Source organism: Selenomonas oralis (assembly GCF_051603425.1).
Taxonomy (GTDB): domain Bacteria; phylum Bacillota; class Negativicutes; order Selenomonadales; family Selenomonadaceae; genus Selenomonas; species Selenomonas sputigena_A.
On sequence record NZ_CP194411.1, the window covers coordinates 1,570,118 to 1,800,803 of the forward strand.

Here is a 230,686-nt window from a genome sequence, read left to right on the forward strand (position 1 = left end):
AAGGAGAGAATATAATTTCATGGAAAGATCAGCTTACCAGAAGAAGACGGAGCACGACAAGCGTGAGAAGCTGCGGCGTGAAAAGCCCAAGGTCGTCGCAAAGTTCGAAAAGTATGAGGAACTCCATGCGCGTGGGCAGTACACGCCGATTATTGAGTTCACCTATGACTATCGATGCAATATGCATTGTCCGCATTGCAGCAATCTTTGCTTCGCACCGAAAAAGCGCAGCCTGACTCCGGAAATCCTTAAAAAAGTAGCGGATGAGGCGGATGCGTTAGGCTTGGCACAAATGGGAATCTCGGGTGGCGAGCCGCTGATGTTTCCGGATCTTGAGGATGTCATCAAGGCGATCGACCCCCAAAGATTTCATCTTTTTATCAGCACGAATGGCTCTCTGCTTACCTTGGAAAAAGCAAAATGGATCAAGGCCATCGGCATTGACAAGGTGAAGATCAGTCTTGACGGCATCGATGAGGAAAAGCAGTATTTCCACGACAAGGGACAGACGACTTCGGCTTTGCGTGCGCTGAAAAATGCGAAAGAAGCAGGTCTGCAGCCTGTCGCCCAGACAGTTATCTCGCATCAAAACTGTCACTCGGAAGAGGTGGAAAAGATGGCCGCTTATTGCCAGGAAAATGACATTCAAGTCGACATCATGCTGGCAAAGGCCATCGGCAGATGGGAAGGCCATGAGGAAGTGCTCGTCGATGGCAATGATTTGAATCATATTCGCAAGCTGCATGAAAAATACCCCGTGATGCATCTCGATACGTTTCCGACCTACGAAGAGAAGCAGGGATCGTGCGGTGCGGTAAAGAAGATCCTTGAGGTAACGAAGTACGGCGACGTCATGCCGTGTGTGTTCATGCACATCGCTCTTGGCAATGTCTTTGATGACTCGCTGGCGGAAATCATGCGGCGCGGCCTGTCCATCCGCAAGTTCCGTGAGAGCAGCCCGATATGCCTTTCGGGCGTTGATCGCAAATTTATCAAGAACTATATGTCGAAATTCTATGGGAAACCGCTGCCCGTCGATTATCGGGAAATCTTTACGGAAGAGGATTTTGTAAATTCGGACTGAATGGTTTGATGAAGGAGAAGGCGCATGAAAGTCGTTTTGTTGGCCGGCGGCCTCGGTACGCGCATTGCAGAGGAATCCGAGTCGCGGCCCAAGCCCATGGTCGAGATTGGCGGCATGCCGGTGCTCTGGCACATCATGAAGGAATACAGCCACTACGGCTTTCATGAATTCATCATTTGCGCGGGCTATAAGCAGCACATGGTCAAGGAATGGTTTGCGGACTATTTTCTCTATACGTCCGATATCACGTTCGACTTCACGCGGGAAAACCGCATGGTTATCCATAACCAGCATACGGAGCCGTGGAAGGTCACCGTTGTCGATACGGGTTATTCCACGATGACGGGCGGGCGCATCAAGCGCGTTGAGAAGTATGTCGGCGGAGAAACCTTTATGATGACATACGGTGACGGCGTCTGCGATGTCGATCTGCAGGATCTCCTGCGCTTCCATCGGGCGAACGGCAAGATTGCGACTTTGACGGCTGTCATGCAGAAGCAGCAAAAGGGGATCCTGGACATCGCTGAGGACAATACGGTGACGGCGTTCCGAGAGAAGTCCATGGATGACAGCGCACCCATCAATGCAGGCTATATGGTCTTTGAGCCGGAGATCTTCTCCTATATCCGAGGGGATGCCGATGTTCTCGAGGGCGATCCGCTGGAAAGGCTCGCAGCCGAAGGTCAGCTGATGAGCTATGTGCATGAGGGGTTTTGGCAGTGCATGGATACCCTGCGCGAAAAGAAAATGCTCGAACGGCTCTGGCAAAGCGGCAAGGCTCCTTGGCATGTCTGGGCAAGGGATGAAGAAAAAAGCGAGGAGAAGAAATGATTCGCTATACGGAACTCAAGAGTACGAAGCGCCATGATCTCAGAGAAGTCATTCCGCTGGAAAAGCCATATACCCTGCTGATCGAGCCGTCGAGCCGCTGCAACTTCCGCTGCCGCATGTGTTTCCAAAGTGCGGCGCAGGAGGAGTTCAAGGACAAGCGGCATAATATGGACATGGCGCTTTTTCGCCGCATCATTGATCAGGCGGAGGCATGGCAGGGCGAAAGGTTTAAGGTACTGAAGCTTACGATTTATGGGGAGCCTTTTATGAATCCCCATTTTGGCGAAATGCTGCAGATTGCGCGTGAGGCTGATATCGCTGAACGCATCGAGGCGACGTCGAATGCCTCGCTTCTTACGGAGGAGCTTGGCCGCAGCCTGATCAAAGGGCAGATGGATTATCTGCGCGTGTCGATCTATTCGGCTTTACCCCAAAAGCATCTGGAAATTACGAGCTCCGGAGTGCCGATGCAGCGTGTGCATGATAATCTCGCCATGCTGCAGCGACTGAAAAAGGAAATGGGAAGCACGAAACCTTTTATCGCCTGTAAGATGCTGGATACGTATGACGAGGCGGAAAATCAGGTCTTTCGTGATGTTTACGGCGATGTTGCGGATGAGCTCTATATTGATGAGCCGCACAGCTGGGTCGAAGTCAAGGGCGAGGACTTTATCGGCAGGCTTTATGGCGGGGATGTTGCCAAGGTCAAACGCCATATGGCGGATCGCCGCGTCTGTCCCATGCCGTTCACAACGCTTGCCGTGCGCTCGGACGGCTCCGTGTCGCCCTGCTGCAACGATTGGTACGGCGGTACGAATATCGGCAATGCAGCGAAGCAGTCCATCGAAGAAATCTGGTATGGAAGGGCGCTCTATGACTTCCATGTCATGCAGCTTGAGAAGCGCAATCATGAAAATGTGAGCTGCCGCGGCTGCTCCGTCTACAAGAGCAGCTATTACACGCGCGATGATATCGAGGATGTTCCTGTATCGCAGCTCAGGCTGCCGCGCTTTTAGAAAGGATAGATATGAATACACTGGTATATGGGCTTCATACGGATTATGAGGCGAACAAGGCGTGGATTGAAGAGCATTTCCATGTGACGGGATACTTCGACCAGGATGAGAGCCGCCTGCCCGCGAAAGGCGGCATCAAAAAGGCCGAGTTGAAAAAAGCGCTTGCTGCTGCCGACATCGTGCTCGTGACCGCCGATCCTGTGAGCATTGTGGGCGATCTCATGGAAGAATACGACTGCCCGCGTGAGAAGATTCGCGTGCTCTTCTACGAATTGGAACAGATGCCGAAATCCCTGCGCACTTTCCATGGCGAGCGCTGCGAGGATGCGGCGCTCCTTTTGCTCTGCTGCGAGTTGGGATTGTCCTTTTCCGAGATCCGTTACCTGGAGATCGGTACGAACGATCCTGTGCGCTACAACCAGACGTACAACCTCTATCGTCTCGGTGCGCGCGGTCTGCTCGTCGATGCGCTGCCCTCTGTGGAAACGCTCGCGCAGATGGCGCGTCCGGAGGATCGCTTCCTGCATGCGGCTGTTTCGGACAGGAACCGCGGCAGGATGAGCTTCTTCGCGAGCAAGAGTTCGACGGTTAGCTCGCTTTCCGAGGAGCATCACAAGGAATGGGACGGGCTTTCCCATAATGAAGTCCATGAAATCACGGTCGATGTGCTCGGTGTGAACGAGGTGCTGGAACACTGCGGTGCAGTTCCGGATGTCCTTCTGGTCGATGCGGAGGGGGAGGACGAGCGCATCGTGCGCGGCATCGATTTCGGGAAGTACCGGCCGCGCATCCTCATGGTTGAGGTCAATCACTTGGAGGGTGAGGTCGATCTCGGACAATTCCTGCGTGAAAAAGGATACGAGGAATATGCGACCGTCGCCAACAATACGATTTTTGTGACGCGTGATGCATGGGAATCGCGCCCGGGGAAGGAAGCGGTGCGATGAGCAGGGAATGTGAGGAAATCCAGGCACTGATACGCAGCCGTCTTGCGGATGTCGTGGCGGAGCGTTTGGCATGGCGTGAAAAAGTGTATGATATTTTGCGCGAAGAGAAGGAAAATGTCTATATCTGGGGCATGGGCCAGGTGGGGCAAAAAGCTTTGCATGATTTGCTTGTCTGCGGTGTGAAACCGCATGCGTTTATCGATAACAATGATGCTTGTTGGGGAAAGGAATATTTTGGCCTTGAATGTTTGTCGCCAAAAGAACTCAGGCCCGAAGATGATCCGATCATAGTTCTCGGGCTGGGAACGCATGCGCACGAGGTGTCCGCTCAGTTGACGGAGATGGGGATCCATCGGGTGCTTGATTTCGTTGACTTCATGCTTAATCTGATTTTTGATGATCTATTGGAAGTTCCGCCTGAAAATATTGCGGAACGTGTGGGTCTCTGCTTTGAACTTTTGGCGGATGAGGAATCAAGAGAGGTTCTGTACAAGAGGCTCAAAGGCTTTTTGGAGTTCGAACCCGGCTTCGGCAAGGCGCAGTATTATCATGAAATTTGCCGGGGCGATCAGTATTTTCTGTCGGAGCTCGTTCACTTTACGGCAGACGATGTGCTCGTGGACTGCGGCGCTTATACCGGGGATACGATGGAAGATTTTCTTGGACGCGGGCAGCCGTTTCAAAAGTATATTGCCTACGAATTGAGCGGCAGAAATTACGACATATTGTGCGGGAATATGGCGAAGTGCTCTAAGGCAGAAAAGCTTGTTGCCTACAATTACGGTGTGGGCGAAAAGGCCGAAAAGATTTTTTACGATGAAAACATATCGGCCACAGCCGTGGCAGCAGAAGGCACGCCGGGGGAAATCGTGCGCATGTCGGATCATCTGGCGGGCGAGCGCGTGACCTTTATCAAAATGGATATCGAGGGCGCGGAGCGTGCGGCCCTGCGGGGCGGTGAAGAGCTTATCCGCCGTGAGCAGCCGAAGCTGGCGATCTGCGTCTACCACCGCATATCGGATCTCTGGGAGCTGCCGCTCATGATGCACGAGATGGAGCCCGGGCATAAGCTTTATCTGCGTCACCATACGCCGGTATACTGTGAAACCGTTTGCTACAGTCTGCCCTGCTGAAGTTTGAAGGAGAGGAAAGAAGATGGTCCAGGAGATGGAACGGGACGAAAAGAAAATTGCGATTATCGTTGCGCGTCAGGGGGAAGCCTTGTCGCCGGAATTTTTGATGTCGCTGCGTCTCCTGGAACAGCCGGAGGGATTCTCGCTCGAACTTGTTGAAGTCGAGGGCAAGGCGGGCATGGCGGCGGCCTACAGCCAGGCCATGGAGGAGAGTGCGGCGAAGTATAAGGTTTATATGGATGAACGCGTGCGCATCCTGGAGCCGGGTATCTTGCTGCAAATCGTCGCGCTGTTCGAGGCGCAGCCGGACATCGGCATTCTGGGTATTTCGGGGACGAAGCGGCTGCCGCCCGACGGCATCGCATTTCACTCCACACGCCGCATCGGCTCCCTGCGCCTGGCCGAGCGCACGGTGCGCTGGGGCATGGTTCTTGGTGCGGCGGAAGATGTGATGGCGCTCGATGGATTTTTCCTCGCAACGCAGGCGGATCTTCCGTGGCGGGAGGATCTTTTCCATGGGGCGGCATTTTTTGATGCAGCGCAGTGCCTTGAATTCCGCCGACAGGGACTCCGCGCCGCCGTCTTGGGGCAGCAGGAGCCTCTGCTGGAATTTCTCGGCGACAGCTTTCCCGCCGATGAGGCGGGGCGACAGGCATTTCTTGCCGAGTATGCGGAGGAGGCGCTGCCCCTTGTGAGCATCCTCATGCCGACGCATGAAAGGCCGGAGTTTTTCCGGCAGGCGCTGGAAAGCGCACTGGCACAGACATACCGTCATATCGAAATCATTGTCAGCGACAACAGCGAGGATGAAAGAACGGCGGAGCTGATGAAGGAATATTCGGCGGAACCGCGAATCCGCTATACGCGCAACCGAGGCTTTTCAAGTGCGAAGAATTGGCTCTTTCCACTTGAAGAGGCCAGAGGGGAATACTTCGCCTATCTTTTTGACGATGACCTCTATGCGTCGGAAAAAATCGAACGCATGGCGGATGTGCTCAGTATGGAGGACGGCATCGCCTTCGTGACATCGCATCGCCGGGCAATCGACGAAGAGGGAAATATCGTTTCGGATCCTGCGGTCGATCCCTTGCCCGTAGAGGAAACCTCGCGCATACCGGGTGAACTCGCGTGCTATGCCCTGCTCGAGAAGCAGGCGAATTTTATCGGCGAATTCACGACGGTGCTTCTGCCGAGTTCTGCGAAGGAAACGCTTCGCGAGGTTCTGCTTCAGGAGATACCGACGGTTCTGCCCGACGTCGAGTGCTGGCTGCGTCTCCTGGAGGACGGGGATCTCCTCTATATCGTTGAAACGCTGAGCTTCTTCCGCAAACATAAGGAACAGATCGGTGAGGATCCCGCTGTTCATGCTGCGGGCGCCCAGGCATGGGCGCGCCTTGTGCGTGCGGGGGCGGAAAAGGAACAGGGCATGAGGCGCAAGAAGCTCTTTGAACAAGCAGAGCTGATCGAAGCTGTCCTGCGAGCCAAGGGCTATTGAATGGAGGAAACTGAAATGAAATGCCGCTGCTGTGGCGAGGAAATGCCGAAGGAACCGCTGCTCGCCTATCGCGATATGCCGAAATCGGCGCAGTTCTTCCCCGATGCGGGGAATGTTGCCGAGGAAAAGGGCGTTGACCTCCTGCTCTGCCAATGCCCGTTCTGCGGCCTGCTGCAGCTTGCGGGCGAGCCGGTGCCCTACTATCGTGAGGTGATTCGGGCAACGCGCGTTTCGCCCGAGATGCATGGTTTTCGTGTAAAACAGTTTCGCGATTTTTTGCACCGCTATGATTTGCTCGGCAAACGGATCGTTGAAATCGGCTGCGGCGGCGGCGAATTCCTGCAGATGATGCAGGAAGCGAGGGCGACGGTGTACGGTATTGAATATTCGGCGGCTCTTGCCGCGCAGGCGAGGAGCGAGGGGCATACGGTTCATCAGCTGTATCTCGAGGCAGGTGCGGAGAGGATTCCCGAAGCGCCGTACGACGCTTTTTACTGCCTGAGCTTTCTGGAGCACAGCCCCGAACCCGGCGCTTTCCTGCGCCGCATTGCAGGAAATCTCACATCAGGCGCTCACGGGCTTGTTGAAGTGCCCGATGTGGATATGGTGCTGCGCGAAAATCTCTATTCGGAGTTCATACAGGATCATCTGAGCTATTTCACGAAGGATACGTTTTGCCGTCTCCTGGAGCAGAACGGTTTCGAAGTTCTTTCCTGCGGCACGATCTGGCATGGCTATGTCCTCTCGGCAGAGGTGAGGAAGCGCCGCATCGTCGATGTTTCGGGTTTTCTTGCGCAGCAGGAAAAGGTAAAAAAGAGTGTGGCGGCCTTTTTGACAGAAATGGAAGAAAAGGGTCGGAAAACAGCCGTTTGGGGGGCGGGGCATCAGGCTTTGGCTGATTTGGCGATGCTGGATATGAAGGAGCGCATCGTTTGCGTGCTCGACTCGGCAGACTTTAAGCAGAACAAATTCACTCCGGCGACGCATATTCCTATTGCTGCGCCTGCAGAATTGAAAAAGGGTGAAATCGGCGCGGTTCTTGTCATTGCGGGAAGCTATTCTAATGAAATCTGCCGCATCCTCGAGACGGAACATCCGGAAATCGTGCGCGCCGTCCTGCAGGAAGACGGTGTGGAACGGGCGTAGACAGGAGAGGGAGAATGCACGATGAATCAAAAAGAACTTCATGACAAAATTCTCGCGCTTGTGCGGGATTATGCAGACGCATATCATAAACCCGCGCCTTGGAAGCCGGGCGACCGCATACCCTATGCGGGACGTGTCTACGATAACGAGGAAATCGAGGCTCTCGTGGACAGCGCCTTGGAGTTCTGGCTGACGGCGGGGCGCTATGCGGAAGAATTTGAAAAAGGTCTGGCCGCTTTCCTCGGTGTGCGTCATGCCCTTGCGGTCAATTCCGGCTCGGCGGCGAACCTTCTCGCCTTCATGGCCTTGACCTCGCCTCTTCTCGGCGAGCGCGCCGTGCGCCCGGGCGATGAAGTCATCACGGTTGCAGCGGGTTTTCCGACGACGGTCGCGCCCATCATCCAGTACGGCGCCGTACCCGTCTTTGTCGACGTGAAGATTCCGCAGTACAATATCGATACGGCGCAGCTCGAAGAAGCGCTTTCGGCAAAAACGCGCGCCGTCATGATTGCTCATACGCTTGGTAATCCATTTGATATCCGGGCGGTCAAGACGTTCTGCGAAAAGCATGGCCTCTGGCTTGTCGAGGATAACTGCGATGCCTTGGGATCACGCTACGAACTTCGTGGCGAGGAGCGCTATACGGGCACGTTCGGTGATATCGGCACATCGAGCTTCTATCCGCCGCATCATATGACGATGGGCGAGGGCGGCGCCGTCTACACGCAAGATCCGTTGCTTTTCCGCATCCTGCGTTCCCTGCGCGACTGGGGACGCGACTGCATCTGCCCGCCCGGGCAGGACGGTTTCTGCGGCCATCGCTTTGACGGGCAGTACGGCGAGTTGCCGAAGGGATACGACCATAAGTATGTTTATTCGCACTTCGGCTACAATCTGAAGGTTACGGATATGCAGGCTGCTGTCGGCTGTGCCCAGCTCAGGAAGCTGCCGGGGTTTATCGAAAAGCGCCGCAGAAACTTTGCTCGACTGAAAGAGGCTTTGGGAAATACGGCAGACAGGCTGATCCTGCCTGAGCCGTGTCCAAACGCAACGCCGAGCTGGTTCGGCTTCCTGCTGACCTGCTGCGAAGGCCTCGAACGCGAATCTGTCGTACGCGCCCTCGAAGCACATGGCATCCAGACGAGGATGCTCTTTGCAGGAAACCTCGTCAAGCACCCATGCTTCGACAGGATGCGCGAGGAAGGACGCGGCTACCGCATCGTTGGGCAGCTTGCGGAAACCGACCGCATCATGAAGGATACCTTCTGGCTTGGCGTTTATCCGGGCATGACGGAGGCGCAGCTTGATTTTATGGCGGATGTCCTGCAAAATGTTGTGAGAGGATGAGACGGACAGGCGCCAAAGTGTATTTCGAGAGGAGGGAGATTCTTATGCAAAAGATTCCGGCAGCTTTCTGCACATTTGAGGAACACCTTTCTAAATATGAGAATTTTCCCGCCCAAGACTTCATTGCTCTTATGGAACCTGTATTTTCGGCAGAAGGATACCGAACGCCGCGTGCAGTGGGAGAAAAAGCGCAGATCCTTGTCATTTCGGATGGGGGCGTCGGCGATTTCATCTGTATTTCGGGAGCGCTGCGTGAGATTCGGCGCCTTTATCCGCAGGCGGTGATTACGCTTGTAGTCTTTCCGCGTTCTTTCACGCTTGCGGAGCAATGTCCGTATGTCGATTTCTTGCTCGCCAACGAGTATTTGCCTGTGCGTCGTCCGCTGGCGGAGCTTTTTGCAGTGCACGGCGCTTATGTGGAAGAGCATTTGCTCAAGCAGCGCTTTGATCTTGCCTTTGTCTTCGGACATTATGCGAGTTCATATCTTCTTGCCTACATGACGGGAGCGAAGGAGCGCATCGGCCATGTGCATGATTTTGCGGGGCTTCCGCGCGAAGCGTGCGCCGCGCTCCTGACACGTCCGCTCCGGGCGCCGAATCAGCCGCTGCATCTTGCGGAGCGTTCGTTCGATGTGCTTGATCAGCTCCTTGCCCTGCCCGTATTGGATCGCTCATTGGAACTTTGGCTGACGGGAGAGGAAATCTCTGGTGTACGGGAAAAAATTGCACGGCTTGGAGCGGATCTCGGCCGGAAGAAAGTATTCGCAATCGGGTTGGGCGGCAGCGCGAAGCGAAAGCATTGGCCGCCGCGGAATTACGGTATATTTCTTCGAGCTTTATCCGAGCGGGAAGAAGAGCCGTTTTTTCTGCTTTTGGGCGGAAGGGACGATATGGCGGAAGCCGAGGAAATATGTCGTGCGCTTGGCCGGGCACAGGCTTTGAACCTTGCAGGGGCGCTGGATTTTCGCGAGACGGCGGCCGCAGTCTCGCTTTGTTCGGCCTATATCGGCAACGACACGGGGCTTTTGCATATGGCTGCCGTCATCGGGCTTCCCGTCTTGGAAATCTGTTGTTATCCCGCCGATTTGCCGCTGGATGAAAAGGCGATTCCCATGTGCTACTACCCTTACCGCACGCCTGCTGTTGTCGTGCAGCCCGCAAGGGCGTTGGATGACTGTGCGCATGAACCACGCGATGCTTACGGCTGCAGGCATGAGGCGGAAGCACACTGCATCTCGGCGATTTCTCCTCAAGCAGTGCTTGCGGCATATGGAATTCTGCAAAAAAGGGTGCGTGAAGGAGCAGGAGGAACATTGTTCGTCAGCAGTGACTGAGGGGAAGGGCATAGGATGCTGGAATTGGACAGGCTGCGGGAAATAAGACGTGTATACGAGAAGGCTGCGGAACGCTATGATATCAATGCTATGGCGGAACTCATGCTTCTTGCGGGCGACTACATGGTAAAACCCCGGAACGGGGAAGAAAAGGAAGAGCAGTTGTTCTTTCACTTGCGTGCAACCGTTGTTTTTGCAGGAATGCTGCGCGCCCTTGAGGAAGGGCGCGCAGCAGATGCGCTCCGCTTCATGGACTGGTATCAGGAGCGCGCGTATGGCAAGGCCTCGGCTTTTTTCTATTATGAAGCGTTGGCTTATTATGCCATGGGAGAGTGGGAGAAGGCGGCAGACAAGCTTCTCGCCTTTGGGCTTCAAGATGAGGAGGCGAGTTTTTATTTTGGCAATGCCTGTTTCCGGCTCGGGCGCTATGGCGAGGCTGTGGAGGCCTACCGCCGGACCCTTTCCCTGCGTCAAAGCTTTTTTGAGGCGGAAATCAATGCCCATCTCGCAGCGCGGCGCGGCGGTCTGCCGCGGCTGACGCCGCCGCGTACGCCGGAGGTGCAGCGCGGCGTTGTTGCAGGAAAGCTGTGGGAAACACCGACAGCATCTTCTCTTTGGCTGCCGTCGGGGACAGGCTGGCAGGACATACCCGTGTTCATCAACTCAAGGGATCGTCTGATTCCCTTGCAGCGCCTTTTGCCATGGCTCCTGCGTGCGGGATTTCGCCGCGTTTATATCCTTGATAACGCCTCGACGTATCCGCCGCTTCTGGAATATTACAACTCGCTCCATGGATGTGCTGAGGTTATTGTTTTGGGAGAGAACCTTGGCTACCAGGCAATATGGCGCTCGGGAATTCTTGAGCGAATGGCGATTCGCACACCCTATATCTATACGGACAGCGATGTCGTGCCGGCGGATTCCTGTCCCGCGGCAGTCGTGGAGCGCTTGCTTGAAGTGCTCGGGCGATATCCTTTGCTTTGCAAGGCCGGCTTGAGCCTGCGCTGCAGTGATATCACATACTTTGAGGCAAAAGAGATGCGGCAGCGACAGGAGCTGATGCGGTTTGTGCGCATGGAGCCGGACTGCTTCTTCCAGGAGGTGGATACGACGTTTGCCTTGTATCGCAATAAGCGGCATTACAGTCTTGTGGAGGCTGCTGCCCTTGCTTCTCCGGCAGAACTGCTGCATTTGCCGTGGTATTATGATTATAAGAATTTGCCGGAGGATGAGGCATACTATATGGCGCATGCCGATGTCTCCAGTACGATTGTGCAGGCATGGGGCGACAGGGGCACGAAGGGATGAGGCCGGGAGGTGGGGCAGTGATGGACATGCCGTTCGATGAAAGGCTTTATGCGGAAATGGCGGCGTTTGTTCCCGAAAAAACGGCAGGGAATATATTGCTCGTGGGCATGAATCCGGTCTGGGAGGCACGCTTCCGGCAGGATTTTGCCGAAGGCGTCTTCCAGACGGTGCCGTGGGATATGGCCTTGAACGAAGCATGGCAAAGATGTTTCTCTCTGATCGTGCTGGCTCCGGGTATTGAGGAGCTGTTCGAACCGGAATGCTTGCTGGAATCGCTGCAGCCTTCTCTACAACCGTGCGGCGGTGTCGTCGTGCCCTTTTGCAACCCTTGGCACTGGAGCGTTTTTCGCTCGTGGCTCAAGGGGGAACTGCGCTATGGTACGAATCCGCTGCTCAAAGGACAGGGGCGCTTATTTTCCTTCCCCGAAATCGTGCGGCTCGCGAAACTTGCCCATTATAGGGAGTTTGCCGTGCGTCAGGTTCTGGAGGAAGGTGCGGCGGATATGCTTGCAGTGCTCCAAGGGTGCGGTTTTGGCAATGGGCAGAAGGAGATCGAGACTTCTTGGTGGATCGTTCGTCTTGCCGTATTTCCGATGCGCACGGCACGACTCAGGGAGCGATATACGGACGAGGTGCGTCATCGTTTGGCGCGTCTCCTGCACCGACTGGAAAATGGGGTGGAGGAGGCGGCGAGCGTTGAGGCGCTGCGGCGGCTTATTGCGGAAAACGATATAGACGGCGGTTATCTCGAAAGGTTCGTCGAAAATATTGCGGCGGAAGCGGAAAAACTGCTTGCCGCTTTGCGGAAAGAAGGGCTGCTGCGATGAACAGGGACGGCGGAAAGATTGCCTTTGTTTCCTGCGTAAATGACGAGGAAATGTATGCGGAATGTGTGCTTTACCTGCGCCATCTGGAACTTCCGGCAGGTTTTTCCGCAGAGCTCGTACCGGTGCGCGGGGCTCCGTCCATGACGGCAGGGTATGAGGCCGGGCGACGGGCGACCGAGGCGCGCTATAAGATCTATCTGCACCAGGATTTGCTGCTGACGGATAAAAAGCTTATCGTGCGTATCGTGGAGATTTTTCAGGCCCATCCCGATGTCGGACTCATTGGCTTGGCCGGCTGCCTTCGCATGCCCGGGAACGGCGTATGGTGGGATGGTGAAGGAAAGTATGGTGCTGTCTACGAGATGCAGGATCCTGAATCCTTGATTTGGCTGGAGTTTTCCCCGGTTCCGGGAGATGTGGTTTCCGTGGAAGCTGTGGATGGAATCTTCATGGCGACCCAGCAGGATGTGCCATGGCGGGAGGATCTCTTCAAGGGCTGGCATTTTTACGATATTTCAGCCTCGATGGAATATCGCCGGCGCGGCATGCGTGTCCTCGTGCCGCATTTCGCTTCTCCGCCTTGCATCCATGAATCGGGGCGCAAGAAATTGGATGATTCATGGGAAGAGGCAAGACAAATCTTCCTCGCGGAATACGCTGCAGAGTTGAATGATGGGAGGGACTGACGGATATGAAGGAAATGTCGCTCAGAGACGACCTGGTTTTTTTCCGCGGCAAGCGCGTGCTGCTTACGGGGCACACAGGGTTCAAGGGGACGTGGCTTTCACGGCTCTTGTTGGGAGCCGGGGCGGAACTTACGGGCTTTGCACTTCCTTCGCCGACGGCCGAGGGTGCGGAACTTTTCAAGCGACTGGGACTTGCAAAGGATATGCATTCCATCGAGGGGGATGTGCGCGATCTGGCGGCGCTCAGGCAGGCTTTTCGGGAAGCGCGTCCCGAGATCGTGCTGCATCTTGCGGCGCAGCCGCTCGTGCGTGAAAGCTACCGTGTGCCTGTTGAGACGTATGAAGTGAACGTTATGGGCACGGCGCATGTGCTGGAATGCGTGCGGGAGTGCGATGCGGTTCGCTCCGTTCTCAACGTGACGACGGACAAGGTTTACGAAAACAGGGAGTGGGAATGGGGCTACCGCGAAGATGAACGGCTCTTTGGTTTTGATCCGTATTCCAACAGCAAGAGCTGTGCCGAGCTTGTGACGGCAAGTTACCGCCAGAGCTTTTTTGCGGATGGCGGCGTGCGCCTTTCGACGGCACGCGCCGGCAACGTCATTGGCGGCGGCGATTTCTCGCCTGAGCGCATCGTGCCTGACTGCATCCGTGCTGCAAGCGAAGGGCGTGTCGTCACGCTCCGAAATCCCGCTTCGACGCGTCCTTATCAACATGTCTTGGAGCCTCTTGCGGCGTATATCCGCATTGCGTGCGCCCAGTGGAAGGATGCGTCCCTGGCGGGCAGTTACAATGTCGGCCCGGAGGATGCCGACTGCGTGACGACGGGGGAGCTGGCCGATCTGTTCTGCCGCGCCTGGGGTGAAGGCGCCTCGTGGCAGTCGGCAGCGGAAAGCGGCGCGCCGCATGAGGCGGGATTCCTGAAGCTCGATTCCTCGCGCATCAAGGCGCGGCTTGGCTGGCAACCGCGCTGGCACATCGAAGAGGCTGTCGCGCACACGGTGACGTGGGCGAAGGCTTGGCAGAAGGGCGAGGATGTTGGGGCGGTCATGGCGGCACAGATGGAGGCGTACTTCGGGGAGGCGGAATAGATGGAGAAGCAGCTGGAGCGGCAGGCAGCGCAGGGCGTGCAGCCTGCAGGGCAGGAAGCAGCGGCTTTGCCGCAGGCTCCTGTACCGGATCTGCTTGCCGCCCCGTCTGCTGCGGCGCTGCCTTGCTTACAGCCGCTTTATCTGCGCCGCTTCGTTTGCGACGGCAGCCTCTGCGGCTCGCTTTGCTGCTGTGCGAAATGGGGCGTCGCGCTCGATGAGGCGACCCTGGCGCGCTGCGGGAAGAAGCCGGAACTTTTGCGGGAATTGAAAAACGGTATTGAACGCAGCGAAACGGGCGACTGGGTGATGCGCCACGAAAACGAGCGCTGCGTTTTTTTGCGCGAAGATGGCCTTTGCTCCCTGCAGCGACGCTTTGGAATCGGCGCTATTTCCGATGTCTGTGCCGAGTACCCGAGAAAGACGCACCGCGTGGGCGAAACGCTCGACCGCACGCTTTGTCTCAGCTGTCCCGTGGCGGCGGAGACTGCTCTGCTCGATCCGTCTCCCATGGCTTTCGAGTGGGTGGAACATGCCGCGCCGCGTCCCGCTTATGTAGATGAGAATCCGCTCGGCGCGGCGCTTTCCGCAGAAGCTTTTCGCGCCCTGCAGCTCGCGGCGCTTTCCTTGCTGGAGGAGCGGCGCCTTACGCTCGATGCGCGTCTGGCGGCGCTCGGCCTCCTGCTCGCAAGAGCCGAGACGTATCCGGACGGCGGCGGGAATCTGGAGCGAGATGCCGCAGCCATCGCCGAGGCTGCAGCGGGGCAGGCAGGGGTGCTGTTGGCAGAAAATCCTTTTGATGCAGGCCTTTGTCTCGAATTTTTCACAAGCTTGCTGCCTGCGCTCGCTGCGGCGGCAGAGGACGACCTGCCCGAGACAGAGGTGCGGCTTGCATCCTTGCGCACGGTTTTGGGCAAGAAGGCGGGCAAGGGGGATTTGCCGGTGTTCTTGCATCTTTATGGGCAGTATAAGGAGCAGATCTTCAGGCCGTATTCGTATATCCTGGAGAACTGGCTCGTCAATGAATTCCTCCTCGGGCGCTATCCTTTGATGGGCGGTACCGGCTTTTTGGCAAACTATGAAGTATTCGTCGTGCTCTATAAAATGCTTGTGTTCCTGCTGACCGTCGATGCTTCCGCGTATTCTGCCGGGAAAGAAGTTTCGCCGGTTCCCCTTATCCTTGCCGCCGTGCGATATCTCGCCGTGCGAACGAACCACTTTCCCGGCTATATCGACCAACTCGCCGGGACAATCGCCGACCTCCTCCCCGGCGATCACCTCCTCTCCCTGCTCGACGGGCAGCAGTGAAAAGTCTGATGAATCGGCATGCAATTCCCGTCTTGCCCATCAAAAGGCCTTTATAGTATAATCAAAGCAAAGAGGGGAGCGGGAGCATGAAAACCGTGAAGCGCAGCTATAAAGATTCACTCTTTCGGGATATCTTCCATAATGAAGAACGTCTGGCGGAGATTTAGCATCTTTGTCGCGCAGGTGCGTGCCGTGGTCAAGAGCGGAAGCAGTCTGGAAAGCGCCGTAAGGCAAGCGATCCAATATTGCATCGACCATGATTGGCTGGGAGAGTATTTTAGGCAAAAGCAGGAGAGGGAGGTTTTCAACATGGTAGACTTCGCATGGAATCAGGAGCGTGCCTTGCAGATTCGTGCAGAAGAGGCTATGCAGGAAGGCATGGAAAAGGGCATGGAAAAGGGCATGGAAAAAGGCATGGAAAAAGGCAGGGAGAATGAACGAATTTTCTCGATCCGAAAGCTTATGAAAAACCAGGCATGGACGGCGGAGAAAGCAATGGAGGCATTGGAGATCCCAAAGTCTGAGCAGGGAAGGTACAAAGCCTTGCTGTGAAAGCCTTTATCGTAAAGGCCCTTGCTGTACGTGCATTTTTATACGTACCCTAAGAGTGTCGTCATGCAGGGTGCATTCCAAGGAAAACTTTATTGAAAAATATTCTCAAATATGGTAGACTGAAGGCATCGGGATTCCCGGCGCTTTTGCCATTTTCAGCACGAGCGAAAGCTTGTAAGATATGTGAGGAGGAGACATTTATGGAGTACAAGATCGAGCATGATTCCCTGGGTGAGGTTCGCGTTCCGAAGGATCGTTACTGGGGTGCGCAGACGCAGAGGAGCTTCGAGAATTTCCCCATCGGCACGGAGAAGATGCCGAAGGAGATCATTCGCGCCTTTGCCATCTTGAAGAAGTCGGCGGCGTTTGCCAACGCGACGCTCGGCAGGCTCGACGAGAAGCGCCGCGACGCTATCGCGAAGGCGGCAGATGAGATCCTGGCGGGCGAGCTTGATGGGCATTTTCCGCTGGCTGTTTGGCAGACGGGCAGCGGCACGCAGTCGAACATGAATGTCAACGAGGTTCTTGCCAACCGCGGCAATGAGATTGCAGGCGAGAAACTCCTCCATCCGAACGACCACTGCAATATGTCGCAGAGCTCGAACGACACATTCCCGACGGCCATGCACATCGCTGCTGTCGTCGCCATCGAGGACAAGCTCCTGCCGTCCATCGACAAGCTGGCGCAGACGTTCGGGCGTCTTATGAAGGAAAACGAGGGCATCGTCAAGACGGGCCGCACGCATTTGCAGGATGCCGTGCCGATTTCCTTTGCGCAGGAAATCAGCGGCTGGCTCGCCATGCTGCAGGCCTCGCGCGCCCAGATCGAGGCGGCGTTGCCTTTCCTGAAGGAGCTTGCCCTCGGCGGTACGGCGGTCGGCACGGGGCTCAATGCGCCTAAGGGGTTTGCCGAGGAAGTGGCGCGTGTCGTCAGCGATATCACGGGACTAGACTTCCGGACTGCGCCGAACAAGTTCCATGCGCTTTCCTCGAAGGATGAGATGGTCTTTGCGCATGGCGCCCTGAAGGGGTTGGCAGCGAATCTCATGAAGATTGCCAACGATGTGCGCTGGCTGGCAAGCGGACCGCGCTGCGGCCTCGGCGAGATCACGATCCCCTCGAACGAGCCGGGCAGCTCGATCATGCCGGGCAAGGTCAACCCGACGCAGTGCGAATCGGCGACGATGGTTGCCGTGCAGGTCATGGCAAATGATGCGGCTGTTGCCATCGCGGCTTCGCAGGGCAATTTCGAGCTGAACGTCTACATGCCCGTGACGATCTACAACTTCCTGCAGTCGGTGCGCCTCCTGGCGGATTCCTTGCGCTCCTTCGATGAGCGCTGCGTCGTGGGCATCAAGGCAAACAAGGAGAAGATGCACGAGAACCTGCATCGCTCGCTGATGCTCGTGACGGCGCTGAATCCCGTGATCGGCTACGAGAAGGCGGCGAAGACGGCGCACAAGGCGTACGAGGAGAACATCTCGCTCAAGGAGGCGTGCGTCGCGCTCGGCTTCCTCACGCCTGAGAAGTTCGACGAGGTCTTCCATCCCGAGCAAATGGTCTGATGGAAGAAGACAGCAGGAAAAATATCGTGGACGCGTCGGGCTCTCCGAAGAAAATGCCGGACAGGAAGCCGAACTACAAGAATTGGCTGCCGCGGCGCATGATTGCCGCTGCCCTTGCCGCAGCCGTACTCTTCTGGGCGCTTCTGGCGCTTGCACTCGCTTTTCTGCCGCCGGCAGGCGCGTGGCTTGCTTTGGATGCTTTCTTCGCTCTGGCGGCGCTCGCCTCGACGCTTCTGACGCTCTGGTTCTATGCGCTTTACCGCATGTTTTCTTACGACGGCAAGCGGCAGATGGCGAGGCAGATCGTCGAGGGAACGGCAGCATACGTCAAGCTTCCGGAGGGCGGGCGCATTCTCGATGTGGGCTGCGGTAGCGGCGCCCTGACGATCGCCTGCGCCAAGGGGAATCCGAAGTGCCAAGTGCTTGGCGTCGACCTTTGGCGCGGCGTCTACGCCTCATTCAGCAAGAGGATCTGCGAGGAAAATGCGTTGGCCGAGGGCGTGACGAATGCGGAGTTTCTGCCGGGCAACGCTGTCGAGCTTGACTTCCCGGATGAAAGCTTCGATGCGGTGACGAGCAACTATGTCTACCACAACATCCCGAAGATTCCGGGGCAGACGATGCTCGAGGAAACGCTGCGCGTGCTGAAAAAAGGCGGCGTATTCGCGATTCACGATATTATGGCGCGCGGCAAGTACGGCGATATGGAAGCCTTTGCCGCCAAGCTGCGCGAAAAGGGCTATGAGAGGGTCGAGCTCATCGACACCGCCAAAGGGATGTTCATGAGCGAGTGCGAGGCGCGCTTCATGGGAGGTAGCGCTTCCCGTCTGCTCGTCGGCAAAAAGTGAAGAAGGATAGTCGGTACTGTTTCCCAGAGGTGCAAAAGTCGGAGGGGGCTTTTGCACCTCTTTTTTGTGCGCCGGGGCAGCATATTATCTAAAATGGGGCTGAGCTATGGACATGAAGAGCCAACTCTGCTAGCATGAAAGAACAAGGGACTTTAACGGCGATAAAATGTTCTGCATAAGGATGCGGCATAGAGGGAAAAGGGGACTGAAAGTGGAAAGAATGAGCACGCTCTGCTATATTGAGCAGGAGGGCAGGTATCTGATGCTGCACCGCACGGTGAAGGAGAATGACGTCAATCGCGGCAAGTGGATCGGCGTCGGCGGACACTTCGAAGCGGACGAGTCGCCCGAGGAGTGCCTTTTGCGCGAGGTGGAGGAAGAAACCGGCTATCGCCTCCTTCGTTGGCAGTTTCGCGGTCTTGTGACGTTCCTTTCGGGTGACGGTGTGACAGAGTATATGCATCTCTTCACGGCGGACAAGTTTGTGGGCACGCCTTCCGCCTGCGATGAAGGCGAACTCGCCTGGGTGGAGAAGGAGCGCGTCGGGGAACTCGAGCTTTGGCCGGGCGACAGGATCTTTCTGCAGCTCTTGGCCGAGAACGCCCCGTTTTTTTCGCTCAAGCTCGTATACGACGGGGCAGGGAAGCTCTTGGATCATCGGCTTTATCGTTATCCGTGCAATGCGGAGGGAGGATAGAGGCAGGCAAATGGCAGGAAGCGAAAAAGAGGCGCACTCGGAAGAGGCGTCTCTTTTGACATTCTCGATGCGGTTGGGAAAAACTGCCGCCTATAAGAAACGGGGCGGAAAATGTTCGTCCCATTGAGACTGAAAACCCCTCAAAGCCTTGAGAATAAAGGCTTTTTGGGGGTTGACAGGCAAAGCTTCCTTGCTTATAATAAGCAAATAAAAACAAACATGGAGGAAAACATCATGGGTGATCTTGGATTTGGCAAACCGATTTTTTGGGCGGGTCTCGCAGTCGGCATAGTGGCCGGAGCTCTCGGCTATCGCTTTGCACAGAAGCGCTGTGCGGCTCGGAAGGCCGCGGCGGAAGAGAAGCAGGCGTCCTTGGAGGAGCTTCAGAGCAAGAAGGCGGAGATCGAAGCCCTGATCGAGGCGCAGCAGGCATAATGGGTATTTTTTCTGCCTTGGGCATTCCGACGAGCAAGCTCGATCTCTTTCTGCGTTCGGTCGAGGTTTCTTCCTATCTGCCGGGACGCATCCGCCTGCACAGCAAGATGCTTGTCGGCAGTCCCCAGGTTGAGAAGGAACTGCTGACGTATCTGCGTTCCTATTCTGAGCTCAGCGAGGTGGAGACAAGTACGGTGACAGGCTCCATCCTCATCAAGTACACACCGCAGCTTCTTCATACGAATGAGGAGCTGACACGCGCGGAAGCGTATATCAAAGAATGCGCGAAAAAACGCACGTAAAAGAAGGAAAAGAAGAGCCGCCTCCCCGCTGCAAAGACAGCGGGGAGGCGGCTCTTCTTTCAATAGAGCTGCGCTTTCCAGTAGCTGAGATCGGGGGCGTTCAGCGGCAGATCGACGGTGAAGCCGTTGTCGTAGCGGATCTTCACGCGCACCTCGTCCGCCTTTCTGATCCCGGGCAGGAGCTGTTTGGGGACGTCGAGGAAGAATTTGTTTGTGTTCTTCAGGGACGTATTTGGATCGAAGTTTTGGAGATCGTAGCTCGGCGGCGTCTGCTTGACCACGGCGTCGATGTCCCAGGCATCGCCGTCGGTGGAGATGGTGACGACAGGCTTGGGTCTGGCCGCGTTGTAGCGGTAGTCCCACATGGTCAGCGTCGCGCCTTCGACGCGGCCGTTTTCGTCGTAGGAACCCTGGAAATCGATCTTGCAGTAGCCCGAGAGGCTCTTGACCGTGCGGTGGTCGGTTGTATAGGTGTAGCCAAAGCCGAAAGCGCCGATGATGATCAGGAGGAAGCCGAAATAAAGGAAGATTTTCATAAAACGATGCCCCGTTCCGCCGGCATGGAGGCATTGTCTGCGAAAGCTCCGTGCGTCCATGCGCCGATTTATAGTCGCTTCCATTATACCATCCCGTGCGCCGTGTTGTCACCATTGCACCTGAGGGTGGACTATGGTATAGTGAAGAAGATACGGTGTGTGAAAGCGCAAGGGTGGAATGCAATGGACGAAAACTATGTTTGCATAGATATAGGCGGCACGGCGATCAAGTACGGCGTGGCGACAAAAGGCGGCCGACTGCGGGAGAAGGGCGCCGTGGCGACGGAAGGGAAAATGTACGGCGCACGCGGGGTTGCTGAGAAGATTCTCGCGATCGTCGAGGAATTTCGTGACGCCTCTACGGCAGGGGTTGCCATTTCGACGCTGGGCGTTGTTGATCCTCGGGCAGGGCGGATTCTCTACGCCGGGCCGAGCATCATGGATTACACGGGCATGGATCTCAAGGCGCTGGTCGAGCGTTCCTCGGGGCTTCCGTGCGCGGTGGAGAACGATGTGAACTGTGCGGGGCTTGGCGAATATTGGCTGGGCGCGGGGCGCGGGGCGCAGTCGCTTTTCTGCCTGACGGTCGGCACCGATGTCGGCGGCTGCATTCTTCTGGGCGGGCGTCTTTGGCGCGGCGCAGGTTTCAGTGCGGGAGAGGTGGGATCGATGCAGCTCGCCGGCGGGCGGCTCGGAAAACTTGCTTCCGTCGAGCGCATGGTAAGCCGCGCGGCTGCGGCGCATGGCATATCGAGGCAGGAGCTTGACGGGGAGACGGTTTTCGACTGGGCAAAGGCCGGCGATGCCGATGCGGTGAATGCCATTGCAGGGATGGTCGAACCGCTCGTGCAGGGCATTGCCAACATTTGCTGTGTGCTGAATCCTGAGCGCATCGTGCTGGGCGGCGGCGTGATGGAGCAGGGGAAGTACCTTGCTCCGCGCATCCTGATGGGGTTGGAGGAGTCGTTGCCGCCGGCTCTTTTCGCGCATACGGAAGTCACCTTTGCGCATCTCGGCAACGATGCCGGCATGTTGGGGGCGCTCTGCAATTTCCTTATGCGCCGAGGAGGAAAGACCGCCCCCGAGGGGACGGCACGGAATAGATCAGCGGTCTTTGGGGAGGCAAAAGAGGGCAGATGAAGGCAATCATCAACGGGCGGCTCTTGCTGCCGAACATGGAAGGCGATTTTCGGGTCATGGACGAGATGGCCGTTCTCTATGATGAGCATATTGAGCGGATCATTGATATGGATGAGGTGGAAGCGGAAGCCGGCATAGACGAGGTGCATGATGCGCATGGGCTTTTTGTGTCGCCGGGTTTCATCAATGTGCATGTGCATGGCGCCTGCGGCTGGGATGTGATGGACGAGACGCCCGAGGCACTGCCCGCCATCAGCCGTTTCCTCGCGCGCACGGGCGTGGCCTCTTGGCTGCCGACGACGATGACGGCGAGCGAAGGGCAAGTGCATGATGCTTTCGAACGCGTGCGGAGCGCCATGCAGAATGCACCCGAAGGCGCGCGCGTGCTCGGCGCGCATATGGAAGGGCCGTTCATCAGCGCGGCGCACCGCGGAGCGCAGGCAAAGGAACAGATCGTGCGCGCGGATTACGGCTGGATTGCTTCTTATGAGGATGTCGTGCGCATTGTAACGCTCGCTCCCGAGGAGCTTGAAGGCAACTACACGTTCATCGACCGCTGCCGTGCTGCGGGCATCATCGTCTCCATCGGCCATTCGGGGGCGGATTACGGAACGGCTCTCGAGGTCATAGAAAGGCATGGCGTCACGCATATCACGCACATTTTCAACGCGATGAGCGGCCTGCACCAGCGCCATCCCGGTGTCGTGGGCGCGGCGCTGGACACGGCGGCCAACTGCGAATTGATTGCGGACGATGTGCATGTCGATCCGGCGGCGCAGCGCATACTGTACCATGCGAAAGAGGGACGCCATATCATTCTCGTCACGGACTCGATGCGGGCGGCCGGTTTCGGTGACGGTACGTCGGAGCTTGGCGGACAGCAGGTCACGGTCCGGGGAGCACGCGCCGAACTCGTTGACGGTACGCTTGCGGGCAGTGTGCTCGCCATGAACGATGCGGTGCGGAATTTCGCGAGGAATACGCGCGCGCCGATCGAGCGGGTCGTTGAGATGGTCACGCGCACGCCTGCCGAAGAGCTCGGCATTTACGAAGAAACAGGCTCTCTGGAGGAGGAAAAGCGTGCTGACCTGACGCTTTTTGATGAGGATCTCCATATCGCCGCGACCATCGTCGGCGGACACCTCGCCTATATCGCGCATCCCGATGCGTTGGAAGGCGGCTGGAAGAAATAGGGGAAGGAAAATACATGATGCGGGAGATTGCTGCCGAGAGGCGCATTTGAGCGTATCTTAAAGAAGCAGGATGTAGATGCAGGATGGGAGGAATGGGGTATGGCGATTCGCATGATTGCGACGGATCTCGACGGCACGCTTTTGAATCCGGAAAATCGCATTTCCGAGGAAAACAAGGCAGCGCTCAGGGAGGCGGCGGAAAAAAACATTTGCGTGACGATCGCCACGGGCCGCATGTATTGCTCGGCCTTGCCCTATGCGAAGGAAATCGGTGTCGATGCGCCGATCATCACCTATAATGGCGCGCTTGTGAAAACGACGGCAGGCGAGGAGCTTTTCTCGTCCTGCATCGAACCGGCGGATGTGCGTGCGGTGCTTGATTTCATGCGGCGGAAAGGCTGGCATGTGCAGGTCTATTCCGATGACAGGCTTTACTTCGTCGAGCGGGACGAGTGCGCCTGCAGCTACGAGAAAAACGCGGGAATCCAAGGAGCGGCTGTCGGCTGGGATGGTCTTTACGCGCATGTGGAACGCGTCCATAAGCTTCTTTCCATCACGGACGTGCCGGAGGAAATGGCCGGACGTTTGACGGAGCTGGAAAAGGCGTTTTCCGGGCGCATTTCTCCCGTGCGTTCCAAGCCCTGCTATCTCGATATCACGGCGCCCGGCGTCTCTAAGGCACAGAGCCTGCGGCGCCTGGCAGAAAGCCGAGGCATTGCCCCCGAAGAGGTGCTGGCGCTCGGTGATTCAGACAACGACATCGCCATGCTTTCCTCCGTGGGCATAGGGGTTGCCATGACGACGGGCACGAAGGGCGCCTGTGCGGCGGCTCGTTTTCTTGCCGAAAACGAGGCGGCCGACGGTGTGGCTAGAGCTGTACGCGCCCATGCGTTTTGAGGGTCGATGGATTTGCCCGCCGCAGCAGGCCATACGGGCATGACAGCGGGGCCGGCGGCAGGCGTTTTGTATGAGGAGGCGGGCGGATGGCGATTCGGCTGATTGTTATGGATCTCGACGGCACGCTGCTGACTTCCGAAAAAAATGTTTCGGATTACAGCAAGCAGGTATTGGGGCGCGCGATGAAAAAAGGCGTGGCCGTGACAGTGGCGACTGGGCGGATGCTGATTTCAGCAAACTATTTTGGCCGAGAGATTGGGGCGAATGCACCGCTCATCTGCTGCAACGGGGCGCTGGTGCAGGCCCTGGAGGAGAAAGAGCCGCTTTTCGAGCGGACATTTCCGCCGGAAACGACATTGGAACTGCTGGAACTGGCGCATGAGCATGGCTGGTATGTGCAGTGGTATATTCGGGAGAAGATCTATGCGGAGGACTACCGTCCCGAATACTTCGCCGCCTATCGCACGGTCAAGGGCTTTTCCCTGCAGGAGGTCGGACATAATTTTTCCGCCTATGCAGAAGGCGTCGCCCAGGTTGTCATGCGTGATCTCGAGGCCGGGATCGGAGCGATTTCGGCGCTTGTCCGCGAACGCTTCGCGGGGCGCGTCGAGGTGCAGCAGAATATGGGATATACGCTCGACCTTACGCCTGCAGGCGTGACAAAGGCGGTGGGCGTCGAGGCCGTGATGCGCCGTCTGGGCATTTCCCCCGAGGAAGTCATGGCTTGCGGGGATTCGGACAATGATCTCGCGATGCTTTCCCTTGCAGGGACGAGCGTCGTCACGGCGAACGGACAGGAGGAAGCGAAGGCGCTGGCCTCTTACCTCGCGCTCAGCTGCGATGAGGATGGCGTGGCCAAGGCCATAGAGGAATTAGTCCTTTGATTTGGGAAGCGGGAACGATCAGGCACAGGAGGGGGAAGCATGGCGAAAGACGATTTCAGCTTTATCATCGTGACGGGAATGTCCGGCGGCGGTAAGACGCAGGCCTGTCGCTTTATGGAGGATCTCGGCTATTTTGTGGTGGACAACCTGCCGCCGGTGTTCATCCCGAAGTTTGCGGAGCTTTGCCGCCATTCGGGAGGTCATGTGCGCCGTGTCGTGCTCGTCGTTGATACGCGCGGGCGAGAATTCTTCGACACCTTCGTGCATGTGCTCGAGGAGATGGACAAGGCGGGCACGCCTTATGAAATGCTCTTCATGGATGCTTCGGACGAGGCGATCATACGCCGCTACAAGGAAACGCGCCGCCGTCATCCGATGGCGGCGAACGCGCGCATTTCCGACGGCATACAGAGGGAGCGCCGCCGTCTTGAATCCGTCCGCAACAAGGCGACGTACATCATCGACACGTCAGCGCTCAGGAAGGTCGATCTCAAGGAAAAGATCTGGCGCCTCTTCGGCAGCGAAGAAGGGCAGAAAATGGGCATCAATGTGCTTTCCTTCGGCTTCAAGTTCGGGATGCCGCTTGATGCCGATATGGTGCTCGACGTGCGTTTTTTGCCAAACCCTTTCTATATAGAGGAGATGCGCAGAAAGAGCGGCGCCGTCAGGGACGTGGCCGAGTATATCCGCAAGTGGCCGGTGACGCAGGAATTTGAGGAAAAACTCGATTCTCTGCTGGATTTTTTGATCCCGCAGTACATTAAGGAGGGCAAACCGCAGTTTGTCATTGCTGTCGGCTGTACGGGCGGTATGCACCGCAGCGTCTATATCGCCTGCCATATCTACCGCTTCCTTACGGCGCGCGGCCTCCAGGTGGAACTTGAGCACCGCGATCTCATGAAGAACGAGGTGGAGGAACATTCCGAGGAGCCGTTGGAATAGCCAAAGGGGAAAAGCCGGAAATTCGCAGGAATTGGGAAAGGTCCGATAAAAAGAATGCATTTATTAAAATGGCTTTATCCGGGGATGCACTTCAAGCGCTGGATGCTCCTGTTCGGGGGCGGCGTCATGCTGGTGAGCCTTGGCTTGGCTCTTGTGTTCAACTATAAATATCTCGATATTATTGAAGAGGCGATTTTTCGCGCCGTCTATCTCTGGAAGGGCAGCTACGATTATGTGATCACGACGATTGTCGGGATCGTCTTTCTCGTGCTCGGCATCACCTTGATGCTTGTTGCAACGCGCTTTGTCATTCGTTCCGTCATCAGCGTGCTCCTGCCGGACAGCTCGGAAAAACTCGTGGATATCATCTATGAGAAGCGCCGCCTTGACAAGGGGCCGCAGGTGACGGTCATCGGAGGCGGCCATGGACTGTCGGTGCTGCTCCGCGGCATCAAGCAGGCGACGAGCAATGTGACGGCCGTCGTGACGGTCGCCGATGACGGAGGCTCCTCGGGGCGGCTTCGTGAAGAGCTCGGCATCATTCCGCCGGGCGATCTGCGGAACTGCCTTGTCGCCCTGGCCGATACGGAGCCCTTGATGGAAAAACTCTTCCAGTACCGTTTCCAGGGAGGGACGGAGCTCAAGGGCCACAGCTTCGGCAACCTCTTCATCGCCGCCATGACGGAAGTCACGGGCGATGTGGAAAAAGCGCTCCGGCAGTCGTCAAAGGTACTCGCCGTCAAAGGGCGTGTCCTGCCCGCCTCAACAGCGCATGTGCGCCTCGACGCCGTCATGGAGGACGGCACGCTCGTCGAGGGCGAGTCGCATATTCCCGAGGTGCACAAGCATATTCGGCGCGTGAAGCTCCATCCCGAGCATGTCGAACCCGTGGAGTCGGCGCTTGCGGCCATTCGCGAGGCGGACGTCGTCATCCTCGGCCCCGGTAGCCTCTACACGAGCATCATGCCGAACCTGCTTGTCGACGGCGTGGCGGAAACGCTGCGAAAGAGCAAGGCGCTCAAGATCTATATCTGCAACGTGATGACGCAGCCGGGCGAGACGGACGGCTATACGGCCTCCATGCATGCAAAGGCGATCCTCGACCATGCGGGAAAAGGAGCGATCGATTATGTGCTCGTCAATTCGGCGCCGCTGCCCTATGAAAGGGCCAATATCCTGAAACGGGAAGGAATCTGCCCCGTAGCGGTGGACGAGGATGTGCTGAATGCCCTGGGCATCGGCGTCGTAAAGGCGGATCTCGTGAACGAGGACGAGATCGTGCACCACGATCCGGAAAAACTCATGAAGAACGTAATGAAAATGGCGTACAAGCTGCATCCCTTTATCGCATCCTGAGGCCGGATATTGCCGTCCGGTATACCAGAAGAGGAGAATCGGAATTCATGGCGTTTACATCGTTTGCTTCGGAGGTGAAGAACGACCTCGCGCGTTCCCTGCCCCGCAGGGCCTGCTGCCGCACGGCGGAACTGGCGGCGCTCCTGCGCATGGGGGCTGTTCTGACGCTGGGGAAAGGACGCTCGGTCGGACTTGCCTTTACGACGGAAAATGCGGCCGTTGCCCGCAAGGTGCTGATGCTCCTCAAAGGCTCCGCCGAAGTGCATACGGAGCTTACCGTAAGCCGTTCGCGCCGCCTGAAGAAGCGCAACAGCTACCTCGTGCGCGTCCTGCCCTCGCGCGATGTCGCCGCCTTGATGGAACGTCTCGGCCTCATGCGCGGCCTGGTGCTCAACATGGGAACGGACAGTGCGCTCCTCGAGAAAAAATGCTGCCGCAAGGCTTACCTGCGCGGCGCCTTTCTGGGCGGCGGCAGCGTCAGCCGCCCGGAGGCCGGGTATCATCTCGAGCTTGTGACGGAGAGTTTTTCCTTCGCGGATCTTCTCGTGTCCCTCCTGCGGAACATGGGGTATCCGGTGGGGCTGACCGACCGCAAGGAGCATTACATCGTCTACGTCAAGGAGAGCGACGCCATCATCGACTTCCTGTCCTTGCTCGGCGCGGAAAAAGCGGCCGAGGCCCTTGAAGCGGCGCGCAATCTCAAGGAAGTGAAGAACCAGGTCAACCGCATCGTGAACTGCGAAACGGCAAATTTGCAGAAGGCGGTCGATGCGGCGGGACGTCAGATTGCAGCCATCCGCGCCCTTGCGGCGACAGGCGCTCTCGCGCAGCTGGCGCCGGGGCTCAGGGAAGCGGCCGAAATGCGGCTGGCGCATCCCGATGCGACACTCGCCGAGCTGGCGGCGTTTCTTGGCATAGGCAAATCGGGCGTCAACCATCGGCTGCGGAAGATCGGGGCGATGGCAGGAGCCTTGGGAGGGGGAAGATAGATGAAAAAAAGAATCGTGTGCTCCGTTCTTGGGGGACTGCTTCTGCTCCTTGCAGTGTTCCTGGGCTACGCCTGGCTGCATCCGGCCAAGGGCGTGCTCGTTCTCGAGTACCACCATATTGCGGATGAGCCAGGGGAGGACGAGGCTTCCGCCATACGTTATTTTGTGCCGCCGGAGGATTTTCGGGAGCAGCTTGATTACTTGAAGGCAGAGGGGTATGAAACGATCACCATGCTCGACTTCTCCAAGGCGGCCAAGGGAAAGGGAGAACTGCCCCCAAAGCCGCTGATCATCACGTTTGATGACGGCTATGAGGACAACTACAGCACGGCACTGCCGCTTCTCGAGGAGCGGGGGATGAAGGCAGAAGTCTACATGGTGACGAACTTCATTGGCCTCAAAGGCTATCTGACATGGGAGCAGCTTCGAGACATGCAGCAGCGCGGCATCGAGATCGGCTGCCATACCTGCGACCATCTGCCTCTCGTCGGCCTGAGCCGTGCCGAACAGGAAGCCCAGGTGCGGCTCTCCAAACTCCTGATGGAGTGGAACGGCATTCGGACGGTGTTCAGCTTCTCCTATCCGAATGGACGGTACAATATGGAGGCGGCGGAACTTCTGCGCGAGAGCAATTACCTGACGGCTGTTACGGGCGATGCGGGCCTCAATACGTTTCAGACGGATCCGATGCTCCTGCATCGGGTCAATGTGCCAAGACCGAAATTCGGTCTTATCGAATTTCGGCTGCGCCTTTTGAAGGCAGAGCTTTTCAGTATATTCGGCATCGATCAGCACCTTGAGCGGTGATGCGGGAGATGTCGGATCCTTGGCGTTTTTCATCATGCTGCTGGTCATGGGATAGAACGGCGCGGCCTGACGCTGCGTCGTTTTGAGAGAAAGGGAGTTTTCAGGAAGATGAATTGCAAGGCAAAGATTATGGCATGCCTGTTGACGGCTGCAGCGGGGCTTGGCCTCACGCATGTTTCGGCGGAGGCTGCGCGCCATGCGGCAGACAGGGGTTCCGATACGATTGTCGATACGAGCGGCACGCGGGGCGCGCACGGGTTTTCCGGCAAGACAAGCGAGATCAGGACAGGTCGTACAGCGCCCGGAAGCTCGACGCTCAACCGCACGCAGAAGCATGCGTCCGAGGAAGCGGCAGCAGGTGGGAAAACCCCTGTCGTGAATCTGGCGGACGGCTCTCTGCGCTTCAATCCCACGACGCAGGATATGCGCGAGTGGACAGTGGATACGCAGGATACGGGCGGCACGCTGATCTTCTCGGACAGCCCGGAGTACGTCGATACGAACGGCATCCTTTACGAGGACACCGTGACGGGCGACGCGCGCGTTCTCTACTATCATCTGAACAATACGGGAGCGCGCAAGAAAGTCGCCGTCGTCCTGCAGAACGAAGGCAAGGACATCTCTGTCGTCCGGGTGACGCGCGGCGGCTCAGGACGCCCGAGCCGCGACTACCTGGAAGTGGGAAAAAGCACGCAGCTCGCCTACTTCCAGAAAAAGCGCGACGATACCGTCTATGTCCTGAGCCAGGAAAAACGGCTTCTCGACCCGCTGATGAATGAAATCATTCTTGAGCCGGGGCAGCTTGTCTATGGCGTCTACGATTTTCACGCCACAGGTCCCGTCAAGGTTTCCGTCATCATGTATCCGGCGGTGTCCGATCCCCTGAAGTTCATCAAGCATGCACGCGTTCTGCCGAAGGATGAGCAGCGCCTGCGCGGCACCTTCCGGGGCATGGACCGCGTGATCAGCAGCAAACCCTACGACCCGGAGAAGGATGGCGTCGTCTACATTCCGATCGGCGACAATCGGCAGGACGTCTTCCGCACAGGAGTTGATGCGACGGATGGAAGCCGTGTGACGAATGTCGGCAACTACGGCGTGCTCTACCGCATCCAGATCCCGACGGTAGGACGCGAGGCGACGCAGTACTACCTGACGCCGCTGGGCGGTGTTTATGCGGGCGCGATGAGCGTCGACTTCGGACATGGACCGAACCTCTTAGAAACGCCCGGCGGCCGAGCCTATTTCGGCGACGCGATACCGCCGGACAGCGACGCCGACCGCGCAGCGCGGCTTGCAGGCAAGGACCGGCTGAAGGAATGGGCGGAGCTCTCCGACCTCGGCAGTTACCACAGCTCCGTACAGCCGAGCTTCGAACTCTCGCCCCCCGGCGCCTCGAACCTCCCCGTGCAGATCATCCTGATGCCGGCGGGAGAGTGAATGCGGCGGGCGGCACATGGATCCTGCGGATAAGATTTGAAAAAGCGGCAGGAGAAACAGCCTGCTTTAAGGCTGCCCGTGGGCGGTTCCAACGATGCCGCCGCTTTTAGAGCCGTTCGATCAATGCCTCGACATCCTCTTCCCTCGTTGCCCAGCTTGTCGCAAGGCGCATGACGGTCGTGCCGTCCGGGAGGTTTTCCCAGAAACCCATTTCGACATGCTCTTCCAAACGCTCGCGCTGCTTTTGGTCCAGCACGAGGAAGATCTGGTTTGTCGGCGCGTCGAAGGCGAGGCGGTAGCCTTTTTGGAGGAGCGCGCTGCGGATGCGGTCGGCGGCGCGGATCGCTGTCTCGCCGCCTTTTCTGTAAAGGTCATGGGAAAAGAGTGCATCGAACTGCAGTCCCGCAATGCGCCCTTTTGCGAGGAGTGCGCCGTGCTGCTTGACGATGCTGAAGAAGTGCGGCACGGTGTTTTTCTTAGGAAAGACGACAGCTTCACCGAAGAGTGCGCCGCATTTCGTGCCGCCGATGTAAAAGGCGGTCGTGAGACGGGCGATGTCGGCGAGCGTCACGTCGTCCGCCGGACAGGCAAGCGCGTAGGCAAGACGCGCACCGTCGAGGTAGAGATGGACGCCGCCTGCGCGGCAGACGGCGCTGATGGCCTCAAGCTCTGCAAGAGAGTAGAGCGAGCCGTATTCTGTCGGCTGTGAGATGTAGACCATGCCGGGCATGACCATATGCTCGCGGTTTGCATCCTGCCGGTAAGAGGCAAGACAGCTCTCAATCTGTGAAGCCGAAATCTTGCCGGCCTTATGCGGCAGCGTCAGCACCTTGTGCCCGCCGAACTCGATGGCGCCGGCCTCGTGGACGCTGATGTGCCCCGTCTCGGCTGCAGCAACGCCCTGGTAGGGGCGCAGGAGGGCGTCGATGACCGTGGCGTTCGCTTGTGTGCCGCCGATGAGGAAAAAAATATCCGCTTCCGGCGCATGGGCTGCCCGGCGTATTTTCGCACGCGCGGTCTCGGAATATTCGTCGAGGCCATAGCCGGGGGTCTGCTCCATATTCGTTTCTGCAAGGCGGCGGAGGATCTCGGGATGCGCGCCCTCCATATAGTCGGACGCAAAGGAAAGAGTTCGCTTGTTCTGTTTCATAGATGGCATGTTCTCCTCGTTTTATGATTGGCAGCGGTTGGCATTCTGTCTGCCGAAACGGCAGCCTGCGTAGATCTTCGTCGCAGTCTATGGTGCCTTCTTTCGGGAAAGCGGCCGGGTCTTTTGCTATCGTACCCCGTCGGAGATTGTTCGTCAAGCCGCCGTCCTTGTCCGGGGCTGGGCCTCTGCATCCCTTCCGGCGGCCGCATCGAGGACGGCGGAAGGAACCGGCATGGCGTTTGCTCCTGCACTGCATGGGGAAAGCCGGACAGGCATTGTCGGGGAAATCCCTTGCCAAGTGCGGAAAAAACAGGTAGAATGAAAAGAGGCGAAACGGAAAAGGAGGTCGTATGATGAAGCACATCAAGACGGTCAACAAGCCGACGCTGCAAAAGACGCTGAAGACCGGCGGCTGCGGCGAATGCCAGGCATCGTGCCAGTCGGCATGCAAGACGTCCTGCACGGTGGGCAACCAGGTTTGTGAGAGCAGGAAGTAACAAGAAAAGACCTCTTCCTTGGGGAAGAGGTCTTTTCCGCATCTCGGGGAAATATGGGACGGGCTCCTTGTTTTTCCGCGTATACGGAGGACGCAAATGAAAGAGAGAATCCATAAATTCGAGCAGGGAGGCTCCTTTATCCTGCTCGACGTCAACAGCGGCGCCGTCCATGTCGTGGATGAGATGGTATACGACATCATGGACGTCTTTGACGGAACGAACGATGCGGCGGTTGTCCGGGCGCTCGCAGGGCGCTACCCGGCGGAAGAGCTGGAGGAAGCTGTTTCTGAGCTGCATGAGCTCATGGAGATGGGCGAGCTTTTCGCGCCGGACATTGACGTGCCGCCGACCTTTGCCCAGAAGGGCCTGGTGAAATCGCTGTGCCTGATGGTCGCCCAGGACTGCAACCTGCGCTGCCGATACTGCTTCGGCGACGGCGGCAACTACGGCATGGAGCGCGCGGTCATGACGCCCGAGGTGGGATGCCGCGCCGTCGATTTCCTCATCGAAGGATCGGGGCCGCGCAGGCACTGCGAAATCGATTTCTTTGGCGGCGAACCGCTGATGAACATGAAGACGGTCAAGGCCGTGACGGAATATGTGCGGAAGCGGGAGAAAGAAACAGGCAAGGCGTTCAAGCTGACGCTGACGACGAACGGCATGCTCCTCAACGACGCCAATATCGCTTGGCTCAATGCCAACGATTTTTCGCTCGTTCTCTCGCTCGACGGGCGCAAGGAAACGAACGATGCCATGCGCCCCGACATCGCGGGGCGGGGTACATACGAACGCATTGTGCGGAATTTCCGGAAGTGTCTCGCGAGCCGCGCGGGCGGGGATTGGGATTACCGCGGAATCTACACCTATCTGCGCGGTACTTACACGAAGCACAATATGGATTTCACGCAGGATGTGCTCTCGATGCACGATGCGGGCTTCGACATTCTCTCCGTCGAGCCCGTCGTCCTGAAGGACAGTCCGCTCGGCTTCGAGGAAGAGGACCTGCCGCGCCTCAGAGAGGAATACGATCGCCTCACGGAAGCCTATATGAAGCGCCGCCGCGAGGGAAGAGGCTTCTTCTTCTTCCACTTCAACATGGATCTGTCGAACGGGCCTTGTGTTGCCAAAAGGCTTTCCGGCTGCGGTGCGGGACACGAGTATTTCGCTGTCGCGGAAAACGGCGATCTCTATCCGTGCCACCAATTCGTCGGTAGGAAGCGCTACCGGCTCGGCAGCATCTATGACGGCGTGACGGATGCGGAACTGCCGCGATACTTCCGCGAATCGCATGTCCTGAACAAGGAGAAATGCGCCGGCTGCTGGGCGCGGTTCTTCTGCAGCGGCGGCTGTCATGCCAACGCCGACCTCTTCCACGGCGATATCCGAAAGCCATATGAGGTCGGCTGCGAGATCCAAAAGAAGCGGCTCGAATGCGCGCTCTACGTGCAGGCGCTTTTGGCACTGGAAAAGGAGGAGCCCAAAGCGGCAGCGCTGTAATAAAAAATGGGATTGCCCCTGCAGGGCGATCCCATTTTTCCATCCTGGGCGGTTCATGCCGTAATCTCGCTCGACGAAGGCCCAGCCGGGTCCGTCCGGACGGGGTCATACAATGGGCTGAGGCGTATGCAGTCGGATGTTCCAGTGCTTTTCAGCGCGTGATCATGCGGCCCAGGCGGGTGTCGAAGAAGTAGTTGAAAAACCATTTGAATGATACGGAGACGTTGGCGTGGAAACCCGCCTTCGTCAGGAGATGGATCCAGAGCCATGCCGACCAGGCGAGGAAGCCGCGCCCGACGAGGGGGCCGGCGGACATGACGGCTTCGCTGTTGCCGATGATCGCCATGACCCCCTTGCTCTTGTAATCGAGATGTTCGAGCGGCTCGCCCTTGAGCTTGTGCAGGATGTTGGCGGCGGCGACATCGCCTTCGGCAAGCGCGACGGGGGCGAGTGTCGGCAGCGGGTGCTCCGCTCCGGGCGGCGTGAAGCTTGAGCAGTCGCCGGCGGCATAGACGTTTTCAAAGCCACGCGCGTGTATCGTATCGTCGATGATGATGCGGCGACCGCGATCTTTTTCTGCGGCAAACCCGTCGAGACAGTCGACGGGGCGGACGCCTGCCGCCCAGATGACGGTGTGCGTCCTGATCTCTTGCAGGGGGGCGTCTTTGGGGGCGCTGAAAGGCTTGTAGCGCAAGGTTTCGCCGTCGTAGTCCGTGACCATCATCGAGCATTGGACGGCGACCTTTTTCTGTTCAAGCACGCGCAGGGTCTCTTGGCGCAGTTTTTCGGGCATCATCATCAAGACGCCGGGGTCTGCGCCGATCAGATGCAGCTCGACTTCGTTGAAGTCGATCGTATGGTATTCTTTCTGAAAGACGTCGTAGATGAGCTCGGAGAGGCCGCCTGAGCCTTCGACGCCGATCGGGCCTGCGCCGACAAAGACGAAGGTCAAAAGCGCTTTGCGCTTCGCAGCGTCTTTTTCACGCGAGGCTTCTTCGAAGATCTTGAGGACGTGGCTGCGAATCTCAATGGAATCGACGAGCGTCTTCAATGGCAGGGCATGTTCTTCAATGCTCTTGGAGCCGAAGAAGTTTGGCGTGGCACCGAGCGCGATGATGAGGTGATCGTAGCGGATTTCGCCTTGGTCGGTGTGCACGGCTTGTGCGTCCGTGTCGATGCCTTCGATCTCGGCGAGCAGAAAGTTGACGTTCGAAGCATTGCGGAAGAAGCCGCGGATCGGGTAAATGACCTCGTCCGCCGAGAGCATCGAGGTGGCTACCTGATAGAGCAGCGGCTGAAAGACCTGATAGTTGTTGTGGTCGATGATGAGAACGTCGACCGGCTCGTTCGCGAGTTTGCGCGCCGCACGTATGCCGGCGATGCCGCCGCCCAAGATGACGACACGGGGGTTGTTTGTTTTTTCCGTCATGATTCATACCGCCTTTCCGGGAAAGTTTGAAAGAAAATGATGTATTTTTATTATATCTCTTTTTTATGGAGGTGTAACATATCAATGTTTTATGTTAATATAAGTTCTTTGCTTGGCACGGATTTTTTGCACAGTCAGAGCCGAAAAGGCACGCTCAGGCGGCGCGTTTGCGAAAACGTCCCAGGAATGCAAGCGCGCAGCATGACTGGCTGACGTTGACCGCAATCGGAAGAGCGTATCTCTCCAAATTCGGGCACCTGCATTTTATCAGTGGTTCCTCAGGAAAAGCCTGCGAAAATCTACACAGAAAGCGTCGCGCGGTGTATAATAGGAGTGTAGTTTTCGAAGGGGTTACAGTCAAAACAAAAAGGAGCGCAGCGAATGAAGCGAGATGTGATACGGGAAAAGGCGACAGAAACGCTGACGATGGAAGCGGCGGCGGTGAAAAAGCTGACGGAGAATATCGATGAGGAATTTTGTCGTGCGGTTGAGTGCATCCTTGACTGCACGGCGCGCATCATCGTCACGGGTATGGGCAAGTCCGGGCATGTCGGCAGAAAGATTGCCGCAACGCTTGCGAGCACGGGGACGCCGGCGTTTTTCATGCACCCGGCGGAGGCGTTTCACGGCGATCTCGGCATGGTGACGGACAGGGATGTTGTCTTGGCGATTTCCAATAGCGGTGAGGTGCAGGAAGTCGTGAAGATCCTGCCCGTCATTCATCGCATCGGTGCGCCGATCATTGCTATGACGGGCAATCGTGCGTCGCAGCTTGCGGAGTATTCCGACTACGTCATCGACATTGGACATGAGCCGGAAGCGTGCCCTTTGGGACTTGCGCCGACGACGAGCACGACGGCGACGCTCGCCATGGGGGATGCCATTGCCGTCGCTGTGATGAGCGTGCGAAACTTCAAGAAGCAGGATTTCGCACTCTTCCATCCGGGCGGTGCACTGGGGCGCCGTCTTCTGCTCAAAGTGCAGGATGTGATGCATACAGGAGAGGAGAATCCTGTCGTCGAGAGCACAAAAACGGCGAAGGATGCGCTTTTCGTCATGACGGAGAAAGGGCTTGGCGCTGTTTCCGTCGTCGATGGGTCCGGGCGTTTTATCGGACTTTTGACCGACGGTATCATCCGCCGCGCTCTTGCAAAAGATTATGCCTTCCTTGATGAGCCCGTACACGAGATCATGTTCACCGAGCCTTTGACGATTCGCGCAGATGAGCTGGCGACGGCGGCGCTCTCTGTTATGGAAAAGCACAAGCCGCGTCCCGTCACCGTGCTTCCCGTCATGGATGAGAAGGGCGCTCCGGCAGGCATGATCCATGTCACGGATCTCCTGAAGCAGGGCGTTGTCTGAAAAGGTCAAGGAAGATCTTCCGGCGACGATTTCCTATAAGTATAGAGTATGATAGGCGGCGAGTATTATAAGATTTATAAGAAACCACTAGACAATAGGGCGAAAAAATTATACAATATATTTGTTTATGGGATGAAATGAGAGGAAGCAATATCCTCCGTCCCGAGAACCATTAACAGGGAGGCATGGTTATGAATATTCATGAGTACCAGTCCAAGCAAGTCCTGCGGGAATTCGGCGTCAATGTGCCGAACGGCCTGCCGGCGTTCAGCGTGGAAGAAGCGGTCGAGAATGCGAAGAAGCTCGGCGCTGCTGTCACGGTCGTCAAGGCGCAGATCCACGCGGGTGGCCGCGGCAAGGCGGGCGGCGTCAAGATCGCCAAGTCCATCGAAGAAGTCGAGGGCTACGCGAAGGAGCTGCTTGGCAAGGTTCTCGTCACGCATCAGACGGGTCCTGAGGGCAAGAAAGTCGGTCGCCTCCTGATTGAAGAAGGCTCGAACATCAAGAAGGAATATTACCTCAGCTTTGTCGTTGACCGCGCCACGGCGAGGATCGTCATGATGGGTTCCGAGGAAGGCGGCGTCGAGATCGAAAAGGTCGCAGCCGAAACTCCGGAAAAGATCATCAAGGAGTACATCGATCCGGTCATCGGTCTTGCACCGTTCCAGGCGACGCGCATGGCGTACGCCATCAATATTCCGGCTCCTGCGATTCGCAAGGCCGCGGTTCTGATGGAGAAGCTTTACAATGCGTTCATCGGCAAGGACTGCTCGCAGGTTGAGATCAATCCGCTTGTCGTCACGGCCGAGGATGATGTGATCTGCCTCGATGCGAAGCTGAACTTTGATGACAGCGCACTGTTCCGCCATCCCGACATCGTCGAGCTGCGCGATGAGACGGAAGAGGATCCGAAGGAGCGCGAAGCTGCGGCTGCCGGCCTCAACTACGTCAACCTCGGCGGCGATGTCGCGTGCATGGTCAACGGCGCAGGCCTGGCCATGGCTACGGTCGACATCATCAAACATTACGGCGGCGAGCCTGCCAACTTCCTCGATGTCGGCGGCGACTCCGAGCCGGAGAAGATCGCGAAAGCGTTCAACATCATGCTCGAAGGCGGCCAGGCGAAGGGCATCTTCGTCAACATCTTCGGCGGCATCAATCGCTGTGACAACATCGCGAACGGCATCATCGAGGCCGCGAAGATCATCTCCAAGGACGGCAAATCCCTCCCGGTTCCCGTCGTTGTCCGTCTTGAGGGCACGAAGGTCGAAGAAGGCCGCGAGATTCTGAAGAACACGCCGATTTCTAACGTCTTCCCTGCACCCACGATGGAGGGCGGCGCCGAGCAGATTGTCAAACTCGTTGCTGAGGCGAAGGCTTAAATCGAAAGGGAGGTCAAACACATGTCAGTTTTGATTGATAAAGATACAAAGGTCATCGTGCAGGGCATCACGGGCAAAGCGGCGACGTTCCACACGAAGCAGATGCTCGACTATGGCACGAAGATTGTCGCAGGCGTAACGCCGGGCAAGGCGGGTCAGAAGGTCGAGGGTGTTCCCGTGTTCAATACGGTTGCGGATGCTGTGAAGGCTACGGGCGCGACGGCTTCGGTCGTCTATGTTCCCCCTCGTTTTGCGGCGGACAGTATCATGGAAGCGGTTGATGCCGATCTCGATCTCGTCGTCTGCATTACGGAGCATATCCCTGTCCTCGACATGGTCAAGGTGCGCCGCTACATGGAAGGCAGGAAGACGCGTCTCGTCGGCCCGAACTGCCCGGGTCTTCTGACATCCAAGCAGTCGAAGCTCGGCATCACGCCGGCTACGGTCAGCAAGCCCGGTCATGTCGGCGTCATCTCGCGCTCCGGCACCTTGACGTATGAGGCTGCTTTCCAGCTCACGAATGCGGGCATCGGCCAGACGACGACGGTCGGCATCGGTGGCGACCCCGTCAAGGGCACGGACTTCATCGACGCTCTGCAGCTCTTCAAGGATGATCCTGATACGCTGGCCGTCCTGATGATCGGTGAGATCGGCGGCACGGCGGAAGAGGATGCTGCGAAGTGGATTCAGGCGAACATGAAGGATAAGCCGGTTTCCGCTTTCATCGCAGGCCGTCAGGCGCCTCCGGGCAAGCGCATGGGTCATGCCGGCGCGATCATCTCGGGCGGCAAGGGCACGGCAGCCGACAAGGTCGCGGCGCTGAACGCTGCGGGCATTCCCGTCGCCGATACGGTCGCTCATATCGGCGAGACGATGGTCAAGCTCCTCAAGGAAAAGGGGCTTTTCGAGAAGTGCCATACCTGCTGAGTTCCAGCAGAAAAGCATAAAGAAGGAGCCGCTGCGGTTTGCAGCGGCTCCTTCTTTATGCTTTGACCGCCAATGCAGCCTTTGCATCTTCGGGCGAAATGAATCGTCTGGCGAAAATAAGCGGTCGGTGTTATAATGAGCGTAAAGAATGCTCTTGAACTGCACGCATAGACGTCCGCTTTGCGGACATTGTGCGCCGCCCTTACATGACAAGGAGAAAACACGATGCAGGAGAATCCGGCGCCTCTCTACCAAAATCCTACCTACGATCAACATGCAAAGCGGCTGCTTTCTCAAAAAGTCATCATGGCGCGGCTCCTCAAGCGAACCGTGCCGGAGTTTCAAGATGCCGCAATCGATGATATCGCCGAAAAATATATCGAGGGAACACCGCAGATCAGCGAGATTCCCATCGATCGTGACACGACGAATGCTGCAAGAAACGGCATACATTCGCCCAAAGAGATCCTAGGAGACGCCACGGAGAGCGTCGGCATCACGGAAGGTCGGATTCGTTTTGACATCCTCTTTCACGCACGCGCACCAAAATCGGGCGAGCTCATCACTCTGATCATCAACGTCGAGGCACAGCGGACGCAGCGCAGATCGAAACTGGGATACGCAATCTTACGTCGGGCAGTCTACTATGCAAGCCGTTTGATTTCCTCACAGAAGGAAACGGAATTCACCGGTTCCTCGTACGACGACATCAAAAAGGTCTATACCATCTGGCTCTGCATGGACTCTCCGGACGGCACGAGCGCCATCAACCGTTATGACTTGGAAGAGCATCACATCCTGAACGGTCATAAAGAAAATCGCGCCGACTACGACCTGATGAGCATCATCACAATCTACCTCGGAGATGAACGTCAGCGAAAGGAAGATTGGCTCATCCGCTTCCTGCGGCTTTTATTCAAGGATACGAAGATGCCGGCGGCAGAGAAGAAGCAGCTGCTGAAAGATGAATTCGATATGGATACGAATATAGATATGGAAGAGGAGTTGAGAACGATGTGTAATCTGAGTGCAGGCATATATGAACAGGGCATAGAGAAGGGCATGGAACGTGGACGTGAGGAAGGGAAGGCCGACATTGTCGTGGAAATGCTGCGGAATAAGCTGCCGCCGGAAATGATTGCGCAGATGTCGAAGTTTTCACTGGAAAAGGTCAAAGAACTTGGCAAGATGCACAGCCTGCTTTGAGTGAACCTGAACAACTACCGCATGTAAAATGCCCCGTTGATCTTCCGACGGGGCATTTTCACGCAGCGAGGCTGCGTCAACGACCCGGAGCAGACAACGCGGCATGCTGCAATCATCGATAGGCCGCCGGCGATGGAACATGTCCGGAAAATTATCCGCGTTTCCCCGCCAATCGACCTGCGCCCTTCGGGCTTGACCCCTTGGGGGTTCACGCTAAACTACACGCACAAACGTCCACTTTGTGGACATTGTGCGCCGCCCTTACATGAAAATCGCCAATCAATCTGCACCCTTCGGGTTTGATTTCTTGGGTTTTCATGGTAAAATAATATATGATGGGGTGAGGTTGGTGACAACGAAGCAAGGAAAAGGGGAGCAGTTTCTTTTTGCTTGAAAATGTACCCTTGGAAGGGGTTTGGGATAATGTTTGGCATGTCGATGGATATCGGGGTTGATTTGGGAACGGCGAATGTGCTCATCTATGTCAAGAGGCGCGGCATTGTGCTGCGCGAGCCGTCGGTCGTGGCTGTGGACCGCGACACGAACCGCATCTTGGCGATTGGCGAGGAAGCGCGCAGCATGATCGGGCGTACGCCGGGAAATATTTCGGCAATACGGCCTTTGCGGGCGGGTGTGATTGCCGATTATGATATGACGGAGCGCATGATCCGCTTTTTTATCGAGAAGGTGACGGGCAGGAGCTTTGTCTTTCGCCCGCGCATCATGATCTGCATCCCGTCGGGCGTGACGACGGTGGAGCAGCGTGCCGTGCAGGAGGCGGCGGAGCAGGCGGGGGCGCGTTACACGCAGCTGATCGAAGAGCCTCTGGCCGCGGCTCTGGGGGCAGGGCTTCCCATCGAGGAGGCCAACGGTTCGATGATCGTCGATATCGGCGGCGGCACGACGGATGTTGCCGTCATCAGTCTCGGCGGCATCGTGGACAGTGCGAGCCTGCGCGTTGCAGGGGATACGTTCGATGAAGCAATCATTTCCTATATCAAACGTAAATACAATATGATGATTGGCGAACGCACGGCGGAGGAGGTCAAGATCAATGTCGGTGAGGCTTTCCGCGGAGCGCGGGACGAGATGATGGAGGTGCGCGGCCGCGATTTGCTTTCGGGCCTGCCGAAAACCATCCAGGTTCGTTCGGCCAATGTGGCGGAAGCGTTGGAAGCTCCCGTCATGAATGTCGTGCGCTGTGTGAAGAAGGTGTTGGAGGAAACGCCGCCCGAGCTTGCGGCGGATATCATGGACCGCGGCATCGTTCTGACGGGAGGCGGCGCTTTGCTCTACGGCTTCGACGAGCTCCTGCGGCGGGAGACGGGCATCGCCTCGACGCTGGCGGAGGATCCGCTTTCCTGCGTCGCCCTTGGTACGGGCAAGGCGCTCGATTACCTTGGCATGACGGGCGAGCGCGTAAAATTCCTCGCAAAATAAATTTTTTCTTATGATTTTGGGGAAAATGCCGATATAGACTATAGAGGTTTTTACTATGAATTTCCAAGAGGTCAAGCCCGAAGGGCGCAGAGCGATTGGTAAAAATCATGTAAGGGCGGCGCACAATGTCCACGAAGTGGACGTTTGTGCGTGTAGCTTACTATGAATTTCCAAGAGGTCAAGCCCGAAGGGCGCAGAGCGATTGGCAAAAATCATGTAAGGGCGGCGCACAATGTCCACGAAGTGGACGTTTGTGCGTGTAGTTTATAAGGATAGTTCTGCCTTGGATTAGTGCAATGATGAGGAGGATTCTTTTATGCTGCGTGGTTTGTACGTTGCGGCGTCCGGCATGATTACCGAGACGAACCGCACGGATACGATAGCGAACAATCTGGCGAATGCCGCGTCTTCCGGCTACAAGAGGGACGAGGCTGTGAATGAGGAGTTTTCCCCCATGCTCATCAAGCGTATCAACGATGCGCAGGATGATGAGGTGACCTCCTTCAAGGGGTTCCGCATCGAGCAGGGACCCCCGCCGGTTGGTATGCTCGGGCTCGGTTCCTGCACGGCGGAAATTGCGACGGATCATTCGCAGGGCGCGATGACGGTGACGGGCAACCCATTCGACCTCGCAGTGTCGGGTGAGGGCTACTTCGCTATCCAGACGCCGGAGGGCGTGCGCTACACACGCGACGGCAGTTTCTACCGCCAGGCGAACGGCGCCCTGGTGACGGCGCGTGGACAGGCTGTGCTCAACGAGCAGAACAGACCGATCGTGCTGCCGAACAGTGCGAATATCACGATCGGCGCCAGAGGACAGATCATGGACGGCGCGAACCTTGTCGATACCTTGCAGTTCGTGCAGTTTGACGACCGCCGCGCCGCCTTGAAACAGGGCGACAATCTCTATCGTCCGCAGGAAGGCGCACAGCCGCAGGCGGCCACGGGCGAGATCCAGCAGGGCATGCTTGAGCGCTCGAATGTCAATGTTGCGCAGGAGATGGTCAACCTGATTCATAATTATCGGATTTATGAGGCCGGTTCGCGCGCCTTGGTGACGCAGGACTCGATGACGGATAAAGTCGTCAACGATGTCGGCCGTATGAATGGCTGATGAATGCTGCCCCCCTGCAAAGGGGGCGGCATTGGAGTATCCTTTTATTTTCATGAAGGCCAAACGGTCAGGCCGAAGGGGCAGGCCGAGAGGATTTCATGGAAAGGCGGTGCACAGTGTCCGCAGGACGGATGTTTGTGCGTGTGATTTATCGTGATTTGGGACAGATGGAGGAGTTTGCTTTATGATGAGAGCACTTTGGTCCGCGGCTTCGGGCATGAAGGCACAGCAGGACAATATGGATGTCGTGGCGCATAACATCGCGAACGTCAATACGTTCGGTTCGAAGAAGGTGCGTGCGGAGTTCCAGGATCTCGTTTACCAGAATCTCCGTGCAGCCGGTGCACAGAGCGGCGCCGATTCGCAGTATCCGACGGGGCTGGCCATCGGCCTTGGCACGCGCACGGCGGCGACGCAGCGCATCTTTACGCAGGGCAATCTGCAGTCTTCGGGCAACCCGACGGATGTCGCAATCCAGGGCGAGGGATTTTTCCGCATCGAGATGCCGGACGGCACGATCGCCTATACGCGCGACGGCTCTTTCAAGCTTGACCAGAACCGCCGCCTCGTCACAACGGACGGCTATCCTCTGGCAGACGGCATCACGATCGACGAGAATGCGCCGAGCGACAGCATCGTCATTGCGGGCGATGGTCAGGTTTCCTGCACGCCGGCAGGTGGAACTGTGACGGCTGTCGGGCAGATCACGCTCTCGCGTTTCGTGAACCCGGCGGGACTCTTCGCCATCGGCAAGAACCTCTTCCAGGAGACGGAGGCTTCGGGCAATGCGATTGACTCGAATCCGGGCGAAGAAGGCGCAGGCACTTTGACACAGGGCGTCGTTGAAATGTCGAACATCCAGATCGTTGAGGAAATGGTCAACATGATTGTGGCGCAGCGTGCCTATGAGTCGAATTCGAAGGCCATCACGACTTCGGATTCCATGCTTGAGATTGCAAATTCCCTGAAGCGCTGACAGAGGGCGCAGGGGTAATGCTTAGATTATTGGCGGCGGCGCTTTTTCTCGCGTTCGCCGTTGGCTTCTTTCCGGCCGGGGGAGCTGCTTCGGCAGCAACGGCGCCGCGCTTCACGCAGCAGGTGGAGGCGGCGACATTCCAGCGGTTGGCGGATGAGAAGGTCGAGGCACTTCTCGCCGAATTGGGGGAAACGCGGCGTCACGAAGTGATGTTGGTGAAGCCGCCGCGCGACATGCGCCTTCCGCCCGGGGAAGTCACGTTTTCGGCCGAGGCTCCTGTGGGACTTGCCTACAACCGCCGCACGCCGATCTATGTGACGGCCTATGTGGACGGCAAGCCGTATCGGCGGGCGCTCTGCTACTACAGCATACATGTCTACGATACGGTGCTTGTCGCGGCGCGCAACATCTTTCCGGAAAGCCCGATCAGCGAGGCGGATCTGCGTTTTGAAGAACGCGATGTCTCGAATGTGCGCGGCCGTCCCCTGACGGACAAGGGCGAGGCAGTCGGACACGTCGTGAACCGCCTGGTGCAGGCGGGGACGCTTCTTTCGGGAAATCTCATCAAGAATCCCATCGTCGTCGAATCGGGTTCGCATGTCCTGATCGTATCGCATTACAACGGCATCGAGGTGCGCGTTTCCGGCATTGCGCTCGGGCGCGGCCGCGTGGGGCAGAAGATCCGTGTCCGCAATGCGGCTTCGCGCAAGGTGATGCTCGGGCGGGTTGTTGACAGTACGACGGTCGAGTTGGAAAACTGAACCGAGGTGGAGTTTATGAAAAGAAATAAAAAATGGCAGACCATGGTGCTCGCGGGACTTTTCAGCGGGGCAGTCCTTTTGCCGCAGGCCGCTTCGGCTCAGTCCCTTTGGCTCGATTCCGAGAGCGGCGCCTCGGCCCGCAGCGTCTTTGCCGACCGCAAGGCACAGGCCGTCGGCGATATCCTGACGGTCGTCATCAGCGAGAAGACGACGACGACACAGTCGAAGAAGCGCTCGAACGGCAAGTCGGGTTCAACGAGCCTCAACGCCGGCGTGGGCATCTTTGATTTTCTCACGGCGGCTTCGGCCAGCGGCAAGGATTCATGGAAGGCCGACGGATCGGCGAAGGATTCGAGCAATTTCAGCGGCAACATCACCGTGACGGTCGTGGAGGTGCAGCCGAACGGCAATATGGTCGTCGAGGGCACGCAGTCCATCTGGCAGAACAAGGATGAGCATAAGATTACCCTGCACGGCATTGTGCGCCGCGATGATGTGAGCTACGACAACACTGTGCCGTCGACAAAGGTAGCGGATGCGACGGTGCGCTTCGATGGCAAGGGCCCCTTGAATGCGAAGCAGCGGCAGGGTATCCTCACGCAGATTTTCAATATCTTGTTCTGAGGTTGTTTTTCCGGGCTGTTGGGAGGCAGATTTATGAAGAAAATTTTTGCGTGCCTCGCCGTGTGCCTTTGCTTTACGGTGATGAGCACGACGGCCTTTGCCGAATCGGCAATGACGCGCATCAAGGATATAGCGAAGGTGCAGGGAGTCCGCTCGAATCAACTGATGGGCTACGGCCTCGTCGTCGGGCTCAACGGTACGGGCGATTCGAACAAAACGCTCGAGACGCTGCAGTCCGTGGCAAATATGCTGCGCGAATACGGCGTGACGATCAGCAAGGCGGATCTGAAGACGAAGAATGTTGCGGCCGTTATGGTCACGGCGACACTGCCGCCTTTCGTACGCGAGGGGGACAACATCGACATCACGGTGTCCTCGATGGGCGATGCGAAAAGCCTTGCCGGCGGAACGCTGCTGCAGACTCCTTTGAAAGCCGGCAACGGCATCGTCTACGCTGTCGGACAAGGGCCTGTCGCGACGGGCGGCTTCTCGGCCGGTTCCAGCGGCGGTTCGCAGCAAAAGAATTTTCCGACGGTCGGTACGACTCCGGGAGGCGCTATTGTGGAGCGCAGTGTTGAAGATGACGATCTCGTCTCGGACGGCAAGCTGTCGCTTTCGCTGAACAAGGCGGACTTCACGACGGCAGCCCGCGTCGCGCAGGCGGTCAATTCCCAGTACGGCAATATCGCGCGCGCTGCAAACCCGGGACGTATCGATATTTCTGTGCCGGCTTACTACCGCAATAACATCGTCACATTCGTCGCGAGCCTGGAAGATCTCCCGATCGTACCGGACAGTATCGCGAAGGTCGTCGTAAATGAGCGCACGGGAACGATTGTCATGGGCGGCAACATTGCCGTGGATGAGGTCGCCATCACACAGGGCGGCATTTCCATCAGCATTTCGAAGCAGGTCGACGTCAACCAGCCGCCGCCGTTCAGCCCCGGCACAACGGTTGTTACGAACGACACGAACACGGAGGCAAAGGAGCAGAAGGCAAGCTCCATCGTGCTTCCTGCGACGGCAAATGTCGGCGATATCGTCGGTGCGCTGAATTCGGTCGGCGCGACGGCGCAGAATATCATTTCCATTCTGCAGGCCATGAAAGCCTCCGGGGCATTGCATGCAGATTTGGAAATCATTTGATGAGGTGAAACTATGCAGGTTTTTGACGCATTGCATGCGGATGCGCTCAGCGCGGCGCAGCGTCCGACGAACAGCTCCATGGAGCAAAACTGGGAGAAGGCTGAGAGCGCTAAATTCAACGAGACGCTGAAGGAAGCGCAGAAGTCCCTTGCCGCGAAAAAGGGGCAGGGAGCCCTGTCGCCCGAGGCGGAGGCTTTGGTGGACAAGAAGCTCCAAGAGGCCTGCCGCGGCTTCGAGGCCATGTTCCTCGACATCATGTATCGCCAGATGCGCCAGACAGTGCCCAAGGACGGCCTCTTCGGCCACGACAACACGGACGATATCCTCGAATCGATGCGCGACACGGCCATGATGAACAGCGCTGCTGAAGCCGGCGGCATCGGCCTTGCCAAAACGCTCTACGAACAGCTGAAACGCGAGCAGAATTCCATACCGGCAAAATAAAAAGGCGGACGGGGTTTTCGCTTCGGCGATATGGCTTTTGGCGAAATGCTTATCCCCCCGACTACCCGTTTATGCATTCGGGCAGGCGGGGGATTTTTGTTCGGCAGGCGTGGGGACGGCCTGGGGGATGCGTCCGATGGAGCAGTGGCTGCTTTCAAGCCTGAGCCGCCTTGGGGCGCCAAAGAAGCGTCATACGGATAATCTTCGGGGTGCTCCGGGAAGGGAAGGATTTGTTGACGATGGCAGGGTGAAAAGATGCACAAAAATGATGGCGCTTATTTATCCGTGCTTCCATAAACCTGTTGTGGGGAGGTTTATGGAAGCACTTCGCGCCTGACACCTGCATCGGAGAAGCCGGGGGAACGATGGGATGAGCCAAGAGGTGAAGGATAATCTGCTGGAAACGGTGCTGCAGCAAGTTGCCGATCTGCAGAAGCAGATGGCGGAGACGAAGGACAGCCTGCTGAAAACGATGATGCAGCAGATCGCCGACCTGCAGAAACAGGTGACGGAGGCAATGCGGGCCAGCAAGGCATCGCCGTACGACGGACGAGGCCTCTTCGGCATGGCGGAAGCGCCGGATAAAGCCGACAATAAAAATGGCGGTGCAGATGCGGCGTTGTCCTATCTGACTTTCATGGGACCATGCCTTGGGCAGATGAAAGAGACGTTTTCTTCTGCTGTGAAAGTGCAGTCCAATGCCAGCCGCATGGGACATGATGACGCTTCGCTGGCTTCGCACATCGAAGCGTTCCTGGAAAAGGAGCCGTCCTCATTGGCAAAGACGCAAAAGGCGATTGCCTTGCTGCAGCTCGACATCATACAAATGAAAGCAAAGCAGGCATATGGTGCTGTGCATGACATCGAAGAAGCGGATCCGGCGACAGATTCGGAAGACGGGACGCCGAACAGCGCGGAATCGACGGCGGAAGCGGCGACTGTCCAAAACGGCGATGAAAATATTTCCCGGCAGGAGGATCGCTCCGACGTATATGCGTATGAGAAGGAGAAACCGCATCTCGATATCGGGGCGTAGAGCTGTGGACTGCGAAGAATACCGTCGTTCCTCGTGCGAGGAGCGGCGGTATTCTTTGTGGGTGCTGCAGCGGCTGCTTGTCCTGCCCGTTGGGGACGGGAAAATTCCGCTTGTCGTTATGGCAGGCATATTCTTTGCCTGCCAAATCAAAGATTTTCAACCAATTCTCATCATTTCTATGGTATAATATTCTTTACGATGAAACCCCAAGAACTCAAGCCGAAGGCGCAGAGTGATTGGCAGGTTTCATGTAAGGCGTGAGGACATATGTACAGCACGATGCTGTGATGGCGCTGTCGCTGGAAACGGGCGCGAAAGGAAGCCATGTCATTTCGCATGGCGGGTGAACATATGTCCTGAAAGTTTACGATGAAACCCCAAGAACTCAAGCCGAAGGCGCAGAGTGATTGGCAGGTTTCATGTAAGAGCGGCGCACAATGTCCACAAAGTGGACGTTTGTACGTGTAGTTTACGATGAAACCCCAAGAACTCAAGCCGAAGGCGCAGAGTGATTGACAGGTTTCATGTAAGGCGTGCATGTGTACAGCAAGCCGCCGAGGCGCAGGCTTGAGGACCGGCAGGGGGGCGGCGAAGATGATGAGGAATATGGCGCTGGGCATTGCTTTTGCTCTGGCTGTGACTGGGTTTTGCGGTGAGGCAGGGGCGTCGTCCCTTCGCATAGCGCAGCCGACGCAGACGGTTCAGCCCGAGCAGGGGAACAAGGCCGCGCAGAAGGTGCAGCCGCGTGGGGGCGTCCGGACAGCGGTGCAGCCGACGCTGCAAGGCGTGCGTTTCGGCTCGGGTGCGGAGAACGAGCGCATCGTCTTTGATTTGACCTCCCTGCCGCAGTACACGGTGCAGACGGAAAATGACGGACAGCGCATCGTCTTGCTTCTGACGGGGGCGGTGAACCGAGCGGCGCAGCCGAGCATTTCTGGGGATATGGTTGACAGCGTCAACATAGCCTCCGTGCCGCAAGGCCTGAAGATCACGATCGAGCTTGAAGCGCCCGCGTCTTATAAAGTGAATACTCTGGCCAATCCGCCGCGCCTCTTTGTCGATGTGCAGAAGGAGTATGAGCGCATTGAAGAGGAGCAGCGCGCGCCGGGGCTCAAACTGTTGACGCTGAAGCGCCTTGATCAACGCGGCCGCCTGACGGGCTGGGTCGTTGAAGCGGATCCGGCGATGTACCGCGCCGTTCCAGTGCTTGCGAAGGGGGCAATCGCCGGGCGGGCTTCGGTCAGCGCCATGTCGGATGCTGCCAATGCCGCGGCAGCCATTAACGCTTCTTATTTTGCACCGAGCGGTGAGATCATCGGCCTTTTGAAGATCGAGGGCACGATTGTCGGCACGACGTATTTCCGCCGCAGCGCCGTGGGGTTCATGGCCGATGGGCGAACTTTTTTCGGTCCCGTGGACTACATGGGCAGGGTGACGTTAGGGCGTGTGAGCCAGCCTGTAGGGGGCGTCGATGCGGAACGCGGCGCAGACAGCCTCGTTCTTTACAATAAATATTACAGCCGCACGACGCGCACGAACGAATACGGCTTGGAGTACGTCGTCCAAAATGGACGCGTCTCTGCCATCAGCCCGTCGAATACCTTGATTCCGGAGAACGGCGTCGTCGTTTCCGTGCATGGGAAGGTGAAGGACGCCTTTTCCGGCGTGAAGGTCGGTGACAGCGCGAGGATCGAGGAAAATATCGGTTCTCCATGGGGCGAGATTCCGACTATTGTTGGTGCGGGGCCAACGCTTGTCAAAAACGGCGAGGTCCATGTGACGGCGGAGGAGGAACAGTTTCCGCCTGATATCGCGCAGGGACGCGCACCGCGCACGGCTTTTGGCGTGATGAAGGATGGGCATTACCTGCTTGCTGTCGTGGATGGACGGCAGGCACACAGCATTGGCTGCACCTTGCGGGAGATGGCTGAGTTCATGCTGCAGTTCGGCGCAGTGGAAGCCATCAATTTTGACGGCGGCGGTTCGAGCGAATTGGTTGTTGGCGGACGCATCGAAAACAGTCCGTCGGACGGTGCAGAGAGGCCGGTTGGCTCGGCACTGGCTCTCGTCGGACGCTGAGAGGAGGCCCTTTTAGGGAAGAATTTTCCCATCTGCTGGGGAAAAAGGGATTGATTCTTGCACTTATTGAAGAATCCGTTATAATGGAGGAAGGTACAAATGAGAAGAATGCTGGCAGTCTGTCTCTTTCTCGGCATCACGGCGGTTGCGGTTCATGCTGTGATGGCGGGGATGGCGGACGATATCAAGTCGAGTCTCTCGGGCAAGGTGTCGTGGACGGCGGAGCAGGGAAGTGCTGTAGCGCCGGGAAGTGAGATCGTGCGCATAAAAACGCTGACGGGAGAGGCTGCTGCCGCGCGTGCGGCAGATAGTGGTACGGTTGAGGAGATGCTCGTTGCTGTCGGCGACGAAGTGTCTGCCGGTCAGATCGTAGCCCGTGTGGCGGCAGAAAAGCAGTGATTTTCTCATGAAAACCCAAGAAATCTGCCCGAAGGGCGCAGATGGACGGATCGTTTTCATGTAAAGGCGGCGCACAATGGCTACAGCATGGACGTTTGTGCGTGTGGTTTCCTTTGGGATTGCTATAAATGAGGTGATGTATTTGCGTAAGTTCAAGAAACGGATGCTTTCGCTCTGTCTTTCTTTGTCCCTTTCGGCAAGTATGGCGGCGGCATCTCTGCCGCCTACGCTGCCGTTGTCGGATGTCTATCCGGGCATGGAGGGCACGGCGTATACCGTCGTCGATGATTCGGGCGATATTGTGCCGTTTCATGTCGATATTGTCGGCACATACGATGAGGGATCATCGACAAGCCGCATTATGGCGCGCGCCTCGGGCCCCGTTGTGGAGCAGACGGGCGGTACGCTGCAGGGGATGAGCGGCAGCCCCATCTATGTGGACGGGGCGCTTGTCGGGGCGCTTTCAGCAGGTCTCAAGGGGATGAGCCTTTATACATTTTTTATAACGCCGATCGATGAGATGCTGAGAATCTGGGATATGCCCGACCCCAAAAATGCGATGCGCCCCAAGCAGGTGCAGATCGCCAAGGCTGACAAGCCGGAGACAGCGGAAGAGGAAGCTGCGCCTGAAGCGAAGGAGAAGTCTGCGGTGAAGAAGGCCGTGCAGGATGACGGCCCCCTGCTGAAATTGAAGAATCCTTCGCCGAAACCTGAAAAGAAGAAGGAAAAGAAGCCGAGCGCAGGGAAAAAGGAAGAAGGCGGAAAGGACGCGGCGAAGCGGGAAGAGAAGCCGTCGCAGGAGGCAGAGAAGCCTGTCGGGAGCGATGCAGGAAAGCCTGCAGAAGCTGCGGGAACAGGCGCTTCTGCAAGCCGCCTTGCGAAGGAAGAAGAGCCTGCCGGGAAGGCGGAACGGAAGGAAAAAACAGCGCTTTTCCTCGCAGGCTTCGGTCGGAACGGTACGTCCTACATGCAGGAAAAGCTTGCCGGACTTGGCGTCAAGACAGGGGATCTGCCGGCTTTCGGCATACCCAATCCCGGGACGCATGTTGTCTACGACGGCTCCTTGGAGCCGGGAAGCGCTGTCGGCGTCGCCGTTGTTTACGGCGATTTCTCCGTAGGTGCAACCGGCACGGTGACGGCAGTGGACGGCAATCGCGTCCTTGCCTTCGGCCATCCCTTCCTGCACAAGGGGAATGTCAATTACTTCCTGACGGATGCCAAGGTCATCGGCACGATCAGCGGCCCGACGGACGGCATGAAGATCGCTACGATCGGCAATATCATCGGCCGCGTCAACCAGGATCGCGAGGCGGGCGTCGGCGGACTGATCGGCTCCTTCCCGAGCACCGTGCCGATGCGCGTGCGCGTTCATGACGCCTCGCTTGGCGCCAACAAGCGTTTTGCTGTGCAGATCGCTTATGACGAGGACTTTCTCCCTGTCCTGACGTCGGGAATTGCCTATGCGGCGATCGGCAAGACTTCGGACACCGTGGGCGAGGGGACGGCAAACGTCAAGTTTACGATACATTCGGATGCGGGCGAGGACGGCAAGATCGAGCGTTCGAATATGTACTATAACGCATCCGATGTGGGAAAGACATCCGTGGCCGAGCTTGCGCAGCTCATGACGCTGCTTTGCCAGAATACGGATAAGGAAACGGATGTGACATCGATTGATGTCGATGTGGAAATGGAGAACACGAGAAAGACGGCCTCTTTGATTTCCGCCGTACCGGACAAGCCGTCGGCGAAGCCGGGCGAGACGATTCATTTCCGTACGACCATCAAGCCTTTCCGCAAGGAAAACGAGGTGATTTCCATCCCGTTCCGGGTGCCGGAGCGCCAGGATCCCGGCGTCCTGCGTCTCGATTTGCGCGGCGGCGGTCTTGTGCCGGTGACGGCGTCTCTCCTGCAGAATGCTCTTGGCATTGATACGAGCGTTGAGGAAGACAAGACGCAGACGACGGCGGAGAAGGTCGGCCAGTTCCTCGAGATGGGACGCAATAATGAAATCATCATCGGGCCGGCACTTGCGCCGCCCGCTGCCGAGGAAAAGGGCGAAAAGAGGCCGAAGGGCGCAAAGACGGTGCCTCTGAGGGCGCCGGAGAAGAAGGTCGATTTGCTGGGGCAGAAGGCCAAGCGCCGCGGCAACCCGCTTGAGACAAAATTTGAGACGGGTTATATCATCGACAACGTCATTCATACATCGCTTCTTGTCGAGGCTCGGGACAAATGATTACGCGTTTGTTGGAGAACTTCGGCGCGGTCGTTCTCCGGAAACTCAACTGGGTTGGCTCCGTGATGCTTCTGCTCGTATCGGCTGTCAGGGAGCTGCGCCATCCTTTGCGCTTCCGCCATGTCTTTGCCCAGATGTCGCATCTGGGTGTTGATTCCCTGGTGATTGTTTCACTGACGCTGCTCTTTACGGGTATGGTTCTGACGCTGCAGATCGCACATGAGTTTATCCGCTTCGGAGCCCAGTCGATCATCGGGGGTGTGGTAGCCATCGGTGTGGGGCGGGAGATCGGCCCTGTACTTGTCGGCGTCGTCTGTGCCGGACGCGTCGGCTCGGCCATCACGGCGGAGATCAGCACGATGAAGGTCACGGAGCAGATCGATGCCCTGCGCGTCATGGCGACAAGCCCCATCGGCTATCTCGTCGTGCCCCGCATGATCGCCTGCATGTGCATGGTTCCTCTGCTGACGGTTTTCGGCGATGTCGTCGGCGTTTTTGGCGGCTGGCTTGTCGCTACCAAATATTCGGGCGTCAGCTCGTATACGTTCATGAATTCCATCGATGTCTTTGTCAAGATGCACGATGTTACGGGAGGGCTCATCAAGGCGGCCGTCTTCGGCGTAGTCATCGCCGTCCTCGGGGCATGGTACGGCCTTCATTCACCGGAGGGCGCGGAAGGTGTGGGGCGCGCGACGACGAAGAGCGTCGTTTCCTCCATTATATGCATTTTCTTTTTGAATGTGCTGCTGTCTTTTTTGCTTTACTGATGAGGTTTGGCTATGATACGACTGGAAAATGTGACGATGGCTTTCCCGGATCACACGGCGGTGCGCCGTGTGAGCTTTGCGGTGGAAAAGGGTGAAACGCTTGCCGTCATCGGCGGCTCGGGCTCGGGCAAGAGCACGCTGCTGCGCCTGATGATCGGCCTGATTCGTCCGACAGAAGGAAAAATCTGGATTGGCGACCGGGAGATTTCCGCTATGGAAGAAGCGGAACTCGACAAGGTTCGCCTGCGGATGGGCATGGTTTTCCAGTATTCGGCGCTTTTTGACTCGATGACGGTCGGCGAAAACGTCGCGTTCGGCCTGCGCGAGCACACGAAGCTGAAGGAGGCTGAAATCGCGCAGATCGTGCGCGAAAAGCTCCACCTCGTGGGTCTTGACGGTATCGAGAAGAAGATGCCGGACGAACTTTCGGGCGGTATGAAGAAGCGCGTGAGTCTGGCGCGGGCCATCGCCATCGACCCGGAAATCATCCTTTACGACGAGCCGAGCTCGGGTCTTGATCCCATCATGACGGGAAAGATCGACGAGCTTATTCTGGAAACACAGCGAAGGCTTGGCGTCACGAGCGTGGTCGTGACGCATGACATGGCGAGCGCCTGCCATGTCGCCGACCGCATCGCCATGCTGGATAAGGGCGAGCTCATCGCCCTCGATACGGCGAAAAATTTCAGGAAGAGCGCCGACCCGCGCATCAAGGCGTTTTTCCGTGCTGTAGAAGTGGAAGAGGAGGAGGCTGGCTTATGACTACGGAGGCGAAAGTGGGGGCGTTTACGCTGCTTGGCATAGGAATGCTTGCGGCTATTCTTATGCACTTGGGCGGCTTTTCTTTTTCGGGAAATCGCGATTATACGATTTATGTAGGTTTTTCACAGGTCGTCGGGCTGTCGCCGGACTCCGATGTGCGCTATGCAGGCGTCGCCGCAGGCAAGGTCAAGGCCATAGAGCCTGAGGGCATGGGCGTGCGCGTCACTCTCTCCATCAAGCCGGAAATACAGATTCCGCAGGATGCACGCTTCTCGCTCTCGGCGAACAGTGTCCTGGGAGATAAGTTCGTACTCATTTCACCGGCGGGATCGAGGAGTACGGAGTACCTGAAGGACGGCGATTTCGTCCTCGGCACGGATGAGACGAACATGGACAATGTCCTTGCCAGTGTGAATGAGGCCGTCAAGGGGGTGCAGGTTCTGCTTACCTCCCTGAACGAAATTCTCGGCAGCCCGCGCATGAAGGAATCCGTGCTGGGATCGGCTGAGAATGTGCGTGAAGTCACGGCGCATATCCGCGAGGTGACGGCTGTTCTGGGGCGCGTTGCCCTGAACAACGAGGGCAATCTGCACGCCATGGTGCAGCAGATGCAGACAATCCTCGCCAATCTCGCTGCCACGACGGAGACGGTGCGCCAGATGGCGAATGATGTCAACGACGACGGCCAGACGGCTGCAAACCTCCGCCTGACGCTTCTCAATGTCTCGAAAGCCAGCGAGAACATCCGCAAGGTGGCCGAGGAAATCCACGAGGTGACGGGAGATCCGGAAGTGCGCGACAACCTCAAGACGACGATTCGCCAGGCACGCGAGGTCACACAGAAGGCGAACGATACGCTCGACAAGTTCCGCGGCATAAAGGCGGATCCATCCTTGGATGTTTTGTACAGCGGCAAGGATGAGAACTGGATCACGAACGTCAATGTCGATATATCGAAGGAAACCGCGCCGGATCGCTTCCTGCGCGTCGGACTTGAGGATATCGGCGAGGGCAATGATTTGAATCTCGAGGTGGGACGCAGAAATGGCGGTTTCGGCGCGCGTGCGGGAATCATCGCGGGGGAAGCCGGCATCGGGCTTGACGCTTACGGCGGCGACCGCTGGGTCTTTTCTGCCGACGGCTACGATCCGAATGATTTCCGGCTGCGTCTTTCGGCGCTTTACCGCCTCAATGGGAATACGTCCCTGATGGGACAGTGGCGTGATGTGAACAAGCGTGATCGCCGCGCTGCTTACTTCGGCCTGCACCATGCGTTTTAACAGGCAAGGCGGCGGTCTCGCCACAGCCTATATATTCGATTTCGCGGGATAGGGGAAGAACAGCGGTTTTAAGTCCAGATCTGCGCTTGAAAGCGGGAGGAATAATAGTGAACCATTCAAAGCGATTTAAGAAGAAGCTTACAGCACTTGTCGTGGGCGCTCTCGTGTCCATGAACTTGGCGGCGACGGCGCTCGCGGCGGAGGGACGCACCCTCGCGCTCGATGAGAGCGTCGAGCTGGCTCTGGCGAATAATCGCACGATCAAGTCATCCGTGACGGATGTGGACGCAGCGAATTGGGCCTACCATGAGGCGCGCCGCAACGGCGGCCCGCAGCTCAAGCTGACGACGCAGGGAAACCGTGTCGGCGGCCGCGCCTATGAGCATTACGGGCACAACTATGCGTTCCGCAGCGGGGCGGAGATCGGCTTTCCGCTTTATACGGGCGGGCGCATCGAGAACATGATTGATGCGGCGCGCTACGGCATAAATGGCGCGGACCTCACGCTTGAGAACACGAAGCAGGCCGTGCGCTACCAGACGACGAGCCAATATTTCAGGGTGCTCGAATGCCGCAACCTGATCAAGGTCAATCAGATGTCCATCGACAATCTGCAGCAGCATCTGAAAAATGTTGACGCGCAGTACAACGCCGGCACAGTCGCGCGCTCCGATGTGCTCGCCTCGCAGGTCGCGCTCGCGAACGCCGAGCAGGCTCTCGTGAGGGCGAAAAACAATTACGATGTGGCGATGGCGACGCTCAACAACATCATCGGACTGCCGACAGGCATGGAGCTGAATCTTGTCGATGAGCTCGGCTATGCCAAATACGATCTGACGCTCGAAGGCTGCACGGACTATGCCCATGTGCATCGGGCGGACGGCATGGCGGCAGACTATGCGGTGCGCCAGGCGAACTCCGTGCTCGAAGCGACGAAGGCCGGGGCAAGGCCGCAGGTCAATGCCGTGGCTGCGCGTACCATCGGCGGCTATGAACTCTTTTCCAACAACACGGATTCGGCGGATACATGGTCCATCGGCGTGCAGGCCAGCTGGACAGCCTTCGACAACAATGTTACGGCTGCCCAGGTGGAGCAGAAGCGTGCGGCGGTGCACAAGCTGCAGCAGGCAGCCGAGGCAGCGTATGAGCAGATCGATCTCGATGTGCGTACCGCGTATCTGAGCCTCCTGGCGGCGGAGAAGAACATCCGGACGACGAGCGTTGCCGTTGAGCGCGCCACGGAAGACTACAAGATCGCACAGGTGCGCTACTCGGCCGGCGTCGGCACGAACCTCGATGTGACGGATGCGGACGAGAAGCTTGTGACGGCGCAGACGAATTATTATGATGCGCTTTACAACTACAATGTGAGCAAGGCCGCGCTCGACAAGGCGATGGGTCTGCCCATCGATCTCGACGCCGTTTCCTACAGTGAAAAGGTCGATGATAAGAAACATAAGGAAGCCAAGGACCAGGCGGAGAAAGCGCTTTTCCACACGGATGCAGCTGCTCAGCTGGCAGGGGATGAGCAGGTGCGGCTTGACGCGGATCTGAAATACAACCCGACAGCGCGTCGGGAGGCGGTCCTGCCGTCTTCCGGGAAGGCGAAACCGTCGGTGAAGGCCGCTTCCGGTGCAAAGGCGCAGCAGGGAACTTCCGGGAAAGCGACAGCGGAAGCCGCTTCTGCTGCTGAAGGGAGATAGAACAGGAAAAGGCTCTGATGCTTTTGCAGCCGGGACTTGACGTTGCTTTGAAGAAGGGAGGATAAAAGATGGGGAAGAGACGCATTGCTTTTGCAGCCGGTGCCGTCGTTCTGCTCTTTTTATTCCTCTCTTTTGCTTTTTCTTGGTATGTTTCGCGTACCGGAGCTTATATTGCAGGGGCGGGAGAAACCGTTTCCCGGACCTTGGAGGAAAGCCTCGGCGTCCCCGTCACCGTCGGCGGCGTCCGCATCTATTCCACACATGGTCTTTCCCTTGAGGATGTCCGCATCTTTGACAAGACGGGGACGCAGATTCTCTATGCGGGGGAGGCGAAGGTCGATTTCAGCCTGTTCTCAGTGTTTTCCTCCTCGCCTGCGGCAGCTATCTCGGAGGTCACGCTTGAAAGCCCTGAGATCCGTCTGCAGGAACGTGAGGACGGCAGCTGGAATGCTGCGGACCTCATGCAGAAAAAAAGTGAGTCGGGCGATTTTCGCGGCAGGATTTTGGCAAAGGACGGCAAGGCCTCCTTCTCCTTCATGGACAGGGAACTCCGGCTTACGGATATCGAGGCGGAGCTTGATTTCGACAAAAATCCTGTGCTTGGCGTGACGGTTTCGGCAAGGAACGGGGAAGCTGTGCTTTCGGCAGAAGGGGAGATTGCAGACGGGCGACAGGAATTTGAGTTCAAAGGCGAGAAGCTTGCGCTCATGGAGTATCTGGCATTCCTGCCGAAGGACAAGATTCCCAAGGATATCACCCCGGAAGCGGGGCTTGTTGACGATTTGCAGCTGAAGGTCCTGCGCGGAGACGGGGATCTTTCGCTTTCCGGCGAGGTGCGTTTTTCGAACGGGCAGGCAGTCGTTTATGGCACGAGGGTTGAGGCGATGGACGGCCTGCTTCTCTTTTCCGGTGAGGAGGCGCGCTTGTTCCTGCGCGCTGAGGCAAAAGGACAGAAGGCTTCCGTACATGGCCGCATCGCTTGGCAGGACGAGCAGCCCTCGTTCAATTTTGTGGCGGAGTCGGCTGCTTTCAATCCCTCGGCAATTTTTGCACAGAGCCCGTATGAAGGGCCGGTACATTTCCTGGCATCCATTTATGGTACGGAGGATGATTATAAGATCGACGGCGAATGCGATGCTGCTGCAGGCGCTGTCTATGGCTGCGGCATCCAGGACGCCAAGGCGAAGGTGCATTATGAAAACGGCCTCCTGACGGCACGCCTGACATCGAAGACGCTGGGCGGCACGGTCTCGAGCGATGTCGCCTTCCATACAGGGGACGGCTCTTATGAGGCGCATGTCGAAGGCCGGGATTTCTCAGGGGCGGAGCTCTCTGCGTTCATGCCTGCGGAAGGGTTGGCTTTGTCAGGCAGCTATGGTGCGGATGTCGTACTGCAGGGCAGGATCCAGGAGGAAGACAGCTTGCTCGCCTACGGCACGCTCGCGGGTGACGGAGCTTCTTACAAGGGCGTTGCGGCAAACAGCCTCGCGGCTTCCTTTTTCAAGCAGGGAGAGCGGCTCCATCTCGATTATCTCGGCATGGAATTCGCTTCCGGCGGCAGTCTTGGCGTTGAAGGGGATATCGACGGCGCATCGTCGCTCGATCTCCTGTTCTACGGCACGGCGATTCCCCTTGAAACCGTGCGGCTTTTTGCGCCCGATATCGACGCTGCGGGTTCTCTCGATCTCTCGGGGACGGTGCGCGGCGCGATGGACAATCCGCTCATTCAGGCGAGCTTCAGCGCCTCGGACGGCAGGCTTCTGCAGCAGCCGTTTACGGCGCTCTACGGCTCCGTCAGCGGCAATCTTGAAAGCATCGGAATTGAAGAATTTGTGCTGGAGCGGAACGGCAAGATGACGTGGCTGGCTGAGGGAACGGTCGGTCTTGTGGGCGAAAGACCGATCAATCTGCGCGTCGATTCGGTCGGTGCGCGCATGGAAGATATTGCTGCTGTCTTCGCGCCTGACCAGCCGATCACGGGCAATGTCGACAATACGATCCGCTTCACCGGAACGCTTGACAACCCGTCGGCTGTCGGCTATATTCATTTCTATCGCGGCAGCTATGACGGCTACATCCTCTCGGGTATGGACGGCGACTACTACCTGGAAGGCGATACGGTGCGCCTGCAGGATTTCCACATCTTCTCGCCCCTTGTCGACATGGATGTGAACGGCACGGTGACGCGCGGCGGCGCTCTCGATCTCTATGCGGCGGCGCATGATATCAGCCTTGACCGCATCGGCAGCAAACTGCCGTATCCGGTCAGCGGTAACGGCACCTTTGACGGGCATATTTCGGGCACGCTGGCTGCGCCGCGTTTCGACGGTGTGCTCGACGCGAAGCGTCTGACGCTCAATGGGCAGGAAATCGAAGAAGTGCACGGGGAAGTTCGTTTGAGCGACAATGTGCTGCGCGCTGAAAAATTCGGTTTCAGGCAAAATGACGGCACTTATACCATGCGGGCCATGGCAAATCTCGATACGCAGGCTCTCGACGGCGATGTGCAGGTGAAAAACGGCGATGTCCGTGCGATTTTGGCCGTTGCGAACCTCAAGAGCGATATCATTGAAGGCAGGCTTGACGGTGAAATCCGCTTCGCGGGAACGCTCGACAATCCGGATGCCGAGCTTACGGCCACGGTTACGGACGGCAAGGTCAGCGGCTATGAGATCCGCGACATGAAAGCAAACCTGCGACTGGCTGACCACGTCGTGACCATTCGTGAGCTCATGGGCAGACAGGGCAATGGTCTCTTTGCTGCTGAAGGGCGCGTACCCCTTGAGGAATCCGGCGGAAAACTCGATGCGCGGTTCTCGGCGACAGACATAGCCGCCGGGATGGTGACAAAATCGCTCGGCATCGCAGCCGATGTGAAAGGTGCGATCAACCTCGAGGTGCAGACAGGCGGTACGATCAAGAATCCTACGGCGAATGCTTCCGTTGAAATCAAAAATGGCGGCGTCGGAGCCTCGACATTCGATTCGCTCACCGGACTTTTCAACCTCAGGAACGGCGTCATCCATGTCGATCAGCTGTTCGTGCGGAAGACCCTGGGCGAGAGACGCTACAGTGCGAGCGCCAAGGGGGATATTCCCTTGAAGAGCCTCACGGCTTCTTCGGAGGAATGGCTCGATGTGCCTGAGCAGCTCTCGCTGACGGTTTCCCTCGACCAGGCGGATCTTTCGCTTCTGCCGATCCTTTCGCCTTCTGTTGACTGGGCTCTCGGCCCGACGCAAGGCGAGGTGCGGGTGACGGGAACCTTGGCCCATCCGTATTTTTCGGGTGAGATCAGCCTTTCGGAAGGGGCGCTGAAGTTCAAGCAGCTCGAGCGGCCCATCACTGAGATGAAAGCGCAGCTGCGCCTTTCCGGCAGCGAGATCAGCTTGACGGAATGCACGGGCAAGATGGGCGGCGGCTCTTACAGCGTGACGGGTGCAGCGAGGTTCCAGAACGGCAGGTTCGAGGACTACGCGCTCGATATCAAGGCGGATGAGCTCGGCGTCGTGAGCAGCTTCTACAATGGGCCGCTGACGGGTGAACTCCGCCTCTCGGAAGGCGTACTCCATGGCCGCAGCCTGCCTAAGCTCACGGGCGAGATCCATGTGCATCATACGACGCTCGCCATCCCATCCCTGCCGGAAGAGGAAAGCGTTCTGCCCGAAGTCATACTCGACGTCGGCGTGACGCTGGGCGAGAAGGTGCGCTTCTACAGCCCTTCACTTTATGACATGCGTCTGGCGGGCGGCTTCCATTACGGCGGTACGACGCGCTATGTCGCGCCTTCGGGGAGCGTCACGGTCGAGCGCGGCACAATCACCTACAACAGGACGCGCTTTACCGTGAAGGAAGGCGAAGCCTACTTCAATCAGGTCGGTTCCTTCCTGCCGAGTCTCAGCCTAGAGGCGGAAGCACGCTTTGGCAAAACGCGCATTTTCCTGCATACAACAGGCCCCATCGGCAAGATGGAGACGCATCTTAGCTCGGAGCCGGCGATGAGCGAGACGGAGATCCTGCGTCTTCTGACATTCCGGACGACGGACGTGACCAATGAAAAGGCGCTTACGGCGCTCTTGAATTTCGGTTTGTCCATGACGATTCTCGGCGATATCGAGAACAATGTGCGCAATGCGCTGGGCTTGGATGAATTCCGGATTGACGGTGAGGAAGTGGATGAATTCCATAAGCGGGGCATCGATGATCACCGCATGGAGTACAATCTGCAAATAGGAAAGTACATCAACGACAGGGTCATGCTGCGCTACAAACAGGGCATCGGCAACAAGACACGCGAGTACGGCATTAGCTACGATTTCACCGATCGTGTGAGCGCCTATTACAATTACGATGAGGAGTCCCGGAATGTCTTCGGCCTTGAGGCGAGGATACGCTTCTAATCATCGGCGGCAAGGGGGGAAAACATGAAAATCGGGCAATATTTGGCGGAGCTCCAGAAGGTGGAGCTTCTCGCCCCTGAAAAAGAACAGGCTCTTTGGCAAGCGTTCAAGGAAAGGGATGACCGGGCGGCGCGCCAATGCCTGATTGAATCCTATCAGCCGCTTGTGTTTAAGACGGCGCTTCCCTGGCGGGCAAGGGAAAACCTCATGGACATCCTGCAGGAAGGCACGGTCGGTCTGATCGAGGCGGCCGAAAGTTATGACTGGCAGCGCGGCGTTGCTTTCAGCCTATTTGCCGTGCACCGTATCCGCGGCAGGATGGTGGACTTCCTGAAGAAAGAGGGGAAAAGCGATATCGCTTGCATGGACAGCCCGCTGGAGGATGGCAGGGAGCCGTGGGAACTCTTGCCGGACATGGCCTTGCCCGTAGCGGAGCAAGCCGAGGCGGGGCTCTTGCGGGACGAGCTGCACAGGGCGCTTGAGCGTCTGCCGCAGAAGGAGCGGCTCGTCCTGGAAAGCGTTTATCTCAAGAGCGAGGAAGTGACGGCGGTAGCCGAATTCCTCCATGTGAGCGCCTCGCATATCTATCGTTTGCAAAAAAGCGGCATACGACGCGTGCGCGGCATGTTAGCACGCTTTATGCGGCATTGAGGGTGGTGACAAAATGGCGGACAGCCGGAAGAAGCTCTGCGGTCATATTCGTGCAGCCAGGGATTGGCTGGGACGGGCGGAGTCTTCCCTGGAAATGGAAAACGATATCAAGGGCGACTTGAACCTTATGCTTGCCGAGGCCGAACTGCAAAGAGCGCGGGAAACGGATCGGAAAAGCCGCCGGGTGAAAATTCTCGCTCCGGCCATGGCCCTGCTCCTCGCCCTTGGGGGTCTTGCCCTGTATAGCGGCGGAGAGGAACAGCTCTTTGTCGAGACAAAGCCGGCGCATGAAGCCGAGGCTCCTGCAGGGGGGCAGCTCGCCGTGCCGGACGCCTTGCCTGCCGCTGCATTGGCCGGGGAGCTGCCGGCTGAAGCCGCAGCCAAAGCCGACACATTGATTGTGCAGGAGCGCCGGGACGAGGGGCGGCATGGGGACGCGGCCTATGCAGGCCCCGGGGCTGCGCCTGTCCTGCAGGAAACCGCAGCGCTGCGGTCCTCCGAGGCGCCGCAGCTGGAGGAGGAAGAGCCGCCTCGCCCGGCGGAGCAAAGAACAACCATGGAGGTCTCGCCCCCGCGCGAGACGCCGCAGGCATCCGTCCCTGCGCCTGACAGACAGAAGCTCATGCTGTCGGCAGGACGGGCGCTGCGCGAGTAAATCTCGCCTTATAATTGTATGAAACCCATCTCCCGACTTGACTTCTCAGGGTTTCATAGTAGAATAGAAAAAGGGAAAGAGACCATAGGAGGTTGTAAACTTGGATATGAAAAGAACGAGAGCCCTCGCTGGCGCTATCGTGCTGGCCACGAGCTTCGCAGGCTTTTCCGGCAGCGCTGCCGCAGAGGACGCTGCTTTGGCTGCAGCGGAAAGCGCAAGAGAGCAGCATAATGCCGCACAGGATGCGGAAGAGATTCAGCGCGTACAGAACGATGCCGCCGACCAGACGGCCTCTGTTGCTGCTGCGGCTGTGGAAAAAAAGGCGGAAGAAAACACCAGGGATGCACGCGTCCAGGAATGGGAGAAGACCCGCCCGGATGACAAGAAGCTTGATGAGGATACCAAGATCGCTGAGGGCAAGACGATCGTCGATATCGTCATCACGGGCGCAGGCTCCGATACGATGGCGACAGCGCGCGAAGCTGTCACGCAGCGCGCCGGCGATGTCTACGATGCGAAGAAAGCGGCGGATGACCGCTCTGCCATCTATGACACGGGATATTTCTACGATCTCTATCCGTCATGGGAGTATGTTCCCGAGGGTGTCGTGCTCACCTACCATGTGTTGGAAAACCCCGTGCTCCGTTCCATAAAGATCGAGGGAAATACGGTCGAGAAGACGGAAGAACTGGAAAAGCTCATCACGGTCAAGACCGGAAGGGTGCTGAACGGCCGTGAGCTCCAGAAGAATGTTTCCGCACTGCAGGAAAAGTACAGGGCCGATGGATATATCCTCGCGAAAATCGAGGATATGAACATCGATACGAACGGCGACCTCAAACTCAAGATCAATGAGGGCAAGCTTGCGGGATACGCTGTCAAGGGAAATACGAAGACGAAGGACTATGTCATCACGCGAGAGATGCGCCAGAAGCTCGGCGAGCCGTTCGATGTCAAGCTGGCGCGCCGCAGCATGCAGCGCGTATACAATCTCGGCTTCTTCCAGGATGTCAACATGAAATTGAATCCGCAGGAGGACGGTTCCGTCATTCTCGAGACCGATGTCGTCGAGAAGCGCACGGGCAACTTCGGCATCGGTGCCGGTTACAGTTCGTCGGACGGCTTTATCGGCATGATTAACGTCGGGGATTCGAACTTCCTCGGCATGGGCGACGCCATCAATGTGCTCTATGAGATGAGCGGCAAGGATACCGATGCCCGCGGTTTCAGCTTCTCCTATACGCGCCCTTGGCTCGACAAGAAGGAAACATCGGGCACGATCCGCGTTTATAACCGTACGAGCCAGTACGACGATTACAATACGGACGGCAACCTGATTGAAAAGTATATGCGCAAGTATTCCGGCGGGGAGCTCACTCTTGGCCGTCCGGCCAGCGAGTACTCCACGAACTACATCACGCTCAGGAACCGCAAGGACGAGTATGAGCGGCATAAGGGAAGCGGCCTCATTGCCGACCGCAGCACGCCGGCCTATGAAGCATGGCGCAAAGCGAATTTCGGTACGACGCGCAGCATCACGCTTTCGCATGTCACGGATACGCGCGACAATATCTACAATCCGACTTCGGGAGCCGTTGTGAACCTCGTGACGGAGTTTGCCGGCTTCGGCGGTGACTTCAAATATCAGAAGTATACGCTCGAGGACAAGAACTTCTTCAAGGTCGGCCGTGCGCATACCGTCGCTTTCCGTGGGCAGTACGGTTATGGCCATGGCAACATCCCCGAGTCGAACCAGTACAAGGTCGGCGGACAGGACTCCCTGCGCGGCTACCGTGACGATCAGTTCCGCGGCGACCACATGTTCCTCACGACTTTGGAATACCGTTTCCCGCTCGTGAAAAAGATGCAGGGAGCAGTCTTTACGGATTGGGGTGCGGCATGGGCTTCGGGCTTCTGGCCGGAAAACATCAAGGGAAGCGTCGGCCTTGGGCTGCAGTTTGATACGCCGGTCGGACCTCTGCGCCTCGACTATGGCCGCGGCAAGGACGGCGGCCGTGTCCACTTCAGTGTCGGCGGCTCGTTCTGATGAATCTCAGGGGCTTTCCGTCCCAAGGGTTCGTGGCTGTTTTGGCCTTTGTTTTTGCATGGGGAACAGCGTTTCCCGCAGCGGCTGCAGGGACGATTGACGAGGTTGCGGCTGAAGTCGTGGCCGATCGCGGCGCGATGCCGCCGCTCGTCAAGGCGCGCATGGAAAAAAGCGTCGCGGCCATCGCGGCGCAGCTTGTTGCAGGCCAGCCGCTCGCCTCTTACGAGACAAGGCGGCTGGAGGATGAGAGAACCATCGGAGAGGTGTTCGACAAAGTGCTTGTCGGCTACTCCGTTGAAAGCGTCAGAATAGAGCCGGGAAGCGATACGCGCGTCTATGTCTATCTCGTACCGTGGACGGATCGCGTGGAGGAAGTCGAGGTCGAGCTTCAGGTGGAAGGGCTCAAGCCCGAGGTCGAAGCCATGGTGCGCCGCGATGTCGCCGATATCGACAGCGTGTTCCGGCAGAGCCTTTCGGGGCTTCCGCTGGCAGCGACGGACTGGACGAACGGCGTCCTGAAGCAGGCTGTCAATGCCTATCTGGACGCTCATTTGCCCGAGTTTCGCGCCGATTTCGATATCCATACGGAAGAGAAAACACGGGTTTCCCTGACGCTGTATCCCAAGATGCCTGTTGTACGCACCATCGATCTGGCGATGCGTTCCGATACGATTCCGAACTTCAGTCTGCTTGAAAAACGCGCCCGGATGCAGGAAGCGGCCGACGTGATGCTCGGCGTTCCCGTTGCCTTTGCTGCGCGCCATGAGGCGGAGTTCGCCAAAAGCATGGAGGAGGCGCTGGACAGTTCCTCCGAGTTTCGCGCACTAGAGCTCAAGACGCGCGTGACGCTCACCGTGGGGGAGAACGCATCGGTCATAAGCCGCAGCGATACGGAGAAATACCGTCTGCGTCTCGAGGGGTGGAGCGATATCGGCAGCAATCATGGCGACAGGGATCTGCGGTTTCGCGCTCATGCGGGATGGATGCTCTCCCGTGAGGACGAGATTTTTCTGCAGGCCGATTTTTTTCCGCAGGATCTTGCTTGGGGCTGGGCGCTCGGCTATGAACGGGGGCTTTTGCCGCAGCTCTTTGCGCAGGCGCGCTATGACATGCGCGATAAGCGCTGGATCCTGGCCGTTCGCGGCGAAGTCGCGCCGCGCTGGGGGCTTCGCTATGAATACGACCTTGAAAAGCGGGGCGGCGAGGCGGGACTCAGCTATCGCCTGCATGACTTCCTGCGCCTTGAATTCGTGCGGGATACGGACGAAGGCTGGCTGCGGCTGATTGGCGATTTTTAATAAGCAAAACATACTTTCCCGCCCAGGCGGGCTTGAATACACGAAAATAGTCTGCTATAATACACTACATCAGCTATTTCCTGCCGGAGTGCGGTGCACACAAGGCTGGACAGACAAAAGGAGAAAAGAAATATGATCAAACTTCAACAGAGAAACGTCAAGATTTTCTGCGTGGCGCTTGCCCTCGTCTTTATCGGCTCCGTTGTGGCCTTGGGACTCTCGCAGCTTGGTGCCGGCTCGGCTTCGGCGGCCTCGTCGTCTGTCGGTGTTGTTGACTACCGCAGGGTCATGGTGAGCCATCCGGATTTTGCTGCAGCGAACAGCGAGATGCAGAAAGCGGGCCAGGAGGCGCAGATGCGCTTCGAGGCCAACAGCGCCAACAAGAGCGATGAGGAGAAGGCGAAGCTCATGCAGGAGGCTCAGATGGAGCTTCAGAAGAAAGAGCAGACGCTTCTCACGGGCATCCAGGGGAAGGTCGACGAGGCTGTCAAGCAGACGGCTGAGGCCAAGGGCCTGTCGGTCGTTCTTGCGAAGGAAGCCGTTGTCTATGGTGGCCAGGACATCACCGACGATGTCATCAAGAAACTCAAATAAAGCAAATGAGCGCTGTTTCGGCGCAGCGAGTACCGGGCGGGCTTCCTGCCCGGTACTTTTAAGTGTAGGGTGTTGTCTGCGGGGAGGTGGGCGAAATGTTGCTGGAAAAAAAGCAGCAAGATAAAGAGGAGCCTTCGACAAGGAACAGGAAAGCCTTGATCGGAGGATTGGCTCTGGCGCTCCTGCTCCTTGCCAGCGGTCTCATTCTTTTCTTTCGTACCGCTTCGCCGCCTCCGCCGCCTGCGGTGGTCGAACAGGAGACGGCGATCGGCATTGTCGACCTGGAGCGTGTCTCAAAGGAACATGAGGCATACGGCCAGCTGACAGAGCTTTTGGCGCAGAGGGAGACGCTGGTTCTGGAAATCGGGCGTTTCAGTGCGCTGACCGCTGCCATCAACCCTCCGGATCTGAAGGAGGCTCCTTTCCAGATGGCTGCGGTGCAAAAGGACCTGCAAAAAAAACGTGCGCTTGAGCAGGAGCTGGCACGCGAACGACGCAGGGCTCTTGCCGCATGGGAAGAGGAGACGAATCCCGAGTTCCTGGCGCGCAAGAAAGCTGTGGAGGACGAGTACCAGAACCGCCTTGTGAATATTGAAATGAAGCTCGATAACCGAAAGGCGATGGGGCTTTCCGACAATGAGACTGCGGCGCTTGCCGACGAGCTTGGGCGCCTGCGCCGCGAGCGCGGCGAAAAGCTGGAAGCGCTCTTTGCCGCGAGAGAAGCGGAGATTCGCGCGAAGATCGCTGCCCTTGCGGCGCAGGATAAGACGCGTATACCGCAGACGAATACGGCCGAGGAGGCCGCGCGTCAGCGAGCGGAGGCCGAGCGGCGCAACAGCGAAGCTCTGGCGGCGAGACTCCAAAGCTTGGAGATGAAAGAGATCCTGCGGCGCAAAAAGGATGCACTAGAGGCGAAGGATGAAGAAATCCGCATTATCCGCGAGCATATCCGCAAGGATATCGAGGCCAAGGCGGCAAAGCTGGCGCTCGTGCATCGTGTGGCGATGATCCTTGTGAAGGAGACGGTTGGGCAGGAGGAGGCGTCTTTGGCTCCGGCAATGTCATTTCCCGTCATAGCGCCCGGATCCGTCGATTTGACAGATGAGCTCATCGCCGAGCTCAAGAAGTGAGAAGAATGCAGGAAGGAACGCACGGCGTCTTCCGTGCGTCTGTATATGGAAAGAAGTGGACAAGCATGAAGCAAAGCGGGAAAAGAACGGCGCTCCTCGCGGGCGTCTTTGGCGTATTGCTGCTGGCGTCTGGCTGCGGCAAAGCGCAGATCGGCTATATTGATCCCCATCGCGTCGAGGAGACGCCGCAGATCAAGAGCCTGGATGATGAGATGAAAGAGAAGCTGAAGGAAATGCAGACGCAGGCTGAGAATGATCTCAAGGCGAAGGAGGTGCAGGGCGCCAAGCCGGAAGACTTGATGCAGCAAAAGCAGCAGGCTGTCGTGACGATGCGCCAGCTGGGAAGTTCCTACGACCAGCAGAAGCTCCTGAAGGTTCAGACGGCTGTCGGTGAGATTGCACGCACGAAAAAACTGGATGCCGTTGTCTACAATGCCGAGGAGCAGAAGCTCATCCGTCTCGGCGGGGTCGATATCACCGACGATGTGCTGAACGCTCTTCAGTGAGGGGATTGCCATGAAAAAAACGTTGGGGGAGATTGCAGACTTTCTGGGCGGCCGCCTTGCCGGTGACGGGAATATCGTCATTACCGGCATTACCAATATCGAGGCGGCGGGAAAGACCGATATGACCTTTGCGGATCTGGCGCATATCGAGGCGGCGAGGGAATCCAAGGCGGCTGCTGTGCTGCTGCCCGAAGGGGCAAAGGATTTCCCTCTGCCCGCCGTTCATGTGGCGGAGCCCCGCGCCGCCTTTGCGAAGCTCCTCGGCCTTTTTACGCCGCCGTTGATTCTGCCTGAGGGCATCAGCCCCTTGGCTTCAGTGGCAAAAAGCGCCGAAGTCCATCCGAGCGCGAAGGTGCTTCCCTTTGCCGTGGTTGATGAACATGCGAAGATTGGCGCGGACGTCGTGCTCTATCCGCATGTCTATGTCGGACAGTACACAGAGATCGAGGAGGGCAGCATCCTTTATGCGAGCGTGACGGTACGCGAGCATTGTCATATCGGCCGGCGCTGCATTCTCCATGCGAATTCTGTGATCGGTTCGGACGGTTTTGGCTTCACGACGGACGGGGGCGTGCATACGAAGGTGCCGCAGGTCGGCAATGTCGTCCTGGAGGATGATGTGGAGATCGGCTCGCACGTCGATGTCGACCGGGCGACGACCGGTTCCACGGTGATCGGACGCGGCACGAAGATCGATAATCTCGTCCATATCGGGCATAACTGCAAAATCGGCCCGCATAACCTCATCGTGGCGCAGACGGGCATTTCAGGCTCCACTTCGACAGGAACGAATGTGACGTTTGGTGGACAGGTCGGCACGGTCGGACACATCCATATCGGCGGCAATTCCGTCTATGCAGCGCGTTCGGGCATCATCGGGGATATGCCGGAGGGGAGCTTCTGTGCCGGATTCCCCGTGCAGGGACATCAGGAATGGCTGCGCATGCAGGCTGCAATGAAGCATCTGCCGGAACTTGTCAAGAAGATGAAGCGTCTTGAAAAGGCGTTGGCTCGAAAGGATCAGGGGGAATGACATACCACCTCGTGCGCCTTTTGAGCCGCATCGTCTGTCTTTTGCCGGGGCGCTTCTGCGATGCCCTGGGGCGCGGCATTGCCCTCTGCCTTTGGCCGTTTTTGCCGCGGAAACGCAAGGAGCTGGCAGCCGCACAGGTTGCGCTTTGCCTCCATACGGATGCGAAGGAATCCCGGCGCATTGCGAAGGAAAGCGCCCTGCGCTTTGGTCCGATGCTTTTCGAGGTTCTGCGCTTTCCTGTGATTCTGCGCCGGATGGCCGAGTACGTCGAGATCGAGGGCACCGAGTATCTGAGGGAAGGGCTCAAAGCCGGCAGGGGCGGCGTCATCGCGACGGCGCACGCGGGCAACTGGGAGCTCATGGGCGGAGCGCTTGCTCAAGCGGGGTTTCCGCTCATCGGCGTCGCCATGCGCCAGCGCGATGCGGCGATGGATCGCTTCATCAATGAGTATCGCACCCTCGTCGGCATGCACATCACTTACAAGGATGATGTGCGCGAGATGTTCCGCATGATGAAGGAAGGCTGGATCATCGGGCTTCTTGCGGATCAGGACACGAACCGCCACGACGGCATCGTGCTTGATTTTTTTGGCCAGCAGACGAACTGCGTGCCGGGTCCCGCCTCGATGGCGCGTACGGCGGGCATTCCTGTTTTTCCCGGCTATATCACGCGCCGCAAGGACGGCACGCATAAGATCGTCATCCACCCGCCCGTCGAGGTGCCGCGCACGAAAGACAAGCGGCAGGACATACGCACAGCTGCGCAGGCCGTCAACCGTGTGCTCGAGCAGCATATACGCGAGCATCCCGAGGAGTGGTTCTGGCTGCACGACCGCTGGAAATCCATGCGTCCGGACTGAGATTGTTGGTAGTTGCACGATGGCCGAAAAAACCTTATAATTTAAGGAAGCACTGATAAGATGAAGTCGCTCGGATGTGTGATGATGAGGGGCGGATTTTTTCGTGATTCCTTAAAGAGGAAGCGCCCTCCGCAAGGCGCAGTCTGGAAGGTGGATTTATGAAGATAGATGCTTTGAGCGCACAGCGCTCGACAATGCAGACCTTGGAACGCGATGTAGCCGTGCATGAACCGCAGCGTTCGGATGCGGATTTCGGGGCGGAGCTGCAGGACCAGCATGCATCCTTTTCTAAGCATCAGCTGCAGGAGCTGCTGAAGAAGATCGACGAACAGGGCGCACGCCTCACGAACACGCCGACATACGATGAGCTCAAGGCGTACCGCGACCTCGTAAAGGATTTCATCGACGAGGCTGTCGGCCGTATGTACCAGCTTCATGTGCAGGCCGGCTGGGATCGCATGGGACGTCAGAAGGTCTATACGACAGTGCGCAAGATCGACCAGAAGCTGGAAGAGCTGGCGGAGAAGATTCGTCTTGGCCAGACCGGTGCGATGGATATTGCTGCGAGCCATGATGCGATTCGCGGCATGCTTGTCGATCTCTATATGTGATGGACGGGGTACAGGAACTTCGCTGGGACGGCATCATCGGCCATGAAAGGAATATTGCCAGGCTGCGGACTATGCTGCGCGATGGCCGCTTGTCCCATGCGCTGCTCTTTGCAGGGCTTGCGGGTGTGGGCAAGAGGAAGACGGCGCGAGTACTGGCCGCAGCTTTTCTTTGCGGGGGAAAGGATGCGCCCTGTGGGGCGTGTCCTTCGTGCCGGGCGCTTCTTGCGGGCACGCATCCCGATTATATCGAACTTGCACCCGAGCTCCGCGGCAAGGGTACGCGCCTGATCCGTGTTGACGATGTGCGCCGTATGGAACGGGCGGTTTCACGAAAACCGATGCTTTCAGGCCGTTTTGCCGTGCTTGTCGATGAGGCCGAGACGATGAACGAGGCGGCGGCGAACGCTCTCTTGAAGACGTTGGAGGAGCCGCCGGGAGAGACGCTGTTCATCCTTGTGACGGCGCGCCCTGCCGCGCTTCTTCCGACCATCCTGTCGCGCCTTTCCCCCGTGCGCTTTGGCGCGCTTGCGCCGGAGGAGATCGAGGGCGCCCTGGCGGCGCGGGGCGTGGAATCTGCTGCGGCACGAGCCTTGGCGGCGGCAGCGGACGGCAGCCTCGGGCAGGCGCTTGCCCTGCAGGAGGAGGGAGGCTTGGCGCTTGCGGACGATGCGGCAAAAACACTTCTTTCTTTGGACGATATGGATATGTTCCGTCTTTGGGAGAAGGCGGAACAGCTGGGAAAGCTGCCGCGCGAGGGCGCTGTGGACTGGCTGCGCGCGCTCGCGCGCCTTTTGCGGGACATGCTCGCGCTCTATGCGGGGGCGGGCGTACTCTACCATGAGGAGCGGCGGCAGGAACTGGCCGGGAGGCTCGTCGATTTTCCGGAGGCGCGCATTTTTTCACAGCTTGCTTTTGTGCAGGAAACGATTCGGCGCTTCCGGAGCAATGCCAGTCCGCCGCTCCTTTTTGAAGGCCTTCTGCTGCGGCTCAAGGACGCCTGACGGATCGGTTTGGAACGCTTTTATTTGAAATGAAGGGCGCGGCAAGGAGGAGCTTTTCTCGCCGCGATGCTTATAGATGAGGAGGCAGGGGTTTGCAGACGATTGTTGGCATTCGCTTCAAAAAGGCGGGCAAGATTTATTATTTCAGCCCGGGGCAGCATGAACTTGCACTTGGCGATGAGGTCATCGTGGAAACGGCGCGCGGCATGGAATGCGGCTCCGTCGTCCTCGGGCCGCGCGAAATGGCGGAAGGCACGCCGCAGCCATTGAAGAATGTGCAAAGAAAGGCCACGCGGCAGGACTTGCAGAAGGTCGAGGAAAATCACAGGCTGGAGAAAGACGCATTCAAGATATGCGAGAAGAAGATCCATGTGCACGGCTTGCCGATGAAGCTCGTCGACGTAGAGTACACGTTCGATATGAACAAGATTATTTTTTACTTTACGGCGGACGGGCGCATCGATTTCCGTGAGCTTGTGAAAGACCTCGCTTCGGTATTCCGCACGCGCATAGAGCTGCGTCAGATCGGCGTGCGCGACGAGGCCAAGCTGATGGGCGGCATCGGCTGCTGCGGCAGGCCGCTTTGCTGCGCGACGTTCCTCGGCGATTTCGAGCCGGTTTCCATCCGCATGGCGAAGGAGCAGAACCTTTCGCTGAATCCGACGAAGATTTCGGGGATTTGCGGACGCCTCATGTGCTGCCTCAAATACGAGTGCGCGGGATACCGGAAGAACTGCGCCAAACGCCGCCTCAAGCCGCCCCGGCAAGGAAGCCGTGTGGCGTCGGCAGAGGGAGAAGGAAAGGTCATTTCGCTGAACAGCCAGCGGCGTACGGCAACGATCCTGCTTGACTCCAAAAAGACCATCGTGGCCTCATGGGAGGATGTCGTCGCGGTGGGATCCTCGCCTGCGGATGACTGAGCCGGCATCGCTTGCGGCCTGGCAGGCGGCTCTCAGAGAAGGGGAGCGGCTGGATGATCTCGAGTACGAGGGACGGCGCATCATCCAGCATATGGAAGAGGCGCGCTTCTCGCTCGATGCGGTCCTGCTCGCGCGCTTTGTGCAGCCAAAGCAGGGCGAGCGCATTCTCGAGCTCGGCACGGGCACGGGCGTCATATCGCTCCTGCTCGCACGCGAGGGTCTTGAAATCGAGGCCGTGGAGCTGGCGCCGCGCATGGCGGAGCTCGCCGCGCGCAATGTGCGCCTCAATGGCCTCGCATCGCTCGTGCATGTTGTGGCCGGCGACTATCGGAAGCCGGATGAGCTTTATGCGCCGGCAAGCTTTTCGCTCGTCGTCTGCAATCCGCCGTGGTATCCTCTGGGGCGCGGCAAGATCGGGCGCGGGGCGGCAGCGCGCCACGAAGTGACGGCGACGCTCGCTGAGACGGCGGCAGCGGCGCGTCATGCGCTTCCCTGCGGGGGGCGTCTGGCGCTTGTTTTTTTGCCCAGCCGGCTTGACGAGCTTTTTGCCGTCCTGAAAGAAAATGATATGGCGCCGCGGCGGATGCAGTTTTTTCTGCCGCGCCTTGTCGCCGCGCCGAGTTTTGTCCTCGTCGAAGCGCGCGTGGGCGCGGCGGCGGGGGCGGTCTCCATCCTGCCGCCTCTGCTCGGCACGACGGACGAAGGCTGATGCGGCAGTGCAGGATATGGGGAGGGAAGCGTTCTGGAAGGGAAAGCATCAGGGGAAAAGAAGCCGGGGACGCTTTATCTCGCGGCAACGCCGATCGGCAATCTTGAGGACATGACCTTTCGCGCCGTGCGCCTCCTCGCCGAGGCGGCGCTGATTGCTGCAGAGGATACGCGCCATACGAGGAAACTGCTCGCGCGCTATGACATCCATACGCCGCTGGCCAGCTATCATGAGCACAACAAGTTTGAGAAGGGGCCGGAGCTTTTGGCCTTCCTGCTCGCAGGCAACGATATCGTCTGTGTCAGCGATGCGGGTCTGCCCGGCATTGCCGATCCCGGCAGCCATCTTGCTGCGCTTGCCATCGAGGCGGGCATTGACGTATCGCCGCTTCCGGGAGCCAATGCGGCGCTTTCCGCGCTTATATGCTCGGGGCTCGACACGCGGCAATTCACCTTTCTAGGCTTCCTGCCCCGCACGGCAAAGAAGCGCTGTGCGCTCCTGTCAGACCTGGCGGCGCGCCGGGAGACTCTGCTGTTCTATGAGGCGCCGCATCACCTGAAGGAGACACTGGAAGAGCTGTCCCGGACCTTTGGCGAGGGGCGCAGGGCTGTTGCTGCACGTGAAATCACAAAGCGCTATGAGGAATTTCGCAGGGGCAGCCTCGGGGAACTTTTGGCGCATTACGAGGCGCAAACGCCGCGCGGCGAATTCGTGATCCTTGTCGCGGGCGCCGACGGGGAGCCGGAAGAGCTGCCTCCCGCCGCAGAGGAGACGCCTGTCGGCCTTGTCGCCCGCCTGATGGAAGAAGGACTGACAAAAAAAGAGGCCATGCGTGAAGCGGCACGGCGTTTCCATGTGGGCCGCCGTGAGATTTACCGGGTCATGCTGGAAAGCGGGCAATAAAAAGAGAAAGACGCTGCACGGAAAGCGGCAGCATCTTTCTCTTTTTTCTTTTATCCGTGTTTCCCTAGAGGCCTCCGGCATTTTTCAAAGGTTCCGCATTTTCCTGCCGGAGTTCTTTCGCGCATCTCTGGCAGATGTTGCGGCCTTTGAAGGGAGCCACATCGTCGGCGCGTCCGCAGAAAATACAGGTACAGGTTGGCACGTACTTGCGCAGCACGATGCGGTCCTCATCCGTATAGATTTCGAGGGCATCCCGTTCCGCAATGCCGAGCGTGCGGCGCAGCTCGATCGGTATGACGACACGTCCGAGTTCGTCCACTTTTCGGACAATTCCTGTGGCTTTCATTGCAATCTCCTCCTTTGAAGCAGGCCAGCCAACTGCAGGGGAATATTCATCCGGTTGGTCAGAAATGGAAATAAAGTCAACCAGATATTATTTACAAGTTTACATTAAAACAGGAAAAAAACATCTTTAGCTAATTTTGTATAGTTTTACCTGCACCCTTAGTATATCACGCAGAAAGGAATATTTCAAGCGCAACCAATATGGGAAAATGGGAAAAGTATATTGAGAAAATACGATAGTTTTATTGTAGAGGATAAAATGGAAAAAGATATTTTTATCACACCGTTGCCGCGCAGGCCCTGCAGGGAGAGCATAGCTCCTGCTGCCTTTCCGGTCGGGCACCCGAAAGCGACAGGTCTTGCGCAGGTGGGAGGATTTATCTTATAATGGTAAAAGCATTTGGAAGCGCGGCATTTCAGCCGCGAAGGAGGCATTTTCATGACAGGGAAATCATTCTACATAACGACGCCAATTTATTATCCGAGCGCAAAGCTCCATATCGGCCACGCTTACTGCACGACGATCGCCGATGCCATCGCGCGTTTCAAACGGCTTGCGGGCTACGACGTCTTTTTTCTTACGGGCAGTGACGAACACGGCATGAAGATCCAGCAGAAGGCCGAGGAAGAAGGCGTGACGCCCCTTGCGTATGTCGACAAGATCGTGGCGGGCTTCCAGGGCCTTTGGCAAAGACTTCATATCTCGAACGATGATTTCATCCGCACGACGGAGGAGCGCCATCAGCGCGTCGTGCAGGAGATCTTTCGCCGCATTTACGACAAGGGCGACATTTACCTCGGCAAGTATAAGGGGCTTTACTGTACACCCTGCGAGAGCTATTGGACGGAGCGCCAGCTCGTCGACGGCAAGTGCCCGGACTGCGGACGTCCCGTGGCGGAAGTCGAGGAAGATGCGTATTTCTTCAAGATGTCGCGCTACGAAAGAAGGGTGCTGGAGTATATCGAGGAGCATCCCGATTTCATCCAGCCCGTTTCGCGCCGCAACGAGATGATCAATTTCATCAAGCAGGGGCTCGACGATCTCTGCATCTCGCGCACCTCGTTTGACTGGGGCGTTCCTGTGCCGATTGCGCCGGGGCATGTCATTTACGTTTGGTTCGATGCCCTGACAAATTACCTGACGCCGATCGGTTTTCTTGACGATCCCGGGAAATTTGAGAAATATTGGCCGGCCGACCTTCATCTCGTGGGCAAGGAGATCGTGCGCTTCCATTCGATCATCTGGCCGTGCATCCTCATGGCGCTCGATCTGCCGCTGCCGAAGAAGGTCTACGGGCACGGCTGGCTCATCGTCGACGGCGACAAGATGTCGAAGTCGAAGGGCAATGTCGTCGATCCCGTGCAGCTCATCGATGAGTTCGGGGCGGATGCCATCCGTTACTTCCTGCTGCGCGAGATCAACCTCGGCCAGGACGGCAATTTTTCGCGTGACGCTTTGATCACACGCATCAATGCCGATCTCGCCAACGATCTCGGCAACCTGTTGCACCGCACGCTGAACATGATCGGCAAATTCCAGGGCGGCGTTGTCGAGAAGTCTTTGGGAGAAAGCGAGATTGACAAGGCGTTTCTGGCTGAGGCGGAAAGAACGCTCTTGAACTATGAGCGCGATATGGAGGATATGAAGCTCCAGGATGCCATCAAGGGAACTTGGACCTTTATCAGCCGTGCGAACAAGTACATCGATGAAACCATGCCCTGGGCGCTGGCGAAGGATGAGGCAAGGAAGCAGGAACTTGCCAATACGCTCTATAATCTTGCCGAAAGCCTGCGCCGCATCAGCATTCTCATCGAGCCTTTCATGCCCGAGACGGCGGCGAAAATCTGGCATCAGCTCGGTCTGGCCGGGGACTTTCGGACCGTCCGCTTCGAAGATGTCCGCGTCTGGGGCGGTTTTGCCGCAGGCACGCGCGTCAATCTTCCCGAGCAGCTTTTCCCGCGCATCGAGATCGAGGATGAAGATAAAAAAGGTGCAGCTGCAGCGGAAAAAGCCTCTGCCCGAAAGGCCCAGAAGGCAGAAACGAAGCCCCTTAAAGGGAACAAGAACAAAAAAGACGGCAAGGGTGCGGCCGAGGGCATCGTGACGATTGACGAATTCAGCCGCATTGATCTGCGCGTTGCTGAAATCCTTTCTGCGGAGCGCGTGCCCGAAACGGACAAGCTCATGCGCGTCCGCGTGAGCCTCGGCACGGAGGAGCGAGAAATCGTTTCGGGCATTGCCGAATACTATGCGCCGGAAGAGCTCGTCGGGCGGAAGGTCGTTCTCGTCGCGAATCTCAAGCCGGCGAAGATCCGCGGCATCCGCTCGCACGGCATGCTGCTCTGCGCCTCGGGCGCCGAGGGGCTTTCGCTCGTTGAACCGGCCGCCGCTGCGGGGAGCAGGGTGAAATGATGGAGCTTGTGGATTCCCATGCACATCTCGATGCCGAACAATTTGCAGACGACTGCGGCGCTGTGATCGAGCGCGCTGCTGCGGCCGGCATCGTGAAGATCCTCACGATGGGCGACAGCATCGAGTCCTCCGCCCGCAGCGTCGCTCTTGCCGACAGGCATGAAGCCGTCTATGCGGCCGTCGGCATACATCCGGAAGAGGCGCGTCCGATGACAGCGGAGGATGACGACAGTCTTGCCGCGTGGACGGAAATGGAAAAGGTCGTCGCCATCGGCGAGATCGGTCTCGATTACTACTGGGAGAAGGACGAAGAAAAGCGCGCCCTGCAGCGCAGGATTTTCGTGCGCCAGCTCGATCTCGCGCGTCAGCTCCAGCTGCCTGTCTGCATCCATGACCGAGAGGCGCATGGCGATATGATAAGGCTGCTGAAAACGGAAGGGCGCGGTCTTCGCGGCGTACTGCACTGCTACTCGGGAAGCTGGGAGATGGCGCAGGAGCTTCTGCCGTACGGCTGGTATTTCGGCATAGACGGTCCCCTGACCTACAAGAATGCGGCGAAGCTGCCCGACATCGTGCGCCGCCTGCCTGCCGAGAGGATCCTCGTCGAGACGGATTCGCCTTATTTGCCGCCCGTTCCCTACCGCGGCAAGCGCAATGAGCCGGCCTATGTCCGTCACGTTGCGGAGAAGGCGGCGGAGCTTCGCGGAGAAGATTTTGAAGAGTTTGCCGCGAGAACGCGGGAGAACACGAGAGTGCTTTATGGAATTTGAAAGAAAATTCTTTTAACAAGATATTAAGGAAAAGTGGTGGAAGCCCATCGCAAAAGGGCTTCCACCACTTTCTTTTTCCCTAAATATGGTATAAAAACGGAGCAAAGTGGGGCATATATTGACATCTCTGCAAAACAGTGCTACAATGGCCGTGTTGTTGATTTTCTAAGGGGGGATTGAATGACTTTAAGGAAACTAGCACTTTGCATGGTGCTGATCCTCGGAGTTGTATTCACAACAGGTTTTACGGATGCCAAGAGAAACGTCGTAATCGACGTGGACGGCAAAACAGTCGAGGTAAGCACCCGATACTCGAGCCCGGAACTGATCTTGCATCAGGCAGGCGTCGAGATGAGGCACAAGGATGAGTTTCAGTTAAAGAAATCGGAAAAAGAAGAAAAGATCATTGTACATCGTGCCGTGCCTGTGATCATCGAGTTTGAAGGTGACAGGCAGAAGATCTATACGACTCGCGAAAATGTGGGCGACGTGCTCATGGACTACGGATATGCCGGTGAACGCTTCGAGGCGGAAATCGACGGGGCAGCCAAGATACAGCAAAATCTCAGCATCAAGATACACGATTTGGTCGCAGAAAGAGAAAGAGAAGAAGAAGCAAGACGTGCCCAGTCTGTAGAGACATCCCGCGGCGTTATGCGCTATGTGGGAGAGTACGATATGGAAGCGACGGCCTACCTGCCGACAGATGGCGGCGGAGACGGCATTACGGCTTCCGGAATGCTTGCCCAGCGAGGTGTCGTGGCGGTGGATACGAGCGTGATTCCTTTGGGAACGCGCCTTTACATTCCTGGCTACGGCATGGCCATCGCAGGTGACACGGGCGGAGCCATCCAAGGCGAACGCATCGACCTGTGTATGGAGTCCTACGGCGAGGCCATGGAATTCGGCCGCCGTTGGGTCAAGGTCTACGTCCTTGAATAACGACAAAAAAGAGGCTGTCGCGAAAGCGGCAGCCTCTTTTTCGTCGGAAAGGCGATTCCGTATAGGGAAGCGCGCCGCCTTTCAACAGCGTCTTAGAGCTTGTCCAGATACGGTTCTTCGTGATATGCCTCGGCATGTTGGATCATGGCCTCGAGACGCTCGATATTCTTTTTGTGCAGGACGGCAGCAAAATCGATGCGCTTGATTTCCTCCTCGCTGAAATCGCCGGAACGGCGGGACTCCTCGATGCGCGCCAGGCGCTCCCTGACGTCGGTGAGCTCATCGGCGAGGAGCCGCCTGTCCTGCAGGGCAAAACCGTAAACGGCGCGGATTCCCTCGCGCACCTCATGGGCATAGCCTGCTTCGTGCGTGATGCTTTCGAGCTCCTTGGCGATTTCATAAATGATCTCGTACGGGCTGTCCGAGCTGTTGATCATGCCGAGCATCTTCATCTTGATATTCTCGAAGAGCGTATAATCAATATTTTCGTGACGGATTTCTTCTGCCATATATGCCTCGCTTTCTGCCGGGAGTATCGTCTCTTTGTTAGTATAGCATTGTTTTCCTTTTGTTTACAAGGAAGGAACGTCGGTCTATAATGGGAAAAGCAATTTTAAGGAAGCGCTGCCGGAATGAACTCCGTTCGCTCGGTGCAGAATCTTCTCCCGGCGGGGAAACAAGCCGGACGCGGAGCGATGCCCTGCGGAGGCTTTGTTGACGACGGCAGGGCGAAAAAGATGCGCCAAGATGGCGATGCTGAATTTGTCGGAGCTTCTTTTATCGGGGGGATTTTATGCAGAAGAAAAAAGAAATGCAGCGAGGTCTCAAGAACCGCCATTTGCAGATGATCGCGCTCGGCGGCGCCATCGGTACGGGGCTTTTCTATGGCTCGGCCTCGACGATCAAGCTGGCGGGGCCGTCTGTCATGGCTGCCTATCTCATCGGCGGCATCGTCGTCTTCCTCATCATGCGCATGCTCGGCGAAATGGCCGTCGAGGAGCCTGTATCCGGCTCTTTCAGCCATTATGCCGCAAAGTATTGGGCAGGCTTTCCGGGCTTTTTCTCGGGGTGGAATTATTGGTTCAACTATGTGGTTGTCAGCATGGCGGAGCTTTCCGTCGTCGGCATCTATATGAATTATTGGCTGCCCGATCTGCCGCAGTGGGTTTCTGCACTCGCGACGCTCATCGTCATCACGGCGCTGAACCTTGCGGCCGTACGCGCCTACGGCGAGATGGAGTTTTGGATGGCCATCGTCAAGGTTGCAGCCATCGTGCTCATGATCGTGCTGGGGCTCTGGCTCATTTTCCAGGGAGCGGAACCGTTTCCCGCGAATTTCAGCAACCTCTGGGCGCACGGAGGTTTTCTTCCGAACGGACTATGGGGCATGATGCTCTCTCTTACCGTCGTCATGTTCTCCTTCGGCGGCATAGAACTCATCGGCATTACGGCAGGTGAGGCTGCTGACCCCGAGCGCTCGATTCCGCGCGCCGTCAACCAGGTCATCGGACGCATCCTGATCTTCTATGTCGGATCCATGGCCGTCCTCATGGCGCTTTGGCCATGGGATGAGGTCGGCATGGAAGCGAGTCCCTTCGTGCAGATCTTCTCGAATGTCGGCATTTTGTCCGCCGCCCATATTTTGAATTTCGTCGTTCTGACGGCGGCCATATCCGTCTACAACTCCGCCATTTACAGCAACTCCCGGATGCTCTACGGCCTCGCCGCAGGCGGCGACGCACCGAAGATTTTTGCGGCTCTTTCGCGTCAAGGCGTGCCCGTTGTCGGCATACTCGTTTCTTCCGGCGTCACGCTCATCGCCGTATTCCTGAATTATCTCTTTCCGGATCAGGTGTTCATGCTCTTCCTTTCCATCGCCATGGCGTCGGTCATCATCAGCTGGGGAACCATCGTCATCACGCACCTGAAATTCCGCCGTTTCTATAAAAAAACAGACCGCCGGGCAAAATTCCGCGCACCGCTCTTCCCTGTGGCCAATTACCTCTGCCTCGCTTTTCTCGTCATGATGTACCTCCTGATGACGCAGATTCCCGACATGCAGATCGCCGTCGCCATCCTGCCACTATGGCTTCTCCTGCTCCGGCTCGCCTATCGGCGGAAGAAGGGCAGGGAGTGAGGATGGGAATTAACCTCGAGGTTTTTGTAAAAAAACGAAAAACAGGTATTGACAGAACAGCATAAAATCCGTATAATAACTTTTGTCAGTCGCACGGATGGTCGTGCGGGTGGCGAATGCTGATGTAGCTCAGTTGGTAGAGCAGCTCATTCGTAATGAGCAGGTCGTAGGTTCAAGCCCTATCATCAGCTCCATTTTGGATATAGGCCTTCCTTCGGGGAGGCTTTTTTCGTTTGACGCAGGGGAAGAATCCAGTTACAATATCAGATAGAAACTTTTATTGCCGTGAGAGCAGAAGAACGGGCGCCGACGGGATTTGACGCCCGATGGAAAGGCCGTGCGGCTTTTTTGAATGGAGGATATGAGATGGCGAAGAGCATTACGGAGGTTTTGGGGATAAAGTATCCGATCGTCCAGGGCGCGATGGCTTGGATTTCCGATGCGAAGCTTGTGGCTGCGGTGTCGAATGCAGGCGGCGCGGGCGTTATTGCGACGGGAGGACGTTCGACGGAGTGGACGGCGGCTGAGATCGGGAAGGCTCGGGAGCTTACGGACAAGCCTTTCGGCGTCAATGTCATGCTGATGGCGCCGAACAAGGATGAGATCGTCGATGTCATCTGCCGGGAAAAGCCGGCGTTTGTGACGCTCGGTGCAGGAAACCCCGTGCCGTTCTTTGAAAAGTTCAAGAATGCGGGCGTCAAGGTCGTTCCCGTGGTGCCGAATGTGAAGCTCGCCAAGCGCGTGGAGGCGGCGGGCGCTGATGCGGCTGTTGTCGAGGGCATGGAAGCCGGCGGGCATATCGGTGTTTTGACGACGATGGCCTTGATGACGGAAGTCATACCCGAGGTGGAACTGCCGCTCATTATGGCGGGCGGTTTCGCCGATGGGCGCGGTCTGGCGGCGGCTCTTTTGATGGGGGCGGCGGGCGTGCAGATGGGCACGCGCTTCCTTGTGGCCGAGGAGTGCAGCGTACATCCGAACATGAAGCAGAAGCTCCTCGAAGCCGTTGATACGGATACGATTGTGACGGGGCTTTCGATTGGCGGTGCGGTGCGCGGGCTCAAGAATAAATTTTCGCAGGATTTCGTCGCGCTGGAGTTCTCGGGCAAGGCGACGAAGGAGGAGCTCATAAAGCGTGCGACGGGCACGAACAAGCTGGCGGCCGTCGACGGTGACGTGGAGAACGGCATGATGCAGGCGGGACAGAGCCTGCTGCCGCTCAGAAAGATCGAGCCCGTACGGGATATTGTCGAGAGCATTGTGAAAGAAGCGCGAGAGACGCTGGAAAAGGCGGCTTCCATCAAGCTTTGAGCGAAAGCCCTGCAAGAGGCGCGGGAATCCTGTCTACAGGAAAAGCAAAGGATCGGCGGTGTTGACGTCTTGTCGGGAAAGGGGCGGCGATATGAATCTCAAGGAAGCGTTTCAGGCGCAAAACAAGATTGACAGCCTTTTGGAATACATCGTGGAGTATTTGTCGGATGAAGAGAATGTGATGCTGGTGACGGACAAGCATCTGCGCAGCAAGACGCTGCCCGGCCAGCCGGATGAGACGGTGGATGTGAGCGTCAAGAGGGACGAGGACTTTGCTGTGGACGGCCTGCTGGAGATCTGGCAGAAGCTTTTGGCTGAGAAGGAGAAACTCGGCGCTGCAATCGGCAGGGCGAAGGCAGGCATGGAGTTCAATCTCGATGCAGCCATTGACATGAACAAGCGCCGCCGCAGTTTTGACATGACGCTGCAGGAGATGGCGGGGCGCAAGAGCTACCACATGCTGCAAAAAGGCGGCGGCAAGGGGTACGTATTCAACAAGGACGGCACGCCGACAGAATATTATTACGATATTGACCGGGTCTGGACCATTGATTATGACCGCACGAAGGTGCGCGCCTTGGCGAAGGAGATGCACCGCACGGCGGACGCGATGTCGATCCGGATTGACGAGGCTCTTTTGTCCACGAAGGTGGATTATGTGCCGCAGTTCGATCTCGCCGGCAAGGAGAGCCTGCTCATCGAGGAAATGCTCGGCAGGTAGTCCCTGTCCAGCCGTCCGGCCAGGGACAGAGATCGGAGGGAATCCGGTTCAGGTGCAGATGAACTATGAGGCTGCACAACAAAAAGTATGCTGCAAGGCAAAGGTCTGGAAAACCTTAGAATTGCCGCCAATCGACGCTTCATGACGTTCGGGCGCTGCCGCGTCATGCCGCGCTGACGTAAGAACGCGCAGTCATGAATTCGCAGAAACGTTTCGCCGACGATTCCCCTTGGGGATGATCATCGCTGGATGTCCGCCGAGGCTTGCCGACGGCAAACCGGAGCGGGCGAATGGGAGGAACTCGGGGATCTGCCCCTGGCCAGGCGGCTGGAAAGTGTGCCGAAGGAGAAGGATGCTGTTCGGACGGCTATCTGTCCGATGTGGTGTGATACCGAAAATACAAATAACGCAAATCCAAGCCCTCCCGTTTTCCGGCCAGGTTTTCTGAAAGAAGCTTTGGCCGGGGGCGGGAGGGCTTTTTGGCGCCTGTCCGATCGGGACGGCGCGTTCAGGCAGGGACGATGTACGACATCTGCATCTGGTCTGTAAGGCGCAGGAAAAAAGCTTGCAAAATGTCAAAAAGTCAAATATAATAAGGGAAAGTCGAAGGGTTCGATGGGGAACAGCTGCAGAAGAGCGTTTTCCCAGGCAGTAAACCAGGCGGGGTGATACTATGGGAAACAGCAATATTGCTGATTTGATCGAGGAATATATCCTGCGCCAGCTTGCGGCGCAGCAGGACGGCAAGGTGGAGCTTCGACGGACGGAGATCGCGGACAAGATTTCGTGTGCGCCGTCGCAGATTTCCTATGTGCTCAATACGCGTTTCACGCAGGAGAAGGGGTTTGCCGTGGAGTCGCGGCGCGGTCTCGGCGGTTTCATCCGCATCGTGCAGGTGCCGCTGCAGAACCTCGTCTACCAGGACATGCTGGAGCGATTGACGGAGGAGTCGGATATTTCTCTCGTGCAGTCCATGGTGCGCTATCTCGTGCAGCACCAGATGATCACGACGCGGGAGGCCGCGCTCGTCATGCAGTCGGTGACGACGGCCTACAAGAAGCTGAAGCCGAAGGATCGGCTGCGCTTCATCCGTTCGCTGCTTTTGACACTGGAGAAATTTTCCTAGCTCTTCGGGGTGTGCCGCTTCATGCAGCTTCTCGTTTGAGCGGCTGCGTTTGCCCGGCATTTCCCCGGACATTGGATTTGTGACAGATTTACGGAAGGATATCGTTATGCTTTGTGATGATTGCAAGAAGAAAGAAGCCTGCGTCCATATCGTGCAGCTTACGAGGGAAGGCAGTTCGGAGATGAACCTCTGTAAGAGCTGTGCTGCAAAGTACAGTCGGGCAATGGCCGGCTTGGATGACCGCGATTATTCGGTCAGCGATTTTTTGCGCGGTGTGATCCAGAATATGCAGGAGGGGGCACCGAACGAGGAGAAGGCGGAGAGGGAGGAGGAGGCCTCCTCTCTTGTCTGCCCGAACTGCGGGATGAGCTACCATGATTTTCGGCAGATGGGAAAGATTGGCTGCAGCGTTTGCTACGAGACGTTTCGGCAGGCGCTCAAGCCGCTTTTGCGCCGCATCCACGGGACGATGGTCCATCGAGGCAAGATTCCGCATCGGACGGGAGGCGCATTGGAAATCAAGCAGCAGATCCGGCTTTTGCGCGTTCGCCAGAAGGAGGCGGTGGCAAGCGAGGCCTATGAGCAAGCGGCGGAATGCCGTGACAAGATACGTGAGCTCGAGGCAAGGCTGGCGGCCGAGGAGGCAGGCGGAGTGGAAACGGGTGATGGAGCCGGCAAGGGAAAGGGGGAGGCGTGATGGCGAAGGAAGAGCTTTTTTCTGGGCATCATCTCGCCTGGCTCGAACCGAGCGGCAAGGACAGCGATGTTGTTCTGGCAAGCCGCATCTGCCTTGCGCGCAATATCCAGAGAATCCCTTTCCCGAACCGCGCGGATGTCAGCCAGCTCGCCGAGGTGGCGGAACGGGCCGCCTCTGCCTTGGGCGATGTGGAAGAGGCCATGGAGGAGCCGTTTGACCGCGTCGATATGGCACAGTGCACGTCCTTGGAGAAAAATGTGCTCGTGGAAAAGCATCTTGTGAGCCGGAAGTTCCTTAAAAATTCCACTTGCCGCAGCGCGTTTATCAGCAATGACAGGTGCATGAGCATCCTTGTGAACGAGGAGGATCATCTGCGCATCCGGGCGATGGCCGCCGGACTGGATCTCGAGACGCCGTTTGGCAAGGCGTCCCGCATCGATGATGTTCTCGAGGCTCAGCTTGACATTGCTTTTGACGAAAAAATGGGCTATTTGACGAGCTGCCCGACGAATGTCGGTACGGGGCTGAAAGCTTCGGTCATGCTCCATCTGCCCGGGCTCGTCTACACGGAGAATATCGGCAATATCATCAATGTTTCGCCGCAGATCGGCCTGGCCGTCAGCGGCATATACGGCGAGGGCACGGAGACCGTCGGCAATATGTACCGCATCTCGAACCAGCTTTCCCTCGGCCTGACGGAAAAGGAACTCATCGACAACCTGCGCATGGCCGTCGGTGAGATCGTTGCGCAGGAGAGACGGGCGAGGAAGGCCCTGCTGCTTTATCAGAAGGACAGGATCGAGGACGAGGTCTGGCGTGCCTACGGCGTTCTGCGCTATGCGCGCAGCCTCGACGGCGGCGAGGCACTGGCTCTTTTGAGCCGAGTGCGGCTCGGGATCGACCTCGGCATTGTTGAAGGCGTCGATGCGGGCATCTTCGGCGACGTCCTGCTTGCGAGCCGGACAAATTATCTTTGCGCCATAGCAGGAAACGAGAACATGTCGAAGAATGAAATAGATAGAAAGAGAGCGGAGATTGTCCGGCAAATTCTGGGGAACACGGATTGAGACAGCGTACGGTTCTTCTTGTGCCGGCTGCACGGAAATAAAGGTGGAATTTTCTATGACGAATCGGTTTACGAACCGTGCAATCAAGGTGCTGGAGTTCGCGCAGTATGAGGCGCAGGAGCTTGAGCAGCATTACATCGGCACGGAGCATATCCTGCTGGGGCTTCTGCACGAGCGGGAGGGCATTGCAGCGAAGGCGCTGCGCTTTTTGGGGCTTGACCTCGATCATGTGCGCAGACGCGTCGTAGACATGCTTGAGGCGGAAGGAAGCAAGGGCGTGCAGGCTTCGTATTACACGGAACCTGCGAAACGCGTTATGGAGCTGGCCGTCGAGGAGGCGCGCTCGTTCGGGCACAGCTATATCGGCACGGAGCATATTCTGCTCGGCCTCATCGGAGAGAATGGGAGCGTGGCGTCGCGCGTCCTGATTTCTCTCGGCGCCGATCTCGACATCGTGCGCGCTACGGTCATTGATATGCTCGGCGGCACGCAGGAGGGGCCGGGGAGTGAATTTCCTGCGCGGCGCAGCAGGCGGCAGCCTGCACCTTCGGCAAACGGCGAAAATACGCCGCTGCTCGACCGGTTTGGCCGTGACATCAATCAGATGGCGCGGGACGGAAAGCTTGATCCGGTGGTCGGGCGGGAAAAGGAAATCGAGCGCGTCGTGCAGATTCTCTCGCGGCGCACGAAGAACAACCCGATTCTCATAGGCGAGCCCGGCGTCGGCAAGACTGCTGTCGCCGAGGGGCTTGCCGCGCGCATTGTCCAGGGCTCTGTGCCGCATCTGCTGCAGAAGAAGCGCATCGTCTCGCTGCCGATGGCCTCGCTTGTCGCCGGCGCGAAGTACCGCGGTGAGTTCGAGGAACGCCTCAAGGGCATTATCGATGAAGTGATGCGGAGCGGCAATGTCATCCTCTTCGTTGACGAAATGCACACGCTTGTCGGCGCAGGTGCGGCTGAAGGCGCACTTGATGCCGCGAATATTCTGAAGCCGCCCCTTTCACGCGGCGAAGTGCAGGTCATCGGCGCGACGACCTTGAAGGAGTACAAGAAATATCTCGAAAAGGATTCGGCGCTCGAACGCCGCTTCCAGAGCATCCTTGTCGAGGAGCCGAGCACGGAAGAAGCCAAGAAAATCCTTTATGGCCTGCGTGCGAAGTATGAGGAGTTTCATCACGCGAAGATCGAGGATGAGGCTGTGGATGCAGCCGTGCGCCTTTCCCACCGTTACATTCCCGACCGCTGTCTGCCGGACAAGGCCATCGATCTCATGGACGAGGCTGCGTCAAAGGCGCGCATGAGGACGGTTTCCCTGCCGACGTCGATCAAACGTCTGGAGGAGAAGCTGAAAAAGCTCGGCGGTGAGAAGGAAGCGGCGATCAAGCTGCAGGACTACGAGCGTGCAGCCAAGCTGCGCGATGCGGAGGGAACGGCGAAGGAGGAGCTCGCCCAAGCAAAGGAGCATTGGGAAAAGCGCGAGATGAAGGAGGTCACTGTGGCGGCGGATGATATCGCCGAGGCTGTCGGTCTCTGGACGGGCATTCCCGTGAAGGAGATCGCCGCGAAGGAATCGGAACGGCTGCTGCACCTCGAGCAAATCCTTGCCGCGCGTGTCGTCGGGCAGGCGGAGGCCGTGACGTCCGTTTCGAAGGCTGTGCGTCGGGCGCGCGCCGGGCTCAAGGACCCGAAGCGCCCGATCGGCTCCTTCCTTTTCCTCGGTTCCACGGGCGTCGGCAAGACGGAGCTTGCACGCGCCCTGGCGGAATGTCTTTTCGGGTCGGAGGACGCCATCATCCGCTTTGACATGTCGGAGTATATGGAAAAGCATACGGTCTCCCGGCTCGTCGGCGCACCGCCGGGCTATGTGGGTTACGAGGAAGGCGGGCAGCTGACGGAAGCGGTGCGGCGCCATCCTTATTCCATCATCTTGCTCGATGAGGTGGAAAAAGCGCATCCCGATCTTTTCAACGTGCTGCTGCAGGTTCTGGACGACGGGCGTCTGACAGACAATCAAGGCCACACGGTCGACTGCAAGAATACGGTCATCATCATGACCTCGAACACGGGCTCGGATTACCTCCGGCAGTCGACCGGACTTGGCTTCACGACGGGGCTGGAATCCTTGGGCGATGCCTACAGCAAGGGAAAGAAGCGCGTTTTTGAGGAAGTCAAGCGCGCTTTCCGGCCTGAATTTCTGAACCGCGTCGACGAGATGCTCGTGTTCCGTCCGCTGGGGAAGGCAGAGCTTCTGAAGATTGTCGATATCATGCTGCGCGAAGTGGAGGCGCGCCTTGCGGAGAAGGAAATGGCGCTTTCCATCAGTCCCGCCGCGAAAGCGAAACTCGTGGAGCGCGGCATGGATTTCAAATACGGAGCGCGGCCGTTGAAGCGCGCCATACGAAAGCTGGTCGAGGATGAAATCGCCGAGCGTTTGCTGCGGGGCGAATTCGGGCGCGGCGATACCATTTATGTCAAGAAGACTGCCGACAGGCTGGAGTTTGTGAAGAAAGGCGCCAAGAAGGCTGCGGCCGGTGCGAAGCCGAAGAAGGCGAAGGCCGTCCATGCGGCGCAATAAGCTTGCGCCGCATGGAACGGCTGCGATCCTCAACTTTTTCCTCAACGCGTGCTGGAGCATCGTTTGGCTCCTGCACTCCTTGCTGCGATTTTTGCTGCGGTTGGCGCTTGGCGAAAGGAACGGGGCAACGGGGAGGGGCGAATAGGTTTTGGCAAAGAAAAGAAAGACGGTTTTCGTCTGCCAGGAATGCGGCTACGACACGCCCAAGTGGCTTGGCAAATGCCCGGGCTGCGGTGCATGGAACACCCTGGTGGAGGAAAGCGTATCCGAAAGCCCGGGCGGGGACGGCCTCCGCCTGGGCCTTTCTGATGGAGCGAAGCCCTTGGCCGTCGGCGATGTTGCCGTCGAGGATATGCCGCGCTTCCGGACGGGGTCGGGCGAACTTGACCGCGTCCTGGGCGGTGGTGTGATACCGGGATCCATGGTGCTGATCGTTGGTGATCCCGGCGTCGGGAAGTCGAGTATCACGCTGCGCGCTGCGGCGGATATCGCGCGTGCGGGACGACGTGTCCTCTACGTGACGGGCGAGGAGAGCACGCGCCAGATCCGGATGCGCGCCGACCGTCTCGGGGCGATCGCAGACGGGCTCTTCGTCGTCAGTGAGACGAATCTGGAACGCATCGCGGCACATATCCGGGATCTGGAGCCGGCGCTTTTCATCATCGATTCCATCCAGACGGTTTTTCGTCCCGATATCGCGAGCGCGCCGGGAAGCGTGAGCCAGGTGCGCGAGTGCGCCGTGGAGCTTTTGCGCCTTGCCAAGACGGGAGGGAAGGCGGCCTTTGTCGTCGGCCATGTCACAAAGGACGGGACGCTTGCGGGGCCGCGCGTTCTTGAGCATATCGTCGATACCGTACTTTATTTCGAGGGGGAGCGCAGTGCGCAGTTCCGCGTCTTGCGTGCCGTGAAGAACCGCTTCGGCAGTACGAACGAGCTCGGCCTCTTCGAGATGCGCGATACGGGGCTTGCCGATGTTCCCGACGCCTCGAAGCTCTTCCTTTCGGACAGGGAGCCGGACAGCGGCACGGTCGTCGTGCCGACGGTCGAGGGCACGCGCCCGCTGCTCGTAGAGATCCAGTCGCTTGTGGCTGAGACGCCCTATATGCCGCCCCGGCGCACGGCGGATTCCGTCGATGTCAAGCGCATCCAGCTCCTGCTGGCCGTTCTTGAAAAACGGGTGAAGCTGCCGATCGGCGCCTGTGACGTCTATGTCAAGGTAGCGGGCGGCATCAAGATTGATGAGCCAGCCTGTGATCTCGGGCTCTCCGTCGCCATGGCCTCGTCCTTTGCCAATCGTCTTGTGCGGCCGAAAACCATCGTGTTCGGTGAAGTCGGGCTTTCAGGGGAGGTCCGCGCCGTGGGGCAGGCCGATGTAAGGCTCAAGGAAGCGGCAAAACTCGGCTTTACGTCTGCTGTTCTGCCGCAAAAGAACGCGCAGCGGCTCAAGGGGATCGAGGGCATTGAGCTTTACGGCGCGGCTACGCTCGCAGAGGCCTTGCGCCTTGCCATGCCGCGGAATTGATATTTGCACAGGGGGAATTCTGTGCTATAATGTTATACGATGCGGAAAGGCTCGGGGCATCCCGGGCTTCTTCTTTATGTAAGCATTGCAATTATTGGGAGGGGTTTTCATGAAAATCAGGAAAATGCTGCTCGGTGCTGTCGGTCTTTTGGCAGCAGCATCGTTTGCCGTCGCCGGCTGCGGAGGTTCGGGGGATTCGGGCAGCGCGTCGAAGACGCTGCGCGTCGGCACGAATGCAGACTTTGCTCCGTTTGAGTTCCAGAGCGAGAATGGCAAGGAATATGAAGGCTTCGATATGGATCTCATCCGTGCCGTCGCCGAGGAGATGGGCATGAAGGCCGAGATCCAGAACATCAATTTCGACGGCTTGATTCCTGCGCTTGCCTCGAAGAATATCGACGTTTCCATCTCGGGTATGACGATCAATGACGAGCGCAAGAAAAACGTGCTCTTTTCCGAACCTTACTATAAGTCCGGCCTGACGATCGTCGTCAAGAAGGACAACAATGACATCAACGGCTTCAAGGACCTTGCGGGCAAAACGGTCGCCGTACAGATCGGCACGACGAGCGCCAAAGAAGTGAAGAAGAACCCGGATATCCATGTCAAGGAGCTCAACAGCTCGGCGGATACCTTCCTTGAGCTGAAGGCCGGCGGCGTGCAGGCCGTCGTCAACGACCGCCCCGTCAACGATTACTACATCGCCAAGAGCGGTGAGACGGATGTGCGCGTCGTGAACGAGCTTTTGACGTCGGAGGACTACGGCATCGCGATGTCGAAGGACAACCAGGAACTTCAGAAGAAGGTCAACGAAGCCTTGAAGAAGCTCAAGGAAAACGGCAAGTACGACGAGATTTATCAGAAGTGGTTTGGCAAAAAAGCGGATTGACGGCGAGGTATGAGGTGCAGGCATGAATTTTGATTTCGACCTGGTGGCAAGCTCTTTTCCGATCCTTCTCCTGGGCGCGCTTGTGACGATAAAGATCACGGCGATTTCGGTCGCGCTCGGTGTTGTCATAGGTCTGATCGTCGGCGTCGCGCGCATTTCCCAGGCGAAGCCGCTGCGGCTTCTGGCGATGGCGTACATCGATTTTTTGCGCGGCACGCCTCTGTTGGTGCAGATCTTCCTGATCTACTTCGCGCTGCCGGTCATTTCCGGACAGCGCGTCGACCCGCTTTTTGCAGCGATCACGGCTTGCAGCATCAACAGCGGCGCGTATGTCGCCGAGATTTTCCGCTCGGGAATCCAATCGATTGATAAGGGACAGATGGAGGCGGGACGCTCTCTCGGTCTGACATGGATCCAGACGATGCGGCACATCATCCTGCCGCAGGCCGTCAAACGCGTCATTCCGCAGATCGGCAATGAGTTCATCGCGCTTCTCAAGGATTCTTCCCTTGTTTCCGTCATCGGCTTCGAGGAATTGACGAGGAGCGGACAGCTGATCATTGCCCGCACCTACGGCTCCTTGGAAATCTGGCCGTGCGTTGCCGTCATCTATCTCGTCATGACACTTTCGATTTCACGCCTCGTGGCGTTCCTGGAACGGAGGTTCAAAATCGATGATAAGCATTAAGGGACTTTGCAAGGCCTTCGGTGAGAATGCCGTATTGAAGGGCATCGATCTTGAGGTTGCGGAAAAAGAAGTCGTCGTCATCATCGGCCCGTCCGGTTCCGGCAAGTCCACGCTCCTTCGCTCCATCAACTATCTCGATGTGCCGACCGCGGGGAGCATTGCCATCGACGGCAAGGAACTGTCGGGTGCGGACATCAACAAGATTCGCGCTGAGGTTGGCATGGTCTTCCAACGCTTCAACCTCTTTCCTCATATGACCGTCTTGGACAACATCACGCTTGCACCGAAAAAGGTCAGAAAGATGCCGCGGGAAGAGGCGGAAAAGGAGGCGCGTGCGCTCCTTGAAAAAGTCGGGCTCTCGGACAAGGCCAACGCCTACCCGGAACAGCTCTCGGGCGGGCAGCAGCAGCGCGTTGCCATTGCGCGGGCTTTGGCGATGAAGCCGCGCCTCATGCTTTTTGATGAGCCGACGAGCGCTCTTGACCCTGAGATGGTCAAGGAGGTTCTGGATGTCATGCGCTCTCTTGCAGACGAGGGCATGACGATGGTCATTGTCACGCATGAGATGGGCTTTGCGCGTGAAGTTGGCGACCGCCTGCTCTTTGTTGACGATGGACGCATCATCGAGCAGGGGGAACCGAAGGAAGTTTTCGAGCATCCGCAGGAGGAAAGAACAAAAAATTTCCTCTCGAAGGTTTTATGAAGATCCGCCGGAGCGGTGAGCGGGACGGAAGGCGCAGCGGAACGGAAGTTCGATGCGCCTTTTGTCTGTCTTTGGTGGGATTGGCATGGGAAAATGGGCTGGAAGTTTTTTTGCCCGCGGCCATTTTTGCCGCTGTCGTTGACATATCGGGGTGCAGGGGATATAATAAAAGTGCGTGAGTATCAGGCGCGGTTCTGCAGTACAAAAAGAAACAGGAGGAATTACTATGGTTGGTAAGGTCAAATGGTTCAGCGCAGAAAAGGGCTATGGTTTCATCGAGAGGGAAGATGGCGATGATGTTTTTGTCCATTTCTCTGCGATCCAGGGCGATGGCTTCAAGACGCTGGCCGAAGGACAGGACGTTGAATTCGAGATTGTCGAAGGCGCACGCGGTCCGCAGGCTTCGAACGTCGTGAAGACTGCCTGAGGAAAACCGATCGCTTCGGCGTTTCCTGAAAATGTTTGGCAAAAACCGGCTCCTGCGGGGGTCGGTTCTTTTGTTTGCGCGCCCGGACATGCCGTGATTCCCCTGCCTGCCGGAGTGCCTTTGCCTTCGCGAAAATTTTCAGAAAACCCCTTCCAAAAGAAGGGTTTCGACGACGGATAGAGAATATATACAGCAGAAGAAACAGGAAAGGGGACATGTCACTATGGCAACATTCACGGTACGAGGCAAGAATATCGAGATTACCCCGTCGCTCAAGGATTACGTCGAAAAACGTGTCGGCAAAATCACGAAATACTTTGACGAGGTGGGCGATATCTCGGTGCTCCTCACGGTTTCCAAGGGACGCCATATCGTAGAAGTCACTGTGCCCATCCCGGGCGGCGTGCTCCTCCGGGGCGAGGAAGCCACGATGGATATGTACACCTCCATCGACCTCGTCGTTGAGAAGCTCGAGCGCCAGATCCGCAAGCAGAAGACGCGCCTGGCCAAGCGTTTCCGCGGCGGCGGCTTCAAAGCTGAGGCCGTGCAGCAGACGGGCGCCATTCCCGTGCAGGAAGAAGAAGGTGAGTTCCCGCTCGTCAAGACGAAGCGTTTCGTCGTCAAGCCGATGGATGCGCAGGAGGCCATCATGCAGATGAACCTCTTGAACCACAACTTTTTTGTGTTCCGCAATTCCGCGTCCGAGGAAATCAATGTTGTCTATCGTCGTATGGATGGCAAGTACGCCCTGATCGAGCCGGGCGACTGAAAAGAGAATAGGAGGCAGATCCAGCCCGCCGGCATCAAACGCCGGCGGGCTTTTGGGTGGGGCGGCCAATCAGTCTACGCCTTCGGCCTGACTTCTTGGGCTTTCATGGTAAACTCGCTGGACATATGTTCAGCTTGGAAGCCTCGATGCTGCATAGGTAAGAGAGGCTTGCCGTACTTTGGTGAATTGTTTTGCTTTGGAGGCCTGCTGTACATATGTCCAGCCTCCTTACATGAAAGCAGCCAATCCGTCTACGCCTTCGGCTTGACTTCTTGGGCTTTCATGGTAAACTCGCTGGACATATGTTCAGCTTGGAAGCCTCGATGCTGCATAGGTAAGAGAGGCTTGCCGTACTTTGGTGAATTGTTTTGCTTTGGAGGTTTGCTGTACATATGTCCAGCCTCCTTACATGAAAGCAGCCAATCAGTCTACGCCTTCGGCTTGACTTCTTGGGCTTTCATGGTAGAATAATGGTGTTGATGAAATACGGATGGTATTGAGTTGTATGGATGCGTTGGTAAGATGTGCGGACGCATAGAGCATAAAAGGGGTGCTGGTTTTGATGCCGAATCATGTTTTGGCGTTCCTTGTCGCTATGGTCGTTGCGGTTGCTGTGACGCCGGCGGTCATTTTTTTTGCGGAAAAAACAGGGGCGCTCGATGCGCCGGATGTGCGCAAGGTTCATAAGAAGCCGATTCCCCGGATTGGCGGCGTCGGCATTTACGTCGCTTTTATGGCGGCGATGCTTTCCGTCATGGCCTATGCGGATCTTTCGAGCGATGTATTGAACGAGCTCACAGGTCTTGTGGCGGGCGGCTCCCTCATTGTTCTTCTGGGGCTGGTCGACGACTACCGGAACCTGCCTGCGAAGGTGAAGCTTCTCGGGCAGATCGCCTGTGCCTGTGTGCTTGTCGCTTTTGATGTGCGCATTGATTTCATCACCGACCCGTTTGGGGATTATTTTTACCTTGAATATCTGGCGATCCCGGCGACGGTATTCTGGATCGTGGGACTGACGAATACGGTGAACCTCATCGACGGCCTCGATGGCCTGGCAGCCGGTGTCGCGACGATCGCTTCCGTCACCATCTGTCTCGTGGCCTTGCAGGAAGGGTATGCATTCGTCGCCATACTGACGGCGGCCCTCGCGGGTTCGGCGCTCGGATTTCTCTTTTATAATTTCAATCCCGCGAGGATTTTCATGGGCGATACGGGCAGTATGTTCCTCGGCTTCATGCTGGCGGGCATATCCATCATTGGTGCGGTGAAGAGCGCGGCTACGATTGCGCTCATCGTGCCGATTTTGGCGCTTGGCCTGCCCATCATGGATACGACGTTTGCCATTGTGCGCCGTTATCGCGGCGGCGTGCCGATTTTCAAGCCGGACAAGGGTCATCTGCACCACCGTTTGCTCGATCTCGGCTTCACGCAGCGTCAGGCCGTGCTTCTCATGTACATCATCAGTGCGCTTCTGGGGCTCAGTGCTGTTGCTTTGACGGAGGTTTCCGGCGGCATTGCCCTGCTGATTGTTTTTGGTGTAGTCGTTTCCGTGCTTTTCGGCGCGAAGAAGATCGGCATCTTCCATATGAATGATTCTGCCCAGACGCACTGAGGGCGGCAATCCCTTGAGGGCAAGGCGGACACGGGCTGCCTTGTCCCTCTTTCGTGTAAGGGCGGTGCGTCGTGTCTGCAAAGCGGACGTTTGCCCATTTTATCTGCATAATATGCTTTTGACGGGGAGGAGAACGATAGCATGAAAAAGATCAAGGTGATGACGGTTTTTGGTACGCGCCCGGAAGCCATCAAGATGGCGCCGATTGTGCTCGAACTCAAAAAGCATGCGGAGATTGTGCCTGTCGTCGCTGTGACGGCGCAGCATCGAGAGATGCTCGACCAGGTTCTTTCCCTTTTTTCCATTGCGCCGGATTATGATCTTGATATCATGGCGCGGGGGCAGACGCTTTTTGATATCACGACGAAGGCTCTTCTGGGGCTGGACGAGGTGCTTTCCAAGGAAAAGACGGATATCGTGCTTGTGCACGGCGATACGACGACGACGTTTGTCGGGGCGCTCGCTTCCTATTACCACCAGATTCCGGTTGGCCACGTGGAGGCGGGCTTGCGCACGCACAATAAGTATTCGCCGTTCCCGGAGGAGATGAACCGGAAGCTCACAGGGGCTGTGGCAGATCTTCATTTCGCACCGACGATGACGGCGAAGAAAAACCTGCTGGCCGAGGGCGTGGCGGAAAAGGATATTTTCGTGACGGGCAATACCGTCATCGACGCCTTGCAGGCGACGGTGCGCGAGGATTTCTGCTTCGAGGACGGCCTTCTCGACGGGATGGATTACAAGACAAGGCGAATCGTGCTCGTGACGACGCATCGCCGTGAAAATCTCGGTGAGCCCATGCGCCACGTCTATAAGGCGCTGAAGGATCTTGTCCATGAATTCCCCGATGTGGAGGCCGTTTTCCCCGTGCACAAGAATCCCAAGGTGCGCGAGGTTGTGGCTGAGGAACTCGGCGGGCTCGAGCGCGTCCATTTGATCGACCCGCTCGATTACGAGCCGTTCGCGAATCTCATGGCACGCTCGCATCTTATATTGACGGATTCGGGCGGTGTACAGGAAGAGGCTCCGGCTCTCGGTAAGCCGGTGCTCGTGCTGCGCGATACGACGGAGCGCCCGGAAGCGGTGGAGGCGGGAACGGTTCGCCTCGTTGGCACGGACCGGGATCGCGTCTATGCGGAGGCGCGGCGGCTTTTGTCGGATGCGGCTGCCTACAACCGTATGAGTGAGGCCTGCAATCCTTACGGTGACGGCGAGGCTGCGCGCCGCATAGTCGAAGCCGTCCTTTACCATGCGGGTCTGGCAGAGGCAAGGCCCGACGTATTCAGCGCTTCATGACGGGCCGAAAGCCCGGCGGAAGGGAATGGCCATGAGCGGGGAAAAAATGCCGCCGAAGGAAAAGGGCGCTTTGCGCCAGGCACTGGATGCATATCTTTTTCTCAGCGGGATCGGCATTTTTTTCTGCGCTGTGCTCGGCATTTTCATCTATCTGGGCAGGGCAGCGGATGAATATTTCGTCTTAGGACATAAAGGGACTTTTGTAGGTATTTTGCTCGGGTTCCCCGCGGCTATCTTCTCTGTTTACCGTCAGATTAGGAAGATGCGTTAAAATCTTCTTTGGACTAGGAAAAAGTTTTGCTTTTTTTATTACGATGTGCTAAAATTTTCTCAGGAAGACCTTAGAGGTGATTTAAGTTATTTCTCCTTTCTTGCGATATATGGGCATAACGTCGCATATAGAAGCTTTGCGGATTTCTGTGGCAAGAGGAGGTGTGGCGTCATGGAGGATGCCGTTGTTTTTTCGCTGCGGGATGGGAAGAAGCAGACCTTGGAGAAATATCTCTCCTTTGCGGGTGAACTCAACCGTATTTTTGGCGGTGCGAGGATGCCGGAGGAAGATGTTCGCGCGATTGTCGCCGCCGCCATGGATTTTATGATGAATTATGCGGGCGACTGCTACGAGCGGGGCCTAGAGAAAGGCGCCGCGATCGGTTACGAGAACGGCTGGCAGGCAGCGCTTGAAAGCGCAGGCGTGAAGCGGGAGCATTTGTTTTTTGAAATGATGGAAGGCGTGCTGCAATGAGAAAGTACGAGCCGACTGCCCGGCGATTGCTGCCCGGCAGTTTTCCTTGCAGGGAAGCATAACGGAAACTTATCTACGCGTTATATTGCGATATATATAACTTATGGATTGCTTTTCGGGCTTCTCACCTTTCTATCGTATTCGCTGCGGAAGGGCTGCGAGGTCCGGCATGGGCTTAATTTATTTCTAATTTCACAGGCGTTTGGCCGCTTTTCGGCAGGGAAAAAGAACTCCTTGTCGAAGAAGATAAATGGCTGCAGCCGTTCCTTTTTGTGATGGCTGCAAAAAAAGTGGATATTCGTACCCCGGCGGTCTTGCCGCTGAAGGAGGAATATGTGAGGGAAGTTTTATCGGTATACGCGAAGCGGCTCGCTGCGTGGCTTCTTGGCTTTGCGCTCATGGCACTCGTTTCGTTCGCTGCCGGCGGACGTGCAGGTCTCATTGGCGCATGGCTCATCGGCTATGCGGCGGCGGCGGTCTGTTTGTGGAATCTCATCTGGCGCACATGGCGCAGCACAACGCTGACCGTCGAACGCGCCAAACGCGAGATGCGGCTGGGATTTTTCCTGCGGCTCGGCACGATTTTTTTTGTGTTCTGGGCTGCGGTGCAGATCTCGACGGAGGTGTTCTTCACGGTGGTATCGGGTTTTGCCGTTTGCTACGTCGTGACGATGCTCCACATCATGCTGCTTGCCCTGCGCGGTACTGATAAGGAAAAGGCGGATTGAGATTTTCTTCTGTCCGCGCTTTCAGGGAAAAGCCGAGTCCATCGGCGATTTCCCGAGATTCATCCGAAAGGGAGGTTGTTAAACATGCATGAAATCGGTGTTCGCGAAGTTATTCAGTTCGCCGGCATGACCTTCAATGAGGAAACCTTGATCATGACATGGATCACCATGGCCATCGTCCTTCTCATCGCGATTCTCGCGACGCGCAACTTAAAGCTCATTCCCTCGGGCTGGCAGAATGTGCTGGAGATGGTCGTTGTGTGGCTGCATGAGCAGATGGACGCGACCCTCGGACCGAAAGGCCGCTGGCTCGCACCCATGATCATCACGCTGTTCCTGTTTCTCTTGGTTTCCAACTGGATCGGCCTCGTGCCGAAGATGGCGTCGCCGACGAATGACTTGAACACCACTTTGGGGCTCGCTCTTTTTGTCGTCGTCTTGGTGCATGGACTGGGACTCTGCATGGGAGGCATGAAGTACATCAAGCACTTCTTCCAGCCAACGCCCGTCTTCGTCATCCTCAACATCATCGAGGAGTTGGCGAAGCCCATTACTCTGGCCTTTCGTCTATTCGGCAACATCCTCGCAGGCGAGATACTCATCATCATCCTGCTGAAGCTGCTGCCGATCTGGATGCCTGTGCCGTCCGTCCTCTGGCTTGCTTTCAGTATCTTCATCGGTATGGTGCAGGCCGTCATTTTCACAATGCTTTCGATAGCGTATCTGTCGAATTCCTTCCATGCAAGCGAAGGAGAAGATCATGGACACGACGCCAACGCCATGAGCGAGGGCGGTTCCCTGCTCGATGCGGCGGAGGTCCTCCGCGCAGGCGGGGAGCATTGAGAGTGACGGGGATGGTTTCTTTCTGTTTTTGTAATGTACTTTAAGGAGGCAATTTTTCATGGAAAACGCGATTATGGTAGCAGCCGCTTTGATCGGTGCAGGTATTACGATGGGTCTTGCGGCGATTGGCGCCGGCATTGGCGACGGTCTTGTAACGGCTCGCTTCATCGAGGGTATCACGCGCCAGCCTGAGGCAAAGAACGCTCTCTTCACGAACACGCTGATTTCCGTCGGCCTGATCGAGGCTATGGCGATCATCGCGACGGTTGTTGCCCTGATCATGCTCTATGCGAACCCGCTTCTGACGAAATAAATGGCGCCGTAAGGCTGCTGTATAGCAGAAAAGGGGGTACAGCAAATTGATAGATATAAATTCGACCCTTTGGGCTCAGATCCTGAACTTCCTGATCCTTGTCGTGCTGCTTCGCGCTTTTGCCTATAAACCGATCGTCAAGATGCTCCAAGAGCGCCGGGCGAAGATCGAAATGAGCCTCGCCAAAGCGGACGAGGATGTGGAGAAGGCGGCAGCGCTCAAGAAGGAGTATCAGGATCAGCTTGACGGCGCCAGGCTCAAGGCCCAGGGCATCCTCGATTCGGCCTCGCGCCAGGCGGATGAGGAACGCGAGCAGAGCGTCGAGAAGACGAAGCGCGAGATCGAGCAGATGAAGAAGTCTGCCCAGGAAGAAATCGAGCGCGAGCGCCGCGCTGCAGCGGAAGAGCTCAGGAGCCAGGTCGTCGCGCTTTCGATGGCGGCTGCGAGCAAGGTCATCCAGAAGAATCTCGACGAAAAGGCAAACGAGCATCTGATTGCCGAGTTTGCCGAAAGGCTCGGGCAGGAAAAGCTGGGTGATTTCCCATGCTGAATCTGCAACTGGCAAAAAAGTATTCGCGGGCGATTTTCGAGATTGCCCAGGATGAGAACAAGCTTACGGAATACGGCAGGGAGCTTGCGGAAGTGACGGACGCCGTTTTTGGCGAACCGACGCTCAAGGGCTTTGCAACGAATCCGCAGGTGCCGCCCGAGGCGAAGAAAGCGCTTTTCAAAAAGATTTTTGAGGGCGAGCTTTCCCCGAATATGTTTAATTTCATCATGCTCTTGATCGAAAAGCACCGCATGGAGCTCCTGGAGACCATCGATGCCCAGTATCAGGACTTTTCCAATAAGGCGCAGGGCATCGTTGTCGCGGATATCACGACGGCAATGCCGCTGACAGGCGAGCTGGAGGAACTCCTGCGGCAGAAGCTGCAGCAGGCTACGGGACGCACAGTTCAGCTGCGCAGGCATGTGGACGAATCCATCATCGGCGGCGCGATCGCCCAGATCGGCGACAAGCGCATCGACGGCAGTGTGAACGGACGCCTTGCGGCTCTGCGCGCTGAGATACTGGCGAACAAGTGAGAAATTGGGGTGACAGCATAACATGAAGATGAATCCGGAAGAAATAACAGCCATCATCAAAGATCAGATCAAGAACTACAATGTCGATCTGAACGTCGATGACGTTGGCACTGTTATCGAGATCGGTGACGGCATCGCCCATATCCACGGCCTCACGAAAGCCATGGCAGGCGAGCTGCTCGATTTCGGCAATGATGTATACGGTCTTGCCCTGAACCTCGATCAGGACGATGTCGGCGCCGTTGTTTTGGGCGGCGATACGGAAATTAAGGAAGGCGCTACGGTCAAGCGCACGAAGAAGATCATGCAGGTGCCGGTCGGCGAGAATATGGTCGGCCGCGTCGTCGACGCTCTCGGGCGTCCGATCGACGGCAAAGGCCCCATCCAGGCGGCAGAGCATCGCGCCGTCGAGTTCTCCGCACCGGGCATCGCGGACAGGAAGTCCGTTCATGAGCCGCTGCAGACGGGGCTCAAGGCGATCGACGGCCTTGTGCCGATCGGCCGCGGACAGCGCGAGCTCATCATTGGCGACCGCGGTACGGGCAAGACGGCTATTGCCGTCGATACGATCCTGAACCAGAAGGGGCAGAACTGCATTTGCGTTTATGTCGCTGTCGGCCAGAAGGCATCGACGGTCGCGCGTGTCGTCAAGACGCTTGAGGATGCGGGCGCCATGGAGTATTCCATCGTCGTCGCTGCTACGGCTGCGGACAGCGCGCCGCTGCAGTATCTTGCGCCGTACGCGGGCGTCGCCATGGCCGAGTACTTCATGTACAAGGGCGGCCATGCACTCTGCGTTTATGATGATTTGACGAAGCACGCCGCAGCGTATCGCGCGATGTCGCTTCTCCTGCGTCGTCCGCCGGGGCGTGAAGCCTATCCGGGCGATGTGTTCTATCTGCACTCCCGCCTTTTGGAGCGTGCGGCAAAGCTTTCCGACGAGCTCGGGGCAGGTTCCATCACAGCCCTGCCGGTCATCGAGACGTTGGCAGGCGACCTTTCCGCTTATATCCCGACGAACGTCATCTCCATCACCGACGGGCAGATCATGCTTGAGACGGATGCTTTCTATTCGGGTATCCGCCCGGCCATCAACGTCGGCCTTTCGGTCTCGCGTGTTGGCGGCTCGGCCCAGATCAAGGCCATGAAGCAGGTCGCGGGCACGCTGCGCCTCGACCTTGCCCAGTACCGCGAGCTCGCTGCCTTCGCGCAGTTCGGCTCGGATCTCGACAAGGCGACGAAGGAGCAGCTCGACCGCGGTGCGCGCATGGTCGAGACGCTGAAGCAGCCGCAGTACTCGCCTCTCGCCGTGGAGGACCAGGTTCTCGTGCTCTTTACGGCCGTGCGCGGCTTCCTCGTCGATATTCCCGTCGAGAAGGTCGTCAAGTTCCAGGAGGATTTCATCAAGTTCATGCACTCGAGCCATGCCGATGTCGGCAAAAAAATCGCCGAGCAGAAAAAGCTTGATGACGCCCTCGAGGCTGAAATCAAGAAGTGCATCGAGGAGTTCAAGGAGACGATTTCCTACAGGGTCAAAGAGTAATAGCGAGGTGATTGATTTTGGCTAGCTTGCAGGATATACGCCGAAGGATCAAGAGCGTAAAAAGCATCCAGCAGATCACGAACGCTATGAACATGATCGCGACCTCAAGGCTGCGCCGCGCCAAGGATGCAGCGACGAACAACCGGCCTTATGCCGAGAAAATGGCGCAGGTCGTCCAGGATATCGCCGCGAATGCCGGTGATTTCAGCCATCCGCTCCTGGAGACCCATCCGGACGGCAAGACGCTCTATCTCGTCTGCGCCGCCGACAAGGGATTGGCCGGCGCCTACTCGAGCAATGTGTTCAAGCTTGTCGCAAGCCTCGTCGAGGACAAGTCCAGGACGGAGCTTGTGACTGTGGGGCGCAAGGCGCGGGATCATTTCAAGCATAGGAATTTTGATGTCGTCGATTCCTACATCGGCATCAGCGAGCGTCCGACATACGAGGAGGCGCGCACGATTGCCGGTGCGCTGACGCGCCGTTTCACGGAAGGCGGCATCAAGGAAATTCACATGGTCTACACGCGCTTCATCTCGTCCATCAACTGCGTGCCGGAAACGATGCAGCTGCTGCCCTTTGCAGGGCTCGGCGAGGTGAAGGAAGGCCCCCAGGCGGAGTATATCTATGAGCCATCTGCCGAGGAGGTTCTCGGCTTCCTTCTGCCGCAGTATTTGGTGACAACGGTTTATGCGGCTCTGCTGCAGTCTGCTGCGAGCGAATTGAGCTCCCGCATGAATGCGATGAGCAACGCTACAGACAACGCCGAAGAGCTTATCCGTAAACTCGACCTGCACTACAACAAAGTGCGCCAGGCTGGCATAACCCGTGAGATCACCGAAATCGTGGGCGGCGCGGAAGCCTTGAAGTAAGGAGGTTTAGCATTGGCTAAAGGTAAAGTGGTACAGGTCATCGGACCTGTCGTAGATATTGAATTCCCGGCGGGCGAGCTGCCGGCCATCCTCAATGCCATCACGATTCAGGGCAAGGTGGAGGACATCGAGCTCGATCTCGTCGTCGAAGTCATGCAGCATCTCGGCGACAGCGTGACGCGCTGCATCGCCATGAGCTCGACGGACGGCCTGATGCGCGGCATGGAAGCGGAAGATACGGGCGCGCCGATCAAGGTTCCCGTCGGCGACGCGTGCCTCGGCCGCGTCTTCAACGTGCTCGGCAGGACGGTCGATCATAATCCCGCGCCCGTCGGCAACAAGGAGTTCTGGCCGATTCATCGTCCGGCTCCGGCCTTCGACGAGCAGGAGACGTCGACGCAGATCCTCGAGACGGGCATCAAGGTCGTCGATCTCATCGCACCGTATTCCCGAGGCGGCAAGATCGGTCTCTTCGGCGGCGCCGGCGTCGGCAAGACGGTTCTGATCATGGAGCTCATCCACAACATCGCGACTGAGCACGGCGGCTACTCCGTATTCGCCGGCGTCGGCGAACGTACCCGCGAGGGCAACGATCTCTGGTCGGAAATGACGGAGTCGGGCGTTATCGACAAGACGGCGCTCGTCTACGGCCAGATGAACGAGCCGCCGGGAGCGCGTATGCGCGTCGCCCTGACAGGGCTGACGATGGCGGAGTATTTCCGTGATGTGCAGGGGCAGGACGTGCTGCTCTTCATCGACAACATCTTCCGTTTCATCCAGGCGGGTTCCGAGGTTTCGGCTCTTCTCGGCCGCATGCCTTCCGCCGTTGGCTATCAGCCGACATTGACGACGGACGTCGGCGCTCTGCAGGAGCGCATCACCTCGACGAAGAAGGGCTCGATCACGTCGGTTCAGGCCGTCTATGTGCCTGCCGATGACTTGACCGACCCTGCGCCGGCCGCGACGTTCACGCATCTCGATGCGACGACGGTTCTTTCGCGTCAGATCGCCGAGCTCGGCATCTATCCCGCCGTCGATCCCTTGGATTCCACCTCGCGCATCCTCGATCCGAACGTCATCGGCGAGGAGCACTATGAAGTCGCGCGCGGCGTCCAGGCGGTGCTCCAGAAGTACAAGGAACTGCAGGACATCATCGCGATCCTCGGCATGGAGGAGCTTTCCGACGAGGACAAGCTCACCGTTGCGCGTGCGCGCAAGATTCAGCGCTTCCTGTCGCAGCCCTTTGCCGTCGCCGAGGTCTTCACCGGCTCGCCCGGCAAGTATGTGCCGCTGAAGGAAACGATTCGCGGCTTCAAGGAAATTCTTGAAGGCAAGTATGACGATCTGCCTGAGAACGCGTTCTACATGGTCGGCAACATCGACGAGGTCATCGAAAAAGCGGACAAGATCAAAAAGGAGGGATGATTCGTGGCTTCTATCAAGCTCGAAATTGTCTCTCCGGACAGGGTCGTCTACAGCGACGACATCGCCATGCTCATCGTGCGCTCGACGGGCGGTGAGCTCGGCATCCTGCCGCATCATGCACCGCTTGTCACGGGGCTTCTGCCCCATGCCATGCATGTGAAGTTCCCCGACCGCGAAGAGCTTATCGCCGTCTCCGGCGGCTTCATGGAGGTGCAGCCGGAAAAGATCACGGTACTGGCCTCCGCAGCCGAAGAGCCGATCAACATCGACATCAACCGCGCCCAGCGCGCTTACCAGCGTGCCAAGGAACGCATCAACGCATTCCGCAGCGCCTCGGAGCCGAAGGAGATCGATCTCCAACGCGCCGAAGCCGCTCTGCGCCGCGCCATCGCGCGTCTCGATGCAACGAAGACGTCCTACGATAAATAATCGGTTTTGCTTTAAAAATACATGTCCACCGCAAAGCAATGCGGCGGGCATGTATTTTTTTGTAGGAAAATAAAAGCATACGTAGTATAATGGTTTCATTGCACACATGTTCACTTTTGCAGAGGCATGCTGAAAGGAGGGGCGGCTTTTGGAGGAATTGCTGCGGGAAATGCACGCTTGGATGCGGGACTATATGAAGTCCTTCTATACAGAGGATGCGGAGATTCAGCAGGCGATACGCATGAAGGAAGTGCATACGGGCTATGTGACGGCCATTGCCAAGGATCTGGCGAAGCATTTGGGCTTGACGGGGCATGATGCGGATCTTGCTGAGATCATGGGGCTTTTTCACGATGTGGGGCGGTTTCGCCAGTTCACGCTCTACCGTACGTTCAACGACGCCGAGTCGGAAGATCATGCGGCTTTGGGCCTCAAGGTGCTTGCAGAGCTGCCCTTCTTGCCGAGACTTTCCCCGGAAGATGCGGAGCTCGTCCGCTTTGCGATCCTGAACCACAACAAGAAGGAGATCGCGCCGACAGAGGATGCGCGGCAGCTGCTCTTTGCTAGGCTCCTGCGCGATGTGGATAAGCTCGATATATTTCGTGTCCTGCGGCCTTTTCTCGCCCCGCCGGACGGCAGCGGCATCAGTCCCGACTTTCTGGAGAAGTTTATTGCGGGCGAGCAGGTGGACTACACGAAAATACGCACGTTGGACGACCGCAAGCTTGTGCGCCTCATGTGGGTCTACGACGTGAATTTCAGCTGGACCCTGCGGCGCGTCAGGGAGCGCGGCTATATCCGGGATATCATCGCGCATTTGCCTGAGACGCCGCGTTTAGAGCTGGGCGTTCAGCGGCTCCTCACTTATGTGGAGGAGAAATGCGCAAAAGAAGATAAAATCGAAATAAAGAAGTGAAAATTCGCCGCAGGGGAAGGAATTTTTGCCTTTCGCCGCGAATAGAAGAGCATTAGATTTTTCGCCGCAGGCGGCGGGGCGCGAGCCGCAAGGCGCGCCGCAGAAGGAGCAGCAATTATGGCAGACATGACGACGGCCTCGAATTTTATCTACAATACAATTGAGGAGGACAAGAGAGCCGGCAAATATCCGGACGGCATCCATACGCGTTTCCCCCCCGAACCGAACGGCTACCTGCATATTGGCCATGCAAAGTCGATATGCCTGAACTTCGGCACGGCGGAGAAGTACGCCGGTCTTTGCAATTTGCGCTTTGACGACACGAACCCCGTCAAGGAGGACGTGGAGTATGTCGACTCCATACAGGAGGATATCAAATGGCTGGGCTTTTCCTGGGGCGATCGTCGTTACTATGCCTCGGATTATTTTGAAAAGCTCTACGAATATGCTTGTACGCTCATCGAGAAGGGCTTGGCCTACGTCGACGATCTCACGGCGGATGAAATCCGCGCCTATCGCGGCACTTTGACGGAGCCGGGGAAGGAAAGCCCCTGCCGCGGCCGCAGTTCGGAGGAGAGCCTGGCGCTCTTCCGGCGCATGCGGGCGGGCGAATTCCCCGACGGCAGCCATGTTCTGCGGGCGAAAATCGATATGGCTTCACCGAACATCACGATGCGTGATCCCGTCATCTACCGCATTGCGCATACGGAGCATCATCGCACGGGAACGGCCTGGTGCATCTACCCGATGTACGATTTTGCGCATCCCCTGTCGGATGCCATAGAAAACATCACGCATTCACTCTGCACGCTGGAATTCGAGGATCACCGTCCCTTTTACGACTGGCTCCTCGAGGCGCTGGGGTTCGACAGCAATACGCGGCCGCGCCAGATCGAATTCGCGCGCCTCAATGTCACGAATACCATCACGAGCAAGCGCAAACTGCGCCAGCTCGTTGAAGAAGGCCATGTGCGCGGCTGGGATGATCCCCGTATGCCGACCATCTCGGGGCTCAGGCGGCGCGGCTATACGCCGGCGGCCATCCGCGACTTCTGCGAGCGCATCGGAGTCGCGAAAGCAAACAGCACGGTCGATGTGGCCATGCTCGAGCACTGCGTGCGGGAGGATCTCAACGAGCACGCCGGGCGCGTCATGGCGGTGCTGCATCCGCTGAAGATCGTGCTGACGAACTATCCCGAGGGGCAGACGGAAGAGCTTTTGGCGGAGAACCATCCGACGCGCGGCGGCCATCGCTATGTGCCGTTTTCACGCGAGCTTTACATCGAGCGCGAGGACTTTATGGAAGACCCGCCGAAGAAATTCTTCCGCCTGCGGCCGGGCGGCGAGGTTCGCCTGAAACATGCCTATATCATCAAATGCGAGGAAGTCGTCAAGGATGCGGCCGGCGAAGTCGTGGAGCTTCGCTGCACCTACGATGCCGAATCGAAGTCGGGCGGTGCGGCGGCAGGCCGCAAGGTCAAGGGGACGCTGCACTGGGTTTCTGCCGGGGAGGCTCTTGACGCTGAGGTGCGCCTCTACGATTATCTGCTGAAGACGGAGGAAGAGAGCGAGCCGGCGGGAGACTTCATCGCCTCGCTGAATCCCCGCTCGCTTGAGGTCATCGAGAACGCAAAGATTGAGCCGAGCGTTGCGCGCACGGCTCAAGGAACGCATTACCAGTTCCTGCGCACAGGCTATTTCGTCGTGGACAAGGACACGGAAAAGGGGCGGCTCGTATTCAACCGCGTCGTTGGGCTCAAGGATTCCTGGGGCAAGGCAAAGGGGTAGCGAATATGGGCAAGATACCAAAGGGACTTTCCGACAAGGATATGTTCCGGGGCTATGAAGAAAAAGCGACACTGGAGGATCGATTCCTACAGGCGGAAGCCGAGGAGGAAAAAAAGCGCCGTCATGCCCTGCGGGAAAAAGAGGACGGCCTTTCACGTGCGGCGCTTACGCCGGATTTGCTCGACAAACTCGGCAAGGAGCTCCTGCAGCTGAAGCTCGATCTCTTTGCTGCGGGAATAAAGGATTATCGCTTAGAGGTCAAGCGCGTGGACGATGCCGTCGTCTTGACCCCACGGGAAACGAAAGGAAGGTGAGGCGGCCTTTTATGGGCGGGCGCCTGCTGTTATGAATAATTTGCGCGCATAAACGTCCACACTGTGGACATTGTGCGCCGTCCTTACATGAAAACTGCTAAGTACGGATTCTTGAAATTTTATGAAGAAAGAAGTGTAACCAGTGGAAACAAGCACAATCGTTGCCATCGTAATCTTCGTTGCCGCCTATGCACTGATTATCTCGGAGAAAATCCACCGCACGATCATCGGCATCTGCGGCGCCATGCTGATGATCCTCCTCGGCATCATCAGCCAGGAAACGGCGATCCACCACATTGACTTCAATACGCTCGGCCTTTTGATGGGCATGATGGTCATCGTGAACATCACGAGCGAAACGGGACTCTTCAATTATCTTGCCATCTGGGCCGCCAAGAAGGTCAAGGCGAAGCCGATTTCCCTGCTCGTCGCACTGGCAGCTTTGACGGCTGTCTGCTCGGCTCTTCTCGATAACGTGACGACGGTTCTTCTGACCGTGCCGATCACCTTCAGCATCACGAAGCAGCTTAACGTCGACGTCAAGCCTTTCCTGATTGCCCAGATTCTTTCCTCGAACATCGGCGGTACGGCAACTCTGATCGGCGATCCGCCGAACATCATGATCGGCAGCGCCGTCGGCCTGCAGTTCATGGACTTCATCGCGAATCTTTCCGCCATCTGCGTCCTGATCTTCTTCGTGACGATTGCCATTTTGATCCTTATTTACGGCAAGAAGCTTCATACGACGGATGACCTGCGCGAAAAGGTCATGCAGCTCGATGAAAAGAGCCAGATCGTCGATCCGCGCCTCTTGAAGAAATGCCTCTTTGCCCTGGCCGTCACGATCAGCCTTTTCGTACTGCACGGGCAGCTCCATCTCGATACGGCTACGGCAGCCATGACGGGCGCCGGGCTCCTGCTCCTGATCAGCTTCCCGCAGAAGGAAGCGATGATCGCGAAGGTGCTCTCGAAGGTCGAGTGGCTCGCCATCTTCTTCTTTGCGGGACTCTTCATCCTCGTCGGCGCGCTTGTCGAGACGGGCGTCATCAAGATGCTCGCCGAGGAAGCAATTCGCATCACGCAGGGCGACCTCACGGCGACGGCGATGCTCATCCTCTGGATGAGCGCCTATGCTTCGGCTTTCATCGACAATATCCCGTTTGTCGCGACGCTGATCCCGCTCATTCAGGATATGGGACAGATGGGCATGACGAACCTCGACCCCGTATGGTGGTCTCTTGCTCTCGGCGCCTGCCTCGGCGGCAACGGAACGCTCATCGGCGCTTCGGCCAACGTCGTCGTCGCATCGATGGCGGCGCAGCGCGGCAAGCCCATCTCCTTCATCAGCTTCATGAAGATCGCTCTGCCGCTTATGACGCTCTCCATCGCGATTTCGAGCGTCTACGTCTGGCTCAGGTATCTTTAAGAAAGCCGCCCGCATGACGGGCAGCAATATGTCTTTGTAGTTTTGCAGGGGCGCACGGGGAAACCCGCACGCCCCTCTTTCTCTAGGAGGATTTTATCGTATGGAGAGATATGCTCCGCAGGAAATCGAAAAGAAATGGCAGGCCAAATGGGAGGCCGAAGGCGTCTATAAAACGGAGATAGACCGTACAGAGCCCGAATATTATGTGCTCGAAATGTTTCCCTATCCGTCGGGCAACCTGCACATGGGCCATGTGCGCAATTATTCGATCGGCGATGTGCTCGCGCGCTTCAAGAAGATGCAGGGATACAACGTCCTGCATCCCATGGGCTTCGACGCCTTCGGCATGCCGGCAGAGAACGCCGCCATCCAGCACGGGGTGAAGCCTGCGGACTGGACGTATTCCAATATCGAAAATATGAAGCGGCAGCAGACGGGCATGGGGCTTTCCTATGACTGGGAGCGCGAGGCGATTACCTGCCGTCCCGATTATTACCGCTGGACGCAGTGGCTCTTCGAACTTTTTTACAAGCGGGGGCTGGCCTACAAGAAGGAGGCCTCGGTCAACTGGTGCGATACATGCGGCACGGTGCTTGCCAATGAACAGGTCGTGGAGGGCAAGTGCTGGCGCTGCGATTCGGAGGTCAAAAAGAAGGATTTGTCGCAGTGGTTCCTGAAGATCACAGACTATGCTGACGAACTCCTGGCCGACCTCGACAAGCTCAAGGGCTGGCCCGAGCGTGTCAAGACGATGCAGGAAAACTGGATCGGCCGCTCTGAAGGCCTTGAGTTTGATATCGACGTGCCGGATTTGGGGGAAAAGATCGCCGTTTACACGACGCGTGCCGATACGGCTTATGGCGTCACTTTCGTCGCGCTTGCGGCGGAGCATCCGCTCATGGAGAAGATTCTGGCGGACAATCCGAAGGCAGGGGAGATCCGTGCCTTTATCGAGAAGGTGAAGAGCCAATCCGAGCTTGAGCGCACTTCGGGCGAATCGGAGAAGGAGGGGCTCTTCACGGGGCTTTATGCCGTAAATCCCTTCAACGGCAAGAAGGTCGAGCTTTGGGTCACGAACTATGTTCTTGCCGAATACGGCACGGGCGCTGTCATGGGCGTGCCGTCCGAAGATCAGCGCGACTGGATGTTTGCGAAAAAGTATGATCTGCCGATCATCGTCACCCTGCGCCCGAAGGACAGGGAGCTGAGGCTTGAGGAGATGACGGAGGCCTATACGGACAAGGATGGCATTCTCGTAAACTCGGACGAATTTGACGGCATGGAGATGCACGAGGCTCTTTCTGCCATTGCCCAAAAGGCGGTCCGGGAGGGCTTCGGCCGCCTCAAGGTCAATTACCGCCTGCGGGATTGGCTCATTTCGCGCCAGCGCTATTGGGGTGCGCCGATTCCCGTCATCTACTGTGAGAAGTGCGGCGAGCAGCTCGTGCCGGAAGAAGAACTTCCCGTAAAGCTGCCGGAGAACGTAAACTTCGAGCAGGGAGCGGTGTCGCCTCTGGCGCAGTGCGAGGAATTCACACATTGCACCTGCCCGAAATGCGGCGGCGAGGCGCGCCGTGAAACGGATACGATGGACACCTTCATCTGCTCCTCGTGGTACTACATGCGCTACGCCGACCCGCACAACACGCATCGCCCGTTTGAGCCCGACAAGGTGAATTACTGGGCGCCAGTCGATCAATATATCGGCGGCATCGAGCATGCAATCCTTCATCTCCTCTACTCGCGCTTCTTCACGAAGGTTCTGCGCGATGCGAAGATGCTCGATTTTGACGAGCCGTTCCAAAACCTCCTGACGCAGGGCATGGTCATCAAGGACGGCGCGAAGATGTCGAAGTCAAAGGGCAACGTCGTTTCACCTGAGGAGATCATCCGGAAGTACGGCGCCGATACGGCGCGCCTCTTCATCCTCTTCGCTGCACCCGTCGAACGCGATCTTGAGTGGAGCGACCAGGGCGTCGAGGGCGCCTATCGCTTCCTGAACCGCGTCTGGCGCATCATCGGGCATTTCAGCAATGCCATTCAGGAAGGCATCGACGACTATGACCGCACGACGCTGACCGCCGAGGAGAAGGCGCTGCGCCGCACGCTGCATCAGACGATCAAGAAGGTCACGGAAGATGTCGGCGAGCGCTTCATGTTCAATACGGCGATCAGCTCTATCATGGAACTTGTCAACGCTCTCTATGCTTTCCAGGACAAGGCGGTTCATCCGGGTCTCGTGCGTGAGATTTCCTTTGCGCTCGTGAAGATGCTGGCACCGTTCGCGCCGCATATCGCGGAAGAGCTTTGGAGCCAGATCTGCGGCAAGGGCAGCGTTCATGCTGAGAAGTGGCCCAATTTCGACAAGGAAGCCATTGTGGAGGACGAGGTCGAGATCGTGCTGCAGATCAACGGCAAGGTGCGCGACAAACTTCTGATTCCCGCCGCCATGGGGCGCGAGGAGATGGAAAAAGCGGCACTCATGCAGCCCAAGGTCGCCGATTTGACAGAGGGAAAGACCATCGTCAAGGTGATCTGCGTGCCGAAAAAACTCGTGAACATTGTTGTGAAATAAAGCGATGGGTGCAAGGCGCGGGCTTTTCGCCGTCGCTTTTGGCAGAGAGGGGGCGGCGGTCCGGCCGTGCCCCCTTTTCGTGCTGAATCGAATGGTGATGGTTGAGTAAAATGGTGAAAAAATGAAGGTACTTTTTGAGCAGATGATGCGCGGCGGCTCGGTACGGAAAATCGTCGAAGCCTTTCAAAAGCCGGCTTGGAAAAGCATGGTATACGGTCTCGGCGGCTCGCAGAAGCACGCGCTCTTCGCGGCTGCCTACGACGCTGCAAGGAGGCCGCTGGCCATCGTCACACACAGTGCAGAGGCGCTTGAAGCCTGGCGCGAAGATTTGGCCTCGCTTTTGCCGGACGCGAAGATCCTTGAGCTGCCCGAGCTCGATATGATGGAGGTGGAGGCGACAGCCAAGGGCATGGAGCGCATGGCCGCACGCATGGGGATCCTCGGGCGTCTCCTGCGCCGAGAGCCGGTCATCGTGCTCGCGCGTGCGGCGTCTGCCGTGCAGAAGGGGCTTTCACGGCAGGATTTCGAGCGCCTGAGCCTGCGCCTTGAAACGGGCGCGAATATCGGACGCGAACATCTGCTCGCGCGTCTCGTCGAGCTCGGCTATGAGGCGAACGGCGAAGTCGAGGGCATCGGCCAGTTCAGCGCGCGAGGCGGCATCGTCGACGTCTTTCCGCTCAATGCGCCCAGGCCTCTGCGCATTGAATTTTTTGATGACGAGATCGATTCCCTGCGTGAATTCGACACGGCGACGCGCCGCTCCGTGGGAAATGTACCCTCGGCGGTCGTGCTGCCCGTGGGGCGGACAGCGGGGGCGGAAAGCGCGGCGGGCGCGGCGCCCTTCCTCTCCTACATCGAAGGCGAGGGCGCTGTCGTTTTCGACGAGCCTCTGCGCACGCGCGAAGCTGCCATGCGTCTCGTCAAGGAAAATCCTGAAAGCAAGGGGCGGCTCTTCTCATGGGAGGAGCTCGTAGCAGCGGCCGGTGAAAACGCGACATTCTTTGCCGCACTGATGCTCCAGAAGATCCACGGCGCGGAGCCCGACAGCCTCGTGAGCCTGAGCGTACAGGCGGTGGCGCCGTTCCAGCGCCAGATGGATATGCTCAAGAATGAGGCGCGCAGCTGGCTTGCTGCGGGGCAGCATGTCCTCTTGCTGCTGGGCGATGCTGAAAAGGCGGCCTCCATGCGCGAGTTTTTTGCGAAGTCGCGCATACCGTCCGCCGTCATTGAGGAAGGCGATGCCCTGAGCGACGCCTATCTGAACATCCTGACCGGTACGCTCGGCAACGGGTTCGAGCTGCCCGAGGCGCGCCTCATCGTCATCGCTGAAAGGGATATCTTCGGACGGCAGAAAAAGAAACTGGTGAAGCAGGCTTCCAAGGAAGAGCGCATCGCGCATTTTCGGGAAATCAATGTCGGTGACTACGTCGTTCATGTCAATCACGGCATCGGCAAGTATCTCGGCGTGGAAACGCTTGATGTCGGCGGCATCAAACGGGATTACCTGCATATCAAGTACGGCGGCGACGACAAGCTTTTCGTGCCGACGGACCAGGTAGGGCTCCTGCAGAAGTACATCGGCTCGGAGGGCGAGACGCCGCGTCTGCACCGCATGGGCGGCACGGAGTGGGTCAAGGCCAAGGCACGGGCGCGCGCCTCCGTCGAGGATATCGCGGACGAGCTCATCGCGCTTTACGCGAAGCGTCGCACGGCGAAAGGCTTCGCCTTTTCGCCCGATACGCCGTGGCAGCGCGAGTTCGAGGATGCCTTTCCCTATGAGGAAACGCTTGACCAAAAAAGGGCCATCGAGGAGATCAAGGCCGATATGGAAAAACCCGAGCCGATGGAACGCCTGCTTTGCGGCGACGTTGGCTTCGGCAAGACTGAGGTGGCGATCCGCGCGGCCTACAAGGCCGTCATGGATCACAAGCAGGTCGCCGTGCTCGTGCCGACGACCGTGCTGGCGCAGCAGCATTTCCAGACCTTTTCCGCGCGGTTTGCCGATTTCGGCGTAAACGTCGATGTCATCTGCCGCTTCCGCACGGCGAAAGAGCAAAAGGCGACGCTGGAGAGGCTGCGCGGGAACCGCATCGACATCCTCATTGGCACGCACGCCATCTTAAACCCGAATCGCGTGCATTTCCACGACCTCGGCCTCCTCATTGTCGACGAGGAGCAGCGCTTCGGGGTCAAGCAGAAAGAGAAGATCAAGGCGCTGGCGGCGGGCGTCGACGTCCTGACGCTGTCCGCGACGCCGATTCCCAGGACGCTCCATATGTCGCTTGTCGGCGCGCGTGACATGAGCATCATCGAGACGCCGCCGGCCGAGCGTTTCCCCGTGCAGAGCTATGTCGTCGAGAGCAACGATGCTGTCCTGCGGAACGCCATTCGGCGCGAGCTGCGGCGCGGCGGGCAGGTCTACTGCGTCTACAACCGCGTCGAGAGCATCGACAGGATGCGCCGGTACCTGGAGGATCTCGTGCCCGAGGCGCGCATACAGACGGGGCACGGGCAGATGGCCGAAGAACTCTTAGAGCGGGTCATGGTCGATTTCTACGAGGGACGTTACGATATCCTGCTGGCGACCAGCATTGTGGAAAACGGGCTCGATGTCGCGAACGCGAACACGATCATCGTCTGCAATGCCGATCACTTCGGGCTTTCACAGCTCTATCAGATGCGCGGGCGCGTGGGCCGTTCAAACCATATGGCGTTCGCCTATTTCGTCTATCAGGCGGACAAGGTGCTGTCCGAGGCGGCGGAAAAACGCCTGCAGGCGATGAAGGAGTTCGCCGAGCTTGGCGCGGGCTTCAAGATTGCCATGCGCGACCTTGAGATACGCGGTGCGGGCAATCTGCTGGGTGCGGAGCAGCACGGCCATATTGCGAGCGTCGGCTTCGAGATGTATTCCAAGCTTCTGGACGAGGCCATCCGGGAGAAGCGCACAGGAAAGCCGCCCGAGGAAAAGCTCGAACCCGTCGTGGATATCGAAGCCGAGGCTTATATCGACGGCGCCTATATCAGCGATCCGATGCACAAGATTGAAATTTACCAGCGCATTGCCGCCATCCGCCAAAACGAGGAAATCCGCGAGCTTCTCGACGAGCTGATCGACCGCTTCGGCGAACCGACGCCCGTCTGCCTGCGCCTTCTCGACATCGCACGCATACGAAATCTCGCGCGCGACATCGGCGTGCGATCCATTGTGGAAAAGCCGTTGTTCCTCGAATTGTCGTTTATCGATAAACCGGAGTTTGACACCGACGGGCTCCTGAAGCTGCTCCAGCTTTTCGGCGCCCATGCGAAAATGCTGGCGCCGCCCCAGCGGATCCTCCGCATACGTTTGGCGCCGCAGTACAAGAAGAGCATCACGAACTTCGTCACGCGCGTCTTGCTGATGCTCAAGGGCGACAAGGAAGCCTTTGCCGCAAAAGGCAAGACGGAAAAAGGACGTGCCAAGGCTGTGGGGAGGAGAGCGTAAATGGGCAGTATAACCGTTGTGGGGCTTGGCCCGGGACGCTTCGGGCTCATCACGCTCGAAAGCTGGGAAGCGATGAAGCGCGCCGAGACGCTCGTTCTGCGCACGGCGGTGCATCCGTCCGCTGCGGGGCTCAAGGAGCGCGGCCTCTCCTTTGAGAGCTACGATGCGTGGTATGAAAAGGCAGGAAGCTTTGAGGAGCTTTATCGCTCGATTGCGGCAGATCTCATAAGAAGAGCCGAGGCAGGCGAGGAGATCGTCTATGCCGTGCCGGGAAGTCCGCTTGTGGCCGAACGAACGGTGGCGCTTCTGAGGGAAATGACGGAAAAAGAGGCGCAGGGAAAGGTCATTCTTTCCGTCCAGCCCGGCATGAGCTTCGTCGAGGCGCTTTATGCGAGCCTGGGCATCGACCCCATCGAGGGGCTTGCCATCCTCGATGCGGAGGAAGCGGCGCATTTGTCGGGCAGGCTGCCGACCGCCGCGCTCTTCACGCAGGTCTACAGCAGGGAAATCGCCTCAGAGCTCAAGCTCGCCCTGATGGAGCATCTGCCCGACGAAACCGAGGTGATTTACCTTCATAATATCGCCTTGCCGGACGAAAGCGTGCGGCGGATTCTTCTCTACGAACTCGATCGCCAGAAGGACATCGACCACCTGACAAGCGTCTTTTTGCCAGACAGGAACTTCCAAAACGATTAAAAACTTCCCACGAAAGGCGATTTTTAAAGTTTTTTTCGCTTTTTTCCCGAAATAAAGAGGATTCTTTGGAATGACAGCGAATAAAGGAAACGTAACAAATTCAAAAGGAGGCTACAAACGTGAACAAAACGGAATTAGTGGCTAATGTGGCAGAGAAAGCAGGCCTGACGAAGAAGGATGCAGAGAAGGCTCTGAGTGCAGTGATCGAGAGCATCGAGAGCGCGCTTGTCGAGGGCGACAAGGTGCAGCTCATCGGCTTTGGCACATTCGAGGTGAAGGATCGCGCTGCCCGTACCGGCCGTAATCCGCAGACGGGTGGGGAGATCAAGATCCCGGCTTCGAAGAATCCTGTTTTCAAGGCAGGCAAGGCATTGAAGGACGCCGTCAACAAGAAATAAGCGCGGTGGCACTCCAAGGGCTGGGTTTTTGAACCCGGCCCTTTTGTTTTTGCAGGAAGCGGGGCGTGCCGGACGGCCCGCGGAAGATTTTGCCGGATGGGGGAGGCATGGAAATGGAGCGTGTGGTTTTGCTTACCGGCGGCACATCGGGCATCGGACTTGCTGCAGCGCGTCTTTTTCTTGGCGCGGGATGCTCTGTTGCGCTGGCGGGACGTTCAGCGCAGCGCGGCGCGGCGGCGCTGGCTTCCCTGGCCGATTTGGCGGAAGAAGGAAAAGCGGCGTTTTTCGCGGCCGATATACGGCAGCCGGCAGAGGCGAAGCGGCTTGTTTCCGAGGTGCTGACGCATTTCGGCCGGCTCGATGTGCTCGTCAATGCGGCGGGCGTTTATTTGGAACGTTCTCTGGAGGATATGACGCAGGAGGATTACAGCCGCATCATGGACACGAACGTCAAGGGCACGTTCTTCGTCACGCAGGCGGCGCTCGCTCCCTTGCGGGAGAGCCTCGGCAGCATCGTCAATATTTCCTCCGACGCAGGCCTCAAGGGCAATTTTCTCTGCACCCTTTACTGTGCCTCGAAGGGCGCCGTCGTGCTTTTTACAAAGTCCCTGGCGCTGGAAATGGCGCCCTTCGGCGTACGCGTGAACTGCGTCTGCCCCGGAGATATCGCCACGCCGCTGACCGAGGCGCAGCTTGCTGCAGCCCCCGATCCCGAGGCGGCGCGGCGGGAAATGGCAGGCGTTTATCCTCTGGGGCGCATCGGCACGCCGGAGGAAGCGGCTTCCGTTATTTTTTTTCTGGCGTCCGACAAGGCGGCATTCGTGACAGGAGCGGCGTGGAGCGTGGACGGCGGCCTGACGTCATGAGGCGGCATCTTGGAAGGGAACACCTGTTTTGTTGTGCCTGCTTCCGGGTTGTGCTAAAATAGAAGCCATGGCAAAAGATGAATTGTTTGATTATTTCAATTAAGGAAGGGCTTGCATGGCAAGGAGCAGCTATCTTATTGTCACGGCTTCGATCGGCTCCGGCCATCAAAAGGCGGCCGAGGCGATCGAGGCGGCAATACGACAGGAGTATCCTGCGGCGCGTGTGGCCGTCGTGGACTTTACGGAGCGGCATACCGCATGGGTCACCTGGTTCATGAAAGCTGTTTACATGAAGATGCTGCGCTTCGTCCCCAATCTTTATCAGCTCATCTACCGCTTTACGGGGCACAGGCAGGGCGCTTCGCCCGTGCAGCGGCTGATCGCCTCTTTGACGAAGCGCAGCATGAAGACGCTTGTGGAGCGTTACAAGGCCGATGCCGTGATCTGCACGCATCCCTTTCCCGAAGGTGCGGCTTCTTGCCTCAAGATGAGCGGCGAGGCGGAATTCTTCTTCGCGGTGGTGCTGACGGATTACAGCGTGCATCGCATGTGGTTCTATCCCGGCGTTGATGCTTTTTTCGTCGCGACGGAGAGGATGCGCCGGAGCCTTGTGCAGGAGGGCAGTCCTGCGGAGAACGTCCATGCGACGGGCATCCCCATTCTGCCTCCTGCACCGGGGCGACTTGACCGGGAGGCCGTCCTGGCGGAGCTTGGCCTTCAGCCCGATCTGCCTGTCATCCTTCTGATGGGCGGGGGGCTGGGGCTCGGCGATGTCGCCTCCTCGCTGGAAAAGCTCGAGGAATTGTCGGATACGCTGCAGATCCTTGTGGTCGCCGGCCGCAATGAACGCCTTCTCGCCTGGACCAAGGAGCATGCGGCGCGTTCGCATCACACGGTCAAGGCTTGGGGCTATACGGAAAAGGTGGCGGAGCTCATGACCGTTTCGACGCTTCTCGTCTCGAAGCCCGGAGCTTTGACGATAAGCGAAGCATGGGCGATGGGGCTGCCGCTCATCCTGCATGAGGCGATTCCGGGGCCTGAACTTGAGAATGCCATGATTGCGAGCGAACGCGGCACAGCGGTCTGGCTGGGCAAGGGCGAGAATCTCGCGGCGCTTGTCGAGGGACTTTTAAAGGATGAAAAACGTCTGGCTGCCATGCGCGAAGCGGCTTTGCAGGCGAGCCGTCCCGAGGCGGCAAGGGATATAGCGAGGCTTATTTAAGCCGGACGGATGGATTTTAGGAAAGCGCTGCAAAAGCGTTTGCAGAGAAGCGGCGCATTATTTTGCGAGGGTGGTTTTTATGGCAGTATCAAAGCTGGAAAGGGGCGCAGACGGTGCGTTTCTTTGTGCGCAGTGCGGCAGGCCTCTTCGCAGGATTGAAGGCGGCACGGTCAAGGTCGAAGGCGGCAAGGTCGATATGGAAAGCGTCAAGCCGCGTTATGAATGCAGCCACTGCAGAGTATTTTACCGCGAGCTTCTGAACTCCGGCTATTACGATGTATTCGACTTGCCGAAGCTCAAGGCGGTCGGCGATCTCGTGCCGACCATCCTGCGTCCGGACGCCGAAGGACACGCGCCGTGTCCGCGCTGCGGCGGCCAACTCGATCTCGTCGATTGGGTTCCCGTTCATGTCGTGGACGGGAAGGCCGACATGGAAAACGTGGCGCCGCATTTTCGCTGCGCGAGCTGCGATTCCATCTTCCGGCGCATTGCAACGACGGAGTATTACCAGTGGGCGGAAAAATAGTAAACCGACGGAATGGGACGGTGTTTTCCGGCCTTATGGATATGGGGCGGATATAAAGGTCAGGGATGAAGATGGCGAAGGGGAAAAGAAGCGTAAGGCTCAGGGGACACCGGCTCGACTGGTTTGTCCTCGTCGTCGTCTGCCTGCTCGGCTACTTCGCCTATACGATGATCGACCAGCAGCTTCATCTGAACGAGCTCAACCGTGATTATGTCGCGGCAGAGCAGAGGCTGGAGGCAGCCAGGCGCCAGAATGAAGCCCTGAAGGAAACGAGAGCCCAGCTTGAGGACCCTGCCTATATCGAAAAGACAGCACGGGAAGAATTGGGCATGACGCATGAAGGCGAGCTTCCCTTTATCGCAAAGAAATAGAAGAAAATCCAAAAAAATCCGGACAGGAAGGCATAATCGAAGCCATTTCCTGTCCGGATTTTTTTGGAAACACGGATGTGTCAAGACGGCGGAGTTGGATGTATCCGTGCTTCCTATATGCAGCGAAACGCGGCGTTTATACTTTGAATTTCACGGATTCGTCGTGGAGATTTCTCGCAGAATCCGCAAGACCGCGGGAGCTGGCGGCAATCTCTTCCATGCCGGCAGCTTGCTCTTGGGTGGCTGCGGAGACGTTTTGTGAGGCATCGCTGGCGCGTTTGGCGGAGCTGTTGACGTTTTCGCTGAGGTTTACGATGGTGTGGATGCGCTCGTTGAGTATGCGCATGGTTTCGGTGATCTGCGCGCTGTCGTCGCTGCAGCCGCGGATGAGTTCAAGGATGCGTGAAAATCCTTCGCCTGTCGAGGAGACATTCTCGCGTCCCTTTTCCGCCTGTTCGCGGCCGTTGACCATGGCGGTGACCGCTTGGTTTGTTTCGGTTTGGATGGCCTGAATCAACTCGCCGATCTGCTGGGCGGCTGACTGGGATTCCTCGGCGAGTTTGCGCACCTCGTCGGCGACGACGGCGAAGCCGCGTCCGTTCTCGCCGGCGCGCGCTGCTTCAATGGCTGCGTTGAGGGCGAGCAGGTTCGTCTGCTCGGCGATGCCGGAGATGGTTGAATTGATCTCGCCGATCTCTTGTGAACGCTTGCCGAGTTTTTCCACGATCTGTGACGACCGGTCGACTGTTTCGGAAATCGTGTTCATCTGATCGATGGTGGATTTGACGAGATGGTTGCCTTCGTTGGCACGTTCCACCGTGTTCTCGATGTTTTTGCGTATCGTGTCGATGCGTTGGACCGCCTGACCGATGCCCGCGGAAAGGGCATCCACCTCACTCTTTGTTTCGGTCAGGGAATCCATCTGCACGGAGGCGGATTCTGCGACTTCCGTGATGGATTGGGCGACGTTCTGCGTGGCTTCAGCGGATTGGTTGGCGTTCGCTGTCAGCTGCTCTGAGGTATCCGAGACGAAGGCGGCGGTTTCCTGTATTTTCTTCGTCATAGAGCGCACGTTGTCGATCATGCCGTTGAAGGCTGAGGCCATTTCACCGAATTCGTCATGGTTCTCTACAGGGACGTGGACGCTGAGGTCACCATTGGCCGCGCGGCGCACGCCCTGCAGGAAGTTCTGCACGGCGCTGTTGATCTCGCGGCGCAGCCAGAAGAAGACAGCGAGGGTCAGGGCGATGACGACGAGGAGAGATATCACTGTGATAATGATAATCTGCTTCTCCTTGGCTTCGCTGAGTTCTTTCTGCGTCTTTGCGTCGCGGATGCAGTTTTCCGCATCCTGATTGATGGCGGCGACGGCCTTGTCAAAGGCCTCGACGATATTGTCCGAAAGGACGGCTGCCTCCGCCTCTTCGCGGTTTTCCGATTCCTTCATCTTGTCGCCTTCTTGGCTTAGGCGCTTGTATTCTTCCCAGAGCTCCTGCTCCGCGTCAAGCTCCGAGAGTGCCTGTTTTGTGATATCGGGCGAGCCGAAGTCGGTGTTTTTTTTGGCTTCGCGGAGAGCGGCGAAGGCATCCTCGACATTTTGGCGCGATTGCTGCAGCTTTTCCGTGTACTCATGTTTCTTCGCAGGATCGACGGAAACGACCTGATAAAAGACATAGAGGCGTGTTTGCAGCATGGCCTGCGAGATCTTGTTCGAGCGGTCGACCAGTGTCGTGCGCTGGTTAATGCCTGTGTTCAGGTCATCAAGCTCTCCGACGGAATGGTAGGCAAAGAGGCCAAACGCGACGAACGCGACGAGCAGGATGCTGAAGGAAAATAGAATCTTGTTTGCAACGGTCATGTTTCTCATTAAACCATCTCCAGTTTTTGGTACGGGAATTTTTTTCACCGTCTTAGCGTTCGACGTTGCGGATGAGAATCCTTCTGGGAATTTCATCGGATGTAAAACGACTTTTGGCGTGTTTTCTCTTCTTCCTGTCGCTCTTTTTGACAGAAAAACGAGGCTGTGAAGCGCCTTTTCCTTCACTGGCAAGGGTTTGGATATATTGGCTGAATTTTATCGTTTCCTGTTGTTTTTCTTTTTGTTTCGATATAAAATAGAAATAACAAGGGCAGCCTGCCGCTGAAAGGGAAGAAGGGGATGGGCTGCGATATTTTCCCGCGAAAGGACTCGTCTATGTTTGCGATTGAACGAAGAGAGAAAATACTGCAAATCCTCCAGGAAAACGGTACGGCAAAGACAGTCGAACTCTGCGAGGCGCTTGCTGCTTCGCCTGCTACGATACGCAACGATCTCCATCGATTGGCGCGTCAGGGGAAGCTGCAAAAGATTCATGGCGGAGCGGCGCTGCAGCATGAAGAACCGGCGGATTCTCCCGCATCGGTACAGAACGGAGGCATGGGACAGCCGGATGTCTTCAGCTTTCGGACGCGCGAAATGCAGCATGCCGCAGAGAAGGATGCCATCGCGGAGGCTGCACTGAAATACATCAAGAACAATCAGTGCATCCTGCTCGATGCAAGCTCTACGGCTCTGACGCTGGCGAAGAAGCTCGCATGTTTTCGCAAGCTCCTTGTCGTGACAAACGGTGTTTACACGATGCTGACATTGAAGGATACGCCGAATATCGACACGATCATCATCGGCGGTATTGTGCGCAAGAATTCAGGCTTTATCGAAGGCACCATCGGTGCGGATATCCTGCGTCATTTCCACGTCGATGTTGCATTTGTTTCGGCCAACGGTTTTTCGGAGAAGGAGGGGCTGACGGACTTCAATATCTATGAAGTTGAGCTCAAACGACGAATGCTGGAAAATTGCAACCATATCATCGCGATGATCGATTCCTCGAAGTTCGCGCGCGTATCGTCGTCGAGCTTCTTGGCGACGGAGGCCATTGATGTGCTCTTGACGGATGACAAGGTTTCTCCGGAGCTTGTGGCGCGCTACAAGAGCCAAGGCATCAACGTGCAGGTCTGTGCATGTCGGCGGTAACCGGAAAAAACGAAAGCCGCATGGCTGGGTCAAAATAAAAGACCCTGCCATGCGGCTTTTTTTATGCGGCTGTGTTGTTTGCCGCTGTCGGCGGTACTCAGTCCTGGAAGTCGTCGACGACGGAATCGGCGCTGTGCTCAGGAAGCTCTTCTAAGAGCAGCGCCGCCGCATCGACCCAGTCGCCTTCGAACGACTCGATCTTGCCGGCGTCACAGAGCGCGGCGAGCTTCGGCTCGATCGGCAGGCGCGCGAGCAGCGGCAGACAGTAGTCGCGGGCGATCTCCTCGATGTGGCTGTCGCCGAAGATCTTGTGCGTTTTGCCGCAGTCGGGGCATTCAAAGTACGCCATGTTCTCGACGATGCCGATGATGGGGGCGTTCATCAGCCCGGCCATCTTGACGGCTTTTTCGACGATCATGGAGACGAGTTCCTGCGGCGAGGTCACGACGATGATGCCGTCGACGGGCAGCGACTGGAGCACGGTCAGGGGAACGTCGCCCGTTCCCGGCGGCATGTCGACGAAGAGGTAGTCCTCGTTCTCCCAAACGACGTCCTGCCAGAACTGCTGCACGACGCCCGCAACGATGGGACCGCGCCAGACGACGGGATCGGACTCGTCCTTTAGGAGCAAGTTGATCGACATAATATCGATGCCGCCCGCGCTCTTGAGCGGACGGATGCCAGCAGAATCGGCATTTGCCTTCTCCACTTCGCCCTTGACGCCGAAGATTTTTGGGATCGAAGGCCCGGTGATATCGGCGTCGAGCACGCCGACGCGATGACCGCGGCGAGCCATCGCCGTCGCGAGAAGCGAGGTGACGAGTGACTTGCCGACGCCGCCCTTGCCGCTCATGACGGCGATGACACGCTTGACGCTGCTGCGCTCGTTCGGTGGCGTAAGAAGGCTCTGCTGCTCCTGTGCACCGCTGCAGCCGCCTGCTGAAGAACAGCTGCTGCAGCCGCTGCTGCAATTTTCACTCATGATGGATCTCTCCTTTATACTAGATATAGTGGAAAACTTATATGATTTAATAAGATATATCCTATATCTTACCTTTTTTTTCTGAATTGTCAAGGTGATATGTGACGAGATACTTCATAGATGAACCTTATCATGAAACGCTTCATAGATAATTAAAATAATGATAATCTATATCATTTACAATCTCGGAGGAAAATGCTATACTACATGCTGAGAAATTAAAGGAAGAAGGTGCAGTATGGAATTTTTCAAAGGAATTGCGCAAGGATACAGAAAGAGCATCTTTCTGCTGGCACTCTGCCTCACGGCATCGCTTTTTGCGGCGGGCTGCGGCGGCGCGGCGGGCGATTCATCTTCGGGCGCGAAGAAGAAGGTGACGGTCACGACGTCGTTCCTCGCCGATATGACGAAGGAGCTGGCCGGAGATTACGTCGACATCGACCTCGTCATTCCGGCGGGCGAGGATCCTCATCTTTACGTCGCGCAGCCGGCGGATCTGAAGAAGCTCAAGGATGCCGACCTCGTGCTCTACCACGGGCTGCACTTCGAGGGCAAGATGGTCGAGGTGCTCGAAAAGCGCGGCACGGCGGTGACGGCGGACTTCCCGACGGACGATGTGCTGCGCATGGAAGAGGACGGCGAGAGCGTCGTCGACCCGCACTTCTGGTTCAGCATCGCGCTCTACAAGAAGGCGACGGAGAAGGCGGCAGAGAGTCTCGCGAAGCTCGTGCCCGAGCACGAGAAGGAGATCCGGGCGAACTGCGCCGCGTACCTCGCCAAGCTCGATGCGCTCGATGCAGAGGTCAAGGAAAAGATCGCGTCGATCCCCGAGGGCAAGCGCAATCTTGTCACGCCGCACGATGCTTTCAATTATTTTTCCAAAAGCTACGGCATGACGGTCGTCGCACCACAGGGCGTGAGTACGAATTCCGAGGTGGCGAACGCCGACATTGAAAAGACTGCAGACTTTATCGTCGAGCACAAGGTCAAGGCGGTCTTCGCCGAGAGCACGACGAATCCCGAGCGCATGAAGAAGCTGCAGGAGATCGTGCGGTCGAAGGGCTTCGATGTCGAGATCGTCGGCGGCGAGGGCAATGAGCTGTTTTCCGATTCGCTCGCACCCGCAGGGCAAAAGGGAGATACGTTCATCGACATGTATCGGTTTGACGTCGATCTGATCGTCAGTCATCTGAAGTAAGGAAAAGAGAGAAGAAGGGCGGGCGACCGCCCTTTTTTGCTTTTGTCGTTCGATGCGGTCGAGTTGGCTGATTCTAGGGAAAGAAGGCGGAACATGGGAGAAAAGATGCTGCTTCATGTGGAGGATGTGACGATGGCGTACCGCGAAAACGCGGTGCTCTGGGATATCGATCTCGATGTGCCGACGGGAGTTCGATGTGCGATCGTCGGGCCGAACGGCGCGGGCAAATCGACGCTCCTGAAGGGCGTTCTCGGCCTGGAAAAGCCCGTCGCGGGCTATGTGCGCATTTGGGGCAAGACGATCGAGGAGGTGCGCGAGCGCATCGCCTATGTGCCGCAGCGCGGTACGGTCAACTGGAATTTCCCGACGACGGTTTTCGACGTCGTGCTCATGGGGCGCTATGTGCATATTGGCCTCATGCGCCGCCCGGGCAGGGAGGATCGCGAGCGGGCGAGGGCGGCGCTCGTCGAGATGCAGCTCGAAAAGCTCGCCGACCGCCAGATCTCGGAGCTTTCGGGCGGGCAGAAACAGCGCGTCTTCATCGCGCGCGCACTCGCGCAGGAAAGCGACCTCTACATCATGGACGAGCCGCTGGCGGGCGTGGACGAAACGACGGAGCGCATCGTCATGGACAAGTTCGTCGCGCTGCAAAAGGAGCGCAAGACGGTGATCGCCGTGCATCACGACCTTTCGACGCTCGACATGTACTTCGACTATCTCGTCGTCCTGAACCGCACGATCAAGGCGAGCGGCTACTTGAAGGACATGGACAAGGAGGCGGCGCTCGCCCTCGCCTTCCGTCCGAAGGAGCGATGACGATGGATATTGTGACGAATTATACATTCCAGATCATCGCTCTCGGCACGGCGCTTCTCGCGGCTGTCGCGGCGCCCGTCGGCGCATTGAGCGTCTACAAGGGGCAGAGCCTCATCGGCGATGCCATCGGGCACGCGACATTTCCGGGCGTTGTCCTCGCTTTCATGGCGTTTTCGACGCGAAGCCCTGCCGTACTGCTCGTCGGTGCAATGGCGGCGGCCGCCATTACCTTCTTTGCCATTCAGGCGGCGAATGAGAACACGCGCGTCGGCCTCAACGCCAACCTCGCGATCTTTCTCTCGGGCTTCTTCGGACTCGGCATGGTCCTGAAGAGCTTCATCCAAGGGAATGCCGACTATCGCGGCGCTTCGCAGGCGGGTCTTGAGACGTACATTTTCGGACAGGCGGCGTACATGCTCGAAGCGGACGTGAAGCTCATCGCCCTTGTCGCCGTTCTTTGCGCAGCGCTGCTCTTCCTCTTTTACAAGGAACTCAAGGTCTTCGTCTTTGACGCCGAGTATGCGCGGGCGGTGGGGCTGCCCGTGCGCCTGCTGCAGGTTCTTCTGCCGTTTTTGACGATCGCCGTCATCGGCATCGGCATCAAGGCGGTCGGCGCGATCCTGATCAGCTCGTTTCTCATCATCCCGTGCGTCGCGGCGAGCCAGTGGTCGGACGATTTTGTGCGCGTGCTCCTCTTGAGCGCGGTGTTCGGCGTGGCGTCGGCGCTCGCGGGCACTTATGTGAGCACGCTGGAACAGGGGATGTCGACGGGGCCAAGCATCATCCTGGCGGCGTGCGTCATCGCATTTTTCTCTATGCTCTGCGGCAAGTGGGGCGTGTTCAGAAAGCGGCAAAGGAGGGAGAAGGCATGACGGATTCCCTGCTCGTGCTCGCCTTGACGGCGGCTGCCTGCGCTTTGCCCGGGGTATTCCTGCTCCTGCGCAATCTCTCGATGATGGCGGATGCGATCAGTCACACGGTGCTCCTCGGCATTGTCCTGGCGTTTTTTCTCGTGCGCGACCTTTCGTCGCCGTGGCTCCTCATCGGCGCGGCGCTCATGGGCGTCGTCACGGTGCTCCTCGTTGAACTTTTAGGGAAAACGAAGGCGATGAAGAGCGACGACGCCATCGGCATCGTCTTTCCGATGCTCTTTTCTATTGCCGTCATACTCATCAGCAAGTATGCGGGCAATGTACACCTCGACACGGACATGGTGCTGATGGGTGAGGTCGTCTATGCCGGGCTCGATACGGTGCCGCTCTTCGGCTTTGAGATCGCAGCCTCGGCGCTCAAGATGGGTGTGATCTTCCTCGTCAATGCGGCGTTCATCTTCCTCTTTTACAAGGAGCTCAAGCTTTCGACCTTCGACGAGGAGAGCGCGCGGCTCATCGGCATGGCGACGGGCGCGATCTTCTATGGGCTCATGACCTTGATTTCCCTGACGACGGTCGCGGCCTTCGACGCCGTCGGCTCGATCCTCGTCATCTCGTTCTTCATCGCGCCTGCAGCCACGGCGCTGCTCTTCACGAAGCGCCTGCATCACGCGCTCTTTCTCGCCGTGCTTCTCGGCGTCCTCGGCAGCGTCGTCGGCTACGGGCTGGCGCTTCATTTCAATGCCTCGATGGCGGGCATGTGCGCCATCGTCAATATGCTCCTCTACGGCGGAGCCGTTTTCGTCCATCCCAAGGGCGTCATCACAAGGCGCTGGCAGCGCATGCGCCGCAAAGCGCGGCTCAAGGAAGAGCTTCTGATCATCCACCTCGGCACGCATACCGCCGAGAACCTTTACAGCGAGGAAAACGCCGTGCGCGACATCGCCGAGCACCTGCGCTGGAGCGAAAGGGAGATGCGGCGCGTCAGCGAGAGCCTGAAGGAAGCCGGCATCGTGCGCCGTTCGGGTGGTTACTACCTGCTGACGGAAAAGGGCGAGGAGCGCTATCGGGCGCTTTGTGAGGAGTATGTGATTTGAGGAGGAGCCTCGTGGTTTGAGAGAAGCTGCACACTTTGAGAGAAGCAGCAAGGCAGCCGTTCGTCAGGGAGCGGCTGCTTTTTTGTGGGCGCGGTGTTGTTTTTACGGAAGCATAGATGTGTGAAAATGAGGGCTGAATTTATCAGCGCGTCCTTATGTTTTGCTTCGTGCGGAGGGGCGCTGTGGCGTAATGTTGATGAGGGAGCGTGCGCAATGTCCGCGAAGCGGAGGTTTTTGCGTGCAGTTCTCGCACGACAAATTTGCAAATTTTTGTCATTGGCACTATAATAAAAAGGCATAGGACGCTTTTTGTCCTGCAGGCAAGATATTTCCGATGGGAGGATGACAAATGAAGAAAATTTTGGCGGCGGCGCTTGGCGCGGCAATGGGGCTTAGCATGTATGCAGCGACGGTGGACGCGCATGGCGTTTACTACGCAAACCGACTGGATCAAAAGGCGCTCGTGCTCGGCGAAGGTCCCTTGGACAACGCTTACGATCCCGCATGTGTGCAGCGCATTGACGCCTACGATGTGAATTTCCAGCCGACGACAGTTGAGCGCGTGGATGCGGAAAATCATGTGACAATCGTGCCGGGCGACAATCTCGGTGTGACAGCGACATTCTTCGACTACGGCTACTTTGCCAAGACGACGGACGGCAAGGTTATTCCGACGCGTGATTACTCGGATATTGAAAATCTCATGGCGGTGACATACGCGCGCAAGTACAACGTGCATTACTGGAATGCGGATTTGAAGCCGGGCGGCCTCTATAATGTGCCGATTCAGATCGTGCCGACTGTCAATCCCCTGACGCTGCGCCGCGGCGGTACGCTTACCCTGCGCATTTATAAGGACGGCAAGCCGTATGCGGGAGCGCCTGTCATCGCCGATGTGCTGGGTGACCTCGGGACAATCGTGCAGGCGGATGCGAACGGCTATGTTTCTGTGAATGTGGCCAACAACGGGCTCAACGTCATCGGCGTCGAAGTCTCGCTGCCTACGTCCGACCCGAATGTGACGGAAAAGGTGTTCAGCTCGCTTTCGTTCATTCTTCCGGCCGAGTAAGAAAAAGTAAAGAACCGTTTTTGATTTGCGCCCCCTATACGCGCTGTGCGTCGTATGGGGGGCGTATTTTCAGGCCTCGATGCCGCATTCTTTGCGAATGAAGCTTGGCAGGCGCTTGGAGAAGCTGATGTTGTGCTCGTGCGCAAGTGCGCCGAGCCAGCCGAGGAGAGACACGTCCTTTCGCATGCTGCACGTGTCGCTGAGCTTGCGCACGGGCAGGGTAGCCGCCTCGATGAGGGCGGCGGAGGCGCCGTTCGGCGCGGTTAATGCAAAGCGAATCTTAACCTAAAACTGAATAATTTTCATTTTCGTATTGAATTTTCTTATCGCCTGTGCTATACTCACTCCTGTGAAACAGATAATTAGTATCAATGATGATAGAGTAAATGAATTCTGGAGGAGATGTTCCAGTGGAAAACAGTTGGGAATTATTTCAAAAGGGCGGGCCGGTCATGTTCGTGCTTCTTGCCTGCTCCATCGTGGTCGCGCTCATTGCTATCGAACGCTTTCGTTTTTACCGCCAAGCGGGCAGAGGAGCGAGTGATTTCATCGTGAAGCTGCCCGAGCTTCTTCGAACGCATGACCTCAAGCAGGCAGCGGAGCTTTGCATAGCGGAAAATACGGCGCCTGCCTATCTCGCGGAAATTGGCGTCCGTGCAGCTTCGGCGGGCGACGATCTGACGCTGGCGCTCGATACCGCTTACGGCGAGATGGCGATGCGCCTGCGGGAGCGAATCAACTATCTGTCGATGATTGTGACCATGGCGCCGCTTCTGGGGCTTCTGGGCACGATTTCGGGCATGATCGAGTCGTTCAGCATCTTCAGCGTGCGCGCAGGCGAGCCGCTTGCCATCACAGGCGGCATCGGTGAAGCTTTGATCGCAACGGCGACGGGACTCTGCGTGGCGATTTTTTCGCTGATCGTGCATACGTACTTCGCACAGAAGCTCGACGAGATGCTTGCCATGCTCGACAAGACGACGGCTGTTGTGAGAAACGCACTGGAAAAGAAAGATGGGGATGGTTCTCATGCGGCGTGATTTTCGTTTGACGAAAGAACCGCTTGTCATGATCATCCCGATGATCGATATCATGCTCTTCCTGCTCGTGTTCTTCATGATCAGCACGATCTATATGGTGCAGACGAACACGATTCAGGTCGCACTGCCGCAGGCTGCGGCCTCAAAGATGGAAACGCGCCCGAATATCGTGCCGATCACGGTCACGGATAAGGGCGATGTGCTTTACGACAAGGATGAGCTGCCGAACGAGGATATCGCAGGGAAGATCAAAGAATCCCTGGCAGCTGATGCCGATACGGTATTCGTCCTGCGCGGCGACAAAAAAGCGGATTACGAGAGCGTCGTCCTGGTGCTCGACATTCTTAAGCGCTCGGGTGCGCGCCACGTTTCGATAGCGACGGAAGCGGCGACAGGGAGGCAGTGAGATGCGTTTCAAAAGCTACTGGCGCACGACGGTCATCGGTGCGATTTTCCTGCACTTCTTCGTCTGGCTGGGCTTGGCTCTGGTGCTTCCCTATATCGATTTTGAAGGCGATCCGATTGCGGTGCAGGAGATGGAGGTCGTCGACCTGCCGGAAGGCGGCGACGGCAATGCTGAGGAGCAGAAGCCTGAACCGCCGAAGGCCAAGCCGCCTGAGCCGCCAAAGCCTGAGGAACAGCCCCCTCCGCCGGAGGAGCTGCTTCCTATGGATTCCTCGCCGACGGAAGCACAAGAGCTTGATGAAGCGGTGGCTGCTATCCAAGAGCAGGAGAAGAACCCAAACGGCAACAACAATCCGTCGCCGGGACCGCCTCCGCCTCCGAATATGGCGGTCGGCGTCATCGTTTCCTCGGGTATGACGCCCGATACGCGTGGTCTGGATTTTCACGGCAAGGTCGGCATCCTCGTGAACGTCGATGAGCGAGGGAACATCACGGGATATCGCTTCACGCAAGGCTCGGGGCACACCGTCATCGACCAGATTGTCTTGAACGCCGTTCGGAAATTCAAGTTTGATCCTGCACTCGACACGAACGGCAATCCAATGAAGACGAAACGTCTTCTGAATTTCCCGTTCGACGGTTCCGCACCGCATCCTTTCGACGATGATGAGAACAAGCGCACGCGTGCGAATAAGGAAATATTCCTTAGGGAACAACGCCAGAAGGAAAATGCGCCGCCTGCTTAATGTTCAGTGGCAGAGCGGGTTTCGCTTGGATATGGGGTTTTACGGAGAAGGTGAAACATTGAAAAGGATCTTATTTCTCTGCATGACGCTGCTCCTTCTTGCTGCGCCGCTTACGGAAGCAGCGCCGAAGTGGCAGGAGGTGGCAGACCGCATCGCGCAGACGGTCGACCAGGCGGTCACGGTCTATGAGGGCGGGGATTACGAGGGTGCGCGCGATCTTGTGAACGCAGCGTATTACGGCATTTATGAAAAGGAAGGCCTTGAGAGCGTCATGCGCAGCTCTGTTTCCGCGAAGGAGACGAGCCTGACCGAGTATCAGTTCTATAAGATCAAGAAGAGCATGAAGAACGGCGAGAGCATGGATGTGGTCAAGCAGGAAGCTGAAAAGCTCAAGTCGATGGTCAACGACAATGTCAAGGCACTCGAAAATGCACATGGCAGCTCGGGCTGGGCGGCGTTCCTGCCCGCGTACCTGATTCTTCTGCGCGAGGGCTTGGAAGCGATTCTGGTGCTTGTCGCCATCATCGCCTACCTCAGGCGCTCGGGCAACGAGAAGCACCTCGGCGCCGTTTATAATTTTTCGATTGCGGCGGTCATCGCGAGCTTTATATCCGCCTATCTCTTCGCCACGATTCTTGACAATACGACGGGCGGCATGAGCCGCGAGGTGCTTGAGGGCGGAACAGCTCTTTTCGCCGTCGTCGTGCTGCTCTTGACGAGCGCGTGGCTCGGCGGCAAGGCGAATACCGACAACTGGAAGAAGTACATCGACGGTCTCGTCCAGCAGTCGGTCACGACCGGCACGGCGCGCGCCCTTGGCTTCGCGGCGTTCCTGGCCGTCTACCGCGAGGGCGCGGAGGTCATCCTCTTCTATCAGGCGCTCTTTAACAATGCGGCTGCCGACGTCACGATGATTTGGGCGGGATTCGGCGCGGGCTGTGTGACGCTGGCCTTGATCTTCTACGGCATGCAGCATGGCATCTTGAGGATTCCCCTGCGTCCGTTCTTCCTGTTTACGAGCATTCTGATGTTCCTGCTGGCCGTCACTTTTGTCGGCGGCGGCATCGAGGAACTGCAGGAAGGCGGCGTCGTCGGCATCACGCGCTTCGAAGGCTGGCCGACGGTCGATCTTCTGGGCATCTTCCCGACGGCGGAGACGCTCGGCGCACAGCTTTTCGTGCTGCTTCTCGGCGTGGGTATGGTCATCTACGCGAAGCGGCGCAAGCCGAAGGCGGCGTGACCCCCGCTCTAAGAGTCATTGGCAATGGCGGAGCGAAGTGCTCCGTTTGCAGGTGCAGCGAATTGCCGCATCTATATAGGACGTATTGTGTAAGGGCGTCCAAGAGGAATTTCATACAATCATTTTTCGGAGGAGTGTGTTTTATGAAAATGTTCAAACTCAAGAAACTCAAGTCGGCTCTGGCGGTTTGCGCAGTAGCGGCGTCGCTCTTTACGTTCGGCGGCTCGGCATCGGCGGCGGGCTTTACGGAGTACCCGATCGGTGACGAGATCGAGAACGAGGCGAACCATTTTAAGGTGGCGCTCGTCTACTTCCAGCCGATCGAGATGCTGCCCGCAGGCATGATGCTTTCGCCGGACAAGGCGGACATGCACATTGAGACGGACATCCATGCGACGGAAGGCAACGACACGGGCTTCGGCGTCGGCGAATGGATTCCGTACCTGACGATTCACTACAAGTTCACGAAGCGTGAGACGGGTGAGAGCGTCGAGGGTGTCTTCATGCCGATGAATGCGGACGATGGCCCGCACTACGGCGCGAACGTCAAGATGCTCGGCGCGGGCACCTACGACATGCATTTCTCCATCGAAAGCCCGTATCGCCAGAACTACGGTCTGCACGTCGATGAAGAGACAGGCGTCAAGGGTCGTTTCTGGGATGAGCCTGTCACGATGGATTGGGTGTTCAACTACGTCCCCCGTCGCTGGTAAACCGCTACTGACCTGTCCGTGAGACGAACCTCGAAGAGGTGAAGGCGAACGGGAAACAGGTCGTATGCGAAAACGACCCGCAAATCAAGCCCGAAGGGCGAAGATGAGCGGCAGACGTTGACCGCTGCTGAGCCGTCCAAGAAGCGAACCCTGAAAGGGTGAAGCTGATTGGGCAACGGCTCGTATGCGAAAACGACCCGCAAATCAAGCCCGAAGGGCGAAGATGAGCGGCAGACGTTGACCGCTGCTGACCTGTCCGTGAGACGAACCTCTTCCCCCTCATAAGGGCACAGGAGCCCACCACCATCCACAGGGTGGTGGTGGGCTTGTTTTTTCTATGAAAGCCTGATGGACAGGGCGTGGACGCCGGTCAATCGGGGACTTTTTCCGCTTGTCTGCAAGGCTCTGCAGCGCAGTCGTGACTGCATGGCTTTTATTCTTCCATAAAGTGAGGTGCAGAATATGCTGCAGTTGTTCCTGCAACAATTCATCCCGGCGATGGAGCAGGTGCTGACGCTGGCCGTGCCGCTCGGCATTCTCTTCGCCATCCTGCGGCGGCTGCCGCTTGATCAGTATCGCCGCAATTATAACACGGCCATCCATTGGGGCTTTTGGCTTTCCATCGCCATTGTGGCTGCGCGTGTCGGCACGCGAAACGCTGTGAGCCGTGAGGTCGTTGAGGCGGGATCCATCGCCCTGGCCATGGTCGCCGAGCTCGTTGTTCTCGCCGTGCTTCTGCGGGGCGGCGGGCAGAAGGAGAAGCTTTCGCGTCCGCTGCAGCTCGCAGCCTGCACCGTGGGAGCGCTGCTCTTCTTCTACCATGGCATGGAGATTTGGCTTATTCCTGTCAGCACGATCATCTCGGCTGCAGGGGACTACTACACGCAGACGGTTGCCGTGAAGCTCGTCGGTTTTGCCTGCGGCCTTTTCTTCGGCGTCGTCAGCTCCTATGTCGCTTATCGAGCGGCGGCGGCCCTGACTCCGCAAAGACTGCTCTTCGTATTCGTCATACAGGCGGCGGCCATGCTCATCCAGCAGGGCATCTTCTTCGTGCAGGTCCTGATGGCGCGGCACATCCTCGACAGCGCGGTGCTTCTATCCTTCATGGCGCCGATCATCGACCATTCCTCGTGGCTGATCTTCATCATCTTCTTTGCGCTTCTCTTCGTGCCTTTGACGCTTTTTTCGCAGAAGAAGCCGGAAAGGCCTGCCGGCACGAATCCTGCTGAGTACCGCCGCATGATCATGCACGCGATGCACAAACGGCGTTGGGGCACGGCGACGGTCATCTTTCTTGCGGGGATGGTTTTCCTCTCGAGCTTTGGCGCAAGCTATGCGAACAAGAAGGAGGAGCTTGTGCCTGCTGTCGCCGTGACAGCGGTCAATGGCTCTGTCGATGTGAATCTTTCAGAGGTCAACGACGGACATTTGCATCGCTTCGTCTATCAGACGGCGAGCGGGCAGTCGGTGCGCTACATCGTCATTTTGAAGGGCGGCAATTCTTATGGCGTCGGCCTTGACGCCTGCGAGATCTGCGGCCCCACGGGCTATTATGAAAAGGACGGGCAGGTCATCTGCCGCCTCTGCGACGTCATGATGAACAAGGCGACGATCGGCACGAAGGGCGGCTGCAACCCGATACCCTTGGAGTACAGCGTGTCGGAAGGCAAGCTGCGCGTGCCGCAGGAAGCGCTTGACAAGGCCCGGGATGTGTTCCGTTGACGGCCTTTGAGGAGGGATACTTATGTTTTGGCAGATGGTAAAGGGCGCCTTGATCCGTCAGAGGAAGCGCTTCTTCCTCATCGCACTGACGGCGGCTCTCGGCGTCTCGCTTGCAGCCGCCATGCTCAATGTCATGTTTGACATCGGCGAGAAGGTCAACCAGGAGCTCAAGGCGTACGGCGCGAACATCACGGTCACGCCGAAGAACGCTTCCGTTCTCCAGGACGTCTACGGCCTTGAGGGCGGCGGGCACAAGGAATATCTTGAAGAACAGGACGCCGCGAAGATCAAGACAATCTTCTGGACAAACAATATCGTCGCTTTTGCGCCTGAGCTTTCGGGTGAAGTCACTTTGTCGGACGGCAGGAGCGTGCCGATCATGGGAACCTGGTTTGACCATGAGGTCGAGCTGCCGACGGGAGAGAAGGTCACGACGGGCGAAAAGGAAATGAAGTCCTGGTGGAAGATTGACGGCGATTGGCCGACGGAAGCCCCGGACGAGGCTCTTTTGGGCACGAAGCTGGCGGATTCCCTGGGGCTCCATGCAGGAGACACGCTTTCTTACCGCACGAAGGCAGGCGAGGAAAGGACGCTGCGGATCACGGGCGTCGTGACGGGCGGCGGCGCGGAGGACGAGGGCCTGACGGTCAATCTTCCGCTGGCGCAGGAGCTCATGGGAGCAGCGGGAAAAGTCGACAAGATCGAAGTTTCGGCTGTCACGACGCCGGAGAACGATCTTGCGCGCAAGGCGGCGGCAAATCCCGAGCGGCTTTCCCAGAAGGAACGCGAAATCTGGTACTGCACGGCGTATGTGAGCTCGATTGCCTTCCAGATCGAGGAGGCGATTCCCGGCTCTTCAGCACAGCCTGTGCGCCAGATCGCCGAGTCCGAGGGCAAGATTCTGGAGAAGACGCAGATGCTGATGCTCCTCATCACGGGACTTTCGCTTCTTTCGGCAGCGCTTGGCGTGTCGAATCTCGTCAGTGCGAATATCATGGAGAGAAGCCGCGAATTCGGCTTAATGAAGGCGCTTGGCGCGACGGATCTCTCCGTCGTTCTCATGGTGCTGGCGGAGATTTTTATCGCCGGCCTTATCGGCGGTTTCTTCGGCTATTTCGGCGGGCTCCTTCTCGCACAGGCCATCGGGCAGACGGTTTTCGGCTCGAGCATTGCGAACAACCTCGTCGTCATTCCTATCGTGGGCGGACTCATGGCCATCATGCTTCTCATCGGCAGCCTGCCCGCCATTCGTATGCTGCTTTCCTTGCAGCCGGCTAGCGTCCTTCATGGCAGGTGATTGAATATGGCAGGAAGAATAAAAAAACTGGAAATGCTTCTCCGCATGATTGTGCGGGCGCTGTTCCGGCAGAAGTCGCGCATGTTCGTCGCGCTCCTCGCCGTTGCGGTCGGCGCCGCCATCATCTCGGGCATGATCACGGTCTACCGCGAGGTGCCGGCGCAGCTCGGGCGCGAGTTCCGTGCTTACGGCGCCAATGTCCTTCTCTTGCCTGCGGGCGAGGCCAAGACCTTCGACGGCGCATCGCTCAAGAAGGCGCAGGAGGCGCTCCGGGGGCATGATATCGTCGGCTGCGCGCCGTTCCTCTACGAACGATTGGAAATCAACAAGCAGCCCGTGCTGACAGGCGGTACGGATTTCGAGGAAGTGAAAAAGGTCAGCCCCTATTGGATGATCAAGGGGGAATATCCGGCAGCGGGCAGCCGTGAGATCCTTCTCGGCTCGGAAATGGCCGCGAAGCTGGCGCGCGATACGGACAAGCTTGTCGGACAGACCGTGACGGTCAGCGCGGGCGAGGGCAAGGCGATGATTCCCTTCACCGTTTCGGGCATCGTCTCGACCGGCGGCAAGGAAGAGCAGTTCGCCTTCCTGAATCTCGATGAGCTGCAAAAGATCGTCGAGAAGCCCGATGCCGTCGGACTCGCGCAGCTCAGTATCGTCGCGGACGGCGAGAGCCTCAAGGCGGCGGATGAAGCTGTGCGTGCTGCGAATGTCGGCATCGAGCCGCAGGAAGTGCAGCAGATCGCGCATTCGGAGTTCAACGTCTTGAAGAAACTCGAGGTTCTGATTCTTCTCGTGACCTTGATTGTCCTCATCTTGACGCTGATTTGCGTGACGACGACGATGACGGCTGTCGTAACGGAGCGCCGCAGGGAAATCGGGCTCAAGAAGGCGCTCGGTGCATCAAACGCCAACATTGTCACGGAGTTCCTCGGCGAGGGCTGCGTGCTCGGTCTTGTCGGCGGTCTCTTGGGGAGCGGCTTCGGCTACCTCTTTGCACAGAGCGTCAGCATCAACGTCTTTTCGCGTGGTATCGCGTTTGCCCCGAGCATCGCTGTGCTTGCCGTCATTTTGTCCGTCGTCGTGACGGGCGTCGCGAGCCTGATTCCCGTGCGCATCGCGACGAGCGTTGACCCCGCCATCGTCTTGCGGGGAGAGTAGGAGGGTTTTATGAGTCTATTGGAATTGAAAGACGTGACGATGGCCTATGGCGGCAAGGTCAAGGCGCTCGACAACGTCAATCTCAAAGTAGAAAAAGGCGATTGGCTCGCCGTCATGGGCCCTTCCGGCTCGGGCAAGACGACGCTCATGAACATCATCGGCTGCATGGATCATGCGACGAGCGGCACAGTGCTTTTGGACGGAATCAATATCACGGAGGTTTCCGACCATGAGCTTACGCTGCTGCGCCGGGACAAGATCGGCATTGTGTTTCAGCAGTTCCACATGATTCCGTATCTGACGGCCATTGAAAACATCATGGCGGCACAGTACTACCACAGCATCCCCGACAAGAAGGAAGCGCTGGCGGCGCTTGACCGCGTGGGGCTTGCCGACCGCGCTGACCATCTGCCGAGCCAGCTTTCGGGCGGCGAGCAGCAGCGTGTCTGCATCGCGCGCGCCCTGATCAATTATCCTGTCCTGATTCTTGCGGATGAGCCGACGGGCAACCTCGACGAGGTCAATCAGAACCTCGTCATGAAGATCTTCCGCGAACTGCACGCAGAAGGCCATACGATTCTCACGGTCACGCACTCGGCGGAAGTCGGTGCGGCGGCAGAGCGCTGCGTCATCATCGAGCATGGCCGCATGGTGGAAAAGAGCGCGGAGGAGCAGGCGGCGGCGAAACTGAAGGAAGGGGTAAAGGAATGAAGCGAATGAAGAAGCGGGCGGCGGCGGTACTTTCCGCCGCGCTCTTTGCCGCGCTCCTTGCGGGCTGCGGCAGCGATACGGCGGAGGACAAGCCTGCCGACAGCGCGGTGCAGGGAGCCGCCGTCAAGAAGATCGCGGACATCGACCTCTCGACGGCGAAGGATGGCACGTACAATGCGGAGAGCAGCGAAAATTCCGAGTACGGCCATGGCAAGATCGCCCTCACGATCAAGGATCATAAGATCGAGAGCGTGACCTACTTCGGCGTCGACAAGGACGGCGCGATGAAGGGAGAGGACTACGGCAAGAAGAACGGCCAGATCAGCGATCCGCAGAACTATAAGAAGGCACAGAACGCCGTCAAGGCGAATGCGGCTTACGGCGTGCAGCTCGTGGAGCGTCAGCAGCCCGGCAAGGTCGACGCCATTTCGGGCGCGACGATTTCCTACGAGCAGTTCATCGAGGCCTCGACGAAGGCGCTCGATGAAGCGAAGAAGTAGCTATGATTCGCTTGCAGAATTTGGCAGCTCAAGGCGCAGGGCATCTTGCCCTGTGCCTTTTGCTCGTTTTTTTCGCCGCTTCTCTTTCGGCAGGATGTTTGTCCGAGCAGACGAAGAGCGCGGCTTCCGACGCCGCAGAGGAGGCGAGCGAGGAGTTCTTCGCGATGGATACGAAGATGACGGTCAGGGTCTATGGCGAAGGTGCACCCGAGGCGGCGCGGGAGGCGAAGGAGCAGCTTCTCGCGCTCGATGCGCTTTGGAGCGCGGCGCGCGAGGGAAGCGACGTCGAGCGCTTGAACAGCGGCGCGGGCGAGGCAATCGCGCTCTCTCCCAAGACGATGCGGCTTTTGCGTATGTCTGAGGAGGTGCACGAGGAGACGAAAGGAGCGCTCGACGTGACGCTTCTGCCTCTCCTCAAGCTCTGGGGATTTTCGGGCGGCGTACATCGCGTGCCGACGGCAGAGGAAATCGAGGCGGCGCGTGCCTTGACGGGAGCGGGAAAGCTCAAGCTCGACGAGGCGGCGGGCACGGCGCGGCTCGAAAAGGGCAGCAGCGTCGAGCTTGGCGCGGTGGCGAAGGGCTATGCGGGCGAGCTTGTCGCGGCGGAACTCAAGTCGCGTGGGGTGCGCTCGGCGCTCCTCGACCTCGGCGGCAACATTGAGACGGTCGGCGCACGCGAGGACGGCACGCCGTGGCGCGTGGGGCTTCGGAATCCTTTCGGCGGGGCACTTCTCGGCACGGTCGAAGTCGCGGACGCCGCTGTCGTGACCTCGGCGATCGACCAGCGCTTCTTCACGGATGAAGCGGGAAACTGCTATTGGCACATCCTCGATCCGGCGACGGGCGCACCGGCGAGGAGCGGCCTTGCATCCGCCACCGTCGTCGCGGCGTCGGGCGGCCGAGCGGATGCGCTTTCGACGGCGCTCTTCGTCATGGGCGCGGATCGCGCCGCCGCTTTCTGGCGCGAGCGGCAGGATTTCGAGATGGTGCTCGTCGGTATGGACGGTCATGTGTGGATTACAGAGGGGCTTCTTGACCGCTTCTCGGCGGGCGAGGGGCTGACGGGAGAAGCGGAGGTCATTCGATGAAAGGGGAAAAGAAGGCGTGTCTCTTCGCTCTTTTCGCCGCGCTCCTGCTCGCTGCGGCGGGCGCGTGGCTCTTCACATCCGTTTCTCGTGGCGGTGATGCGTCGAAGTCGGGCGCGGTCGAAGTCGTGCAGGACGGCGCGGTGATCTATCGCTTCACGCAGGAGGAACTGCAGGAGGAGCGACATATCCGCGTACCCTATGGTGAGCACGAGAACATCATCGCGACGGGCGGCGGCACGATCCGCATCGAGAGCGCCGACTGTCCCGATCAGATCTGCGTGCATACAGGCGAATTGAAGGGGGACGGCGCACCGATCATCTGTCTGCCGCATCGCCTGGAGATCCGCTGGGCAAAATCGGGCAGCGCGGGCGAGGCGGCGGTCGAGGCCGATGCGCCGGACGCGGTGGCGAGGTGAGGGACGCACGGCGAGAGCGCGGCGTTCGGCAGGGCGCATCCGCGCGGACGCGTATATGCGCAGAGGGAGCGGAGGAAGCGGGGCTGGCGCAGCAGGGGGCGGCGCGGCTGATGCTTCTTTCCATCTGCCTCGCACTCTCTTTGATGCTCTTCTTCGTCGAGCTTCGTCTGCCGCTCGTCGCGACGGTGCCGGGCTTCAAGATCGGCCTCGCGAACATCGTGACCGTCGCCGCGCTTCGGCTCTTTCGCGCGAGGGAAGCCCTCTTGCTCCTCGTCCTGCGCATCGTGCTCGGCGCGGCCTTCGCAGGCAGCCTGCCCGCGCTGTCGTTCAGCCTTGCGGGCGGGCTTCTGGCGCTTTCGGTCGGCGTCCTCTTGCTGCGGGCAGTTCCGCGCGTGCCGCTCGCGCTGCTCGGCGTCGCAGGTGCGCTCTCGCATAATGTGGGTCAGCTTCTTGCCGCCTCTTTCTGGCTCGGCACGCTCGACGTCTTTTACTATGCGCCCGTGCTCTTTGCTCTGGCCGTTTTTACGGGAGCTGCCACGGGTTTTCTCGCGCAGGAGATTTTGCGGCGGCTGCCTTTGGAAAATAAGAAAATTTCTCAAAAGTTGTAACAAATGTTCCCGAAAAAGCATTTATCTAGTATTATACTAGGAAACAGAAAGAGAGGAGATGACAGCCATGAAAGGTCAGGCAGGCAGGGTGCTTCGCCCCGCCGAGGAAATGGCGCCCGTCCCGGGCTGCACGGTGTCGGAAGCCATCAGCGCGGCGGGCGGCAACAATGTCGTCTGGTTCTCGCTCGCAGAAGCGACGGACATCAGCGCGGAGAGCTACGAGCGCCGCCGCCTCTGGTACGTTGCTTCGGGCACGATGGAAGCGGTCGAGGAAAGCGGGAATACGCCGCTCGCCGCAGGAGATTTCTTCGTCGTACCCGTCGGTACGCCCGTGGGCGTCAAGACCGAGCGCGGAGCCGTTTATCTTGAGATCAGTTTGCAGGAGGGAAAGACCATGAACAAGGCAATCGAGGACAAGAAGGTATTTCAGCTGGCAGAACTTCTGCCGTGCCAGGAGGGCAAGATCGTCAACATGGATCTCGTGCAGAGTCCGAACCTCAAGTTCGTGCTCATGAGCTTCGGCGCGGGCACGGGGCTCGACGAGCACGCGGCGCCGGGCGAGGCTCTCGTCTTCGCGCTCGAAGGCGAGGCCGTCATTGGCTACGAGGGCAAGGAGTACACGGTTCACGCGGGCGAGAATTTCAAGTTCGCGAAGAACGGCAGGCATTATGTGCGCGCCGTGAAAGATTTCAAGATGGCACTGATGCTGGAGCTTGTTTAAGCCGATACGAACACAGGCGCGTTCGTGCCTGGGCGGCTTCGACAGCGGGAAAAGCGTGCGGGCAGGACGAAGCCCGTGCGCTTTTTTTATGAAAGCGGCGGCAAATGCGAATTGCTTTCAGCAAAAGGCTTGACATCCGCCGCTTTCGTGATAAGCTAAGAGTATAACGTTTCATTAGATTTACAAGGAGTGGATACGATGAGGAACAGCAAGATCAAATGCATCCATGCACGCGAAATCGTTGACTCGCGCAGCAACCCGACGGTGGAAGTCGATGTCGTCCTAGAAGATGGCAGCTTCGGTCGTGCGGCATCGCCGTCGGGCGCATCGACGGGCCAGTTCGAAGCGCTTGAACTGCGTGACGGCGACAAGGCTCGCTACCTCGGCAAGGGCGTCCTGAAGGCGGTCGAGAACGTCAACACGACGCTCGCCAAGGCGGTCGTCGGTGTCGACGCTGCGGATACGGCTCTCGTCGACCGCACGATGCTCGAAGCGGACGGCACGGAAGATAAGTCGAAGCTCGGCGCGAACGCCATCCTCGCCGTTTCCATGGCGGCGGCGAAGGCGGCCGCTGTGAGCGAGGAGACGCCGCTCTATCGCTTCTTGGGCGGCAGCCAGGGCGGCCTTTTGCCCGTGCCGATGATGAACATCCTGAACGGCGGCGCCCATGCGGCGAACAGCATCGACGTGCAGGAATTTATGATCATGCCGGTCGGCGCTCCTGATTTCCGCACGTGCATCCAGTGGTCGTCGGAAGTCTTCCATGCGCTGCAGAGCCTCTTGAAGGCGGACGGCCATGCGACGGGCGTCGGCGACGAGGGCGGCTTCGCACCGAACCTCAAGTCGGACGATGAGGCGATCGACTACATCATGCGCGCGATTGAGAAGGCAGGCCACAAGCCCGGCAAGGATTTCGTGCTCGCGATGGACGCAGCGGCCAGCGAGTGGAAGGGATCGAAGAAGGGCGAGTACAAGCAGCCCAAGTCCGGACAGGTCTTCACGACGGCAGAGCTTGTCGAACATTGGAAGAAGCTCGTCGACAAGTACCCGATCATCTCCCTCGAAGATCCGCTCGACGAAGAGGATTGGGAGGGCTGGCAGCTCATCACGAAAGAGCTCGGCAACCGCCTGCAGATCGTCGGCGACGACCTCTTCGTGACGAACACGAAGCGCCTCAAGAAGGGTATCGACATGGGCGCTGCGAACGCCATTCTGATCAAGGTCAACCAGATCGGCACGCTGAGCGAGACGCTTGCCGCCGTTGCCATGGCGCACAATGCGGGCTTCAAGGCTGTCGTATCGCATCGCTCGGGCGAGACGGAAGACACGACGATCGCCGATCTCGTCGTCGCGCTGAACGCAGGCCAGATCAAGACGGGCGCACCGAACCGCAGCGAGCGCGTCGCGAAGTACAATCAGCTCCTGCGCATCGAGGAAGAGCTGGGCAAGAACGCCGTCTTCGCGGGCAAGAACGCCTTCAACGTGCCGCTGCCGTGAGCATGATTTAGGAAATTCCTCCGCTGCGAGGATTTCCTGAAGCTTTCCAACGGGATAATGGAGGACGACCATATAAGAGCCGAAAGCTTTTGTATGGTCGTTCTTTTTTGCAGGCAGGTATAGTAAGAATCACTATTGACAAGAAAGGAAAGCAAAGGTAGAATAGAGCGGTAGCATGATATGGGAAGGACAGGCGTCCTTTTGTAAGGAAAGAAGGAGAAATTATGGCAACGTATATTTTAGGTGCACTGCTCCTGGCGGGACTTTTCTTTGCCGTACGCGGCATGGTGCGCCATTTTGGTGGCGGCGGTGCGTGCTGCGGCGGGGGCGGGGATATTGAAGGCGGCCCGAAGAAGAAGCTCTATCACGATGTTATTGGCGAGAAGGTGCTCCATATCGAGGGCATGCACTGCGATAACTGCAAACACGCCGTGGAGCGCATCCTCAATGGGATCGACGGCGGCGCGGCAGAGGTCAATCTCTCGAAAAATATCGCTGTCCTCAAGATGGAACGCATGATTCCCGACGAGGAGCTCCATGCGGCTCTCGACAAGACGGAATACAAGCTCGGGCAGGTCGAACTGCGCGAGGCGTAAGGGAAAAGGAAAACCTCCGGCAGGCTGGGCTGCCGGAGGTTTTTTGTCGGAACGCGGGGGTCAAGGTGTGGGCGGTTTCTCCGAGGGCTGCTTCGGATCTTTCTTTGCGGGAGCCTCACGGTGCCTCTTTTTAGCCCGCATGTCGCTGTCGAGATAGATCGCAGGGTCGACGCCCGTGGAGCGGATGAAGTTCAGCAGCTCGACGTCGTCCATGACGTACTGGATGACATTGCGGCGGCAATGGGCGAGGTTCAGTCCGAAGTGTTTCTTGAGAATTTTGCCGTTCTTGTCGGCAAAAACGATGACGATGGGCGCCCGCGTATGGCCGAAGATGACCTTCTTGACGATGGCATAGCCAAGCTCTGTCCGCATGACGGTGCCGACGGGATAGACGGCAACATTGTCGAAGAAGAGACGCAGCAGCTCCATATCGAAGTGCCCGGGGGAGTTTTTCATCATCATTTGGTAGACGATGTTGGGCTTGTATGATTTTTTGTAGGGGCGCACGCTCGTCAGGGCATCGTAAACATCGGCGATGGCTGTAATGCGGCTGTAAGGGTGGATGGACTTGCCCTTGATATGGTAGGGATAGCCCGAGCCGTCGATGTGCTCATGGTGTTGGCAGGCGATGATGGCCAGCAGGGAGGCCATCGGGGATTGCAGTTCTTTGAGAATCTTGCGCCCCTCGGCCGGGTGGCAGCGGATGATTTTGAATTCGTCCGCCGTCAGCGCACCGGGTTTGTTGAGGATGCGCGGCGGTACGGCGATCTTGCCGATGTCGTGCAGAAGACCGCCCAAGGTGATGCTCTGCAGCTGGCTCTTTGAGTAACCGCGCAGGGAGCCGAGCATGGCCGAAAGCACGGCGACGTTGACCGAATGGGAAAAGGTATAGGAGTCGTGCAGGCGTATGTCCGTGATCTGCACGAGGTTCTTGCGGTTGGACATGATGTCCTTGACGAGTACATCGGCGCATTTTTCCAGCAGGTTCATACGGAATTCTCCCGTTTCTTCCGCTTGCTGGAATGTGGAGGCGACGTTGTCGACGGCCTGCACGCGCGTATGCTCCTCGATGATGTCGGGAGGCGGTTTGAGCTGGAAATCCGGGGAGAGGGAGGTGACGTGAAGTTCCGGTACTTCGAGCTGGTGCAGATGGTAGATGTAACGCTCCGTCAAGGGCGTACCGCGCGTCAAAAATGCCGCGCCTTTCTCGTTGAAGATGCTCTGCGCAGGAATCATGCCGGATTTCAGTTGGTTTGGCTTCAAGCGTATCATGCCAAGATCTCTCCGTTTTTGTGGTACAACGGTCTTGCCCCATCCCGTTGTGTTTTGCTTTGTCGGAATATATCTGCGGGATCAGCCGGCGACCTTTTTGAGCAAGGCGGCCGGATCCATATTGAGGCGATGCACGAAATGGTAGAGCTCGTTGTCGCTCAGAACACCCTCCAGCATGTCGGGAGGCGCTTCCGACAGATCGAAGGGATAGGGATTGTCCAAAAGCTTGCCGTCGCGGTTGGTGAAAATGCAGATGAGCGGCGTCTGCGTGCGGCCGAATTCCGTTTTCTGCACGATAGCATAGCCTTCCTTTGTCTTGACAATGGTGCCGATAGGATAGATGGCGACGTTGTCGAAGAAGAGCTGCAGCAGTTCGAGGTCGAAATGACCGTTCGAACACGTCGTCATGATGCGGTGTGCGACGGACGGCGTATAGGCCCTCTTATAGGGGCGCACGCTCGTCAGGGCATCGTAGACGTCGGCGATGGCGGCAATGCGCGCGTAGCGGTGGATCTGCTCTCCCCGCAAGTGGTTCGGATAGCCGCTGCCGTCCATGCGCTCGTGGTGCTGCAGGGCAATGGCGGACAGCAGGGAATCGGTGGGGAACATTTTCTTGAGGCGCTGCCGTCCTGCTTCCGGGTGGCCTTGCATGAGCTCCCACTCGCTGTCCGAGAGATGCCCTGGCTTTGTCAGCACATCGAGAGGAATGGTGACCTTGCCGAGATCGTGCAGCAAAGCCCCGAGGGTGAGCTTCAAAAGCTCCTCCTGTGAGAATTTCAGCAGCATGCCGACGAGAGCCGAAAGAATGGCGACATTGACCGAATGGGCGAATGTGTAAGTGTCATGCAGCCGGATATCCGTAAGCTGTATGAGATTCTTTCGCTGCGCGATGAGATCGAGCAGGATGGTTTCAGAAATGCTCTGCAAAGGCTTGGGATCGAAGGTTCCGTTTTCTGCAACTTCCTGAAAAACATGTGCGACATTGTGTATGGCGGAGATGCGCGTCTTTTCCTGCACGACGTCCTCAGGCGGCAGGAGCTTTAATTTTGGGTCAAGAGAGGTGACGGTGATGCCGTCGAGTCCCGTTTTCCGCAAGCGTTCGATATAGGCCTCGCTCAAGGACATGCCTTTTGTCAAATAGCTGGCGCCAAGGGGATTGTAAATGCTCTGCGCCGTGATCATGCCCGCTTTGAGGTTTTTCATTGGGATTTGGATCATGATGTTTCACCTGCAATAGTGGCATAGCCTATGGACTTCTTCCACAATAGAATCTGTTGCTATTTGCTTTATAGCTACATGATACTATATTTTAGGAGAAAAATAAAGCGTATGTGCTTGTCCGGCTTCTGCGAAGGAAGGTTCTGTCATCGTTTGCTGTTTGCAAGCCAGGCGTTCATAGCGGCGACGAAGATGAGGGAGAAGAGGACGAGGGCGACGGCCCATTGGAAGGCGAGGTCGTAGTCGTTTGCCTGCACGGCGGCATAGATCGCCGTGGACATCGTCTGCGTCGTGCCGGGGACGTTGCCGGCAAACATGATCGTCGCGCCGAATTCGCCGAGTGCACGCGTGAACGTCAGGACGAGCCCCGCGACGATGCCGTGCTTGGCGTTCGGCACGAGGATGCGCCAGAAGATGCGCCACTCGGAGATGCCGAGCGTGCGTGCAGCATAGACGATGTTTTTGTCAAGCTGCTCGAAGGCGCCGCGTGCCGTGCGGTACATGAGGGGCAGCGAGACGACGACGGCGGCGATGACGGTCGCTTTCCAGGTGAAGACGAGCGGCACGCCGAAGTCGAGGAGCAGCTGCCCAATGGGGCTTTTTCTGCCGAATACGAGCAAGAGGAAGAAGCCGACGACGGTCGGCGGCAGCACCATGGGCAATGTGATGACGGCGTCGGCAATGCCTTGGAAGCGCCTCAGATGGAGGACGGCGTAGGCGAGGGCGATGCCGAGGAAGAAGGAGATGACGGTGGCGGTTGTCGCCGTCTTCAAGGTGATCCAGAAGGGTGAAAATTCCATGTGCGCCTCCTATCGTTCGAGCAAGATGAGCCGATCGGCGGGAAAATGCAGATAGAATTCTTTTTGCCCCAGCCCTTGCCAAGCGATTTTTTCAATCTCCCAACGCACGGGCGCGGCGTCCGAATCCGCCTTCTTCGCCATGACGAGGTAGGAAAAAGCATCCTCGATGATCTGCACGGCTTCCATGCGCGGCGTGTTTTCCGCCGCTTCTTTGCGCAGGGAGAAAAAGTGGGCGCGGATGCCGACGTAGCGGAGGTTCTCGGGCACGGGGGCGGCAGAGTGCAGTGCGATCTGCCAGTCCTCGGCGAAGAGCTCATGCTCTGCCGTGCGGCGTGCGCGGGAGATGTTCTTGCAGCCCGTGAGGAGCGTCGCCGCGAGCGTGCCCGGCTGCTCGAAGAGCGCGTGCTTTGTGCCGAGCGATTCGAGTGCGCCGCCGCTTAAGACGGCGATGCGGTCGGCCAAGCGGTAGGCTTCGCCGCGGTCGTGCGAGACGAGGACGGCGGCGCGTCCATAGGAGTCGAAGAGGCGCAGAAGCTCAAGCTCTAACTGCCACTTGAGGTAGCTGTCAAGCGCAGAGAACGGCTCGTCGAGGAGCAGCAATTCTGCATCAGAGGCGAGGATGCGCGCGAACGCTGTGCGCTGCTTCTGCCCGCCCGAAAGCTCCTTGGGGTAGGAGTTTTCGAGTCCCGCAAGCGAAAAGCGCGCAAGCTCCCTTTCGAGGAGCTTGCGCTTTTCTTCTTTCGTGCCGTGCGCCGAAAACGTGATGTTCTCGGCGACGGTCATGTTGGGAAAGAGGGCGTAGTCTTGGAACAGGTAGCCGACGCGGCGCTTCTGCGGCGCGAGGTTGACGCCCTTTTCGCTGTCGAAGAGCGTGCGCCCGTTGAGCAGGATGCGCCCCTCGTCGGGCTTTTCGATGCCCGCGATGCACTTCAAGGTCATGCTCTTGCCGCAGCCCGAGGCGCCGAGCAGCGCGAGCACTTCGTCGCGCACGGAAAATTCCACGGCAAGATCGAAGCCGCGCAGCTTCTTGCGGATCTTGACTTCAAGTTCCATTATTTTCCGGCGGCTTTGAAGCCGTACTTTTCAAGGATCGCCATGCCCTTTTCCGAGGAAACGAAGTCGAGGAAGGATTTCGCCTCGTCCATGTGCTTCGTGTCCTTCAAGATGGCGGCGGGGTAGATGACGGGCTTGTGCGAGCCTGTCGGAGCTTTCGCTGCGACCTTGACCTTGTCGGAAACTGCAGCGTCCGTCGCGTAGACGACGCCGCAGTCTGCGTCGCCCGTCTCCGTCCACGAGAGAACTTGGCGCACGTCGGAGCCGTAGACCGCCTTGCCCTTCACCTGGTCGAGGATGCCGAGCTTCGTGAGGATTTCTTCCGTGTACTGGCCGACGGGAACACCCTTCGGCTCGCCGAGTGCAACGCGAGAAACCGTAGGAGTCGCAAGCGCGTCAAAGGATGTGATATCCTTGCCGCTGTCCTTGGGAACAATGAGCACGACCTCGTTTTCGAGGAGGTTCTTGCGCGTGCCGTCGGCGAGAAGCCCCGCCTTTTCGAGTGCATCCATCTGCTTCTGCGCTGCCGAGAAGAAGAGGTCGGCGTTGCCGCCGTTTTCGATCGCCTGCTGCAGGGCGCCGCTGCTGCCGAAGTTGAAGACGATCTTCGTCTGAGGATGCTCCTTCGCGTACTCGGTTGCGATCTCGTTCATCGCGTCGGTCAGGCTCGCGGCAGCGGAGACCTGCAGCTCGACGGCATCCTGCTTTGCGTCCGAGGCGCTTGGCACTGTGCCGCAGCCCGTGAGCGTGAACAGGGTTAGGGACGAGAGGAAGAGCACGATTTTTTTCATAAAAAGACTCCTTTCCTTAATAAAGACATTTCATAATATTTGCTTAGTATACCATAAGGAAAACAATTTGCAGTAATATTTATCACGATATGTCGTATATCAAATAAAAAATTTTTGTCTTGTGATATTTATTACAGGACAAAGCGGAGAAAGCTTTGTCCTGTAATAAAAAAGATTAGAATAATTTATGAAAACGCTGATAAAAAGATCTGTCAAGATGGCGGTGCTGAGTTTATCAGCGCGTTCTTAGGGGGACGAATTTCCTCAGGAGGGAGATGGAGAAGTGAGCAGCATTTTCCAGAAGTTCCGTTATCTTATCCCGAAGGAGCGGACGGCGAGCGGTCACCAACAGATTCATGAGGGCGGACGCGACTGGGAGAACATGTACCGCGACCGCTGGTCGTTCGACAAGACGGTGCGCTCGACGCACGGCGTGAACTGTACGGGTTCGTGCAGCTGGAACATCTATGTGAAGGACGGTCTCGTGGCTTGGGAGAACCAGGCGATGGATTATCCTGAGACTTCGCCCGACATGCCGGACTTCGAGCCTCGCGGCTGTCCGCGCGGCGCGACGTTTTCGTGGTATCTCTACAGCCCGCTGCGCATCAAGTACCCGTACCTCAGGAGCGACCTCGCGGAGCTTTGGCGTGAGGCGAGAAAGAATCATAAGACGGCGCTTGAGGCGTGGCGCAGCATCGCCGACGACCCTGCGAAGAAGAAGCGCTACAAGGCGGCGCGCGGCATGGGAGGCTTCGTGCGCTCGAATTGGGACGAGGTGTCGGAACTCATCGCCTCGTCGCTTCTCTACACGGTAGAAAAGTACGGTCCGGACCGCAATTTCGGCTTTTCCGTCATTCCCGCGAAGTCGATGCTCAGCTATGCTGCAGGACTTCGCTTCCTGCAGCTCATGGGCGGCGCGGGGCTTTCCTTCTACGACTGGTACGCCGATCTGCCGCCGGCAAGCCCGCAGGTCTGGGGCGATCAGACGGACGTGCCGGAGTCGAGCGATTGGTACAATGCGGGCTACATCATCACCTGGGGCTCGAACGTGCCGCTGACGCGCACGCCCGACGCGCATTTCTTGACAGAGGTGCGCTACAAGGGAACGAAGGTTGTCTCCGTCGCGCCCGACTACGCGGAGTCGACGACGGTCGCCGACACGTGGATCAGTCTGCATACGGGAAGCGATGCAGCCCTCGCCATGGCGATGGGGCACGTTATCCTGAAGGAGTACTACATTGACAGGGAAGTGCCTTTCTTCGTCGACTATGTGCGCCGCTTCACGGATTTCCCGTTCCTCGTGCTCCTCGATGAGAAGGAGGACGGCAGCTTCCTGCCCGGACGCTTCCTCAATGCGAAGGACATGGGACGCGCCGACGAGAAGCACGCCGACTTCAAGTTCTACGTCGTGGATGAGATGACGGAAAGGCTCGTCGTGCCGAACGGCACGATGGGCGACCGCTGGGATCGTCAGGCGAAGTGGAATCTCAAGGAGGAGGACAGCGACACGGGCGAGGCGATCAAGGCGCGTCTTTCCGTCCTCGACATCAAGGACGACGCGGTCGAAGTCACTCTGCCGTACTTCGGCACGGAGCGCGAGGAAATGCTCCTGAAGCGCATGGTGCCCGTAAGGAAGATCAAGACGGCGGCGGGTGAGCGCCTCGTGACGACGGTCTACGACCTGACGATGGCGAACTATGCGATCGACCGCGGCCTCGGCGGCGAGGCCGCTGTGTCCTACGAGGATGATGTGCCGTACACGCCGCATTGGCAGGAAAAGTACACGGGCATCTCGCCTGAGCTTGCCATTCATACGGCGCGTGAGATGGCGGACAACTCGATCAAGACGGACGGCAGAACCATGGTCATCATGGGCGCGGGCATCAACCACTGGTACAACGCCGACATCATTTACCGCACGATCTTGAACCTCCTGCTCTTCATCGGGGCGGAAGGCAGGAACGGCGGCGGCTGGGCGCACTACGTCGGGCAGGAGAAACTGCGCCCGGCGGAGGGCTGGGCGCGCGTCATGACGGCGACGGACTGGCAGCCGGCGGCGCGCCTGCAGAACAGCACATCGTTCTTCTACTTCGGCACCGATCAGTGGCGGAGCGACGAGATCGACACGGAGCAGATTGTCGCGGCGACGGGCAAGCCGCGCTACCGCCACCCCGGCGACTACAACGTGCTCGCGGCGCGACTCGGCTGGCTGCCATCCTACCCGACATTCAACAAGAGCGGGCAGAAGATCATCGACGAGGCGAAGGCGGCGGGTCACGAGGATTTCGAGGACGTGAAGAAGTTCGTCGCCGAAAGTCTCAAGAAGGGCGAGCTGAACTTCTCGGCGGAAGATCCCGACGCACCCGAGAACTTCCCACGCAACCTCTTCATCTGGCGCGCGAACCTCATCACTTCATCGTCGAAGGGGCACGAATATTTCCTCAAGTATCTGCTCGGCACGAAGAACGGCCTCTTCGCCGAGGAGAAGTGCCCGACGCGCCCGACGGAGATCCGTTGGCGCGAGGAGCAGGAGATCAGTCAGCCCGGCGGCGCGGCTGAGGGCAAGCTCGATCTGCTCATCGACCTCGATTTCCGCATGGCAGGCTCGGCGCTTTATTCCGACGTCGTACTGCCGACGGCGACGTGGTACGAGAAGACCGACCTCTCCTCGACGGACATGCATCCGTTTGTCCATCCGTTCCAGCCTGCCGTCGATCCCTTGTGGGAGGCGCGCACGGACTGGGACATCTTCCGCACGCTCGCCGAGGCCGTCTCGCGCGTCGCCAAGGAAGCGGGCATGAAGCCGTACACGGATGTTGTCGCCGTACCTCTGCAGCACGATACGGAAGGCGAGACGGCGCAGCCCGAGGGTCGGATTTGCGACTGGAAGAAGGGCGACTGCGAGCCGATCCCGGGCAAGACGATGCCGAACCTCGTCAAGGTGGAGCGCGACTATACGAAGGTTTACGAGAAGTGGATCGCGCTCGGCCCCAACGTGGAGAAGGGCATGGGCGCACACGGCCTCTCGTGGGAGTCGAAGGAGGACTACGAGGAGATCCGAAAGCGCAACGGCGTCATTGAAAACAAGGATTTCATTTCTTACGGCATGCCGTCGATCTTCGAGGCGCGCCAGGCCGCCGACGCCGTCATGGGGCTTTCGTCGACGACGAAAGGCTCTGTCGCCGTGCGCGCATGGCAGTCGATGGAGAAGCGCACGGGTCTGACGAATCTCACGCGGCTTGCCAAGGATCGCGAGATCGAGCGCTTCACGTTCGATCAGGTCTCCGTGCAGCCGCGTCAGACGATCACGACGCCGACGTTCACGGGCAGCAACCGCAATCGCCGCTATACGCCGTTCACGACGAACGTCGAGGAGCTCGTGCCTTTCCGCACGGTGACGGGACGCCAGTGCTTCTACGTCGATCACGAGCTCATGCAGGAGTGGGGCGAGGCGATGGCGACGTACCGCCCGATCTTGGAGAACCGCCCGATCGAGAAGAAGCTCGGCGAGGGCAAGGAGATCACGCTGCGCTATCTGACGCCGCACAACAAGTGGAGCACGCACAGCATGTACTTCGACAGCCAGCAGCTCCTGACGCTGTTCCGCGGCGGGCAGACCGTGTGGTTCAACGAGAAGGACGCTGCCGATATCGACGTCAAGGACAACGACTGGGTCGAGCTTTACAACCGCAACGGCGTCGTCGCCTCGCGCGTCGTGACCTCGCCCCGCCTGCCGCGCGGCGTCGTATTCATGCACCACGCGCAGGATCGCCACATCAATGTGCCCGGCTCGAAGATTTCGGGCACGCGCGGCGGTACGCACAACACGCCGACGCACATCATGATGAAGCCCACGCACATGATCGGCGGCTACGGGCAGTTCAGCTACGGATTCAATTACTACGGCCCGACGGGCAACCAGCGCGATACCTACGTCGTCGCGCGCAAGATGAAGGAGGTCGATTGGCTTGAGGATTAAAGCGCAGATAGCTATGGTCATGAACCTTGACAAGTGCCTCGGCTGCCATACTTGCTCGATCACGTGCAAGAACGTCTGGACGAACCGCGAGGGCGCGGAGTACATGTACTTCAACAACGTCGAGACGAAGCCGGGCATTGGCTACCCGAAGAATTGGGAAGATCAGGAAAAGTGGAAGGGTGGCTGGAAGGTCAAGGACGGCGAACTTTCGCTCGCCTCCGGCGCGAACAAGGCGGTGCGCCTCATGAAGCTCTTCTACCATCCCGATCAGCCCGAGCTTGACGACTACTACGAGCCGTGGACATACGACTACGAGACGCTGATCCATTCGGGCCGCAAGAACCATCAGCCCGTGGCGCGCCCGCGCTCTCTGATCACGCAGAAGCGCATGGAGATCAAGTGGGGGCCGAACTGGGAGGACGATCTCGCGAGCGGCGAATCGGCGCGCAGTGATCACAATTTGAAGAAGCTCGGCGAGAAGATCAAGCTGGAATTCCACGATCTCTTCATGAAGTATCTGCCGCGCCTCTGCAACCACTGTCTGAATCCCGCCTGCGTCGCCGCATGTCCTTCGGGCGCGATCTACAAGCGCGACGAGGACGGCGTCGTCCTCATCTCGCAGGATGTCTGCCGCGGCTGGCGTCACTGCGTGCCAGCCTGTCCGTACAAGAAGATCTATTACAACTGGAAGTCGAACAAGGCGGAGAAGTGCGTCTTGTGCTATCCGCGTTTGGAAAACGGCCTGCCGACGGTCTGCACCGACACCTGCGTCGGGCGCATCCGCTACATGGGCGTGATTTTCTACGACATGGACAAGGTGGAAGAGGCGGCGAAGACGGAGAATGCCGCGCACATTCCTGCGAGCGAGCGCGGCATCTTCCTCGATCCGCGCGACAGGGAAGTGCAGAAGGCGGCGCGTGAGGCGGGCATTTCCGATGCGTGGATTCATGCGGCGGAGCGTTCGCCCGTCGACAAGATCATCCGTCAGTGGCAGATCGCTCTGCCGCTGCATCCCGAGTACCGCACGCTGCCGATGGTATGGTACATTCCGCCGCTCTCGCCGATCTTGAAGCATGTGGAAGCGGAGGTCTACCTGCCCGACGCAGCGGACATGCGCATTCCGCTCGAATACCTGGCGCAGCTCTTCGCGGCGGGCGACGTCGCCGTCGTCAAGAATACGCTCGCGCGGCTCTTGGAAATGCGCACGGTCATGCGCTGCAAGGAAACGAAGGAGTCTGTGCCGGCAGAGCTTTCCCTGCATGAGGCGGAGTACGAGGCGATGTATCGTCTGCTCGCCGTTGCCAAGCGCAGGGATCGCGTCGTCATTCCGGCGGGACTGCAGGCGGAGACGCACGAGCGTCTGCGCATGCTGCAGGGCAGCGCGGGCTATGTCTGCCCGGGAGGTTGCTGATGGAAGAGTACAAGAAGACGCTGAAGCTCGCGGCATATCTTTTGGAGTACCCGAGCGAGGCGTGGTGGCAGGATTTCGACGCCTACCGCGCCGCGGCGGCAGAGATTGAAACGAAGCAGGCGCGAGAGATCTTGGAAGAGCTTTTTGACTACGCGCAGGAGCTCGGCAGCAAGGCTTACGAAGAGCAATATGTGCGCTCTTTCGAGTTCTCGCCGAATACGAACCTTTATCTGACGACGCAGGATCGCACGGACTTCGGCAAGCAGGCGAGCGAGATGCACGTCTACAAGCAGCTGTTTCTCAAGAACGGCTTCGACACGCAGAACGAGCTTCCCGACTATTTGCCGGCGCTCTTGGAGCTTGCCGCCGCCCTGCCCGAAGAGAAAGCGGCGGAGGTCTTTCGCACGATGAAGGACAAGCTCAAGCTCCTGCGCGACCGCTTCATTGAGGCGAAGCTTGCCTATGCTTTTCTTTTGGACGTCGTGCTCATGCAGGCGGAGAGATGGGAAGGGGATGCAGCATGAATGAGTTCTTTTGGGGCGTACTGCCCTACATCGCTTTCACCGTGCTCATAGGCGGCACGATAGCGCGCTACGTCTTGATGGAGCGCGGCTGGACGACGAAATCGAGCGAATTTCTCTCGAAGAATGATTTGAAGATTGCAGGTCCGATGTTCCACCTCGGCCTTTTCATGGCCTTGGGCGGTCACATCATCGGCGTGCTCATTCCGAAGGTCTGCACGGAAGCGGCGGGAATCAACGAGCATCTCTATCACATCATCGCGCTGGCGGGCGGCATACCGGCAGGCATCCTGTTTTTCTTCGGCTTCCTGCTGCTCTTGAAGCGCCGCTTTCTGGGCAAAGACTACATGCAGGTCAACACGTCGTGCATGGATCGTTGGCTCTACCTCGTGCTCTTCCTCGCCATCCTGACGGGCTGCGCGGGGACGCTGTCGAACGCCCTGGGCGGCTTCGCTTTTGACTACCGCGCGACGATTTCGCCGTGGTTCCGCTCGCTCCTTGCGTTCTCGCCCGACGTTTCGCTGATGGAGGGCGTGCCGTTCGTGTTCCGTGCGCACATGCTGCTGTGGATGGTGACGGCGATCCTCTTTCCGTTCACGCGCCTCGTGCATTGCCTGAGCTTCCCGTTCCTCTATCTGACGCGCAGCCCCATCGTCTATCGCAGGAAGGAGAGCCGCTCGTGAGCGCCTTGGCGATGCAGGAAATCGCCGTGGAAGATGCGGTCGGGCAGATCCTCTGTCACGACATCACGGAGATCGTGCGCGGCGTGAGGAAGGGTGCACGCTTTCGCAAGGGGCATGTCGTCGAGGCGGCGGACATCCCCGTGCTGCTCTCTCTGGGCAAGGAGCATCTCTACGTCTGGGAAAACGACGGCACACTGCTGCACGAGAATGAAGCGGCGGAGATCCTGCGCGGCTTCTGTCAGAACGAGGGAATGGAAGCCTCTGAGCCGAAGGAGGGCAAGATCGAGCTTCGGGCGCTTCATGACGGCGTATTTGCCGTCGATGTCGAGCGCTTCCATCGGCTCAACGATTTCGATGACATCATGGTGGCTTGTGCGCCGCAGTACATGGCGGTCAAGAAGGGCGATCTGCTCGCGGGTATGCGCGTGATTCCGCTCGCCGTGAAGAAGGATTTGATGGAAGAGGCGGCGCGATCTGTCGGCGAAGAGCCGATCTTTCGGCTTCTGCCGTACCGCTCGCTGAAGGTCGGCGTCGTGACGACGGGATCGGAGGTCGCGCACGGCAGGATCAAGGACACGTTCACGCCTGTCCTTGACGCGAAGCTTCGCGCCTTCGGGCTATCGGTCAACGAGCACCGCATTTCTGACGACGCCTTGGAGCACACGCAGGCGGCGATCGAGGAGCTTCTTGACCGCGGCATGGACATGGTGCTGTGCACGGGCGGCATGAGCGTCGACCCTGACGACCGCACGCCCGCCGCGATTCGCGCTGCGGGGGCGGAGGTCGTGACGTACGGCGCTCCCGTCCTGCCCGGTGCGATGTTCCTGCTCGCCTACGCTGAGCGTGACGGGCGCACGGTGCCCGTGCTCGGGCTGCCGGGCTGCGTCATGTACAGTGCGGCGACGATCTTCGACATCGTGCTGCCGCGCATCTTGGCGAGCGAGCGCGTGACGCGCCGCGAGATTCGCCGCCTCGGACTCGGCGGGCTGTGTCTCGCGTGCGAGACGTGCCACTATCCGCGCTGCACCTTCGGCAAATGGGAGTAGGTGGAGCGATGCAGGACATATCATTGGAAAAGGCGCAGGAGCTTCTTTTGCGCGAGGTGCGTGAGATTCCGCTGTCGGAAGCCGAGTCTGTGCCGCTTCTCGCGGCGCTCGGGCGAAGGCTCGCCGAGGACTGCTGCGCCGCCTTGGACCAGCCGCCGTTTGACCGCTCGCCGCTCGACGGCTATGCGCTCTTGGCCGCCTACACGCAGGGGGCGTCGGCGGACGCTCCCGCTCGCTTTCACATCATCGGCGAGGAGTGTGCGGGCAGCTTCTTCGCCGGCAAGGTGGGCGCGGGCGAGGCGCTTCGTCTGATGACGGGCGCGGCGATGCCCGAGGGCGCGGACACCGTCGTGCGGCAGGAAGACGTGCGCGTGGAGGGAGAGGAAATCCTCGTGCCCTATGCGCTCAAGCATCACGAGAACTTCTGCTTTCGTGGCGAGGATGTGGAGAAGGGCGCTGTGCTCGCGCGGGCGGGCGATCGTCTGACGGCGGCGCACATCGCCGTCCTGGCGGGTCAGGGGATGGAGCGTCTTTCTTGCGTGCGCCGCGTGCGCATCGTTTTGGCGAGCACGGGCGACGAGCTTGTCGAGCCGGGTGAGCTGCTCTGTCCCGGCAAGATCTACAACAGCAATCTTTATTTGCTCGCGGCAAGGCTCAAGGAAATGGGCTTCGAGGCGGAAATCCTCGGTGCGCTGCCCGACGAGGCGGAGGAGGTTGCGCGTGCGCTCGTGAGTTCTGCCGAGCCGCCCGATCTCGTTCTGACGACGGGCGGCGTTTCCGTGGGCAAGAAGGACATCATGCACGATGTCGTCAAGGAGCTTAATGCCGAGCGCCTTTTCTGGCGCGTTCTGATGAAGCCCGGAGCGCCTGCGATCGGCTATACGTTTTCGGCGGCGGGCGACTCGCGCCGCACGCTCGGCATTGCCCTGTCGGGCAATCCGTTTGCCGCTTCGGCGACGTTCGAGCTTCTCGTGCGTCCCGTGCTCGCAAAATTGACGGCGCGAACCGCACTCCTGCTGAGGCGCTGCCGTGCCGTCCTGCGGGACGGCTTCGCCAAGGAAAGCAGGGGCAGGCGCTTCGTGCGAGCGCAGTATGCGCAGGGCGAGGTGCATCTGCCCGAGAAGCATGCTTCCGGCGTGCTCTTCTCCGCCGTCGGCTGCAACGCGCTCGTCGATATTCCCGCCGGCTCGCCGCCCCTTGCGGCGGGTGCGGAGGTCGATGTCATCTTGTTGTGAAGTTGTTGTGCGTTGATTGCGAGTCTGCCGATGCGTCTGCGTCCTTTGGGGCTGACCATCGGATATTCGTGGTAAGAGAGGCGTCGTATGCTTGATTTTTATCGCCGCAAAATCGAATATGTGCGCATTTCCGTGACGGATCGCTGCAATTTGCGCTGCCGCTACTGTATGCCGGCAGAGGGTGTGGAGAAGCTCTCCCACGAGGATATTCTGTCCTTCGAGGAGATCGTGCGCGTCGTGCGTGCTCTCGCGCAGCTCGGCATACGCAAGGTGCGTCTGACGGGCGGCGAGCCACTACTTCGGCGCGGCATCGTCGATCTCGTGCGCGAGATCAAGGCGGTCGAGGGCATCGAGCGCGTCGCTCTGACGACGAACGGCGTTCTCCTCGCCGACCTCGCAGAGGAACTTCGCGCGGCAGGGCTTGACGGTGTGAACATCAGCCTCGATACGCTGGCAGAGGACGCTTTCTCTGACATCACGCGCCGTTCTGCCTCGCTGCTGCCTGCCGTGCGCCAGGGCATGGAGGCGGCGCTCGCCGCAGGGCTCAAGACGAAGCTCAACTGCGTGCCGCTTAAGGGAGTCAATGAAGCGGAACTTGCCACGCTCGCCTCTCTTGCGAAGGAGCGCCCGATCGACGTGCGCTTCATCGAGCTCATGCCGATCGGCATGGCGAAGGAGGCGGGGCTGACGGGCGTGCCGATCGCTGAGGTGCGCCGCATCTTGGAGGAATCTTTCGGTGCGCTCGTGCCCGTCGTCAAGGAAGCGCTCACCGGTCCTGCCGCGTGCTTTCGTCCGGTAGGATTTCGCGGTGCGCTCGGCTTCATCGACGCGCTGGAGCACAAGTTCTGCAGCTCGTGCAACCGCGTGCGCCTGACGGCGGAGGGCTATCTGAAGCTGTGCCTTGCGTTGGATGCGGGGCTTGATTTGCGCACACTTCTGCGCACGGGTGCGGATGACGCGGCTCTCTTCAGGAAACTGCGGCAGGTGATTGCCGAAAAGCCGCGCGAGCATCGCTTTGAAGCGGCGGGCGGCGCGGGCGAGGAGAAGCGCCGCATGTACCAGATCGGAGGGTGAGGATTGGGAAAGATTGTAACGATTGCCGCGAGCGAGCGGCGCGGCATGAAGAAGAAGCCGCTGGAAAAGGCGCTCTTTCATGTGGGGCACGGCATCGTCGGCGATGCGCACGCGGGGAAATGGCACCGGCAGGTGAGCTTTCTGGGCGCGGCGGAGATCGAGGCGTTTCGCGCACGCGGTGCGACGGTCTCCCACGGCGATTTCGGCGAGAACATCGTCGCAGAGGGCTTCTCCTTCCGTGAGCTTCCCGTCGGTACGCGCCTCGCGGCAGGCGATGTCATCTTCGAAATCACGCAGATCGGCAAGGAGTGCCATGCGCACTGCGCCATCTACGCGGCGGTCGGTGACTGCATCATGCCGCGCGAGGGCGTCTTTGCACGCGTGCTGCACGGCGGCACACTGAAGCCCGGCGACGAGCTGCACCTTTTCGAGGGCAAGCTGCCGCTCGATGCTGCCGTCATCACGGCGAGCGACAAGGGGGCGCGCGGCGAGCGCGAGGACAAGAGCGGCGCCTTGGCGCAGCATCTGTTGGAGGAAGCGGGCTATCGCATCGCACGGCGTGTGATTTTGCCCGACGATGAGGAGGCGCTCGCGAAGGAGATGCAGGAATGCGCCGATCTCGGCGTCGCGCTCGTCGCTACGACGGGCGGCACGGGCTTTTCCGAGCGCGATGTGACGCCCGAGGCGACGCGAGCCGTCATCGAGCGCGAGGCGCCGGGCATCGCCGAAGCGATGCGCGCCCTCTCGATGCAGGTGACGCCGCGTGCCATGCTGAGCCGCGCCGTATCAGGCATCGCCAAGCGCACGCTGATCGTCAATCTGCCAGGCAGCGCCAAGGCGGTCGAGGAGTGCCTCGGCTTCGTCCTGCCGCAGTTGGCGCACGGCATCGAGATCCTGCGCGGTGACGCAAGCGAGTGCGCGAGAAAGTGAGGCTGCAGAGCCTCGCCGATGTGACGCTTCTCGTCGTCGCGGGCGGCAGAAGCCGGCGCATGGGCGAGGACAAGCGTTGGCTCGATGTCGGCGGCGTGCCGCTGTTGGAGGGGCTGCTGAAAAAGGCGGCTGCTGCGGGATTTGCGGAGATCTTTCTGTGCGTCGAAGAAAGGAGCGAGCGCCTGCAGGACTTGGCAAGCCGTTATGGCGCGAGGATTCTCGTCGATGAAACGGCGGGGCAGGGGCCTGTGGCGGGGCTTTCGCGCGGCCTTGCGGCGAGTTCTCATGCTTGGTTCTTCGCCGTGTCGGCGGATATGCCCTTTTTCTCCTTCGACGCAGCGAGAGAACTTCTGCCCAAGGCAAAAGGCGCGGCACGAGCTGTCGTGCCCGTCGCCGAAGGACGGTGCGAGCCGCTTGCCGCGCTCTACCACAAGGAAACGGCGCATGTGTTCTCTGCGGCTATGGCGGCAGGTGAGCGCAGCCTTCGGAGAGCGGCCGCCGCGCTCCCCGTGCTTGACGTTCCCGTTCGCGCGGGCGCACGCTTCTTCAATGTGAACACGCCCGCCGCCCTTCGCTTGGCGCGCGGCCGAGCGGCGAACCTCGTGCGCCGCGTGCCCATCGTATCCATCGTTGCTCCCGCATCGGGCACAGGCAAGACAACCTTTGTCGAAAAGCTCCTGCCGCTCTTGACCTCGCGCGGCGTGCGCGTCGGCGTCGTCAAGAGCGATGCGCACGGCATTGTCCTGAACGACGGAACGAAGGACAGCGGACGCTTCCGCGCGGCGGGCGCGTCGAGCGTCGCCGTCGTCGCGCCTGCGGGCTTCTGGCTCTACGAGCGCACGCAGGAGAAGCTCTCGCTGGAAGCGGCCGCCACACGCATGACAGGTGTCGATCTCGTGCTCATCGAGACGCGCTCGCACGGCGTATTTCCCGCCTTGTCGCTCTGGCGCGAGCTGGAAGAGCCGCTGCTCGACGAGCGCGTCGCGGCGCTCTTCTCCTCTTGCCATGAGCGGCAGGCGGAAGGGATTTTGCAGCTTGACCTCGAAGCTATGGAGGATGCCGCACATCTCGTCCTTTTTCTGATGGGGCGGGAGGAAGGATTCGATCTGCGTCGAATCGCATGGGACGGCGGCCACAGCGGAAAGGGAGGCGCATAGCGCATGAATGATATCGAAAAGAAAGAGCGCAAGGTGCAGCGCGCGTATCGCCAGCTCGGCAATATCGCGCGCCTATACGATGGCATGATGACGAATACGAGTTGGGCGGGGCGCTTTGCCATCCGCTGGCTCTGGGGCTTCGCCTCCTATCCGGAGTTTTTGGCGATGGCGTATCGCGGACTCCCGGAAGATTTTCGCGGCAGGCTGCTCGAAGTTCCCGTCGGCACGGGCGTGCTGTCGTTTCCGCATTATGAGAAGATGAAGGAGGCGCAGATCACCTGCCTCGACGCTTCGGAGACGATGCTGGAGGCGGCGAGAAAGCACGCGGCAAGGTTTTCTCTCGGCGCGGTTGACTTTGCGCTCGGTGATGTCGGCGATTTGCAGTATGCGGATGAAACTTTTGATTTCGTATTGTCCGTCAACGGCTTTCATGCCTTTCCCGAGAAGGAGAAGGCGTACCGCGAGACGGAGCGCGTCCTGAAGCGCGGCGGCATATTTTCCGGCTCGATGTATGTGCGCGGCAAGAGCCGGCGCACCGATTTCTTCGTCAAGCAGTTCTGCGAGCGGCGCGGCTTCTTCTCGCCGCCCTACGAGACGGAGGAGAGCCTGCGGGCAAGGCTTCAGGCGATGTACGGCGAGGTCGACATCATGACGATCGGCTCGTTCGCAGGCTTTCGTTGCAAGAAGATTTAAGTTGTTTTCATGAGGAGTGTTGAATCAATGGCTGATGAAATGGCATGGAAGAATCTCGGTCCCAATCCGTCGCGCAAGGAGATCCTTGCATGCTGGAATCCCGAGGACGCGGGCTTTTGGGAGAAGTACGGCAAGCGCATCGCGACGCAGAACCTCTACACCTCGACGTGGGCGCTCGTCCTGAGCTTCGTTGCGTGGACGCTCTGGGCGACGATCGCGGCGAAGCTCAAGTTTATCGGCTTCAACTTCTCGGACGATCAGATTTTCACGCTCGCGGCGCTGCCCGGCCTCGTCGGCGCGACGGGGCGCCTGTTTTACACGTATCTGCCGGGGCTGATCGGCGGCAGGAACTCCACTCTCATCACGACGGCGCTGCTTCTGCTGCCGCTCTTCGGTTTGGGCCGCGCTCTGCAGGATCCCACAACGCCGTATGAGACGTTCGTCCTTCTCGTGTCTTTCATCGGCATTGCGGGCGCAAACTTCTCCGCTTCGATGGCGAATATCGGCTTCTTCTTCCCCAAGGCGAACAAGGGATTTGCGCTCGGCATCAATGCGGGCATCGGCAACCTCGGCGTATCGCTCATCTATCTGACGACGCCGATCCTCTTGGGCTGGAATCTCTCCTCGCTCTTCGGCGAGGGCGTGCCGGGGCCTGATGGCATGATGTATGTGCAGAATGTCTGCTACTTCTGGACGATTCCGACGGCGCTGACGCTCGTCCTCGTCTGGCTCTTCATGGACAATTTGCCGTTGCCGAAGCAAAGCCCCAAGAGCATGATGTCCATTTTCGGCAACAAGCATACGTGGCTCATGTGCTGGATTTACACCTGCGGCTTCGGCTCTTTCATTGGCTTTTCGGCGGCGCTCGGGCTGCTCGTCGCGAAGGAATTCCCCGAGATGCCATTCTCTTACGCCGCTTTCCTCGGCCCCTTCATCGGCGCGGGCATCCGTCCCGTCGGCGGCCTTCTGGCGGACAAGATGGACAGCGGTTCGCGCGTCACTCTCATCTCGCTCTTCGTCATGCTCGGCGCGAGCTTCCTCGTGCTCTTCGGCGTGGAGGCACATCGCTTCCCCGTGTTCTTCGGCGCATTCTTGCTGCTCTTCTTGACGACGGGTTTCATCAACGGCGCTTCCTTCCGCATGATTCCCTACATCTTCAACAATCCGTTCCACTCCTCGCTCGTCACGGGCTTCACGGCGGCGATCGCGGCCTACGGCGCGTTCTTTATCCCGAAGCTCTTCGGCTTCGCCTACGCGAACTACGGCGTCGTCGCGCCCGCCTTCTACATCCTCATCGCGTTCACGGTCAGCACCATCGTCATCACATGGTACTTCTACGACCGCAAGGGCTCGGGAATCCGCTGCTAGGATGAGGTGCATTTCATGGCAAACGAATTGACGCATTTTGATGCGGCGGGCAACGCACACATGGTCGATGTCAGCGAGAAGAAGGAAACGGCGCGCATCGCGCGTGCGAGCGGCCGCATCCTTGTAAGCCCGGCCGTCTACGAGGCGATTACGGGCGGCACGGCAAAGAAGGGCGACGTCCTCGGCGTCGCGCGCATCGCCGGCATCATGGCGGCGAAGAAGACGAGCGACGCGATCCCGCTGTGCCATCCGCTGCCGCTGACGCGCGTGAGCATCGACTTCGAGCTTCTGCCCGAAGCATCTGCGGTCGAAGCGCGTGCCGAGGTCAAGACGTGCGGCGTCACGGGCGTCGAGATGGAAGCGCTGCACGCTGTGAGCGTCGCGCTCTTGACAATTTATGACATGTGCAAGGCGCTCGACAAGCGCATGGAAATCACCGCGCTGCACCTAGACGCTAAGAGCGGCGGCAAGAGCGGCGATTTTTGGCGCTGATGCGGCAGGGAAAAACAGCAGACGAAAAAAGCCGCCGACAACACAATGTCGGTGGCTTTTCGTCTGCCGTTTTGTATGGAATCCGGTTCTCCCAAACGACGTCTGCAATACTGCGGTCTTTGGAAGAACGCATGAGGCGGCAATATCTTTATTTCGGGTTGTACTCGATGATCTTGATGTTCTTGTGCTCGTTGAGGTCGACGACCTGATCCTGTGTGATGCGGATCAGCGGGTTGGCGGCAAAGTCCTCGGGATAGCCGACGAGGATGCCCTGGAGGCCGTTGCTCAATGTGACCGTCGAGCCGAGGAAGACGTGCTTGATGTTGTTGAGGAAGGGCATGCAGACGGCAGGGTCGAGCTTGCTGAACATGTCCTCGGAAATCTGCGCTATGGCGCTGAACGGCGTCTGCTTCACATAGCCCTCGCGCTCCGTCGTGATGTTGTCGTAGATGTCGGCTACGGCGATAATGCGCGCGTATTCATGGATATCCTTGCCCGAGACGCCGGCAGGGAAGCCGGAGCCGTCCATGCGCTCGTGGTGCTGCAGCGCGGCGCGGCGTACGCCCTCGGAGAGAGCCTTGTTCATGCTGAGGATGTTGAAGCCGTCCCTGGGGTGCTGGCGATAGGCCTCGAGATCTTCGCCTTTGAGCGTCGCGATATTTTTTTCCAGCAGGCGCTCGGAGAATTTCGTCTTGCCGATGTCGTGCATGAAGCCCGCGAGAATGATGTCGTGCGTCTTTTTTTGCGGGATGCGCATCCACTTGGCGATGACGCCCGCGAGGATGGAGACGCGAAGCGAATGGTTGTAGACATCGCTGGCGAGGTGGTTGAGCTCGTAGAGGTAGTCGATGGCGCCGCTCTGGCGGGACATGGGCATGAGATCCTTCTGCACCATGGCCGTGGTCCGCTCGACGGGAACCTGGCTGTCCTTTGCAACCGAGGAGAAGATGTCCTGCGCTTCGGTCACGACTTCCTTATACTCCGCGACAAAGGCATGGCTGCGCGTCAAGGGTTCACCGACAACAGGGGTCATCGTGAGCTCGAAATCGTCCTTGACGTAGACGGCGGGTATATTCAAAAAACCCAAGCGTGTGATATGCGCTTTGGTGAGAACGGTGTTCTCGGAGAGCACGACGATCATGTTGTCGTTGACGATGGTGCGGGCCAGCGTCATTCCAGGATGCAGGTCTTCGATGGATACGGCTTTCAAAGCAAACTCCTCCTTTGGGAAACGTCATGGATCCCATCGTGTTTCGTCCGATGCTGAATCCGTTCGCGCCGGATTCAATTCAGATTTATCTCTTTATTAATTCTCTGTAAAAGCTGGAAATCCTTTATGCTTATGGAAAAAACTCTTGTATTTTCTTTTGGAAAAACAGGCAGAAAGAAGAAATTTGTGATAATATAGAGGGGCAGCTCTGAAAAAGGAGAGGAATCTATGGAGAAAATTTTGGGGACGGCTCTATTGATGCTGGAAGGAGCGGAGATCACGCTGGAGATTTTCTGCGTGACGCTGCTGCTCTCTCTTCCCCTCGGACTTCTTGTTTCGCTTTGCCGCATCTCAACGATTAAGCCGCTGAGCGTTCTGATGGAATTTTATATCTGGATCATGCGCGGCACGCCGCTGATGCTTCAGCTTCTTTTCGTTTATTTTGCCCTGCCGATGGTCGGCATACGGCTGCCTGATATCGCGGCGGCGCTCTTGGCTTTTGCGCTCAATTACGCGGCCTATTTTGCTGAGATCTTCCGCGCGGGCATCCAGTCGATCGGCCGCGGTCAGTACGAGGCCGCAAAATCGCTGGGCATGACATATACGCAGACAATGCGGCGCATCGTCGTGCCGCAGATGATACGTCATGTGCTGCCGCCGGTGAGCAACGAAACAATCAATCTCGTCAAGGATACGTCGCTCATCTATATACTCGCGATGAACGACCTTCTGCGTGTGGCGCGCACGATTGTGCAGCGTGAGTTCGATATGACGCCCTTTTTTGTGGCGGCGGTCTTTTATCTTGCGATGACGTTCGTGCTGACGGGAATGTTCAAAAAGTTGGAGGCATATTATGGCAAGTACGAGGAATGAACCCGTGCTTCGCATGCACGGCATCCACAAGAGCTTCGGGACGAACGAGGTTCTGAAGGGCGTCGATCTCGAAGTGCAGCGCGGTGAGACGCTTTCCATCATCGGGCCGTCCGGCTCGGGAAAGTCGACGCTCCTGCGCTGCATCAACCGTCTGGAGGACATCGACAAGGGCTCGATCGAAGTGGACGGGGATTTCCTCGCCACAGAGAACGGGGCAGGTCAGTCCGAATACGCTTCGGGTGCAAAGTGCCGTGCCATTCTCCTGAAGATGGGCATGGTCTTCCAGCAGTTCAATCTCTTCCCCCATATGACGGTTCTGGGAAATCTTCTCGAGGCGCCGCAGCAGGTGAAGAAGATGAAGCGGGAGGAGATCCTGCCGACGGCGGAGGAGCTCCTGCGCAAGGTGGGGCTTTACGACAAGCGCGACGCCTATCCCGGGCGGCTTTCGGGCGGGCAGCAGCAGCGCGTTGCCATTGCACGCGCTCTCGCGATGCGGCCGGAGATCATGCTCTTCGATGAGCCGACATCGGCGCTTGACCCTGAACTTACGGGCGAAGTTCTGAAGACGATGCGCGAGCTTGCGGCGGAGCATATGACGATGGTCGTCGTGACGCATGAAATGGCTTTTGCGCGCGAGGTTTCGCAGCATGTGGCGTTCATGGCGGACGGTACGATCGTGGAGCAGGGAGAGCCGGATGCGCTTTTCCGGCATCCCTCCGAGGAACGCACGCAGGCGTTTTTGCGCAATATGCTTTGATTTTTCCCTGGTTTTTGGCGGGAGGTTTTCGGATGAACATGTCGCTTCGTTGGCTTTTTTTTGCGTTTTTGACGCTCGGCATTTTTTGCCAGGGACTTCTTGCTTCCTCCGCAGCAGAGGCGGCAGGCCTGGCCCAGGTCAAGGGCGTGCGCGTGCACGCCGACGGCGGCAAAGTGCGCATCGTCGTCGATGCGGACGGCGAGGTCGACTACAGGACGATGACGCTCGCGAATCCCGGCCGCATCGTTGTGGATCTGTCGGGGGCACGGCTGGCCGCATCGGTGCCGAAGAGCCAGGACATAGGCAGTCCCTTCGCGAAGAAGGTGCGCATCGCTCAGAACGATGCCACGACGGTGCGCGTTGTTGTAGAATCGGAGATGTATACAAACCGCAATAATTATGATGTTTTTTCCTTGGAGGGCGGCCCTGTGCCGTACCGCGTCGTGCTGGATTTCGGCAATCTTTCGGGCGGTACGGGTACGCGCGGCTCAAACATCGACTTTGGCAAGGGCGGGGCTAAGAAGCCGCCGAAAAATACAGGGGGAACGGCTGAGCGGCAGGGAAATCCCAAACCGGGCAATGAGACTGCAAAGCCGGAAACCGATACGGACAAACCGACCAAGCGGCCTGTACCGCACTCGACGACGCCCGGCATCGCGGGCAAGCTCATCGTCATCGATCCCGGCCACGGCGGCAGTGACACGGGCGCGATCGGCCCCACGGGCGTAACGGAGAAGAGCATCGCTCTGCGCATTGCCAAGCGTCTTACGGCTCTGCTCGAGGCGCAGGGAGGGAAGGTCATACTGACGCGCACGGCGGATACGGAGGTATCGCCGAAAGGCGCCGCTGCAAGTGATGTGGAGGAGCTTCAGGCACGCTGCGATATCGCGAACAGAAACGCGGCGGATATTTTCATCAGCATCCATCTCGATGCCTTTTCCAGTCCCGACGCCCGCGGCACGACGGGGTATTACTATGTGGGCGGATCGGCGGACAGCAAGCGTCTGGCGGATTGTGTCAAGCGTCATGTCATACAGCATATCGGTACCTTTGACAGGGGGACGAAGGGCGAAAATTTCTACGTCTGCCGCCATACGGATATGCCGGCCATGCTCTTGGAGACGGCCTTCATATCGAACCCGCAGGAAGAACAGATGATGAATTCGGCTCATGGTGTGGAGCAGGCTGCGAATGGCATTGCCGAGGGACTGGCCGAATATTTCGGATGAGTTTGCAGCCGCCTGGGCCGAAGACGGCGCAGGGGCGGATGGAATAAGGAGAGAAGGAAAATGGAACAGCTGGGTCTTGAGGGGATTCTTGCGGCGGAAAAAGAGCGCAGGGAACGGCTTTATCGCCGTTCCCTGCCCGAAAAGCGCACGCTTGTCGAGGCCCTGTCCTGTCTTTCACGTGAGGAACTGGACGATATGGCGTACAACCTCTGCCTGGAAGGCACGGAAGAAATGACGTTTTCAGCGCTTGTCGAGACGCTGGCGCCTGCCGTGTGCCGTTTCTCCGAGCGATGGCTGCCGTCGGCCTTTGACGAGCAGTATCAGGCATTTCGCCATATCCGGGAGCAGGGCGGGCTGGCGGCGGATTTTCGTGTGGACGACGAGCGCCTCGATTATCTCTGCGGCCTCGGCCTCCTTGCTGTCGGTGCGGCAGACGGCAAGCTCTTCTGGTACATGCCCGAGGAGATCGATGCCGTATTTTCCCGGCTTGATTCGCCGTCGTACGGGCAGGCGGTGCAGACCAATACGGAGATCATGCGCCTGGCGACGGGGCTTCTCTTCTACTATGGCTTTCTCGACTACGACAGGCTCTTTTCCATGGTCAGCGCTCTTCTGGAGGAAGAGCAGCGCATTGAGTTTTTTTCTTTCATGGGCGTGCTGCTCAATGGTTCCTGCTGGCAGAAGAATGTTGTCGGTCATGAGCGCGGCATGAGCTACCATACGGTTCTCGATGCAGCGGGAATCGAGGCCCAGCAGAAGGAGAAGGACGGCCTGCCCTTTGCGGAAATTTCCTATGGCAAGGCTTATGATGCGGGCGAGGACGGCTATATCGAGGCCACGGACGCCTATAAGGGACTCGCGCAGTTTTTTATGGCGCAGTTCGGGTTTGATGTCCTGCATGCGGCGGACACGGTGGGCAAGATCCTGATCCTCATGCAGAACGGCGGAAGCATGAAGGAAGTCGCGGCCTTTCTGGAGACTTTGGGCGAGATCGAAGAGGAAGCGGCTGCCGCGGAGCTTTCGCGCCTTGTCATAGAACTGCATGGGACGACGCGCCTTTGGCGGCTCAAGGGACATACGCCGCGTGAGCTGCAGGAGAATGCGGCGGTCTTGGCCGGGAGCCTCCATTGATGGGGGGCGTCGGACGGGAGGAGTTCGATCTCTTTTCTTACGAGGGCGGTTTGCTGCGCTTCCTGCCGTCTGTGAAAGCGCCGCTGGCGGTGCTCGTCGTGGAAAGTCTCGCCTATCTGCCCGCCCTGCGCGAACGGCTGCCCTTGGCGCGGCTCTTCGCCGTGACGGCGGAGCCTGAACGGTCCGAGGCGGCAGAGTTTGCGAGCCTCGATGTCGAGTGGTCGTTTCTTGATTACCGCGAGACGCCGCTGCCCTTTGCTCGCGAAAGCTTTGATTACATTCTTTCCGACCGCTGCCTTGAGACGGCGGGAAATCCGCAGGACATCGCGGCGGGATTCGGCCTTTTTCTCAAACCGACGGGTTCTTTTTTGACGAGCTTTTCCAATGTGCGTTATTGGGGCGTCATCGAGGATTTGATGGAAGGGCATTTCTATGCGATTGTGCGCCGTTTTTTCTCGCTTTTCGAGATGGAAAAGCTGTTGGCGGCTTCCTTCTATAAGGAAGTCTCTTTTTTCCCCGTGCGCAGGGAAGCGCCCGAGGGCTTTATTGAACGGCTGGAAGCGGCGGGTTTTGAAAATAGCCGCCTTGATCTGGAAGCGAAGTTTTGGCTCTGCCGCGCACGGCGTACATCCGATGATGTGGCGCCATTGAAGGAATGTTTCACGCCCCTGGTGCGCCGCCGTCTTGTGACCTTGCTGCGCCGCCTGGAGTACGGTATTGACGTGGAAGAAAATGCCGCGGCTCTTTGGCAGCTTTGCAGGGAGGAAGGAATTTTCGCCGATTACCTCATGGGCTTTGCTGCACAGACCATCGTGCAGCAGAAAACGCTCCTGGAGACGCTGCAGAGGACGGCGGAGCCGAAGCTTGCGGCGGAGATTCTGGAAGCGGCGCGGCGCGCACTTCTCTCGCTGCAGGAGGAAGGAGGCGAGGGAAATTGACGGATGAGAGGAAGATCGCCTTCATCACCTGTGTGAACGATGAGGAATGGTACAGCGAATGTCTGCTTTATCTGCGGCATCTGCATCTGCCGGCGGGCTTCCGGGCGGAATACCTGCCCGTGCGCGGTGCGGCTTCCATGGCGGCGGGCTACAACGAGGCCATGCGGCGAAGCGACGCTAGATATAAAGTCTATCTTCATCAGGATACTTTGCTTGTCAACAAGGAGTTTCCGCGGGATATGTTGAATATCTTTGCAGATGAGAGTATCGGCCTGATCGGCGTCATCGGCTGCCGTTCGCTGCCTGCGAGCGGCGTATGGTGGGACGGGCTTCGCTGCTACGGACGCGTGCTTCATGCCTGTGAGGCTGAGAGCATCGTCGATACGGAGATGAAGGAACCGGAAGGCGATTATATCGAAGTCGAGGCGGCGGACGGCCTCCTGCTTGCGGCGCAGTACGATGTGCCCTGGCGCGAGGATCTTTTCACGGGCTGGCATCTTTACGATGCATCGGCATCGAAGGAATTTTCCCGCCGCGGCTGGAAGACGGTCGTGCCGAACCAGGAAAAGGGCTTTTGGTGCATCCATTGCCCGGTGGAAAAACCGCTTTCCAAGGACTACAAAACGTATCAGGATGTTTTTCTCGGGGAATACGGGGCGGAGCTCCATCCTGAGGTATAGAAGGTGAAGGATTTGCTGGAGCGTGTGGCTTATGGATGACAGAAAAAATTGGCTGGGTATCGCCAACCGATTTGCAGGCCAAGGAGATTTCCGCGGCATGCGCGCTTCGGCAAAGGAGGCGCTGCTGCAAGATCCGGGGAGTGCCGACGCCTATGCCGTGATGGCGGAAGCGTCCTTTTATATGGGAGAGAGGGAAGAGGCGAGGAAGTATATCGCGCTTGCTGAGGAGCACGAGCCGGGAAATCTGCGCGCGAGACTTGTGCGCGCAGCCTTTTTTGCTGTGGATTTCGCATTGGAGGAAGAGATCCGGGAACTGTTGGCCATCGTGCAGGCGACGGAAGGGGCGGACGGCTCGCTGGGGACGGAAACATGGCGATATGTACGACTCAAGGCTCTTTCGTGGCTGGCGGATGCATGGCTTCTTGCAGCGGAGCCGGAGCTTGCGATGAACACGCTGTTTGCGGCAAGCGAACTCCTGCAGGGGGATGAGGCCGCATCCTGCTACGGCAAAGGGCTCTTCTGCTCGAATTACCGTTCGCGTCCGCCGGGAGAGATGCTAAGGCTTCATCAAAAGGCGCAAAGCTTTTTTGCGGGCAGGAAGCTCTACCATCCTTACCGTGAGGAAAGGGAGCCTGCGGAAGAAAAGACGGCGAAGACGCCCGGCATGACTGTCGGCGAGGCGATGGCGCGCGCGGCGGCGCAGGCAGAACGGGAGCGGCGCGGCGCGGCACTCGTGGCGCGGCAGGCGAAAAAAGTGCGCGAGCCGCTTTCACGCATTGCGCAGAAATCCCTGCCGCAGCCGGATCCTGAGCTGCGGCTCTGGGCATGGGAAGAGCGCGCACACCGGCAGAGGCAGGCCGAAGAGCGCGAATACGAGGCGTTTAAGGCGGAGCTGGAGCAAACGCGGCGCAAAAAGGCGCGGCGTGAAGCTTGGGAAGCTGTGCCGCGCTTTAGCGGGATGGGTCTGGCCGACAGCCCGGTGAAGCAGGCAGGGAAGGGATCGTTTAGCGTCCCGTCCTTTGCTGCAGACTTCCCGGCGATGGTTCCGTCCCCTGAAAAAAAGAAGGCGCGCAGCTTCAGCCGCAAGCTGCGCATTGGCTATATATCGCCTGATTTCCGCCTGCATGCGGCAGCCTATTTTTTCATGCCGCTTTTGCGTGACTTTGACAGGAAGAGCTTCGATGTGACGTGTTACGCAGCGGGGCGGCGCGACCGCACGACGGCGCTCTTTCGCCGCCAGAAGGTGCGGTGGCAGGACATCTCGCGCCTTTCGGCGAAGGAGGCGGCGCGCCTTGTCGCCAAAGACGGCATCGATATCCTCGTCGATCTGGCGGGGCATACGCAGGACAGCGTCCTGCCCGTTCTTGCCTACCGCCCGGCGCCCGTGCAGATGACGGCCATCGGCTATATGGCGACGACGGGGCTCAAGGCTGTTGATTATTTTCTTTCGGATGTTTTCTGTTCGCCGTGGGACAGGGGATCGCGCGGTTTTACAGAAAAAGTGCTCAGAATGCCGCACAGCCATCTTTGCTATGCGCCCGTGCTGCGCGACATGCCGAAACCGGCAGCAGATGCACCCTGCGTGAGGAATGGTTGGATCACCTTCGGCAGTTTCAATAATTTTTCCAAGGTTTCGGACGACATCCTGGCGCTTTGGCGCGGCGTTCTCGAAAGAATGCCCAAGGCGCGCCTTGTCATCAAGAGCAAGATCTGCAGCATTCCGGCGGGGGAAAAGATCGTGCGCGCCCGCCTGCATCGCTTCGGCATAAATGTTTCCCAAGTGGAGCTTCGTCCTTACAGCCCGGATTATCTGGAACAGTACAGGGACATTGACATCGCGCTCGATACCGCGCCGTATACGGGAGGCGTCACGACGTGCGAGGCGCTTTACATGGGGGTGCCCGTCATTACGAACCCGGGGACGACGCACGGCGCGCGTTTTTCCGCGAGCATATTGAAAAATGCGGGCTTGCCGCAGCTCGTGGCAACGGGGGAAATGGATTATGTGCGAAGAGCTGTCGAGCTGGCGAATTCGCCCGACATCCTGCGCCTCATGCACCGGGAGCTGCGCGCCCGCATGGAAGCCTCCCCGCTGATGGATGCGAAGGGTTATATGGGGGAATTGGAAGAGCTTTACCGGGAAATAGCGGACGAGGTTTGAACCGCAGGGATTCGAAAAGGGCAAAGGGACGGCGCCCACGATAGACGAGGGGCTGTCGGGCTTCGTTTTTTAGATAAGGAGGCGGACGGTATGGAAAAGGAAATCGCATTGCTGCATGATTTATTGAAGGAAAGCGACAATATTGTGTTCTTCGGGGGCGCCGGCGTCTCGACGGAATCCGGCATCCCGGACTTTCGCAGTGCCACGGGGCTTTACAGCAAGAGGCTCTCGCAGAATTTTTCGCCCGAGGAACTCGTTTCACATTCGTTTTTTGAGCGATATCCGGAGGAGTTCTTCCAATTTTATCGTTCGAGGCTCATCTGCAGAGACGCGAAACCGAATGCCTGCCATGAGGCGCTGGTTGAACTCGAGCGCATGGGGAAGCTCAAGGCCGTTGTCACGCAGAACATCGACGGACTGCATCAGGCAGCGGGCTCGAAGAAGGTCATCGAGCTGCACGGTTCGATTCTGCGCAATTACTGCATGGACTGCCATGCATATTATGATGCGGACTTCCTGCTGCACAGCGAGAGTGTGCCGCACTGTACGAAATGCGGCGGCCGCGTCAAGCCCGATGTCGTTCTCTACGAGGAAAGTCTCGATGCGAACGTGCTCGACGCCGCCGTGCGAGCCATTTCTGAGGCCGATCTGCTGATCGTGGGCGGCACATCGCTCGTCGTCTATCCGGCAGCAGGGCTTCTGCGCTGCTTTGCCGGCAGGCGCCTCGTGCTCATCAACAAGACGGCGACGCAGGCGGACGCAAAAGCGGATCTTGTGATTCACGACAGCCTCGGCAAAGTGCTCGGCGAGGCTGTCCGGGGGCTGGCCTAGACGCCCTGTGATTTGCCCTGCGGCTTGTTTGCAAGCACCGCAGGGCTTTTTCTTTAGTTGGATTGGGACTATGGATGTGAAAAAATCCGGCAAGAAAAAAATTCCCCGAAAAATTCACCGTTTATTTACAGCATCTTTGATTATTTAGAAAAATGTGTTAAAATAGATGCGGGTAAAACCTGAATTTGAAAGTCGTATTGCTCGGGGAAAGGAATGGAATGTGCATGACGACATTATTGGAGAAGACGAGAAAGATCAATCGCCTGCTGCAGCGCTCGGAGAGCGTGGAATATGACAGCATTTCGCGCGTGCTGAGCATGGTGATCGACGCGAACGTCTATATCGTGAACAAGGCGGGCAAGGTTTACGGACACGCTTTCATCGATGAATTCGAATGCGACATGATGCTGGCCAAGGTCGTGGAACAGGGGGCGTTCCCGAAGCGTTATGTGAATTGGCTTTTGAAGATGGATGAGACGTCGCCGAACCTGAAATCGAAAACGGGGATCTGCGCGTTCAGTGAGGATACGGACTGTCGATTTGAGGGGAAGAATACGACGATTGTGCCGATTTATGGCGTGGGCGACCGCATCGGCACATTGATCATCGCGAAGTACGACAAGGACTTCACGGAGGCCGACCTGATTCTGGCTGAGTACGGTGCGACCGTTGTCGGCATGGAAATGCTGCGCGACCGTACGCAGCAGATTGAGATCGAGGCGCGCAAGAAGGCGACGGTGCAGATTGCGCTCGCGACGCTTTCTTTTTCGGAGGTCAAGGCGGCGAAGAGCATTTTCAACGAACTCGAAGGGGAGGAAGGCCTGCTCGTCGCCTCGAAGATTGCAGACAGGGCGAAGATCACGCGCTCCGTCATCGTCAATGCCCTGCGAAAGTTTGAATCGGCAGGGCTGATCCAATCGAAATCGCTCGGCATGAAAGGGACGCATATCAAGGTTCTGAATCCTTACTTGCTGGAGGAACTCAAACGAGTGGAAAATTAAAAAATGGGCGGGGGCATATCAAAAAAGGTATGCCCCTTTCATATTGTCCCATTTCATATAGGACGTTTTGACAATTCGTTAAGAAAAACTAAGAATAGAAGTGTAGATTTTTAGATTTTATGGTAAAATAGACGAAGTATAAAATAATATGGGAAAAGATTGGAAAAAGATAAACTTGGGAAAGGGATTTCTCTGTTTTTGTCGAACTTGTAACAAGTGATGGAAGGGGTGGAGAACCGCAATGCTGGAGCAGATTATGAGCAACAAGGCGCTTGACGTTATGCAGCGCGGCATGGGGGCGGCGAATCTCCGGCAGGAGGTCATCAGCCACAATATCGCCAACGTCAATACGCCGAATTTCAAGAAGAGCAACGTCGTCTTTGAGGATCTCCTGGCGAAGGAGCTTGCACTGGACGACACGGGGCGCATGAAGCTCGTGCGCACGAACGACCGCCATATGCCGATTCCGATGAATAACAGAGTGAAGCCGGAAATCGAGCTTGACGACTCGACGACGATGCGCTACGACAACAACAATGTGGATATCGATGTCGAGATGGCCTCGCTCGCGAAGAACAGTCTCTACTTCAATGCACTGGCAAGACAGACCAGCGGGTATTTCTCGCAGCTGAGAAGCGTTATTACGAGCCAGTAAGATGAATTTATGGATTTGATTATGGAAGGATAAGGGGAGCAGAACAATGAGCATGTTTGGAGGAATCGACGCTTCGGCTTCCGGTCTTACAGCCGAACGCCTGCGCATGGACGTGATCTCGAACAACATCGCGAACGCGAACACGACGCGTTCGGTGGACGGCGGGCCTTACCACAGGCGTTATGTGGTGTTTCAGCCGCGTGAGCGAGGGCAGGAGGATTTCGCCTCGACCCTGCGGCAAAAGCTCGACGGACAGGCGGGCAACGGCGTACGGGCGCTGTCCATCGAGGAAGACAGGACACAGGGGCCTCTCAGTTACGATCCCGGGCATCCCGACGCGAATGCCGACGGTTATGTCGAGCGTCCGAATGTCAATATCGTGCAGGAAATGGTGGATATGATCACGGCATCGAGGGCCTATGAGGCAAACGTGACCGCTATCAACTCGGCCAAGGGCATGGCACAAAATGCGCTGAACATCGGCAAGTGAGCGCATATGAAATAAGGACGGAGTCAGCGGTTACGAGTGAGGTGAAAGAAAAATGCAAATAGAAGCACTGCAGATGATGCCGGTACAGATGACGGGGGAAAGTCATCTGGGAGAGACCGAGCAAAGGGAGACGAAAACCTTCGGTGAATTTCTGGAGGATTCCCTGGGTCAGGTGAACGGATTGATAAAGGATTCCGAACGACTCAATATGGAGCTTGCCGCAGGGCGCATCACGGACGTGTCCGAGGTCGTCATTGCGGGGGAGAAGGCGAGCATTGCCACACAGCTCACGATGCAGGTGAGGAACCGTGCGGTCGAGGCCTATCAGGAAATCATGCGCATGCAGGTCTAAGCCCTGAACGGAACTCCAGCCCGGGAGTCGAGATGTCCCGGGCAAGCACATTGAGGCGAAGGGATTGAGAAAATGGCAGAGTGGAAAGAGCGCTACCTGGAGCTCTGGAATAATTACAGCAAGCGGCAGCGGTACATGATCATCGGCGCAGCCGCTCTCGTATTCGTCGCCATCGTTGTCGGCAGCATCGTCTATGGCAGCAAGCCGGATATGGTGCCCTTGTTTACGAACATGGAAGCAAAGGATGCCGGCGAGGTAGCGGCGAAACTGAAAGAAAACAAGGTGGATTACGAGATACAGGAAAGCGGCAGTGGGACGACGATCCTCGTCCCGTCGAAGAGTGTCGACAGCACGAGACTTGATTTGGCTGCCGAAGGCCTGCCCCGCGGCAACAAGGGGTTCGAGCTTTTTGATGACAGCAAGCTCGGCGTGACGGAGTTCCAGAACAAGGTCAATTATCTGCAGGCGCTGCAGGGGGAACTCACACGCACGATCGAGCAAATCGATGCCGTGGAAAAGGCGCGTGTGCACATTGTCTTGCCGGAAGACAGCCTTTATAAAAAGAACGAAAAACCGGCAACAGCTTCCATCATGCTGAAGCTGAAGCCGAACGCGCAATTATCCAAAAAAGAGATCAAGGGCATCGTGAATCTCGTCGCACACAGCGTGCAGGCGTTGACGCCGGAAAATATCACGATCGTCGATGAGTCGGGCAAGATTTTGAACGATCCGGAAGAAAGCGATGACGGCGTCGGGCAGAAAACGCTGACGCAGATGGAAATGACGAAGAAGGTGCAGGACAACCTGCAAAAGAATGTCCAGAGCCTTCTCGACGCGTCACTTGGCGAGGGCAAGTCGTTCGTGCGCATCAGCGTCGAGCTTGACTTCGACCAGAAGATGACGGATTCACAGACCTACACACCGGTCGTCGATGAATCCGGTATCGTGCGCAGCCAGCAGACGATGAGCGAGAGCTATGCGGGAACGTCGACGCAGCCGGGCGGCCCGGCGGGCACGCAGTCGAATGTGCCGAATTATGCGGCGCAGAACAACAACAACTCGCAGGCGGAATACGAGAAGAAGGAAAACACGACGAATTACGAAGTCAATGAGGAGAAAAAGAAGGTTGTGGCTTCTCCCGGCTCCATCCGTCGCCTGACGGTGGCAGTTCTCGTCAACGACGACGTGACGCAGGCACAGCAGGACAGCATCCTGCGCTCGGTCAGCTCGGCTGCCGGCATCAACACAGAGCGCGGCGATACGATTTCCGTCGAGCCGCTGCCGTTCAGCACGGAAGCACGCGACAAGAAGCTGGCCGATGAACAGGCTGAAAAGGATCGCCTTGACCGCGAATTCTACCTGCAGCTCGCCGCTTTCCTGCTCGTCATTGCCTTGGGCGTCGGAGCTGTGCTCATGCATCGCCGCAAGAAGCGCCTCGAGCAGGAGGCCATCGAAGAACAGCGCCGCCAGGAAGAGCTCGAGAGACAGCGCCTGGCAGAAGAGCGCGCTGCACAGATCGAGGCTGGACAGGTTACGGAAGAAGAGCTTACGGCGGAAGAGCAGCAGCAGCTCACCGAGATGCAGGCTATCGAAGAGATGATCAGGAATACACCAGAGGATGCCGCTGTGCTTATCAAGCAGTGGCTGGCGGGGGATGATTGATTATGGCTGATAAATTTGCAAAGGATGCGCCGCTCACAGGGCGCCAGAAAGCAGCCGTTCTCTTCATAGCGCTTGGCGCCGAGAGCTCGGCACTCCTCTTTCAGCACATGAACGAAGAGGAGATCGAGTCTGTAACCCTGCAGATTGCGAACCAGAGAAAAGTCCCGGCGGAGCAGAGGAAAGCAGTCATCACAGAGTTCTATCAAATGCTCATGGCGAAGAGCTATCTGTCGGCCGGCGGCCTTGAGTATGCGCAGAACATCCTGGAGAAGGCGCTTGGCGCCGACAGGGCGAAGCTGATTCTGAGCCGCCTGACGGCGAGCCTGCAGGCACGTCCTTTCGACTTCCTGCACAAGACGGATCCGAGCCAACTGCTGAACTTCATCCAGAACGAGCATCCGCAGACAATCGCTTTGATCATGGCCTACCTCGACCCCGATCAGGCGGCGATCCTCATGGGGTCGCTGCCGCCGGAAAAGCAGGCGGAGGTAACGAAGCGCATTGCGACGATGGACCGGACTTCGCCGGACATCATACGGGAGGTGGAGAAGGTCTTGGAACGCAAGCTTTCCTCGCTCGTCACGCAGGACTTCACCTCGGCCGGCGGCGTAAAGGCTGTCGTCGAGATCTTGAACCGCGTCGACCGCACGACGGAAAAGACGATCACCGAGACGCTCGAGGTCGACAATCCCGAGCTTACGGAAGAGATCAAACGGCTCATGTTCGTCTTCGAGGATATCGTCATGCTCGACGACCGCTCTTTGCAGATGGTGCTGCGCGAGGTCGACACAAAGGATCTCTCGCTGGCTCTCAAGGCCACGCCGAAGGAAGTGGCGGACAAGGTCTACAAGAACATGTCGAAGCGCGCGGCCGATATGCTGCGTGAAGAGATTGAGTTCATGGGCCCGGTCAAGATCCGCGATGTCGAAGAGGCACAGCAGAAGGTCGTCAATGTCATCCGCAGCCTGGAGGACAAGGGCGAGATTGTCGTTTCGCGTGGAAAGGGAGACGAGATGATTGTCTAGGGTAATCAGGACCACACTGTGGCAGGAAGAACCCCGAATCGTCGAGCCGCCCCCGCCGCCGCCCAAACCTAAAGTGCTCCCCAAAGAGCTTGAGGGTGTGACGGAAGAAACGTTGGCCGAGAGGCTGGCGTACGTGCGGGAAAAAGAGCTCAAGGCCGACACCATGCTGGAGGAAGCCCGTGAAAAGGCGTCCATCATGGTGCAGGACGCCGAGTTCGCGAGCGAGCGCAGCGAAATCGATGCAAAAAACCGTGCGGAGGAAATCAGGGAAGAAGCACGCGCAGAAGGAAAGGAAGCCGGTTTCAAGGAAGGACACAAGGAAGGTCTGGAACAGGCAGCCAGGGACTGCGAGGATATCATTGCGGCCGCGAATGAGAAAGCCGGGGTCACGATGGGAGCAGCGATGGAAGCGCGCAAAATATATTTACAGATGGCCGAAGCAGACATCACGAATATCGCGATGCATGTGGTCGAGCAGATCCTGCCGCAGCACTTCATCGATGCGCCGCAGATCATTCTGCCGCTTGTGCGCAAAGCTTTGATGAAGGTGCGCGACCAGGCTGAGGTCATCGTCCATGTTGCGCCTGATGCCTATGATTTGGTGCTCATGGCACAGACAGAGTTTCAGCATATGCTTGAAGGACAGGCTGTCCTCCTCATCAAGGCGGACGGTAGCCTGCAGGCCGGCGACTGCGTGCTGGAGACGCCGAACGGCAATGTCGATGCGCGTCTTGCCACGCAGATTGCACTCGTGAAGAAAGCGATACAGGATGTATGCCTATGAATGAGATGATGGAGGCTGAAAGGCTTTCAGAAATGCAAACTTCATCATGGGAAGGGATGCCGGAGGAGGCTGCGGCGGATGATTTTCCGGCAGGTTCGGAAATGACGGACGAGACTTCCGAGAGCTTCCCGCTGCTTGGAGACGATTTTGCCTCTGCGGCTGAGGAGTTTCCTGACGGCGGCGATGAGATCATGACGGGAGACGGCAGGCTGCGCATCAATGTGCGCAAGTTTACCGATGCGGCCGATATGTGCGAATCCATCAAGATGAGCGGCAAAATCGTGCAGGTCATCGGTCTCGTCATAGAATCTTCAGGGCCGAATGTGAGCATGGGCGAACTTTGCTACGTAAAGTCGCGTTTTCCGCATATCGACCCGATACCGGCTGAAGTCGTGGGCTTTAGGGACGGCAATGTGCTCTTGATGCCCATCGGCGAGATGCAGGGAATCGGTCCCGGCTGCGAGGTCGTTTCCGCGCAGAAGACTTTGCAGGTGAAGGTGGGGCCGGAGCTTCTGGGGCGCGTCCTCGACGGCCTCGGTGAGCCGATTGACGGCAAGGGACCGCTGCTCTGCAAAGAGGAGTACCCGCTGCAGTCGGATCCGCCGCCGCCGCTGGACAGACCGCGCATCCGTGATTCCCTCTATGTCGGCGTCCGAGCCATTGACGGGCTCATCACGCTTGGCGATGGGCAGCGCATCGGCATCATGGCAGGCTCCGGCGTCGGCAAGTCGACGCTGCTCTCGATGATTGCGCGCAATACGGAAGCCGATATCAGCGTCATCGCGCTCGTCGGCGAACGCGGCCGTGAGGTCAAGGAGTTCATCGAGCGCGATCTCGGGGAAGAAGGGCTCAAACGCTCCGTCGTCGTCGTCGCCACCTCGGACAAGCCGGCGCTCGTGCGCATCAAGGGAGCCATGACGGCGACGGCTGTTGCCGAATACTTCCGCGATCAGGGCAAGCGCGTCGTCCTGATGATGGATTCGGTCACGCGTTTTGCGATGGCGCAGCGCGAGGTCGGCCTGACGATCGGTGAGCCGCCGGCGACGCGGGGTTATACGCCTTCGGTGTTCGCCCTGCTGCCGCGCCTCCTGGAGCGCGCGGGCACGAGCAAACGCGGCTCGATCACGGGCATATACACCGTGCTCGTGGACGGCGACGACATGAATGAACCGATTGCCGACGCCGTCAGGAGCATCCTCGACGGACATATCGTCCTTTCGAGGGCGATTGCCGCGCAGAACCATTTTCCGGCCATCGACGTGCTGGCGAGTGTGTCGCGCGTGATGAACGAGGTCGTCGATGACGAACACCTGAAGGCGGCGCAGGGCGTACGTGCTCTGATGGCAGTCTACAAGGAAGCCGAGGATCTCATCCATATAGGCGCTTATGTCAAAGGCTCGAGCAAGAAGATTGATACGGCCGTGGCGAAAATCGATACAATCAATACATTCCTTTGCCAAGGCGTTTTCGAGCAAAGCTCTTATGAGGAAACGGAGAAGACGCTTGAGGCGATATGATGAGGGCAGCGTACAATGAAAAGATTCCGTTTTAAGCTTGAAACGCTGCTGAAGGTCACACGCTCGAAAAAAGAGGATGCCGAGGTGAAATTTGCCGAAGCGTCGAGGCGGCTTGAGAAGGACAAGGAAAGACTCAGCGATCTCCTCAAGGAAATGCAGCAGGGGCGGCAGGATTATGACAAGCTGACCGATGGGCATACGATTTCCCTAGGACGCCTGCTGACGTTCAACAGCTTCTTTACATGGAAGAGGGAACAGATCGAAGCGCAGCAGGACAAGATCCTTAGAAGCCGCGCCGAGCGACAGAAGAGGCTTGAGGTTTTGCTGAAGCTCATGAACAAGCTCAAGAGCATCGAGCAGCTGAAGGCGAAACGCCTGCAGCAGTATAAAGAGGAGGCGCTTCTTGAGGAACAGAAGCTGCTCGATGAGATCGGCCTGCAGCTTTACATGCGGGGAATGAATGCATAGTGCGGCGGCCCGGTTTCAAAATGCCGGGAAAGTTATAGGGAAGAAGCCGTCATATAAAAAGAGAAGGGGAATGGCACGATGGAATTTTCAGGCGTACAGGCAATACAAACAAGAATAGCCGCAATCCAGAAAAGGTTTGGCATCGAGGGTCCTGTACCCGGTGCGGCGCCGGATTTTCAGCAGGCACTGACCTCTGAACTCAAGAAAAAGGGCGGGACGCCCGAGGTCGCCGGACAAGGAACGGGGACCTCGGGTGCAGCAGCCGCGAATTCCGTGCAGACGGTGCACGGCGGTGAACAGATTTCGATGGAAGGCGCCTCGCATGATACGGCTCGCTTCATACGCGATGCGGCGGCTAAGTACGGACTCGATTCGCGTCTTGTATCGGCTGTGGCGGAAGCTGAGTCAGGCGGCGACCAGAGCGAGGTTTCGGATGCCGGCGCCATCGGCGTCATGCAGCTCATGCCGGATACGGCGGCAGCGCTCGGCGTCAATCCCTATGATGAGCAGCAGAATATCGAAGGCGGGGCGCATTATCTCAAGCAGATGCTTGACACCTTCGGCGGTGACATGAAGAAGGCTATCGCAGCCTACAATGCCGGGCCGCAGGCCGTGAAAGACTACAACGGCGTGCCGCCCTATGCAGAAACGCAGAACTATGTGAACAAGGTCCTCGACCTCTACCAGTAAGCGCGAGGGGATGCGGAGAGGCGCTTCCTCTTCCTGAGGGGAGGCCGCCCGACGATTCCGGAAGGAGCCGAAGCCTAAATGAAGAAAATACTCAAAGTCGTGCTTGCCGCTCTCCTGTTGCTCGTGCTTGTCGTGGGCGGCTTCCTGCTCGGTGTTTACCTGCAGATTTTTGATGCAACGACGATGAACGAGAAGATGAAATTATACGATATGCCTATTATCGGGGAGTTCTTCGTAAAACCGGCGCCCCGGATCGAAGGGGAAAGCCAGACGGATCCGGGCGGCAGGACGAAAGAGGAACTCGTGGACAGCAAGCCAAACGCGGATAAGGGCAAGGATAAGGATAAGGGCGAATCGAAGCCCAAGGTGCTGACGAAGGAAGAAATAGAGAAACAGATGAAGGAGCGCGAGGCGCAGGAAAAGAAGCGTGTATCGAAGCTCGCGCGCGTCTATAACGAGATGAAGCCGAAAGAGGCTTCGGAAGTCATGAAAGACCTTGACGACGATCTCTCTGTCGCCATTCTGCAGAAAATGGATGAGTCGCAGGCGGCAAAAGTGCTTGCCGCAATGGATGCCGACCAGTCGGCACGCCTGACGAAGCTCATGTATACGGGCATCCCGAAGAAGGTTATTTCGCCGCTGGACAGACAGGGACATCAGGAGGAGAACAGTGAGGAAAGCGGACAGTCCGAAGAATGAAGAAATGGCAGGCAGCAGGCATTGCCTGATGCTATAGAATCCCACTGAAAGGAGGTGAGAAAATGAACAGTGTACAGACGAATATCATGAATGTCGCACCGAGCCCGAACCCTTCGGCCAAGGCAAACGCTGCGGAGGCTGTCCGCCCCGTCGGCAAGACCGCCAGGACGACCGACAGGGGGGCGGGGAGTGCATCGTTTGACAAGGCGCTTGCCAAGCTCAAAAGCATGAAGCAGGAACTTGCCGAATCGGCGAAAGGGGAAGCGGCAGATCCTTTGGCAGCATCGCTCGCTGCATCCCAGCAGCAAACGAAGGCTGCTAAGGAGACGACGCCCGCGGACAACGCTGAAGCTGCAGCAGCAGCGGAGGCTGTGCCGGAGACGGCGCCCCTGGAGGCAGAGGCTTCGCCGTTGGGCGCAAAAGCGTCTGCTGTCGGGCAGAATCCGGCAGTTGAGACCATGGCCGCTCTTTTATCGGAGGAGATGGCCGAGACGGTTTCGGACGAAGCCGATCTTCCCGTGGAAAAGACGGTGCTGCCCGTATCGACGGATGGTTTTGACGGCCTTGCGCAGGAAGAACCTTCGGGTGCAGTACAGGATGCGGCAAAAACTTCTTTGCCTGCGGCGAAGGCTGACGCACAGCCGCGAAAGGATCTCGGCGTGCTCGATGCGCTGCTCCCTGCAAACGGGGAAAAAGCAGAAGCGAACTTGCTCGATGCCCTCGCGGGAAGGAGCAGACTTCAGCAGATGCAGCCGGCCTTGACGATGAATCCTGTGCAAGCGGCTGATTTGCCCGAAGCTGCAGTGCAGCAAACGGCAGCTCCGCAAACGGCGGCTCTGCCCGATGAGCTTCTGAGGACGCTTGCGGCTCCGGAAACGGAAACGCAGGCAGCGGTTCTTGCTCAGGCACAGACGCCTGCGGATTTGCGCCAGGCGGATGCCAAAACTCCCGCAGGTACAGCACAGACAGCGGCACAGACTGTTGCCGCAGCCTTTGAAGGCGCGGTGCTGCAGGTGCAGGAAGCAGGGCAGCCGGCCGACAGCGAGACAGGGGACGCCCTCGCGAATCCTTTTGCCCGACAGCCGGTCGTTGAAGCTGAAGCAAAGGCGGATTCTGCCGTGCAGACCGTTTTGACGCAGGCGAAGCCGCAGGGTGCGGAGGCTTTCCTAGAAGCAGCGGCAAAACCGCTGGAAACCAGGGCGCAGGCAGAAACAGCGCCGCAGGTGAATCCGGGCGTGACCTTCCAGCATGCACTTGCTGAGACGGCTCCGACGGAAGCGCCGGCACAGGCAGCTGCACCCGACTACGAGGTGCCGCGTCAAATCGTTGACCAGGCCAGGCTTTTGCGCCTGCCCGAGCAGACGGAGATGGTCATACGCTTGAAGCCGGAGCATCTCGGTGAATTGACGCTGAAGGTTTCTGTCGCGGCGAACGGCGCAGTGAATGCGTCCTTCCATACGGATAATGCCGCAGTGCGCACGATCATCGAGACTTCGATGATTCAGCTCAAGCAGGAACTGCAGGCGCAGGGACTCAAGGTTGACAATGTCGGCGTTTACGCAGGTCTCAGCGACAGCTCGCTGATGAACGGCCAGCAGGATGCAAATGCATTTTATGCGCAGCAGGGACGCCAGGGAAGCTCGCACGGCAAAGACGTGCAGCAGGCGCTCGCTTCTTTTGAGGAAGAGCAGGCGGCCGCAGATGTGTCAAGCCGAACCGGCGTCATTGCGTCGGACGGTGTGGATTACCGCATCTGAATGTGTTTGAATAACAGGAAAGGGGAAAATTATGGACGGAACAAATCTCAATACCGTCACAGTAGAAGGCGTGAAGTATGACCGTGCCAAGTATGAGGCCGCGCAGAGCGCGAAGACGGTACGAAAGAATGACTCGCTCGGCAAGGACGCCTTCCTGCAGCTTCTCGTGACCCAGCTCCGGCACCAGGATCCGTTGAGCCCGGACGACAATACGCAGTACATCGCCCAGCTCGCGCAGTTCTCCTCGCTTGAGCAGATGACCCAGATGGTCAAGGGCTTCGAAGAGGTTGCAAAACTCGTTTCGAACATCGACAGCTCCGTTCTCGTCGGCTCCCTGAGCAGCATGATCGGCAAGAACATCCAGTGGACGCATGTGACGAAGACGGCCGACAAGGAAGGCAATCCCAAAGTGTCCTCGGAGACGTTTGTGGGAGAAGTCAAGGGACTCAAGATCCAGAATGGCAAGACGGTCATCGTTGCCCAGGATACGAATGGCAAACCGCATGAGGTCCAGCTCTCGGAAATCGAGGGAATCGCGGATAATCCCGCTAAAAAGGCTGCGCATCAGGCAGAAGCGGCGTCCTCGGGCTCGAACACTGCGGCCAATGTTGTGGGAACCGTGGCCGGGGCGGCGCTTCGTGCAGCGACGGGCGGCTTGCTCTAAGACGCGGGGGAGATTATGGCTGACGCAAAGATTTATCTGCAGTCCCAGCCGCTCCTGCCAATGGCGCCCGCTCCTTCGAGACAGCGTGCGCCCCAGACGAAAACCCCGTCCTTTGCGGCAGAGCTCAAGAAAGCCGGAAACGAGGTCAGCTTTTCAGCTCATGCGTCAGAGCGCATGAGAACGCGTGGCATCGATTTTAGCAGCGAAGAGCTCGAACGTCTCGGCGATGCCGTCACCAAGATGGCAGCGAAGGGGGCAAAGGAATCCCTGATCTACATGAACGACGTCGCGCTTGTCGTCAGTGTCAGGAACAGGATGGTTATCACGGCCATGGATGGCATGAGCGCCAAGGACAATATCTTTACAAACATCGACAGTGCAGCGATTATCTAGGCTGGTCCCTTTGGGAGGCCTGGGGTCGCCGAATGACGGAAGCGATCCGGGCTGCACAAATAAAGGAGATTGATACATTATGATGCGTTCTCTTTTCTCCGGCGTATCGGGGCTCAAGAGCCACCAGACGCGCATGGACGTCATAGGCAACAACATCGCGAATGTCAACACGATCGGCTTTAAGTCGAGCCGCGTGACGTTTGCGGATACGCTCTATCAGACGCAGACGGGCGCCGCAGCTCCGACGGACACCGTCGGCGGCACGAACCCCAAGCAGATCGGCCTCGGCGTCGGCGTTGCGAGCATCGACTTGCTCTTCAACGACGCTTCGACGCAGTCGACGGGCAAAAACACCGACCTCGCGCTTTCGGGCAACGGGCTCTTTGTCGTCTCGCGCGACAAGGACGGCAAGGACAAGTACTATACGCGCGCGGGTAATTTCTCCTTCGATGCGGATTACAACTACGTCGTACCGGGCTCGGGCTACCACGTCGTCGGCTGGAATGCTGATGACAGCGGCAGCATCGATACGAAGAGCACGCCGACAGGCGTCAAGATCAAGGACACGATGCGCAGCATGGGGGCCAAGGCGACGACGCTGATCAGCTACAAGGGCAACATGAACTCTTCGGTGCCGACCATCGTATCTATGACGGATCAGACGGGTGCTGCGGCTGCAAGCCCTGCCCATGTCGACGGCACGACGATCAAGTCTTTGACCCTGAAGCTTTCTGACGGCACGACGCAGACGGTCACGGCAAAGAGCAATTACCAATACAAGACGGGCAACAGCCTGCCGATCACGACGATCGCCAATGTCTACGACAGTCTCGGCAATTTGCATAAGGTACCGTTCCTCTTCACGAAGGTACCGAGCGGTGCGCTTCCCCTCGGGCATGACAAGTGGGAAGTGACTGTGAGTCCGGCCGTCGATTCGGGCGGCAACCTCGACCCCGTCGGCACCTGCTCGATCAAGGAGGAAGACGGATCTTGGACGACGGTCACGATGGGTGCACAGACGCTGCAGTTCGACCAGAACGGCAAGTATGTCTCCGGCTCCGGCTCGCCGACGCTCACGCTGACGAACGGCGCGGGTTCTTCGGGCGGCACCAATACGATGACAGCCACGGTTGACCTCACGAGCCTCACGCAGTACAGCGGCAGCGATACGATCAAGGCGGACTACGACGGCAATGCTGCAGGCACGCTGAAGGAGGTCAACGTCGATCAGAGCGGCATTCTGACGGGCACCTACACGAATGGCGAGAAGCGCTCCTTGGCGCAGATCGCCGTCGCGCAGTTCGACAATGCACCGGGCCTCACGAAGAAGGGCGCGAACCTCTACGCCGAGTCGAACAACTCGGGCACGGCAAATGTCAAGTCCGTCAATGCGCTCGGTCTGACGCTCACGCCGTCGGCGCTCGAGATGTCGAATGTCGACATCGCAAATGAGTTTGCAGACATGGTCGTGACGCAGAGGGGATTCCAGTCCAACTCGAAGGTCATCACAGTCGGCGATGAAATGCTCGAGACGGTCATCAACATGAAGCGTTGATGAAACCTTTCTTTAACTGACAGAGCGGAGGGGCGCAGCCCCTCCCCCTGTCCCGCACTTATCCCAGGCGAAAGGACGAGCATATGATCAAGCTGACAAAGTTTAAGTCGGAGGCGCATAAAAAAGGGGAATTCGTCCTCAACGCCGAAATAATAGAAACAGTGGAGGCGACGCCCGATACGGTTGTCACACTCACCAACGGCAAGAAGCTCATCGTCGAGGAGTCGATGGATGAGGTCATGCGGCGGGTCATGGAGTACCGCCGTGCCATGCATGGTTTGTGATTCCGGGGATTTCCCGGATGAATTCATGATAGAGAGAAAGAATTAGGAGGAGGAAGTTTTATGGCGGAAGAAAAAGATGGGCAGGCCATTGCTCCAGAGCCGGCCAAGAAGTCCCCGATCATTCTCATCGTCGTCTTGGTCATTGTGGCCTTGGTGGCGGCAGGCGGCATTTCCTTTTTCATCACGCAGCAGATGATGGCGAACAATGCCGGGGATGGCGGCCCGTCCAGGCTGAACCACGACCCGGGCGTATTCATCAAGCTCGGTGACCCGAAAGAGGGAATCCTGGTCAATGTCGGCGGCCTCAAGGCGGGACGTTTCCTCAAGACGAGCATCGTCGTGGAGATGAATCCCGGGAAAAAGGACAATATCGCCGACGGCAAGCTCCTGCCTGCAGCGGAGACGAAGGTCATGGACGTGACGCTCCAGACGCTGCGCTCCCTGAAGGTGGAGGAACTCGATGCAGGCAAGCAGGATGAATTGAAGACGACCCTGCGCGACAGTCTGAACAAGGCTTTGGGCGAGGGATCGGTCTATGAGGTTTACATCACGAGCTTCCTCATGCAGTGATGAGCCATCAGAGCAAGGTAGAAAGGAGGAGGAAGATTGGCAGAAGATGTCTTATCACAAAATGAGATAGACAAACTGCTTTCGGCTCTGTCGACCGGCGAAGTCTCCGCCGAGGAAGTGCAGGCGGAGGAGGAAGAGCGGAAGATCAAGACTTATGACTTCAAGCGTCCGGACAAATTCTCAAAGGATCAGATCCGTACGCTGAACATGCTCTACGAAAACTTCGCGCGGCTCTTGAACACCCACCTATCTACCCATTTGCGGACGATGGTCAATGTGGAAGTGGCTTCGGTGGAGCAGCTTACCTACCAGGAATTCCTGCAGTCGCTGAGCAACCCGAGTGTTATCGGGGTCATGGCGCTGCCGCCCCTCAAGGGCAACATCATCATGGAAGTCAATACGGGGATTGCTTTTGCCTATATCGACCGCGTATTCGGCGGTTTGGGCGAAAACACGCTGAAGCCGCGCATCCTCACGGAAATCGAGGAAGCGGTCATGCGCAAGTTTATCGCAAAGGCAAGCGAGTTCCTCAAGGAATCCTGGTCGAATGTGACGGAGATCAATCCGATACTCGAGGCGATCGAGGCCAATCCCGGCTTCGTGCAGATTGTGCCGCCCAGCGACATGGTCATCATTGTCACGGTTCAAGTCAAGATTGGTGATGTGGAGGGGCTGATAAGCCTGTGCATCCCGTATCTTGTCCTGGAACCTGTCATGTCGAAACTCTCGACATCGTTCTGGGTTGCGGCTTCCGTGGCGAAGGACGACAATCCGGACAAGATCCGTGCCCTCGAGCGAAAGATTTCGAAATCGCCGATTCCGCTCATTGTGCAGCTCGGAACGATCGACATGACGATCCGCGAGTTCCTGACCTTGGGCTTCGGCGATGTGCTGCAGCTTGATACGCATGTTAAGGATGAGCTGCAGATTCTCGTCGGGCAGAAGCCGAAGTTCCTCTGCCGTCCGGGCACACAGGGGAAGAGGTCGGCAGTCCAGATTACAAAAGTAGCCTTTGAAGGGGATGAAGATACGGATGAGTGATGATTTAATTTCGCAAGAGGAAATTGATGCGTTATTAAACGGCGGCGGCGATGCGGCAGGCGACGAAAGTGCGGCGGATGCATCAGCGGCCGATGCCTCGGCGGCCACGGAAGGTTCTCCATCTCAGGAAGGGGATACTTTAACGGATATCGAGCGCGACGCGCTCGGCGAAATCGGCAACATCTCGATGGGAAGCGCGGCGACGACGCTGTCGGTCCTTCTCGGGCATAAGGTTTCGATTACAACGCCTTCGGTTTCTGTGGACACGCTGAGCTCCATCAAGGACCAGTACCCGATGCCGTACCTCATCGTCGAGGTCGGCTATACCGTCGGCATCGACGGCAACAATGTGTTGGCGATTCAGGCGCAGGACGCCTCGATCATCGCCGACCTCATGATGGGCGGCGACGGAACGAGCCCGACGAAGGAGCTCAATGAAATTCATATGAGCGCTGTAGGCGAATCGATGAACCAGATGATGGGTTCCGTTGCTACGTCGCTGTCGACGATGTTCAACAAGAAGATCGATATCTCACCGCCGAAGGTCAATATGATTGACCTCGGTTCGGAGGAGACGGTCACGGAAATTGTCGGCGTCGATGATCCGATTGCCAAGATTTCGTTCCGCATGGAAGTCGATGGGCTTATCGACAGCGAGATTATGCAGATTCTGCCGATTCCTGTTGCACAGGAAATGGTGGGATATCTCTTGAACAATGAAAGCGAAGAGGAGGAAGAGCCAATGCCAGCACCCGCAGCAGCCCCGGCAGCTTCGGCTCCGGCGTCCGCAGCAGCGGCTCCGCAGCCTATGGCGGCGCCGGCGGCGGGCGGTGCCGCAGCCTATGGCGCAGCTCCGCACGTGGCCTCGAATGTGCCCGTGCAGCCTGCGATGTTCGCTCCCCTGTCCACGGCTCCCGTGCAGGTAAACGATGCGAATATCGGACTGATTCTCGATGTGCCGCTCCAGGTCACTGTAGAGCTCGGCCGCACGAGGAAGACGATCAAGGAAATTCTGGAGCTTACGAACGGCTCGATTATTGAGCTCGACAAGCTTGCAGGCGAACCTGTCGACATCATGGTCAACGGCAAGTTCCTTGCGAAGGGCGAGGTCGTCGTCATTGACGAAAACTTCGGTGTCCGCATCACGGATATCGTGAGCCCCGCGGAGAGAGCGCAGCAGCTTCAGTAAGAGCCTTGTGTTGTCTGGACAATTTCGGGCGATTCATATAAAATAGAATGTATGGTGTGCCCGGCACATCGTCGCGAAGCATGGAAAGCCGCCCGAAAGGAAGGCGTTCCGCTGCTTCGCGGGGAAACATGCCATCGTTTCTTTATGCGCATGTTTCGGGAAAGCGGAGATATTTGCAGATGAGGAGAGATATTTTATGGCAAGCAGAGTTTTAGTCGTGGATGATGCAGCGTTCATGCGAATGATGGTCAAGGACATTCTGTCCAAGAACGGCTATGAGATCGTAGGCGAGGCGGAAAACGGCATGAAGGCTCTGGAGAAATACCAGGAGCTCAAGCCCGATCTCGTTACGATGGACATCACGATGCCGGAAATGGACGGCATCAGCGCCGTCAAGGAGATCAAGAAGGTCGATCCGAACGCGAAGGTCGTCATGTGCAGCGCCATGGGACAGCAGGCGATGGTCATCGAGGCGATCCAGGCCGGTGCACGCGACTTCATCGTCAAGCCGTTCCAGGCGGATCGCGTTCTTGAGGCCGTGCGCAAAGCGCTCGGCTGATGCAGCCAAGGAAAGCCCTTTGCCTCCTTTTCGTCGTGGTTCTTCTCGCCGCTGTCGTCTTTCCGACGATCGGACTTGCGGCAGGGGGCGGCTACCTTTCCGGTTATGAAAACCAGGATCCGACGCCGAACGGCACGACGGGGGTTTCCTGGTGGTCGACGCTCGCTTATGTCGGAAGTCTTGTCGTCGTGTTCCTGTTTGTCGCGGCTCTCGCCTACTATGCCTCGAAATTCCTTGGCGGACGCTTTGGCCGCGCTTTGGAGGGGAAGGGCGGCCGCGTGCTCGAGCATCTGCCGTTGGGTCCGGGACGATCAGCCTGCCTCGTTGAACTTGCGGGGCGACTCCTGATTCTTGGCGTGACGGAACACTCGATCACCTTGCTGGGGGAGATCGACGGAGAAGAGGAGGCGGCGCGGCTTCGCGAGCGGAAGCCGGGGGATTCTTCTGCGCCTTTTTCCGGCGCGGAAGGGTTTGAGACGCAGTTCGGCGCACTCGATCAGCTTGTGCGGAGGATTCCGTCGATATTCAAGAACGATGTTTTTCGGAAGTAGAGGGGTTGTGAAGCGTTGATGGAGAAGCGGCGGATACTGCTGGGCAGCTTTTTGTTCCTTTCCCTGCTGTTCTTTGCCAAGGATGCGCTTGCAGCGCCTTTGATCCCAAATCTCAATGTCAATGTCGGAGCGGCGAACAACCCGCAGGACGTTGCAGTTTCTTTGCAGGTTCTTGCGGTGCTTACGGTTCTTTCACTTGTGCCGTCCATCCTCGTGATGACGACCTCGTTCGTGCGCATTGTCGTCGTTATCGGCTTCTTGCGGAACGCCATGTCGACGCAGAATGTGCCGCCGAACCAGGTCGTGCTGGCATTGTCTCTTTTTTTGACATTCTACATCATGCAGCCGTATTGGACGGAAGCGAACGAACATGGCATACAGCCGTATCTGGCGGGCCAGATATCACAGGAAGCGGCTATTGACAACACGCTGGCGCCTATGCGGGAATTCATGTTCCGCCAGACGCGCGAATCGGACCTGGCGCTCTTTGTCAATCTTTCCGACGCAGAGCGCCCCCAGTCGCAGGATGATGTTTCCACGGCGACACTGATTCCGGCCTTTGTCATCAGCGAACTCAAGACGGCATTTCAGATCGGCTTCATGATCTACATTCCGTTCATCGTCATCGACATGATTGTTGCGAGTACACTGATGTCGATGGGCATGATGATGCTGCCGCCGGTCATGATCTCGCTGCCGTTCAAAATCTTGCTCTTTGTCATGGTCGATGGCTGGCATTTGCTGATCAAGTCGCTGATCATGAGCTTTAAGTAAGGGGGGGCGCGGATGTCTGGCGATCTTGTAATCCAGATCGGGCAGAACGCCCTGTGGATCGTGCTCCTGGTTTCTGCGCCGATGCTGGGTCTCGGCCTTGCTGTCGGACTTTTGGTGAGCGTGTTCCAGGCGACGACCTCCATACAGGAGGCAACGCTTGCCTTTATCCCGAAAATCATTGCGGTTTTTGTGGCCATCCTGATTTTCGGACCCTGGATGTTGAGCATACTTGTGGAATATTTCACGAATATCTTCGTGAACCTGCCGCTTTACATCGGATAGCGAGGAGAGTGCCGTGGATTTCTACACACTGCTCGAGGGTCATGCAGCCGTTTACTTGTTGCTTCTGTCCCGCATCTCGGGGCTTTTCGTCATCGCGCCTTTTTTCGGCAGTCTGAACATTCCTGTTCGGCTGCGCATCAGTGCGGCTGTCGCTTTTTCCTTCGTGCTGTTTCCCATCGTGGACGGCTATGGGCCTGTCGCAGCGCCGGACAATGTCCTGCTCTATGCGGCGGCGCTCGTCGGGGAACTCTTTGTCGGCTGGCTGATTGGCTTCGTGGCCTATGTTGTGTTTTCCGCTATCCATTTTGCTGGCAAGGTCATGGATATGCAGGTTGGCTTCGCGATGGTGAACGTGATGGATCCGACTTCCGGTCAGCAGATTCCGCTTATCGGAAGTTTTCTTTATAATTTGACCATCATTGTTTTTCTTGTGGTCAACGGACACCATATGCTGATTGCGGCGCTTTTTGAAAGTTTCCAGTATGTGCCGCTCCTGGGGGTTCAGGCGGATCCTGGGCTGGCAGGTCTGATGGTGAACCTCGTGAACGGCGTTTTCGTGACGGGCATGAAGATTGCGATGCCTGTCACGTTCGCGATACTTTTGACGAACGTCGGTCTTGGCATACTCGCGCGCACGATGCCGCAGCTCAATATCTTTGTTGTCGGCCTGCCGCTTCAGATCGTCATCGGCATGTTTGTGCTTTCGATCCTGCTGCCGTTTTATGTCATGTTTTTGGATGTGTTGTTCAATGAAACGTATGCGCAGATTACCACTGCCCTGCATGCAATTCAATAAGGTGCAGCCGGATTTCGTCTTTGACCTCCAGCTCTTCGCGGGGGAAAAGACGGAAGAACCGACGGCAAAAAGGCGCAGCGATGCGCGCGAAAAAGGACAGGTTGCGAGGAGCCAGGAGCTCAGCGGCGCCTTTGTCCTTTTGGCGGGCTTCTTCGTGATGAAGGCGATCGGCTCCGGCATCCTGAAGGAAATCGAGATCTACACAATCCATATATACAGCCATATGAATCAGACAATTGATGCGGAGACGGTCATGCGCCTCATCATCGACGGCATGCTCGTGCTGGCAAAGACGGCCTTTCCGGTGATGATTGCGATTTTGATCATGGGGCTTGCCGTCAATTTCTATCAGGTTGGCTTCAAGTTTACGACGGAACCTTTGACGTTCAAACTCGGCAATCTGAATCCCATCACGGGCTTCGGGCGCATTTTCTCCAAGCGTTCGCTTGTCGAGCTCATCAAGTCCCTCCTGAAGATCGCCATTATCGGTGTGTTCCTTTACATCTACTTGTCAGGAGCCATCCTGCACATGCCGGAGTTCATCTATCTCGATCTCAGGAGCAGCATGGCGCGCATGGGCGAGATCATTTTCTCCCTCGTGTTCCAGATCATCATCGTTTACTTCGTCATGGCGGTTGTGGATTTTGCCTACCAGAAATGGCAGACGACCCAGGACCTCAAGATGAGCAAGCAGGATATCAAGGAAGAATTCAAGCAGACGGAGGGCGATCCGCAGATCAAGGGAAAGATTCGCCAGAAACAGCAGCAGATGGCGATGAGCCGCATGATGAAGGAAGTGCCCGAGGCCGATGTCATCGTGACGAACCCGACGCATTACGCCGTCGCCTTGAAGTACAAGGCCGGCATGAAAGCGCCGGAGGTCGTCGCCAAGGGACAGGATCTCGTGGCGCATAAGATCAAGGAGATCGCGCGGGAGCATCGCGTGACGATTGTCGAAAACAAGCCCCTGGCAAGGGCGCTTTATGCAGCGGTGGACATCGGGGGCATCGTGCCGCCGGAGCTTTACCAGGCCGTGGCCGAGGTGCTCGCTTATGTGTACCGCTTGAAGAAGAAAAAATTTGCCTGACCGGGGATAGGGGAGCAAGAATAGTATGGCGACAGAAAAACCGATGCTTTCTAACGGCTTCATAAGTAAATACAGCGATATCTTTATAGCTATAGCGATAGTCACGATCGTCATCATGATGATCATTCCATTGCCTACTTCTCTGCTTGACTTGCTGATCTGCGTCAATATCACATTGGCGCTTGTCATCGTCATGGTGACGATCTACAACGTGGAAGCGCTGGACTTCTCCGTATTCCCTTCGCTTCTTCTCGTCACTACTTTGTTCCGCCTCGCGCTCAATATATCGGCGACGAGGCTGATCTTGCTTGACGGCTATGCGGGGGACGTCATCATGGCGTTCGGCAACTTCGTTGTCGGGGGCAACCCGCTCGTCGGCTTCATCATTTTCGTCATCCTCATCATCATCCAGTTCATCGTCATCACGAAGGGCGCGGAACGCGTCGCGGAGGTGTCGGCACGCTTCACGCTCGATGCGATGCCGGGCAAGCAGATGGCGATCGACGCCGATCTGAACCAAGGGGCGATTACGGACGCCGAGGCGAGCCAGCGGCGCATGAAGATCCAACACGAAGCCGACTTTTATGGAGCTATGGACGGTGCCTCGAAGTTTGTCAAGGGCGATGCGATCGCCGCCATCATCATCATCATCATCAACATCACGGGCGGTTTCGTCATCGGTATGCTGATGCGCAACATGTCGGCGCTGCAGTCGCTGCAGAGCTACACGCTGCTGACCGTCGGCGAGGGTCTTGTAAGCCAGATTCCGGCGCTGTTGATTTCGACTGCGACGGGCATTCTCGTCACGCGTTCCGCTTCTTCAAAGGGCAACCTCGGTTTTGATGTGGCGGTTCAGCTCTTCAATCGAAGCCGTATTTTCTACATTGTCAGCGGGGTGCTCGTATTCCTGGCCGTGGTTCCCGGTATGCCGGGACTGCCGCTCTCCTGCCTTGCTGTTCTATGCTTCATCGCTGCACGCAAGCTGCGCGGCTCGGAAGCGGCAGCCAGCGAACCGGTCGAAAAGAAGAAAGCGGACAAGGCGAAGGCCGAGGCCACGAAGCCGGAGAATATCGTCAACCTTCTGCAGGTCGACCCGATGGAACTCGAGATCGGCTACAGCCTGATTCCGCTTGTCGATACGGGACAGGGCGGCGATCTCCTCGAACGCATCGTGATGATACGGCGCCAATGTGCACTCGAGCTTGGCCTTGTCGTGCCGACGATACGCATACGCGACAACATTCAGATCAAGCCGAACAATTACATCATCAAGCTCAAGGGCATCGAGGCTGCGCGAGGCGAGCTCATGCTCGACCATTATCTCGCCATGAACTCGGGCACAGTGTTCGAGGAAGTGCCGGGCATCGAAACGACGGAGCCGGCCTTTGGCCTGCCGGCGCTTTGGATTTCTGAGGACCAGCGCGAGCAGGCGGAGCTCAACGGCTATACGGTCGTCGACGCCGTGTCGGTTCTGGCGACGCACCTGACGGAAATCATCAAGGCGCACGCAGCCGAGATCCTCGGACGCCAGGAGACGCAGAACCTCCTCGACAATTTGAAGAAGACGAATGCGGCCTTGGTCGACGAGGTTGTGCCGGAGATCCTGGCTGTTGGAGAGGTGCAGAAGGTGCTGGCCAACTTGTTGGCGGAGCGCGTTTCCATCCGCGATATGGAATCGATTCTCGAGGTGCTCTCGGATTACGGACGGGCGACAAAGGATACCGACATATTGACGGAGTATGTGCGCCATGCACTGGCACGGCAGATTTCGCAGCAATATGTGCAGAACAATGTGCTGCCGTGCATCACGCTCGACCCGGGGCTTGAAAACCATATCGCGGGCGCAGTGCAGCGTACGGAGCACGGCTCCTTCGTGAGTCTCGACCCCGATACGATGCAGAGGCTTCTGGCCTCGCTCAATGCGGAGCTGCCGAAGCTCACAAACATGGGCTACGAGCCTATCGTGCTCACAAGCCCTGCTGTGCGTCACTACTTCCGACAGCTTGTCGAACGCTCCGTGCAGGGGCTTGTCGTTCTCTCCCATGCGGAGGTTGAGCAGACGGTCGAACTCCAGATTCTCGGGACAGTGAGGGTATAAATTGCGCATCAAGGTGTTCCAGGCCGCCACGATGAAGGAAGCCATGGCTCAGGTCAAAGATGAGCTTGGCACCGACGCGGTGATCCTGCATACGAAAAGAATAAAGAAGGGCGGTATTCTCGGCTATGGTTCGAAGGAAATCTTCGAGGTGACTGCGGCGCTCGACGAGGTACCGCGGAAACCGCCCAAGAAACGCGTTGAGCGGCTGCCGACCCTAGCTGAACTGCAGGCGGCGGAAACGGCGGGGACGGCGGACAGCGTACCGCTGCCGCAGGGCATCGCAGCAGCGGCGCCTGCCGTTCAGCCTCTGCCGAGGGCTGCTGCAGCGGCAGAGGCTGTGCCGCTGCCCGCCGCCATGGCTGCGCCTGTGCCTCTGGCTGCGCCTTTAACTGCGCCTGCGCCGTCCGCAGCCTTGGCCGCCGTTCCTGACGATGCCGTTCCTTTGGCTGCCGCACCGTCTCCGATGCAGCAGCCTGCCGCTGTCCCGGCGCCTGTCGTGCAAAAAACACAGGCGCGCCTTTCTAGGAATGCGGCGCGAAGTTACAAGACGGCGGGGACGGAGGCAGCTATTGCCGAAGCGCAGGTGCATTTGCCGCCGCCGGCATCTGCCGCCGCCTCGCCTGACGGGGCGGCGGAGGAGGCGTTTCGGCCGCTGCTGCCCGAGACGGAGGAAAAGGCGGTGCGGCCTGTCCGGACGCGGCGGAAAAAAACTGCCGCAAAACCGAAGGGCACGCGCTCGCGCAAGGTGAGCCCGATTCCCGAAGAGGCTGAGGAGCGCGCGGCGGCGCCCGTTCCGCGTAAAAAGGCGCCGCGTTCCGCCGGGGAAAAGAAAAAGGTTCTTCCTGCAGCGCCGCCGCAAGCGTCGGAGCCTATGGAAGAGCCGCCGCTGAAGAGCGAGGAGGAGAGGCAGAAAGAAACGATCGAGGAACTGCAGAACGAGCTTGCTCAGATGAAGGCAATGCTTGTCCAGGTCGTGAACAAGGAGAAGAAACCGGAGGACGAGCTCTCCCTGCAGCAAGCCCTGCGCCTGCAGGATATCGAGCCGGAAATCATAGACGACATCGTGCTGCAGCTGCCCGCCGAGGCGATTCTTGCGGACAAGGATACGCCGCAGGCGCGCGAGGGACTGAAAAAATACCTCATGGACAATGTGCAGATGGCGGACGGTCTCGAGATCAAGAGCCGCCGCAGGAAGATCGCGGCGCTTTTGGGCCCCACGGGTGTCGGCAAGACGACGACGCTTGCCAAGATCGCGGCGCAGTGCGTTCTGGAAAAAGGCATCAGCACGGCATTCATCACGGCGGATACCTACCGCATTTCGGCAGTTGAACAGCTGAAGACGTATGCCGATATCCTCGGCCTGCCGATTGCCATTGTCTATTCTCCGCAGGAACTCAAGGAGGCCATACAGAAATTCCGGCAGAAGCAGCTGATCCTCATCGATACGGCAGGGCGCAGCCAGCACAATCGCCGTCAGATGGCAGAGCTCAAGGATTTTCTCGCTGTGAACCAAAATATTGAGAAGTACCTTGTCCTGAGCGCTACGACGAAGAATGAGGATGCGAAAGACATTCTCGAGAAATTTTCCGTCTGCAGACCCGACAAGGTGATTTTCACAAAGACAGACGAAACGAAGAGCCTGGGCGTCATCCTCAATATCCTGAGAAGACGGGAGATGCGCCTCTCCTACTTGACGAATGGACAAAGCGTGCCGGACGATATCGCGCCGGCTGAGGCAGGAAAACTCGCAGAACTTTTTTTGAGGTAGATTTATGCAGGACCAGGCAGCGAGCCTCAGAAAGCTCGTAGAAAACAAGAAGGATCCCGCCGACCGCACGCTCCCCCCTGAGGATGCGGCTGCGGCGGAAACCGCGCCAGTCGTCCTGGGAGCGCCGCCCGTTCCCGCGCCCAAGGAAGGTGCGCGCATCATTGCTGTCACGAGCGGCAAGGGCGGCGTTGGCAAGACGAATCTGACGGTGAATCTTGCACTTGCCATGATGGCCGAGGGAAAAAAGGTGCTCGTCATCGATGCCGACCTCGGCATGGCGAATGTCGACGTGCTCCTGGGCACATCGTCGAAGTATAATTTGCTGCATCTTCTTGAAGAAGGGGTCACACTCGATGACGTGATTCTCGAAGGTCCCTATGGCCTGCGCTATATCTCCGGTGGATCGGGAATGGAGCAGGCAGCGGAATTCACGCCTGCCGAGCGGGCCGTCATGGAGGAAAAGCTGGCGGGCTGCGGCGCCGCGGTCGATATCATCCTCGTCGATACGGGGGCGGGCATTGGCCGCAATGTCCTCGATTTTATACTGGCTGCCGATGAGGTGCTTTTGGTGACGACACCCGAACCGACAGCGCTGACAGACGCCTATGCTGTGATGAAAGCCTACAGCATGTATGCCGCGAATCCCAACATGCGTCTTGTCGTCAATCGTGTTTACGACGAGGAGGATGGGGTGGAGGTGGCGGCGAAGCTCAGGAAGACGGCGGAGAGGTTTTTGCAGCTGGATGTGGAATGCCTCGGCTCCATCTATGAGGACCGCAGTCTCATCCAGTCCGTGCGCAGGCAGACCCCGGTGCTTGAGGCATATCCGGGAGCGCTCTGTGCGAAGTGCATCCGGGCGATCGCCCGTGCGCTCCTTTATGGGGAAAAGGTACTTATAAAAAAGGGATGGCACTCATTCCTGCAATACTTTCTTGATTTTACCCGATGATATGGAGGTGCCAGGCCAATGGCGGGCGATATAATGAATGCAGAGAAGGTTTTAAAAGTTGGGCAGAGGGTTGAATTTTACCTCGAAGATGACGATATAAGATACACGAGCCGCATTGAGGACATCACCGCGGATCGTCTTGTGGTCGCGATGCCTGTAGACGAAAAGCGCAGGCCGATCATTCCGGCTCCCGAGGAGCAGCTCTACGGCCTTGCTGTTGGGGAAAAGTGCCGCTATCGCTTTTTTGCTATATTCAAAGGAAAGCAGCGGGATCCGATTCCTGTTTGGTTCATCACGAAGCCTGAGATTGTCGAACGGCATCAAAACCGAAGTTTCGTGCGCGCGATGGTGCGTTTGCCCATCGAGGTCAAAATCATTGACACGGAAGGGCGGGAAGGCGATACGATGCGCTTGAGCACGAGCGATGTCAGCGGCAGCGGCCTGTCCTTCGTGGTGCCAAAGCGGGTGAAGATCAACAGCCGTGCGGCGATTGTTTTCAATAATTTCCCGAACATCGGCACGTTTTCCGTCGTCGCCCGCATCGTGCGCTGCGAGCAGATGGATGTGGAGGATCCGAGCCGCGGCTGGCAGCTTGGAGCGCATTTCCTCGATCTCGACAGGGGGACTGTGAACAAGATCGTCCACTTTGTCTTTGCCGAGCTCAGACGTCATCTCACGCTTCACCCCGACCATCCTAATTATGAAGAAAAGCAGGATTTTTGACGGGGAGCGGCGAAAAGATAAAGGATAATACAAATGATTCGCATCGCTGGCTGGCAGAAAGGCTCATGGCCAAGGCTGCGGCGCAAACTGACAGGCTGCTGTATCCTTTGAGGCAGCAGAAAGCAAACAGGGGGATTTGAAATGGAAACAAATCAGTATATGGACATGTTTTTGGACGAGTCGCGCGAGCATCTGCAGTCCTTGAACGATGGCCTGCTGAGCCTCGAGAACGACCCGAACGAGGTATCCGTCGTCAACGAGATTTTTCGTAACGCGCATACACTGAAGGGCATGTCGGCGACGATGGGCTTCAACAAGATTGCTGAGCTCACGCATGAGATGGAAGATGTTCTCGACCTCATCCGCAACAACCAGCTCAAGGTCACGGAGGATATCGTCGAGACGATTTTTAAGTGCCTCGACTCCCTGCAGGAAATGATTGAGAACGTTGGCAACGGGGATCCCGAGGATCTCGTGGATGTTTCTGATCTCGTGGCGAAACTTTCCTCTATCTCGAAAGGCGAGCCGCAGCCTGCGGCGGATACTCCTGCGGATGCTGCTGCGGCTGCCCCCGCCGAGACCGCGCCGGCAGGAGGCTCGACGCTTGATTTCACGGAAACCGACAAGGATGCGATGAAGGCGGCCAAGCAGGGCGGCCTCTGTGTGTTCCATATTCATATCCGTCTGGCAGATACCTGCCTCCTGAAAGCGGCGCGCACCTATATGGTCATGAACGCTCTCGATGAGCTTGGCGATGTCATCAAGTCTGTTCCGCCGGCAGAAGATCTCGAGGCGGAGAAGTTTGATCATGAATTCGACCTCGTACTCGTGACGGCGTCCGATGCGCAGGCCGTTTCCGATGCGCTCGCGCCCGTTTCCGAACTGGAAGAAGTGCGGATCGAGGAAGTCGACCCGGACAATCTGGCTGCGCCCGCACCGGCAGCAGCACCGGCTCCGCAGGCAGCGGCACCGGCAGCTTCGGCTGCGCCCGCCGCAAAACCTGCCGCGAAGCCTGCTGCGAAGCCTGCAGCCAAGGCACCGGCAAAACCGGCCGCGGGAGCAGAGAAGAAGCACCATGCGAGCCAGTCTGTGCGCGTCGATATCGAAAAACTCGACAATCTCATGAATCTCGTCGGCGAGCTCGTCATCAACAAGGTTCGCCTCGAGCAGATCGGTACGACGAACCGTATGCCGGAGCTTACCGAAACGCTTGAGCAGATGGACCGCGTAACGACGGACTTACAGAATGTCGTCATGAAGGTGCGCATGGTCCCTGTCAGCCAGGTGTTCAACCGCTTCCCGCGCATGGTGCGCGATATAGCGAAGGAACTGAACAAGGACATCAATCTCACCGTCGAGGGCGAGGAAACCGAGCTGGATCGCACGGTTATCGACGAAATCGGCGATCCCTTGATGCACCTTCTCCGAAATTCCCTTGACCATGGCGTCGAACATCCCGACGAAAGGGAGAAGAAGGGCAAGCCCCGCACAGGTGAGGTCGGTCTCATCGCGCGCCATGAGGGCAACAATGTCGTCATCATGGTCACGGATGACGGCGCGGGCATCGACGCGGAGAAGATTCGTGCCAAAGCCGTAGAAAAAGGGGCCTACACACAGGACGAGGTCGATGTAATGTCCGATGCGGACGCCGTCCGCATCATCTTTGCACCGGGCTTCTCCACGGCGGATCATATTACGGACATCTCGGGCCGCGGCGTCGGCATGGACGTCGTGCGCAGCAAGATCGAATCGCTGGGCGGTCATGTCGACGTCGAGACAAAGATCGACGAAGGTTCCGTATTCAAGATCAAGCTGCCTCTGACGCTTGCTATCATCCAGGCGCTTCTCGTCAAGGTGCAGGAAGAGATGTACGCGATTCCTCTCGGTTCCATCGACAGTACGATCAATATTCACCCCGATGATATCAAGACGGTGCAGAACCAGGAAGTCATCGTGCTGCGCGGCCAGATCATCCCGATCATCAACCTCAGCAGCGCCCTTCAGGTGCCGCGCACGACGGAAGCGGACAACGACGATATCTTCGTTGTCGTCGTCTACGTCGGCGAACGCAAGGCGGGCATCGTTGTCGACAATCTTATCGGTCAGCAGGAAATCGTCATCAAGACACTCGGAAAACTCCTTTCTGGACTCAAAATCTTCTCCGGCGCCACCGTGCTTGGAGATGGCCGCGTCGCCTTGATTTTGGATGTCAGCACGGTTGTGCAGCAGTAAGGGGGAGGAACAGACATGGCTAAGGAAAAAAAGGCAATCATGGAAGACGTTCAGGTGGCTGCATTCAAGCTCCTGAAAGAAGAATACGGCGTGAACATCCTGAACGTGCAGGAAATAAAGGTGCTGACGGATATCACACGCGTGCCGTTTGCGCCGGACTACATCAAGGGCGTCATCAATCTCAGGGGCAGCGTGCTTCCCGTCATCGACCTCAAGCGCCGCATCGGCCTTGAGGATGCTCCTTACACGGATGCGACGCGCATCATTATCATGAAAATTGGTGAATTCTCGATCGGCATGATTGTTGACGCCGTGACGGAAGTGCTGACGATTTCAGGACGTGACATCAATGCGGCAAAGGATGTCAGCGACAACACGAGCAATCGTTTTGTCAGCAGCATCGGCAATATCGATGCGCGCCTGATCATCATGCTGAATCTCGACGAGATCGTCGATTTGCCGGAGGATATGAAGTAAGGCTGCCGCAAAGAAGTCGTTCCCTGCGCGGCTCCCGTCCTGCCGGGCATGGGGCGCGCAGGCAGTCCTTGTTATGCTAGTAAGCCAGAGGTGCAGCTATGACGGAAGATATTATTGATCTCTCTCCTGTGCAGTTTGATGTGCTGCGCGAAATAGGAAATGTCGGGGCAGGCAACTCGGCGACGGCCTTGTCGCAGCTCATCAACCGACGCATCGACATGAACGTGCCGAAGGTCTCTGTCGTGCCGCTCGACGAGGTGCCGGATCTCGTCGGCGGTCCGGAAACCATTGTTGTCGGCGTGTTTTTGCGCGTCTACGGCAAGGCGCCGAGCAACATTCTGTTTCTCATGCCGAAGGACAGCGCCTTTTACCTCGTGGATGCCCTGATGGGCAAGGAAACGGGTGAAACGACGCACCTCGACATGATGGCGGAGTCCGCTCTGATGGAAATAGGCAATATTCTTGCCGGCGCTTACCTCAACGCGCTTTACAGCTTCACAAATCTTTCCCTTATCCCCTCGATTCCGGCACTTGCCATGGATATGGCGGGCGCCATCCTGAACGTCGTGCTCGTGCAGCTCGGGCAGATGGGCGATCATGCGATGGTCATCGAAACCGAATTCCTCGCCGAGGACGACGAACTGCGCGGACACTTCTTCCTCGTTCCCGATCCAGGCTCCATGGAGACTATTCTTACTGCAGTGGGGGTTGGATGATATGGCAGAGATGTTACGCGTAGGAATAGCCGATTACAAGGTCGGCAAGGCTCCGCAGCAGATCATCAGTTACGGCCTGGGGTCGTGATCGGCATCTCGCTCTATGATTCCCAGACGAAGATCGGCGGGCTTCTGCACATCATGCTGCCGGACAGTACGCAGGCAAGGGCGCAGGAGAACCATGCGAAGTTCGCGGATACGGGCGTTCCTTTGATGCTGCAGGAAGTCCTGAAGCTCGGCGCTTCAAAAGGGCGTCTTGTCGCGAAGCTTGCGGGCGGGGCGCAGATGTTTTCGTTTGCCAACGCCTCCGATGTCATGCGTGTGGGGCTTAGAAATGCGGAAGCCGCAAAAAAAGCGCTGGCCAAGGAAGGCATACGTATTGTTGCCGAAGACACGGGCGGTACATATGGCCGTACGGTTCAGCTTGACTTGAACACGGGCGAGTACAAAATCAAGACAATCGATCGCGGTGAAAAAACAATTTAGCGGGTGATGAATTTGTTTAAGCTAGGAACAGCCCTTATCGCAGGCGTCATTGCCGCTTTGGCCGCCATCATGGGCGCGCTTTCTGCGGGCGCGAGATTTTCTACGGCAGCGGGGAGGAGCGTTGTGACGCTTCTCGTCGTAACAGCTGTCGTATTCCTTGCGGCCTTTTTGGTAGAAAAGCAGTGGCCGGCGCTTTTCGAGCCGAAGGAGCCGCCGAAAGAACCCGCCGGGGAAAAGGAAAAAGCGTCTGCGGCGGCGAATGAGAGCATGGAGACGGGGGAGGAGCCGGAAGGAGCCGAAACGGAACTGGAAGAGCTGCCGTTGACGGACGAACAGCCGGAAGAGACGCAGAACGCGGAACCCGCAGCTGTGCCGCCCGTGGGCGCACATCAGGAATAAAAAGGCAAGGAGGAGACTTGATCGATGAAACCAGCGGAAAATCCCTGCACTGACATCAAGGATCTTTGGGCTGCCTATCGTGAGACGCGCTCCTCGGAAATCCGCGATCAGATTGTTGAGAGATACCTGCCGCTTGTCAACATCATCGCAGGACGGGTCGTTGTGGGTCTGCCTGCGCATGTCGATCGTGACGATCTCGTTTCGAGTGGTTTTTTTGGTCTTTTAGATGCAATTGAGCGCTATGATATCGAAAGAGGCAATAAATTCGAGACATACGGAGGCGTTCGTATTCGCGGCGCCATGCTCGATTATTTGCGCACGATGGATTGGATTCCGGTGTCGAAAAGGCAGAAGATTCGGCGCTATGAACAAGTCGTAACAGATCTGGAGGGGCGTCTCGGGCGTTCAGCGACGGATGATGAGCTTGCCGCGGAACTAAAGATATCGAAAAAAGAACTGCACGAGCTCGTCTCGCAGACGAATGTCGCGACGATTATGCCTTTGGAAGAATATGTGCGCACGGAGTCACCGACATCGCAGGCCGTCGATCCCGAGGAGAGTGCCGAGAAAAACGAACTTCGTGACACGTTGGCGAGGGCGATCGACCAGTTGCCGGAAAAGGAGCGTACGGTCGTTTCGCTCTATTATTATGAAGAGCTGACATTAAAGGAAATCAGTCTGATTCTGCATCTTTCAGAAGCGAGAATCTCCCAGCTCCACACGAAGGCGGTCGTTCGCCTCAGGGGCTATCTGGCAAGATGGAAGACAAGCCTTATGGAATGAGGCGAAAAGGAGGCAAAAAGGCATGAGTGAAAAAGAGAAGGATGTTTCTGTGGATGGGAGCAGGTCCGTATACAGCAAGATCGATGTCCATATCAGCTCGGATAAGATGGTGGCCACGGTTGCTTTCGACCACACGGATTCCAATGCGCATCCGACGGCAGAGATGATCAAGAAAGCTCTTGAGGCCAAGGGCGTCGTCTTTGGTCTTGACGAGAAAGCAATCGAACAGGGCGCGAAGGACGGGCAGGATTTTGAGGCTGCGTTTGGTCAGGAACCGCAGCATGGCGAGGATGCCTACCTCAAGAAGAACTACGACCTTGGCGTCAAGGGGCGTCCCAAGGCCGACCAGTACGATCGTGTGGACTACAAGGACATGAATCTCTTCGTGCTCGCAAAACAGGGCGACCTTCTGGCCGAACGTGTGATGCAGACGGACGGTACGCCCGGTACAAATGTGCTCGGCAATAAAGTGAACCAGAAAAGGGGGCGGCCGCTTCTTTTCAAGGCGGGGCGCAATGCTTCCATTCGGGATGAAAATTTCCTCTATGCCGATATCGACGGACAGATCGTCGATACGGGCAAGGTCATCGGCGTCGATCCGCGTCTCGTCATCAAGGATGATGTGGGGGTCGGCACGGGCAACATTGAGTTTACGGGCGCCGTGTCCGTCCAGGGAAGTGTGCAGGCGGGCTTCGTCGTCAAGGCGACGGGCGATATAGAGATCGGCGGCATTGTTTCGGGCGCCGATGTCAAGGGCAATAACATCCTCGTCAAGGGCGGCATCCAGGGCATGAGCCGCGGGACGGTACGAGCCAAGGGGAACCTGACGGCCTTTTTCGCGGAAAATGCCGATATCGAGGCAGGAAACAGCGTTTCGATCGCCGACGTCGTGCTGAATTCGCAGGTGCGTGCGGGCAAGAAGATCGCGGTACTGGGAAAGCGCGGCCAGCTCGTCGGAGGCAGGGCGTCGGCGGGGCAGGAGATTGAGGCGACGCAGATTGGCAATCCCGCGAATGTCGCCACGAAGCTCGAGGTCGGCGTAAACCCGATGGTGCAGCGTCAGTACAAGCAGGCCTGCCAGGAGTTCAGCGACACGAAGAAGCGTCTGGACGATGCGAAAAAAACGCTTGCGACGCTTGGCAAGGTCGATATCAGCAAGCTGCCGCCCGAACGGCAGGAAATGATCGCCAAGCTCGGCAAGGGACGTTTCCAGCTTGAAGGACAGCTTGAGCGCCTGCAGGAAGAGATCGATGAACTGGAGGAGAAGATCCAGGGCATGAAGCGAGGACGCATCCGTGCTGCGGATACGATATATCCCGGTGTAAAGCTCAAGATCAACAATGTCATCAAGAACGTGCATTCTGAAGAAAAACGCTGCACGCTGAGCGTCGAGGGCGATCAGATCCGCACGGGCGCTTATTGATCTCTGACGGCTTGCGCCAAACGGGCGCGAACCTCTTTGTCCTCAAGGCGGAAGGTGCGCTTGTATTTTTAGCGGATTTGCCGTGACGGCATAGCCGCCCCTTTGTTTGAATGGATTCGGAAAGGATGGGTGGGACGCATGGATGTAACCCCTATGAGTTTGCAGGCAATCGTGCCGCGCACGTCCGAGGCGACGCAGGTGCAGCACAATATGAACCAGCAGTCGGCCGTGCAGCAGGACTATCAAGCCGTGCGCGACAAACGGGAAAATGCTTTAAAGCAGACACAGGTTCGCGCGAAGGACCAGGCCGAAGACGAACGCATCAAAGACGATCCCGACCAGCGCAAGAAAAAAGGCCGAGGCAGGGGCGGTTCGCATCGTGACGGACAGGAAAATGCCACGGAAGAGGACAGGCCGCAGGAAAGGCTTGCCGTCGATACGTTCCGCGGGCGCAATATTGATATATCGTTCTGATTTTGGGCGGTATGATATAGAAGCTGGATATACGGAAAAATATCTCCCCCGCTTGCGGGGGAGATATTTCTGGAATGGGGGAGCTGCACAAAGTGATCACTGAGATTTTGGGTGGATTGATTGTCTTGGGCGTTCTTCTCGTGCTTGTCATGCGGAGCGTACTGCAAAAAGGCAAGGACAGGAAGCAGGAAGCAGTCGAAGTATCTGCCAATCGCCTGCGCTACGAGTTGGAGCGTTCGGGCGATGCGATTATCGGCAGGATGCAGATCCATGTCGAACGTCTGGAACATCTCTTGGCTGAGGCGAACCAGAAGCAGGCTGCCCTTGACACGCGGCTGCGCGCCCTGCAGAAATGGGAGGCGGCGTATGGGGCGCGGCTTGGTATGATACCGCAGCAGGAGACGGCATTTCCGGCTGCACCGCCGCAGGAAACGCCGCGTGCCGTTTCGCCTTCCGTACCGCCCGAGACACTGCCGCCGCGCGTGCAGCCTGCAGCACCTTCTGCACCGCCTGCCCAGCCGGATGGGGTGAGCTTCCAGACGGCGCTTGCGAGGAGCATGGGACAGGCTGTCGTCGGCGGTTCCATTGATTTGAAACTTCCGCCGGAGGAAACGGCAGGAACGCAGGGGACGGCGCCTCCGGCCAATGATTCGGAAGCTGTTCCCGCTCGCAAGGCAGTCCGGGCGACGGTACAGGAAGAACTTGTTGAAACAGGGGAAGAAGTGCCATCGGACGAGGATTCGGCCGAGTACGGAGAGGAATACGACGATTCCGACGACGAAGAGTTCGATGTGTACGAGAGCGAAGAGACCGAGGACGGGTACGAAGAAGAGCCGGAAGCTGCGGACGAAGGCGAGTATGAGGAAGAGGAGCCGGAAGCTGCGGACGAGGGCGAGTATGAGGAAGAGGAGCCGGAAGCTGCGGACGAGGGTGAGTATGAGGAAGAAGGGCCGGAAGCCGCGGACGAGGACGAGTATGAGTATGAGGCGGAAGAGCAGGCTGTCGATGAGGATGGATCCGGGGAAGCGGCTTCGCCTGACGACGAAATCCATGCTGCCGAAGAGGGCGGCGAGCCTGCAGGCGCGCATGAAGGCGGAGCGGCTGTGGCTTCGGCCGGTGCATCTGCTGAAACCGATACGCTTGCCGCCCGTCAGCAGGAACAGATCCGTTCCTTTTTGCGCCAGGGGCTGGATGTGGAAGAGATTTCCCGCCGCCTGGGACTTGGGCGCGGAGCCATCGAACTTATACGCCACATGGAAAGACGCGCACAGGAAGCAAAGGATGCCGCAAAAGAACAGGGTGAAACGTGAGATCTTTTTTGCTGCACGATCAAAAAGGGCTGCCGTACGAGTTCCATGGAACTCGACGGCAGCCCTTGCTTTTTCTGGTGCGACAGGAGGGATTCGAACCCCCGACCCACGGCTTAGAAGGCCGTTGCTCTATCCGACTGAGCTACTGACGCGATGGTCGGAGCAGCAGGATTCGAACCTGCGACCCCCTGGTCCCAAGCCAGGTGCTCTACCAAGCTGAGCCATGCCCCGATAATATACAAACGCGTGCGTAACAAGAAAATTATAAAGGACATCATGCGCTTTGTCAAGTGAACTGCACGCACAAATGGGACTTTGATGAAAGAAAATGCGCCCGACATCTTCCCAAACGATAGAGAATCTGCTATAATGAGAAAGGCAATTGGAAATACAGGGCAAACCCAAAGCACAAATGTCCAGTTTGCGGACATCGTGCGCCGCCCTTACATGAAAGAGCCGATGGGTCTGCGCCCTTCGGGTGCGTCTCTTGGCTTTCATGGCAAATCGTGTTTCCTTAAACATGGAAAAAATAGGCGGAGTCTGTTGACCAAAGGCTCCGCCTATTTTTCGGCCGGCCGCCCGCCGTTCTTTTGCCTCTCCAGCTTGACGGAGAAGGGCGGGGGCTGGGGAGTAGGGGAGATTGCCGCAGAAGCGGCAAGTCCAGGATTTCAAGGAGGTTTTTATGGAACAGGAAACAATAGCTGGTATTATCTTTGTCGCAATGTATGCGGTGATTGTCTCGGAGAAGATCCACCGTACGATCATTGCGATGATCGGCGCACTGCTCATGATCGTCATGGGCATCATGACGCAGGAGACCGCCATCCACCACATCGACTTCGACACCCTCGGGCTTTTGATCGGCATGATGATCATTGTCGCCATCACGAGCAAGACGGGGTTGTTCAACTTCATCGCCGTCTGGGCAGCTAAAAAGGCGAAAGCCGACCCGGTGAACCTCTTGGTCTATCTTTCGCTGATCACTGCCATTTGTTCGGCTTTTCTCGATAACGTGACGACGGTGCTCCTCATGGTGCCGGTCACGTTCAGCATCACGACGAAGCTGCATGTCGACGTCATGCCGTACCTCCTGACGCAGGTCATTGCATCGAACGTCGGCGGCACGGCGACCTTGATCGGCGATCCGCCGAACATCATGATCAGCAGCGCGGTCAAAGAGCTGACGTTCGCAGCGTTCATTGAGAACCTCGCGCTCATTTCGATCATCAACCTCATCCTGATCACGGCGATCTTCGTGCTTCTCTATCGCAAGCACTTGACGACGAGGTCGGAACTCAAGGCGCTCGTCATGCAGGAGAACGAGTGGGACGAGCTCAAGGACATCCCGCTTCTCAGGAAGTGCCTCTTCGTGCTCGGCCTTGTCATCCTGATGTTCTTCCTGCATTCGCTGACGGGCCTTGAGTCCTCGCTCATCGCGATTGCGGGCGCGTTCCTGCTGCTCCTCTTGGTCGGCAAGGAAGAGTTTGTGGAGCACGCGATGCACGGCGTCGAGTGGCCGACGATCTTCTTTTTCATTGGTCTTTTCATCGCTGTCGGCGGCCTCGTGGAGACGGGCGTCATCCGCAATCTCGCGGTACAGGGCGTCAACCTTACGGGCGGCGACGTGACGAAGACGTCGATGCTCGTTCTCTGGATGAGCGCGATCGTTTCGGCTTTCCTCGACAACATCCCGTTCGTCGCAACGATGATTCCGCTGATCCGGGATATGGGCGCGATGGGCGTCTCGAATCTTGAGCCGGTTTGGTGGAGCCTCGCGCTTGGCGCCTGCCTCGGGGGCAACGGCACGATCATCGGCGCTTCCGCGAACGTCATCGTCGCGGGCATGGCGGCGGAGAGAGGCGTGCCCATGACGTTCGTTCGCTTCATGATGGTCGGCTTCCCTCTGATGATTCTGACCATTCTCACGTCTACGATTTACGTCTATCTGCGTTATCTGATGTAAGCCTGTTAAAGTAAAAGAACGCCTCCTCGGCACGGGGAGGCGTTCTTTTTGCTTAGGCGTGGTGCGGGCGGTATGTGTTTTCCATAAGAGAAAACTAATGACCTTAGTCGTGCAGGATTTATGCGTTTGGGCTAGAAAAAAGGCAGAGGCAAGCGTGGCGCGGTTTGCCGTATCTATTTTGTCGATCGGGGAGGCTTTTTCGTGAAATTTTCTACAGGGCGCGGCATGGGAATCTGTTTCGTTTTTATCATGACCGGCGCAGTGCTCGGCGGTCTTTTGGGCGAGGCGCTCTTGGGCGTCGAGGCGCTTTCCGGCTTCATGGGACAGCTGACGGGTACATACCCGATGTTCATCTTGTCGCCGACGCAGCTGAACCTCTTTGTCGTCAGCCTGACCGTCGGCTTCTCCTTCACGCCCAATATCATGAGCCTCATCGGCGTTGCTGTTGCGCTCATTCTTTATCGGCGCTATTGAGGAGGGCGGAAGCTATGTTTATTCTGGCATCGGCCTCACCGCGCCGGCGGGCGCTCTTGGAGCAGATCGGTGCGGTATTCCGCGTTGAAGAAAGTGCCGTTGAGGAGGTTCGGGAAGCATCCGATGCGGCAGAACTTGTGCGCATCAATGCAGAGCGCAAGGCTCGAGACATCGCAGCGAAAAACAGCCTGCCCGTCCTCGGGGCGGATACCGTTGTGGTTCTTGATGGGCGCATCTTCGGCAAGCCGCAGGACGAGGCGGAGGCCTGCATGATGCTGCGCGCCCTTTCGGGGCGGGCGCATGAAGTCCTGACCGGGATTGCCTGGATCAGAGAAGGGAAGATCGTTTCGGCGGTTTCGCGTACGCTCGTCCATTTTGCGCTGTTGGGCGAGGAAGAAATCGAGCGCTACGTCCTGACAGGAGAGCCGCTCGGCAAGGCGGGAGCGTATGCCGTACAAGGCGGCGCTGCGGTCTTTGTCGAGCGCTTGGAAGGATCTTTCTCGAATGTCGTCGGGCTGCCGCTTCATGATACGGCGGAACTCGCGAAAAAGGCGGGGGTGGATCTCTATGGCGGCCATGGTGCGTGACCTGCCGAAAGAAGAACGACCGCGCGAGAAGCTTCTCGCGGCAGGGGCGGCGGCACTTTCCAACACGGAACTCCTGGCCGTGCTCCTGCGGACAGGCGTCCGGGAAGGATCCGTGCTTCGTGTGGCGGAAGAAGTTTTGACGCTCTACAGGGAGAAGGGCATCCTGGCCATTGCACAGATGGGCGCGCGGGAGCTTTCTGCCATCAAGGGCGTCGGCCCTGCCAAGGCTGCGACAATCCTTGCGGCCGTGGAGCTCGGCCGCCGTCTCGCGATGAAGGAGGCCGCCCGCCGGATGATTGTGCACGGGCCGGCGGATGCCGCGCATTATGCCATGCCGCGCCTCCGTTTCGAGAGCAAGGAGCACTTCGCCGTGCTGCTTCTGAACACGAAGAACCATGTGCTTGCGATGCCGGTGATTTCCGTCGGCACACTCTCGGCCTCGATCGTCCATCCGCGCGAGGTTTTCCAGGCGGCGATCAGCCATGCGGCGGCTTCGATGATCCTTGTGCACAACCATCCTTCGGGTGACCCTACACCGAGCTCCGAAGATATCGCTGTGACGCGGCGCATGGTTGAGGCGGGAAAAGTCATGGATATACCGGTTCTCGATCACATCATTCTGGGTGATGATAAATTTATTTCCCTAAAAGAAAAAGGTATGATACAATAGGATTTGCACCCTTGGACAACATCCACGGTGTCAGGACGCATTCTTGGGAAAACATTGGAAGAAGCGGTGTTTTTCTGGAAATAGAAGGGAGTTTTATTTTACATGTGGAGTTTTTTTGGCGGATTGTCCCGTGATATGGGAATCGACCTTGGAACTGCGAATACGCTTGTTCATGTGAAAGGCAGGGGAATCGTGCTGCGCGAGCCTTCTGTCGTTGCGATAAAGAGTGAAAACGGCGAGGTTCTTGCTGTCGGCGAGGATGCGAAGCGCATGATCGGCCGCACGCCGGGAAATATCATCGCCATCCGGCCGATGAAGGATGGCGTCATCGCCGATTTTGATGTGACGCAGGCCATGCTCAAGTACTTCATCCGAAAGTCGATGAACACGAAGTCCTTCGTGCGCCCGCGCGTCGTTGTCGGCGTGCCCTCGGGCGTGACCGAGGTGGAAAAACGTGCCGTCATCGATGCGGCGCAGCAGGCGGGCGCGAGGGAAGCGTACCTCATCGAAGAGCCGATGGCGGCGGCGATCGGCGCGGGACTTCCCGTCGAGGAAGCGACGGGAAGCATGGTTGTCGATATCGGCGGCGGTACGACGGAGATCGCTGTGATTTCGCTCGGCGGCATCGTTACGAGCCGTTCCATCCGCATCGGCGGCGACGAGATGGACTCGTCCATCGTGCAGTACATCAAGCGCCAGTATAATCTGATGATAGGCGAGCGTACGGCTGAGGAAATCAAGATTACGATCGGCTCAGCCATCGTGACGCCGGATGTCGACCGCGATATGGATATCCGCGGCCGCGATCTCGTCAGCGGTCTGCCGAAGACGCTTTCCATCCGTGCGAGCGAGGTCAGGGATGCCCTGAATGAGCCGATTTATAAGATTGTCGACGCTGTCAAGGGGACGCTTGAGAAGACGCCGCCGGAGCTGGCTGCGGACGTCATGGATCATGGCATCATGATGACGGGCGGCGGCGCACTTTTGACAAATCTCGACAAGCTTTTGAGCCATGAGACGGGGATGCCCGTATTGATTGCGGAAGATCCGCTGTCCTGTGTGGGCGAAGGCACGGGCAAGTCGCTTGAAAATATCGAGCTTCTGAAGCGTGTCGTGATGATTTCCAAGAAGCTGAGACAATGAGCCGCATACGCAGGGACGACCAGGATTCGAGCCGCAAGGTTTGGCTGTTCCTCGTCACGCTTGTCTGCGTCCTTTGTCTGGTGTTCGTCGCGGGCAACGGCAAATTTGATTCGCCGTTTTTGAGCCGTGCTGCGGTGACTCTCCTGCGTCCTTTCCAGATTGTCGCCTCTTGGGTGGGCGGCAAGGTGAACCATCTCCGTACGGAATTCTGGGAGATCTATTATGTCTACGACCAGAACCGTATGCTGAGAAACGAGGTGGAAGAGCTGCGCGTGCAGAACCTCGAGGCGAATGAGGCGTTTGCCGAGAATGTGCGACTGAAGGCGCTTCTCGGCTACAAGCAGGAAAAAACGCAGTTCGACCTTGTGCCTGCGCATGTCATTGGACGCGATTCGGCCACATGGTCGGGCACCATCATGATCGACAGGGGAACGGCGAGCGGCGTGCGGGAAAATATGCCGGTCGTGACGGAGAAGGGGCTTGTCGGCGTCGTCATCGAGGCCGCCCCGTATTCTTCCAAGGTGCGCCTGATCCTGGATCCGCGGGCGGCTGTCGGCGCGCTTGTACAGCGTCAGGAGTCGCGCGTCGCGGGAATCATCGAAGGGGATCCGGCCAATCCGTTGATGCCGCGCATGAAAAACATCCCCAAATCGGCGGATGTCATCGATGGCGATATTGTCGTGACCTCGGGCTTTGGCGGAGTTTATCCCAAAGGAATCCTCATCGGCATAGTGCAGACGCTGAAAAATGATGAGGGTGGCCTCCTGAAGTATGCCGTTCTGGAACCGGCGGTTGATTTCCAAAAGCTTGAGGATGTTGCGGTCATCACGGCATCCCGTGAGGCGCCGCCCGCGCCGATCACACCGCCGCCGCAGACGCCGGGGACGGAGACGGATCCGGCCGCGCAGAAGGCGGCCGAGCAGGCGAAAAAGGCGGCGCAGCAGCCGGCTCCCGCCCCGACGCCGCAGCAGCCGCCGCAGCAGCAGCCGGCTGCTGCGCGCCAGACGGAAAACCGTCAGGGAGGCGTGCGCCGATGATCAGTTATCGCAGGATTTTTCTTTGGCTGCTGTTCGTGTCCTTGCTGTTTGTTCTGCAAACCTCGTTTCTGCCGCTTTTTTCCTGGTACGGGATATCGGCCAACCTCATGCTCCTGCTGACGCTTTCGTGGAGCCTCCTCTACGGGCCGAGGCTCGGCGCGTTCATGGGGTTTATGACGGGCCTGCTGCAGGGTCTTGCGACGGGAACTTTTCTGGGAATGGACATGTTCGCCTTTATGATCATCGGGTATATATGCGGGGCGTTTTCGCGCAATGTGTTTAAGGATCAGGTGTTTTTGCCCGTTATGGCTGCCGTGACGGCGACTTTCGCGCATTACTTCCTGGTGCTTGTCCTGATGCTTCTTCTGGGCTATCGGTTCAATCTTCTGTCGCATGTTCTTCATGTCCTGCTGCCGATGCTTTGCTTTAATATTGTTTTTGCCTATCCCGTGCATCGTGTCGCCTGCAAGATGCAGCAATGGACGCGGGACAGGAAATAGTGTACCTGTCCAAGGCACCTTGTGGGGTGCCTTCTTTTCTGAATGGGGGGTGAAGCCTTTGGAAGAAACCGAGAATGAATTTGCCGGACGGCTCCGCGTGCTCGGAGCTGTCATTGTCGCCGTCATCACGATACTTTTCCTGCGGCTCGTCTACCTCCAGATTTATGACGGCAATTATTACGCGAGCCTGGCGGATGGCAACCGCATACGGATTATCCCGAGCGTCGCGCCGCGCGGCAATTTCTTTGACCGAAACGGCGTGCCGCTCGTCATGAACCGCCCGAGTTTCACCGTATCGCTTCTGCCGCTGACGGAGCCGATTTCCGAAGACGTTATCAAGCGTCTCTCCGTTCTGCTGAATGTGCCGCCTGAAGAGATTCACAAAAAAATCGATGCGCATGTGGGGTTCGACCCGATCCGCATCAAGCAGGATGTCGGCCCGGAAATCTATACGATTGTCGAGGAACAGCGCGACAAGTACCCGGGCGTGATGATCGAGGCGCAGCCCATCCGCAATTATATCTACAAGACCTGGGGGGCGCATGTCTTCGGCTATGTGAGCGAGATCAGCAACGAGGAGTTGGAGAAACGCAAGGGCGAGGGCTATAAATCGGGCGATATTGTCGGCAAGTTCGGCCTTGAGCGCGTCTATGACAAGAGTGTGCGCGGCGTCGACGGCGGACGGCAGGTCGAGGTCGATGTCGCGGGCAAGCCCGTGAACAACCTCGGCACCAAAGAGCCTGTCGCGGGGAATGATCTCATCCTGACACTTGATGCATATATACAGGTTGCGGCCGAACGCGCCATCGACCAGCAGCTCGGCGCCATCGGCGCCAGTGCGGCGGCAGCCGTCGTGCTGAACCCGCAGACGGGCGAGGTCCTCGCGCTCGTGAGCCGCCCCTCGTTTGATCCGAACCTCTTTGTCAACGGCATTTCCAGCAAGGATTGGAAGGTTATCAACGAAAATCCCTACCATCCGATGGACAACAAGGCCATCACGGGCGAGTACCCGCCCGGCTCGACCTTCAAGATCGTCACGGGTACAGCGGCCTTGCAGGAAAATGTGGTCACGCCGAACGAGATCATTTACGATTCAGGACGTCACTGGATCATTCCCAAGGGAAACGCGGGCGGAGAGGCGCTCGGCCCCATCAATTTCATCCAGGCGCTGGCTCATTCCGACAATGTTTATTTCTATGAGATGGGCAATCGTCTCGGCGTCGACCGTCTCGGCGAATATGCGCGGATGTTCGGCGTCGGCTCCAAGACGGGCATCGATCTGCCTTATGAGTCCGAAGGCCTTGTGCCCAGCCGTGAGTACAAGATGAAGGTCTACAAGGACGAATGGTATTTGTCCGAGACGTTCGATGCGGCGATCGGCCAGGGATTCGACCTGGTGACGCCTTTGCAGGCGGCGCTCATCATGGGGGAAATCGCGGCGAACGGCCAATGCTTCCGGCCGCATCTCGTGCAGCGTATCGTGAATTCCGAGGGCAGGACGGTGGAGACAATCCAGCCCAAGCGCATCTCGAATCTCGATGTGCGGCCCGAGGTGATCCAGCTCGTGCAGCAGGGGCTGCGGGATGTTACAAAGTATGGCACGGCAGCCCGCGCCTTCGGCCCGCAGTATCCCGTAGATATTGCAGGCAAGACGGGAACGGCCGAGAATTCGCAGGGACGCGACCATGGCTGGTTTGTCGCCTACGGTCCTTTCGACAACCCGACGGTCGTTGTGGCCGTCATCGTGGAGCAGGGAGGCTTCGGCTCCTTATCCGCGGTGCCGATCGGCAAAAAAATCCTCGATGCGGCGTTCCATCTCGATACGCCCGAGGTCAAGGCCGTGCGTCAGGAAGTGGCGGCGCGGCAAAATTCCTGATATAATGAGGGACAGGATAAAGGAAGTGCTGATAAAATGCAGTTCTTCGGTTTGGTGCAGGCTGAACGCACAAACGGCTGCTTTGCGGACATTGTGCGCCGCCCTTGCAGAAACATAACCGATCGGTCTGCGCCAAGACGGCGGGGCCGAATGTATCCGTACTTCCTGGAGTGCTGTATCCTCTGAATCAAATCCCGGTGCAAGATGAAGCGAGGAGACCATGGAGAAAGAAGCAGTAAAATTCAAGGGCATGAAAACAGGGCTTTTGCTCGTGCTGGACGGAAACCCTGAATTTTCCGACGTGGAGCGGGAAATTCGCCGCAAATTAGAGTCAAGCGCATTGTTTTTCCGGCGCGGTACGGTCATTGAATGGCGCACGGGTTTGTTCAGCCCCAAGGAGAGTCTCGTTTTGAAGAAACTCTTCCTGCAGCATGGTTTGTACTTCCGCGAGATGAAGCCCGAGTCCGCTGCCGCCAGAATACTTGCGGGCGGCGGCAAGAGCACTTTTTCCGGCGGCGTCGGCAAAGCTGAAAATACGGGGAAGGCCGCTGCCGCAGGCGGGAAGAACAGTTCCGATCTTCCCGTCCGCAAGCCCCCGGCAGCGCGCCTTGCGCCGGTGCCGGAGGCTCCGGGCGGGGCGCAGGACGTGCAGATGCTCGTGGTGAACCGCACGCTTCGCGGCGGGCAGGAAGTGCAGAGCCAAGGCTCCGTCCTGATTCTCGGCAATGTGAACCCCGGGGCGCAGGTCATTGCGGGCGGCAGCATCGACATCCGCGGCACATGCCGCGGCATTGTCCATGCAGGCGCCTACGGAGACAAGAGCGCCTTTATCATTGCCGACCACTTGATGCCCGTGCAGATCCGTATAGCCGACGTCATCGCACAGTCGCCCGAGCAGTATGAAAAGCCCGAGCGCGCGGAGAAAGCGTTGGTGAGGGATGGGCAAATTGTTATTGAACCGATAGAAAGGTAGGATACAGTCGATGGCAGAAGTTATAGTTATCACCTCGGGAAAAGGCGGTGTGGGCAAGACGACGACCACGGCAAATATCGGCGTGGGTCTTGCAAAGCGCGGCAAGAAGGTTGTTCTCATCGATACGGACACGGGGCTCAGGAACCTGGATCTCCTCCTCGGCCTTGAACGCCGCATCGTCTATACGCTCGTCGATGTCGTGCAGAAACGCGCGCCGTATAAAAGAGCGCTGGTGCGCCACAAAAAATACGAGACGCTTTTCCTCATGCCGACCTCGCAGGTGGCGGACAAGTCGGCGATTGAACCGGAGCAGATGAAGGAACTCATCGAAGAAATGAAGGGCGAGTTCGATTATATTCTCATCGATTGCCCGGCAGGTATCGAGCAGGGTTTCCAAACGGCGGTCATCGCAGCGGATTGGGCGATCGTCGTCACGATGCCCGAGATTGCAGCCGTGCGCGACGCGGACAAGATTATCGGCCGCCTGCAGAACGACAACAAGGAAATCAAGCTTGTCGTGAACCGCATACGCTCCCAGATGGTCAAGGACGGCACGATGCTCGATATGACCTCGATCGACGACATTCTTTCGCTGACCTGCATCGGGCAGGTGCCGGACGACGAGAAGGTCATCGATTCGGCGAATCGGGGCGAGCCTGTCATAGACAACCCGAATTCCCTGGCAGGCAAAGCTTATGCCAATGTTGTTTCCCGCATCATGGGCGAGGATGTGCCTTTCCTCGAGACACCGAACGAGGGATTCCTGCAGAAGCTCAAGAGTATGGTCTTTGGAAGGGGGAAGCGGGATGATTGAAGCCCTGCTGAAGATATTCGGCAAGCAAAGCAAATCGTCGCAGCAGATTGCGCATGACCGTCTCAAGGTGGTTTTGATTCATGACCGTTTCAGCGTGTCGCCGGAAGTCATGGAAAAAATCAAGACGGATATCATTCAGGTGATTTCCAATTATGTGGAAATCAATCAAAAGGATATGGAGATTTCTCTGGCAAACGATCAGGATTCCGTCGCGCTCGTGGCGAATATCCCGGTCAGCAAGATGAAGCTCGGGAGCAGCAAGAGACGCTGAGAAGAGGAGGGCGGCTGCTACGAAAGCGAATAAGCGTTGGCTCAGGCGAATGGATTTCACATTGATCGGCGCGGCGGCGGCCATTATCGTCATGAGTCTCATCGTCATAGGGAGCGCCACGCATGTCAACACCATGGGCGAGGAACGCTATTGGTTCGTTCAGAAACAGGGTGTGTTCGTCGTCCTGAATGTGCTCGTCGCCATTTTTCTTATGAATTTTGATTACAAGGCGCTGCAGGCTTACGGCAAGAATCTGTACATCTTCAATATTGTCATGCTCGTCCTCGTCATGATCATCGGGCAGACGGCTCTCGGCGCGCAGCGTTGGATACAGTTCGGGCCCATTACGCTGCAGCCTTCGGAGTTCTCGAAGATCATCATGATCATCGCCTTGGCCTCGCTCCTTGAGGATCGGGTTGGGAAGCTCGATACGCTGCAGGATCTCCTGCCCATTGCGGGCTATGTTGCCCTGCCGTTTCTGCTTGTCCTGAAGCAGCCGGATCTCGGCACATCGCTGGTCTTTCTCGCTATTTTTTTCGGCATGATTTTTGCCGCAGGCGTGAACCTGCGCATACTTGCGGGGGCCTTTGCCTTGGGGGCGGCGGCTTCGCCCCTGCTCTGGCATTTTTTGAAGGATTACCAAAAGATGCGGCTCAAGGTCTTTCTTGACCCGAGCGTCGATCCGCTGGGTTCCGGTTACCATATCATCCAGTCGAAAATTGCCATCGGATCGGGGCTGATTTTTGGCAAGGGCCTTTTCGGCGGCACGCAGAGCCAGCTGAACTTCCTGCCGGAAAACCATACGGACTTTATTTTTGCCGTTGTCGGGGAAGAGCTCGGCTTCGTAGGCTCCGTATTCCTGCTCGCACTTTATCTCATCATACTCTGGCGCGGCGTGAAGATTGCGCGTGATGCGAGCGATGCTTTCGGCCGCCTGCTCGCCGTCGGCATCACCTCGATGCTCGCCTTCCATGTGCTCGTAAACATCGGCATGACGACGGGGATCATGCCTGTGACGGGCATTCCCCTGCCGCTGATGAGCTACGGCGTCAGCTCCCTGACGACGAATATACTCGCCATCACGATACTGCTCAATATTCATATGCGAAAAGCAAAATTGCTTTTTTAGGAGGATTTATGGTCAAATTGGAACAGGAGATGCTTCAGGCTGTGGAGAAGCCCGCGCGCTACACCGGGCATGAGTGGAATGCGCAGCCGAAGGATCTTGGGGCGGTCGACTGCACGTTTGCGCTCGCCATGGCTGATGTCTACGAGGTAGGCATGTCGAATCTTGGCCTGAAAATTCTTTACGAGACATTGAACCGCCGCGCTGATGTCGCGGCGGAACGTGTTTATGCCCCTTGGCTCGATATGGAAGAGGAAATGCGCCGCCGCCGTATCCCGCTTTTTTCACTGGAGACGGGCGCGGAGATTTCCTCCTTTGATTTTCTCGGTTTCTCTCTGCAGTATGAGCTTCTCATTACGAATACGCTCAATATGCTCGACCTGGCGGGCATCCCGCTTCGGGGGGCGGAGCGCGGCTTGGCGCATCCTTTTGTCGTCGGCGGGGGGCCTTGCGTTTACAATGCGGAGCCCATGGCCGCGTTTTTTGATTTCTTCCTGCTCGGCGACGGCGAAGAAGCCATTTCGGAAATCTGCGATGTGATGATCGCCTGGAAGAAGGAAGGACGTCCCGAGGGGCGTCTGGGATTTCTGCGCCGCGTTGCCGCCCTGCCGGGCATCTATGTGCCCTCCTTTTATGAGCCGCAGTACGATGAAAACGGCGCGTTTTCGGGTGTGGCTCTTCTCGATCGAGCGGCGCGTCCCGCAGTCTATCGGCGCGTCGTCAAAAATCTTGACGAGACGCCTTTTCTGGAGCGCCCGATCGTGCCGTATCTCGGCATTGTGCATGACCGCATCATGCTCGAGCTGTTTCGCGGCTGCACGCGCGGCTGCCGTTTCTGCCAGGCGGGCATGGCCTATCGTCCGGTTCGGGAACGACGCCCGGCGACGCTCCGCAAGATGGCGCGAAAGCTGCTGGATTCCACTGGCTACAACGAGATGTCCCTGACCTCGCTTTCGTCGGCCGACTACTCTTGTCTTGCGCCGCTTGTGGATGGGCTTTTGGAGGATACGAAAGGGGAGCGTGTGAGTTTTTCTTTGCCGTCCCTGCGCATCGACAGTTTCTCCGTCGATATTGCCCAACGCCTGCAGCAGGTTCGGAAGAGCGGCCTGACCTTTGCTCCCGAGGCGGGTACGCAGCGCCTGCGGGACGTCATCAACAAGAACGTGACGGAAGAGGATCTGCTGAATTCAGTGCGCGCGGCTTTTGAACAGGGATGGAAGGCGGTCAAGCTCTATTTCATGATGGGGCTCCCCACCGAATGCGATGAGGATATCGTCGGCATTGCAAAGCTGGCGCAGAAGGTCGTCGACTGCTACAAGGAGGTCAAGGGAAAGCGCGGCGTCAAGGTCACGGTTTCCGTCTCTTGCTTTGTGCCCAAGCCGTTTACCCCGTTCCAGTGGTTCGGTCAGGTATCGCGTGCGGAATTTGAACGGCGCCAGCAGCTTTTGAAGGAGAGCATACGCGACAGAGCCATATCGTTTCATTACCACGACGCGCGGACCAGTGTCCTGGAGGGCGTCCTGTCGCGCGGCGACAGAAGGCTTGCCCCCGTCATTGAGGAGGCTTGGCGCAGGGGCGCGAAGTTCGATGGCTGGACCGATCAGTTCAAGGATGAGATCTGGCACGAAGCCTTTCGGCGCTGCGGTGTGGACGCGCTCTATTACAACGAGCGCGAGCGCAGCCTTGACGAGGTTTTGCCATGGGAGCATACAAGTCCCGGCGTCGCAAAACGGTTTCTGCTGCAGGAATGGAGAAAGGCGCAGGCAGCCGCGCTCACCGAGGATTGCCGCCGCAATGACTGCACGGGCTGCGGCGTCTGTCCGAAGCTTGGCGTGGAAGTGATCGACTGGAGGGGAGAGGCATGAAGCTGCGCGCTTTACTGACAAAGGGCGAAGAGATTCGCTTCATCTCTCATCTCGACTACGCATCCTTGATCGAGCGGGCGCTGCGCCGCGCCGGACTGCCTGTCGCTTATTCGGAAGGATTCAATCCGCATATGAAGTTCTCTTTCGCTTCGGCTCTTGCCGTTGGTACGACGAGCGAGGCCGAGGTTATGGATGTGGAGCTGGAACATCCCATGTCCCAGCCTGAGGCATGGGACAGACTTTCGCGCTCCTTGCCGCCGGGCGTCAAGCTTCTGCGTCTCTTGCCCTACGAGGGCAAGACGAAATCCCTCATGGCGCTCGTCGACGGCGCCTCCTATCGCATCGTCCTGCCCTATGCGGGTACGCAGGAGGCGGCGGAACGAGCCATAGCAGCCTTTTTTGCTGCACCCGAGGCGGTGTATCGACGCGTTCTGCCGAAGAAAACGCGCGAAATCGACGCGAAGCCATATATAAGGGAAATCAAGGCAGAAAAGGACGGCTCCAGCCTCGTCCTGCAGCTCGCGGTCAACATCATGCAAACGGGCAGTCTGAAGCCGGCCGAAGCGATCGCGCTGCTCGTGGAAAATTTCGGGCTGCAGACGGACGCAAAAGCGGCAAACATCCACCGCACGTCATTGACCTGCGGCGGACACGATTTGTTTGCGCTGCTGCCTGCCGACGGATGAACCGGTGCGTTCCGCCTCTTCATGGGAGCGGGACGCAGGAAGAAAAAGCCAATCGCCTCTTGGAGTTGATGCAATGAAAACCATTCTTGTAAATTGTGCGCCGGAAGAGACCCGTATGGCCATCGTGGCGGATGACGAGCTTTTGGCCGTCGAGGTCGAGCGTGAGACGCAGTCGCATCTCGTCGGCAATATCTATAAGGGACAGGTGCAGAATGTGCTGCCCGGTATGCAGGCGGCTTTCGTTGATATCGGCGGGGAAAAAAATGCGTTCCTCTACATTGGCGACGGACTGCCGCATGAAGGCGCACAGGGGAATCATCCTCCTGCGCGCATCCATATCGGGCAGCGCCTGCCCGTGCAGATCACGAAGGATGCCATCGGCACCAAGGGGCCGCGCGCAACCATGCACCTCTCCATCCCGGGGCGCAATGTCGTCCTCATGCCGACAGCCTCCTACATCGGCATCTCGCGCCGCATCGAGGACGACGCAGAGAGGGAAAGGCTCAAGGAGATTGCTGCCCGCATCTGCCCCGAGGGCATGGGCCTCATCATACGCACGGCAGCGCACGGGCAAACGGAAGAGAGCTTCCGACAGGATGTCGAACGCCTTGTGCGCCTCTGGCAGACGCTGCAGGCGAAAAATAAGATGGCCAAGGCGCCTGCGCTTCTTTATCGGGACGCCGATCTCATCGTACGCCTGGTGCGTGACTCCTTCACCGAGGACATCGACGCACTCTACGTCGACGATGCCGATGCTTTTCGCCGCATGACGGAACTTCTCGATTCCATTTCACCGGAGCTCAGGGAGCGCGTCCATCTTTATGAGGAGCGGGAACCGCTTTTTCGCCGCTACCGCATCGAGGAAGAAATCGAGCGGCTGGGCGAGCGAGAGGTTCTGCTCGCTTCGGGAGGCTCCATCGTCATTGACAAGACGGAAGCCCTGACCGCCATCGACGTGAACACGGGACGCTATGTCGGTAGTGCCAACCTCGGCGACACCGTATACCGCACGAATCTTGAGGCAGCCGCTGAAATCCTCAAGCAGATACGCCTGCGGGATATCGGCGGCATCATCCTCGTCGACTTCATTGATATGGATACGGAAGAGCAGAAGGAAGAGCTGCTCGCCTTTTTGCGCGAACGCGTACGCCTTGACCGCACGAAGACGAACATCGTCGACATCACGGCGCTCGGTCTTATCGAGATCACGCGCAAGAAGTCGAGACAGAACCTTGAGAGCCTCATTTACAGCCCGTGTCCCTGCTGCCATGGGCGGGGGCGCGTCGAGTCGCCGGAGACCATTGCCATCAAGATCTGCCGCGACATCCGCCGCCTGGAAAGCAAGACGCACACCGGCGCCTACGAAATCGAAGTCGCCGGCCGCATCGCGCGCGCTTTGGAAGCCGCTGAGCCCTTGCGCCATCTTGCCGCGGAGCTTGCGTTGGAGCTGACCGTCGTCCCCAAGGACATCATGTCGCCTGAAAGTTACACGATTCTGCCGAAGGAAAATTGAAGGCGGGAACAAAACGAGCGCATAAAAAGCGGCTTTCAGGGTATGAGACAAAGAAGCGAAATCATGGGATTTTTCGGCAAATTCTTCAGCAGTGAAGAAAGCAGGAAAGAACAGGAAAATAACGACAGCATCATGGAAGAGCCGCTGGAAGAAGAAAGCGAGAAGAAGGAAGAGCTTTCGGCAAATAAGAAGAGATATATAGAGACGTATGGCGATGCAGACGATGCGGCGCCGGGCTGGGAGGCAATCGACGCTGCTTTGAAAAAGATCTATCCGAACACAGCTGAACGGCATTACGGTACGATCCTTAAATTTATGTTGGGCGGCAAAGATCCGCTTGATGGAATTAGTATATATGACAACAACGAACAGGAATTTCATCGCCATATTGTAAGTTACGGCATGTCGGAATTGTATTATGACCCGGATAGTGCGGACAAGGAATTCAGCGGCTGGGGCTGTGAATTTACCATGCGCGTCGTGCCTTTTTCGGGCGATAAAGATGCGGAAAACAAAGATGGAAGCATAGCGCATAATGAACCGCACTGGGCGATAAATTTGATGCAGAATATTGCCAGATATGTCTATGATACGGGAAATTACTTCGAGGCGTATCATTTCATGCCCGCCAATTCACCGATCAGGATGGATACGGATACGAAACTGGTGGGGATCATCATGGTTCCTGACCCGCAGCTGCGCGGGATGGACACCGTACATGGCAGGGTGGAATTCCTGCAAATGGTGGGCATTACGCAAAGAGAACTGGATTGGCTGCTCAAGGAACCTACGGTTGAAAGAGGGAAAATCCTCGCAGATCGGATGCGGGAAGATAATCCGTTTTTGCTCACGGATTTGAAACGAAAGAAAGAATATGTCCCGTAAATCCGCCGTCGGAAAGAAACGACGGGATATAGGAAGCGGTGCTTGTAGCAAAAGGAGCTTCAGCGAGCCGAACGCGGCGCATCAGCGCGGCGAGCCAGGCACAACAGCAGCCTGATGGATGCGAATGCACTTTGGATAAGATCCAGGAAATCGGCAAGAAGCACAGCCTGCTCTGAAGGGAGCCTTATGTGCGGAACTCGGCCGGGAGCGCATTTCGTTGAAGAAACGGGATGTGCTCTTTGTTTTATTGCATAAGTTCGCAAGACATAAGGAACCGCTGATAAATTCAGCCACCCATCTTCACGCATCTGCGCTGTCCTCTCGTCGTCGACAAATCCTCGACGTAGCACCGCTACGCCTCCGGTTTGTCTCCTAGATAGAACCAGCGCATCTGCGCAAATCTGGGCGACTTCATTTTATCAGCGTTTCCATAAATTCTGCAAGGGAAGTTTTCTGTCTGCAGACGGCTTGAAATGGAGTTTTTTTTATGATAGAATAGCATGGTATGTGGACGGTCCGCTGGGAGAGACAGGCTCTTTATATGAACGTCCGAGATTAAGGAGGAAAAGAAATGAACATTATCCAGGCTTTGGAGCAGGAGCAGCTGCGCTCGGACATTCCGGAGTTCGCGCCCGGTGATACGGTGCGCGTGCATGTCAAGGTCGTCGAGGGAACGCGCGAGCGTATCCAGGCGTTCGAGGGCGTTGTCATTGCCCGCTCCGGCACGGGCGTACGCGAGACGTTCACCGTGCGCCGTATTTCTTATGGCGTCGGCGTCGAGCGCACCTTTCCGGTTCATTCGCCGCGGTTGGACAAGATTCAGCTCATGCGCCGCGGCATTGTGCGTCGCGCGAAGCTCTATTATCTGCGCAACCTCACCGGCAAGGCTGCCCGTATTCGCGAGAGGCGCTGAGGCGCATCATAGGGACTGCTTGCAGTCCCTATTTTTTTAGGAGGGATCTTATGAGGTCGCTAGGGGAAGAGGTCAAGGATTGGCTGGTGGCGATTGTCGTCGCCGTCGTGCTTGCCTTTATCATACGCCAGTTTATCGTTGAGCTTTACGTTGTGGATGGGCCGTCCATGCGCCCGACGCTGCAGTCGCGCGAGCGCCTTGTCGTCAACAAGTTCATCTATCGCATGAGGGAGCCGGAGCGGGGTGAAATCCTTGTGTTCCGGTATCCGCGCGACCCGAGCCGCGACTTTATCAAGCGTGTGATCGCCGTGCCCGGGGATACGATCGAGATCAAGGACGGCAAGGTTTTCGTGAACCAGCAGCTTCTGAATGAGGATTACATCCTCGAAAAAACGCTGACGAATTATCCGCTTTCGACGGTGCCGGCCGGGCATATTTTCGTCATGGGCGACAACCGCAATAATTCCGAGGACAGCCGCTTCGCTGACGTCGGCTTTGTTCCGTACGATCTCGTGAAGGGCAAGGCCATGGTCGTATTTTGGCCTGTTTCAGAAGCCGAGGCGCTGCCTTGAGGCTCGGCATTGCATAGGAGGCGGAAGATGGCTTGGCAGACGGCGGAAAACAGCATCCTGTACAGCGGGAAAGACGGACAGGTTCTGGGGCGGCTTGATTTCTTGCAGACCGCGCCGGGAGTATATGACATCGTTCATACGGAAGTGGACGCTTCTCTGCAGGGGCAGGGGATTGCCGGACAGCTTGTGCAAAAGGCGCTGGAGGAGATCGAGCGGCGCGGCGCCGAGGTGCAGGCGGATGTTTCCTGTTCCTATGCCGCGCGGTGGCTGGCGCGCCATGGAAAGAACCAAAGTCAGATTTAATGAGGATTCTATTGATTTTCTGCTCCTTTTGTCTTAAACTGCCTGCAAAGGGGGTATGGGGCATGGCAGCGATGCGGATGAGGAATGCAGGAGGCGCTCGGCGGTTTGCTGCGGCGGTTGTCCTGTTCTTGCTCTTTGCGCTCTTTCCGGGTGCGGCGCGGGCGGCGGAGTCCGATGCTTATATCGTGTCCGCTCTCGTTTCCCTGGCCTCATATTCGGATGAGACGGGGCTTTTGGTGCGACGCTGGCTCAAGGAAACAAACTGGACGCTTCGCAGCAGCAGTGCGGAGCTGGGAAAAACGGAAGGACGCGTGCATCTGGCGACGAAGACGCTGCAGGACGGCAGGAAAGCGCTTTTCCTTGCTTTTCCGGGGACGGAGAACAGGAAGGACCTGGCTGTGGATCTGCGTCTTTCCCTTGTACCCTTTGGCGGGACGAATCCTGAGGAATTTGCCGCTTTTGCGGCTGCAGCCGATCAGGCGGAGGATGTACCGCGCGTCCATAAGGGGTTCAATGATTTTACAATGGCCGCGCTTTTTTCGGAACGACTGGAAGCGCACGGCGGACGGACGACAGGGGAAATGTTGGCGGATGAGCTCAAGGAGAATCCCGAGGAAACGCTTTATTTGACGGGGCATAGCCTCGGCGGTGCAGCGGCGCTTTTGACGGCGGCGCGGCTTGCGGATCTGGGCGTTCCGGCGGAGCAGCTCCATGTCATTACGTTCGGCGCTCCTGCCGTCGGTGACGAGAGGTTTGCGCGTCTTTACGAAAACAGGCTTCATCTCACGCGCATCGTGATGACGGACGATCCCGTGGCCGGAATCCTTCAGTCCGTTAGGCGCCATTTCGTGCAGTTCGGCGATAAGATCGTCTGGCAGAGAGCGTCGAAGGAAGATCGCTTCGGGCATGAGCTGGCGCTTTATTTCGATGAGGCTTTGCGCCGCTATTACAATGCGGAAAAAGCGACGGAGGATGTCCATGATTTCCTTCGAGGCGAACCGCAGGAGGTGGAGGGCGGCATCTATGTTGCGCCTTCGGTGTTCACTCTGCCGAAAGAACTTGCAGCCGATGCGCCCTATATCGATCGCGCGGTGCACGATTCGCTGGCAATCCGCTGCCGTCCGCTCGTCTTTGCAGCGGATGATGCCCCAAAAGACCGTGCGGCGCTTCTGGCGGAGGCGAGGGCGGCAGGCTGCCGCTACCTGCTTATGGAGCGTTTTGAGGTAAAATTCCTGCGAAAGGAGTACAATTCCTATCGTCTGACGTTGGAAGAAGCGGTTTATGCGAGCGACGGCACGCTGCGTTCGCTTTCGTCGCGCAGTACGAATACGCGAAGGCTTCCGGCGATCGAGGGATTCCTCTACCTGGCGTACAAGGGGAGCGAGGAGAGAGACAAGGCGCTGGGGCTTTGAACCATGGTTTTCGTGCATCCCCCGGAAAGGCCGGCAGCCGCTGCATGCTTTTTCGGGGGATGCTTTTTGTCTGCCTGTTTTTGCCTTCGCCCGCCTTGCATAAGGCGCGTCCCTATTGTATGATGTAAACGACGATAAGGAAACGCGGCTTGGCGGTGTTTTCAGCAAAAGAGGGGCGATGCTTTTTGAAATGGGCCGAGGTCAGTGTGGCCACGTCGCATGAGGCGACAGAGCTGGTGGCCGGAATCTTTCAGGATTTAGGAGCAGCCGGCGTTGTGATTGAGGATCCGGCGCTTTTGAACGACTATATCCGTTCGGGTCTTTGGGATTATACCGATCTCAAGGAAGCGGAGGAAACGGAGGTTGTGACGGTCAAGGCGTACTTGCCCCTCGATGCGGGGCTGGAGGGAAAGCTTGCTTCCCTTGCTGTTCGCATGGAGGATCTGGCAAGGCGCTGCACGGATGCGGGACCGGGAGAGATTTCCTGGCTTGAGGTGCAGGACGAGGACTGGTCGGAGACGTGGAAGGAGTTCTTTCACACGGAGAAGGTCGGTGCGTACACGGTCATCAAGCCGACTTGGGAGACGTATGAGGCGAAGCCCGGCGAGATTGTTGTGGAGCTCGATCCCGGTGCAGCCTTCGGCACGGGACAACATGCGACGACGGCGCTCTGCATTCGGGAGCTTGAGCGGCTCGTGAAGCCCGGCATGACGGTGTTCGATGTCGGCACGGGTTCGGGCGTCCTTTCCATCGTGGCGGCAAAGCTCGGGGCAGGAAGGGTATGCGCCGTGGACTTCGACCCTGTCGCTGTCCGTGTGGCCGGGGAAAACGTGCGGCAGAACGGCGCAGAAACCGTGGTGACGACAAGGCAGAGCGACTTGCTGCAAAATGTCGAGGGCAAGGCGGATTTGCTCATCGCGAATATCATTGCGGACATCATCGTGCGTCTCTTCAGCGAGGTGGAGGAGCATCTTGAGCCCGGTGCGAAAATGCTGCTCTCGGGCATCATCGAGGATCGCGTGGATGATGTTGTGGAAGCGGCATGCGCCCATGGCTTCTGCATCGAGAAAATCGAGAGGGAAAAGGACTGGGCAGCGATCGTTGTCCGTCGGGGGGACGCGCAGTGAGGCGCATCTTTTTGGCGCAGCCGCTTTCGCCGCAGATGGAAGTCACAGGGGCGGACGCGCATCACCTTGCGCATGCCATGCGTGCCCGCAGCGGCGAAAGACTTCTCGTGACAGACAGCGAGGGGCATTCGGCGGAAGTGCAGATCGCAGGCTTTGCTGCAGGAAAGGTTCTGCTGCGCCTGGTGCGCTGCATGGAGGAAACACATGAGCCGCCTTGCTGCGTGGAGCTTTTCCAATGCCTGCCCAAGGGCGACAAGATGGACTTCATCGTGCAGAAGGCGACGGAGCTTGGCGCGGCGCGTCTGCATCCCGTGATGAGCCGGAACGCTGTCGTGCGCTACGATGAAAAGAAGGCGCGGGCGCGGGCGGCTCGCTGGCAGAAGGTTGCGGCGGAGGCCGCGAAGCAGTGCGGACGAGAGAAGATCCCGGAGATTCGGGAAATCCGTCCCCTGGCGGCGGTGCTGCAGGAATTGGCAGACGGGAGAACCGGAGACGCATTGGACAGCGAGCCGGAGCTGCGCCTTTTTTTTTATGAGGGCGAGAAGCGAGGCGGCTTGCAGGACGTCCTGCGGCAGACGGCGGCGCAGCGCATCCTGCTGCTCGTGGGTGCGGAGGGCGGTTTTGCCGCCGAGGAGGCGGAGCTTTCCCGCGCGGCGGGTTTCCTGCCCGTGACGCTGGGGCCGCGCATCCTGCGTGCGGAGACGGCAGCTGTCGTTTCCCTGGCCCTTGTGCAGTATGAAAAAGGAGATTTGGGTTTTGCCAACAGCAGCATTGACGACCTTGGGGTGCAAGGTCAACCAGTTTGAGACGGAAACGATGGAAGGGCTTTTTCGCCAGAGAGGCTATACCATCGTTCCTTTTGACGAGGCGGCGGATGTTTATGTCATCAATACATGCTCGGTCACGAGTCTCGGCGAGCGGAAGTCGCGTCAGCTCATCCGCCGGGCGCGCCGCATGAACGAGGCGGCCGTGATCGCCGTGACCGGCTGCTACTCGCAAGTCGCTCCCGAGGAAATCCGGGCAATGGACGGCGTGCGCGTTGTACTGGGCACGAAGGAGCGTGCTGACATCGTCGACTATGTGGAACGGGCGGCGCGGGAAGCCGGTGTGCTCGATGGGACGACGGACATCATGCAGGCGGCGGAATTCGAGGACATTCCTCTTTTCGGTGCACCGGCGCGTACGCGCGCCTTCCTCAAGATCGAGGAAGGCTGTGAAAATTTCTGCTCGTTCTGCATCATTCCCTATGCGCGCGGACCGGTGCGCAGCCGCAGCCTTGAAAGCGTGCGGCGCGAGGCCGCAAAGCTCATCGATATGGGCTTCAAGGAGATCGTTTTGACAGGCATCCATCTCGGCTGCTACGGGCGCGATATCGGCGAGGCAACGCTGGCCGATGCCGTGCGGGCCGTTCTCTCCCTGCCGGGGCTCAAGCGTCTGCGCCTGGGCTCCCTTGAATCCGTCGAGCTCTCGGACGAGCTTCTTGCGCTTTTCTCGGAGGACGAGCGCTTTGCCCGCCACCTCCATTTGCCGCTTCAGGCCGGCTCCGATGCCGTTTTGCAGGCGATGAACCGGCACTACGACACGGCGAAGTTCGCGCAGCTCATCGAACGTGTTGAACGCGCCGTGCCGGGCGTTGCCGTTTCGACCGACATCATCGTGGGATTTCCGGGAGAAACGGAGGAGTTCTTTTCCGAGAGCCTGGCTTTTGTGGAGCGCATGAATTTCGCCCGCATGCATGTTTTTCCCTACTCGCCGCGCCGCGGTACGCCTGCGGCGAACTTTTCGGGACAGGTGCCGGAAAACGAAAAGAAGGAGCGCGTACACCGGATGCAGTCTCTTGCTGCGAGGAAGAGCGAGGCGTTCCATGCGGCCTTTCTCGGCCGCGAGATGTCCGTGCTCTTTGAAACGGAGCGGGCGGGAATCACGGACGGGCTGACGGAAAACTATATCCGCGTCTACACAAAGACGCCGGTCAAAACAGGCGATATTGCAGAAATGCGCCTTCTGCGCCTCCACCGCGACGGAATCTGGGGCGAAGGGGTCGGAGACTGAAAGCGGCCGCAGGCAATATTTTTCGTGCGGCAGGTTTTTTGTGCCCGAAGGCGAATAAAAATATAGTACGGTATTCTATCCGGAAGGGAGGTGCAGAAGATGGCAGACTGCATTTTTTGCAAAATCGCAGCAAAGGAAATTCCCTCGACGCCGGTCTACGAGGACGATACGGTGATCGCTTTCAAGGATCTCGAGCCGCAGGCGCCCGTCCATGTCCTCATCATCCCGAAGAAGCATATCAGGAGCCTGCTCGGCTTGACGGAGGAGGACAAGGCGGTCATTGCACACATCCACGTGGATGTCGTGGGAAGGCTCGCGCGCGAACTCGGGATTGCGGAGAAGGGTTTCCGCCTTGTTGCCAATACGGGCGAAGAGGGCGGACAAACGGTTGGGCATCTGCATTTCCACCTCCTGGGCGGACGTTCCATGGCATGGCCGCCGGGCTGATAGTTGACACTATAACGGGAAATCATGTATAATGTTATGGTGCACGGCATGGCGTCATCATCCCCATTCGGACGCTGACTTTCCGTGTATTCCCAAATCTAGTGGAGGGGGGGAAGAACAATGGCAAATGAGGTCAAAGTAGGAAAAAACGAAACGATCGACAGTGCTCTCCGCAGATTCAAGCGTACCTGCCAGAAGGCCGGTACTTTGGCAGAAGTAAGGAAACGTGAACATTACGAGAAACCGAGCGTGAAGCGCAAGAAGAAGTCCGAGGCAGCGCGCAAGCGCAAGTTCAGGGCTTGATTGACGCTCGTCAGGTGGAGGCCATAGACATGTCGCTGAAAGAAAAATTGATGGAAGACATGAAGCAAGCGATGAAGGCGAAGGAAGAGGGCAGGCTGCGCCTGGCCGTCATTCGCATGGTGCGCTCGGCAATCCGCCAGGCTGAGATTGATGGAAAGAAGGAACTCGACGACGAGGGAATCGTTTCCATCATCAGCAAGGAGGTCAAATCCCGCAAGGATTCCCTGGAAGAATTCCGCAAGGGAAACCGTGCCGATCTCGTGCAGGAGACGGAAGAGGAGATTTCCGTGCTCTTGCCCTATCTGCCGCAGCAGCTTTCCGAGGACGAAATTCGCGCTCTCGTGGAGGAAGCCGTACGGGCAACCGGGGCTGTGACGCAGAAGGACATGGGCAAGGTCATGGGTGTTTTGATGCCGAAGGTCAAAGGACGTGCCGACGGCAAGCTCGTAAACCGGCTTGTGTGCGAGAAGCTGGGCTGACAGCGCTTTTCTCAATTCCTGAAAACAGCAAAAAAATCGCAAAGCATCGGCTTTGCGATTTTTTTTGCTGTTTTCAGTCTTTCCGGCGCAAGCCCGGCAGGAGAAGCAGAGCGCTGACCGTCAGTCCGAGGAACAGGGGATGGATGCCGGATCCGAGGGCGGAGGCCAGGATGGCGGCTGCGGTGGAAAGAAGCATGGAAGCGACCGCCCAGCGCGGCCGCAGGCGATGGGGCAGGAATACGGCGGCGGTCAGCGGCAGGAAGATGCCGCCGCCCCGCAGCGCCATGGAGAGGTAGTTCCAGAAGAGCACCTCGGAGCTTTCGTTGAGGAGGGCGAATCCTGCGGCAAGAAGCATGACGAGAAGCACCGAAAGGCGATTTAGCCAGAGGAGACGCCATTCGTTCCGGCGCGGGAGAAGCGGTGCGAACACATCGTGCGAGAGCATGGTGCCGATGCCGAGGGAAAGGCCGCCGATGCTGCCGATGAGGGAGAGGACGATGCCTCCCATGGCGATGCTGCCGAGAACGCTTCCGGCATGGGTGAAGAGGAAGAGCGGCAGGGCGAGAATGGGAGAGATGCCGGGGACGGCTGCGTGCATGTAGATGCCGATGAGGGCGCATGGCAGGCCGACGGGAAGGACGATGAGCGCGGCGACGAAGGCGCCGATGGCGGCCGTGCGCGGGTTGGAGGCGGCGAAGACGGCCTGGAGGTAGGATTGGGTGGAAAGGATGCCGAC

General features: G+C 57.9%; 228 protein-coding genes, 3 tRNA genes and 1 pseudogene (2 of these 232 cut by a window edge). 215 read left to right on the forward strand and 17 right to left on the reverse strand.

What is annotated here, in order from left to right:
* The 21 genes from ACRTGH_RS07395 to ACRTGH_RS07495 all read left to right on the forward strand — a co-directional run.
* A protein-coding gene (locus tag ACRTGH_RS07395) for an FkbM family methyltransferase (protein ID WP_368846709.1) crosses the window boundary here: on the forward strand, positions 1-15 show its 3' end. 1,113 nt of this gene lie to the left of the window's left edge; the window shows 15 of its 1,128 coding nt (coding positions 1,114-1,128); the start codon falls outside the window, past its left edge; it ends in the stop codon at positions 13-15.
* Between the two features lie 4 nt (positions 16-19).
* Positions 20-1,084, forward strand: coding sequence for a radical SAM/SPASM domain-containing protein (locus ACRTGH_RS07400; RefSeq protein WP_368846520.1), 1,065 nt, complete (start codon positions 20-22; stop codon positions 1,082-1,084).
* 24 nt (positions 1,085-1,108) lie between these two features.
* Positions 1,109-1,915 (forward strand): glucose-1-phosphate cytidylyltransferase, encoded by an 807-nt coding sequence (gene rfbF / locus ACRTGH_RS07405; RefSeq protein ID WP_368846519.1) that lies wholly within the window; start codon positions 1,109-1,111, stop codon positions 1,913-1,915.
* Positions 1,912-2,931: a radical SAM/SPASM domain-containing protein gene (locus ACRTGH_RS07410; RefSeq protein WP_368846518.1), complete on the forward strand. Its 1,020-nt coding sequence runs from the start codon at positions 1,912-1,914 to the stop codon at positions 2,929-2,931. Before rfbF ends, ACRTGH_RS07410 begins: the two co-directional genes overlap by 4 nt.
* An 11-nt stretch (positions 2,932-2,942) precedes the next feature.
* Entirely contained in the window at positions 2,943-3,878 is a 936-nt protein-coding gene (locus ACRTGH_RS07415) for an FkbM family methyltransferase (protein ID WP_368846517.1), read from the forward strand.
* Positions 3,875-5,011: an FkbM family methyltransferase gene (locus ACRTGH_RS07420; RefSeq protein ID WP_368846516.1), complete on the forward strand. Its 1,137-nt coding sequence runs from the start codon at positions 3,875-3,877 to the stop codon at positions 5,009-5,011. Before ACRTGH_RS07415 ends, ACRTGH_RS07420 begins: the two co-directional genes overlap by 4 nt.
* A 22-nt stretch (positions 5,012-5,033) precedes the next feature.
* A complete protein-coding gene (locus ACRTGH_RS07425; protein ID WP_368846515.1) occupies positions 5,034-6,506 on the forward strand; it encodes a glycosyltransferase in 1,473 nt (490 codons plus the stop codon).
* Positions 6,507-7,652, forward strand: a complete 1,146-nt coding sequence (locus ACRTGH_RS07430; RefSeq protein ID WP_368846514.1) for a methyltransferase domain-containing protein — start codon at positions 6,507-6,509, stop codon at positions 7,650-7,652.
* A 21-nt stretch (positions 7,653-7,673) separates the two neighbouring features.
* A complete protein-coding gene (gene rfbH / locus ACRTGH_RS07435) occupies positions 7,674-8,999 on the forward strand; it encodes a lipopolysaccharide biosynthesis protein RfbH (protein ID WP_368846513.1) in 1,326 nt (441 codons plus the stop codon).
* A 44-nt stretch (positions 9,000-9,043) separates the two neighbouring features.
* Positions 9,044-10,333, forward strand: a complete 1,290-nt coding sequence (locus ACRTGH_RS07440) for a glycosyltransferase family 9 protein (protein ID WP_368846512.1) — start codon at positions 9,044-9,046, stop codon at positions 10,331-10,333.
* Between the two features lie 15 nt (positions 10,334-10,348).
* Positions 10,349-11,641: a hypothetical protein gene (locus ACRTGH_RS07445; protein ID WP_368846511.1), complete on the forward strand. Its 1,293-nt coding sequence runs from the start codon at positions 10,349-10,351 to the stop codon at positions 11,639-11,641.
* 20 nt (positions 11,642-11,661) lie between these two features.
* On the forward strand, positions 11,662-12,468 hold the full coding sequence (locus tag ACRTGH_RS07450; RefSeq protein ID WP_368846708.1) for a hypothetical protein: 807 nt from the start codon (positions 11,662-11,664) through the stop codon (positions 12,466-12,468).
* Complete coding sequence (locus tag ACRTGH_RS07455) at positions 12,465-13,154, forward strand: glycosyltransferase family protein (RefSeq protein WP_368846510.1); 690 nt, start codon at positions 12,465-12,467, stop codon at positions 13,152-13,154. The genes ACRTGH_RS07450 and ACRTGH_RS07455 overlap by 4 nt, the downstream gene beginning before the upstream one ends.
* A gap of 5 nt (positions 13,155-13,159) precedes the next feature.
* Positions 13,160-14,245, forward strand: coding sequence for a CDP-glucose 4,6-dehydratase (gene rfbG, locus ACRTGH_RS07460; protein WP_368846509.1), 1,086 nt, complete (start codon positions 13,160-13,162; stop codon positions 14,243-14,245).
* Positions 14,246-15,550, forward strand: coding sequence for a flagellin lysine-N-methylase (gene fliB / locus ACRTGH_RS07465; RefSeq protein WP_368846508.1), 1,305 nt, complete (start codon positions 14,246-14,248; stop codon positions 15,548-15,550).
* 309 nt (positions 15,551-15,859) lie between these two features.
* Positions 15,860-16,102 (forward strand): hypothetical protein, encoded by a 243-nt coding sequence (locus tag ACRTGH_RS07470; RefSeq protein ID WP_368846507.1) that lies wholly within the window; start codon positions 15,860-15,862, stop codon positions 16,100-16,102.
* Between the two features lie 200 nt (positions 16,103-16,302).
* Positions 16,303-17,667 (forward strand): class II fumarate hydratase, encoded by a 1,365-nt coding sequence (gene fumC, locus ACRTGH_RS07475; protein WP_368846506.1) that lies wholly within the window; start codon positions 16,303-16,305, stop codon positions 17,665-17,667.
* On the forward strand, positions 17,667-18,515 hold the full coding sequence (locus ACRTGH_RS07480; RefSeq protein ID WP_368846505.1) for a class I SAM-dependent methyltransferase: 849 nt from the start codon (positions 17,667-17,669) through the stop codon (positions 18,513-18,515). The genes fumC and ACRTGH_RS07480 overlap by 1 nt, the downstream gene beginning before the upstream one ends.
* Before the next feature lie 220 nt (positions 18,516-18,735).
* The gene (locus tag ACRTGH_RS07485) at positions 18,736-19,212 is read left to right on the forward strand and encodes an NUDIX hydrolase (RefSeq protein ID WP_368846707.1); all 477 of its coding nucleotides are present in this window, start codon (positions 18,736-18,738) and stop codon (positions 19,210-19,212) included.
* Between the two features lie 234 nt (positions 19,213-19,446).
* Positions 19,447-19,647, forward strand: a complete 201-nt coding sequence (locus ACRTGH_RS07490) for an RNA-binding protein (RefSeq protein WP_368846504.1) — start codon at positions 19,447-19,449, stop codon at positions 19,645-19,647.
* Entirely contained in the window at positions 19,647-19,949 is a 303-nt protein-coding gene (locus ACRTGH_RS07495; RefSeq protein WP_368846503.1) for an HMA2 domain-containing protein, read from the forward strand. The genes ACRTGH_RS07490 and ACRTGH_RS07495 overlap by 1 nt, the downstream gene beginning before the upstream one ends.
* A gap of 59 nt (positions 19,950-20,008) precedes the next feature.
* Here the strand turns inward: ACRTGH_RS07495 and ACRTGH_RS07500 are convergent, their stop codons facing one another.
* Positions 20,009-20,485 carry a hypothetical protein gene (locus ACRTGH_RS07500; protein ID WP_368846502.1) on the reverse strand — a complete coding sequence of 159 codons (477 nt, stop codon included), beginning with the start codon at positions 20,483-20,485 and terminating at the stop codon, positions 20,009-20,011.
* Positions 20,486-20,668: 183 nt separating this feature from the next.
* On the opposite strand from ACRTGH_RS07500, the gene ACRTGH_RS07505 reads away from it, so the two are divergent.
* The 9 genes from ACRTGH_RS07505 to ACRTGH_RS07545 all read left to right on the forward strand — a co-directional run bounded on the left by ACRTGH_RS07505 (position 20,669) and on the right by ACRTGH_RS07545 (position 30,133).
* The gene (locus ACRTGH_RS07505) at positions 20,669-21,625 is read left to right on the forward strand and encodes an ROK family protein (protein WP_368846501.1); all 957 of its coding nucleotides are present in this window, start codon (positions 20,669-20,671) and stop codon (positions 21,623-21,625) included.
* Positions 21,622-22,818: an N-acetylglucosamine-6-phosphate deacetylase gene (gene nagA, locus ACRTGH_RS07510; RefSeq protein ID WP_368846500.1), complete on the forward strand. Its 1,197-nt coding sequence runs from the start codon at positions 21,622-21,624 to the stop codon at positions 22,816-22,818. Before ACRTGH_RS07505 ends, nagA begins: the two co-directional genes overlap by 4 nt.
* A gap of 99 nt (positions 22,819-22,917) precedes the next feature.
* Positions 22,918-23,715 carry a Cof-type HAD-IIB family hydrolase gene (locus ACRTGH_RS07515; RefSeq protein ID WP_368846499.1) on the forward strand — a complete coding sequence of 266 codons (798 nt, stop codon included), beginning with the start codon at positions 22,918-22,920 and terminating at the stop codon, positions 23,713-23,715.
* 86 nt (positions 23,716-23,801) lie between these two features.
* Entirely contained in the window at positions 23,802-24,599 is a 798-nt protein-coding gene (locus ACRTGH_RS07520) for a Cof-type HAD-IIB family hydrolase (RefSeq protein ID WP_368846498.1), read from the forward strand.
* 39 nt (positions 24,600-24,638) lie between these two features.
* Entirely contained in the window at positions 24,639-25,541 is a 903-nt protein-coding gene (gene rapZ / locus ACRTGH_RS07525; protein WP_368846497.1) for an RNase adapter RapZ, read from the forward strand.
* A 54-nt stretch (positions 25,542-25,595) separates the two neighbouring features.
* Complete coding sequence (locus ACRTGH_RS07530) at positions 25,596-26,897, forward strand: gluconeogenesis factor YvcK family protein (protein WP_368846496.1); 1,302 nt, start codon at positions 25,596-25,598, stop codon at positions 26,895-26,897.
* A 47-nt stretch (positions 26,898-26,944) separates the two neighbouring features.
* The gene (gene whiA, locus ACRTGH_RS07535; protein WP_368846495.1) at positions 26,945-27,886 is read left to right on the forward strand and encodes a DNA-binding protein WhiA; all 942 of its coding nucleotides are present in this window, start codon (positions 26,945-26,947) and stop codon (positions 27,884-27,886) included.
* A complete protein-coding gene (locus tag ACRTGH_RS07540; protein ID WP_368846494.1) occupies positions 27,887-28,693 on the forward strand; it encodes a polysaccharide deacetylase family protein in 807 nt (268 codons plus the stop codon).
* Between the two features lie 108 nt (positions 28,694-28,801).
* Positions 28,802-30,133 (forward strand): copper amine oxidase, encoded by a 1,332-nt coding sequence (locus ACRTGH_RS07545; RefSeq protein WP_368846493.1) that lies wholly within the window; start codon positions 28,802-28,804, stop codon positions 30,131-30,133.
* 106 nt (positions 30,134-30,239) lie between these two features.
* On the opposite strand, the gene ACRTGH_RS07550 is transcribed toward ACRTGH_RS07545, so the two are convergent.
* Positions 30,240-31,283, reverse strand: a complete 1,044-nt coding sequence (locus tag ACRTGH_RS07550; RefSeq protein WP_368846492.1) for a threonine aldolase family protein — start codon at positions 31,281-31,283, stop codon at positions 30,240-30,242.
* A gap of 353 nt (positions 31,284-31,636) precedes the next feature.
* On the opposite strand from ACRTGH_RS07550, the gene scfA reads away from it, so the two are divergent.
* Together scfA and scfB are read left to right on the forward strand one after the other, a co-directional pair.
* Positions 31,637-31,780 (forward strand): six-cysteine ranthipeptide SCIFF, encoded by a 144-nt coding sequence (gene scfA / locus ACRTGH_RS07555; protein ID WP_368846491.1) that lies wholly within the window; start codon positions 31,637-31,639, stop codon positions 31,778-31,780.
* Between the two features lie 96 nt (positions 31,781-31,876).
* Complete coding sequence (gene scfB, locus ACRTGH_RS07560) at positions 31,877-33,277, forward strand: thioether cross-link-forming SCIFF peptide maturase (protein WP_368846490.1); 1,401 nt, start codon at positions 31,877-31,879, stop codon at positions 33,275-33,277.
* 151 nt (positions 33,278-33,428) lie between these two features.
* Here the strand turns inward: scfB and ACRTGH_RS07565 are convergent, their stop codons facing one another.
* Complete coding sequence (locus ACRTGH_RS07565) at positions 33,429-34,706, reverse strand: NAD(P)/FAD-dependent oxidoreductase (protein WP_368846489.1); 1,278 nt, start codon at positions 34,704-34,706, stop codon at positions 33,429-33,431.
* Between the two features lie 381 nt (positions 34,707-35,087).
* On the opposite strand from ACRTGH_RS07565, the gene ACRTGH_RS07570 reads away from it, so the two are divergent.
* The 34 genes from ACRTGH_RS07570 to rsmI all read left to right on the forward strand — a co-directional run bounded on the left by ACRTGH_RS07570 (position 35,088) and on the right by rsmI (position 73,665).
* On the forward strand, positions 35,088-36,068 hold the full coding sequence (locus tag ACRTGH_RS07570) for a KpsF/GutQ family sugar-phosphate isomerase (protein WP_368846488.1): 981 nt from the start codon (positions 35,088-35,090) through the stop codon (positions 36,066-36,068).
* A gap of 191 nt (positions 36,069-36,259) precedes the next feature.
* The gene (gene sucC / locus ACRTGH_RS07575) at positions 36,260-37,450 is read left to right on the forward strand and encodes an ADP-forming succinate--CoA ligase subunit beta (protein ID WP_368846487.1); all 1,191 of its coding nucleotides are present in this window, start codon (positions 36,260-36,262) and stop codon (positions 37,448-37,450) included.
* A 21-nt stretch (positions 37,451-37,471) separates the two neighbouring features.
* The gene (gene sucD, locus ACRTGH_RS07580) at positions 37,472-38,377 is read left to right on the forward strand and encodes a succinate--CoA ligase subunit alpha (protein ID WP_368846486.1); all 906 of its coding nucleotides are present in this window, start codon (positions 37,472-37,474) and stop codon (positions 38,375-38,377) included.
* Between the two features lie 225 nt (positions 38,378-38,602).
* Positions 38,603-39,583: a nuclease gene (locus ACRTGH_RS07585; RefSeq protein WP_368846485.1), complete on the forward strand. Its 981-nt coding sequence runs from the start codon at positions 38,603-38,605 to the stop codon at positions 39,581-39,583.
* A gap of 423 nt (positions 39,584-40,006) precedes the next feature.
* Complete coding sequence (gene mreB, locus ACRTGH_RS07590) at positions 40,007-41,023, forward strand: rod shape-determining protein (RefSeq protein ID WP_368846484.1); 1,017 nt, start codon at positions 40,007-40,009, stop codon at positions 41,021-41,023.
* Between the two features lie 316 nt (positions 41,024-41,339).
* Complete coding sequence (gene flgF, locus ACRTGH_RS07595; RefSeq protein ID WP_368846483.1) at positions 41,340-42,137, forward strand: flagellar basal-body rod protein FlgF; 798 nt, start codon at positions 41,340-41,342, stop codon at positions 42,135-42,137.
* Positions 42,138-42,321: 184 nt separating this feature from the next.
* Positions 42,322-43,113: a flagellar basal-body rod protein FlgG gene (gene flgG / locus ACRTGH_RS07600; RefSeq protein WP_368846482.1), complete on the forward strand. Its 792-nt coding sequence runs from the start codon at positions 42,322-42,324 to the stop codon at positions 43,111-43,113.
* A gap of 17 nt (positions 43,114-43,130) precedes the next feature.
* A complete protein-coding gene (gene flgA / locus ACRTGH_RS07605) occupies positions 43,131-43,874 on the forward strand; it encodes a flagellar basal body P-ring formation chaperone FlgA (protein ID WP_368846481.1) in 744 nt (247 codons plus the stop codon).
* Positions 43,875-43,889: 15 nt separating this feature from the next.
* A complete protein-coding gene (locus ACRTGH_RS07610) occupies positions 43,890-44,498 on the forward strand; it encodes a flagellar basal body L-ring protein FlgH (RefSeq protein WP_368846480.1) in 609 nt (202 codons plus the stop codon).
* Between the two features lie 33 nt (positions 44,499-44,531).
* Positions 44,532-45,644 (forward strand): flagellar basal body P-ring protein FlgI, encoded by a 1,113-nt coding sequence (locus ACRTGH_RS07615; protein ID WP_368846479.1) that lies wholly within the window; start codon positions 44,532-44,534, stop codon positions 45,642-45,644.
* Positions 45,645-45,656: 12 nt separating this feature from the next.
* Complete coding sequence (locus ACRTGH_RS07620) at positions 45,657-46,088, forward strand: rod-binding protein (RefSeq protein WP_368846478.1); 432 nt, start codon at positions 45,657-45,659, stop codon at positions 46,086-46,088.
* Between the two features lie 370 nt (positions 46,089-46,458).
* Positions 46,459-47,124: a hypothetical protein gene (locus tag ACRTGH_RS07625; RefSeq protein ID WP_368846477.1), complete on the forward strand. Its 666-nt coding sequence runs from the start codon at positions 46,459-46,461 to the stop codon at positions 47,122-47,124.
* A gap of 594 nt (positions 47,125-47,718) precedes the next feature.
* Positions 47,719-49,203, forward strand: coding sequence for a phosphodiester glycosidase family protein (locus ACRTGH_RS07630; protein WP_368846476.1), 1,485 nt, complete (start codon positions 47,719-47,721; stop codon positions 49,201-49,203).
* A gap of 99 nt (positions 49,204-49,302) precedes the next feature.
* Positions 49,303-49,602 carry a biotin/lipoyl attachment domain-containing protein gene (locus tag ACRTGH_RS07635; protein WP_368846475.1) on the forward strand — a complete coding sequence of 100 codons (300 nt, stop codon included), beginning with the start codon at positions 49,303-49,305 and terminating at the stop codon, positions 49,600-49,602.
* 76 nt (positions 49,603-49,678) lie between these two features.
* The gene (locus ACRTGH_RS07640) at positions 49,679-51,838 is read left to right on the forward strand and encodes a SpoIVB peptidase S55 domain-containing protein (protein ID WP_368846474.1); all 2,160 of its coding nucleotides are present in this window, start codon (positions 49,679-49,681) and stop codon (positions 51,836-51,838) included.
* Positions 51,835-52,605, forward strand: coding sequence for an MlaE family ABC transporter permease (locus tag ACRTGH_RS07645; RefSeq protein ID WP_368846473.1), 771 nt, complete (start codon positions 51,835-51,837; stop codon positions 52,603-52,605). The genes ACRTGH_RS07640 and ACRTGH_RS07645 overlap by 4 nt, the downstream gene beginning before the upstream one ends.
* A gap of 12 nt (positions 52,606-52,617) precedes the next feature.
* Entirely contained in the window at positions 52,618-53,367 is a 750-nt protein-coding gene (locus ACRTGH_RS07650) for an ABC transporter ATP-binding protein (protein WP_368846472.1), read from the forward strand.
* Entirely contained in the window at positions 53,364-54,647 is a 1,284-nt protein-coding gene (locus tag ACRTGH_RS07655; protein WP_368846471.1) for an MlaD family protein, read from the forward strand. Before ACRTGH_RS07650 ends, ACRTGH_RS07655 begins: the two co-directional genes overlap by 4 nt.
* A 107-nt stretch (positions 54,648-54,754) precedes the next feature.
* A complete protein-coding gene (locus ACRTGH_RS07660) occupies positions 54,755-56,350 on the forward strand; it encodes a TolC family protein (RefSeq protein ID WP_368846470.1) in 1,596 nt (531 codons plus the stop codon).
* A gap of 68 nt (positions 56,351-56,418) precedes the next feature.
* The gene (locus ACRTGH_RS07665; RefSeq protein WP_368846469.1) at positions 56,419-60,747 is read left to right on the forward strand and encodes a translocation/assembly module TamB domain-containing protein; all 4,329 of its coding nucleotides are present in this window, start codon (positions 56,419-56,421) and stop codon (positions 60,745-60,747) included.
* Between the two features lie 24 nt (positions 60,748-60,771).
* Positions 60,772-61,398 (forward strand): sigma-70 family RNA polymerase sigma factor, encoded by a 627-nt coding sequence (locus tag ACRTGH_RS07670; RefSeq protein WP_368846468.1) that lies wholly within the window; start codon positions 60,772-60,774, stop codon positions 61,396-61,398.
* A gap of 13 nt (positions 61,399-61,411) precedes the next feature.
* On the forward strand, positions 61,412-62,053 hold the full coding sequence (locus ACRTGH_RS07675; protein WP_368846467.1) for a hypothetical protein: 642 nt from the start codon (positions 61,412-61,414) through the stop codon (positions 62,051-62,053).
* Between the two features lie 100 nt (positions 62,054-62,153).
* Positions 62,154-64,100 carry a BamA/OMP85 family outer membrane protein gene (locus ACRTGH_RS07680; RefSeq protein ID WP_368846466.1) on the forward strand — a complete coding sequence of 649 codons (1,947 nt, stop codon included), beginning with the start codon at positions 62,154-62,156 and terminating at the stop codon, positions 64,098-64,100.
* Entirely contained in the window at positions 64,100-65,398 is a 1,299-nt protein-coding gene (locus tag ACRTGH_RS07685) for a hypothetical protein (RefSeq protein ID WP_368846465.1), read from the forward strand. The genes ACRTGH_RS07680 and ACRTGH_RS07685 overlap by 1 nt, the downstream gene beginning before the upstream one ends.
* A 132-nt stretch (positions 65,399-65,530) precedes the next feature.
* Complete coding sequence (locus ACRTGH_RS07690; protein WP_368846464.1) at positions 65,531-65,992, forward strand: OmpH/Skp family outer membrane protein; 462 nt, start codon at positions 65,531-65,533, stop codon at positions 65,990-65,992.
* A gap of 95 nt (positions 65,993-66,087) precedes the next feature.
* Positions 66,088-67,122 (forward strand): hypothetical protein, encoded by a 1,035-nt coding sequence (locus ACRTGH_RS07695; protein WP_368846463.1) that lies wholly within the window; start codon positions 66,088-66,090, stop codon positions 67,120-67,122.
* A gap of 5 nt (positions 67,123-67,127) precedes the next feature.
* Positions 67,128-67,628: an OmpH/Skp family outer membrane protein gene (locus tag ACRTGH_RS07700; RefSeq protein ID WP_368846462.1), complete on the forward strand. Its 501-nt coding sequence runs from the start codon at positions 67,128-67,130 to the stop codon at positions 67,626-67,628.
* 10 nt (positions 67,629-67,638) lie between these two features.
* The gene (lpxD, locus tag ACRTGH_RS07705; RefSeq protein ID WP_368846461.1) at positions 67,639-68,661 is read left to right on the forward strand and encodes a UDP-3-O-(3-hydroxymyristoyl)glucosamine N-acyltransferase; all 1,023 of its coding nucleotides are present in this window, start codon (positions 67,639-67,641) and stop codon (positions 68,659-68,661) included.
* Entirely contained in the window at positions 68,658-69,521 is an 864-nt protein-coding gene (locus ACRTGH_RS07710) for a lysophospholipid acyltransferase family protein (protein WP_368846460.1), read from the forward strand. Before lpxD ends, ACRTGH_RS07710 begins: the two co-directional genes overlap by 4 nt.
* 158 nt (positions 69,522-69,679) lie before the next feature.
* Positions 69,680-70,132: a YaaR family protein gene (locus ACRTGH_RS07715; protein WP_368846459.1), complete on the forward strand. Its 453-nt coding sequence runs from the start codon at positions 69,680-69,682 to the stop codon at positions 70,130-70,132.
* Complete coding sequence (holB, locus tag ACRTGH_RS07720; protein WP_368846706.1) at positions 70,132-71,133, forward strand: DNA polymerase III subunit delta'; 1,002 nt, start codon at positions 70,132-70,134, stop codon at positions 71,131-71,133. The genes ACRTGH_RS07715 and holB overlap by 1 nt, the downstream gene beginning before the upstream one ends.
* 92 nt (positions 71,134-71,225) lie before the next feature.
* On the forward strand, positions 71,226-72,053 hold the full coding sequence (locus ACRTGH_RS07725; protein WP_368846458.1) for a PSP1 domain-containing protein: 828 nt from the start codon (positions 71,226-71,228) through the stop codon (positions 72,051-72,053).
* A complete protein-coding gene (locus ACRTGH_RS07730) occupies positions 72,046-72,762 on the forward strand; it encodes a tRNA1(Val) (adenine(37)-N6)-methyltransferase (RefSeq protein WP_368846457.1) in 717 nt (238 codons plus the stop codon). Before ACRTGH_RS07725 ends, ACRTGH_RS07730 begins: the two co-directional genes overlap by 8 nt.
* 33 nt (positions 72,763-72,795) lie before the next feature.
* Positions 72,796-73,665, forward strand: coding sequence for a 16S rRNA (cytidine(1402)-2'-O)-methyltransferase (gene rsmI / locus ACRTGH_RS07735; RefSeq protein ID WP_368846705.1), 870 nt, complete (start codon positions 72,796-72,798; stop codon positions 73,663-73,665).
* A gap of 64 nt (positions 73,666-73,729) precedes the next feature.
* Here rsmI and ACRTGH_RS07740 read toward each other — a convergent pair whose 3' ends face one another.
* Positions 73,730-74,011: an AbrB/MazE/SpoVT family DNA-binding domain-containing protein gene (locus ACRTGH_RS07740; protein ID WP_368846456.1), complete on the reverse strand. Its 282-nt coding sequence runs from the start codon at positions 74,009-74,011 to the stop codon at positions 73,730-73,732.
* A gap of 438 nt (positions 74,012-74,449) precedes the next feature.
* Here ACRTGH_RS07740 and metG point away from each other — a divergent pair, with 438 nt between their 5' ends.
* The 3 genes from metG (at position 74,450) to ACRTGH_RS07755 (ending at position 78,135) form a co-directional block, all read left to right on the forward strand.
* Positions 74,450-76,423: a methionine--tRNA ligase gene (gene metG, locus ACRTGH_RS07745; protein WP_368846455.1), complete on the forward strand. Its 1,974-nt coding sequence runs from the start codon at positions 74,450-74,452 to the stop codon at positions 76,421-76,423.
* Entirely contained in the window at positions 76,423-77,193 is a 771-nt protein-coding gene (locus ACRTGH_RS07750) for a TatD family hydrolase (protein ID WP_368846704.1), read from the forward strand. Before metG ends, ACRTGH_RS07750 begins: the two co-directional genes overlap by 1 nt.
* A gap of 180 nt (positions 77,194-77,373) precedes the next feature.
* Positions 77,374-78,135: a 3D domain-containing protein gene (locus ACRTGH_RS07755; RefSeq protein WP_438474155.1), complete on the forward strand. Its 762-nt coding sequence runs from the start codon at positions 77,374-77,376 to the stop codon at positions 78,133-78,135.
* 92 nt (positions 78,136-78,227) lie between these two features.
* Here ACRTGH_RS07755 and ACRTGH_RS07760 read toward each other — a convergent pair whose 3' ends face one another.
* Positions 78,228-78,644, reverse strand: coding sequence for a hypothetical protein (locus ACRTGH_RS07760; RefSeq protein WP_368846454.1), 417 nt, complete (start codon positions 78,642-78,644; stop codon positions 78,228-78,230).
* 284 nt (positions 78,645-78,928) lie between these two features.
* On the opposite strand from ACRTGH_RS07760, the gene ACRTGH_RS07765 reads away from it, so the two are divergent.
* From ACRTGH_RS07765 to hpf, 14 genes are all read left to right on the forward strand, one after another.
* Positions 78,929-80,272 (forward strand): amino acid permease, encoded by a 1,344-nt coding sequence (locus ACRTGH_RS07765; protein ID WP_368846453.1) that lies wholly within the window; start codon positions 78,929-78,931, stop codon positions 80,270-80,272.
* Positions 80,273-80,390: 118 nt separating this feature from the next.
* Positions 80,391-80,466, forward strand: a tRNA-Thr gene (locus tag ACRTGH_RS07770).
* Between the two features lie 172 nt (positions 80,467-80,638).
* Positions 80,639-81,583 (forward strand): nitronate monooxygenase, encoded by a 945-nt coding sequence (locus ACRTGH_RS07775; protein WP_368846452.1) that lies wholly within the window; start codon positions 80,639-80,641, stop codon positions 81,581-81,583.
* A 91-nt stretch (positions 81,584-81,674) separates the two neighbouring features.
* Complete coding sequence (locus ACRTGH_RS07780; protein WP_368846451.1) at positions 81,675-82,304, forward strand: formate dehydrogenase; 630 nt, start codon at positions 81,675-81,677, stop codon at positions 82,302-82,304.
* Between the two features lie 673 nt (positions 82,305-82,977).
* Complete coding sequence (locus ACRTGH_RS07785; protein WP_368846450.1) at positions 82,978-83,430, forward strand: CtsR family transcriptional regulator; 453 nt, start codon at positions 82,978-82,980, stop codon at positions 83,428-83,430.
* A gap of 106 nt (positions 83,431-83,536) precedes the next feature.
* The gene (locus tag ACRTGH_RS07790) at positions 83,537-84,127 is read left to right on the forward strand and encodes a UvrB/UvrC motif-containing protein (RefSeq protein WP_368846449.1); all 591 of its coding nucleotides are present in this window, start codon (positions 83,537-83,539) and stop codon (positions 84,125-84,127) included.
* Positions 84,127-85,194, forward strand: a complete 1,068-nt coding sequence (locus tag ACRTGH_RS07795; RefSeq protein WP_368846448.1) for a protein arginine kinase — start codon at positions 84,127-84,129, stop codon at positions 85,192-85,194. Before ACRTGH_RS07790 ends, ACRTGH_RS07795 begins: the two co-directional genes overlap by 1 nt.
* A 55-nt stretch (positions 85,195-85,249) precedes the next feature.
* Positions 85,250-87,769, forward strand: coding sequence for an ATP-dependent Clp protease ATP-binding subunit (locus ACRTGH_RS07800; protein WP_368846447.1), 2,520 nt, complete (start codon positions 85,250-85,252; stop codon positions 87,767-87,769).
* A 148-nt stretch (positions 87,770-87,917) separates the two neighbouring features.
* On the forward strand, positions 87,918-89,291 hold the full coding sequence (gene radA / locus ACRTGH_RS07805; protein WP_368846446.1) for a DNA repair protein RadA: 1,374 nt from the start codon (positions 87,918-87,920) through the stop codon (positions 89,289-89,291).
* Between the two features lie 109 nt (positions 89,292-89,400).
* Positions 89,401-90,180, forward strand: coding sequence for a basic amino acid ABC transporter substrate-binding protein (locus tag ACRTGH_RS07810; RefSeq protein ID WP_368846445.1), 780 nt, complete (start codon positions 89,401-89,403; stop codon positions 90,178-90,180).
* Between the two features lie 22 nt (positions 90,181-90,202).
* Complete coding sequence (locus ACRTGH_RS07815; protein ID WP_368846444.1) at positions 90,203-90,868, forward strand: amino acid ABC transporter permease; 666 nt, start codon at positions 90,203-90,205, stop codon at positions 90,866-90,868.
* On the forward strand, positions 90,855-91,571 hold the full coding sequence (locus ACRTGH_RS07820) for an amino acid ABC transporter ATP-binding protein (protein ID WP_368846443.1): 717 nt from the start codon (positions 90,855-90,857) through the stop codon (positions 91,569-91,571). The genes ACRTGH_RS07815 and ACRTGH_RS07820 overlap by 14 nt, the downstream gene beginning before the upstream one ends.
* Positions 91,572-91,797: 226 nt before the next feature.
* A complete protein-coding gene (locus ACRTGH_RS07825; protein WP_368846442.1) occupies positions 91,798-91,998 on the forward strand; it encodes a cold shock domain-containing protein in 201 nt (66 codons plus the stop codon).
* A gap of 223 nt (positions 91,999-92,221) precedes the next feature.
* On the forward strand, positions 92,222-92,767 hold the full coding sequence (gene hpf, locus ACRTGH_RS07830; RefSeq protein ID WP_368846441.1) for a ribosome hibernation-promoting factor, HPF/YfiA family: 546 nt from the start codon (positions 92,222-92,224) through the stop codon (positions 92,765-92,767).
* A gap of 251 nt (positions 92,768-93,018) precedes the next feature.
* Here the strand turns inward: hpf and ACRTGH_RS07835 are convergent, their stop codons facing one another.
* Complete coding sequence (locus ACRTGH_RS07835) at positions 93,019-93,159, reverse strand: hypothetical protein (protein WP_368846440.1); 141 nt, start codon at positions 93,157-93,159, stop codon at positions 93,019-93,021.
* Positions 93,160-93,329: 170 nt separating this feature from the next.
* Between ACRTGH_RS07835 and ACRTGH_RS07840 the strand changes: the two genes are divergently transcribed.
* From ACRTGH_RS07840 to ACRTGH_RS07960, 25 genes are all read left to right on the forward strand, one after another.
* A complete protein-coding gene (locus ACRTGH_RS07840) occupies positions 93,330-94,379 on the forward strand; it encodes an MraY family glycosyltransferase (RefSeq protein ID WP_368846702.1) in 1,050 nt (349 codons plus the stop codon).
* A gap of 141 nt (positions 94,380-94,520) precedes the next feature.
* The gene (wecB, locus tag ACRTGH_RS07845; protein WP_368846439.1) at positions 94,521-95,675 is read left to right on the forward strand and encodes a non-hydrolyzing UDP-N-acetylglucosamine 2-epimerase; all 1,155 of its coding nucleotides are present in this window, start codon (positions 94,521-94,523) and stop codon (positions 95,673-95,675) included.
* A 31-nt stretch (positions 95,676-95,706) separates the two neighbouring features.
* Positions 95,707-95,946, forward strand: a complete 240-nt coding sequence (locus ACRTGH_RS07850) for an AtpZ/AtpI family protein (protein WP_368846438.1) — start codon at positions 95,707-95,709, stop codon at positions 95,944-95,946.
* A 171-nt stretch (positions 95,947-96,117) separates the two neighbouring features.
* The gene (locus ACRTGH_RS07855; RefSeq protein WP_368846437.1) at positions 96,118-96,420 is read left to right on the forward strand and encodes a hypothetical protein; all 303 of its coding nucleotides are present in this window, start codon (positions 96,118-96,120) and stop codon (positions 96,418-96,420) included.
* A gap of 335 nt (positions 96,421-96,755) precedes the next feature.
* Positions 96,756-97,148, forward strand: coding sequence for an ATP synthase subunit I (locus tag ACRTGH_RS07860; protein ID WP_368846436.1), 393 nt, complete (start codon positions 96,756-96,758; stop codon positions 97,146-97,148).
* Positions 97,149-97,232: 84 nt separating this feature from the next.
* Complete coding sequence (atpB, locus tag ACRTGH_RS07865; protein WP_368846435.1) at positions 97,233-97,991, forward strand: F0F1 ATP synthase subunit A; 759 nt, start codon at positions 97,233-97,235, stop codon at positions 97,989-97,991.
* Between the two features lie 58 nt (positions 97,992-98,049).
* Positions 98,050-98,304 carry a F0F1 ATP synthase subunit C gene (atpE, locus tag ACRTGH_RS07870; protein WP_006191010.1) on the forward strand — a complete coding sequence of 85 codons (255 nt, stop codon included), beginning with the start codon at positions 98,050-98,052 and terminating at the stop codon, positions 98,302-98,304.
* Positions 98,305-98,350: 46 nt separating this feature from the next.
* Positions 98,351-98,854, forward strand: a complete 504-nt coding sequence (gene atpF / locus ACRTGH_RS07875) for a F0F1 ATP synthase subunit B (protein WP_368846434.1) — start codon at positions 98,351-98,353, stop codon at positions 98,852-98,854.
* A complete protein-coding gene (atpH, locus tag ACRTGH_RS07880) occupies positions 98,848-99,390 on the forward strand; it encodes an ATP synthase F1 subunit delta (RefSeq protein WP_368846433.1) in 543 nt (180 codons plus the stop codon). Before atpF ends, atpH begins: the two co-directional genes overlap by 7 nt.
* Positions 99,391-99,412: 22 nt before the next feature.
* Entirely contained in the window at positions 99,413-100,933 is a 1,521-nt protein-coding gene (atpA, locus tag ACRTGH_RS07885; protein ID WP_368846432.1) for a F0F1 ATP synthase subunit alpha, read from the forward strand.
* 17 nt (positions 100,934-100,950) lie between these two features.
* Positions 100,951-101,802 (forward strand): ATP synthase F1 subunit gamma, encoded by an 852-nt coding sequence (gene atpG / locus ACRTGH_RS07890; protein WP_368846431.1) that lies wholly within the window; start codon positions 100,951-100,953, stop codon positions 101,800-101,802.
* A 12-nt stretch (positions 101,803-101,814) separates the two neighbouring features.
* Entirely contained in the window at positions 101,815-103,227 is a 1,413-nt protein-coding gene (gene atpD / locus ACRTGH_RS07895; RefSeq protein WP_368846430.1) for a F0F1 ATP synthase subunit beta, read from the forward strand.
* A 3-nt stretch (positions 103,228-103,230) separates the two neighbouring features.
* Complete coding sequence (locus tag ACRTGH_RS07900; RefSeq protein WP_368846429.1) at positions 103,231-103,656, forward strand: F0F1 ATP synthase subunit epsilon; 426 nt, start codon at positions 103,231-103,233, stop codon at positions 103,654-103,656.
* 148 nt (positions 103,657-103,804) lie between these two features.
* Positions 103,805-104,572, forward strand: coding sequence for an HD domain-containing protein (locus ACRTGH_RS07905; RefSeq protein WP_368846428.1), 768 nt, complete (start codon positions 103,805-103,807; stop codon positions 104,570-104,572).
* Between the two features lie 117 nt (positions 104,573-104,689).
* A complete protein-coding gene (locus tag ACRTGH_RS07910; RefSeq protein ID WP_368846427.1) occupies positions 104,690-106,360 on the forward strand; it encodes a glutamine--tRNA ligase/YqeY domain fusion protein in 1,671 nt (556 codons plus the stop codon).
* Positions 106,361-106,365: 5 nt separating this feature from the next.
* Positions 106,366-106,674 (forward strand): hypothetical protein, encoded by a 309-nt coding sequence (locus ACRTGH_RS07915; RefSeq protein WP_368846426.1) that lies wholly within the window; start codon positions 106,366-106,368, stop codon positions 106,672-106,674.
* A 142-nt stretch (positions 106,675-106,816) separates the two neighbouring features.
* Positions 106,817-108,100: an ArsB/NhaD family transporter gene (locus tag ACRTGH_RS07920; RefSeq protein WP_368846425.1), complete on the forward strand. Its 1,284-nt coding sequence runs from the start codon at positions 106,817-106,819 to the stop codon at positions 108,098-108,100.
* Between the two features lie 100 nt (positions 108,101-108,200).
* Positions 108,201-110,675, forward strand: a complete 2,475-nt coding sequence (gene leuS, locus ACRTGH_RS07925; RefSeq protein ID WP_368846424.1) for a leucine--tRNA ligase — start codon at positions 108,201-108,203, stop codon at positions 110,673-110,675.
* Between the two features lie 121 nt (positions 110,676-110,796).
* A complete protein-coding gene (gene mfd / locus ACRTGH_RS07930; protein ID WP_368846423.1) occupies positions 110,797-114,156 on the forward strand; it encodes a transcription-repair coupling factor in 3,360 nt (1,119 codons plus the stop codon).
* Positions 114,157-114,852, forward strand: a complete 696-nt coding sequence (locus tag ACRTGH_RS07935; protein WP_368846422.1) for an SAM-dependent methyltransferase — start codon at positions 114,157-114,159, stop codon at positions 114,850-114,852. It abuts the gene before it with no gap.
* A gap of 119 nt (positions 114,853-114,971) precedes the next feature.
* Entirely contained in the window at positions 114,972-115,250 is a 279-nt protein-coding gene (locus ACRTGH_RS07940) for an HU family DNA-binding protein (RefSeq protein WP_368846421.1), read from the forward strand.
* Positions 115,251-115,363: 113 nt separating this feature from the next.
* The gene (locus ACRTGH_RS07945) at positions 115,364-116,116 is read left to right on the forward strand and encodes an SDR family NAD(P)-dependent oxidoreductase (protein ID WP_368846420.1); all 753 of its coding nucleotides are present in this window, start codon (positions 115,364-115,366) and stop codon (positions 116,114-116,116) included.
* 115 nt (positions 116,117-116,231) lie between these two features.
* On the forward strand, positions 116,232-117,338 hold the full coding sequence (locus tag ACRTGH_RS07950) for an MGDG synthase family glycosyltransferase (RefSeq protein ID WP_368846419.1): 1,107 nt from the start codon (positions 116,232-116,234) through the stop codon (positions 117,336-117,338).
* A 79-nt stretch (positions 117,339-117,417) separates the two neighbouring features.
* Positions 117,418-117,864 carry a hypothetical protein gene (locus ACRTGH_RS07955; protein ID WP_368846418.1) on the forward strand — a complete coding sequence of 149 codons (447 nt, stop codon included), beginning with the start codon at positions 117,418-117,420 and terminating at the stop codon, positions 117,862-117,864.
* A 65-nt stretch (positions 117,865-117,929) separates the two neighbouring features.
* Complete coding sequence (locus ACRTGH_RS07960; protein ID WP_368846417.1) at positions 117,930-118,235, forward strand: FtsB family cell division protein; 306 nt, start codon at positions 117,930-117,932, stop codon at positions 118,233-118,235.
* A 136-nt stretch (positions 118,236-118,371) separates the two neighbouring features.
* Here ACRTGH_RS07960 and ACRTGH_RS07965 read toward each other — a convergent pair whose 3' ends face one another.
* Positions 118,372-120,102, reverse strand: a complete 1,731-nt coding sequence (locus tag ACRTGH_RS07965) for a methyl-accepting chemotaxis protein (RefSeq protein ID WP_368846416.1) — start codon at positions 120,100-120,102, stop codon at positions 118,372-118,374.
* Positions 120,103-120,429: 327 nt separating this feature from the next.
* Here ACRTGH_RS07965 and ACRTGH_RS07970 point away from each other — a divergent pair, with 327 nt between their 5' ends.
* Positions 120,430-121,248: a DeoR/GlpR family DNA-binding transcription regulator gene (locus tag ACRTGH_RS07970; protein WP_368846415.1), complete on the forward strand. Its 819-nt coding sequence runs from the start codon at positions 120,430-120,432 to the stop codon at positions 121,246-121,248.
* A 97-nt stretch (positions 121,249-121,345) separates the two neighbouring features.
* On the opposite strand, the gene ACRTGH_RS07975 is transcribed toward ACRTGH_RS07970, so the two are convergent.
* A complete protein-coding gene (locus ACRTGH_RS07975; RefSeq protein ID WP_368846414.1) occupies positions 121,346-122,230 on the reverse strand; it encodes a P-loop NTPase in 885 nt (294 codons plus the stop codon).
* 238 nt (positions 122,231-122,468) lie between these two features.
* On the opposite strand from ACRTGH_RS07975, the gene ACRTGH_RS07980 reads away from it, so the two are divergent.
* From ACRTGH_RS07980 to ACRTGH_RS08085, 22 genes are all read left to right on the forward strand, one after another.
* Entirely contained in the window at positions 122,469-123,428 is a 960-nt protein-coding gene (locus ACRTGH_RS07980; protein ID WP_368846413.1) for a metal ABC transporter solute-binding protein, Zn/Mn family, read from the forward strand.
* 93 nt (positions 123,429-123,521) lie between these two features.
* Positions 123,522-124,244 (forward strand): metal ABC transporter ATP-binding protein, encoded by a 723-nt coding sequence (locus ACRTGH_RS07985; RefSeq protein WP_368846412.1) that lies wholly within the window; start codon positions 123,522-123,524, stop codon positions 124,242-124,244.
* A gap of 2 nt (positions 124,245-124,246) precedes the next feature.
* Positions 124,247-125,116, forward strand: coding sequence for a metal ABC transporter permease (locus ACRTGH_RS07990; protein ID WP_368846411.1), 870 nt, complete (start codon positions 124,247-124,249; stop codon positions 125,114-125,116).
* A complete protein-coding gene (locus ACRTGH_RS07995; protein WP_368846410.1) occupies positions 125,113-126,213 on the forward strand; it encodes a metal ABC transporter permease in 1,101 nt (366 codons plus the stop codon). Before ACRTGH_RS07990 ends, ACRTGH_RS07995 begins: the two co-directional genes overlap by 4 nt.
* Positions 126,214-126,562: 349 nt before the next feature.
* Entirely contained in the window at positions 126,563-127,282 is a 720-nt protein-coding gene (locus tag ACRTGH_RS08000; RefSeq protein ID WP_368846409.1) for a DUF4198 domain-containing protein, read from the forward strand.
* A 54-nt stretch (positions 127,283-127,336) separates the two neighbouring features.
* Entirely contained in the window at positions 127,337-127,549 is a 213-nt protein-coding gene (locus tag ACRTGH_RS08005; RefSeq protein ID WP_368846408.1) for a hypothetical protein, read from the forward strand.
* A 143-nt stretch (positions 127,550-127,692) separates the two neighbouring features.
* Entirely contained in the window at positions 127,693-128,322 is a 630-nt protein-coding gene (locus tag ACRTGH_RS08010; RefSeq protein WP_368846407.1) for a MotA/TolQ/ExbB proton channel family protein, read from the forward strand.
* Positions 128,312-128,728 carry an ExbD/TolR family protein gene (locus ACRTGH_RS08015; RefSeq protein WP_368846406.1) on the forward strand — a complete coding sequence of 139 codons (417 nt, stop codon included), beginning with the start codon at positions 128,312-128,314 and terminating at the stop codon, positions 128,726-128,728. Before ACRTGH_RS08010 ends, ACRTGH_RS08015 begins: the two co-directional genes overlap by 11 nt.
* A gap of 1 nt (position 128,729) precedes the next feature.
* Complete coding sequence (locus tag ACRTGH_RS08020) at positions 128,730-129,473, forward strand: energy transducer TonB (protein WP_368846405.1); 744 nt, start codon at positions 128,730-128,732, stop codon at positions 129,471-129,473.
* Between the two features lie 58 nt (positions 129,474-129,531).
* Positions 129,532-130,713, forward strand: a complete 1,182-nt coding sequence (locus ACRTGH_RS08025) for an FTR1 family iron permease (RefSeq protein ID WP_368846404.1) — start codon at positions 129,532-129,534, stop codon at positions 130,711-130,713.
* Between the two features lie 143 nt (positions 130,714-130,856).
* On the forward strand, positions 130,857-131,426 hold the full coding sequence (locus ACRTGH_RS08030; RefSeq protein WP_006193836.1) for an iron transporter: 570 nt from the start codon (positions 130,857-130,859) through the stop codon (positions 131,424-131,426).
* A 462-nt stretch (positions 131,427-131,888) separates the two neighbouring features.
* Positions 131,889-133,148, forward strand: coding sequence for a Fe-S-containing protein (locus ACRTGH_RS08035; RefSeq protein WP_368846403.1), 1,260 nt, complete (start codon positions 131,889-131,891; stop codon positions 133,146-133,148).
* 22 nt (positions 133,149-133,170) lie between these two features.
* The gene (locus tag ACRTGH_RS08040) at positions 133,171-134,445 is read left to right on the forward strand and encodes an ABC transporter permease (RefSeq protein WP_368846402.1); all 1,275 of its coding nucleotides are present in this window, start codon (positions 133,171-133,173) and stop codon (positions 134,443-134,445) included.
* A 6-nt stretch (positions 134,446-134,451) separates the two neighbouring features.
* A complete protein-coding gene (locus ACRTGH_RS08045) occupies positions 134,452-135,606 on the forward strand; it encodes an ABC transporter permease (protein ID WP_368846401.1) in 1,155 nt (384 codons plus the stop codon).
* A gap of 9 nt (positions 135,607-135,615) precedes the next feature.
* Entirely contained in the window at positions 135,616-136,317 is a 702-nt protein-coding gene (locus tag ACRTGH_RS08050) for an ABC transporter ATP-binding protein (RefSeq protein ID WP_368846400.1), read from the forward strand.
* Entirely contained in the window at positions 136,314-136,817 is a 504-nt protein-coding gene (locus ACRTGH_RS08055) for an FMN-binding protein (RefSeq protein WP_368846399.1), read from the forward strand. Before ACRTGH_RS08050 ends, ACRTGH_RS08055 begins: the two co-directional genes overlap by 4 nt.
* Before the next feature lie 2 nt (positions 136,818-136,819).
* A complete protein-coding gene (locus ACRTGH_RS08060) occupies positions 136,820-137,905 on the forward strand; it encodes an FAD:protein FMN transferase (protein ID WP_368846398.1) in 1,086 nt (361 codons plus the stop codon).
* Positions 137,902-138,321: a NusG domain II-containing protein gene (locus ACRTGH_RS08065; RefSeq protein ID WP_368846397.1), complete on the forward strand. Its 420-nt coding sequence runs from the start codon at positions 137,902-137,904 to the stop codon at positions 138,319-138,321. The genes ACRTGH_RS08060 and ACRTGH_RS08065 overlap by 4 nt, the downstream gene beginning before the upstream one ends.
* On the forward strand, positions 138,318-138,929 hold the full coding sequence (locus tag ACRTGH_RS08070) for a Gx transporter family protein (protein WP_368846396.1): 612 nt from the start codon (positions 138,318-138,320) through the stop codon (positions 138,927-138,929). Before ACRTGH_RS08065 ends, ACRTGH_RS08070 begins: the two co-directional genes overlap by 4 nt.
* 67 nt (positions 138,930-138,996) lie before the next feature.
* Positions 138,997-139,650 (forward strand): cupin domain-containing protein, encoded by a 654-nt coding sequence (locus ACRTGH_RS08075; protein ID WP_368846395.1) that lies wholly within the window; start codon positions 138,997-138,999, stop codon positions 139,648-139,650.
* Positions 139,651-139,848: 198 nt separating this feature from the next.
* On the forward strand, positions 139,849-141,147 hold the full coding sequence (gene eno, locus ACRTGH_RS08080) for a phosphopyruvate hydratase (RefSeq protein ID WP_368846394.1): 1,299 nt from the start codon (positions 139,849-139,851) through the stop codon (positions 141,145-141,147).
* Positions 141,148-141,371: 224 nt separating this feature from the next.
* Positions 141,372-141,743 (forward strand): heavy-metal-associated domain-containing protein, encoded by a 372-nt coding sequence (locus tag ACRTGH_RS08085; RefSeq protein ID WP_368846393.1) that lies wholly within the window; start codon positions 141,372-141,374, stop codon positions 141,741-141,743.
* A 60-nt stretch (positions 141,744-141,803) separates the two neighbouring features.
* Here the strand turns inward: ACRTGH_RS08085 and ACRTGH_RS08090 are convergent, their stop codons facing one another.
* From ACRTGH_RS08090 to modA, 5 genes are all read right to left on the reverse strand, one after another.
* Positions 141,804-143,015 (reverse strand): HD-GYP domain-containing protein, encoded by a 1,212-nt coding sequence (locus tag ACRTGH_RS08090; protein WP_368846392.1) that lies wholly within the window; start codon positions 143,013-143,015, stop codon positions 141,804-141,806.
* An 81-nt stretch (positions 143,016-143,096) separates the two neighbouring features.
* A complete protein-coding gene (locus ACRTGH_RS08095) occupies positions 143,097-144,233 on the reverse strand; it encodes an HD-GYP domain-containing protein (protein ID WP_368846391.1) in 1,137 nt (378 codons plus the stop codon).
* Between the two features lie 146 nt (positions 144,234-144,379).
* On the reverse strand, positions 144,380-145,033 hold the full coding sequence (modB, locus tag ACRTGH_RS08100; RefSeq protein WP_368846390.1) for a molybdate ABC transporter permease subunit: 654 nt from the start codon (positions 145,031-145,033) through the stop codon (positions 144,380-144,382).
* A 9-nt stretch (positions 145,034-145,042) separates the two neighbouring features.
* Positions 145,043-146,086: a sulfate/molybdate ABC transporter ATP-binding protein gene (locus ACRTGH_RS08105; protein ID WP_368846389.1), complete on the reverse strand. Its 1,044-nt coding sequence runs from the start codon at positions 146,084-146,086 to the stop codon at positions 145,043-145,045.
* Positions 146,086-146,877, reverse strand: a complete 792-nt coding sequence (gene modA / locus ACRTGH_RS08110; protein WP_368846388.1) for a molybdate ABC transporter substrate-binding protein — start codon at positions 146,875-146,877, stop codon at positions 146,086-146,088. Before modA ends, ACRTGH_RS08105 begins: the two co-directional genes overlap by 1 nt.
* 283 nt (positions 146,878-147,160) lie before the next feature.
* On the opposite strand from modA, the gene ACRTGH_RS08115 reads away from it, so the two are divergent.
* From ACRTGH_RS08115 to moaC, 12 genes are all read left to right on the forward strand, one after another.
* Positions 147,161-150,856, forward strand: a complete 3,696-nt coding sequence (locus tag ACRTGH_RS08115) for a nitrate reductase subunit alpha (RefSeq protein WP_368846387.1) — start codon at positions 147,161-147,163, stop codon at positions 150,854-150,856.
* The gene (narH, locus tag ACRTGH_RS08120) at positions 150,846-152,267 is read left to right on the forward strand and encodes a nitrate reductase subunit beta (RefSeq protein ID WP_368846386.1); all 1,422 of its coding nucleotides are present in this window, start codon (positions 150,846-150,848) and stop codon (positions 152,265-152,267) included. Before ACRTGH_RS08115 ends, narH begins: the two co-directional genes overlap by 11 nt.
* Positions 152,267-152,791 (forward strand): nitrate reductase molybdenum cofactor assembly chaperone, encoded by a 525-nt coding sequence (gene narJ / locus ACRTGH_RS08125; protein ID WP_368846385.1) that lies wholly within the window; start codon positions 152,267-152,269, stop codon positions 152,789-152,791. The genes narH and narJ overlap by 1 nt, the downstream gene beginning before the upstream one ends.
* Positions 152,788-153,471 (forward strand): respiratory nitrate reductase subunit gamma, encoded by a 684-nt coding sequence (narI, locus tag ACRTGH_RS08130; RefSeq protein ID WP_006193116.1) that lies wholly within the window; start codon positions 152,788-152,790, stop codon positions 153,469-153,471. Before narJ ends, narI begins: the two co-directional genes overlap by 4 nt.
* Before the next feature lie 11 nt (positions 153,472-153,482).
* Entirely contained in the window at positions 153,483-154,517 is a 1,035-nt protein-coding gene (locus tag ACRTGH_RS08135; RefSeq protein ID WP_368846701.1) for a molybdopterin-binding protein, read from the forward strand.
* 8 nt (positions 154,518-154,525) lie between these two features.
* Complete coding sequence (locus ACRTGH_RS08140) at positions 154,526-155,752, forward strand: molybdopterin molybdotransferase MoeA (protein WP_368846384.1); 1,227 nt, start codon at positions 154,526-154,528, stop codon at positions 155,750-155,752.
* 87 nt (positions 155,753-155,839) lie between these two features.
* Positions 155,840-156,826 carry a GTP 3',8-cyclase MoaA gene (gene moaA / locus ACRTGH_RS08145; RefSeq protein ID WP_368846383.1) on the forward strand — a complete coding sequence of 329 codons (987 nt, stop codon included), beginning with the start codon at positions 155,840-155,842 and terminating at the stop codon, positions 156,824-156,826.
* A 3-nt stretch (positions 156,827-156,829) separates the two neighbouring features.
* Complete coding sequence (locus ACRTGH_RS08150; RefSeq protein WP_368846382.1) at positions 156,830-157,756, forward strand: molybdopterin-binding protein; 927 nt, start codon at positions 156,830-156,832, stop codon at positions 157,754-157,756.
* Positions 157,741-158,913 (forward strand): molybdopterin-guanine dinucleotide biosynthesis protein B, encoded by a 1,173-nt coding sequence (gene mobB, locus ACRTGH_RS08155; RefSeq protein WP_368846381.1) that lies wholly within the window; start codon positions 157,741-157,743, stop codon positions 158,911-158,913. Before ACRTGH_RS08150 ends, mobB begins: the two co-directional genes overlap by 16 nt.
* Before the next feature lie 3 nt (positions 158,914-158,916).
* Positions 158,917-159,606, forward strand: a complete 690-nt coding sequence (locus ACRTGH_RS08160) for a class I SAM-dependent methyltransferase (RefSeq protein WP_368846380.1) — start codon at positions 158,917-158,919, stop codon at positions 159,604-159,606.
* 27 nt (positions 159,607-159,633) lie between these two features.
* On the forward strand, positions 159,634-160,974 hold the full coding sequence (locus ACRTGH_RS08165; protein ID WP_368846379.1) for an MFS transporter: 1,341 nt from the start codon (positions 159,634-159,636) through the stop codon (positions 160,972-160,974).
* 15 nt (positions 160,975-160,989) lie between these two features.
* Positions 160,990-161,466 (forward strand): cyclic pyranopterin monophosphate synthase MoaC, encoded by a 477-nt coding sequence (gene moaC / locus ACRTGH_RS08170; protein WP_368846378.1) that lies wholly within the window; start codon positions 160,990-160,992, stop codon positions 161,464-161,466.
* Between the two features lie 148 nt (positions 161,467-161,614).
* Here moaC and ACRTGH_RS08175 read toward each other — a convergent pair whose 3' ends face one another.
* Entirely contained in the window at positions 161,615-162,676 is a 1,062-nt protein-coding gene (locus ACRTGH_RS08175) for an HD-GYP domain-containing protein (protein ID WP_368846377.1), read from the reverse strand.
* Positions 162,677-162,904: 228 nt separating this feature from the next.
* On the opposite strand from ACRTGH_RS08175, the gene ACRTGH_RS08180 reads away from it, so the two are divergent.
* From ACRTGH_RS08180 to ACRTGH_RS08405, 46 genes and pseudogenes are all read left to right on the forward strand, one after another.
* Complete coding sequence (locus ACRTGH_RS08180) at positions 162,905-163,549, forward strand: amino acid ABC transporter permease (protein ID WP_368846376.1); 645 nt, start codon at positions 162,905-162,907, stop codon at positions 163,547-163,549.
* Positions 163,530-164,306, forward strand: coding sequence for an amino acid ABC transporter ATP-binding protein (locus ACRTGH_RS08185; RefSeq protein ID WP_368846375.1), 777 nt, complete (start codon positions 163,530-163,532; stop codon positions 164,304-164,306). Before ACRTGH_RS08180 ends, ACRTGH_RS08185 begins: the two co-directional genes overlap by 20 nt.
* Before the next feature lie 32 nt (positions 164,307-164,338).
* Positions 164,339-165,535 carry an N-acetylmuramoyl-L-alanine amidase gene (locus ACRTGH_RS08190; RefSeq protein WP_368846374.1) on the forward strand — a complete coding sequence of 399 codons (1,197 nt, stop codon included), beginning with the start codon at positions 164,339-164,341 and terminating at the stop codon, positions 165,533-165,535.
* A gap of 60 nt (positions 165,536-165,595) precedes the next feature.
* The gene (locus tag ACRTGH_RS08195; protein WP_368846373.1) at positions 165,596-166,666 is read left to right on the forward strand and encodes a hypothetical protein; all 1,071 of its coding nucleotides are present in this window, start codon (positions 165,596-165,598) and stop codon (positions 166,664-166,666) included.
* Entirely contained in the window at positions 166,666-167,604 is a 939-nt protein-coding gene (locus tag ACRTGH_RS08200) for a hypothetical protein (protein ID WP_368846372.1), read from the forward strand. The genes ACRTGH_RS08195 and ACRTGH_RS08200 overlap by 1 nt, the downstream gene beginning before the upstream one ends.
* The gene (locus tag ACRTGH_RS08205; protein WP_368846371.1) at positions 167,601-168,284 is read left to right on the forward strand and encodes a glycosyltransferase family protein; all 684 of its coding nucleotides are present in this window, start codon (positions 167,601-167,603) and stop codon (positions 168,282-168,284) included. Before ACRTGH_RS08200 ends, ACRTGH_RS08205 begins: the two co-directional genes overlap by 4 nt.
* 31 nt (positions 168,285-168,315) lie before the next feature.
* Positions 168,316-170,445: a tetratricopeptide repeat protein gene (locus tag ACRTGH_RS08210; RefSeq protein ID WP_368846370.1), complete on the forward strand. Its 2,130-nt coding sequence runs from the start codon at positions 168,316-168,318 to the stop codon at positions 170,443-170,445.
* A gap of 90 nt (positions 170,446-170,535) precedes the next feature.
* On the forward strand, positions 170,536-171,276 hold the full coding sequence (locus ACRTGH_RS08215) for an NAD-dependent protein deacylase (RefSeq protein ID WP_368846369.1): 741 nt from the start codon (positions 170,536-170,538) through the stop codon (positions 171,274-171,276).
* Between the two features lie 224 nt (positions 171,277-171,500).
* Positions 171,501-172,277 (forward strand): GTP-sensing pleiotropic transcriptional regulator CodY, encoded by a 777-nt coding sequence (gene codY / locus ACRTGH_RS08220; protein ID WP_368846368.1) that lies wholly within the window; start codon positions 171,501-171,503, stop codon positions 172,275-172,277.
* A 241-nt stretch (positions 172,278-172,518) separates the two neighbouring features.
* The gene (gene flgB / locus ACRTGH_RS08225; RefSeq protein ID WP_368846367.1) at positions 172,519-172,932 is read left to right on the forward strand and encodes a flagellar basal body rod protein FlgB; all 414 of its coding nucleotides are present in this window, start codon (positions 172,519-172,521) and stop codon (positions 172,930-172,932) included.
* 46 nt (positions 172,933-172,978) lie between these two features.
* Complete coding sequence (gene flgC, locus ACRTGH_RS08230) at positions 172,979-173,422, forward strand: flagellar basal body rod protein FlgC (RefSeq protein WP_368846366.1); 444 nt, start codon at positions 172,979-172,981, stop codon at positions 173,420-173,422.
* A gap of 52 nt (positions 173,423-173,474) precedes the next feature.
* Complete coding sequence (fliE, locus tag ACRTGH_RS08235) at positions 173,475-173,774, forward strand: flagellar hook-basal body complex protein FliE (RefSeq protein ID WP_368846365.1); 300 nt, start codon at positions 173,475-173,477, stop codon at positions 173,772-173,774.
* Between the two features lie 72 nt (positions 173,775-173,846).
* Entirely contained in the window at positions 173,847-175,436 is a 1,590-nt protein-coding gene (gene fliF, locus ACRTGH_RS08240) for a flagellar basal-body MS-ring/collar protein FliF (RefSeq protein WP_368846364.1), read from the forward strand.
* Between the two features lie 2 nt (positions 175,437-175,438).
* A complete protein-coding gene (fliG, locus tag ACRTGH_RS08245; protein ID WP_368846363.1) occupies positions 175,439-176,461 on the forward strand; it encodes a flagellar motor switch protein FliG in 1,023 nt (340 codons plus the stop codon).
* Entirely contained in the window at positions 176,454-177,245 is a 792-nt protein-coding gene (locus tag ACRTGH_RS08250) for a FliH/SctL family protein (RefSeq protein ID WP_368846362.1), read from the forward strand. The genes fliG and ACRTGH_RS08250 overlap by 8 nt, the downstream gene beginning before the upstream one ends.
* Before the next feature lie 191 nt (positions 177,246-177,436).
* Entirely contained in the window at positions 177,437-178,762 is a 1,326-nt protein-coding gene (gene fliI, locus ACRTGH_RS08255) for a flagellar protein export ATPase FliI (RefSeq protein WP_368846700.1), read from the forward strand.
* A 15-nt stretch (positions 178,763-178,777) separates the two neighbouring features.
* Positions 178,778-179,230, forward strand: a complete 453-nt coding sequence (gene fliJ, locus ACRTGH_RS08260) for a flagellar export protein FliJ (protein WP_368846361.1) — start codon at positions 178,778-178,780, stop codon at positions 179,228-179,230.
* Between the two features lie 78 nt (positions 179,231-179,308).
* The gene (locus tag ACRTGH_RS08265; RefSeq protein WP_368846360.1) at positions 179,309-179,920 is read left to right on the forward strand and encodes a lytic transglycosylase domain-containing protein; all 612 of its coding nucleotides are present in this window, start codon (positions 179,309-179,311) and stop codon (positions 179,918-179,920) included.
* A 78-nt stretch (positions 179,921-179,998) separates the two neighbouring features.
* Positions 179,999-180,619 carry a MotE family protein gene (locus tag ACRTGH_RS08270; protein ID WP_368846359.1) on the forward strand — a complete coding sequence of 207 codons (621 nt, stop codon included), beginning with the start codon at positions 179,999-180,001 and terminating at the stop codon, positions 180,617-180,619.
* Between the two features lie 62 nt (positions 180,620-180,681).
* The gene (locus tag ACRTGH_RS08275; RefSeq protein WP_368846358.1) at positions 180,682-182,376 is read left to right on the forward strand and encodes a flagellar hook-length control protein FliK; all 1,695 of its coding nucleotides are present in this window, start codon (positions 180,682-180,684) and stop codon (positions 182,374-182,376) included.
* A gap of 31 nt (positions 182,377-182,407) precedes the next feature.
* A complete protein-coding gene (locus ACRTGH_RS08280) occupies positions 182,408-183,040 on the forward strand; it encodes a flagellar hook capping FlgD N-terminal domain-containing protein (RefSeq protein ID WP_368846357.1) in 633 nt (210 codons plus the stop codon).
* A 15-nt stretch (positions 183,041-183,055) separates the two neighbouring features.
* Positions 183,056-183,433, forward strand: a complete 378-nt coding sequence (locus ACRTGH_RS08285; protein ID WP_368846356.1) for a TIGR02530 family flagellar biosynthesis protein — start codon at positions 183,056-183,058, stop codon at positions 183,431-183,433.
* Positions 183,434-183,512: 79 nt separating this feature from the next.
* Positions 183,513-184,988, forward strand: a complete 1,476-nt coding sequence (locus ACRTGH_RS08290; protein WP_368846355.1) for a flagellar hook protein FlgE — start codon at positions 183,513-183,515, stop codon at positions 184,986-184,988.
* A gap of 83 nt (positions 184,989-185,071) precedes the next feature.
* Positions 185,072-185,272, forward strand: coding sequence for a flagellar FlbD family protein (locus ACRTGH_RS08295; RefSeq protein WP_368846354.1), 201 nt, complete (start codon positions 185,072-185,074; stop codon positions 185,270-185,272).
* 60 nt (positions 185,273-185,332) lie between these two features.
* On the forward strand, positions 185,333-185,842 hold the full coding sequence (locus ACRTGH_RS08300; RefSeq protein ID WP_368846353.1) for a flagellar basal body-associated FliL family protein: 510 nt from the start codon (positions 185,333-185,335) through the stop codon (positions 185,840-185,842).
* Between the two features lie 36 nt (positions 185,843-185,878).
* Positions 185,879-186,883 (forward strand): flagellar motor switch protein FliM, encoded by a 1,005-nt coding sequence (gene fliM, locus ACRTGH_RS08305; protein WP_368846352.1) that lies wholly within the window; start codon positions 185,879-185,881, stop codon positions 186,881-186,883.
* Positions 186,876-188,072, forward strand: a complete 1,197-nt coding sequence (gene fliY / locus ACRTGH_RS08310) for a flagellar motor switch phosphatase FliY (protein ID WP_368846351.1) — start codon at positions 186,876-186,878, stop codon at positions 188,070-188,072. Before fliM ends, fliY begins: the two co-directional genes overlap by 8 nt.
* A 196-nt stretch (positions 188,073-188,268) precedes the next feature.
* Positions 188,269-188,631, forward strand: a complete 363-nt coding sequence (locus ACRTGH_RS08315) for a response regulator (RefSeq protein ID WP_006191318.1) — start codon at positions 188,269-188,271, stop codon at positions 188,629-188,631.
* Positions 188,631-189,182: a flagellar biosynthetic protein FliO gene (gene fliO / locus ACRTGH_RS08320; protein WP_368846350.1), complete on the forward strand. Its 552-nt coding sequence runs from the start codon at positions 188,631-188,633 to the stop codon at positions 189,180-189,182. The genes ACRTGH_RS08315 and fliO overlap by 1 nt, the downstream gene beginning before the upstream one ends.
* Positions 189,183-189,200: 18 nt before the next feature.
* A complete protein-coding gene (fliP, locus tag ACRTGH_RS08325; RefSeq protein ID WP_438474861.1) occupies positions 189,201-189,956 on the forward strand; it encodes a flagellar type III secretion system pore protein FliP in 756 nt (251 codons plus the stop codon).
* 12 nt (positions 189,957-189,968) lie between these two features.
* Complete coding sequence (gene fliQ / locus ACRTGH_RS08330; RefSeq protein WP_314626671.1) at positions 189,969-190,238, forward strand: flagellar biosynthesis protein FliQ; 270 nt, start codon at positions 189,969-189,971, stop codon at positions 190,236-190,238.
* 13 nt (positions 190,239-190,251) lie between these two features.
* Positions 190,252-191,034, forward strand: coding sequence for a flagellar biosynthetic protein FliR (fliR, locus tag ACRTGH_RS08335; RefSeq protein ID WP_368846348.1), 783 nt, complete (start codon positions 190,252-190,254; stop codon positions 191,032-191,034).
* Positions 190,988-192,121 carry a flagellar biosynthesis protein FlhB gene (gene flhB, locus ACRTGH_RS08340; RefSeq protein WP_438474191.1) on the forward strand — a complete coding sequence of 378 codons (1,134 nt, stop codon included), beginning with the start codon at positions 190,988-190,990 and terminating at the stop codon, positions 192,119-192,121. Before fliR ends, flhB begins: the two co-directional genes overlap by 47 nt.
* A 25-nt stretch (positions 192,122-192,146) precedes the next feature.
* A complete protein-coding gene (gene flhA, locus ACRTGH_RS08345; RefSeq protein WP_368846347.1) occupies positions 192,147-194,219 on the forward strand; it encodes a flagellar biosynthesis protein FlhA in 2,073 nt (690 codons plus the stop codon).
* Between the two features lies 1 nt (position 194,220).
* Positions 194,221-195,987: a flagellar biosynthesis GTPase FlhF gene (gene flhF / locus ACRTGH_RS08350; protein WP_368846346.1), complete on the forward strand. Its 1,767-nt coding sequence runs from the start codon at positions 194,221-194,223 to the stop codon at positions 195,985-195,987.
* 4 nt (positions 195,988-195,991) lie between these two features.
* On the forward strand, positions 195,992-196,936 hold the full coding sequence (locus ACRTGH_RS08355; protein ID WP_368846345.1) for a P-loop NTPase: 945 nt from the start codon (positions 195,992-195,994) through the stop codon (positions 196,934-196,936).
* Positions 196,937-196,954: 18 nt separating this feature from the next.
* Positions 196,955-197,659, forward strand: a complete 705-nt coding sequence (locus ACRTGH_RS08360) for a flagellar brake protein (protein ID WP_368846344.1) — start codon at positions 196,955-196,957, stop codon at positions 197,657-197,659.
* Positions 197,660-197,800: 141 nt separating this feature from the next.
* A complete protein-coding gene (locus tag ACRTGH_RS08365; RefSeq protein ID WP_368846343.1) occupies positions 197,801-199,891 on the forward strand; it encodes a chemotaxis protein CheW in 2,091 nt (696 codons plus the stop codon).
* 15 nt (positions 199,892-199,906) lie between these two features.
* Positions 199,907-200,368, forward strand: coding sequence for a chemotaxis protein CheW (locus ACRTGH_RS08370; protein ID WP_298586307.1), 462 nt, complete (start codon positions 199,907-199,909; stop codon positions 200,366-200,368).
* A 98-nt stretch (positions 200,369-200,466) separates the two neighbouring features.
* Entirely contained in the window at positions 200,467-201,084 is a 618-nt protein-coding gene (locus ACRTGH_RS08375; protein WP_368846342.1) for a chemotaxis protein CheC, read from the forward strand.
* 1 nt (position 201,085) lies between these two features.
* A pseudogene (locus tag ACRTGH_RS08380) lies at positions 201,086-201,570 on the forward strand (chemotaxis protein CheD).
* A gap of 12 nt (positions 201,571-201,582) precedes the next feature.
* Positions 201,583-201,969 (forward strand): hypothetical protein, encoded by a 387-nt coding sequence (locus ACRTGH_RS08385; RefSeq protein ID WP_368846341.1) that lies wholly within the window; start codon positions 201,583-201,585, stop codon positions 201,967-201,969.
* Between the two features lie 24 nt (positions 201,970-201,993).
* Positions 201,994-202,752: a FliA/WhiG family RNA polymerase sigma factor gene (locus ACRTGH_RS08390; RefSeq protein ID WP_368846340.1), complete on the forward strand. Its 759-nt coding sequence runs from the start codon at positions 201,994-201,996 to the stop codon at positions 202,750-202,752.
* 22 nt (positions 202,753-202,774) lie between these two features.
* Positions 202,775-204,175 carry a flagellar assembly protein A gene (locus ACRTGH_RS08395; protein WP_368846339.1) on the forward strand — a complete coding sequence of 467 codons (1,401 nt, stop codon included), beginning with the start codon at positions 202,775-202,777 and terminating at the stop codon, positions 204,173-204,175.
* A gap of 153 nt (positions 204,176-204,328) precedes the next feature.
* Positions 204,329-204,649: a hypothetical protein gene (locus ACRTGH_RS08400; protein ID WP_368846338.1), complete on the forward strand. Its 321-nt coding sequence runs from the start codon at positions 204,329-204,331 to the stop codon at positions 204,647-204,649.
* A 74-nt stretch (positions 204,650-204,723) separates the two neighbouring features.
* On the forward strand, positions 204,724-205,959 hold the full coding sequence (locus ACRTGH_RS08405; RefSeq protein WP_368846337.1) for a hypothetical protein: 1,236 nt from the start codon (positions 204,724-204,726) through the stop codon (positions 205,957-205,959).
* Between the two features lie 75 nt (positions 205,960-206,034).
* Here ACRTGH_RS08405 and ACRTGH_RS08410 read toward each other — a convergent pair.
* Positions 206,035-206,111 (reverse strand) — tRNA-Arg (locus ACRTGH_RS08410).
* A gap of 2 nt (positions 206,112-206,113) precedes the next feature.
* Positions 206,114-206,190, reverse strand: a tRNA-Pro gene (locus ACRTGH_RS08415).
* 451 nt (positions 206,191-206,641) lie between these two features.
* On the opposite strand from ACRTGH_RS08415, the gene ACRTGH_RS08420 reads away from it, so the two are divergent.
* The 26 genes from ACRTGH_RS08420 to ACRTGH_RS08545 all read left to right on the forward strand — a co-directional run bounded on the left by ACRTGH_RS08420 (position 206,642) and on the right by ACRTGH_RS08545 (position 229,950).
* On the forward strand, positions 206,642-207,922 hold the full coding sequence (locus ACRTGH_RS08420) for an ArsB/NhaD family transporter (RefSeq protein ID WP_368846336.1): 1,281 nt from the start codon (positions 206,642-206,644) through the stop codon (positions 207,920-207,922).
* 201 nt (positions 207,923-208,123) lie between these two features.
* On the forward strand, positions 208,124-208,396 hold the full coding sequence (locus ACRTGH_RS08425) for a DUF4321 domain-containing protein (RefSeq protein ID WP_368846335.1): 273 nt from the start codon (positions 208,124-208,126) through the stop codon (positions 208,394-208,396).
* Between the two features lie 14 nt (positions 208,397-208,410).
* Positions 208,411-208,983, forward strand: a complete 573-nt coding sequence (locus tag ACRTGH_RS08430) for a Maf family protein (RefSeq protein ID WP_368846334.1) — start codon at positions 208,411-208,413, stop codon at positions 208,981-208,983.
* Positions 208,964-209,653 carry a RadC family protein gene (radC, locus tag ACRTGH_RS08435; RefSeq protein ID WP_368846333.1) on the forward strand — a complete coding sequence of 230 codons (690 nt, stop codon included), beginning with the start codon at positions 208,964-208,966 and terminating at the stop codon, positions 209,651-209,653. The genes ACRTGH_RS08430 and radC overlap by 20 nt, the downstream gene beginning before the upstream one ends.
* Positions 209,654-209,755: 102 nt before the next feature.
* Positions 209,756-210,796, forward strand: a complete 1,041-nt coding sequence (locus tag ACRTGH_RS08440) for a rod shape-determining protein (RefSeq protein ID WP_368846332.1) — start codon at positions 209,756-209,758, stop codon at positions 210,794-210,796.
* Positions 210,793-211,833 carry a rod shape-determining protein MreC gene (gene mreC / locus ACRTGH_RS08445; protein WP_368846331.1) on the forward strand — a complete coding sequence of 347 codons (1,041 nt, stop codon included), beginning with the start codon at positions 210,793-210,795 and terminating at the stop codon, positions 211,831-211,833. The genes ACRTGH_RS08440 and mreC overlap by 4 nt, the downstream gene beginning before the upstream one ends.
* A complete protein-coding gene (mreD, locus tag ACRTGH_RS08450; protein WP_368846330.1) occupies positions 211,830-212,333 on the forward strand; it encodes a rod shape-determining protein MreD in 504 nt (167 codons plus the stop codon). Before mreC ends, mreD begins: the two co-directional genes overlap by 4 nt.
* Before the next feature lie 58 nt (positions 212,334-212,391).
* A complete protein-coding gene (mrdA, locus tag ACRTGH_RS08455) occupies positions 212,392-214,209 on the forward strand; it encodes a penicillin-binding protein 2 (protein ID WP_368846329.1) in 1,818 nt (605 codons plus the stop codon).
* A gap of 220 nt (positions 214,210-214,429) precedes the next feature.
* On the forward strand, positions 214,430-215,182 hold the full coding sequence (gene minC, locus ACRTGH_RS08460) for a septum site-determining protein MinC (protein ID WP_368846328.1): 753 nt from the start codon (positions 214,430-214,432) through the stop codon (positions 215,180-215,182).
* A gap of 10 nt (positions 215,183-215,192) precedes the next feature.
* On the forward strand, positions 215,193-215,996 hold the full coding sequence (gene minD, locus ACRTGH_RS08465; RefSeq protein WP_368846327.1) for a septum site-determining protein MinD: 804 nt from the start codon (positions 215,193-215,195) through the stop codon (positions 215,994-215,996).
* Entirely contained in the window at positions 215,989-216,267 is a 279-nt protein-coding gene (minE, locus tag ACRTGH_RS08470) for a cell division topological specificity factor MinE (RefSeq protein WP_368846326.1), read from the forward strand. Before minD ends, minE begins: the two co-directional genes overlap by 8 nt.
* Positions 216,268-216,316: 49 nt before the next feature.
* Complete coding sequence (gene rodA / locus ACRTGH_RS08475; RefSeq protein WP_368846325.1) at positions 216,317-217,396, forward strand: rod shape-determining protein RodA; 1,080 nt, start codon at positions 216,317-216,319, stop codon at positions 217,394-217,396.
* An 8-nt stretch (positions 217,397-217,404) separates the two neighbouring features.
* Positions 217,405-219,258, forward strand: coding sequence for a TIGR03960 family B12-binding radical SAM protein (locus ACRTGH_RS08480; RefSeq protein ID WP_368846324.1), 1,854 nt, complete (start codon positions 217,405-217,407; stop codon positions 219,256-219,258).
* Positions 219,255-219,944, forward strand: coding sequence for a TIGR03936 family radical SAM-associated protein (locus ACRTGH_RS08485; protein ID WP_368846323.1), 690 nt, complete (start codon positions 219,255-219,257; stop codon positions 219,942-219,944). The genes ACRTGH_RS08480 and ACRTGH_RS08485 overlap by 4 nt, the downstream gene beginning before the upstream one ends.
* A gap of 73 nt (positions 219,945-220,017) precedes the next feature.
* On the forward strand, positions 220,018-221,457 hold the full coding sequence (locus tag ACRTGH_RS08490; RefSeq protein WP_368846322.1) for an Rne/Rng family ribonuclease: 1,440 nt from the start codon (positions 220,018-220,020) through the stop codon (positions 221,455-221,457).
* A 42-nt stretch (positions 221,458-221,499) separates the two neighbouring features.
* Complete coding sequence (locus ACRTGH_RS08495; protein WP_368846321.1) at positions 221,500-222,342, forward strand: suppressor of fused domain protein; 843 nt, start codon at positions 221,500-221,502, stop codon at positions 222,340-222,342.
* Positions 222,343-222,913: 571 nt separating this feature from the next.
* Positions 222,914-223,255 carry a 50S ribosomal protein L19 gene (gene rplS / locus ACRTGH_RS08500; protein ID WP_368846320.1) on the forward strand — a complete coding sequence of 114 codons (342 nt, stop codon included), beginning with the start codon at positions 222,914-222,916 and terminating at the stop codon, positions 223,253-223,255.
* A gap of 50 nt (positions 223,256-223,305) precedes the next feature.
* Entirely contained in the window at positions 223,306-223,827 is a 522-nt protein-coding gene (gene lepB / locus ACRTGH_RS08505) for a signal peptidase I (RefSeq protein WP_368846319.1), read from the forward strand.
* Between the two features lie 27 nt (positions 223,828-223,854).
* Positions 223,855-224,130, forward strand: coding sequence for a GNAT family N-acetyltransferase (locus ACRTGH_RS08510; protein ID WP_368846318.1), 276 nt, complete (start codon positions 223,855-223,857; stop codon positions 224,128-224,130).
* A 62-nt stretch (positions 224,131-224,192) separates the two neighbouring features.
* Positions 224,193-225,542, forward strand: coding sequence for a lipase family protein (locus ACRTGH_RS08515; RefSeq protein WP_368846317.1), 1,350 nt, complete (start codon positions 224,193-224,195; stop codon positions 225,540-225,542).
* Positions 225,543-225,727: 185 nt separating this feature from the next.
* Positions 225,728-226,669 carry a 50S ribosomal protein L11 methyltransferase gene (gene prmA / locus ACRTGH_RS08520; protein ID WP_368846316.1) on the forward strand — a complete coding sequence of 314 codons (942 nt, stop codon included), beginning with the start codon at positions 225,728-225,730 and terminating at the stop codon, positions 226,667-226,669.
* Positions 226,666-227,475, forward strand: coding sequence for a 16S rRNA (uracil(1498)-N(3))-methyltransferase (locus ACRTGH_RS08525; RefSeq protein WP_368846315.1), 810 nt, complete (start codon positions 226,666-226,668; stop codon positions 227,473-227,475). Before prmA ends, ACRTGH_RS08525 begins: the two co-directional genes overlap by 4 nt.
* Positions 227,426-228,721: a tRNA (N(6)-L-threonylcarbamoyladenosine(37)-C(2))-methylthiotransferase MtaB gene (mtaB, locus tag ACRTGH_RS08530; protein ID WP_368846314.1), complete on the forward strand. Its 1,296-nt coding sequence runs from the start codon at positions 227,426-227,428 to the stop codon at positions 228,719-228,721. The genes ACRTGH_RS08525 and mtaB overlap by 50 nt, the downstream gene beginning before the upstream one ends.
* 99 nt (positions 228,722-228,820) lie before the next feature.
* Positions 228,821-229,168 carry a histidine triad nucleotide-binding protein gene (locus ACRTGH_RS08535; protein ID WP_368846313.1) on the forward strand — a complete coding sequence of 116 codons (348 nt, stop codon included), beginning with the start codon at positions 228,821-228,823 and terminating at the stop codon, positions 229,166-229,168.
* 120 nt (positions 229,169-229,288) lie between these two features.
* Entirely contained in the window at positions 229,289-229,471 is a 183-nt protein-coding gene (gene rpsU / locus ACRTGH_RS08540; protein ID WP_006193396.1) for a 30S ribosomal protein S21, read from the forward strand.
* Positions 229,472-229,500: 29 nt separating this feature from the next.
* On the forward strand, positions 229,501-229,950 hold the full coding sequence (locus ACRTGH_RS08545) for a GatB/YqeY domain-containing protein (protein ID WP_368846312.1): 450 nt from the start codon (positions 229,501-229,503) through the stop codon (positions 229,948-229,950).
* Positions 229,951-230,023: 73 nt separating this feature from the next.
* Here the strand turns inward: ACRTGH_RS08545 and ACRTGH_RS08550 are convergent, their stop codons facing one another.
* A protein-coding gene (locus ACRTGH_RS08550; RefSeq protein WP_368846311.1) for a sodium:solute symporter family protein crosses the window boundary here: on the reverse strand, positions 230,024-230,686 show its end. Its footprint extends 693 nt past the window's final position; 663 of the gene's 1,356 nt are visible here — the last part of the coding sequence; its start codon lies beyond the right edge, outside the window — the gene reads right to left on this strand; the stop codon is at positions 230,024-230,026.

Coding starts and splice junctions, on each gene's coding strand:
- ACRTGH_RS07400 (WP_368846520.1), top strand. CDS start 20: ATGGAAAGATCAGCTTACCAGAAGAAGACGGAGCACGACAAGCGTGAG.
- rfbF (WP_368846519.1), top strand. CDS start 1,109: ATGAAAGTCGTTTTGTTGGCCGGCGGCCTCGGTACGCGCATTGCAGAG.
- ACRTGH_RS07410 (WP_368846518.1), top strand. CDS start 1,912: ATGATTCGCTATACGGAACTCAAGAGTACGAAGCGCCATGATCTCAGA.
- ACRTGH_RS07415 (WP_368846517.1), top strand. CDS start 2,943: ATGAATACACTGGTATATGGGCTTCATACGGATTATGAGGCGAACAAG.
- ACRTGH_RS07420 (WP_368846516.1), top strand. CDS start 3,875: ATGAGCAGGGAATGTGAGGAAATCCAGGCACTGATACGCAGCCGTCTT.
- ACRTGH_RS07425 (WP_368846515.1), top strand. CDS start 5,034: ATGGTCCAGGAGATGGAACGGGACGAAAAGAAAATTGCGATTATCGTT.
- ACRTGH_RS07430 (WP_368846514.1), top strand. CDS start 6,507: ATGGAGGAAACTGAAATGAAATGCCGCTGCTGTGGCGAGGAAATGCCG.
- rfbH (WP_368846513.1), top strand. CDS start 7,674: ATGAATCAAAAAGAACTTCATGACAAAATTCTCGCGCTTGTGCGGGAT.
- ACRTGH_RS07440 (WP_368846512.1), top strand. CDS start 9,044: ATGCAAAAGATTCCGGCAGCTTTCTGCACATTTGAGGAACACCTTTCT.
- ACRTGH_RS07445 (WP_368846511.1), top strand. CDS start 10,349: ATGCTGGAATTGGACAGGCTGCGGGAAATAAGACGTGTATACGAGAAG.
- ACRTGH_RS07450 (WP_368846708.1), top strand. CDS start 11,662: ATGGACATGCCGTTCGATGAAAGGCTTTATGCGGAAATGGCGGCGTTT.
- ACRTGH_RS07455 (WP_368846510.1), top strand. CDS start 12,465: ATGAACAGGGACGGCGGAAAGATTGCCTTTGTTTCCTGCGTAAATGAC.
- rfbG (WP_368846509.1), top strand. CDS start 13,160: ATGAAGGAAATGTCGCTCAGAGACGACCTGGTTTTTTTCCGCGGCAAG.
- fliB (WP_368846508.1), top strand. CDS start 14,246: ATGGAGAAGCAGCTGGAGCGGCAGGCAGCGCAGGGCGTGCAGCCTGCA.
- ACRTGH_RS07470 (WP_368846507.1), top strand. CDS start 15,860: ATGGTAGACTTCGCATGGAATCAGGAGCGTGCCTTGCAGATTCGTGCA.
- fumC (WP_368846506.1), top strand. CDS start 16,303: ATGGAGTACAAGATCGAGCATGATTCCCTGGGTGAGGTTCGCGTTCCG.
- ACRTGH_RS07480 (WP_368846505.1), top strand. CDS start 17,667: ATGGAAGAAGACAGCAGGAAAAATATCGTGGACGCGTCGGGCTCTCCG.
- ACRTGH_RS07485 (WP_368846707.1), top strand. CDS start 18,736: ATGAGCACGCTCTGCTATATTGAGCAGGAGGGCAGGTATCTGATGCTG.
- ACRTGH_RS07490 (WP_368846504.1), top strand. CDS start 19,447: ATGGGTGATCTTGGATTTGGCAAACCGATTTTTTGGGCGGGTCTCGCA.
- ACRTGH_RS07495 (WP_368846503.1), top strand. CDS start 19,647: ATGGGTATTTTTTCTGCCTTGGGCATTCCGACGAGCAAGCTCGATCTC.
- ACRTGH_RS07500 (WP_368846502.1), bottom strand. CDS start 20,485: ATGAAAATCTTCCTTTATTTCGGCTTCCTCCTGATCATCATCGGCGCT.
- ACRTGH_RS07505 (WP_368846501.1), top strand. CDS start 20,669: ATGGACGAAAACTATGTTTGCATAGATATAGGCGGCACGGCGATCAAG.
- nagA (WP_368846500.1), top strand. CDS start 21,622: ATGAAGGCAATCATCAACGGGCGGCTCTTGCTGCCGAACATGGAAGGC.
- ACRTGH_RS07515 (WP_368846499.1), top strand. CDS start 22,918: ATGGCGATTCGCATGATTGCGACGGATCTCGACGGCACGCTTTTGAAT.
- ACRTGH_RS07520 (WP_368846498.1), top strand. CDS start 23,802: ATGGCGATTCGGCTGATTGTTATGGATCTCGACGGCACGCTGCTGACT.
- rapZ (WP_368846497.1), top strand. CDS start 24,639: ATGGCGAAAGACGATTTCAGCTTTATCATCGTGACGGGAATGTCCGGC.
- ACRTGH_RS07530 (WP_368846496.1), top strand. CDS start 25,596: ATGCATTTATTAAAATGGCTTTATCCGGGGATGCACTTCAAGCGCTGG.
- whiA (WP_368846495.1), top strand. CDS start 26,945: ATGGCGTTTACATCGTTTGCTTCGGAGGTGAAGAACGACCTCGCGCGT.
- ACRTGH_RS07540 (WP_368846494.1), top strand. CDS start 27,887: ATGAAAAAAAGAATCGTGTGCTCCGTTCTTGGGGGACTGCTTCTGCTC.
- ACRTGH_RS07545 (WP_368846493.1), top strand. CDS start 28,802: ATGAATTGCAAGGCAAAGATTATGGCATGCCTGTTGACGGCTGCAGCG.
- ACRTGH_RS07550 (WP_368846492.1), bottom strand. CDS start 31,283: ATGAAACAGAACAAGCGAACTCTTTCCTTTGCGTCCGACTATATGGAG.
- scfA (WP_368846491.1), top strand. CDS start 31,637: ATGAAGCACATCAAGACGGTCAACAAGCCGACGCTGCAAAAGACGCTG.
- scfB (WP_368846490.1), top strand. CDS start 31,877: ATGAAAGAGAGAATCCATAAATTCGAGCAGGGAGGCTCCTTTATCCTG.
- ACRTGH_RS07565 (WP_368846489.1), bottom strand. CDS start 34,706: ATGACGGAAAAAACAAACAACCCCCGTGTCGTCATCTTGGGCGGCGGC.
- ACRTGH_RS07570 (WP_368846488.1), top strand. CDS start 35,088: ATGAAGCGAGATGTGATACGGGAAAAGGCGACAGAAACGCTGACGATG.
- sucC (WP_368846487.1), top strand. CDS start 36,260: ATGAATATTCATGAGTACCAGTCCAAGCAAGTCCTGCGGGAATTCGGC.
- sucD (WP_368846486.1), top strand. CDS start 37,472: ATGTCAGTTTTGATTGATAAAGATACAAAGGTCATCGTGCAGGGCATC.
- ACRTGH_RS07585 (WP_368846485.1), top strand. CDS start 38,603: ATGCAGGAGAATCCGGCGCCTCTCTACCAAAATCCTACCTACGATCAA.
- mreB (WP_368846484.1), top strand. CDS start 40,007: ATGTTTGGCATGTCGATGGATATCGGGGTTGATTTGGGAACGGCGAAT.
- flgF (WP_368846483.1), top strand. CDS start 41,340: ATGCTGCGTGGTTTGTACGTTGCGGCGTCCGGCATGATTACCGAGACG.
- flgG (WP_368846482.1), top strand. CDS start 42,322: ATGATGAGAGCACTTTGGTCCGCGGCTTCGGGCATGAAGGCACAGCAG.
- flgA (WP_368846481.1), top strand. CDS start 43,131: ATGCTTAGATTATTGGCGGCGGCGCTTTTTCTCGCGTTCGCCGTTGGC.
- ACRTGH_RS07610 (WP_368846480.1), top strand. CDS start 43,890: ATGAAAAGAAATAAAAAATGGCAGACCATGGTGCTCGCGGGACTTTTC.
- ACRTGH_RS07615 (WP_368846479.1), top strand. CDS start 44,532: ATGAAGAAAATTTTTGCGTGCCTCGCCGTGTGCCTTTGCTTTACGGTG.
- ACRTGH_RS07620 (WP_368846478.1), top strand. CDS start 45,657: ATGCAGGTTTTTGACGCATTGCATGCGGATGCGCTCAGCGCGGCGCAG.
- ACRTGH_RS07625 (WP_368846477.1), top strand. CDS start 46,459: ATGAGCCAAGAGGTGAAGGATAATCTGCTGGAAACGGTGCTGCAGCAA.
- ACRTGH_RS07630 (WP_368846476.1), top strand. CDS start 47,719: ATGATGAGGAATATGGCGCTGGGCATTGCTTTTGCTCTGGCTGTGACT.
- ACRTGH_RS07635 (WP_368846475.1), top strand. CDS start 49,303: ATGAGAAGAATGCTGGCAGTCTGTCTCTTTCTCGGCATCACGGCGGTT.
- ACRTGH_RS07640 (WP_368846474.1), top strand. CDS start 49,679: ATGGCTACAGCATGGACGTTTGTGCGTGTGGTTTCCTTTGGGATTGCT.
- ACRTGH_RS07645 (WP_368846473.1), top strand. CDS start 51,835: ATGATTACGCGTTTGTTGGAGAACTTCGGCGCGGTCGTTCTCCGGAAA.
- ACRTGH_RS07650 (WP_368846472.1), top strand. CDS start 52,618: ATGATACGACTGGAAAATGTGACGATGGCTTTCCCGGATCACACGGCG.
- ACRTGH_RS07655 (WP_368846471.1), top strand. CDS start 53,364: ATGACTACGGAGGCGAAAGTGGGGGCGTTTACGCTGCTTGGCATAGGA.
- ACRTGH_RS07665 (WP_368846469.1), top strand. CDS start 56,419: ATGGGGAAGAGACGCATTGCTTTTGCAGCCGGTGCCGTCGTTCTGCTC.
- ACRTGH_RS07670 (WP_368846468.1), top strand. CDS start 60,772: ATGAAAATCGGGCAATATTTGGCGGAGCTCCAGAAGGTGGAGCTTCTC.
- ACRTGH_RS07675 (WP_368846467.1), top strand. CDS start 61,412: ATGGCGGACAGCCGGAAGAAGCTCTGCGGTCATATTCGTGCAGCCAGG.
- ACRTGH_RS07685 (WP_368846465.1), top strand. CDS start 64,100: ATGAATCTCAGGGGCTTTCCGTCCCAAGGGTTCGTGGCTGTTTTGGCC.
- ACRTGH_RS07690 (WP_368846464.1), top strand. CDS start 65,531: ATGATCAAACTTCAACAGAGAAACGTCAAGATTTTCTGCGTGGCGCTT.
- ACRTGH_RS07695 (WP_368846463.1), top strand. CDS start 66,088: ATGTTGCTGGAAAAAAAGCAGCAAGATAAAGAGGAGCCTTCGACAAGG.
- ACRTGH_RS07700 (WP_368846462.1), top strand. CDS start 67,128: ATGCAGGAAGGAACGCACGGCGTCTTCCGTGCGTCTGTATATGGAAAG.
- lpxD (WP_368846461.1), top strand. CDS start 67,639: ATGAAAAAAACGTTGGGGGAGATTGCAGACTTTCTGGGCGGCCGCCTT.
- ACRTGH_RS07710 (WP_368846460.1), top strand. CDS start 68,658: ATGACATACCACCTCGTGCGCCTTTTGAGCCGCATCGTCTGTCTTTTG.
- ACRTGH_RS07715 (WP_368846459.1), top strand. CDS start 69,680: ATGAAGATAGATGCTTTGAGCGCACAGCGCTCGACAATGCAGACCTTG.
- holB (WP_368846706.1), top strand. CDS start 70,132: ATGGACGGGGTACAGGAACTTCGCTGGGACGGCATCATCGGCCATGAA.
- ACRTGH_RS07730 (WP_368846457.1), top strand. CDS start 72,046: ATGACTGAGCCGGCATCGCTTGCGGCCTGGCAGGCGGCTCTCAGAGAA.
- ACRTGH_RS07740 (WP_368846456.1), bottom strand. CDS start 74,011: ATGAAAGCCACAGGAATTGTCCGAAAAGTGGACGAACTCGGACGTGTC.
- metG (WP_368846455.1), top strand. CDS start 74,450: ATGACAGGGAAATCATTCTACATAACGACGCCAATTTATTATCCGAGC.
- ACRTGH_RS07750 (WP_368846704.1), top strand. CDS start 76,423: ATGGAGCTTGTGGATTCCCATGCACATCTCGATGCCGAACAATTTGCA.
- ACRTGH_RS07755 (WP_438474155.1), top strand. CDS start 77,374: ATGACTTTAAGGAAACTAGCACTTTGCATGGTGCTGATCCTCGGAGTT.
- ACRTGH_RS07760 (WP_368846454.1), bottom strand. CDS start 78,644: ATGGCAGAAGAAATCCGTCACGAAAATATTGATTATACGCTCTTCGAG.
- ACRTGH_RS07765 (WP_368846453.1), top strand. CDS start 78,929: ATGCAGAAGAAAAAAGAAATGCAGCGAGGTCTCAAGAACCGCCATTTG.
- ACRTGH_RS07775 (WP_368846452.1), top strand. CDS start 80,639: ATGGCGAAGAGCATTACGGAGGTTTTGGGGATAAAGTATCCGATCGTC.
- ACRTGH_RS07780 (WP_368846451.1), top strand. CDS start 81,675: ATGAATCTCAAGGAAGCGTTTCAGGCGCAAAACAAGATTGACAGCCTT.
- ACRTGH_RS07785 (WP_368846450.1), top strand. CDS start 82,978: ATGGGAAACAGCAATATTGCTGATTTGATCGAGGAATATATCCTGCGC.
- ACRTGH_RS07790 (WP_368846449.1), top strand. CDS start 83,537: ATGCTTTGTGATGATTGCAAGAAGAAAGAAGCCTGCGTCCATATCGTG.
- ACRTGH_RS07795 (WP_368846448.1), top strand. CDS start 84,127: ATGGCGAAGGAAGAGCTTTTTTCTGGGCATCATCTCGCCTGGCTCGAA.
- ACRTGH_RS07800 (WP_368846447.1), top strand. CDS start 85,250: ATGACGAATCGGTTTACGAACCGTGCAATCAAGGTGCTGGAGTTCGCG.
- ACRTGH_RS07810 (WP_368846445.1), top strand. CDS start 89,401: ATGAAAATCAGGAAAATGCTGCTCGGTGCTGTCGGTCTTTTGGCAGCA.
- ACRTGH_RS07815 (WP_368846444.1), top strand. CDS start 90,203: ATGAATTTTGATTTCGACCTGGTGGCAAGCTCTTTTCCGATCCTTCTC.
- ACRTGH_RS07820 (WP_368846443.1), top strand. CDS start 90,855: ATGATAAGCATTAAGGGACTTTGCAAGGCCTTCGGTGAGAATGCCGTA.
- ACRTGH_RS07825 (WP_368846442.1), top strand. CDS start 91,798: ATGGTTGGTAAGGTCAAATGGTTCAGCGCAGAAAAGGGCTATGGTTTC.
- hpf (WP_368846441.1), top strand. CDS start 92,222: ATGGCAACATTCACGGTACGAGGCAAGAATATCGAGATTACCCCGTCG.
- ACRTGH_RS07835 (WP_368846440.1), bottom strand. CDS start 93,159: ATGTACAGCAAACCTCCAAAGCAAAACAATTCACCAAAGTACGGCAAG.
- ACRTGH_RS07840 (WP_368846702.1), top strand. CDS start 93,330: ATGCCGAATCATGTTTTGGCGTTCCTTGTCGCTATGGTCGTTGCGGTT.
- wecB (WP_368846439.1), top strand. CDS start 94,521: ATGAAAAAGATCAAGGTGATGACGGTTTTTGGTACGCGCCCGGAAGCC.
- ACRTGH_RS07850 (WP_368846438.1), top strand. CDS start 95,707: ATGAGCGGGGAAAAAATGCCGCCGAAGGAAAAGGGCGCTTTGCGCCAG.
- ACRTGH_RS07855 (WP_368846437.1), top strand. CDS start 96,118: ATGGAGGATGCCGTTGTTTTTTCGCTGCGGGATGGGAAGAAGCAGACC.
- atpB (WP_368846435.1), top strand. CDS start 97,233: ATGCATGAAATCGGTGTTCGCGAAGTTATTCAGTTCGCCGGCATGACC.
- atpE (WP_006191010.1), top strand. CDS start 98,050: ATGGAAAACGCGATTATGGTAGCAGCCGCTTTGATCGGTGCAGGTATT.
- atpH (WP_368846433.1), top strand. CDS start 98,848: ATGCTGAATCTGCAACTGGCAAAAAAGTATTCGCGGGCGATTTTCGAG.
- atpA (WP_368846432.1), top strand. CDS start 99,413: ATGAAGATGAATCCGGAAGAAATAACAGCCATCATCAAAGATCAGATC.
- ACRTGH_RS07910 (WP_368846427.1), top strand. CDS start 104,690: ATGGCAGACATGACGACGGCCTCGAATTTTATCTACAATACAATTGAG.
- ACRTGH_RS07915 (WP_368846426.1), top strand. CDS start 106,366: ATGGGCAAGATACCAAAGGGACTTTCCGACAAGGATATGTTCCGGGGC.
- leuS (WP_368846424.1), top strand. CDS start 108,201: ATGGAGAGATATGCTCCGCAGGAAATCGAAAAGAAATGGCAGGCCAAA.
- mfd (WP_368846423.1), top strand. CDS start 110,797: ATGAAGGTACTTTTTGAGCAGATGATGCGCGGCGGCTCGGTACGGAAA.
- ACRTGH_RS07935 (WP_368846422.1), top strand. CDS start 114,157: ATGGGCAGTATAACCGTTGTGGGGCTTGGCCCGGGACGCTTCGGGCTC.
- ACRTGH_RS07945 (WP_368846420.1), top strand. CDS start 115,364: ATGGAGCGTGTGGTTTTGCTTACCGGCGGCACATCGGGCATCGGACTT.
- ACRTGH_RS07950 (WP_368846419.1), top strand. CDS start 116,232: ATGGCAAGGAGCAGCTATCTTATTGTCACGGCTTCGATCGGCTCCGGC.
- ACRTGH_RS07955 (WP_368846418.1), top strand. CDS start 117,418: ATGGCAGTATCAAAGCTGGAAAGGGGCGCAGACGGTGCGTTTCTTTGT.
- ACRTGH_RS07960 (WP_368846417.1), top strand. CDS start 117,930: ATGAAGATGGCGAAGGGGAAAAGAAGCGTAAGGCTCAGGGGACACCGG.
- ACRTGH_RS07965 (WP_368846416.1), bottom strand. CDS start 120,102: ATGAGAAACATGACCGTTGCAAACAAGATTCTATTTTCCTTCAGCATC.
- ACRTGH_RS07970 (WP_368846415.1), top strand. CDS start 120,430: ATGTTTGCGATTGAACGAAGAGAGAAAATACTGCAAATCCTCCAGGAA.
- ACRTGH_RS07975 (WP_368846414.1), bottom strand. CDS start 122,230: ATGAGTGAAAATTGCAGCAGCGGCTGCAGCAGCTGTTCTTCAGCAGGC.
- ACRTGH_RS07980 (WP_368846413.1), top strand. CDS start 122,469: ATGGAATTTTTCAAAGGAATTGCGCAAGGATACAGAAAGAGCATCTTT.
- ACRTGH_RS07985 (WP_368846412.1), top strand. CDS start 123,522: ATGGGAGAAAAGATGCTGCTTCATGTGGAGGATGTGACGATGGCGTAC.
- ACRTGH_RS07990 (WP_368846411.1), top strand. CDS start 124,247: ATGGATATTGTGACGAATTATACATTCCAGATCATCGCTCTCGGCACG.
- ACRTGH_RS07995 (WP_368846410.1), top strand. CDS start 125,113: ATGACGGATTCCCTGCTCGTGCTCGCCTTGACGGCGGCTGCCTGCGCT.
- ACRTGH_RS08000 (WP_368846409.1), top strand. CDS start 126,563: ATGAAGAAAATTTTGGCGGCGGCGCTTGGCGCGGCAATGGGGCTTAGC.
- ACRTGH_RS08005 (WP_368846408.1), top strand. CDS start 127,337: ATGGGGGGCGTATTTTCAGGCCTCGATGCCGCATTCTTTGCGAATGAA.
- ACRTGH_RS08015 (WP_368846406.1), top strand. CDS start 128,312: ATGCGGCGTGATTTTCGTTTGACGAAAGAACCGCTTGTCATGATCATC.
- ACRTGH_RS08020 (WP_368846405.1), top strand. CDS start 128,730: ATGCGTTTCAAAAGCTACTGGCGCACGACGGTCATCGGTGCGATTTTC.
- ACRTGH_RS08030 (WP_006193836.1), top strand. CDS start 130,857: ATGAAAATGTTCAAACTCAAGAAACTCAAGTCGGCTCTGGCGGTTTGC.
- ACRTGH_RS08035 (WP_368846403.1), top strand. CDS start 131,889: ATGCTGCAGTTGTTCCTGCAACAATTCATCCCGGCGATGGAGCAGGTG.
- ACRTGH_RS08040 (WP_368846402.1), top strand. CDS start 133,171: ATGTTTTGGCAGATGGTAAAGGGCGCCTTGATCCGTCAGAGGAAGCGC.
- ACRTGH_RS08045 (WP_368846401.1), top strand. CDS start 134,452: ATGGCAGGAAGAATAAAAAAACTGGAAATGCTTCTCCGCATGATTGTG.
- ACRTGH_RS08050 (WP_368846400.1), top strand. CDS start 135,616: ATGAGTCTATTGGAATTGAAAGACGTGACGATGGCCTATGGCGGCAAG.
- ACRTGH_RS08055 (WP_368846399.1), top strand. CDS start 136,314: ATGAAGCGAATGAAGAAGCGGGCGGCGGCGGTACTTTCCGCCGCGCTC.
- ACRTGH_RS08060 (WP_368846398.1), top strand. CDS start 136,820: ATGATTCGCTTGCAGAATTTGGCAGCTCAAGGCGCAGGGCATCTTGCC.
- ACRTGH_RS08065 (WP_368846397.1), top strand. CDS start 137,902: ATGAAAGGGGAAAAGAAGGCGTGTCTCTTCGCTCTTTTCGCCGCGCTC.
- ACRTGH_RS08075 (WP_368846395.1), top strand. CDS start 138,997: ATGAAAGGTCAGGCAGGCAGGGTGCTTCGCCCCGCCGAGGAAATGGCG.
- eno (WP_368846394.1), top strand. CDS start 139,849: ATGAGGAACAGCAAGATCAAATGCATCCATGCACGCGAAATCGTTGAC.
- ACRTGH_RS08085 (WP_368846393.1), top strand. CDS start 141,372: ATGGCAACGTATATTTTAGGTGCACTGCTCCTGGCGGGACTTTTCTTT.
- ACRTGH_RS08090 (WP_368846392.1), bottom strand. CDS start 143,015: ATGATACGCTTGAAGCCAAACCAACTGAAATCCGGCATGATTCCTGCG.
- ACRTGH_RS08095 (WP_368846391.1), bottom strand. CDS start 144,233: ATGATCCAAATCCCAATGAAAAACCTCAAAGCGGGCATGATCACGGCG.
- modB (WP_368846390.1), bottom strand. CDS start 145,033: ATGGAATTTTCACCCTTCTGGATCACCTTGAAGACGGCGACAACCGCC.
- ACRTGH_RS08105 (WP_368846389.1), bottom strand. CDS start 146,086: ATGGAACTTGAAGTCAAGATCCGCAAGAAGCTGCGCGGCTTCGATCTT.
- modA (WP_368846388.1), bottom strand. CDS start 146,877: ATGAAAAAAATCGTGCTCTTCCTCTCGTCCCTAACCCTGTTCACGCTC.
- narJ (WP_368846385.1), top strand. CDS start 152,267: ATGGAAGAGTACAAGAAGACGCTGAAGCTCGCGGCATATCTTTTGGAG.
- narI (WP_006193116.1), top strand. CDS start 152,788: ATGAATGAGTTCTTTTGGGGCGTACTGCCCTACATCGCTTTCACCGTG.
- ACRTGH_RS08135 (WP_368846701.1), top strand. CDS start 153,483: ATGCAGGAAATCGCCGTGGAAGATGCGGTCGGGCAGATCCTCTGTCAC.
- ACRTGH_RS08140 (WP_368846384.1), top strand. CDS start 154,526: ATGCAGGACATATCATTGGAAAAGGCGCAGGAGCTTCTTTTGCGCGAG.
- moaA (WP_368846383.1), top strand. CDS start 155,840: ATGCTTGATTTTTATCGCCGCAAAATCGAATATGTGCGCATTTCCGTG.
- ACRTGH_RS08160 (WP_368846380.1), top strand. CDS start 158,917: ATGAATGATATCGAAAAGAAAGAGCGCAAGGTGCAGCGCGCGTATCGC.
- ACRTGH_RS08165 (WP_368846379.1), top strand. CDS start 159,634: ATGGCTGATGAAATGGCATGGAAGAATCTCGGTCCCAATCCGTCGCGC.
- moaC (WP_368846378.1), top strand. CDS start 160,990: ATGGCAAACGAATTGACGCATTTTGATGCGGCGGGCAACGCACACATG.
- ACRTGH_RS08180 (WP_368846376.1), top strand. CDS start 162,905: ATGGAGAAAATTTTGGGGACGGCTCTATTGATGCTGGAAGGAGCGGAG.
- ACRTGH_RS08185 (WP_368846375.1), top strand. CDS start 163,530: ATGGCAAGTACGAGGAATGAACCCGTGCTTCGCATGCACGGCATCCAC.
- ACRTGH_RS08190 (WP_368846374.1), top strand. CDS start 164,339: ATGAACATGTCGCTTCGTTGGCTTTTTTTTGCGTTTTTGACGCTCGGC.
- ACRTGH_RS08195 (WP_368846373.1), top strand. CDS start 165,596: ATGGAACAGCTGGGTCTTGAGGGGATTCTTGCGGCGGAAAAAGAGCGC.
- ACRTGH_RS08200 (WP_368846372.1), top strand. CDS start 166,666: ATGGGGGGCGTCGGACGGGAGGAGTTCGATCTCTTTTCTTACGAGGGC.
- ACRTGH_RS08210 (WP_368846370.1), top strand. CDS start 168,316: ATGGATGACAGAAAAAATTGGCTGGGTATCGCCAACCGATTTGCAGGC.
- ACRTGH_RS08215 (WP_368846369.1), top strand. CDS start 170,536: ATGGAAAAGGAAATCGCATTGCTGCATGATTTATTGAAGGAAAGCGAC.
- codY (WP_368846368.1), top strand. CDS start 171,501: ATGACGACATTATTGGAGAAGACGAGAAAGATCAATCGCCTGCTGCAG.
- flgB (WP_368846367.1), top strand. CDS start 172,519: ATGCTGGAGCAGATTATGAGCAACAAGGCGCTTGACGTTATGCAGCGC.
- flgC (WP_368846366.1), top strand. CDS start 172,979: ATGAGCATGTTTGGAGGAATCGACGCTTCGGCTTCCGGTCTTACAGCC.
- fliE (WP_368846365.1), top strand. CDS start 173,475: ATGCAAATAGAAGCACTGCAGATGATGCCGGTACAGATGACGGGGGAA.
- fliF (WP_368846364.1), top strand. CDS start 173,847: ATGGCAGAGTGGAAAGAGCGCTACCTGGAGCTCTGGAATAATTACAGC.
- fliG (WP_368846363.1), top strand. CDS start 175,439: ATGGCTGATAAATTTGCAAAGGATGCGCCGCTCACAGGGCGCCAGAAA.
- fliI (WP_368846700.1), top strand. CDS start 177,437: ATGACGGGAGACGGCAGGCTGCGCATCAATGTGCGCAAGTTTACCGAT.
- fliJ (WP_368846361.1), top strand. CDS start 178,778: ATGAAAAGATTCCGTTTTAAGCTTGAAACGCTGCTGAAGGTCACACGC.
- ACRTGH_RS08265 (WP_368846360.1), top strand. CDS start 179,309: ATGGAATTTTCAGGCGTACAGGCAATACAAACAAGAATAGCCGCAATC.
- ACRTGH_RS08270 (WP_368846359.1), top strand. CDS start 179,999: ATGAAGAAAATACTCAAAGTCGTGCTTGCCGCTCTCCTGTTGCTCGTG.
- ACRTGH_RS08275 (WP_368846358.1), top strand. CDS start 180,682: ATGAACAGTGTACAGACGAATATCATGAATGTCGCACCGAGCCCGAAC.
- ACRTGH_RS08280 (WP_368846357.1), top strand. CDS start 182,408: ATGGACGGAACAAATCTCAATACCGTCACAGTAGAAGGCGTGAAGTAT.
- ACRTGH_RS08285 (WP_368846356.1), top strand. CDS start 183,056: ATGGCTGACGCAAAGATTTATCTGCAGTCCCAGCCGCTCCTGCCAATG.
- ACRTGH_RS08290 (WP_368846355.1), top strand. CDS start 183,513: ATGATGCGTTCTCTTTTCTCCGGCGTATCGGGGCTCAAGAGCCACCAG.
- ACRTGH_RS08295 (WP_368846354.1), top strand. CDS start 185,072: ATGATCAAGCTGACAAAGTTTAAGTCGGAGGCGCATAAAAAAGGGGAA.
- ACRTGH_RS08300 (WP_368846353.1), top strand. CDS start 185,333: ATGGCGGAAGAAAAAGATGGGCAGGCCATTGCTCCAGAGCCGGCCAAG.
- fliY (WP_368846351.1), top strand. CDS start 186,876: ATGAGTGATGATTTAATTTCGCAAGAGGAAATTGATGCGTTATTAAAC.
- ACRTGH_RS08315 (WP_006191318.1), top strand. CDS start 188,269: ATGGCAAGCAGAGTTTTAGTCGTGGATGATGCAGCGTTCATGCGAATG.
- fliO (WP_368846350.1), top strand. CDS start 188,631: ATGCAGCCAAGGAAAGCCCTTTGCCTCCTTTTCGTCGTGGTTCTTCTC.
- fliP (WP_438474861.1), top strand. CDS start 189,201: ATGGAGAAGCGGCGGATACTGCTGGGCAGCTTTTTGTTCCTTTCCCTG.
- fliQ (WP_314626671.1), top strand. CDS start 189,969: ATGTCTGGCGATCTTGTAATCCAGATCGGGCAGAACGCCCTGTGGATC.
- flhB (WP_438474191.1), top strand. CDS start 190,988: ATGAAACGTATGCGCAGATTACCACTGCCCTGCATGCAATTCAATAAG.
- flhA (WP_368846347.1), top strand. CDS start 192,147: ATGGCGACAGAAAAACCGATGCTTTCTAACGGCTTCATAAGTAAATAC.
- ACRTGH_RS08355 (WP_368846345.1), top strand. CDS start 195,992: ATGCAGGACCAGGCAGCGAGCCTCAGAAAGCTCGTAGAAAACAAGAAG.
- ACRTGH_RS08360 (WP_368846344.1), top strand. CDS start 196,955: ATGGCGGGCGATATAATGAATGCAGAGAAGGTTTTAAAAGTTGGGCAG.
- ACRTGH_RS08365 (WP_368846343.1), top strand. CDS start 197,801: ATGGAAACAAATCAGTATATGGACATGTTTTTGGACGAGTCGCGCGAG.
- ACRTGH_RS08370 (WP_298586307.1), top strand. CDS start 199,907: ATGGCTAAGGAAAAAAAGGCAATCATGGAAGACGTTCAGGTGGCTGCA.
- ACRTGH_RS08375 (WP_368846342.1), top strand. CDS start 200,467: ATGACGGAAGATATTATTGATCTCTCTCCTGTGCAGTTTGATGTGCTG.
- ACRTGH_RS08390 (WP_368846340.1), top strand. CDS start 201,994: ATGAAACCAGCGGAAAATCCCTGCACTGACATCAAGGATCTTTGGGCT.
- ACRTGH_RS08395 (WP_368846339.1), top strand. CDS start 202,775: ATGAGTGAAAAAGAGAAGGATGTTTCTGTGGATGGGAGCAGGTCCGTA.
- ACRTGH_RS08400 (WP_368846338.1), top strand. CDS start 204,329: ATGAGTTTGCAGGCAATCGTGCCGCGCACGTCCGAGGCGACGCAGGTG.
- ACRTGH_RS08405 (WP_368846337.1), top strand. CDS start 204,724: ATGGGGGAGCTGCACAAAGTGATCACTGAGATTTTGGGTGGATTGATT.
- ACRTGH_RS08420 (WP_368846336.1), top strand. CDS start 206,642: ATGGAACAGGAAACAATAGCTGGTATTATCTTTGTCGCAATGTATGCG.
- ACRTGH_RS08430 (WP_368846334.1), top strand. CDS start 208,411: ATGTTTATTCTGGCATCGGCCTCACCGCGCCGGCGGGCGCTCTTGGAG.
- radC (WP_368846333.1), top strand. CDS start 208,964: ATGGCGGCCATGGTGCGTGACCTGCCGAAAGAAGAACGACCGCGCGAG.
- ACRTGH_RS08440 (WP_368846332.1), top strand. CDS start 209,756: ATGTGGAGTTTTTTTGGCGGATTGTCCCGTGATATGGGAATCGACCTT.
- mreC (WP_368846331.1), top strand. CDS start 210,793: ATGAGCCGCATACGCAGGGACGACCAGGATTCGAGCCGCAAGGTTTGG.
- mreD (WP_368846330.1), top strand. CDS start 211,830: ATGATCAGTTATCGCAGGATTTTTCTTTGGCTGCTGTTCGTGTCCTTG.
- minC (WP_368846328.1), top strand. CDS start 214,430: ATGGAGAAAGAAGCAGTAAAATTCAAGGGCATGAAAACAGGGCTTTTG.
- minD (WP_368846327.1), top strand. CDS start 215,193: ATGGCAGAAGTTATAGTTATCACCTCGGGAAAAGGCGGTGTGGGCAAG.
- minE (WP_368846326.1), top strand. CDS start 215,989: ATGATTGAAGCCCTGCTGAAGATATTCGGCAAGCAAAGCAAATCGTCG.
- rodA (WP_368846325.1), top strand. CDS start 216,317: ATGGATTTCACATTGATCGGCGCGGCGGCGGCCATTATCGTCATGAGT.
- ACRTGH_RS08480 (WP_368846324.1), top strand. CDS start 217,405: ATGGTCAAATTGGAACAGGAGATGCTTCAGGCTGTGGAGAAGCCCGCG.
- ACRTGH_RS08485 (WP_368846323.1), top strand. CDS start 219,255: ATGAAGCTGCGCGCTTTACTGACAAAGGGCGAAGAGATTCGCTTCATC.
- ACRTGH_RS08490 (WP_368846322.1), top strand. CDS start 220,018: ATGAAAACCATTCTTGTAAATTGTGCGCCGGAAGAGACCCGTATGGCC.
- ACRTGH_RS08495 (WP_368846321.1), top strand. CDS start 221,500: ATGAGACAAAGAAGCGAAATCATGGGATTTTTCGGCAAATTCTTCAGC.
- rplS (WP_368846320.1), top strand. CDS start 222,914: ATGAACATTATCCAGGCTTTGGAGCAGGAGCAGCTGCGCTCGGACATT.
- lepB (WP_368846319.1), top strand. CDS start 223,306: ATGAGGTCGCTAGGGGAAGAGGTCAAGGATTGGCTGGTGGCGATTGTC.
- ACRTGH_RS08510 (WP_368846318.1), top strand. CDS start 223,855: ATGGCTTGGCAGACGGCGGAAAACAGCATCCTGTACAGCGGGAAAGAC.
- ACRTGH_RS08515 (WP_368846317.1), top strand. CDS start 224,193: ATGGCAGCGATGCGGATGAGGAATGCAGGAGGCGCTCGGCGGTTTGCT.
- ACRTGH_RS08535 (WP_368846313.1), top strand. CDS start 228,821: ATGGCAGACTGCATTTTTTGCAAAATCGCAGCAAAGGAAATTCCCTCG.
- rpsU (WP_006193396.1), top strand. CDS start 229,289: ATGGCAAATGAGGTCAAAGTAGGAAAAAACGAAACGATCGACAGTGCT.
- ACRTGH_RS08545 (WP_368846312.1), top strand. CDS start 229,501: ATGTCGCTGAAAGAAAAATTGATGGAAGACATGAAGCAAGCGATGAAG.